We start from the raw sequence: 230,686 nt of genomic DNA on the forward strand, positions 1-230,686 counted from the left end.
TTGCAAAAATACAGAGTTTTCAGCCAGGTTCAAAGGTATTGGATGTTGGTACAGGTGGTGGATTTCCTGGAATTCCTCTCGCTATTCTTTTTCCAGAAACGCAATTTACGCTCGTTGACAGCATTGGAAAAAAAATAAAAGTTGTAGAAGAGGTTGTAGAGGCTTTAGGTCTTGAGAACGTTACAGCTATCAATGATCGAGTTGAAAATACCTCTGGCGAATTCGATTTTATTGTGAGTAGGGCAGTAGCAGTAATGCCAAGTTTTGTACACTGGGTAAAGGGGAAAATTGCAAAAGAATCTAGACACGAACTCAAAAATGGAATATTATACCTTAAAGGAGGGGATTTAACTGAAGAGTTAAAGCCTTATAGAACAGTGAAGATTTACGAACTATGCGATCTTTTTGAGGAAGAGTTTTTTGATACAAAAAAAGTAGTTTATCTTCCCATGAAATACAGAGCTTAAGTCAATAAAAAAGCCCTTAATTATAGAAATTAAGGGCTTTTACTTTTATTGGATTCAAATTATCCCATGTGTGGATATTTGTAATCTTTAGCTGGAACAAAGGTTTCTTTAATCAACCTTGGTGAAGTCCATCTTAAAAGGTTCAATTTAGATCCAGCTTTATCATTTGTACCACTGTTTCTAGCTCCTCCAAATGGCTGACGACCCACTACAGCTCCAGTACATTTATCATTGATGTAGAAATTACCTGCAGAATTTTGTAAAATGTCTGTGGCAAGCGTTGCCGCATAACGATCTGTAGAAATTATGGCGCCTGTCAGTCCGTATTGGCTTGTATTATCTACAAGATGTAATGTTTCTTCGTATTTATCATCATCATAAACGTAAAGCGTCAAGACTGGTCCAAATAATTCTTCGACCATAGTTTCATACTTAGGATTCGTTGTGACAATAACTGTAGGTTCTACGAAATAACCTTTTGATTTATCGCAGTTTCCGCCTACAATGATTTCAGCTTCATCACTTTTCTTAGCACGCTCAATATATTCAGAAAGTTTATCAAAGGATTGTTCATGAATAACAGCACCCATAAAATTGCTTAAGTCTCCAGTAGGGCCCATTTTAATAGACTTCACATCATTCACAAGCTTTTCTTTTACGCTTGGCCATATGCTGCTAGAAATGTAAGATCTGGAAGCGGCACTACATTTTTGACCTTGAAATTCAAAAGCACCTCTAAGCAACGCAGTGGCAACAACATCTACATTTGCAGATTTGTGTGCCATAATAAAGTCTTTACCACCTGTTTCTCCTACGATTCTAGGATAGGTATTATAAGTGTGGATATTTTCACCTATTTTGGCCCAAATTCCTTTAAATACATTCGTACTTCCTGTAAAGTGTACTCCAGCAAATTCTTTTCTAGCTAATACCTTTTCAGTAATCATGGCAGGATCACCTACAATCATATTGATGACGCCGTCTGGTAAACCTGCTTCTTTAAATACTTCCATAATAACCTGTGCAGATAGCATCTGGCTATCACTTGGCTTCCATACTGCCACATTACCCATTAAGGCAGCGCTTGAAGGTAAATTACCTGCAATTGCAGTAAAATTAAATGGAGTGATCGCATATACGAAACCTTCTAGCGGTCTGTGTTCAACTCTGTTCCATTCGTTATCTGCAGACTCTGGCTGTTCTCTGTAAATTTCTGTCATATATTCAACGTTGAATCTTAAGAAATCACAGATTTCGCATGCAGAATCAATTTCAGCTTGAAATACTGTTTTAGATTGACCAATCATTGTTGTAGCATTCATCTTGTCTCTGTAAGGACCAGCAATAAGATCTGCTGCTTTCAAAAAGACGGCAGCTCTTTGCTCCCAAGGCAACTTTGCCCATTCTTTTCTTGCTTCCAGAGCAGTATCAATAGCCTGGTCCACATGCTTTTCTTCAGCATTATGATAAATTCCGACCTCATGTTGATGATCGTGAGGTGGTCTTATACTTTTAGTGTGACCAGTTTTAATTTCTTCACTTCCTATGTAAAGTGGAATTTCAACTTTTTGATTGTATAATTTCTTATACATGTTTTGAATAGATTCTCTTTCTGGAGTACCTGGTGCATAAGATTTAGTTGGTTCATTTATGGCAGATGGTACCTGAAAATATCCTTTACCCATATTTTTTAAATTTTATTTTTATTAGTTTGCGTAAATATAAGGCTTATATATCATTATGAAAATTCATGATGATAAGCTTTTATTAATAGCTGTTAAGAATGCTTAATTGATAATATTTTCACTGTTCTCATAACCGATTCCGACTACTCGGTCGTACCTGGCACCAATATCTCTGTAATAGACAATTACCTGATAGTCGTTTTCAGTGATATCATGATCTCCGCTGATAAAACCCTCTATAAATTTGCCGTTTTTATCTAAATAGACGTATTTAAAATTATAAAATCCCTGCTTTAAGAGTAGCTCATTTGTGAGGAGATTGGCTTCTTTCTCACTAGGTTTCATCAATGTAGTGTCGTCTAATACATAGTTATTGAACCTCCCGTAAAGATGAATCTCACCGCCGTTTAAATCCTTATAATTTTGCAGTGAAAAGTGGACTTTGGCATATTCTGATTCAATGTCATCATCTTCACCTTGCACCGAATTAATTCTAAAGGCTCCATTGATGTCTGGATTGAAGACATATTCTCTGCCATCTCTTATAAAATTTGGATATAAATATGAATTGTAGAGCTCATCCAGTTCAACACGCTCAATTCTTAAGGTTCCCTGTCTGATGTCTTTATTATCAAAATTCAGGTATTCATTTCCTCCCCAAAAAGAAGCTTCCTGGTCGTATCTGTAAACTAAAGTATTACCTTGAGTGAACTGCGGTTTAAGATCATAAATAGCTGTATTAAAATCATTATTCTGCACAACTACAGTCTTAACAGTCTGATCTGGGTTTCTAAAAAAGAAATCATCTCGACCTATTTCAAAGTTGACCACCTGTTTCTCGTCAATATAGTTTAAATCTCTAGACCTTCTTAAAGTAATGTTGACATTGACCAAGTCTTCGTAGACAATAAATTTTCTTGAAAATAGGAGTTGCCTGTCTTCATTGTAAATCTTTAACATGTAATTCCCGCTTACTTTGAGTCTTCTGGTATTTTGGTTAGGGATTTTTAATTCATGGTGAGTGTAGGGTTGAAGAGTGGTGAAAGAATTTTCAAAATCGAACAGCCTTATATTGTCAAACCCCTCTAAATATTCGTTTTTTGCCAACACAGAAGGAGTCCAGTCAAAATTGAAGTGCTCAATTTCGTAATAATAATCGTTTTCTGCAGCGGTTAAATCATCAAATTTCAGCTCCAAAGACTCCTGCATGGAGATGATAGGTGTCCCGCTAAACTCGCTGTTGGATCCATAAAACTCAATGGTTTTAATGAAATCTGGAGGTAATGTTTCATAAACCTGTTGTGCAGACAATGAAGAATATATAAAACTTACTAAAAGGACTCCGAATAGCTTTTTTTTGAAAGGTTGTATCATTAAATTTGTATGTAATATTAGTTATTTAGAACTATTATAAATAATAGAACTATAAGAATTGTTTGCTTTAAGAATGTAAGTTTAATTATTAAATTTGCAAACCAAAAATAAACTTTTTCAAATGCCTATAGATGTCAAAATTAAAAAGGGTTTAAAGCTCAACTTGAAAGGTGAGCCTGAAAATTCAATCGAGCAAGCTCAAAAATCAAAGACTGTTGCTTTAAGACCATCAAATTTTCATTCTCTGGTGCCAAAAATGGTCATCAAAGAAGGGGCGAAAATAAAGGCTGGAGAAGAGGTTTTCTTTTCAAAGTATTCTGATAAGACCAGAGTAGTTTCTCCAGTAAGTGGAACATTAAAAGAAATTAAAAGAGGTGCCAAAAGAAAAATACTCGAGGTTGTCATTGAAGCAGATACTGAAATAGAGTACAAAGATTTTGGAACTATGGATCCGTTGAAGTCTGATTCTTCTGAGGTAAAACATAGGATATTTTCTACCGGATTAGGTGTTTTCTTAAACCAAAGACCATATAGTATTCCTGCTAATGCGGAGGACACTCCAAAAGCTATTTATATTTCAGCTTATAACACAGCGCCATTAACAGCTTCGTTTGAGGTCGTTTTGAAAGACAAAATTGAATTTTTTCAAAATGGAATCAATGCTTTAACCAAGCTTACAGGAGGGAAAGTATACTTGGGTGTTGATAAACAGGCAGCAAGCTTTTTAAAAGATATCGATAATGTAGAGGTCTTAAATATCTCTGGTCCTCACCCTGCTGGTAATGTAGGAACTTTGATACATGAGACTGAGCCTCTCAACCGAGGTGAAAAAGTCTGGACAATTAATCCAGAAGATGTGGCCATTATAGGTGAACAATTCAAAACTGGAAAGTACAATGCTGAGCGAACGGTTGCAATTACTGGTACTGCAGCAAAGCATAAAAAATATTTCAAAACAATTATTGGGTCGGAAGTGTCTTCTATTCTGAAAGATTATGAAGACAATTCAAGAATAATCAGTGGAGATGTATTAACTGGTGAGAAGGTTGAAGGTGATGGTTATCTGAATTTTTTCTCAAATACTCTAACAGTGATTCCAGAAGGAGATAAGCACAGAATGTTCGGTTGGCTTCCATTTAAAGATAACGACATTCATTCTGCCTCAAAGACGTCTTTGGCATGGTTATTTCCTAATAAGAAGTATGAAGTTAATACCAACTTAAACGGTGAGGAAAGAGCTCTTGTGGTAACTGGTGAGATGGAAGAGGTAATGCCTTTGGATATTCTACCAATGCAACTTATTAAAGCCTGCATGGCGGGTGATATTGAAAAAATGGAAAATCTTGGAATTTATGAAGTTGCTCCAGAAGATTTTGCTCTTGTAGATTACACGAATACGTCTAAAATTGAAGCGCAGGAAATTATACGCAACGGTTTAGATATTATGATAACTGAAGTAGGATAAATTTATATAACACTATGAATTGGATTAGACAGAAAATTGATCAAATTAAGGAACCTTTTGAGCCTGGCAATAAGCTTGAAAAGTATCGCCCGGCAATAAATGCCTTAGATACGTTTTTGTTTGTGCCTGATCACACAACAAAAAAGGGTTCACACATTCGGGATGCAGTAGACCTGAAGAGGACGATGATTACAGTGGTCTTGGCTTTAGTTCCTGCCTTATTGTTTGGAATGTGGAATACAGGATATCAGCATTATACACAATTAGGTGAGAATCCAGCTATTTTAGATGCTTTTTTACATGGAGCTTATAAAATCGTACCAATGATTGTAGTTTCATATGCTGTAGGACTTGGTTTAGAGTTTGCTTTTGCAATAATGAGAGGTCATGAGGTGAATGAAGGTTACTTGGTAACAGGTTTATTAATACCAATGATTATGCCTGTGGATATTCCTTTATGGATGGTAGCTCTATCTGTGATCTTTGCCGTTCTTATTGGTAAAGAAGCATTTGGAGGTACTGGAATGAATATTCTAAACCCAGCCTTAACGGCAAGAGCATTTGCCTATTTTGCATATCCAACTTATATGTCGGGAAACAAAGTTTGGGTAAGTGAAGCTTCTAACATAGATACAATTTCAGGAGAAACTATATTAGGTTCTGTTGCTGCAAATAAAGAAGTTACTTACACAGCTGCAGAAATGTTCACTGGTGTTATTCCTGGTTCTATTGCGGAGACCTCTGTTATTTGTATAATAGCCGGAGCCTTGCTTTTAGTACTTACAAAAGTAGCAGACTGGAGAATTATTCTCAGTGGAGTATTAGGTGCAGCAGCTATGGGCTTATTATTAAATGCTTTACCTTCTTTTGGTATAGAAGGTAATGGAATGACCAATTTTGCTTGGTATAATCACCTAATCGTAGGTGGGTTTGCATTTGGTATTGTCTTCATGGCAACCGATCCTGTGAGCGCAGCCCAAACTATGAAAGGGAAATGGATTTACGGAGCGCTTATCGGTTTAATTGCAATCTTAATTAGAACGTTAAACCCAGCATATCCTGAAGGAATTATGTTAGCCATTCTTCTTTTAAATGTTTTTGCGCCTACCATAGATCATTATGTGATCCAGGGAAATATAAAAAGAAGACAAAAACGTTTATCAGCCAAAACAGTCAAAACAGCTTAATGATGGATAGAAACAGTAATGCTTACACATTTATTTTTGCAATAGCTATGGTTATTGTAGTTGCAGTTACCTTATCTTTTACTGCAACAAGTTTAAACCCATTGCAAAAAGAAAATGTGCGTAAAGAAAAAATGCAAAACATCTTATCTACTATTGGAATCCAAACTTCCAGAGATGAGGCTGAAGAGCTTTTCAATAAGCACGTTACCCAACAGTACGCCTTGGACCATACTGGTCAAGAAAAAGAAGGAATTAATGCCTTTCAGGTGGATTTAGCTAAAGAATTAGCTAAGCCTGTAGAAGAACAAACCTTCCCATTGTATTTGGCAAATTATGAAGGCCAAGAATTCTACATTGCTCCTTTACGCGGTAGTGGATTATGGGATGCTATCTGGGGTTATATTGCTCTTAAAGATGATGCTAATACAGTAAAAGGTGTGGTTTTCGACCATAAAGGTGAAACAGCAGGTTTAGGTGCTGAAATTACAACAGATTGGTTTCAGCAGAGATTTGTTGATGAGAAAATATTCGATGAAGAAGGTAATTTAGTTGGTGTAAGCGTTGTTAAAGGATATAGTGGAGGAAATAATAAGGATGACAATCAGGTCGATTCTATTTCTGGGGCAACCATTACCGGTGACGGTGTCACTGCTATGCTTTCCAAAAGGTTGAAAAATTATTTGCCTTTTTTCAAAAAACGTCAAGAAATTAAAGTTGTAACACGATAAATATGAGCTTAGAAACTAATCCAAAGCCTCAAACAGAAGAAGAAAAGAAAAAAAGCGAGATGCTACTTTTCTTATCTAGCTCTGAAGAGAAAGAACACTTCTTGTCGAAGGCTAATCGTAAAATATTAAAAGATCCGCTAGATGATAATAATCCTATTACTGTTCAGGTTTTGGGGATTTGTTCAGCATTAGCTATTACAGTTCAGCTCAAGCCAGCTATTGTAATGTCTTTAGCTGTTGTATTTGTTATGGCATTCAGTAACGTCATTATTTCGATCTTAAGAAATTCTATACCTAGCCGAATAAGAATTATCGTTCAACTTGTAGTAGTTGCGTCCATGGTAATTCTTGTCGATCAGATCCTAAAAGCTTACGCCTTTGATGTAAGTAAGCAGTTATCCATCTTTATTGGGTTAATTATTACCAACTGTATTATCATGGGTAGACTCGAAGCCTTTGCTTTAGGTAATGGTGTATATAAGTCTTTTCTTGATGGTATAGGAAATGCAGCTGGATATGGTTTAATCCTCATCATAGTCGCTTTCTTTAGAGAACTATTTGGTTCTGGCAAATTACTCGGTTATGAGGTTTTAGGTCATAAAGGAGTAACTTTAGCCGAATCTACAGGATTATATGCGTTAGGATATCAGGATAATGGTTTCTTCTTGCTGTCCCCAATGGCGCTCATCGTAGTTGGAGTACTCATTTGGATACAAAGAGCGAGAAACAGAAAACTAATTGAAGAAAATTAAATAACCCTCATAGATGGATTTAGTAAACTTATTTGTAAAAAGTATTTTCATTGAGAACATGATTTTTGCCTATTTCTTAGGAATGTGTTCTTATTTAGCTGTTTCTAAAACAGTAAAAACGGCAGTTGGACTTGGTGCAGCAGTTATTTTTGTATTGCTCATCACAGTTCCTGTAAATTATCTCTTAGATAATTACTTACTTCAGGCTGGAGCTTTATCCTGGTTAGGTCCAGAATTTGCTGATGTAGACTTGAGCTTCCTTAGTTTTATCATGTTTATTGCGGTGATCGCATCTATGGTACAACTGGTTGAAATGATTGTTGAAAAATTTGCGCCAGCTCTCTATGGATCTCTTGGTATTTTTTTACCATTAATCGCTGTAAATTGTGCTATTTTAGGTGGATCCCTTTTTATGCAGCAAAAGGATTTCAGTGGTATAGAAGGTGCAGCAGTTTATGGACTTGGAAGTGGTATTGGTTGGTTTTTAGCTATTTTGGCTATTGCAGCTATACGAGAAAAGATCGCCTACTCTAATGTTCCTGCACCGCTTAAAGGGTTAGGAATAACCTTTATCATTACAGGATTGATGGCAATAGGATTTATGAGTTTCATGGGAATTAAATTATAAACACAGAAGATTATGACAGTTATATTAGCGAGTGTTGCAGTATTCTTAACCTTAATTTTGTTGTTGGTGGTTATTTTGCTTTCAGCAAAAGCAAAATTATCGCCTTCAGGTCCTGTTAAGATTAATGTAAATGGAGAAGAGGACTTAGAAGTTGGATCAGGATCAACCCTCTTAAGTACTTTAGGAGATAATAAATTATTTCTTCCTTCTGCTTGTGGTGGAGGTGGAACTTGTGTTCAGTGTAAATGTATCGTAAAAGATGGTGGAGGAGCTATTTTGCCTACCGAAGAGCCTCATTTTACGAGGAAAGAAATCGCTGAAGGCTGGAGACTTGGGTGCCAAGTGAAAGTCAAACAAGACATGAAGATTGAAATTCCTGAAGAAGTTTTTGGTATCAAGAAATGGGAAGCTACGGTGGTGTCTAACTATAATGTTGCGTCTTTTATTAAGGAATTTATCGTTGAAATTCCAGAAGATATGGATTACAAAGCAGGAGGCTATATTCAAATTGAAGTTCCACCATGTGAAGTAAAATTTGAAGATATGGACATCTCTGCTCATCCAGAGGAGCATCCTGGTGAGAAAGATAAATTTAAAACCGAGTGGGATAATTTTAAATTATGGCCCTTAGTGATGAAAAATAGTGAAACCGTAGAGAGAGCCTATTCTATGGCTTCCTACCCGGCAGAAGGTAAGCGAATTATGTTGAATGTTCGTATTGCAACACCTCCTTTTGACAGAGCTAAAGGTGATTGGATGGATGTGAATCCTGGTGTAGCATCCTCATACATATTTAATTGTAAAGAAGGAGATAAGGTGACAATTTCTGGTCCATACGGTGAGTTTTTTATCAACGAAAGTGAAGCTGAAATGCTTTATGTAGGTGGTGGAGCAGGTATGGCGCCAATGAGGTCTCACTTATATCACTTGTTCAGAACCTTAAAGACTGGTAGAAAAGTTACTTATTGGTATGGTGGTAGATCTAAGCGTGAATTATTCTATATTGATCATTTTAAAGCATTAGAGAAAGATTTTCCAAACTTTAAATTTTACATGGCTTTATCTGAGCCTATGGAAGAAGACAATTGGAAAGAAAAAGATGGAATTGATGGTGAAGGAGACGGCTTTGTAGGATTTATTCACCAGTGTGTAATCGATAATTACTTAAATCACCACGAAGAACCTGAAGATATAGAATTATATTTTTGTGGTCCTCCATTGATGAACCAGGCGGTTCAAAAAATGGGAGAAGATTTTGGAATTCCAGACGAAAATATCAGGTTTGATGATTTCGGAGGATAAAATTAATTGACCTTAAAAACCCAAACATCTATGTTTGGGTTTTTTTATATAATGACATATGGGACTACTTTCAGAACAACAACTTCATAATTTAGCGATGAACGTGGTAGGTAAAGACCTGGAAGAAATGGGTTACGAGTTTCTGGCTGTTAATAGTAAAAAGTCAAAAAACCCTCAGTTTGTAGCTACAAAAGATAAGAAATTGATTTTCGTTGTTGTTAGAGCTGTAAAATATCCTGATAACCCTGTGATCTATAATGAAGAACTAATGAAAAAGGTTTCAGATCATGGTATAAATTATAAAGCCAAAACCTTTTATGCTGGTGTAGGTATTGCCAATTCTCTCAGTTATGATTTACCTGTGGATTCTGAAGAGGATTATGTACTAAATTATACAGGCTTAATTGAAATTAAATGAGGTATTTATCTTTACTATTAATCTTTCTTTTTTGCTCATGTGCAAAGGATTCTAATGCCGTTAAAAGTCTTAAGGGCGAAGCTTTAGGAACAACTTATTCTATTCAATACTTTTCAGATTCAGATCAGGTGACTAGCAAAGAAATCGATTCTATCCTTGAGGTTATTAACACCTCAATGAGTACCTATATCAAGAATTCAGATATCTCCAAAATAAACGACGGTGACAGGTCAATTCAAGTTGATGAGCATTTCAGGACTGTTTTCTTAGCATCTAAATCTATTTATCAAAAAACTGATGGTTATTTTGATCCAAGTGTTGGATTATTAGTCAATGCCTATGGATTTGGCCCTGAAGGTTATGCAGAGGATGTCACTGAAACTGAAATCGACTCTATATATAATCTCGTAGGCTTTGATAAAATTGAGCTCACAAATCAAAATAAAATTAAGTCCAGTAATCAATACTTATACTTGGACTTCAATGCCATTGCTAAAGGTTATACTGTAGATGTTTTTGGAAACTTTCTTAGTTCTAAAGGCCTCAATAATTATTTAGTAGAAATAGGGGGAGAAGTGAAAGTGGAGGGAAAAAATAAGGAAAGAAATGGATCCTGGAAAGTCGGGATTGAGTTACCTATGGAAGATGGTTCTCGAGAATTGGCTTACAGTTTAGAATTACAAGACCAGTCACTTGCAACTTCAGGTAATTACAGAAAATTCAGAATAGACTCTTTATCGGGGAAGAAATATGTCCACACCATCAACCCTAGGACTGGGAAGTCGCAAAAGACAGATCTTCTTTCAGCTTCAGTGATCACCACCAATTGTACTGATGCTGATGCATACGCTACTGCTTTCATGGCTATGGGGTTTGAGAAAGCTAAAGCTTACCTGAAACAAGCTAAGGGTTTAGAAGTCATATTCATCTATTCTGATGCAAATGGTAACCAAAAAACTTTTATTTCAGATTCACTGCAGGACGCTGTAGATGAATTTTAAGATGGCTTAAAGCCAATTGGAATAAGCTCACCTTTTTGTAATCTGTAGTAATCGATTTCTTTATCACTTAATTCGGCAGTAAGATCAACTGCTGTAACCTCAAATCCAATGGAGCTCAATTTGTCAAAGAAGTCCAGACCATAAACTCTCAGGTGATCATATTGACCAAAAATTTTAGCTCTTTCTTTTTGACCTGTGATAGAATCGTCTTCAAAGGTTTTCTTTCTGGTTAAATCCTGCGGTATTTGGAGAATCGCCATTCCTTTAGGTTTTAAAACTCTGTAAATCTCTTCAAGAGCTTTTGTATCGTCTTTGATATGTTCTAAAACATGATTACAAATGACGGTATCGTATGTATTGGTTTCAAAAGGTAAATGGCATATATCTGCTTTAACGTCTGCAATGGGAGAATTGAGGTCTGTAGTCGTGTAGTCGAGGTGATTTAGGCTCTTAAAACGCTTGTAAAAAGCTTGTTCCGGAGCAAAGTGGAGTACTTTTTGAGCCTTGCTAAAAAATTCTGTTTTGTTTTGAAGATAAAGCCATAAAAGTCGATGCCTTTCTAAAGAAAGGGTAGAAGGGCTTAATACATTAGATCTTTTTTTCTCATATCCATAAGGAAGAAATTTCGAAAATGTTTTACCGTCGATGGGATCTTTGTAGGTATTTCCTTTGTATAGGAGAAGCAGTACAGGTTTGAGTAGTAAACTAATTCGAATTAAAAAAGGTCTCGGAAATAAATTGAGTAATACTTGAAAAGGTTTCTTCAAAATATTTTAATAAGAAGTTGAAAAAGTGCCCAGAGCGGGAGTCGAACCCGCACGCCCTAATGGACACATGGCCCTCAACCATGCCTGTCTACCAGTTCCAGCACCTGGGCATATTAACAAATATAAACTTAAATCAAGTAATCTGAAATTGATCAAGATTAATATTTATAAAAGTTAAGGTAGGAAATAAAAGTGATCTGGCTGGGGCTTCCTTCGACATCGCTCAGGATAGACTTCTTACCCAAAAAGATCGAAACTATAATTAGTGATCTGGCTGGGGCTCGAACCCAGGACCCTCTCCTTAAAAGGGAGATGCTCTACCAACTGAGCTACCAGATCTGAAATAATGTAATGAACTTTAGTGTTGAACTAGTTGAGGCTTCCTTCAACTTTGCTCAGGATAGACTTCTCACCAAAAAATTAAACTATAATTAGTGATCTGGCTGGGGCTCGAACCCAGGACCCTCTCCTTAAAAGGGAGATGCTCTACCAACTGAGCTACCAGATCTAATGCTTCTTTTTGCGGGTGCAAATATAATATCTTCCTTTGTTATATCAAGGAAAAATAAATTAAATTTGAAACATTTTTAATTTGTTCAAACAAGGTGATTATGAAGGTGATTTTATTAGGTTATATGGGAGTTGGAAAATCAACTTTAGGGCGACTCTTAGCTGAGAACTTAAATACAAAGTTTATAGATCTGGATGATTATATCGAAAGTCGAGAACATTTATCTATCCCAGAAATTTTTAATACAAAAGGAGAGATTTATTTCAGGAAAAAAGAGTCAAAAGCTCTTGAGTATCTTTTAGGTACAAATGAAAACTTTGTACTGGCATTAGGTGGGGGGACTCCGGTCTATGGTTCTAATATGGAAGCAATTGTGAAGGCAGAACAAGTGACTTCTATTTACCTAAAACTTCAATTAGATCAACTAGTAGATAGATTGTTTAATGAGAGGAAGGACAGACCAATTATTTCCCATTATGAAAGCAAACTTGAATTTGAAGAATTTGTAAGAAAGCACCTTTTTGAGAGACAACAATTTTATTTTCTAGCCGATCATAACTTAGACCTAACAGAGACTTCTCCTGAAGCTGGCCTTCAAAAATTACTGGAATTGCTAGGCAAAAGCGATAATTAAAAAAGTTGAGCTTTAGAAGGTTGAGAAAAATCAACTTCCACACGTTCATTAAGGGAAGTTGAAAGCGAAATACCTTTAAAATCTGCTTTTATAGGATATTTTTTATGGTTTCTGTCAACCAGTACAGCTGTTTTAAACTGTTTTAAAGGGACATTCAAAAAGTGTTTGGCGGCAAACATTAAAGTAGAGCCTGTGTTTAAAACGTCATCAACTAATACAAGACTTTTGGACTCATACACTTCTGCCTCAACAGAAACATTTACTTTCTCCAATGGATTTTTTTTGTCGATCGCAACTTGAGCAAGTATGATCTGCTTTTCTGATAATGCTTTAATTTGATCTGAGATTAGTTTAGCAAAAACAGCTCCGTTTTCTATAATTCCGGCTATAACTATTAAGTCATCACTGACGCAGGTCTCTAAAATTTGAAGAGCGATTCGTTTAGTTTTAATTCTGATATCTTCTTCAGATAAAATCAGGGTAGATTCTGTTTTCATAAGGTTCTATTCTAACTCGTCTTTGGTATTCTCCTTTAATTCGTCCAATTCTCTTCTGTCTTTTTTAGTAGGACGCCCAGTTCCTTTTTTTCTATAATAGTCTTGAGAGTATTTCAGTAAATCCAATTTTTCCAGATTTTCTTTTGGTGTTATGTCTGTACAATAAATGCTCACTAACTTAGCTCCAACTCTTGACTTTGGCAAATCCAGAACTTCAATTTTATAATTGATTTGATTCTTTCTGATTTCAATTTTGTCAGTTGGATAAACATTACGAGAAGGCTTAACAGACTCACCATCAATCTTTACATGACCTTTTTTACAAGCATTGGTGGCAATGCTTCTGGTTTTAAAGTATCTCACTGCCCATAAGTATTTATCTACCCTCATCAAATTCTATTTTTACTTAAGCAAAAATATAAGAAAATCGTATCTTGCCCCCTAAAATTACAGTTAAATGAAACTACAAAATATTGCTCTCATTTTTGCTCTTTTACTCATTATTTCTTGTAGTAATGATGACGATGGTCCAGGTGAAATTGTTACTAGAGATGTCGAGGAGGTCAAGGATGAGAATGCAGCACAGATTCAAAGTTTCCTAGAAACTCACTTTTACAGGTTTGAAGATAATCCTGAAAACCCAAACTTTCAAAAAATTGTTTTTGATACTATCGCTGAGCCAAACCAAGACGAAGAGCCGATTATTGACTCAGAATTTTTAGAATCTAAAACAGTTACACAAAGGGGAGTAGATTATAATCTGTACTACTTAAAGTTTAGAGAAGGAGCAGAATCTTCTAGGAAACCTACTTTTGCAGATTCAGTTTTGGTGACCTATAACGGTTTTTCTCTTTTTGATAAAGACGTTTTTGATGGGTCACCAAATCCTGTCTGGTTTGATTTAGTTAATAATATCGTTGGTTTCTATGAGGTCATGGATGAATTTCGTGGAGCTTCAAATTTTGTAGATACTAATCCAGACGGTACCGTCACTTTCGAAGATGATTTTGGGTTTGGAACCGTCTTTATTCCATCTGGCTTAGCCTATTTTTCTGCTCCTCCAACGGGTTCAGGAATTGATGCTTACGAGCCTATCGTATTTAATATTCAATTGTACAAGTCAATTGAGTCTGATCATGATAATGATGGAGTTGTTTCCTGGAGGGAAGATATCGATAATAATAGAAGAGTAACAGATGATGATACAGATGAAAATAGAGTTCCAAATTTCGCAGACACAGATGATGATGGGGACGGAGTCTCAACCCGAGATGAAATAACAGATGAAGATGATAATGTGATCTTTCCTTTCCCAGATTCTGATGCTGATGGAACTCCAGATTATTTAGACCCTACATTTCCTGAGTAGTGGGTTCCTTCAAATTATCAAATAAAAAAAGCCCTTATTTAAGGGCTTTTTTATTGAATAAGATTATAGCTTTTAAATACCTCTATTGGTGTCAAAATTCTCCAAGTATTCTTTCATGCGTTGGATAAATTGGCCACCCAAGGCACCATTAACCACTCTGTGGTCATAACTGTGTGATAAGAACATCTTGTATCTAATGCCAATGAAATCTCCTTCGGATGTCTCAATAACGGCAGGCACTTTTCTTATGGCTCCCAGGGCTAATATACCTACTTGTGGTTGATTGATGATAGGAGTTCCCATCACACTTCCAAAAGTTCCTACATTGGTTACGGTATAAGTACCACCTTGGGTTTCGTCTGGCTTCAATTTTCCATCACGTGCTCTTGTCGCTAAATCATTTACTTGCTTAGCCATTCCTAAGAGATTGAGTTGATCTGCGTCCCTAATCACTGGAACTATTAAATTTCCATCAGGCAATGCTGCAGCCATTCCCAGATTGATATGCTTCTTCATAACAATCTTATCACCGTCTACAGATATATTGATTTTAGGAAAATCTTTAATAGTCTTAGCAACAGTTTCCATAAAGATTGGAGTGAAAGTCAATTTTTCACCTTCTCTCTTTTGAAACTCATTTTTATGTTTATTTCTCCAGTTCCATATATCTGTAACATCTACTTCAATAAATGATTGAACATGAGCGGAGGTCTGCGTACTAGCAATCATATGGCTAGAAATCAATTTTCCCATCCTACTCATTTCTATCACTTCATCTTCTGCATTAATGTTGACAGGAGTTTCAACTTTTGGAGTTGGAGAAGGGGTTTTAGATTCGGTTTTTTCCTTAGCAACTGATTCTTGTTGTGTTTTAGATTCTACCTTGCCTTCTTTCTTCTCTTTAACGTAAGCTAGGATATCATCTTTAGTGACTCTTTCGTCTAATCCTGAACCTTTTAAATTGTCTAGCTCTTCCAAAGATATATTTTCTTTAGAGGCGATATTTTTTACTAAAGGAGAGTAAAATCTAGACGAATTAGAATAATTTGCAGTGGAACTAGCGTCAGATTTAGCTTGACTAACGCTTTCTTCAACAACAGAAGCTGCATTTTCAACTTCAGTAGTTTCAGTAGTAGTTGTGTCACTCTCTACCTCAGAATCATCTCCGCTATCTTCACCTTCTACTTCGATGATAGCGACTACTTCGCCCACTTTCACCACATCATCTACAGAAAAAAGTTTTTCTACTAAAACACCATCAAATTCGCTGGGAACCTCGGAGTCTACTTTATCTGTAGCAATTTCTAACACTGCTTCATCTGCTTCGATTTGATCGCCAACTTCTTTAAGCCAGCTGGTAATGGTAGCCTCAGCTACACTTTCTCCCATTTTGGGTAATTTCAATTCTTTTTTTGCCATATATGTAACCTATAAGGTGTTTTTTAATTTAAAGTTGCAAATTTAATAAAATTAAGGCAGTCATGTTCCTAAATATGCATTTGTTAACTCAGTTCTATGACTTCTCCCTTTCTATATTTACTTTCGCTCCCAATAATGAATTTATGTTTCCTTGGTTTAATCCTGAAAGCATTATTTTTAGAATTAAGAGCAATTAGTGTATTTATTGCCTCTTTATAGCTAAGGTGATCAGAATCCAGGATGATAAAAGAATTATCAACAGCTATGTCTATTCTATCTGTTAAAAGAATTCTGTGCTTAAAAATTTGCTCTATAGAAGTCTTAAGATTTTCTTCCTTTGAAATTAAGTAGACATTTTGAAAATCTTGATTTTTGATTTTTATAGAGTTTAATCTCATTTTTTCAAGAGCCATTGTGAGTTTAAGGCTCATTTTTACAAGTTTAAATGAATTTTTATAATTCCTGAAGTGCTTTTTATAGAAGATGAACATCGCATTAAAAAATCGATTGAGATAGAGTTGATCCTTAGTTGTGCTCTCTCCTTTAAAGTGAAGAACTTTAATAGAACCAATATAATAATTTTGATAGCCTGACTTACAAATTCTATAACTTAGATCTATATCTTCTCCATACATGAAGTAGTCTTCATCAAAACCGCCGATTTCAATGTATTGGTCTCTTTTCATAAACATAAAAGCTCCTACTAGAATATCGGTGGGTCCACTATCTTGTTGGTCTAAATTATTGTTGTAATAAGATAAGCAACTACCCATAATTTTTTTAAGTGCTACTTTTGGGGTAGGTATATTACGTTTACTTTCTTCTAAAAATTGACCACTACCATCTATCAATTGAACTCCTATCGCCCCAGGATTTTTTAAGTTAGGATAGATTTCAAGCAGATTAGTGAAACAATCTTCTGGAACTACCGTGTCAGGGTTTAGAATACATAAATACTCACCTTTGGACCTTTCAACGCCGATGTTATTTCCTTTGGAAAACCCAAAGTTTTCTTCATTTTTTATGATATAAACTTCTGGAAAGTTCTTTTTTACAAGATCGGAACTAACATCTTCAGAATTATTATCAACCACAATGATCTCTGCATCCAGATTCTCTATGGCTTTAGATACACTATCTAAGCACAACATGAGGTGATGAGGGACTTTATAAGTTAAAATAATTACAGAGAGCTTCAAGCAGATTAATTTTTAAGTGAATTTTCAAACGGAACCCTTTGCAATATACTACGACCAAGCGTTATTTCATCAGCATATTCAAGCTCATCACCTATAGAAATCCCTCTAGCAATAGTAGAAGTCTTTAAGTTCTGCTCAGAGTTCTGTATCTGTTTATAAATATAAAAATTTGTAGTATCCCCTTCCATCGTACTACTTAGGGCAAATATGATCTCACTTACCTCGCCTTTTTTTATTTTTTCTACTAAACTTTCGATATTAAGCTGGCCTGGACCCACTCCATCCATTGGACTTATCTTGCCGCCTAAGACATGATATATTCCCTTGTACTGTTCAGTATTCTCTATGGCCATCACATCTCTGATGTCTTCTACCACGCATATAATAGATCCATCCCTGGAGGTGTCTTTGCAAATGCCACATGAATCTTGATCTGAAATATTATGGCAGCTTTTACAGCGCTTCACTTTGGTTTTCAAATCAACCAGAGCTGTCGCTAAGTCGGTAGTTTGCGACTGTGGCTGTTTCAATAAATGTAAGGCAAGTCTCAATGCGGTTCGTTTACCAATTCCGGGAAGTAACGCAATCTCTTCTATTGCCTTTTCAAGATACTTTGATGAGAGTTCCATATAGGGCTAAAATACAATTTTGAGTTTTCTTTTTATAAAAATCTTAAGAAAACATTTGTATTTTCGCCTTCCAAATTGAATCTATGCAGGCTTATCAAATCCTACTTCTAGTTTTAGCATACTTTATTGTTCTCATACTGATTTCATTTCTCACTAATAAAAGCGGCAGTAACTCTGAGTTTTTCCAGGCTAACAGGCAGTCTCCTTGGTATTTAGTAGCTTTTGGAATGATAGGGGCTTCATTAAGTGGTGTTACTTTTATTTCAATTCCGGGGACAGTAGCCTTCAGTAGTTTTAGCTATTTTCAGGTGGTTTTAGGTTATACGATTGGATATGCTGTAATAAGTTTAGTGTTGATGCCGCTCTATTATAGAATGAATTTGACTTCAATTTATACCTATTTAGAGTCTAGATTCGGAAACAGAGCTTACAAAACAGGGGCTTCTTATTTTATCCTTTCGAGAATAGTAGGGGCTAGTTTTAGACTTTTTCTTGTAGCCAATGTACTTCAACTGATTGTATTTGATGCTTTGGGAATACCTTATTATGTTACCGTAAGTATCACCATTCTATTGATTTGGCTTTATACCTTTAGAAGTGGTATTAAAACGATTGTCTGGACAGATACTCTACAAACGTTGTTTATGCTCGTGGCTTTGGGGATTTCGATTTATTTCATATCAGATGCTTTAGAAATCAATAGTTTATGGAAGTACCTCGGAGATCACCAAAATTTTCAGATCTTCTTTTTTGAGGATTACAAAAGTTCTGATTTTTTCTTTAAACAGTTCGTATCAGGAATGTTTATCGCCATAGTGATGACAGGCTTAGACCAAGATATGATGCAAAAAAATCTGACCTGCAGAACTTTAAAGGATGCCCAAAAGAATATTTTTTGGTTTACTTTGGTTTTAACCGTAGTCAACTTTTTATTTTTATTCCTTGGTCTTCTTCTTACAGATTATGCCGACTTAATGGGCATTACAGAAATAAGAGATGATCTTTTTCCTGCTGTAGCAACTTCAGGTGGCTTGGGAATTGCTATTGCAGTGACTTTTATACTAGGGCTTATTGCAGCAGCTTATTCCAGCGCCGATAGTGCCTTAACTTCCCTAACTACCTCCATCAGTATTGATATTTTGGATATTGAAAAGCGTTATTCAGAAGCATCACAAACCAAAACTAGGAAGTGGATTCATGTTCTCATGTCTCTGGTATTAATTGCAGTGATGATGATTTTTAAGTATGCTATTGCAGATAAGAGCGTGATCAATAAATTATTTGAATTCGCAGGTTATACCTATGGCCCTTTATTGGGATTATATACATTTGGTTTGTTCACCAAATGGAGTGTAAAGGATAAATGGATTCCATTTGTCGCTATTTCTGCTCCGATTCTTTCTTACCTGATTAGTGAATGGAGTTTGATTTATATTAATTTTGAATTTGGCTTTTTCATTTTAATTCTGAACGGCTTGTTAACCTTCTTAGGCCTAATATTGATTAGAAGCCAAAAGGATCAACGTGCAAGCCTCTGAGATCTTGATTCCATTCAATTCGAGTTTATTTTTAAGTGCAGGATTTTCGGTTCCTGGATTAAAAATGACTCGTTTAGGTTTCAATTTGAGTAAAAATGATTCGTATTCTTCTTGATGGCTAGGATTGATATATAAGGTTACTGTATCGACTTCCTCTTTCGTAGAAATCTGGGTTGAAATTTTTACGCCCTCTACTTCACCTTTACGTTTCCCAACAGCTAACACCTTGTATCCTTTATTCAGCAATGCAATAATAGCCTTATAAGAATAACGATTTGGGTTTTCTGAAGCTCCAATTACAAGTGTTCTGTCTTTCATAAAAGTATTGATCTTTTTTGTTTAATGCTTTTTGGGGTTTGATTATCAACCTGTTAAAGTCTGTTAAGGATCGTAACAAAGGTCGTTTTTTCTCGTTTATATATTAAATATTATGACTTGGATTAGCCTCTGGTACATTAACTTTCAAAATAAGAAAAAGGTATTCGTCTTGAATATCTTTTCTTATTTTAATAAAGCTTTGTCTCCTAATTTTAAGCCTAGCTTTTTTACGACTCCTGAGTTCACCTCAAGAACATACTGAGAAGGAACAGTTGATGAAATCAACGATTCAGATAGAGGAGTGGTATCCAGATTAAAATCAACAATCTTGAAAGACTTATCAAAATAAATGAGATCTAAAGCAATATAAGTGTTCTTCATGTAAAACGAAGGTCTTGGAGCCTCCGCCTCATAAAGAAAGAGCATTCCCTGGTTTTCTTGCATTTCTTTTCTGTGCATTAAACCTGTTTCTTTCTGAAAATTTGATTTTGCTAATTCAATATTGAAAACCTGTTCTAGGGTATCTTCATTTTTTAAAAACTGTAAAAGGGTATCGTTTTTAAATTTATAGTTCTGCGTTAAGTTTAACTGATTTTCTTTTTTAGACTGACAGGCCCATAGGCTAAAAACACAGAATACAATGAAAAATAAATTATGCGGCTTCACGTGGTTGTGCTTTTTTATTTGAAAAGTAAATTATGGCAAAACCAATAATAATCATAGGTAAACTCAGTAGTTGTCCTGTATTAAAAAGCCAGTCGGCACGCTCGGCGACTTGTGGTTCTTTGACGTATTCCACAAAAAATCTTATGGTCCAAAGCAAGGTGAAGAAAATTCCAAAGAGTACGCCTTGCTGATGTTTTACTTTAGTTTTCCAGAAAATTAAAGAGAGCACAGCAAACAAAATCAAATAACATACAGATTCATACAATTGAGCTGGGTGTCTTGGGAAACTTTCCCCAAGCTGAACAAAGACAACACCAAAATCTGAATTAGTGGCTTTTCCAATAATTTCAGAATTCAAAAAATTACCAATTCTGACAAAGGCTCCACCAAAGGCGACTGGCATAGTGATTCGATCTAAAATCCAGAAAATGGATTTCTGTGTCACCTTCTTGCTATAAAAATACATGCCAATGGCAATGCCTATAGCGGCTCCATGGCTAGCCAAGCCTCTAAACCCTGTGAATTCAATTTCAGGTACGAAACTAACAGGAAGAAAAACTGATAAAGGGTCTTCTAAAAACAATTCAGGTTGATAAAAAATAACATGACCTAACCGTGCTCCAACTAGAGTAGAAAAGATAGTGTAGATCAATAATTTATCTAGTTTTTCTAAAGAAACGCCTTCAGCAATAAAAATTCGTTTGGTGATATAAAACCCAGCCCCAAAAGCAATGAGGAACATTAAACTGTAATATCTTATCGTAAAAAAACCTAAATCTATACCTAAGGAAGGATCCCATTGAATGGCTTGGAACATGCTTAATTAATTTGTGGGCTAATATACAGAATATTGAAATGTTGATGCTTATTCCTTATCTTTTTTAGGTGGAGGTACTGGGTCATAACCAGACTTACCCCAGGGGTGGCATTTTGATATTCTCAACACACTCAAATAAAATCCTTTAAGAACGCCATGGGTTTGAATAGCTTCCAATGAATAATGAGAGCAAGTTGGCTGAAACCTACAACTAGGGCCCAGTAACGGAGAAATTATCCATTGGTAAAATTTGATAAGGATGACAAATGGAAAGATCAGCACCTGGCGCCACATGCTTAATTATGGATCTGAAACGTAGTACCTTCTTTGCTGTCTTTAAGCTCCACATTCATTTCTAATAATTTATCTCTTATCTTATCGCTGGTTTCAAAATCTTTATTGAGCCTGGCGTGATTTCTCATGTCGATTAAAAATTGAATTAGCTCTTCATAATCATCTGTATGGCTTGAGGAAGAAGCACTTCCATCAACATTTTCAATCCCCATGACTTCAAAGATAAAGTCATGAAGAGTAGATTCCAATAGATCTATATTTTCCTGAGTTAATGCTAATTTTCCAGATTTTGCCAGATTGATTTGTTTAACAGCTTCGAATAAATGTGCGATGAGTACTGGGCTATTAAAGTCATCATTCATGGCTTCATAACACTTATCTTTCCAAGCAGATACATCGAAATCTGAGGTTTTTGAAGGCTGGATAGTCTTTAAAGTAGAAAGACTATCCATCAGTTTATGATAACCTTTCTCGGCAGCAGACAAAGCTTCGTCAGAAAAGTCCAGTATGCTTCTATAATTGGCCTGAAGCATAAAAAATCGGACAACGGGAGCTTGATAAGCTTTGGATAAGTTTTCATTTTGGCCAGTAAAAAGTTCACGAGGTAAGATATTGTTGCCGGTGCTTTTTGCCATCTTTTTACCATTGAGTGTCAACATATTGGCGTGCATCCAATAATTGACAGGGTCTTCGCCAGTGGAAGCCTGACCCTGAGCAATTTCACATTCGTGGTGAGGGAATTTCAAATCCATTCCGCCTCCATGAATATCAAATTGTTTGCCTAGGTATTTGGTGCTCATCACCGTGCATTCTAAATGCCAGCCAGGGAAGCCGATTCCCCACGGAGATGGCCAGCGCATGATGTGTTGAGGTTCAGCCTTTTTCCAAAGGGCAAAATCCTGAGGGTTTTTCTTTTCAGACTGCCCAGTGAGTTCTCTTGTATTGGAGATAAGATCTTCAATGTTTCTGCCGCTTAGCTTACCATAGTGTTTAGACTCATTGTATTTCATGACATCAAAATAAACATTACCACCGACTTCATAAGCCAAGCCTTTGTCGATAATGGTTTTGATGGTTTCTATCTGTTCTATTATATGGCCGGTTGCTGTAGGTTCAATACTAGGGGGGAGGTTGTTGAACTTTTCCAAAATCTGATGAAAATCAATGCTATATTTCTGCACGACTTCCATCGGTTCAATTTCCATCAACTTTGCCCTTTTCGCAATGCGGTCTTCTCCTTCTTCTCCATCATTTTCAAGATGGCCAGCATCTGTAATATTTCTTACATAGCGGACTTTGTAACCTAAATGCTTAAGGTAACGAAACACCAAGTCAAAAGAAATGAAGGTTCTACAATTACCAAGATGTACATTGCTATAAACGGTTGGCCCGCATACATACATACCAACATAATCTTCGGTAAGTGGTTTAAACTCTTCTTTTTTTCCTGTAATGGAATTGTAAATCTTCAGGGATTGATGCTCGTATAAAGCCATTGATTAAAATTTTGTATCCATTTGGATGTAATTGAGAAGTTCTTTTCTCACATTTTCATTTTTGAATTTTCCACCAAATTCACTGGTTACGGTGCTGCTTTCTATATCGTTGATGCCACGACTATTAACGCATAAATGTTTTGCATCAATAATACAGGCAACATCTTCGGTTTCTAGAGCTTTTTGAAGCTCCTTTACGATTTGCATGTTTAATCGCTCCTGAACCTGTGGGCGTTTTGCATAATAATTGACAATTCTATTCATTTTAGAAAGTCCGATCACCCTTCCGCTGGAAATGTAAGCCACATGAGCTCTACCTACGATGGGTAATAAGTGGTGTTCGCAAGTAGAGTAGACGGTGATGTTTTTTTCAACAAGCATTTCACCGTACTTATAATTATTTTCAAATGTTGAAGCTTTAGGCTTCAGTTGTGGATCCAAACCTCCAAAAATTTCATTCACGTACATTTTGGCAACCCGTTTTGGCGTTCCCATCAAGCTGTCATCGGTCATGTCCATCCCTAAGGTTTGCATGATTTCATGGACATGGCCTTGTATTTTTTTAATCTTATCCTCATTAGGCATATCAAAAGCATCGTCTCTAACCGGATTTTCGTAAGAGGTAGCGACGTGATTATCGCCTATTTCATCTGTTAATTCCTTGTGTTTGTGTTCGCACATTTCTTTAAAATTAGTAACTGCAAAGATAGCTTTTCTTTACTTTTAGACACTCAATCTTCCTTATTTATGGGGAATTCAGCCTTAAATTAACTAAGCTTTTGTATTTATTCTGAATTTGATTTAGATTAGTAATGAATCAAAGAGTTTACTTTATCAGCTGGTAATTTATCCCTTCCTTTTAAAAAATCGAGTTCTATGATAAAATTGAGTTGAACCAACTGACCTTCGAGTTGCTCTACCAATTGACAAGCTGCTGATGCTGTCCCTCCGGTGGCTAGTAAATCATCATGAATAACGATTCGATCCCCTTTTTGTATAGCATCCCTATGGATTTCTATAGTATCACTACCATATTCCAGGTCATAGGATTGAGATAATGTTTCGGATGGCAGTTTACCAGGTTTTCTAATGGGGATAAAACCTACACCAAGGGCTTTCGCTAGAAGCATTCCAAACATAAAGCCTCTGGACTCTATACCCACGACTTTATCGATCTGTTTTCCTTGCAAACCCTCAACCAATTGAGATACTGCATAGGTGCAGGCTTTGTGATCCATCAGTAAAGGGGTGATATCTTTATAGGAGATACCTGACTTTGGAAAATTTTCGATAGACCTGATGTAATTGGAAAGTTGCATGATAATTATGATTTTATGTTTGGTAAAAGTATAAAAAGAAATATATTTGCAGTCCAAAATCGGCCTCGTGGCGCAACTGAATAGCGCATCTGATTACGGCTCAGAAGGTTGCAGGTTTGAATCCTGCCGAGGTCACGAATAAATGCAAAACATAAAAAAAGGACACGAGCTGATTCGATGTCCTTTTTTTATGTTTTGTATTTTCAAAGCGGAGCTTTGTCAGGATGCGCGAAGCGACTCCTGCTTCGGGAGTTCTGTCGAACCCTTCGGACCCATTGTTTATTTGTATAGTGCATTTTCAAAGCAGAGCTTTGTCAGGATGCGCTTAGCGACTTCTGCTTTAAGAAACTATAATCTTAAGTTGGATTATACTATTTAGCTACTTATCATTTAAAAGTATTGTATTGCATTTATTTTGAAGTTTTTAAGCATAAAGCAATTACCTAAACTAAAAATTATGAAAAATGACCACGACATTTTTGTGATGTATGATGAGAGTGTTATCAACTACAGCCAGTTCCAGCTCAATTTTTCGTTGGGTATAAGTTATAAACAGTTCTATCCGGTTTGGTTCCATGAACAGGGGGAATCACACCACTCAACACTTCGACCTATTACAACGACCGCACGGATGATATAGATACTGTTAGCCTTGACCCTGCGCCAACGTTTGGGGCGTCATTGTACATCAGTGTTGACCCGAACGATTATGTAAATAAAAACTGAGATGAAGAAAAACTTCCAGAAAAAGAACAGAAAAGACTGGGACAAACCTATGGCGATTGGGCACTAATAACAGGCGCATCGTCTGGAATAGGATTGGAAATTGCTGGGTGTTTTGCATGCTTTGTTTTTAATCCACTGAGCACTCAATTCTTAAAATCAAAATCTACTCTTTATAAGCTTGGTGCATTTATAGTATCAGCCAGCTTTTTATCATTTAGCTCAACTTAGCTCTCATATTTAAGGCATTTTATTAAAATAAAACCTAAACCTTTTCATTGGCATTATGTTCTAACCGTAAAACTTAATGTCAAATGATGTACAAATCTTATTTCTTCTTACTATTAATCTTATTGGCTTCAATCAATACCGCAGAAGCTCAAAAACGCGATAGGCGATTTCGTGGAAAGCCAGTTGTGGTTGTGAAACCTAGACCAGGCTTGCGTCCTGCCAGGGTCGTGGTTACACCTAGACCGAGAACGTTGAGTCGTCTGCCCAACACTGCAAGGCGCATTGTTTTTAGAAATACCACCTACCACGTTGTAAACGGCGTGTATTACGTTCCTAGACGCGGAAACTTCGTACGCATAGTTCCAAGACCTGGTTTGAGAGTAGCTACTCTTCCCGCAAGCGTGTTTAGGTTTACACTTAGAGGTACTGCTATGATTTATTTCCAGGGTGTTTATTACCGAACTGTAGAGAATGGTTATGAAGTTATCGCACCACCTTTAGGGGCAACGATACCTGAATTACCTGATGATGCAGAAATGGTTGAAATAGATGGACGCATTTATTACGAACATAACAAGGCTTTGTACCAACTCATTCAGACCCCAGAAGGAGATGCTTATGAGGTCATCGGGCAACTTGATGAGTAGAACTAATGAATCCTACCTAAACCTTTTGATAAACTCATAGCTCTAACAATTAAACATTAAAACTTAACTTATGAACACTTTAAAGAAAATCACATTAGTAGATGCCACTAAAATTAGCTTTTTAGCTTTTATACTGAGTTTTTTAATGGCTTGCGAAAGTGATACTGAAACTAATTTAGAAACAGAATCCAACCTTGAAGAACTGATTATTTCGGCAGAAGATGATGCCAAAGCTACCGAAGAATTTTCTAGCATTACTGAATTTGCCTTAGATGAAGTTGCTTCCTTAGAAGCTTCTGGGAAAAATGATCTGGAAGCGTCTGAAAATCTTCCATCCTGTGCTAGTTTAGTTTTTGATGATACCACCAACACTTTAATTATCGATTTTGGAACAGATAACTGTGTAGGCAATGATGGTTTGGTAAGAACTGGAAAAATTTTGATTACTCGTAATGGGCGGTTAATAGAATCTGGATCAACTTTAGATGTAGAACTGGAAAACTACAGTGTTGAAGGTCTTGAGATTGAAGGAACTAAGCGTATTACGAATCAAACGGAATCTCAGGGAATGCAGCGTTTCAATGTAAAGGTCAATAATGCTTCACTCACCGATTTGGAAGGTCGTGTACGTACCTGGAGCTCAGATTACACCGTAACCCGTATCGCCGGAGCAGATACGCTAAGACCTTATGATAATGTTTATGAAACTTTTGGTAGCTCTAGTGGGGTGAACAGAAACGGTAAGGCCTTTACGAGAACGATCACCGAGCCTTTAGTTAAAGATAGGCGACTTGGCTGTTTGCGTAATTATGTTGCTGGAGAACTTCAGTATGAATCAGAAGGTCTTACTGGACCTGTAGTTCTCAATTTTGGAGACGGGGAATGCGATCGTAAAGCTACACTTAGCTTTAATGGTATTACTCGTGAAATCTTTCTAAGGTAAGACTTTATAATCGGTTTTGGTTAGTCAAGTGAACCCGTACATTGTATTGTTTGTCAATTAAAGGTGTACGGGTTCTACAATTAACGATATTAACATGCTATACGATATTTAAAATATGAAATCCCCTAACACTTTGATGATTACACTATTGTTGTTTTGCATCACCTCACAGGCCCAAACGACTCAGGATTTAATCAACGCGGCTCAACAATTTCCTGCGATGCCTCGAGAGACCGCCGATATGATTCCGTTTGTAAATGGACTGCCCACCTTTGGATCTGGCACTCCATTCAATGATTTGGAATATACCATCATGGATTTTGATTACATCGATGGTGAAAATGGTGGTGGTGATGTTTTTATGCCAGTTGACCCTTCCCGACCTAGTCCTGGAAGTAATCGTGTAAAATACATTCGGTCTGTCCTAAACACAGACTTAAACGAAAATTACAGCACAGCGGACCGAGACCGAATAATCCTGGGTACCGCAGAAATAGTTGTTCCATTTTTCTCTCGTGGCGCAGATGGTCTGGACAACGACTATGCAGTTATCCAACATTTTGATTATAATTTTGGAAACATTCAACTACGGGGTCAAGAAAGCGACTATGACCTGCTTTATGCAACCCAGGCAGATGGTGTCGCTACAGAGGGCTATTATCTGTTTTACACCGCAGATTTTGCGAGTACCAACCAGGTAGATTTAATTGCCTTTATTTATCCCTGCGATGATTTGCAACCGCCCGTAAGTGGTAATCCTCCTCAAAATCAGACAGCATTGTGCAATAATTCACAAATCCTCGATCTTGATAATTCTATACATTTCAGCTTTGCAAAACCTATCGACCCAAACATATCATTTCCTTATGGCGTAGTGCAATACGGAGGTTCTGGAAAAGATGTAATAGGAGGTCTAACGGCAGATGACAATGGGAATATTTATTTAATGGGCTCTACAGATAGTGACTTATCAAGCATCGGCAACAACGGTAACGAAATTTTTATTTCCAAAATTGACCCAAATGGTAATACACTATGGATTAATGAATTGCCTTTGCCTGATGGTTCTTTGCTATTTGATGCGGTAACAGATGCAAACTTTGTATATGTATGCGGTCGCACGTTGGGGGCTATTCCCAGCGCAAGCAATGCAGGACGATGGGATGGTATTATTCTGAAAATAGACATTAATACTGGCGAGCTGGTCGCTAGCAACCAATGGGGAAATCCAGGAATAGATGGATACGGTAATATTGTTCTAGATAACCAAGGAGGTTTGTATGTTTCAGGCCAAGGCTCGCCCGCAGGTCAAAGCGGTACAGATGACTCTTATTTGGTAGCAAAACACAATACCAATGACCTTTCCAATAGCTGGCGAGTTATTCAACCAACCGTGGCAACAGGATTTTCGGCAAGTGCTGAAGCCTGGGGTGGTCTGTATTTTAAAGCAGGAAGCACACCCGAACAAGATAGACTAATAGTAGCTGGTTGGTACATTGCGCAAGGCGGAGCTAACTGCTTTATTTCTATATATGATAATTTGTACGCACCCCAGCCGAGTCGTCCTCATTCTATCGTTTTCGATTCGCCTGGGGCTGAAGCTGACTGGGTTATGGATAATGTAGTGGATAGCCAAGGGAATATTTATGTGGCTGGTTTTACATCCGGAAATCTGGGCGGTCCTCATCAAGGCGAAGGTGACGCTTATGTGAGGAAGTACTCACCTACATTAACAAATCCACAAACCTTTCAGTTCGGAACACCCAAAAGTGATATGGTACGCAAGATGGAAATTGATAACGAAGATAATCTCTATTTAGCTGGCTACACCTATGGTAACCTCTTTGGCAACAACGCCGATGAGAGCGGTAAAACTGGAGATATTTTCGCTTTAAAATTAGATTCTGACTTTAATATTTTAGCTTCAGGTCAGTTTGGAACTCCTCATGAAGAACGGACTTATGCGGCTTTGAGCAACGACTTTTTATATTTGGGTGGAATGACAGAAGGAAATATGACGGGTCAGAACCTTGGTAGTTTCGATGCCTATGCTCTAGCACTTAGCGCAGAGGATCTGTCTGTTCCAACCTTAGGTATATCAGAAGAAGTTTTGAACATCATTAAATTATATCCGAATCCTGCTCAGCAATTCGTAAAATTATCTGGGGCTGAAGGCTTATTGGACTATACAATTTTTGACTTAAATGGAAACAAACTTCAATTAGGTCCATATCAAGAGAAAATTAGAATAGATCACCTACAAGCTGGACTTTATTTAATTCAAATACAGAGTTTAAAGCAAAAGGAAACACTCAAACTGATAAAATTATGATAACATTTCTCAGAAAATCTAAGATGTCTTTAGATAAGCAAAACCTTAAAAGACTTATTTTATTAATTTTTATTTCAAGCTTGTTTACAATATTATCCCCTGGCTGCTCATCTTCTCAAGAACCAGCTCAAGAACCGATTGGTAACCAAGGAAAAAGCGAAAAAATAGACCAGCGTAAAGCAGAACGCCAACAGTTATTGGCAGACCTTAATTTAACACAAGAGCATGAGCTTGAGGTTGAGACTATTCTAAAAGACAGCCAAGAGCAACTTCAAGCCTTACGGAACAGTGGTGGTGACAGAAGAATTAAGTTTCAGCAGATGCGTGAAATAGGTCAAGGAACAGACCAAAAGTTAAAAACTATTCTTGATGATGGACAGTACAAGATCTATGAGAACTTCAAAGAAAAGCAGAAAGAACAAATGAGGCAACAAATGGGCAATCGCCGTGGCGGTCGAACTAATCCTTGATACTAAAATGTAAACCTGATAAAATGAGTCGTTTTTTTTACATACCAATCCTTGTAACGCTATTGTCTTGCTCATCTTCTTCTGATTTGAGCAAGACACAGGTCATCAGCAAGCAGGTGGAGTTTGTGAGCATAAGTGCACCTTATGACGAAAACGGCTGGACAGAAGAAGAGGCTATTGATTACCTCATTGATAAATTCACTTATGGCTATACCGATTCCTTGTATAATGAAATGAAAGCAAAAGGGGTAGATACTTGGCTTACGGGTCAATTCAATCCAACCCCTGTTCCACAATTCAATAAGAGACTTATAGAAAGGTATCCGGTGCTTGCATTGGACGTCAAGGAAATCGGGGAGACCTACCCAGGACTTGTAGTTACCTTATATAGTATAGGTCTCAATAGTAGGATGGGTGGCGAAAAGGCAAACTTACGTGGGAATATCAATTTTAATGAAATGTTTGGCACCACCCTGCGCAATGTGCAAGCCGTGAGTCGCAAATGGTTCTATGAAATGGAAGGTGGCGAGGCTTTGCGGGAGCCGATGAAGGATTTGGGTATTGGCAACTTTATGGAGCTAATGTATCAGCTTCAGGCACAAAAACTCTACCGTGCCGTGTATTCACCCAATCAAGTGGAAGAAAAAATGACCGATTTCTGGTTCAACCATTTTAATGTCAGCATTACAAGAATTAATGATGTGGCTACTAATGTGTTGAGTTATGAACGGGATGCCATTAGACCCTATGTTTTTGGGCAATTCAACGATATGCTCAAAGCGACGGCGACACATCCGGCAATGTTGACTTATTTGGACAATACCAATAGCGAGGCGCCAGAAGATGCTAAGACCTTAGTGCCTTATGAACCTCGACAATTTCGAATTGAACAAAATAATGTGCGTAGCATCAATGAAAATTATGCAAGAGAATTATTAGAATTGCACACATTGGGCGTAGACGGCGGTTACACCCAAAAGGATGTAGAAGAAGTAGCGAGAATCTTAACGGGATGGAAAACAAGTCCGCTTATCTATCCCGCACCGCCATTTATCAAAAAACGAATAGAGAATAAAATAGTAAGTGATGGTAGGTCGGTAGCTAAAGACGGGTTTTATTTTAATGCCGGTGCCCACGATGCGGGAAGCAAAACCGTACTGGGAAAAGAATATCCTGCAGACCGAGGTGTTGAGGAAGGTTATGACTTGTTGGAACAACTCTCTAACCACCCATCGACAGCGAGATTCATTTCAAGCAAAATAGCCACTTACTTTGTAAACGACAATCCAAGTAAAACACTTGTTGACAGAATGGCATCAAGGTTTTGGGAAAGTGATGGCAACATCAAACAATTGATGAAAACAATGGTGGAAAGTCCAGAGTTTTGGGATAAGGCAAACATAAAATCCAAAGCCAAATCACCTTTTGAATTTGTGGTAAACACACTTCGCAGTAGCAATGCAAGACTCAAAGATGAAGCAGAGGTACTGCTATGGTGCAATCGTATGGGACAACCTTTGTTTTCTTATCAGCCACCCACAGGTTACCCAACTGAAGCCACCTTCTGGTTAAATGAGGCCGCCATCGTTCAACGTATCAAATTCAGTTATTTATTGGATAAAAACCAAATTTCTGGGGTGATGATACCCATCAACAATAAACGTATAAAAATTGCTGAAGCTTTTGTTTCCCCAGCATTTCAAAAACGATAATGCTATGTGTCATGATACTTTAAAGCACAACAACTGGAGTCGCCGTGGATTTTTAAAAGGTAGCGGTATGGCACTATTTGGGCTCACACTGGGAGGTTTACCAAGCTTTGTGGCCCGTGCAGCAGAACAAGTCAAGGAGCAACCCCTTTTCAAGCGTAAAAAAACATTGGTGACGATATTCCAACGTGGTGCTATGGATGGTTTGGCAGCTGTACAGCCTTTGGGGAATTCTTTCTTACAGACCTCAAGACCGGACATTTACTTTCCTTATTCTGGGAATGGCGAGAAAATAATAGCCCTAAATGATGATTATGGGTTAAACCCCTATTTGGAACCACTCAAAAAACTATGGGATGATGGCCAAATGAATATTGTACATGGAATGGGAATTCCTTTAGAAAATCGTTCCCATTTCGATATGCAGGATTTTATGGAAAGTGGTACCCCAGGCAAAAAAGCCACCAAAACAGGATGGCTCAACCGGGCGATGCAAACCGATTTGAAGAATAATGACACATCACCGTTTAGGGCGGTGGCCATGTCACCCACACGACCACGTATTCTTTATGGAGAACAGAGCTCAATTACAGTAGAGAAATTAGAGGACTTACGCTTTTCCACGACGGCGGACAAGCGCGAAAGCGTTATAACAGATGAAGAACTTAATGGAATTGGCCAGAAATATAGCCAAGTAAGGGACGAGCGTTTAAAAAATGCTGGTAAGAACGGACTTGAAGCTATAAAAATTTTGAAGCGTATCGAGCTTAAAACAGATGCAACTGTTGCCTATCCAAAAAGTACATTAGGAAACAGCTTACGGCAAATAGCACAACTCATCAAGGCAGGTGTGGGACTGGAAATTGCTTTTGCCGAAAGTACGGGATGGGATACACATAGCCGTCAAGCCACAAGGTTGGGCGGTTTTGCCAGACAAGCGAGAGACTTGTCGGCATCTATTGCTGCGTTCTGGGAGGACATTTCTAACTATAAGGATGACGTAGTTGTTGTCACTATGACAGAGTTTGGCCGTACCACACGGCAAAATGGCTCAACTGGAACGGACCACGGTCGGGGTTCTTGCCAATTTATAATTGGTAATGAAGTGGCTTCGAACCAGATATTTCATAAATTAGATACTATTAATGAAGAAACTTGCGATAGGGAATTGCCCGTAACCACAGATTTTAGGGACGTGATGAGTACGGTCTTGTCCCACCACTTAGGTTTAGATAATAATAGTATTTTCCCAAACTGGCGAAGCACTCAACTACCAATCTTTGCATAAGCATTGCAAATCTATGGAGGAAAACGAACTCATCGAAAAACTCAAAAGAAAATCTACGCAGCAAGAAGCGTTCAGGTTTCTAATTCGGCGATACAAAAGACCATTATATGCATTAGTTCGTAAGGTCTGTATTGATCATCAGGACACCGATGAGGTTGTTCAGCTCACTTTCATCAAAGCCTTTAAATATATCGATGGATTTAAAGGCAATAGCAAGATTTACACCTGGTTGTACACCATAGCCAGGCGAGAGGCGGTTCATTTTATGAAGCGGAAGGCCGAGCGCCTCCACACAACCGTAGATGCTTTAAGTATCCAGGCCATGGCGGAGCTTAAGGCTGGAAGCGACTATTATTCTGGCGATGAAATTCAGCTAAAACTACAAAAGGCTGTTTCAGAATTACCAACCAAACAACGCGAGGTATTCAACATGAAATATTTTGATCATTTAAAGTATAGTGAAATTGCAGAAATAACAGGGACTACGGAAGGCGGACTTAAAGCCAATTACCATTTAGCCGTGAAACAATTAAAAGAAAAACTGATGCAAGCCTAAACTTTTTTGCCTAAAAACACTCTAATCTATAGATATGAAACCTAAACACGACATACGGCCTCATTTTGAAGATGAAAACATTCCAGATGGGTTTCATGCACCAGAATCCTATTTTTACAACCTGGAGGCAGAGCTTTATGAACATTTAGATCTGGAGGAAACTCTTCTCGATGTGAAAGAGGATGGAATGTGTCCTAAAGCGAATTACTTTGACCAACTTGAAGCAGAAGTCATTCAAAAGATAGAGCCCACCTCAAGAGCAAAAGTAGAACCACTGTTCTCTGTTTCGAAGCATTGGACGCTAGCTGCTTGTTTTCTAGCACTTTTGGGACTATTTGCTTTATGGCAGAACTTTCAAGTCCAACAAACTGACGGAAGAAGCATGGCGCAACAATACGACGAACTATCGGAACCTTATGTCCAGGAGAATTTGTATTTTTTATCGGATGAAGATTTAGAATATATTTTGGAGACGGATTCCCAAGATAATTTAGACGATCTAGACCTAAACCCAACCGATCTGGAATTGTATTTAATGATCAATGAAGCCTATAATTTAAAATAAGATAATGAAGAATTTTATATGGAGTATAGCGATTTTATGTGGATTTATCTGGCAAGCTAGTGCCCAAACCACAGGGGAAAGAATAAAACAATTAAAAACTGCCTTCATCACCCAAGAGTTGAGCTTAACCACTAAAGAAGCACAGGAATTCTGGCCTATCTACGATCAGTATTACGAAGCACTAGAGCAGTACCGAAAGCAGCAGCTGGTGGATATGTTACTAGGAGGAGAGCAGAGAAATGAAGCCCTAACAGAAGAAGAGGCTAGGAAAATTGTTGCCGATTACAAAAACACTGAAACTGCTATCTACCAGGCTGAAATGGATCTTATTAAAAACCTTAGACAAGTCATTTCTGAGGTAAAAATTGCTCGATTGCTCATTGCAGAAAAGGAATTTAATAAGCGGATGCTACAACGTTACCGAAGACGAAAGTAATGATCAAACAGATCTCAACAGAGTGTAGTTATTAAATTAAGAACTGCGACGTGAGCTAAAATCCAAACGCCGCAGTTATATTTTTTACTCTTCATTAGCATCAATCAACATTGGGGTTTTACCATCGGTGATGATAATTTTGGTGTTGGGCGACTGAGAAAGCTTCATAAAGGCCTCAATACTTCTGGTTTTGATGATTTTGTCAGTTAGACCCTGAGCCAAGATCATTTGAGCATCACGCTCTCCTTTCGCATTGATGATTTTTCGCTCAGCTTCCAGTTTTTCTTGTTGGAGAACAAATTCCATTCGCATGGCATCCTGTTCAGCTTGTAATTTACGTTCAATAGAACTGGCTAAACCAACCGGTAACTGAATGCTTTTCATCAAGACAGCAACTAGTTGGATTCCGTCTGCTTGGGTTTTTAAGATTTCATCCATCTGTTCTTTAATCTGGGCTTCAATTTTTGCTCGCATGCCAGAATGCATGTCCTTGGCATAAAACTGAGCGCATATGTCTGAAGAAGCAGACCTGAATACACTGGTGATAATCGACTCATATTCTTGACCTAAGTTGATCAACACCGACGGAATTTTGTCTTGCTCCAAACGGTATAAAATGGAGATTTCAGAATTCACACTTAAGCCTTCTTTACTGGGTAAGCTCAAAAACAGCTTGATGTTTTTAGTCTGAGTGGATTCTTTAATCACTTTACTGGTAAAAGGGTTGTAAAGAACAGTTCCTTGAGTAATCACTTTATCGGAGAGTTCTCCCAGGTTTTGCCTAACTCCAGCTTCACCTGGCCTTATCACGGCGCAGCTACTTAAGAAGGTAGCGGCTAATACGATGCAAAAAAATGTTGTTGTTTTCATGATATGTGTTTTTTAAAAAACAACATCAATCTGCATACCAAATTTATGGAATATTTAAAAATTATGGTTTATTTGTAGAATATTATAGGATAATCAGGTATATAATAAAAATATTAATAGTATACATAAGTTTATCTTATGAATAATTCAAAATTAATTGGGTGTTTTTTATTGTGATGAGAGGCTAATCGAACCGAATGCTATTCTGAACCTTTACGCTTTTTAGTTCTTAAGACACTAACACATATTTCAATTTAAAAGAGTTCAAAAACGGAACATCATGACTGGAACTCCTATTCATAGTACTCAAACCTTAGGGTCAATTCTCCATCAGACCTCGAGGTAGGGTAATCCTCATCATCGTAAGTATAGGTGTAATTTTTTGTATAAATTATAGTATTGGTAGAGAGATCGGTTTTAGTTTCTGAGGTCACATTATTAACAAAAGAGAAAAAATCATCAATAAAAAGTAGTTGTGGATTAACATGAAGAAACGGACTTTTCTTATCGTCGTAAGAGAACGTCAGTTTTTCATCATTGGTTCCGGAATCAACGTAATCAATTGTTTTAGTACTTGCATTATTGTTGGAGTCGTATTCAAACCTAATTTCTTCAGAAAAGCTATTTTGACCAAACCCAATATACCTAATACTTGAGATCAGGTTGTCTGTAAAGGTGTAAAGATAACGTTCATCCAAAGTAGTAGTATTGTAATAATCATCTCTTCCAATTAAGATTCCATTTTCATAATTGTACTTTTCAATACTTCCATCAAAAGTTCCATTAGCGTCTAAAAACTCGGCTCTATCAATTTTTCCATTAGTGTAGTAAAACTGTTTAATAAAATCTACGCCAGTTCCCTCGCTTTGCAGTCTGTCAAGTGTTCCATCAGAATTATAGAAAAACTCTAATGTATAGCTTCCATCTCCTTCAAATATTAATTTTTTGAGTAGTTTATCGGTGTTTTCTGTTGAGGGTTGGATTTCATTATCATCGGAGCAGGCTACCAACAGGGGGGCTAATAAAGCTATGTAGAGAAGTCTTGAATGTTTCATAGGTGTTGGATTTATTTTAATAAACTTAAATGGGTTTTAAGATTCAATTATTGAGAACGCTATACTCACCGCTAAAATTTCCTTTGATGGTTTCACCATCTTCTCTTTCAAAAGTAAATTCAATTTCGATCTCCGTTTCAGAAATAGAGTTTATGAAGACTGTACTTGATGCAGACCTAAATCCATCTTCGGTATCGTCTAGAATTGTGTGACCTCCTGTGATTTCAAAATCCAAAAAGCGATGCATTTTGAAGAATTTAATAGTCCAAAACATCAGTTATGGTTTCAGGCTGAAGGTCCACACCCTGAAAATCAAAAAAGACAAAGTCAACATCTGAACTTTGACTGGTTTCAAAAGGATCTACACTGAGTAGTGAAATTGAAATGTCTGATGGAGTATCATCAATTGTATTCTCATCATTGATAAACAGATGAGGGGTTTCAAAAAAGCTACCCTGGTAGGTAAAGCCATTCTCTTGTTGAATGGGTGTAGTGCCTGTATTATCATCGTCTGATGTGCAGGAAAGAAACACAATTACAGTGAGATAGCCTAAAAATAAATTTAATGTTTTCATTCATAAAAAAAGCTTGTGGAATAGTAATCATCGGTATAGTTTTCAGAGGTTTGTGTTTCTTCAATTAAGTACCCATCCTTGTCTAGTTCGTGTTGATAGTTGAGTCTTGAAGTTACTCCATTACGCTCAAAAGTTCTAGATAGAATCATTATTAGATTCCAATACAGAATAACTTTGAATTTTAAAAGGCAGGCTTTTTTCAATAGGCTTTAAAATATCTGGAAAACCTTTTTGAAATTCCGCAGTTTTTTATGTAAATCCTTTTCCTCATTCTGACAACTACATAAAAATGTCATTATAAAGATTAAAAAGAAAAATTTTTTATGTATAATATCGGGTTTAAATTATTGATACCGTTCGTGTGTATAGCTGCGTTGCGAACAAACTGGCGCAAGTCTTTCAGCCGTGGCTGAAAGATAGCACATTGCGTGGAATTTTCGGTAGAAAATTCAGTCGCAATGAGCTATACACTCTGTTGTAGGTAGATTTTATTCAGATTCGGTTTATAATTGATCTTTTTATTATTCTTTAAATCTGAGTCGAGCAGAGGTGACAAATCAGTCAACAATTAATTTCGATCATCATTTCAGCTGCTCTGGCGCCGAAATCCATTCAGCCGTTTGAGACACAAAACAAACTATTCAGTCGTAAATTTCCGTTTTAAACCTTCCATACAGCCGACTGACTTTCCTTTATTTAGAACAATAATTGAAATTAATTTATACAATATTTTTCAATCAATTTACCTACAACGTTTTCGGCTATGAGTAGTTGCGTAGGTTAGCACTTAACTTTGCAAGTACACACCAAACTGAAAATCCGCGAGGATTTTCAGAAGTAGGCGAGAACGAGCAATTACTTATAGCCATTGTTGTACCCAGTTTTTATTTTTTAGTTTCATAAATTCAGTCGCATATTTCTCTGCAAGTTCTCGACTTGTTTCGATAGAAATTGTCTCTTTATTATAATTTGCTTTGTTAGTCCAATTATATGAACCGTGTATAACAGTTTTTAGGTCAATTATGCAAAATTTGTTATGCATTATGTTTTCATACATTCCCATTTTTTGAAACCTTTTTGTTTCAAAATGTTCTTCATAATTGAAGCCATATTTTTGATTAATTTCATCATTAAGGACAATCACTTGAACATTTATACCTTGATTTTTCCTTTCGATTAACTTGTCAAAAAGTAATTTGTTTGTAAACCAAGCTACAGTTACCCAAATTGTATATTTTGCTTGGTCTAAAGCGTCCAAAATTTGCTGTTGGATTTCCTCAAAATGGACTTCGATTTCTATTTCATCTGGAAGTTCTTCTCCAACGATTACATATGTTCCTGAAGAGTTGTCTAACTTGTAATTATCGTGTTTTATTATTCCATTAATTTTTCCAACTGCCAATTCTATATTCGGATTCTCCACTTCTGAATAAAATCTCTCGTCAGCGAAAGTCAGAAGTAAACTTGAGAGTGCTTTTGTTCCGTTAAATTCGGTTAATTTGTCAATCACATATTGATTTCGGCTTGCATTATTCGGAAGTCCACCGTCTTTCCATTTATAAACGTCTCTTGCTCCAAAAGAATTAAAAAATTCCACCAAATTTGGACCACTCTTATACTGTGTCAATGGATCGTCTCCAGAGATAATTGTTCTTAAAGCATTTATACTATGTTCTGATAGTTTCATTGTCGGCTCTCAAATTGGGTACAACGGCTCGGGTATGAAACGTAGGGCATTTAGAAGCACTTAACTGTCAGCCCGAAACCGAGCTTGCTAAGAACCCAAAACTTGCGGAACGCACTGTCCGCCCTATGTTTTATACCCATTGTTGCCACACGTTTTTTATTTTTCTATTAGTTTAAATATGTCAGTTTCGAAACTGTCTGTCTTAGTTCCAATTGTCGCTTGTTGGTACTTAAATTTATTTCCTTCACTATCGGACGCACTTCCCAATTGCCAATTATGAACATAAATCTTTGTGCTGTCAGGAAAAGGCTTGTCATACGGAAAGGACTCAATTCTAACTCTTTGACCATTGTCGGTTAAATAAAAGTATTCACCAAAATTCGCTGTCTCACCTTTGAGTTTGAACTGTGTTTTTAAGATTCCGTTTTGTGGAATACGATATAATCTTTTCCCGTCTTCATATTCCTTTTCAGTGCCATTTTCTTGTCCATAAATTACGGCTATTGTCCCTTTGAAGTCCGCTGGTATGATAAAGAGATCATCAGAGGCCTTAGTCACCTGAATGAATATGAAAAATGCGATTATTGGTGAAATTCCTATTAAAGTCTGCCAAATTTCGAATTTGGGAAGTCTTTTAGTCAGTCCGTTGATTAGCAAAAGGAAAATTCCGATTCCAATTGAAAGGAAGTATAAATATGTCGGCCACCAAGCACCAATAAACATCCAAATATTCATCACAAGTCCAAAGACTATGTAAACAAGTCCGATTATTCCGAGTGGTGTCTTTAGGCTTTTCATTCAAATGTGTGGCAACGGTAACGTATAAGAATAGTAGCGGTTTTTACACACTTACTTTTCGGTTTGTTACGGACGTTTGACTTTTAAATTTCATTTTGTTTTAGCGATTAAACCGCTATTATTTTTATACAATGTTGGGCACAGGTTTTTTCGAAAGTTAATTGCACAAATATCATTCAAATTCATACCCATTTACCCAAAAATTTAAAAAGTATCCTTTTGAAACACTCCATTTATCTAAACTGATTAGTTGCTTAAATGAAATACCTTTTTTATCTGGTTTTAGCGAGAGTGTAATTATTGAGTTCGATTTATTGTTAATTAAACCATCAACTTCTAATAATTCTAAAGTGCAAATAAAATCATCTTTAATAATTATATCTTTTTCTCTCAAATCAACAGAAAAAACTCCTTTATCAGAAGAGTTTATTTTAAATATTACCTCATCTTTATTTATAATATCATTTGGTTTTTTTGATTTTACATCGTAAATATTTAAACGAAATTTTAAAAATTGATAATTACAGTCATAAATGTAAAAATTAAAATCTTTCAAAACTAAAGATTTTCTGTTTTTGATAATTGTTCCTACTTGATTTGATATTCCTTTTGAAGAAAAAATTCCTCTTCGAGATTTTTCAGAGTGTCTATGACCCATTTGAAATGTTTTTTTTGGTTTTATCACAACTTCCTCAAGAACATTTTTCTTTGGAACAAGTGTTATAGTTAAACTCTCATTTATTTTAGAAATATTTATACTGTATATTTCATAACCAAGATGAGAAAAAGTAAGCATTGAATTTTCAAAACCCTTTGGTATAATTAATTCAAAAGCACCATTTTCGTCTGATACAGTTCCAACTCCTTTACTTTTGATTCCAATATTCACATAAGAGATTTTGTTTTCGAACTCTTTATCGATTATAACTCCAGATACTTTTGTTTGACCAAATGCCATTAAGGACACAAAAACTAAAATAAAAAATAAATATGTTTGATTCATTGCTGTAATAGTATTGAATTGAACGAACTTTTTTCAACTTGTGCCCAACTAGTATATATCCTCAGGATATAGCAACTTTTTAATGTGTTTTTGTGGGTATAATGCTGTTGTAAAATTCAATTAACTTTAGTATTAAAGACAGCCTTTAGAGCTGATCTAACGGGAGAGGTTAACTAAATACAATCCAGGAGCTCTTCAGTAGCTTCTTTAGAAAAGATGCCAGAATAATTCATCGCAATGCTAAGGGGATCCATTTTTAATAAGAACCGGCTGGCATTGTCGCTGATATCGATCAACGGATTAAAAAGAGAAGCATTGATGTAATCGGCAAAAGGGGCTAAGTCTTTGTCCTGAACCGTTTCTAAGTTATATTGTACAATCGTTTCTGGTTCGGCATCAGAGATCTTTTCTAGAAAAATATCACTTTTGGTTTGGAGTAGACCTAAGTAAATTAAGTCAGGATGAATAAGAGTTTTATACTTTAGTTTGTAAGCTTCAATCAGATTGATACGTGTCATAATAGTGGTTTAAAAAATTAAGAAGATGAGGATGAATTTCTTAATTTATCGTCGTAAAACTAGTTATAATTTCAACAATTTGCAAAAGTTTGAAGCTTTAATTTATTTAAATTCAGGTGTATAGTAGAGTGAGTAATAATTCGTAAATTCAGACCTTATTCTAAAAAAACCAAAATAAACTAACGTATGTTTACGATCAAACCCACTTATATTTTATTGGTTCTAGTCTTAATAGTTTCTTCTTGTCGAAAGGAAACCACTCCAAAATTTGAGACCTGGGTGCCTTACGACGAAACCGGACTGATAGAAGCCAATAAAGATAAGGAGTCCCAAAGGCTACAGTACAAATTAATCCAGTCTAAAGTAGCAGATAGAAACGATCTCATCAACTCTATAAGCGATCAACTTGCAGGATTTTCAGAGGATAGGTATGCAGAATTATCACCCTATATTTTAGATCAAGACATATCGACCCTTCAGGACCATATAGAAGATGGACTGATGTCCTATAAAGAGCTTTCCCAGTGGTACCTCTATCGCATCGCTAAATATGAAAGTAACAAGGATCTAGCCTTAAACGCTATGATAGCTGTTAATCCGAATTTGGTAGCTAATGCTGAAAAGCTAGACCAACAATCTAAAAAGCCTTACCATCCCATCTATGGCATTCCCGTGATTTTGAAAGATAATATCAATACAAAGGAAATGCCAACAACAGCCGGTGCAGTAGCTTTAAAAAACAATCAAACCGAAACAGATGCCGAAATTGTAAAAAACATAAAAGCGCATGGAGGGCTTATTCTTGGTAAAGCCAACCTGAGTGAGTGGGCCAATTTTCTCTGCGATGGTTGCCCCAACGGATACAGCGCCATTGGAGGACAGACCTTAAATCCCTATGGTCCTAGAGAATTTGATACGGGTGGCTCAAGTTCTGGAAGTGCAGTAGTGGTCGCTGCCAATTATGCTCCTGTAGCGGTGGGGTCAGAAACTTCTGGTTCTATCCTGTCCCCATCGAGTCAGCAATCTGTTGTGGGGCTAAAGCCTACCATCGGAGTCTTGAGTCAGGAAGGCATTGTGCCGATCTCCAGTACTTTGGACACTCCAGGCCCCATCACCAAAACTATTGAAGATAATTCTATTCTCTTTTCTGCTATGCAATCCGGTACGGCTTCTGGTTCCAATATGCCCTGGCAAGTGGAACGCCTAAACAGCCTGGAAGGCATTCGTTTTGGAGCCTATAAAGCTTATATGCAGGATTCTTTATATCAACAAGCTTTGGTTACTTTAGAAAACCTCGGGGCTGAGGTTATTGAGATCGATCCAGCACCTATGAGTTTTGAGGGATTCCTCGACCTTTTAAGCGGTGACATGAAAACGGATCTCAAACTTTACCTGAAAACTTATGCCTCCGATTCTGTAGCCGTGAGCTCCGTAATGGAGGTGATGAAATTCAACGCTAAAGATTCAACTTTAAGAATACCTTATGGCCAGGCTAGATTTGAAGGCATAAAAGATTTAACGGTTACAGATCTTCAATTGATGGAAATAAAAAAAGAACTGCTGCGTGCTGGTATTAATTATTTTGAAAGGCCCATGCAACTTCATAACCTGGATGTAGTCTTATCTATCAATAATTACAATGCAGGACAGGCTGCAGCGGCGAAATATCCCGCCTTAACGGTTCCTATGGGCTATACTGCGGAAGGTGAGCCTGAAGGCTTAACTTTTATTGCGAAGCCTTATCTGGAACCGAAGCTTTATACCTTCGGCAGATTATACGAACAGAATTCAAATCAGCGAATATCCCCTAAATTTTAAACTTTACATTTATGACTTTAAATCGTTTTAGCTTACTGGTATTTTTTTTATGTGTTAGCATATCTACGACAGCACAGGAGGTTACAGAAAATCATTTTGATTATATGGACCTGTTTGACTTGCAGATGGTGGCCAACCCAAAAATTTCTCCAAATGGGGAAAAAATAATTTACGAACGACATCAATTTGATGTGATGACCGATAGACGATTGGTCAACCTCTGGCAGATTTCTAGGGATGGTTCAGATCATTTTCCGTTAACTTCTGGAACAAAGTACTATGGAAATGTCACCTGGTCGCCACAGGGCGATAAATTTGCTTTTACTTCCAATCAGGATGGTTCTAATCAGCTGTATGTCTACTGGATGGCATCTGGAACCACTGCGGCTTTAACCAATTTTACAGAAAGTCCTTCTAATCTAAGTTGGTCTCCAGATGGAACTCAAATTTTATTCAGCAAGTTTGTTCCGGAAGCTTCAAGTGCGATTCGGCCTCAACTTCCATCACCGCCCTCTGGTGCTGAGTGGGAAAAAGGCGCAGATGTCATAGATAAAGTCGTGTACAGAAGAGACGGGGGAGGCTACGTTCAAGATGGGTATCGGCATATTTTTATCATCTCTGCAGAGGGAGGGACAGCCAGACAACTCACCTCAGGTTCTCATCAATACGGGTCTCCAAGCTGGACACCCGATGGTAAACATATTCTATATACAGTGAATACTTCCGATGATGCTGAATTAGATCCCAATAACGAACAGATTTATCAACTGGATATAAAAACTGGAAAGAGCGTTCAATTGACAGAGGAAAGAGGACCTTACTACAGTCCAGAGGTTTCACCAGATGGAAACTATATAGCCTACACTGGTTTCGACGACAAATTTGTAGGCTACCAGTTGACGAAGCTCTACTTGATGAATAGAAAGGGAGAGCAAAAACGTGTACTTTCTAAAGATTTTGGTTTAGATATTTCTTCAATCCAGTGGTCTAAAGACAGCAAGTCTATTTTCTTCAGATACGATGAAGAAGGCAATAGCAAAGTGGGTCAAATAGATATGAAAGGAAATGTGACAACCGTGGCTCAGAATCTCGGCTCACCAAGTATAGGTCGTCCTTATGGTGGCGGGACTTACTCAGTATCAGACAGAGGTGATGTGGCTTTTTCTCATGTAACTTCTTCTACCCCTTCGGAGCTGGCAGTTGTAGGAAGGCGATCTTCCGTCCCTCAGTTGCTAACGAGTCTTAATGCTAATTTACTGGCTTCTAAAACAACAGGAAATGTGGAAGAATTTTGGGTCAATTCTTCTGTGGACGATTTCAAAATTCAGGGTTGGATTATTACTCCTCCAGATTTTGATCTATCCAAAACCTATCCGATGATTTTGGAAATTCACGGTGGTCCTTACACCAATTATGGGTCTCGTTTTTCTCCAGAATTACAATTTATGGCTAGTCAGGGTTTTGTGGTGGTCTATACTAATCCGAGGGGAAGTACAAGTTATGGTGAAGACTTTGCGGCTTACATCAATCATAATTACCCTAGTGAAGATTATAATGATTTGATGGATGCTACTGACTATGTCATCGATCAAGGCTACGTTGATGAAAATAACCTATTCATCACAGGTGGAAGTGGAGGAGGAGTGCTCACAGCCTGGTCGATTGGTAAGACCGATCGTTTTAAAGCTTCTGTGGTAGCAAAACCAGTCATCAACTGGTATAGTTTTGTGCTTACTGCAGACGGTTCGCCTTTCTTTGCCAAATATTGGTTCAAAAATAAGCCCTGGGAAACTCCAGAGGATTACTTGAAATTTTCTCCTATTTCTTTGGTTGGAAACGTCAAAACTCCAACCATGTTATTAACAGGACAACAGGATTATAGAACTCCTATGAGTGAGACCGAACAGTATTATGCGGCTTTGAAATTACAAGGTATAGATGCCATGATGGTTCGTATTGCAGGATCTGGACATGGGATTGCTGCAAAACCGAGCAATCTCTTTAGAAAAGTAGGTTATATTACGGGCTGGTTCAACAAGTATAAGACATCTACTGAAGAAAACTAACTTATTTACTGCTTTCACCTAATTGACTTTACGGCCAAGCCATCAGATGTCAATTAATTGTTTAAGTAATAATAAAATTGAGGTGAAAACTAGACTACAAACAGACTAGTTTTCACCTTTATCCATTTATACACTATGAGTCAAATTACGACACTTACAATTTTGAACTATAAAGGCTTTAAGTCTAAGTTTTGGGCCCTATCTATGATGCAATTTGGGCATAAGTACATGAAAACAGTAAAAGGTCAAAGCTTTTATAAGTTAATGGGAAGTGGGAAAGACAACTTCAATCCTTTTCCAGACTGGAGTGTTTATGCCGTACTTCAGGTTTGGGACGATGAGTCTTTTGCAGATCATTTCTTTAAAGAGCATAAATTAAGTCGGTTGTATCGATCGCACGCCGAGCAGATGGAGGTACTTTACCTGGAATCTATACAAGCGCGGGGTTTATGGAACGGAAAAAATCCATTTGACTCAGCTGTCAATGCTAAAGATCTTAAATCATCAGACCAGATTGCTGTCATCACCAGAGCCAGTATTAAAACCAATATGTTGTTGAAGTTTTGGAAGTATGTCCCAGAATCTCAAAAGCCTCTAGAAAATGCTAAGGGTTTACAGTATACCAAAGGTTTTGGAGAATTACCTTTTGTTGAGATGGCCACGTTTAGCTTATGGGATTCTGTTGAAAATCTCAATGCTTATGCTTATCAAAGTCACGAGCACATTAAAGCCATTCAAAAGACCAGAAGTTTAGATTGGTATAGCGAAGAATTATTCTCTAGATTCCGTTTAAAAAAGAAAGAAGCCTTTTAAGCTAACGTATTTTAGGCATTAAATCCAGCTTTAAGATGCCTCAAAAATCCTTTGATAAATGGAGAAGAGCTTAAATTTAAAATGATTTTCAAATCCTCACTAAAAGAGGATTGCTCGTCCAGAAATCGGAAAATGGTTTGGATCGAATTGTTTTTATACATTCTGTAAAACAATTCTTCGCCAAAATGATTCTCTTTGGTCAGGACCTCCAAAAATATCTGGTCGTAATGTTTATATTTCTTAGGCGTTTTATCCCGGTAAAATTCTTTTCCAGACTTTAAGAAGTCAATAATATTTTTACTTTTTCGCTCACAATTTTTAAAGGAATATCCCGAAGAGGCTTTCACCCAGCCTCCTGCAGTCCCTATTTTTATGATATGCTTTTGATCAAAGTCTTCAAAAGGAAAATTAGTCATAGGAATAACGCCTTTTTCTGTTTCCTTAATTTCGAATTGATCTATATGGAGTTGCTCCTTTATGTATTTAGTCAAGTAAAAATCATAGGTGGAGTCTTCAACAATTTCAGGGCTGAAGTAGGTAAATTCTACTAAAGCCAGGCGTTTAGTAAAAGGCAGAATATAAGTAAAGCTGGTAGAATCACCGTCTTTCAGGTTATAATCCATCATGATGAACCTGGTGTCATCAAACACATCGGTCTCCGTTTCAATCACCCAGCCTTTAAAGTGCTGAGCTACATTTAGATAATTGACATTTGTAAGTGAATAGCTTGAGGGAATACGACTGTCAAACACAAAGCTGGCTTCATAGGTTTCCAGATTCGTTATGACTGCTGCTCCCGATGAATTTTGAACCACTTTTTCGACATTTTCAAACTTCCAGTCTATTACGGAATCCTTAAGTGTTTGTTTCGCAAACTCATAAAATTTGATTGACTTGAGAGTCTTATACGTATAGTTTTGAAGGTCTAGATGAATAGTTTCATTATTTGCTTTTACAGCACCTTTCTCCCAGGATTTGGTGATGAGATGATCCCAGTGGCCTGTTCCTTTTTCCCAAAAACTCCAGGTCCTGTCGTTTTTGTCTTTAGCGTCTTTGTCTAAAATTAAAATCGAATTATCTTTAAAATAAGCATCAGCATGCATAGCGAGGGCTAAATTTAGTCCTGCCGCTCCAGCTCCAACGATGATGTAATCATAAGTAGACATAGAAGTAGATAAAAAAGACGAGTTGAACTAAATACATGTGTAAGGAAACTAAAAACTGACCTTTCACTTTAAACAAGTGAAAAATAAGGTGGAAAATAAATGAGATGATTCCCCAGGCGATATAATTATCGATTGGAGCATATCCACCGCTGAATTCCCAAAAGTCGAATATTGGGGCTACTTTTTCCATGAACAAATCCAGGAGTAACATCATAAATGTACCCAAGAGTGATTTTAAAAAAAAGTGATCTGCCAGTTTATTGGCTACTGCACCACAGATAAACGTGAGCATGGCCCAGTTAACCCCAATCAGAATAGGGACCTCAAAAATCTTAGGACCAAAATTCTCACCGTAGGCATATTCCCCAAAAAATAACCCGAAGGTGACTCCAAGATATTCAGCCAATATACCCAGGAGACCAAATGCCAAAAACAATCCCCACTTTTTAAAACTATCTAGCGGAAAAAAGAACACTAGGACCAGAAACATGATTAGTAAGTTGAGTCCAGTTCTACTGGCAAACCAGTCTTGATAGCCAAAGCTTATGCCAAGGATGCCAGAGATGTGAAAAAGCCACAGAACTCCAATTGCAATTTGGCTGGAGCGTTTCTTCTCGAAGATAGGTATCATTTAATCAATTAAGCGTTAGGGACTAAATCTGAAACAATTTTGGCAGAAAGCAAACACAGGGGAATACCCCCACCTGGATGTACGCTACCTCCACAAAAGTAGAGATTTTTTATTTTAGAACTAAAGTTTGGATGTCTCAAAAAAGCCGCAAATTTATTATTGCTTGAGGTTCCATATAAAGAACCCTGGAACGATGAGGTTGCCGATTCTATAGTCTCTGGGGTCTCTACATGTTCCACACGAATATGGTTTTGGATTTTGGTACCTAAACACGAATTGATTTTGGCTATGATTTTCTCTCGGATATAAGTGGTCTGCTTGGACCAATCCTGACCACAGTTGGTAGGGGCGTTCACCATGACGAACCAATTTTCAGATCCCTCGGGAGCATCTTCTTTCACGTCTTTGGAGGTAATGTTGATATAAACCGTTGGGTCCTCCATAAAGTATTTTTTATTAAACAGATGATCAAATTCCTTTGGATAGTCCTCTGTAAATAAAATATTATGAAGATCCAGTTCTTCGTATGTCTTATCAACACCCCAGTAGAAAATCAACGCCGAACTCGAACGTTCCTGGTCTAAGGTCTTTTTTGGTGGTTTGAGGTTTTTTAATAACGAGTTATAAGCAGAATAGACATCCATATTGCAAACCACTGTGTCATAGGCTTCCTCTTGGTTATTATATTTAATCCCTTTTACTGCATTATCTTCATAAAGAATTTCATCGATTTTTTGATCGAGATGAAAAACTATACCTTCATCCTTAGCTAATTGGGTTAAACTTTGTGAAATGTCGTGCATACCCTGTTTAGGAATAAAAGCTCCATAATTCATTTCCAAATGTGGAATCATAGACATAATTCCAGGGGTTTTATAAGGCGATGAACCATTGTAAGTTGCAAATCGATTAAAAAGCTGAACGAGCTTAGGATTTTTAAAATACTTTTGGTTAACCCCGTCTAAACTATGATCGAGATGAAGCTTACCTAAATTGAAAATCGCTCTTAGGGTATCGGTAGAAAGGTAAGTATCAAATTTATGAAGTGATTTTTCAAGAAATAATTTGGAAGTTAAGCTATACTTTTCTTCAGTACTGTTTAAATATTGGGTAAAATTCTCTTTGGGCTCATTAAAGGCTTTTGAAGCTTCTTCAATGAATTCAGTCTTATCAGCTTTGACCTGAAACCGTTGTCCATCCTCCCAGAAGTAATTGCATATGTTTTCTTTTCTTTTATACCTGAAATAGTTTTTAGGTTCTTTACCAAAAAGAGAAAATAGCTCATCTACATATTGCGGCATAGTAAATAATGAAGGGCCGTAATCAAACCGGAATTCTCCTCTTTTAAAACTATGGAGCTTTCCACCAGTGTAGGTGTTTTGCTCAAAAACATCGACATGATATCCTTTTGCTCTTAGCCGTAATGCAGAAGCAATTCCGGCAATGCCAGAACCAACGACAGCTGCTTTTGGTTCCATTTATTTTTTATTTTTAAGAAATTTGAGAGGCGGGATGAGCATGCCAAAACACTCGCTGTCTTCTTTCCCAAGGTGCTTATGATGAATCTTATGTGCTCTTCTAATTCCTTTGGCATACCAATGATTGGCCTTGCGAAATAATTTGAAGCGCTGATGGATAAAAATATCATGAACTAGAAAATAGGCTAACCCATAACCCGCTATTCCTGCACCTATGGCTACCGCAAACTGAAATTCTGCAATCATAAAAAAATACATACTTACGACTGCGTAGAACACAAAAAATAAATCGTTGCGTTCCCACCAGCTTTTATGATCTTTAAAATGATGATCTTTATGCAACACCCATAAAAAGCCATGCATCACGTATTTATGCGTAAACCACGCCATAAATTCCATACCCAAAAATGTAGCTATAAAAACAACTATCCAAATCAATATATCCATAACTATAAACTAAACTAAATTAAATCGACATGAGATATAAGATCGCGCTAGAAGACTGGCTTTTTGATAGTTAGGTACTCTAATTCTTCTATTTTTAATTTCAAGTGAAGGTGTATTTTTTAATTTCTGTAATAATTTAGAATAATAGATATACGCCGTATAAACGCCAAGTTTAGCCTCAACAGGTAACTTAGCAATTCCTCTCAATCCAGCCTGAAAATCTGCATCTATCTCTGTAATTATTTTGTGTTTTGTTTCTTCATCTAAGCAATCTAAATTGGCATTTGGGAAATAAGACCTTTCCAAATCTTCACAATCAGCTTTAAGATCACGAAGAAAATTTACTTTTTGAAAAGCCGATCCTAATTTCATGGCATCATCCTTCAGAGCTTCGTAAGCTTCATGATCACCTTTAACAAATACCTTTAAGCACATAAGTCCCACAACATCTGCACTACCGTAAATATAGGCTTCATATTCTTCCTGGGTCAAATAATTAGATTTATGTAAATCTTTTTCCATACTGTCCATGAAAGACTCATAGAGGTGGGATTCAATATTATATTTATGTACTGTTTCTTGAAAACTATTTAATATAGGATTGAGACTTATTTTTTGCTCAATAGCCTCATACATTTGCTTTTGAAAATCCTTAAAAAGAATTTCTTTGTTATACCCATGAAATGTGTCTACGATTTCATCAGCAAAACGAACAAACCCATAAATATTATAAATGTCTTGCCTTATGGAAGGGGCAAGTAGTTTTGTGGCTATCGAAAAAGAAGTACTGTAAGAGTTGGTAACCAACTTACTGCAATCTCTTGAAACCGTATCAAATAGTGATTTCATTGTCTTAGTTTTTCTCAATTAATTCAGATACCAATTTACCTGATATTAATGCTGGAGGAACTCCTGGTCCTGGAACCGTGAGTTGCCCCGTAAAATATAAATTATCAACTTTCTTGCTTTTCAACTTAGGCCTTAAAAATGCCGTTTGCAATAAAGTATTTGCCATTCCGTAAGCATTTCCTTTATATGAATTATAATCTTTGACAAAATCATTGACACAAAAGGACTTTTTAAATATAATATTTTTCTTCACGCTCTGACCAGTCAAAGCTTCAAACCTTGTCATTATTTTGTTAAAATATGTTTCTCTCAATTCTTCTGTATCCTCAATGCCTGGAGCAATAGGGATTAGAAAAAAACCATTTTCATGTCCTTCTGGTGCTGTTCCTGGGTCTGTTTTGGACGTGAAATTGGCATAAAACAAGGGTTCTTTGGGCCATTTAGGAGTGGTATAAATATCTTTTGCGTGAGTATTAAAATCTACATCAAAAAATAGATTGTGATGTTTTACATTCTCAAGCTTTTTATCAAATCCTACATAAAATAACAGGGAAGAGGGGGCGAAAACCTTTTTATCCCAATAATTTTCTGAATATTGACGGTGTTTTTCATCCAGTAATGTCTCTGTATGATGGTAGTCTGCACCAGAAAGAACAACATCAAAATCTTTGGTTTCACCATTTATCTTTAATGCTTTGGTGGTCTTATCTTCCACGATAATTTTATCAATTGTAGAATTGGTATTGATCTTAACCCCAAGAGATTCTGCTAATTTTACCATTCCAGCAATGACCTCATGAAATCCGCCTTTAGGATGCCAGGTACCTAAACCAAAATCTGCATAGTTCATAAAGCTGTAAAAGGAAGGTGTTTCACTTGGTTTTGCACCTAAGAATAAAACAGGAAATTTTAAAATTTGCTTTAACTTTTCGTTGTTGAAATCTTTTTCTACGTCTTTATCAACCGTACTAAAAAATTCACCCAGTTTGGCTACTGTTTTGGGGGTGACCAATTCTAGCGGAGAGACCCCGGGTTTATAAACCAAATCTTTGATAGCGATGTCGTAATTTTTACGAGCATTATCTATAAATTTTTTAAGTTTTTTTGCCCCGTCCTTTTCCTCACGGTCGAAAATCTTGTAAATTTTATCTAGGCTATCACCAATCTCAATAGTCTCCCCATTTTCAAAAACGACCTGATAGCCCGGGTCTAATTTATCCAATTCATAATAGTCTGAGGGTTTCTTACCGAAATCAGCAAAAAAACGTTCAAAAACATCTGGCATCCAGTACCAGGACGGACCCATGTCAAAAGTGAATCCACTTTCTTTAAAACGTCTGGCTCTTCCACCAAGACTATCATTTTTTTCAAAAACTTCTACTGAATTGCCATTTTTGGCGAGGTAACAGGCTGCGGCTAAAGATGAAAAGCCGGAACCAATTACGGCAATCGATTTACTCATGTTATAAATTTAAGGTCAATTCTGAAATATCTCTAAATGCTCTAATTCCTTCTGGAAGTTTGACATTATTGTCAATTAACTCGATGGATTTTCTACCAAGCAACCAGTATTCACAAAGTCCGTCTGGACAAATATGTTCCTTGAAATCATTAAGATACTGTTCGATATTATCAGGTTTAACGGTCAAGTAACTAATAAATACTGTGTTGTCGTATAAAGTGGAAAGATAGGTTAAATCTTGCATAGGCAAACTCTGTCCCAAGAAAATTACTTTATATCCATGAGAAAGTAATTCATAGTTTGCATAGTACAATCCGATATCGTGTATCTCCTCATCCGGAAGAAAGAGTACAAAGACTTTATCTTGTTTGGAAGCTTGTACTTTCTGCAAGCTCTCAATATTGATGAACAATTTCTGCTTAATCAGATTAGAAATAAATTGCTCGTGTGCAGGTGTTACGGTTCCTGCCTGCCATAGTGTACCTATTTCAATCATTAATGGTACAAAGACCTCTTGATAAATTTCTGAGAAGGTTTTGTTGATGAGAAGGTTTTCATAAGTCCTTAAAAACAAAGGTTGGTCAAAATTCATCATAGCCACCTTCATGGATTTTAAAGCTCTGTTGTAATTACTCTTACTGGTCGTAATACTTTGAACTAATTCAGAAATTTCTTCATCTTCCATTTTGGATATTCTAGAAATTTTGTATCCATTTTCATTCAGAAAAGCAATATTCAAAATTTTCTGAAGTCCGGTCACTCCATAATTTCTAATATTGGTTTCTGTGCGTTGAGGTTCCAAAACGCCGTATCGTTTTTCCCACATACGTATAGTATGCGCTTTAATACCGCTCAACGATTCTAAATCTTTAATACTGAAATTTTGTTTAATATTTCCCATGATTATCTATAACAATAGTCAAAAATATAGAATATATTCCTTCTTTGTTTAAAAAATCAAGTTAAAACTTAAACAATAAGAGAAATTTGTAAGAATGTGGGGTACTTCAACTCTAAATTTTTTTGGGAAATGTATAAACCTGGAGTAAAATAAAAAATCATGCTATCCTTTAAATTGGATAGCATGATTTAATTAATTCATCAATAATTTAGACGTTAATGTTGAGCCGGAAGCTAATTTATCATAGACTCGAGAAATCAAACCGGTAAGGATCTTCTTCTGTAGATTGTATGCCAAGCGCTTCGTGAACATAATCAAAAGTAGATAACAATCTTGGCTTTCCATCTATTAAGGCAACATCATGTTCGAAGTGAATACTAGGTTTACCATCAGAAGTTAGGATGGTCCACCCATCTGGAAGTTGTTTGATACGCTTGGTTCCCATATTAATCATGGGTTCTATTGCGACGGTCATTCCATTTTTAAATTTTTTGCCTCTCCCTCTTTTGCCATAGTTTGGCATCTGAGGATCCTCGTGCATGGTTTTACCCAATCCGTGCCCTACAAGTTCTCTAACTACACCATAACCATGCTGCTCTGTATGTTTTTGAATGGCATATCCCACATCGCCCACACGGTTGCCTTCTTTAAATTGTGCAATACCTTTATAAAGTGATTCTTTAGTGATTCGAATTAGTTTTTTGACATCATCGCTTACTTCTCCAACCTCGAAGGTGTAGGCGTGGTCTCCGTAAAATTCATTCTTAATAGCCCCACAATCTATCGATACGATATCGCCTTCTTCCAGGGGCTTATTATTAGGAATACCATGTACAACCTGAGCGTTTGGACTTACGCAAAGCGTGTTAGGGAAGTCATACAAGCCCAAAAAACCAGGGATAGCACCATGATCTCTTATAAATTCTTCAGCTAGCTGATCAAGCTGTAAAGTAGTTATACCAGGCTTGATTTCTCTGGCGACCATACCTAAGGTCTTAGATACGATTTGAGCACTTTCGTGCATTAATTTTAGTTCGTCGTTCGTTTTGGTAACAATCATTCAATTATTATTTAAAAATAGAACTGAAAAAGCCTTTCTTTTTTGCTTTCAGCTTTGCTAGATTTTCGTCCTCTCCGATAAGTTCTCTGTAGATCTGTCCCCAGCCCAAAAAACCACCAATATTTCTATCATCAATAAAAATGTCGGCATTTATTTTTCTGCTGATTTTGTCGGTATAAACTTCTTCAGGATAACTTTTATTGACTGCATAAAATTCAATACCGTTTTTTTGGCAATAATCTACAGCCTCCTGAAGTCTTTCTCCATCCCTGTAAGTCCATAGAATTAAAACGAAACCTTCTTTTTGAAGCTTTTTCAATGTTTCAAAGGCAAATAATTTAGGTTTGCCAATATCCGGATATTTATTATCTACAATAGTGCCGTCAAAATCTATGGCTAAAACAGGTTTTTTGGATGAAATCATAGCGATGTATTAAAATTCGTAAACATGCTTGTAGTCTTTCCCTGAGACTATTTTGAGAAGATCTTCTTCCAAAGTTTGTTGTGGAAATTCCACGAAGCGATTCATTTCTTTTCCGTTAGCATTATATACAATGATGGTGGGTACGTTGATGATATTTAATGCCTTTCTTTCTTCTTCAGAAATATTAGGAACCTTCTTATTCTCATCAACGCCTACAATCTTCAATTTATCCTTATTGAACCCTGTTTTATCTAAGACTTTAATAAAAGCTGGAAATTCACGTTGACTATCTTCACACCAGGTGCCCATATATACAGTGATACTTATATCTTTATTTTTGAATACGCTGGCTATTTCACTTGTGGTAGATGGTTTCGGATCGTAAGTATTGTACTGAGCTTCAAACCACTTCTTATTGATGCTAGACTTTAGCTCTTTAAGACTGAACTCGCCTAATATTAATTTATAGTCTTGCTGGCTGCTGTCGATATTAGAATTAAAGCTTGAGGAAGTAAACCCAGCAATTACAGTTAGGGTAACGCCTATGGCTAGTAATACTAGAGAAATTCTTTTTTTCATGAAATAAGTGAGTTTTGAGTCATTAATTCTGGCTTGTCTATATCCATTAAATCTAAAATTGTTGGAGCAATATCTCCAAGGATTCCATCTTTTACAGACTTAATATCCTTATCAACTAATATAAAAGGTACAGGGTTTGTTGTGTGTGCAGTGTTAGGAGATCCATCTTCGTTAATCATGGTTTCACTGTTCCCATGATCTGCTATCACAATAACAGAGTAATCCTGCTTTTGAGCCTGAGCTACTACCTCTTTCAGGCATTCATCAACAGTTTCACAGGCTTTTACAGCGGCATCAAAATCGCCAGTATGGCCTACCATATCTGGATTAGCAAAATTGAGACAAATAAAATCAGCATCTTTTTCTGAAATTTCTCTTACTACCTTGTCCTTCAGTTCAAAAGCACTCATTTCTGGTTGAAGGTCATAGGTTGCTACCTTTGGAGAATTCACCATAATTCGTTTTTCATCTCTAAAGGGTTCTTCTCGACCTCCAGAAAAGAAAAACGTAACATGGGGGTACTTCTCAGTTTCTGCAGCTCTAATTTGTGATTTGCCAGTATACTCAAGTACCTCTCCTAGAGTTGCTCTAATATTATCCTTCTTGTAAATCACATTGATGTTTTTGAACGAATCATCATATTTCGTCATCGTAACGTAGTAAAGTGGTAGCGCCTTCATGTCAAATTCAGGAAAGTCTTCCTGACTTAGCGCCTGCGTGAGTTGTCTTCCACGATCTGTCCTAAAATTGAAGAAAATGACGACATCACCTTCCTCTATTTTGGAAGCATTTTTCTTATCGGAAGCTACAGAAATTGATTTGATGAACTCATCTGTGACATTATCTGCGTAACTTTTATCCAGGGCTGCTAAGGGATTATCGGTATAGGTTTCTGCTTCCCCGTTGACTATAAGATGATAAGCTTTAGCAATTCTTTCCCAGCGCTTATCACGATCCATAGCATAATACCTGCCAATAATACTTGCAAACTGAGTTTCAGTTTTATCAAGGTGAGGAAGTAAATCTTGAATGAATTTTTTTCCAGAATGCGGATCAACATCTCTGCCATCTGTAAAGGCATGGACATATTTCTTTTGTATGCCATAATCCTGAGCGGCTTTTGTTAGGCCTTTGAGGTGATTGATATGGGAGTGCACGCCTCCATCGCTCACAAGACCAAGAAAATGAACTGCTTTATCATTGTTTTTGGCATAATCGAAAGCTTGTTCAAGAGCAGGCTCATTTTTTAGGGTGTCTTTCTCAACTGCCATATTGATTTTGACAAGATCCTGATACACAATTCTTCCAGCACCAAGATTCATATGTCCAACTTCAGAATTACCCATTTGACCTTCTGGTAAACCTACATTAAGTCCATCAGTTCTTAAAGTCGCGTGAGGATAGTCTTTATATAAGCTATCCATAAATGGAGTATTAGCTTGATCTACAGCAGAAACGTCTTTATAGGGCGAAATTCCCCAGCCATCTAAAATTGTTAATATGACTCGTTTTCCCATTTTACTAAATTTTAAGCTAAAATAAGAATTATTGCTATACCCTTAACTGAGTTTAAGAAGGCATTAATGTTGGATTTATTCCTAAACTGTAGTTTTTGAAATAGGTCTCTATAAACTCATCGGACATATCAGACTTTCCTGTAAACTCTAATTTTTTCCAGGCAAGTTTAAATTCATTTGAGACTTGTAAATTGAGATACTTGCGAGAAGTAGGGGCGTAGGAATAATGCCAGGGTTCATAATTAAAGCCGGATCTTTTTTCATCTGCAGTATAAACTAAATGAAATCCAAATTTCTTCGAATTTGCCTCCATCCACGATTTCAAAGGAGAATATGGTCCAAGGCCTGTATAATTCTGTTCTAGTAAGAGGTCTCCTTCTGGAGCTTTTACGGCGGCATCGATGACATCTATATCTGTACCCCAATGGTGACGAGAGGTTCCTGGAATTGAAGAGTAGGTGATAATATTTGAAATCGCTTCCTCAGAACTCATTTGTTTTGTCATCTGTTTGAATTTTCGTTCCCAAATTGATTTTTGATGACTAAAGCTTCTGTACCCTGAAACGATTTGAATCTCCATCCCTTCTTTAGCGGCCTCAGATTTCATTTTTAAAAACGACCGGTAGGTTTGTTTTTCAATTAGAATAGAGTCGGAAATGAGGTGGGAAGCGCTCAAGCCTAGCAGATTCTTGATTTGCACTTGCTGTGTTGAACAGGCTTTAAAGAATTCATTTTTTATTTCATATTGAATTCCAAGACTGGCTAAAAAAGTCAATTTAATGAATTGATTACGATGCATGCTTAAGTCAAGGTTTTAGACATTACTACATGAGGTCCAACATCTTTGATAAGAAATTCTTCAGAAGAAACAGTAAAATCTAAGTTCTTATAAAAACTTACAGCAGAGGTTCTGGCATTACACCAAAGGGATGTAATCCCAGATTTTTTGAGTTCAGCTTCAGAGAAAGCAACCAAAGCTTTTCCAATTCCTTTCCCCTGATGCTCAGGATGAACGGCCATACCTCTAAGCTGGTATTGGCTTTTGTTCTCTATTTTTTCGGTTTTGTTGTTGAAAAGGCTTAAAATTCCAATACATCTTGAAGAAAGAAAAGCACCAATATGTTTGGTGCTTTCTAGGTGATCTCCATTCCAAATACAAGAATCTATCGACTTTCCTTGTCTTAACACAAGCTGCCTAAGAGGCTTGGTTTCTTCTGGAGAGATGTATTTAAATTCAATGGACATTGTTAAGATAAAATGCCGTCAACAATTCCATAGTCCAAAGATTCCTGTGCGTTCATCCAATAATCACGCTTAAAATCTTTCATGACTTTCTCGAAATCCTGACCGCAGTTATCTGCTAAAATCTGTGCACTCAACTCTTTGATTTTTAAAATTTCCTGTGCCTGGATTTCAATATTAGAAGCTTGGCCCTGAGCACCACCCATAGGCTGGTGAATCATAATCTTAGCATGAGGCTGGATAAAGCGTTTACCTTTTTCGCCTCCAGACATAAGAATAGATCCCATTGAAGCTGCTAAACCACTACATATAGTTGATACTGGGCTTTTAAGAGATTTCATGGTATCATATATCGCAAAACCATCGGTAACGTATCCGCCAGGACTGTTGATGTAAAATTGTATTTCATCATCACTTTCCATGTCCAGGTACATTAATCTATCTATAATATGTTTTGCGCTCTTGCCATCTACCTGGCCATTAAGAAATACTTTTCGTTGTTCTAAAAATTTTCTATCGATCAGATCTTGAACTTTTCCTGATTTATCGCTCATAATTATTTTTTTTGAAGCGTAAAATTAAAATTATATTTACAAAGAAAACCCTTAATTTTAAGAGTATTAACTTAAGCCTAAAATTAAGAGCAATTGTTGATCATTTTAGTTTTATGATTTCTGCATTCGGCAGGGCTTGCATAATAGCTTCCATGCTGTTCAAGTTAGGATTTTTTTCTGCAAAATCCGCTGGAATGACGGCAACCCTAAAAGTCTGACCTAATAATAGATCATTTGAAACGGTGTTAAAGTTTACATTACCACCTAAGAAAAACTGAACATCAAAAAAGGTGTGGTTATAATTATAAACCAACTGGCTTCCATCATCAAAAAAGAAACTTGTATCTAAAGGAGTCCATACATCAACCGGACCGGAAACATCATCGATCACTTCTTCAAGCAAAAAGACTTGTACGACATCAGATTCAAATACTTCTACGGTATTTGGAAATTCATAGCCAAATGAATATTCATTTTGAGCGGTAAAATCACCGGTGGTTTCCAAAATTATACCTCTTTCTACGCCTCCAGGTGGGCCTTGAGGACCACGATCGCCTTCGCAACCTAGAAAGGCAATCACAACTACTAATAATAATGCTATTTTTTTCATGAGTCTTGATTTTTAAAGTTTATACTAAGGGAGTTAACGCAGTAGCGTTTTCCTGTTTCTGTAGGACCATCGTCAAAAATATGACCGATGTGACCTCCGCAATTTGAGCAGAGAATTTCCACTCTCATCATGCCGAAACTGCTATCTTTTTTATATTCTATAGCTCCTTCTACAGAACTATCGAAGCTCGGCCAGCCGCAATTACTTTCAAATTTTGAAGTACTGTCAAAGAGCAAAGCACCACAACCCTTGCAGTGGTATTTTCCATCTTCAAAATGCGTGTTATATTTTCCAGAATGAGGAGGTTCTGTTCCTTTTTCTCTTAAAATACGATACTCCTCTTCGCTAAGCTTTTCATGCCATTCTTGATCTGTCATATATTAATGTTTAAGATTTTTCTTTGGGAATAAATTGTAAGGCTGCGCCGTTTATACAATGTCTTTTGCCGGTGGTTTCTCTGGGTCCATCATCAAAAATATGTCCTAGATGACCGCCACAGTCTCCACAAAGTAATTCGGAACGTTCATAACCTAGCTTCCTGTCGGAGCTGTAAGCAAGACTGCTGTCAATCGCTCTGTCGAAACTTGGCCAACCTGTGCCACTATCAAATTTGTGTTTGGTTTCATACAACTCATTTCCACAAGCAGCGCAAACAAACGTACCTGCTTGCTTGATATCATTAAGAGGACTGGAATAAGGCCTTTCAGTGCCAGCTTTTCTCAAAATCTGAAATTGCTCGTCAGTAAGCTCGGCCTTCCACTCCTGCTCGGTTTTTTGAACTTTAAATTCTTTAGAGTTGTCTTTTTCTTGTTGTGCCTCAGATTTACAGGAAGTAAGAATGAGCATGATTAAAATAATCGATAATTGTTTCATTGTAACTTTTTTTTAAAATTAGAACTTAATCTGCATCCACAGTGTAATTTTCACAAATCAATTAGATAACGTCATTAATTTTATGATTAGTTTTGATAAAAATTACCATCATGACCAAGTTCAAATTCTATACCATCTTTTTAATATCAGCTATATTAGTGAGCTGCGGAACCAATCCATTTACCGGAAAAAGCACACTGGCATTGGTGCCAAATTCTCAAATTTTACCAACTTCTTTTCAGCAATATAATCAGGTTCTTGAGGAAAGTGATGTTATTAAAGAAGGTGAGCAGGCTCAAATGATCGAAAGGGTAGGTTATAAAATTGCTAATGCTTCAGAACGCTGGTTAGCAAAAAACGGTTATCCCGATTACACTGAAAATTATAAATGGGAATTCAGCTTAATCAATGATGATCAAGTAAATGCCTGGGCCATGCCAGGAGGAAAAATCGCCTTCTATACAGGGATCCTTCCTATCGCTGAAAATGAAGCAGGTGTTGCCGCCATTATGGGACATGAAGTTGCTCACGCCCTTGCAAATCATGGTCAGCAGCGAATGAGCGCGGCACAAATTCAACAAGCAGCTGGTGCTGTAGGAACTATCGCCATTGGTGACGACCAGCAGTCTCAACAGCTATTTGCAACAGCATTTGGTTTGGGTTCTCAGCTGGGTGTTATGCTGCCTTTTAGTCGGAAACACGAAACAGAAGCTGATGAAATTGGGATTAAGCTGATGGCTATTGCTGGTTATAATCCTGAAGAGGCAGCTGAGCTTTGGCAACGGATGAAAGAGAATTCTGGTGGAGGAGGACCTCCACAATTCCTGAGCACTCACCCTTCTAACGATTCCAGAATTCAGAACCTCAGGAGTATGACAGAGGAGGCTAAGAAAGAAGCTGCCAAGTTTGGTGTCACTTCTTTTGAATAAAGTTTTGAAGACAAAATCATTTCCCAAAGGTCATAAAAAGCTTATCCATGCCTGGGCTTTTTATGATTGGGCCAATTCGGTTTATCCACTGGTCATAAGTTCTGCTATTTTTCCTATTTATTACGGAGCACTTACCATGATCAAAGACGATGATGGACGTGTCATAAATGATACTGTGGAATTTCTGGGATATCAAATCAATAACGATGCTCTCATAAGTTATGTTACTGGTTTAGCTTTCATAGTGATCTCTGTAATGAGCCCCTTGCTTGGAGGAGTTGCAGATTATGTAGGAAATAAGAAAAACTTTATGAAGCTTTTCAATTATATCGGTGCAACAGCCTGTATTGGTTTGTTTTGGTTTTCTTTAGAAGATTTATGGTTTGGGCTTATCTGTTACTTTTTTGGTCTCATTGGCTTTTGGGGCAGTATCGTGTTTTATAATTCCTATTTACCAGATATAGCCTTTAGAGATCAGCAGGATCAGGCTTCAGCCAAAGGCTTTTCACTTGGATACATCGGTAGCGTGATTTTATTGATCATCTGCTTAATCATGATTCTATTCTACGAAACCTTCGGATTTAAAAGTGAATCTCTACCAACCAGAATTTCATTTATCCTCACAGGGATTTGGTGGATTGCTTTTAGTCAATATACCTATGCCTATTTACCTAAAGGAAATCGTAAGGGCGACTCCAAAGCAAGAGATATCTTCTGGAATGGCTTTAAGGAACTCAAAAAAACATATCAGAAAATCAAGTCATCTTTTGGGTTCGAACCCTATCTAAGAGCTTTTTTTGTCTACAGTATGGCGGTGCAAACCATTATGCTTATCGCTACTTATTTTGGTGTAGGTGAAATACAGTGGGCAGAAGGGCAGTCGACTACGGGTTTGATCATCAGTATATTGGTTATTCAAATCATAGCTATTTTAGGAGCTAATTTAGCTTCAAACCTTGCAGAAAAGTACGGAAACGTTAACGTGCTGATTGTTATTAATTTCATTTGGATTGGGATTTGTGTCTTTGCCTTTTTTATTACACAGCCGTATCAATTTTATATCACAGCCTTTTTTGTCGGTTTTGTCATGGGAGCCATTCAGTCATTGTCAAGGTCAACATATTCCAAATATATTCCATCAGATGAAAAGGATACGGCTTCTTTTTTTAGCTTTTACGAAGTGACTGAAAAAATAGGCATTGTTATCGGTATGTTCCTATATGGTTTTATTGCTCAATTAACGGGTAGCATTAGGAATTCTATATTATTTCTGATTTTATTTTTTGCTGGTGGAATTGTGTTACTTTTCAGACTTAGAGCAAAAACGAAAAACTAAGGCTATGGCATTTTTATGGCACTTTACAGCGTTAGAATTGAACGATAAAGTTCTTGTAACGGGAACTACCTTAAAAAATGAAACCCGTATCGACAAGTATCCCAAGTCCATTTTTGGTAATGCCTGGAATGTATTGAGTTCTTACCGAAAAAAGGCCTATAAAAATAAAACCATTACAATTGAGACAGACGACCAAACTTACACGGTTAAGACCAGCAAAAAAGGCTATTTTTTCAAACTTCTTCCTGAGAAAACCATAGAAGATTTCACTGTTTTTGATAGTGACCATCAGGAATTGCCTGTCAATCAATACCACCCGCATTACTTTAAGAAATCAGAGTCTCCTGTTGAAGTTATCTCAGATATAGACGATACCGTCATTCACTCTCATACGGCTTCAGCACTAAAACGCATCTTTTCCATTTTATTCAAAAGACCCAAAAAGCGAAAAAAAGTGTTGTTTACCAATGCGTTGCTAGATTTCTTTAATGAGAGTAAGTACAGGATCTTTTATCTGTCTAAAAGTGAAAGTAATCTGTTTGGGCTTATTACAGCAATATTTAGATATAATGAAGTGCCAGTGGGACCACTCTTTTTGACGCCCTACCAAAGATTTAAAACGCTTTTTAAACCCAAAAAGGGAAAACATAAATTAAATTTCTTGAACTGTATTATTTCCAACCAGCATGATAAAAAATTTATTCTAATTGGAGACGATACTCAAAAAGATATGGATATTTACACTGAAATTGCAAACCTATATAAGTCTCAAATTCTTAAGATTTATATTAGACAAACCAGTTTTTTTATGAGTCAGGTTCAAAAAGAAAAGTGGCAAACCTTGAAGAGTACAGGTATAGATTGTATGTATTTTCAAGATGGAGACGATTATGATGTTGAGGTTCAAAATCTTATAGAAAACTATAAAGAGATAAAATGAGTATACTACTGGTCATAAACCCCGTATCTGGAAGCAAAAATAAATCTGACTTTATCGTATTTGCAAAGGAATCCATGAGCAAAGCAGGAGTTGAATACAGGGTTTTCAAAACTTCTGGAACAAACGATTGTTCTCAACTTCAAGAATTAATTTCTGAATTTTCTCCAGATAAAGTGGTTATTGTTGGTGGTGATGGTACCTTAAACATGTTCTTGAAACCATTAATGGATAATAAAGTGAATGTTGGGTTTATTCCCATGGGCTCTGCTAATGGGATGGCTGAAGAATTAGACTTGCAGGATAATCCTAGAGTACTATTTCAAAAGTTTCTTGAATCTACCAGTCAGAAAACATTAGATGTCATTTCAATCAACAATTCTTATCTGTGTCTCCATTTAGCCGATATTGGAGCTAACGCCAATTTGGTAGCTAATTATGAAAAAGATGGCGGCAGAGGTATGTTTACCTATGCTAAGCATTTCTGGACAGAATTTCGGAATCTCCAACCTTTTGAGTTTGAAATTAAGACCGAACAAATGGAATATGAGAGAAAAGGAGTGATGCTGGCCATTTGCAATGGTAGGAAATATGGCACTGGAATACCACTAAATACAATTGGTAAAATGGATGATGGTTTTTTTGAATTTGTGGTTGTGAAAGCAATGGATTTTACAGACTTAATTAAAGCAGCTCTCTCTAAGTTTGATGAAAATCAACAAAACCAAAACCTAGAAACCATTCAGGCTAAATCGGCAACAGTAAAACTAAAATCTCCTCGATTGCTTCAAATCGATGGAGAAGTGATTGAAAAATTTGAAGAACTTCAGATTGAGATCATACCTAAAGCTTTAAAATTTATGATATAAAAAAAGGTCAATTATTTTAACTGACCTTTTTTCACTCTAAGATTTTGAAATCTATTTTCCTTCCTTAAAAGAATCGAATTCACTGGCTTTATTTTCTCTTGGCCAGGTATTATTACTGGTATCTACATCTGCTGTTTCCTGATTTGGATCTACAGTAATTTTGACAATTTCTTTTTCAGTGAAAATCGCTTTTTTGACTACATCATCACTTTTTCTCCAAACCTGTACAGGATACCTTATCATTTCAGTAGTACCATCAACATATTCAAACTCTACCAGGATTGGCATTACTAATCCTCCAGGTTTATTAAAAGTGATTTCATAAATATGTTTAGGCTGCTTCATGTTAGCTATCTCTGCCTGAGAAAAATTATCCATGAGATATTCTCTCAATTTTGGAGCATTTTCAAGAGGGTCACCTTCTTTCATAGAAGCTTCAAAGCTTTCGCTATCTTCTGTGAGTAGGTAAACGGCATCTTTAGTACGGGGATCGTTTTCTGGGTCATCAATGCCGTAACGAGCCAAGATTGCTTTTCCTTCTTCAGTTGGATTGCTGGTAATAAAATAGTTTTTGACATCTTCTATTCCTATATCTACATAATCTGTGGTGTAGAACCATCCTCTCCAGTACCAATCGAGTTCAACTGCAGAAGCATCTTCCATAGTTCTAAAGAAATCTTCTGGTGTAGGGTGCTTAAACATCCAGCGTTGAGCAAATGTTTTGAAGGAATAATCAAATAATTCATGACCCATTACAGTCTCTCTAAGTATATTGAGTGCTGTAGCAGGTTTTCCGTATGCATTGTTACCCAACTGATAAACTTGTTCTGGGTTTGTCATGATCGGTGAAATATATTCCTGATTACCTTTCATGTAGTTAACAATCTTTGATGGCTCACCGCGTCTAGAAGGGTATTTCTCATAGGTTTGCTCGTTTCCTTTAAGAATTTCTGGATATTTCTTAGCGAATTCCTGCTCGGATAAATATTGCATAAAGGTGTTGAGCCCTTCATCCATCCATCCCCATTGTCTCTCATCACTATTAACAATCATAGGGAAGAAATTGTGGCCAATCTCATGAATAATAACACTCATCATTCCAAATTTTACTCGGTCTGAGATAAACCCATTTTCGTCAGGTCTTCCATAATTCCAGCAAATCATTGGGTATTCCATCCCTTGGCTTCTGGCATGAACAGAAATGGCTTTATGGTATGGATAATTGAAGGTGTAATCGCTGTAGGTTTCTAGTGTACTTGCTACTGCTCTTGTCGACCAGTCTTCCCATAGAGGGTTTCCTTCTTTAGGGTATAACGAAACAGCCATTACATCCTTACCGCCTACTTTAACGGCCATCATATCCCAGATGAACTTCCTAGAAGTGGCAAAGCCAAAATCTCTAACCATCTCTGCTTTAAACTCCCATGTTTTGGTATTTGTAGCATTTTTCTTTTCGTTAGCTATAGCCTCTTCTTCAGTTACAATAACGACCGGTTCATCATAAGATGTCTTAGCTTTTTCGTAACGGTCCATCATGACTTTACTAAAGACCTCTTTTCTATTTTGTAATTTTCCAGTCGCATCTAGGATGTGATCTTCTGGAACTGTAATTTTCACATCATAATTACCAAAGGGTAGGGCAAATTCTCCACTTCCCCAAAATTGGTAATTTTGCCATCCTTCTTTATCATTATATACTGCCATTCTTGGAAAGAACTGTGCAATAACATAAGCTCTGTTATCGTCTTCTTCAAAATACTCGTAACCAGAACGACCGCCGTTTACAGTATGGTTATTGATTAAATAGTCCCATTCTATAGAAAATGAAAAGGACTCTCCTGGCATAAGTGGTTTTGGCATATCCACTCTCATCATTGTAAAGTTAATGGTGTGAGGTAAATCCTTTCCGTCTTGTTGCACAGATTTAATATTGAAACCACCATCAAAACTTGCTTTCATATGTGAATTTACAAAACTCCCAGCTGGAGAAACAGGTGCAAATTCGCTACTTCCTTTATCTTTGGCAGGGCTGTCTGCAGCTCTTATGTTTTGATCTAATTGTACCCATAAGTATTCTAACGCATCTGGCGAATTATTGGTATAGGTAATAGTTTCTTTACCATATAAGCGAGTGTTTTCATCGTCCAATGTGATGTCCATTTCATAATCTGCAGTATTTTGGTAATACTGATGACCTGGAGCACCAGAGGCAGTTCTGTAGACATTTGGAGTAGCAAATTCATCATAGAGTTGCCTGAATTTGTTTTGATTGGTATGTCCGCTTTGTTTTTCTTCTTTATTCTCTTCCTGGGCGTATCCTGAAACCGAAAACACCAAAAGGGATAAAATGAAAGTAGAGTACTTAATTAAATTCATAGGGTTATTTGTATTAATCTATTGAGTAATTGATTTGACGCTCTAATTGTCCTTTTTCTAAAATAAAACTTTTTTTAAAGTCTCCGGATTTAAAATGGATCATGTTTTTTTGATCTTCGAACAAGTCTGTTAATATCGAATTTTTGACCGTTAAATAATCGAAATTTCTAACTTCTTCTATCTCTAGAAATAAATATACCATATCATCTTCATACTTCCGTCCAAGGTATTTATATTTCAACAGCCCATCTCCAGTTTCTAAAGAAAACTTGTCTCGAATATATTTTTCTACATAATCATCTATCTCTTCGACTTCTAATCTTGGAATAAGTTTAAAATCTTTTTGATATCTGGTATTAATTACATTTTCAAAATCATCGATAAAGACTCTCGAAATGATCTGAATAGTCTTCTCCTCCTCGATGTAAGTTATGTCGGTGACACTTAGGTAAAACTCATGCGCCCCACTTCCAAGAATTGAAAATGATAGCCAGAACATTAAGGCGATTAATTTCATTTTTGAATGTTTTTTAATTCTAAATAGGCGAGTGCCTTAGCTTTCAATTCATCGATTAGGGCCAAGGGATCTTCTTTTTCCATAATCGAAATAGTGTACTCATCTTCGGCGCAAAAGTAGGCAAAATCTTCAATGTAAATTTCGGGTATATTTAAGTCTTTGGTGATGAGGTTGCTGTCTACTCGTCTTAAGATTTTATTTTTATTAGCCCTAACTATGCTATTCTCTTTTCGCTTTTTTAATCGCTTTGTTTGTCCGGTTATAGCATAAAGCAAAGGGGTGAGCATCCCAGTGCTAGCACTGTAGAGTTCTCTGTCAATTTTATCAAGCTCTCTGGGAACACCAAATCCAAATTGACGCTGGTCCACGAAATCTACCTTTACATTTTTAATGTCTTTTGTCAGATCCCCTGTTAATTGATATTGATTTAAGGTGACTTCTGGAAGTTCATTAATCTGAGGTTCTAAAAAAATCGAGGTTTTGTTTTTTAGATGTTTTTCTTTAATGACAAGGGTATAAGTTTTGTGTTGCAGCGATGTAAATAGTATGGAATCATTGATGGTTGCTCTAATTTTGTAAGTTCCTTGAGGACTAGAAACAGCGCCTATTTTCTTATTGATGTTGATTATATTGACCTGATAATCCTGAATAGAATCTGCATAAATTTTCCCTTCGATAAATCTTTCCTGAGCTGAAAGCGTCATACTTAAGAGAAAAAATAAATGCAGTGTTTTTTTCAAATTAATTTTGAGATTTAAAAGATTCTGATTTTTTTATGAGGAACTCAATCAGGTCGAGTTCATTGCCCTTTTCTAACATGGACTTGGTGAGGCCTTTATCTTCAACAAAAAAGATAAAATTATTGATTTCACTTTCCTCGATATCCAGGTTTTCTTTAAAGAAAGAATCTTTGTACATCTTTCTGACCATCACATCTACATTTTGAGGGAGTTTGTGATCCTCTTTAACCTCTCTTGAAGATAAGATTTCTCTAAAAATATTGGCGATATTCAAGCCATTTCTAATAAACCTTTGCTCTGTCGTCACATTCTCAGTAAGCGTTTGGGAACCTACATAAGGTTGGTTTCCTTCATACTCATTGATCACGGCTTCAGACTCTGGAGCTTCGTAAAATTCGGTTTTTACTTTTCTCACATCTACTTCAATATTGCCTTCTAAGTCGTAGGGCCTTACAATAACTTCATCTAGTGTATTGATTTCATCATTAATTTTGATGGTAAGTTTTTTCTTTTTTATGATGTTATCATCTATAATCACAGTGAAGTTTTGATACTGAATAGCTTCAAATCTCAATCTATCTCCCTCCTTTACGGTAATTCCAAATTGCCCGTATTCGTTGGTGACTGTCCCCTTATTGGTGTTTTGGTTTATCACTTCTATCTGAGAAGCCTCACCATCCTGAGGTACTATAACTTCTCCGGCCACATAAACTCGTTCCCCTATTTGGGCAAATAGAGATTGAAAAGAAAGCACTAATATAATTGTAGAGATAAATCGCATATGTTATTTTTAGTACAATCTACTTAAAAATTCACATATCCAATCCTAATTTTGCCACTAATTTTATGTTAATTAAATTCACTTAAAAACTATACAATAGCCAATGCAAGCCATTATCGCAAGTACATCGACAACTTATGGAAGTTCTTATCTTGAGTATTTATTACCGGTCTTAAAAACTCATTTTGAAGGGGTTGAGGAAGTTCTTTTTATTCCTTTTGCCAGACCAGGTGGAATCTCCCATGATGAATATACTTCTAAAACGACTACAGGCCTACAATCTTGTGTTAAAAGCGTAAAAGGGCTTCATGAATTTAATGATATGCCTAAAGCAGTCCGAACAGCAAAGGCTATTTTTGTAGGTGGTGGAAATACGTTTTTGCTGGTAAAACAACTCCATGACTTGGGACTAATGACCCCTCTAAAGGAAAGCATTACTAACGGAGCAAAGTACCTGGGGACAAGTGCGGGTAGTAACATTTGTGGATTAAACATGCAAACTACCAATGATATGCCTATTGTTTACCCGCCTTCATTCCATACACTAGGCTTATTGGACTTCAATATTAATCCACATTACTTAGAACCTAATTCCAGCTCTACACATAAAGGAGAGACTCGTGAAACACGAATCAAAGAATTTCAAGCCTTAAATGACATAAATGTTGTAGGACTCAAAGAAGGAAGCTGGATAAAGATCAATGGTGGAGAAGTCACTTTAGAAGGTGAATTGCCAGCAGTTATATTTACTCCCGGAAATCCAATGTATGAACTGGACCCGTCACAACCGATTAAATTCTAAAATATGGATTACCAGGCTATTTTAAATATAATACAAAAAGAATTCAAGCCCAACCGAGATATGGGTAATGCAGCTAATTATATTCCAGAGCTGTCTAAGGTAGACCCGCTCAAATTTGGCATGTATTTGTATTGTAAAGATGGGTCTTCTTACCAATTTGGTGATAGCCAAGAAAAATTTTCTATTCAAAGTATTTCTAAGGTATTTACACTCACGCTTGCAAAAGAGCTTTTAGGGAAAGATCTGTGGAAACGAGTAGATGTAGAACCCTCCGGTACTGCATTTAATTCTTTAACGGAACTGGAACGTGAGCATGGCATTCCTCGTAATCCATTTATCAACGCTGGTTCTATTGTGGTCGCAGACGCCTTGATGAGTACCTTAGAGAATCCCAAGCAAGACTTGCTGAAATTTGTGAGAAAGCTTTGTGGTGACGACAATATAAATTTTGATGAATCGGTGGCCAAAAGCGAAAAAAAGCACGGTTACCGAAATAAGGCCTTAGTCAATTACATGAAGTCTTTAGGTAATATCAATAATAAAACAGAAACCATTTTAGACTTCTACTTTCACCAGTGTTCTATAGCAATGACTTGTGAACAGTTAACCAAAGCCTTTATGCTATACGCCAATGAAGGAAAGCACTTTCAAACTCAAGAACAGGTGATAGCTCCCCAAAGCGTCAAGCGGATTAATTCCATAATGCAAACCTGTGGATTTTACGACGAAGCTGGAGAGTTTAGTTATAGAGTTGGTTTACCCGGCAAAAGTGGAGTAGGAGGTGGAATTGTTGCTGTGCATCCAGAACAATATGCGGTCACTGTTTGGAGTCCAATGCTCAATAAAAAAGGAAACTCTGCCTTAGGAATGAAGGTGCTTGAGGAGTTAACGACTCTCACTGGCTTATCGATTTTTTAGAGTCCATCAACTTAAGTTTTAAAATTTATTATTTCGTTGTTCGGGACTAGTCCAGTATATTTGCAATATGATAAATTATCCACTTTTTATTAGCGGTGCAGAAATAGCTTTTATTCTGTTTATTCTGATTATGGTGTTTGGAGCTGATAAGATTCCGGAGATCGCTAGATTTTTTGGAAAGACTATGAAGTCTTTTCGTCATGCTACAGACGAAATTAAGACCGAAATCACCAAACAGAAGAAGGATCATAATTTAGACTTCGATTTAAAAAAAGAAGTCGAAGACCAAACCAAAACTTTAGAATCTAAAACTTCAAAACTCAAAGACGAAGTTGAAGATGCCATCGGTCCTATCAAAAGACGATTTTAATGAAATTTGACCCATCTCAATGGGATTGGGAACTCATGGTTTATCTCAATAACTTGAGTCCGGATGTCATGGATCCTTTTTGGAGCTTTATCACCTATACCAAACATTGGATTCCTTTTTTTATTTTTCTCATTATATTGTTCTTTTATAGAGCGCATGTTAAAAAAAGTTTACTTGGTGTTGTTTCTGTTTTAGTTTGCGTTGGCCTTACTCATCTAGCAACAGAATTTACAAAATTTTTGGTCGAACGAAAAAGGCCTAATGCTACAGAAGAACTAATGGAGCTGCTCAAGGTGCTTTACGAACCCTCAAACTTTAGTTTCTTTTCGGGTCATGCCTCAACCTCATTTGCAGCAACCGTTTTTATATTTCTAACTTTAAAATCAAGATTCAAACACTTGGGTCTTATTTTTATATGGCCAGTGCTTTTTTCATTGAGCCGTGTTTTTGTAGGCGTTCACTTTCCTAGTGATATTATTGTAGGAGCTTTTGTTGGGACTCTTATCGGTATTTTTTGCACTCAAGCATACTTTTACCTAGAGGAGCAATTACTGAGTATAAGTGATGAGGATTATGCTTAATATGGCAAGACCAATACCTATCCAGTTTTTAAAAATCACTCGCTCTCTAAACAGAATAATCCCAAGCAAAGTTGAAAATAACACGATGCTGACATTATTGATGATAAAAATACTAGAACTATCCAGGCCTTCGATTCTTAGAGCCAGAATAAAAAAGTAAATCGAAAAATAATTTGGAACACCAAGAGCAATTCCACCTATAACATCTTTGGCTTTAAAGCTGTGCTTCGCTTTTAGGTTTTTTATTCCAAAAGCAATTAGCCCTGTGATGAATGCAAACAAAAAAGTACTGGCAGAAAATAATGAGACCTCATCATCGGGAACGTAGGTGTTTTCTAAAAATTTAATACTACTCTCTACAATCCCACTTCCGAGAAAAACAAGTATTGGATAAATAAGGTAGTTCAAGTTTAGATCCAGACCATCCTTTAGCCTTACTGAAACTAAATAAACCGATACCAGCGCTAGAAAAATACCAATGACCTTTACCAGACCAAGTGGCTCATTGTAATAAAGGATCACAAATATAACTGGAATTGCTACGCTCATTTTACTGGCTACAGATACAACCGACATGCCACCTTTTTGAGTAGTGACCACCATGAGACTGAAAACGATTATAAACATAGCACCCAAGCCCATTGAGCCAAAGAACCAATCTTTGTGAACAACAGTAAGAAGGGCTTCAGGCGATAACTTACCTTGAAAAAGTAACCCTAAAATGAAGGCTGTAAAGTAATTAACGATTAAAGCATGAAGAGAAGTCACGTTGTACCGACCAAAAAGTTTGAATGTGATATAAATCGCACTTGAGGAAAGTACACTGAGGATGAGAGCTATCAAAATAAATTGGATTTAAGAGAAAATAATTCTGAGACTTCTTCAAGACCAGCTTTAAGATGCCAGGTATGAATGCCCAGTGATTCAGCGGTAGTCACATGCTCTAAGGTATCATCTATGAATAGAGTTTGTTCTGGAACTAAATCATTTTCACCTAATACAAACTCAAATATGTCTGGATTAGGCTTTCGGTGATGAATCTCATGGGAAAGATAAAATTGATCGAAGCAAGATTTGAACTGATTGTAATGACTGATATTTCTTTTCACCCAATCGATATGCAATTCGTTGGTATTGCTCAATAAAAATAATCTAAACTTACCCGAAGCTTTTAGCGTTTTTAGAAATGATAAGCGCTCTTTAGGAAATTCAATTAAAATAGAATTCCAGGCTTCTACAAAAGCCTCTTTAGAAAGAGAAAGATAGCGGCTCAAATAAGATGTAATAAAGAGTTCAGATGAAATTAAGCCTTTTTCATAAAGCTTATTGATCTCGATCAATTCCAGATCTAGTTCATTAATCCCATTTAGTTTTAAGTGTTTATCGGTTGCAGATTTGTCTAGAGTCAAAAAGACATCTCCAAAGTCAAATATGATGTTTTTAATCATTGTAATAGTAATTCAATTTATCTCCTTCAATATCAATTGACTTCTCAGCTTTAAGATTAAATTCAGGTGCTTTTACACCTTTTTGTATTTGATTTTGTCCGGTGAATACCCTGGCTTCATCCCACAAATTGAGATCTATAAAGCCTTGTAAAGTCTTGGAGCCTCCTTCTACAATAATTGATTGAAAGTCATAATCATGTAACCTTGATAGAAGCTGAGGTATAATTTCTTTGCTGAAGTCAATGCTCTCATAATTTAAAGCCCTTGAATGAGTTGAGCTAGGCGATTCACTAGATTGATCGTGAAAAACTACAGTTGGCTGTGACGAATCAAATAGAAATAAGGAATGTTCTAATGTGAGTGATTTGTCAATGACTATTCGTGTAGGATTTTTTCCTTGCCAATGTCTCACATTTAGTTTTGGGTTATCTTTCAAAGCGGTTTGAGTTCCTACTAAAATACTTTCTTCCTCAGCTCTCCATTTATGGACCAATTGTTGGGATTTGGAATTGGTGATCCAAAATATTTCAGAACTTTTTTGTGCTAAAGGAGCGATAAAACCATGTTTGGTCTCCGCCCATTTTAGAATGATGTAGGGTCTTTTTTTACGATGAAAAGTAAAAAAACGCTTGTTGAGTTCTTCACATTCTTCTTCACATACACCAACAGTAACAAGTCGATTTGCTGCTATCAATTTTTTAACGCCTTTGCCGGCAACTTTAGCAAATGGGTCTAAAGTGCCAATTACAATTTTTGGAATTTTCTTATCGATAATGAGATCGCTACACGGAGGGGTTTTACCATAATGACTACAAGGTTCTAAAGTGACGTAAATGGTGGAAGACGATAACAGGGATTGATCATTTACAGAACGGATAGCGAGTACCTCGGCATGAGGTTCTCCTGCTTTTCTGTGCCAGCCCTCTCCAATTATTTTGTCGTTATGCACAATCACACAGCCTACTAATGGATTCGGATACGTTGTCCCAAGACCATGTCGAGCCAATTCAAGACATCTTTGGATGTAAAATTCATTGGTTTTCACAGGGTAAAAATAGAAAAACACGGTGGCAAACCATGTAGAATAGGATATCTTTTAAAACTAAAATTTAAGTAATATTTCTAGGCATAGTAATTGGTTGATTAAATTTAAAAGACAGAAACGGTATATACTTATAAATTCATTTATTTTAGCATCCGTGGGCCAGCTAATGTAACCCCTGAAACTTAGTCAAAGAAATAGCTTAATTCAAGATCACGATGTCAAAAATTAGGATCAGACCAATAGAGAAAGAAAACAATGCAGAAGTAGCAAAAATGATTAGAGAGGTGCTTATTGAGCAAGGAGCTCCAAAAGTAGGAACAGCTTATGAGGATAAAGCATTGGACCAATTATATGAAACCTATCAAGATCCAAGATCAGAATATTTTGTTTTAATAGAAAATGGGATAATTTTAGGAAGTGCAGGTATTGCTCCCTTAGAAAACGCGAATAAAGAGGTTTGTGAGCTGCAAAAAATGTATTTTGATCCGAGAGCCAGAGGCCGCGGACTTGGAAGTTTAATGATGAAGAAATGCTTGAATTATGCTATAGAAAAAGGATTTACCTGCTGCTATATCGAAACCCTACCTAGCATGAAAGCTGCACAGCAACTTTATATTAAAACTGGATTTGAATATATAAAAGAGCGTATGGGAGATACTGGACATTACTCCTGTTCTGTCTTTTTGAAAAAGTCTCTTGTTCAAAGTTCTGACAAGACTCAATGAAGCCTATCAAACAACCTTAGCTAATCATTCAGTTGACGAACCACGCAACTAAAGTTAATTTTTAAAATTAGTCCTTTGGAATCGCACTTGTTATAAGAGTCATAATTTCCTCTGGACAACGGATGGGTCTTCGAGTAGACTTGTTTACAAAAACCAAAACTGTTTGTCCGAGACATAATAACTCGTTGCTTTGGTTTTTTATTTTATAGTCAAAAAGTATTGAGGCTGTTGGCAATTGATGTAGGCTAGTCTCAATATTTAAAATATCCCCAAATTTTGCTGGTTTTTTGTAATCTACTGTTAATTTGCTCAAAGGAAGCATTATTCCATTATCTTCCATTTTTTGATAGTGCATCCCAACCTCTCTTAGCCAATCTACTCTGGCTTGCTCAAAATAAATAGGGTAAACAGAGTGATGTACAACTCCCATTTGATCTGTTTCAGCATACCTGACTTCGACTTCAGAATGAACCGAAATCGGAGAAATTCCTTTATTTTTTTTGCTCAAAATTTATCTTTTAACATCTCTTTAAGTATAGGCAGAAAAAACGAGAATTTCAACCCAAATTTTATTTTTTTATTAAAAAGTTTGTTCACATATTTGTCGTCCTGTTGAGGTCAAAAAGACTTCTTGAAATCTAAATTTTAATTTATTACTTTAAGTTTAACTATGTCAAAATCAGCAACTTCGGTTTGGGAAAATTGCCTTCACTTTATCAAGGATAATATCTCAGATCAAGCTTATAAAACCTGGTTTCAACCGATAAACGCTGTAAAACTCAATGACAATGCTTTAAGTATACAAGTGCCCTCAAAATTCTTCTACGAATGGCTTGAAGAACATTACGTAGAACTTTTGAAGGTAGCTCTTACCAAAGAACTTGGTAAAGGTGCAAAATTGGTATATGTGATTCGTATGGAAAATACGGATGGTAACAAGCAACCTTTCACAGAAAAGATTCCAAGTACTCAACGATCTACTGTGCATTCTCAATCTGTAGACTTTCCTGCTAAACAGAAAAGCCCAGAGTTGAGAAATCCTTTTGTGATCCCGGGAATTCGAAATTTAAAAATAGACTCTCAACTTAATTCCAATTACAGTTTTGATAATTTCTTGGAAGGCATGTCTAACAGGTTAGCAAGATCTGCTAGTTTGGCAGTAGCTAATAAGCCAGGAGGGACTTCTTTTAATCCATTACTTATATTTGGTGGTGTAGGACTTGGTAAAACCCATTTAGCTCATGCTATAGGTCTTCAGGTGAAAGACAAATTTCCAGAAAAAACTGTTCTTTATATCTCTGCAGATAAATTCACTCAGCAACATATCGATGCTGTGTCTAAAAACAACAGAAACGATTTTATACATTTTTACCAAATTATCGATGTACTCATCGTGGACGATATTCAATTGATTTCTGGTAAGAAAGGAACTCAGGATGTATTTTTTCACATCTTTAACCATCTTCATCAAAATGGCAAGCAAGTTATTTTGACTAGTGATAAGGCTCCTGTAGACATGCAGGATATCCAGCAGAGATTACTTTCAAGATTTAAATGGGGACTTTCTGCAGAACTGGAACAACCAGACTATAATACTAGAATAAAGATTATTAAGAATAAGCTTTACAATGATGGTGTAGAAATGTCTGATGAAATTTTGGATTATGTAGCTTCCAGAATTACTACCAATATCCGAGAATTAGAAGGAGCCATCATTTCTCTTATCGCTCATTCTTCTTTCAGCAAAACGGAAATCACTATAGATCTTGCGGAACAAATTGTAAAGAACTACGTCAAAAATAACAAGAAGCCAATTTCTCTGGATGACATTCAAAATGTAGTAAGTGACTACTTCCATATTGAAATAGAAGAATTACAGTCTAAGAGCAGAAAGCGAAACGTTGTACAGGCCAGGCAAATCGCTATGTATTTCGCAAAAGAAATCACTAAAACTTCGCTCACTAATATAGGGCGTCATATTGGCCAGAGAGATCATTCCACGGTGCTGCATTCATGTAAAATTGTTTCCAATTTACAGGAATCCGACAAGCAATTCAGAAAATTTATACAAGATTTAGAGGTGAAATTTAAGCAGTTATGATAAGGATTTTAATGGTGTGTTTGGGTAATATATGCCGATCGCCGTTGGCTGAAGGTATTTTAAAATCCAAACTCAACTCTAAAATCTTTGAAGTGGATTCTGCAGGAACCTCTGCCTATCATAAAGGTGAGCTTCCAGACCAGAGGTCTGTTGAGGTGGCTCAAAAAAATGGGATAGATATTACCGACCAAAGAAGTCGACCTTTTACAAAAGAAGACTTTAACAAATTTGATTACATCTACGTTATGGATGCTTCAAATTATGAAGATGTTATAGCCATCGCTGAAAATGATTCAGAAAAAAATAAAGTACATCTCATTCTCAATAAAATTTTTCCAGGAGAAGACCAAAGTGTACCGGATCCATATCATAATTCTATCGATGGTTTTAAGCAGGTGTTTGAGATGCTTGAAGAATCCTGCTCTGTAATAGCTAGAGAATTAAAAAAGTCTTAGTTTAGTTGAGGATTATTTAAAGTGTATGGAAAAAAATATTAAAAAAGGTAAGTTATACCTTATTCCCAATCGGTTGGGGGATCTCCCTCCACTCGAAGTTCTACCGCTTTCCATAAGAAAAATCATCAGCGAAATTGATCATTATATTGTAGAGAACGAAAAAGTTGCGCGACATTTTATAAAGAAAATTGTCCCTTCAAAATCTCAGCCTAACCTAGACTTTAAATTACTCAATAAATTTACCTCTGATCTTGAAATCCCAAATTTTTTGGATGCCTGCGAACAGGGGATTCATATGGGATTATTATCTGATGCAGGCTGTCCTGGTGTAGCAGATCCAGGAGCCCAAGTCGTAGCTTTGGCTCATCAAAAAAATATTCAAGTTGTTCCTTTAGTAGGGCCTTCATCAATTTTACTAGCCCTCATGTCTAGTGGTCTCAATGGGCAAAATTTCACTTTTCATGGCTATTTACCAATCGATAATCAGGAACGAAAACAGTTTGTAAAAAAAATAGAGAAAGCCTCCCTAGATAAGGAACAGGCTCAAATCTTTATAGAAACCCCTTATCGAAACAATAAATTATTAATTAGTCTTACCTCTGTTTTACATCCCTCTACCAGGATTTGTGTTGCTGTAGATCTTACACTTTCTTCTGAATACATCAAAACACAAACAGCAGCAGAGTGGAAGAAAACAAGTATAGATTTGCATAAACGCCCTGCCATATTTATTATTCAGGGATAATCTCCCTTTAATCAAAATCCCATCTCTTGGAAAATGATGCATACAAAACCATTGAAAAGCCTAGTACTGAAATTCTACTCAAAGACAAGGCAAGTAAATTCTTTGGTTATGCGTTTCCAATTCAATCAGAACAAGACGTAGAGTTTCATATTGCAGATTTAAAATCTAAACATAACAAAGCAGGTCATTTTTGTTATGCATGGCAAATAGGTGAAAATTATGAACACTTTCGAGTTAATGACGATGGAGAACCTTCTAATTCTGCAGGTATGCCGATTTTAGGACAACTACAAAATTATGAAGTAACTAATACTTTGATAGTTGTTGTACGTTACTTTGGTGGGACCAAACTTGGAGTAGGGGGTTTGATTTCAGCTTATAAATCTGCAGCCAAAATGGCATTAGAGCAGTCTAAATTAGTAACTAAGACCATTGATTTCACCTTTCAAGTTATTTGTGAATACGATAAGATGAATCTGGTGATGCGTATGGTGAAAGAACAAAATTTAGAAATTTTAGAACAAGATCTTAAGCTAAAATGTAAATTTATAATTGGCGTTAGAAAAAAAGACTTCGAAGCTACATTTCAGCGTTTTGAAGCAGTTTTCGGCTTTGAGGTAGAAAGTGAACATAAATCAGAAGATAAATGACAGATTTGAAAGCTCTTAGGGCTGATTTTATAAAGACCCTTAATAGCTACTATGACAAAGAAGAAATCATAAATTTTTTCAGTTGGCTAGCGGAAGATATTCTTGAGCTTAAAACACATCAATTGCTGCTTAATAAAGAGGTAAATCTAGACGAAAATAAATTGGCAAAATTTAAGTCAGCGACAGAAAGATTACAGCGTCAGGAACCTATTCAGCATATTTTAGGCTATACAGAGTTTTTCGGATTAAAAATCAAAGTCGATTCCAGTGTTTTAATTCCAAGGCCCGAAACAGAAGAATTAGTTCAATGGGTTATCGATGACTACTCAGCAAAAAATCATCAATTCTCTCTTATAGATTTGGGCACAGGAAGCGGATGTATACCCATCGCCCTTGCCAGACAACTACCTCAGGCCAAAATTAAAGCACTAGATGTTTCTAAAGAAGCTTTGAGCCTTGCTGCAATAAATTCAAAAGAAAATAACGTTGAAATTGAGTTGATAGAAGAAGATATTTTAGAATTAGAATACCTCCAGGAGGTTGATGTCCTGGTTTCAAATCCTCCATACGTAAAATACGATGAGCAAGAAGGGATGAGTAATAATGTCTTGAAAAATGAACCCCATGTTGCTTTATTTGTATATGATGATGATCCTCTGGTGTTTTATAGAAAAATAGCTGAACTTAGCCTCAAGCAAAAAAAAAGACCAGTGATTTATGTGGAAGTGAGTCAATACCTGGCCAATGAAACTCGAGATTTGTTCATTAACTATGGCTTTGATCAGGTAGAATTAAGAAAAGACTTCAGAGGAAATGATCGAATGCTAAAAGCTTACTAAACCCAATTACTGAACTGAATGAACTCGATATTTTTATCGATTTTAGCACAGGTTATATCAATTTTAATAATCTAAGGATTTCATGGATGCAAAAACTAAAATCGAAGCGTTAAGATCTGAACTTCATGACCATAATTACAAATACTATGTGTTAGATAGTCCTGAAATATCTGATTATGAATTCGATATGAAGTTGAAAGAGTTGCAGGAACTAGAAGAAGCGCATCCGGAATTCATGGATCCTAATTCTCCTACGATGAGAGTTGGAGGTGAAGTGACCAAAAACTTCAACACAATTGTTCATGATTTTCCAATGTACTCTTTATCTAATTCTTACTCCAAAGACGATCTTGAAGACTGGCAAACTCGAATTCAAAAAATAATAGAAGAACCTGTTGAGTTTACTTGTGAATTAAAATATGATGGGGCTTCGATAAGTTTAACCTACGAAAATGGTGAATTTCTTAGGGCAGTGACAAGAGGAGACGGAACCCAGGGTGATGAAGTAACTTATAATGTAAAAACAATTCGATCTGTACCACTAAAGCTCAAAGGTTCTGGCTTTCCAGAACGATTCGATATAAGAGGAGAAATTGTTTTGCCTTACGAAGGTTTTGCCAAACTCAATGCAGAACGTGTGGAGCAAGGTGAAGAACCTTATGCAAACCCAAGAAATACTGCTTCAGGAAGTTTAAAGTTACAGGATAGTGCAGAAGTTGCCAAACGTCCATTATTGTGCCTGTTATACAATTTAACCGGTAATAATCTTGGGCTTACCACACAAATGGAAAGCTTAACTAAAGCAAGGGAATGGGGGTTTAATGTTCCACATGAAGCTCAGCTGGCTCAATCTATGGAAGAAGTTTTAGCTTACATAAATTACTGGGACGAACACCGTCGTGATTTACCATACGAAACTGATGGAGTTGTGATAAAAGTGAATAATCTCCAGCACCAGGAAGAATTAGGGTACACAGCGAAGTCTCCACGGTGGGCTATGGCTTATAAGTTTAAAGCAGAGCAGGTCTCTACAACTTTAAATTCAATTACCTATCAGGTAGGTAGAACAGGAGCCATTACTCCAGTAGCCAATCTAGAACCGGTGCAGCTTGCAGGAACTACAGTAAAAAGAGCTTCTTTGCATAATGCAGATCAAATTGAAAAGCTGGACGTGAGGGAAGGAGATGTGGTTTTTGTGGAAAAGGGTGGTGAAATTATTCCCAAAATTATCGGAGTTGATTTTCAAAAACGTGATCCCAGCTCAAGTCCAACTGAATACATACAGCATTGTCCAGAATGCAATGCAGAGCTGGAAAGAAAAGAAGGTGAGGCGCTTCATTTTTGTCCAAATTCTGCAGGCTGCCCCCCTCAGATTATTGGGAGAATCCAGCATTTTATTTCTAGAAAAGCTATGGATATCGAAGGTCTTGGAGGTGAGACAGTAGCTTTACTTGTAAGAGAAGACTTAATTGAAGATTATGCCGATTTATACACTTTAAAAAAGGAAGATGTTTTACCATTGGAGCGCATGGCGGAGAAATCTGCAGAAAATTTAATCCAGGGTATTGAATCTTCAAAGGAGGTTCCGTTTGAGCGTGTGCTCTTTGGTTTAGGAATCCGTTATGTTGGAGAAACAGTAGCCAAAAAACTAGTAAAAGAGTTTAAAAGCATAGATGTGCTAGCTTCTGCTCACTTTCAGGACTTAGTGAATGTAGACGAGATAGGAGAACGCATTGCTCGGAGTGTTGTTGATTTCTTCGGAGATGATTCGAATAAGCAGCGTATTGATCGATTAAGAAGCTACGGATTAAATCTTGAAATTTCAGAAGATCAACTCAAAAATGAGAGTCAAAAATTAGATGGACTTACCCTTGTAATTTCAGGAGTATTTGAAAAAGTTTCAAGAAAAGAACTTCAGAGTTTGATTGAAAACAATGGGGGAAAAAACACGAGTTCCATCTCCAAAAAAACCGATTACCTGGTGGCTGGAGAAAACATGGGCCCAAGCAAGAGGACCAAGGCTGAAAACCTTGGGGTGAAAATTATTTCTGAAGCAGAGTTCCTAGAAATGATTGATGACTAGAAGAAAGTCTATACTTCAATCACCAAACTTTGATTTCTATTATCATCCTCGGCGTTGAAATAAAAGTCTATTCTTCCTACGTTAATTCCGGCCCAACCTACTTGGTTCACAAGCACCTTGTCGCCAATAGCATTTTCTACCACGCTAGGCTGATCTAAAAACGTGTGAGTATGCCCCCCGATTATAAGATCAATATTTTTGGTTTGCTTGGCGAGTTTGAGGTCATCTATTCTGTTTGATTTATAGCTATAGCCGAGATGAGATAAGCAAATCACCAGATCACAGTTGAGGTCTTCTTTTAGAATTTTGCTTTGTTCCTGGGCAATTTCAACAGGGTTGATGTATTTTGTTTCTTTATAAAGCTCCTTAGAGACTAGCCCTTCTAACTCTATTCCAAGTCCAAAAACACCAATTGAAAATCCATTGACTTCATAAACCTGATGAGGTTGTACCATTCCGTCTAGAATAGTATTGGATACATCGTAATTAGCATTCAACATATCAAATTTTGCATGAGCTAATTGCGCTGCAATATTGGCGATACCATTATCAAATTCGTGATTTCCAATCGTAGAGGCATGATAGCCCATTTTGCTCATCAGCTTGTATTCCAATTCGCCACCGTAAAAATTGAAATAGGGAGTGCCTTGAAACGCATCTCCAGCATCAAATACCAAAGTGTTTGGGTTTTCAGCAATAACATTTTGGATGTAACTATGTCTTCTGGATACTCCTCCTAGATTGGGATACTTGCTATCATTGGATGGGAAAGGGTCGATATGACTATGCACATCATTAGTGTGCAGAATGGTAACCTGTTGAGCATTGGAACTTGGCTTAATAGTACTCAATAGTCCAATCCCACCCACTGCTGTAAAAGCGGTTGCTGCTCCAGTCGTCTTTATAAATTCTAATCGTTTCATGGCCTAGTCTTCAAGTTGATAAAATCGTTCGTCCCTTTGGTAATCTATGCTGTCTTTTTTCTCAAAATAATCGATAAATACATTCCTCAGCTTATAATCTAAAAGCTGAACATATTTGGAGGATAGGAAAAAATCCATACTATCTCCTCCTTTTACCAAGTAGTCTGAAGTGGCAACGTAATAGCTTTGCTCCTGAATTGGCTCTGCATTTATGTTAAACTCCTCTAGATTGCCCTCCGCATTCAAAATTATTTGCAAACCGGAAATGGGATGAGCTGTTTTATTTTTAACCAAATAGTCTACCAGCAATTGAAGCTCTTTCGAAGACAACTCTGCTACGGCCACTTTATTTTCAAAAGGCATAATGTTGTAGGCGGTCTTGGTAGTGATAGCTCCAGCATTAATACCAGAACGAATTCCTCCATAATTAAGTAAAACAATGTCTATGTCTCGACCTGTTTTTGACTTGAAAACAGGATTGGCCATTTCCATCACCGCATCTGCCATCATGTTTCCAAGTGGTGTATTCAATTTATAGTCAGACTTATACATGGCCTTAGGAGTATAAGAGAGTTTGCCTTCCATTTCCTGTGTGATCCGCTCTCGATAAGGACGAATGAATTCTTCGATATTTTCTTCCGCTGGTATAGAGTCGTTGATCTGTATTTGCTGTCCTTTAACGAAGCTCAATTGTTTCGGTTGCTCTTTACAGGCTAAGAAACAGCCGATACACATGAGGAAATAGAATTTTTTCATTTGGCCATGAATTTGAGATGTAAAGATAACTGCTTTTTTAAAAAATCCGCTGATTCTTGGTAACTCAAAGTTGTTGATTCTATGAAATTATTTTTTGTTTTAATTAGGTGGATAAGAATCTAATTTTGGTATTTTTGAAATTAACAACTTCACGCTATGGAAATTCCTTTACTTAAAGAAATAGTTATTGTATTAGGGATTTCAATTGTGATTATTCTGGCTTTCCAAAAGCTAAAAGTGCCTTCTATTCTAGGATTTTTGTTCGCTGGAATTATAGTAGGGCCAAGTGCATTTCATCTTCTCAGCTCTTCTCACGAGGTGGAACTTCTTTCAGAAATTGGTATTATTTTTCTATTGTTCATCATTGGAATAGAGTTGTCATTTAGTGGATTGATGAAGATAAAGAAGACCGTATTTATAGGAGGCGGTCTTCAAGTAGGTGGTACTATACTAATTACCGCCTTAGTGGCGATAGCTTTAGGTGTAACAATCAATACAGCCATTTTTATAGGCTTCCTTATTTCATTAAGCAGTACCGCTATCGTACTTAAAATGCTTCAGGAAAAAGGGGAGATCGAATCTCCACATGGGCGTATCGCCCTTGGTGTTTTGATTTTTCAGGATATTATCGTAGTCCCCATGATGCTACTTACACCAATTCTTGCAGGTAAATCTGAGAATATAGGTGAAACTTTATTATTACTCTTAGCCAAATTAATTGGGGTAGGAATCGTGGTATTTGTCCTTCAAAAATATGTTGTCCCTTATATCTTTAAGTTGGTAGTAAAATCAAAAAACAGAGAATTATTTATCCTAACCACTGTAGTTTTTTGTTTTTCTGTAGCCTGGCTCACTTCCTCTGTAGGTCTTTCTTTGGCACTAGGTGCATTTTTCGCCGGATTGATTATTTCTGAATCTGAATATAGCCATCAGGCTACGGCCAATGTGCTTCCTTTCAGAGAAATATTTATCAGTTTTTTCTTTATTTCCGTCGGTTCTCTTTTGGACATCTCTTTTTTTATAAATAATGTCCTTTATATTTTACTATTCGTGCTTGCTGTTTTATTGATAAAGATGCTTATTGTGGGATTTGTAACTCTGGTTTTAAAAAATCAGCCACGAACCGCCTTCATGTCTGCTTTTAGTATTTTTCAGGTAGGTGAATTCTCTCTGCTGCTTTCTACGGTTGGCTTGCAGAATGATTTATTACCCGAGGCCCTATATCAATACTTTTTGGCAGTTTCTATTCTAACTATGGCCTTAACGCCCTTCATTTTGCAGAAATCACATCAAATGACAGATTTTTTGCTTAAAGCTGCGATTCCTAAAAAGGTAAGGCGACGATTAGATAAAATAAAGTTCGATCATAACGACCCGGAATCAGATCAATCTCATGATTGGAAAGATCACGTCGTTATTGTAGGTTATGGCATCAACGGTAAGAATATTTCCAGAGTGACCTCTCATATTGATGTGCCTTATGTTATTGTTGATATGGATTATGAAGCTATAAAAGAAGCCAAAGCAAAAAATCAGCCTATTGTTTTTGGAGATGCTTCCGATCCAGAAATTCTTAAGCTTATCAATATTCAGAAGGCTAGAGTAGTGGTGATAGCTATTTCAGACCCAAATGTGACCAAAAAGATTATTTCATCGGTGAGGCTGTTTTCTCAAACCGTTTATATTATTGTGAGAACACGTTACGTTAAGGAGATTGAGGAGAACATGAAGATTGGTGCCGACGAAGTTATTCCAGAAGAATTTGAAACTTCAATAGAAATTTTCACTCGAGTATTAAGGCAATATATGGTGACGCAAAGTGATATTGAAAGCATTGTCACCAGTATTAGGTCTTCAGATTATGAGATGTTAACCAGTATAAAACCTACCACTACTAATGCTGTATTCCAGCAGCTTGATATCCCAAATAAAGAGGTGGCTACCTTGCATGTTCAGCATGATAATAATTCTATTGCAGGCAGATCGATAGAGACCTCTGGTATTGGAAAAAATTATAATGTCACTGTGTTAGCGATCAAGCGAGGCAGAAAATACATTTCAGATATTCAACCCGATACCCACATAGAGATCGATGATTTGGTTTATATTTTTGGAGCTCCTAGTGATATCAATGCCTTAAACAAAGCGATAAAATTTTAAGCAGGAAGTCAATTTCAGTTTCATAAAAATAGAGGTTACCAGGATAATATTCCTGCTGAAAAAATTAAATATCGATTATAATACCAAAGAGATTCACGTATATTTGAAGTAAATTTTTTAAGGTGCTTAACTCAATTCAGACCTATTTTTTAAACAAAAAGTTAGACTCCAAGTTTTCTCAAAAATCTGAAGAAAACTTTGGACATAAGATCGGGATTTTATTTAATGATGATGTTTCAGATCGGTATCAGTTGCAACAATTAGTCGAATCTAATTATGGCGTCAGTGATTCTGATATAAGCCTTTTGGGATTTAGTAGACACCGATACGATCGAGTCGAGAAACCAGATTTTGTTTTTATCCAGAAGGATTTTACCATTTTTGGCGAGCCAAAATCTGAAGTAATTACAAAATTCACCAATACAAAATACGAGTATCTTTTCAATTTTTTTGGTCAAGATGAGCTTTGCCTTGAAATTGTGGCCTTGTTGACAAAAGCTAAGCTTAAAGTAGGGTTAAATGAATCTAATGAGAGGATTAATGATATTTCCTTTGCGATGGATTCCAAAAATCTTGATTTTTTTAAAGAAAGTTCAATATATATAAAACATATAATTTAAGTAAGAGATGACAAATTTAAAAGGCACGGGAGTTGCCTTAGCTACTCCTTTTACCAGTGAAAATGAAATTGATGAAATAGCTCTCAAACGATTAGTGAGTTATCAAATCAATAATGGCATCGATTATATTGTAGTGCTTGGAACAACAGCAGAAAATGCAACGCTAAATGCATATGAAAAAGAGCTAGTCAAATCCATAATCAAAAAAGAAACTAATGGTAAGCTTCCCTTAGTACTTGGGATTGGAGGAAATAATACTTCTCAGGTGGTAGAGGAGCTTAAGACTCAGAATGTTGAAGGTTTCGATGCTATACTGTCTGTTTCACCATATTATAACAAGCCTACTCAGGAAGGAATTTATCAACATTTTGCAGAGGTGTCCAAAGCATCACCGCTTCCTATCATATTGTATAATGTGCCTGGTAGAACAGGGTCTCATATGTTACCTCTTACTGTAGTCCGCTTAGCTAATGATTTCGATAATATTATAGGTATCAAAGAAGCCTCTGGCGATATGGTACAAGCCATGCAGATCATAAGGGATACTCCATCCAATTTCCTAGTCATTTCTGGTGATGACATGATAACTCTCCCTATGGTACTTTCTGGAGGGGCAGGAGTAATTTCGGTGATGGCACAAGGATTTCCTGAAGAATTTTCCAGAATGGTAAATTTAGGGCTCCAGAAAAAGGTTGATGAAGCTTACGCCATTCAATATCAACTCATGGATGGGGTAGATCTCATATTTAAAGAAGGTAATCCAGCTGGTATTAAAGCCGTTTTTGAGCTTAAAAAACTTGCAGAAAGTCATGTAAGGTTACCATTGATGAAAGCTTCGCCAGAGTTGAAATCTGCGCTTAGTGTTTTTATTAATCAATTGTAATAAGCTCGATACTATTGCGTTTTTATTATCGAAGATTTATGCCTAATTTTGCATGATATTTAATTTTATGAAGCAATTTGCAATTCTTTTGATATTGGTTTTTGGATTCACTTCTTGTAGTGAGTATCAAAAAGTCCTAAAAGAAAAAGAAATTTTACCTAAATACGAAATGGCGAAAGAGTTCTATGACAAAGGCATGGAGACTCAAAAGAACAAATATTTACGTAAATCTATACGTTTGTTCGAACAGATTATGCCTCAGTATAAAGGTAAACCATCAGGAGAGACGGTGAGTTTCATGAATGCGAATGCGCATTACCTCATTGGAGATTATTTTCTTTCCGGTTACATGTTCGAACGGTTTACAAAGTCCTATCCAAATAGTGAGAAGGTAGAGGAAGCTTTTTATAAAAGCGCTAAAAGTTATTATGAGGTTTCGCCAATCTACAGTAAAGACCAAGAGGATACCAATAAAGCTTTAGCTAAACTTCAGTTTTATATCAACACCTATCCCGATGGACAGTTTTTTGCTGCTTCCAATGACATGATTCAGGAGTTGAGCCTCAAAATTGAAAGAAAATACTACGAGATTTCAAAACAGTATCATCATACAGAACGTTATAAAGCAGCGATACAATCTTTTGAAAATTATAACCTAAGGTTTCCAGGATCCAAATTTAGAGAAAAGGCATTTTATTATAGATTTGAATCAGCATACATACTAGCAATCAATAGTATCTCTGCTTTAGTGCCAGAACGATTGGCAGAGGCTAAAGGTTATTACGAGGATTATATCAAATATTATGGTGACTCTGAGAGTGAACTTGCAGCTAAGGCCAAAATTTACGCCCAAGACATAGAAGAACGTACAAATACCCAAAACGAGATATGAATTCAAATATCAAACACACAAACGCTCCAATAAGCACAACAACTATTAATAAGAATAAAGTTGATGAGCCAACTGGTAACATTTATGAAGCGATTTCTATAGTTTCTAAACGTTCTAACCAGATCAATACTGAGATGAAAAAAGAGCTTTTAGAGAAACTTGATGAATTTGCAACTTACAACGAAAATCTAGATGAGGTTTTTGAAAATAAAGAGCAAATTGAAGTTTCTAAATACTACGAAAGGCTTCCAAAACCTCACTCCATTGCCATGGACGAATGGTTGGATGATAAAATTTACTACAGAAATACAAAGGATAATACAGAAGAATAATATTGTATCCTTATGAGTATTTTAAGCGGCAAGCATATCCTATTAGGAATTACGGGTGGTATTGCCGCTTATAAATCTGCTTTTTTAGTCAGGTTACTAAAAAAAGCTGGGGCAGATGTCAAAGTGGTCATGACCCCAGAAGCAGAACAGTTTGTAACTCCTCTTACCCTTTCTACACTTTCAGAACAACCAGTTGTTTCTTCATTTACCGACGAGGAAAAAAATTGGAATAATCACGTTGACCTTGGTCTTTGGGCAGATCTTATGCTTGTGGCGCCTGTAACCGCCAACACCTTGTCTAAGATGGCTTCTGGCAATGCAAACAATCTATTAATTACCACTTACCTTTCTGCTAAGTGCCCGGTCTATTTTGCGCCTGCCATGGATCTAGACATGTACAAACATGCTTCTTCCAAAGCCAGTATCGATAAGCTCATTAGTTTTGGGAATACATTTATTCAGCCAGAATCTGGTGAATTAGCTAGTGGACTAGTTGGGGAAGGACGAATGGCTGAACCACAACATATAGTTGATTTCTTAGAAAACGATATACTATCTCAACTTCCTCTGGTCAATCAAGTTGTGACGATAACTGCTGGACCTACTTATGAAGCTATAGATCCTGTAAGGTTCATAGGCAATCATTCAAGCGGTAAAATGGGATTTGAATTAGCGCGTCGTGCACTAGATCTGGGAGCAAAAGTTAATTTAATCACTGGACCTACTCATTGTGAATTGAGTCATAACAATCTAAAAAGAATTGACGTTGTAAGTGCACAAGACATGTACGAAGCTGCCGTAAAGGTGTTTGACACTTCAAACATAGTCATTGCTTCAGCCGCTGTCTCAGACTATAAACCCAAGCAAAAGTTTGATCAAAAAATAAAGAAAAGTGAAGATTCCATGCGAATTGATCTTGAGCCCACTCCAGATATTTTAAAATACCTTGGAGAACTTAAGCAAGAGCAAATTTTGGTAGGTTTTGCTTTGGAAACCAATGATGAGGAGAAGAATGCAAAGTCAAAATTGAAAAGAAAAAATTTGGACTTTATCGTCCTCAACTCATTAAATGATAAAGGAGCAGGATTTAAAAAAGAAACGAATAAGATTAAAATCATAACAAAATCAGAAGTCATTCGTTTTGATACTAAACCAAAACCTGAAGTGGCTAAAGATATTTTTGATTATATAAATAAACTTGTAAATGATGAGCTTTAAATATTTGCTTTTAATTCTTTGCTTTCCATTGATGGCTTCATCTCAAGTTTTAGAAGCGGAGGTCTATCTGGATGCTCAACAAACCGGAAGAAATCAACTCCCGATTTTCTCCACCCTTCAAAGGGATCTCACAGAGTTTATTAATAATACGAGTTGGACTAATGTCAATTACGAGCCTCATGAAAAGGTAAAATGTAGCTTTAATATCATCGTTCAGGCTTATGATGCTGATAATTTTCAAGCTACGCTTCAGGTGCAGTCATCTCGACCTGTGTTTGGATCCTCTATGAATACGATTTTATTAAACATCAAAGACAACGATTTTAATTTTACCTACAAAGAATTCGCCCCTTTAGATTATAATCCCAATGTTTTCACTAGCAACCTGATTTCGACAATTAGTTTTTATGTTTATACCATTTTAGGCTATGATGCAGATTCTTTTGTTGAAGGTGGGGGAGATGAGTTTTATGAAGAGGCCAGAAAGATAGTTAATGCTGCAAGGCAGCGCGGAGGTAATGGCTGGACAGAAGCAGGGGTTTCTCAAAGTAGATTCGGGATCAATAGAGATTTGCTTTCTGGAAATTTTTCAAATTTTAGAAAAGCGATCTATGTTTATCATAGAATGGGTCTCGATATGATGCACAAGGATGTTGAAGAAGGCAAGGCGAATGTACTGACTGCCATCAATTTAATTTCTGAAAATTCTAAAAGCAGACCTAATGCTGCTTTATTCAGGATATTTTTCGACTCGAAATCTGACGAAATCATGCAAATTTTAAACGGTGGTCCTGAAATGGACATCTCGTCTACCGTGAATACCTTAACTCAAGTTGCTCCTGTACATAACAGAACCTGGCAGAGGATTGAACAAAAATAAGTATCAAGATTACTTATTATTTAGTAGATTAGCTCTTCTAAACTACAATAAATTTTTCGTTTGTGCTTAAGGTTCTTGGAATCAAAAATTTTGCTCTTATTGAAGATATCAGTATAGAATTTACTGATAATTTCTCTATAATTACCGGTGAAACTGGTGCAGGAAAATCCATTATTCTTGGAGCTCTTTCATTGTTATTAGGTAAGCGAGCAGACCTGAGTTCTATAAGGGATTCAGAAAAAAAATGTGTTATTGAAGGGCATTTTTCTGTAGGCAAATTCAACCTGCAAAATCGTTTTGAAGACCTGGATTTAGATTATGAAGAAGAGACTATCATAAGACGTGAAATTTTACCTTCTGGTAAATCCAGAGCATTTGTAAATGATACTCCAGTAAGATTAACCAACTTAAGTGAGCTAGGTGTTCACCTTATTGATATTCATAGCCAGCATGAAACTCTCTCAATAGCCAATCCAGATTATCAATATGGTATCCTTGATACAGTTGCGCAAAATTTTGAAATTAAGTCAACGTATATCGATAATTATAAGCTTCTTAACCAATACCGGAAGGAGTTTGAAGTATTAAAGTCCAGACAAGACAAAGCAGACGAAGCTTACGACTATAATGTATTCCTTTTATCAGAATTAACTGAGGCCAACCTGAGGTTGGGTTTGCAAGAGGAACTTGAGGCTTCTCAAAGCAAACTTAGTCATGTTGAAGAACTTGAGGAGAAGTTAGGCTTATCCTTTCAGCAGATGGATGATGAATCTGTTGGGGTTTTGAGTCAACTAAGAGAAATTAATTTAAATTTAAAAAAAGCGTCTAAACTAGATCCTTCTTTATCTGAACTTTCTCAGCGATTAGAGAGTATCTGGATTGAGGCAGAAGATATTTCTTCAGAAACGCAGTCGCAGTTGGAAGCCTTAGATGCAGATCCTAGAGCTTTAGAGGAGGTAAATGATAAGCTGCAAACTATTTACACCTTACAAAAAAAGCACCATAAATCAGATATAGAGGGTTTGCTGGAGGTTAAAGATGATCTCGAGGAACAAGTCTCTGTAAAAGATAATGCTGAAAAGGAGATAAAAAAAGCTGAAAAACTAATTACAGATCAAAAGACAAAGCTACTATCACTAGCTAAAGCTTTGTTTGAATCCAGAACTAAAGTCACTAAAAAGATTACAAATCTGGTTGAAAGCATGCTTAAAGACCTAGGAATACCTGATGCTAAGCTCGTCATAGAGGGTAAATTTGACGCTGACTTCACCTTAAGAGGTGGGGACAGCTTTCAGTGGATGTTTTCTGCCAACAAAGGGAGTGAGCCTCAGGATATCAAGCGAGTAGCCTCTGGAGGGGAGTTGTCCAGGATAACCTTGACTATCAAGAGTTTATTAGCAGAATATGAAAATTTACCCACTATTATTTTTGATGAGATCGATACGGGAGTTTCAGGTGACATCGCTACCAAAATGGGTGCAATAATGAAGCGTATGTCTTCTTCACTTCAAGTTATTTCTATAACACATCTACCGCAAATCGCAGGTATGGGCAAACAACATTTGAAAGTCTATAAAACCATTGCCAACGAAAAAACCCAGTCCAACATCATGGTTTTAACAGAGAAGGATCGCGTTGTTGAGCTAGCAGAAATGCTTGGGGGTGATAAAACTTCCAAATCTGCTTTGGCTCATGCTCAATCTTTGTTAAAATGATTAACTTTACCGCATTGAATTTAAAATAATACTATGTCATATAATTTATTAAAAGGAAAACGAGGAATAATCTTTGGAGCTTTAGATGAAAACTCTATAGCATGGAAAACAGCTGAGCGCGCTCATGAAGAAGGAGCCACTTTTGTTTTAACAAATGCCCCAGTAGCTTTAAGAATGGGAACTATCAATACTTTGGCAGAAAAAACAAACTCAGAAGTGATTCCTGCAGATGCAACCAAAGTTGAAGACCTGGAGAATTTGATAGAAAAGTCTCAAGAGATCTTAGGTGGTAAAATAGATTTTGTTCTTCATTCTATCGGCATGTCTATCAATGTAAGGAAGGGGAAACATTATACTGATCAAAATTACGATTGGACTCATAAAGGTCTAGATGTTTCTGCGATGTCTTTTCATAAATTGATGCAAACGCTTCACAAAAAAGAGGCGATGAACGAGTGGGGAAGTATAGTGGCCTTAACCTACATGGCGGCTCAACGAGTCTTCCCGGATTACAATGATATGGCAGACAATAAAGCTTACTTAGAATCTATAGCCAGGAGCTTTGGATACTTCTTCGGTAAAGATAAGAAAGTGAGGGTCAATACTATTTCTCAGTCACCCACACCAACCTCTGCAGGTCAGGGTGTAAAAGGTTTTACCGGGTTTATGAACTATGCTGAAAAAATGTCTCCATTAGGAAACGCAACAGCATTGGAGTGTGCTGACTATACGCTGACCTTGTTTTCTGACTTGACCAAAAAAGTTACACTGCAAAATCTATTTCACGATGGTGGATTTTCCAATATGGGAGTTAGTCAAGAAATCATGGAGTCGATGAAAGATTAACAAAATTTGAAATAATTCATCATATAACCCTCCTCATTTAGGAGGGTTTTTTATTTGCAATAAAAATGAAATATTAGCAATAATACATAATATTAACAGTATTGTGTCAATATTTAGTTAAAACAGTCAATATTATTTATAATCTTTCATAATAATTTAACTATATTAGTTTTGAACTTAAAATAATTAATTATGAAAAGAATTACAATGACTTTAATGGGTCTTGTTTTTGCATTTTCTGCAAATGCACAAGATCTTGCAATGAAATCAAATTCGAAGGTTCCAGTATTTGAATCTCAAAAAGCTGTTTTGTACGAAGCACTTCCTGGACCTAACGGTAATGGTATTGTATCTGTGTATTCTAATGCACCAGATGATCTTGGAGTTTACACTGCAGATGATTTTAATCTTGCTGAAGACTCAGATATAACTTCCGTAACTGCGTTTGGTTTTAATAATGGAGCAAATTTTGTTGCGGATTTTACAGGTTTGGATGTTTATATCTATGATAACTCTACTTCAAATACCCCAGCTGGAGATCCAACTTTACCTGGCTCTGGTGTGCTTGAAATTGTTAATCTCGATGCCGCAGATCCTGCAATTACTGTTGTTGGCAGTGGCGAGGAGATTACTGTAGACATTGTTGCAGCTTTGGGATCACCAGTAACGCTAAGTGCTGGAGATTACTGGATCACATTTGCACCTCGTATGAATATACCTGGTTTTGATGGGACTCTAAGATGGAATCATTTTGCTTCAGGTGAAGATGTTACTGGAGTAGGTGAACCTCATTTAATTGATCCAGGAAACGCTTTTGGCGGCGGTTTTTTAGACTGGACACCATTATCGGGCTTGGGCATTACAGACCAGGGCGGTTTGGCATTTAGAATTGAAGGGGAGCCAGCAGCGGAATTTCCACTGCCATATTGTGGTCCTTTAGACTTTACCTCTTCGGTTGAGCCGATCTCAAATGTAGAATTTGCTGGCATTGCTAATACATCAGATCCTGCAGTTGGTGCCACCCCAGCCCACGAAGACTTTACAAGCATTAGTGGGGAGGTTTTAGCTGGAGAATCTTATGATATTGTTCTAGAAGGTAATACTGATGGTGACTTCACCAATCGTTTTGCTGTATTTATAGACTGGAATCAAAATGAAGTTTTAGATGACGCTGGAGAGGTTTATGAAATTACAACTACATTAGTTAATTCTAACGGTGCTGATGGACAACAAGTCATCCAAACCTTGGATGTTCCTGTCGATGCCCTAGAAGGTGAGACTCGAATGAGAGTTAAGAAGTTGTTTGGAACTACCAACTATTTAGATCCATGTCTTGGTACTGGATTTGGACAAGCTGAAGATTACTCAATTAATGTATCAATACCATCAGCTAGGGTTCAAGTAGTTCATAACGCTCCAGACCCAGCTGCAGAAGTGGTCGATGTATATTTAAATGGAGATTTACTTTTGGATGATTTTGAATTTAGAACTGCTAGTCCATTTGTTGATGCTCCAGCAAACACGCCTATCACTATTGATATTGCACCTGGTACAAGTACTGATGTTTCTGAAAGTATATTTTCGGTAAGTCCAACACTAGTAGATGGTGAAACCTATATCGTGGTTGCTGATGGTGTGTTAGACCCTTCATTATTTGACGACTCTGTAAATGCCATAGCCTTCAATCTTGAGGTATTTGCAGGAGCAAGAGAAGCAGCAGCTTCTGCTGGTAACACAGATGTATTAGTACATCATGGTTCTCCTGATGCTCCTACGGTTGATGTTGTAAATCAAGGTAATGGAGGTGTATTGGTAGATGATATAAGTTACCCAGAATTTCAAGGTTACTTAGAGTTACCAACAGGAAATTATGTTTTAGATGTGACTACAGCCGATAATTCTGCTGTTGTTGAAAGTTATTTAGCATTACTAGCAACATTTGGCTTAGAAGATGCAGCAGTTACTGTATTTGCCTCCGGATTTTTAGATCCTGCCGCGAATCAGAATGGACCTGCTTTTGGACTTTGGGTGTCTTTAGCGAGTGGCGGACCACTAGTTGAGTTGCCTACCCAAGATACAGATCCAGGTTTCCCAGGCTTCTATTGTGGACCTTTAGATTTTACAATTGACGTAGAACCAATATCGAACGTTGAATTTTCTGATATGACTAATCCAACTGATCCCGCTGTTAACGCTTCACCTGCTCATGAAGATTTTACAGGAATTACAGTAAATGTCAATGCTGGAGAATCTTATGAGATTGTGCTTGAAGGAAATACCGCTGGTAATTTTACGAATAGATTTGCAGTGTTTATAGACTGGAACCAAGATTTCCTTTTTGATGGTCCTAATGAAGTGTATGAAATCACTCAAACCATTACAAATTCAAATGGAGCAGATGGCCAGCAGGCTGTTCAGGTGCTTGATGTGCCAGCAGATGCCCCAGATGGAGAAACACGTATGAGAGTGAAAAAGATATTTGGTACTACTGGATATTTAGACCCTTGTGCTGGAGCATCTTTTGGTCAAGCTGAAGATTATACGGTAAGTGTAGGAACCTTATCTAGCGATAATTTTGAGAATACAATTGATTTCTCTTTCTATCCAAACCCTGTGAAAGACATACTTTCTATTTCGACTCAGTCTTCTGTTGAGAGCTTAAAAGTTTACAATATGTTGGGCCAGTTAGTTAAGGAAACTTCTCCTAATTCTGCTAATCCTCAAATTAGCTTAAGTGAATTCAATTCAGGTGTTTACTTAGTCTCTATGGAAGTAGAAGGACGAGTAGAAACTTTTAGAGTTATGAAACAGTAATGTGATATAACCTAATTTCTTAATGAATCCCGAAGCTAAGCTTCGGGATTTTTTATTTGTAATACCTTTACAGCATGATAGAACTACATTTTTCTTTTGTTATTCCTGTATACAATCGCCCAAATGAAATAGACGAACTCTTGCAAAGTTTAGTTCAAGTAGAAGGTAATTTTGAGGTTGTTATTGTAGAAGATGGATCGGACGAAACCTGTGATGCAATTGTTGATAAGTTTAAGGAAGATCTCGATATTTCTTATTTTTTAAAAGAAAATTCAGGTCCAGGAGACTCGAGGAATTTTGGGATGTCTAAAGCTAAGGGGAATTATTTCATCATTTTGGATAGTGATGTTATTGTTCCATCGTTCTACCTAAAAACAGTTAGAGAGGCTTTACATTTTAAATATTTAGACTGTTATGGCGGTAGTGATAAGGCTTTAGATAGCTTTACAAGTGTACAAAAAGCTATAGATTATGCGATGACCTCTATTCTTACAACCGGTGGTATAAGAGGAACTGTGCAATCTAAAGTTTCAAGGTCTTATGAGCCTCGAAGTTTTAACATGGGAATCTCTAAGTCTGCTTATAAGAAATCTGGTGGTTTTGGTAAAATCCATCCTGGTGAAGACCCAGACTTGTCTATACGGCTAAGGGAGTTAGGATTCAAAGTAGGTTTTATTCACGGAGCACATGTTTATCATAAACGGCGAACAGACCTAATCAAATTCTCAAGACAAATTTTTAAATTTGGACTTGTGAGGCCTATACTTTTAGAAAGATATCCATCTACTTCTAAGCCAACCTATTGGTTTCCGTTTTATTATACTCTAGGACTACTTATAGGTATTGGGCTTTTATTTATTCAACTTCATTTCATACTTTACTTTTATGTGCTTTACAACTCATTAATTATGCTGGATAGTTTAATCAATTATAAGAGTATAAAAATTTCCTTTTTAAGCCTATTGGCAACCAATATTCAATTTTTAAGTTATGGTATTGGTTTTATAATAAGCTACTATAAAATTCATATCTTGAAAAAGAATCCTAAAAAGACCTTTCCAAAATTATTTTTCAATTGATGAATTCAAAAAACCAAATTGACAAGCTAAAGGGAAACTTGAAAAAAAGAAATTATAAAGCTTTCTTTTTCTTTATTGTTTTTACCTTATTTATATGGCTGTTTGTGCAAATGTCAAAAGTATATAACCATCAGTTAGACCTTCAATTTCATATAGAAAATGTTCCAAAATCATTAATTTTGGAGCAGACTGACCAAACATTGAGTGCCCAAATTAAGCAGTCTGGGTTCAAAATTTTAGCAATACATTTATTTAATTCATCTGTTGATGTTGATTTCAATCAATTGGATTCTACTGCGAATCAGTATGAGTATGACCTTATTAAACATAAAGCCGAAATTACTAAAACATTAAAATTGTCAAGTGAGGATTTGACTTTTGCTCAAGATACCCTTTCTTTTGATTATTATGTATTGACAACTCGTAAGTTGAAGATAAAATCTGCTCTTAAAGTTAATTTCGGTAAAGGATTCGATTCCTTGACCAGTTTCAAGTTTGATCCTAGTTACATAGAAGTATCTGGAAACGACTCTATTTTGAAAGCTTTAGACTATGTTGCTACAGAGGAGAAAACTTTTGATAACGTATCTGATACCCTTTCAGGTCAGATCGATATACAAAAGATAGATAGCCTTTCTGTCAATTATCTTACAGAAAAGATCAACTTCACTCTCCCTGTTGCTAAATTTACGGAAGGGACCTTTGAAATTCCAATTGAGTTCGAAAATCCAGAACTAAATGAACAGCTTCTTATTTTCCCGAAGACCGTAAAGGTTAATTTTAAAACGAGTTTATCTAATTACGAAAGAATCGATGAGTCAGGATTCAAAGTCATTGCTAAATACAAGCCTGATGATCAATTTATGTTTTTGGAACTATTTAAAAAACCTAAGTACGTCAAAAGCGTCTCCTTAGAAAATTATAAAGTAGATTATCTGATTAAGAAATGATAAAGGTTGGACTTACAGGAGGAATCGGAAGCGGGAAAACCACCGTTGCAGAGATGTTTGAGAAGCTGGGTGCTCCGCTATTTATTGCAGATAGAGAAGCAAAAAAGATACTGGATTTACCAGAAGTTACATTCGAAATTGCAGATGTTTTCGAACTTAAACTTAAGCCAGATGGTAAAATTCATAAACCAGATTTAGCTTCAATTGTTTTCAATGATACAGAGGCATTAGAAGCACTCAATTCAATTATTCACCCTCGTGTACATAAAAGTTTTGAAATTTGGTTTGGTAAGCAAGATTTCCCTTACATTATTTATGAAGCAGCTATTATTTTTGAAAAAGATAGGGCTTCCAGTTTTGATTATACAGTGCTTGTTACTGCACCGAAAGAAGAGCGAATTCGTAGAGTCATGAACAGAGATAAAATAAGTGATGAGCAGGTAGAATCAAGAATGAAGGCTCAATGGCCGCAATCCAAAAAGAAAAAACTAGCGAATTTCATTATTGAAAATATTAATTTAAATGAAACTCAGCAACAGGTGGCTCAACTTCATGAGAAATTTCTAATCTTTTCAGATAATTAAGTGTATTGCCTTGTTAACTTTCGGTTAAACACTGAGAAAGCATTTTGTTAAAACTGTAATTTTGGCGGAATGAATCAACGTATATTCACATTTATCATCGTGCTGATGAGTGTTTCCCTAATAGGAATCATCTTCGTGCAGGGCTACTGGATCAAAAACACAGTAGAAAGTAACGAAGAACAGTTCTCTATGGGTGCTAAACAAATTCTTATCAACGTTGTTCAACAACTTGAAAAGGAGGAAATTGATAAGTATTATTTCAAATTTGCTTCTATTGCAGATTCAGAAACTCCGGTGAGAACTCAACTAAGTGAAATCTTTCAATTACCGGAAGATGGAATTTCAACAGAATACTTTTACTATAATCAATTATTCCAGGAAGATTATAAAGTGGCCTCTCCCTTTTTGGCTGATAACCAAGATTCTATAGAATTCAAAAAATTTGTCAATAAGAAATTGACTGCTGTCATGAGAAGACAGGATGTTGATGGTTCCACTCTCAATGCAATGGAGCGGTTTGAAAGAATAAGTAACTTAGAAGAAGAACAAAAATATTTGTGGTTAGACGCTATAAAAGAATTAGCTTCTAAAATTCCTATTCATAAACGTGTTGATACCCTGGAGATTAAAAGGTTGATCGACGAACAAATGGAAAAGCGCAATTTAAAATCCAGCTATGATTTTGGGATCTATAGCAATGCCTTATCCACCAAGGTAAGAACTGCGAGTTTTGAACTTAATTCTCCATCTACTTACGGTGTACCAGTGTATAGTTATAATGATGAATACTCAGATTACCAGTTATTTATCAATTTCAAGGATAAGAATCAGCAGATACTATCGTCAATAGCATTGATGGGCGGATTGTCTGTAATGTTTACTCTTGTGATTGTTCTTGCATTTTCTTCAGCGATTGGACAGCTAATTAGGCAGAGGCAAATCTCTCAAATCAAGACGGATTTCATCAATAACATGACTCACGAATTTAAGACACCTATAGCCACCATTAATTTGGCCCTAGATTCAGTCAAAAATCCTATGATTTCAAAAAATCCAGAAGCTGTCGATCGTTACATGAATATGATTCGTGAGGAAAATAAAAGAATGCACGCTCAGGTAGAAAATGTTCTAAGAATCTCCAAGCTTGAAAAGAATGAGTTAGATATAGAAAAAGAAAAATTGAATTTGCATGATATTGTTGAAGATTCTATCAATCATATCAGTTTAATCGTGGAAAATAGGGGAGGTAATATTCAAACCCATTTAGAAGCTAAAAGAGATACTATTTTAGCTAATGATTCCCACTTCTCTAATGTCATTGTCAATATTTTGGACAACGCAGTTAAATACTCACCTGAAGCTCCTGAAATTACAGTAAAAACTGAAAATGTAAATAACTATATAGTGGTTATCGTCACAGACAAAGGTAGTGGGATGTCAAAGCAAGTTCAGAAAAAAATATTCGATAAATTTTATAGAGAGCACACAGGCGATGTGCACAATGTTAAGGGTCATGGTCTTGGACTGGCCTACGTTAAACGAATTATAGAAGACCATCATGGAGAGATCTCTGTGAAAAGTGAAAAAGGAAAAGGAAGTTCATTTATAATTAAATTACCATTAATATCATAAATATATGGAAACTGAAAACAAGAAAATTTTATTAGTAGAAGACGATCCAAACTTTGGAATCGTATTGAAGGACTATTTGTCCATGAATAATTACGAAGTTACTCATGCTAAAAACGGTATGGAGGGTTTCGAAAAGTTTAAGAAGGGGAATTATGACTTGTGTATTTTAGATGTCATGATGCCTTATAAGGATGGGTTTACTTTAGCAAAAGAAATCCGAGCAAAAAACGAAGATATCCCTATTATTTTCCTTACTGCAAAGGCGATGAAAGACGATGTACTTAAAGGTTATAAAGTAGGTGCAGATGATTATCTTAATAAACCTTTCGATAGTGAGGTGCTTTTAATGAAGATAAAAGCCATTATGCAGCGTAAAAACTCTGATACATTGGCAGATAGCAAGCAATTTGAATTTACCATCGGTAACTTTCATCTCAATTCTAAACTTAGATTTTTAACCTATAAAGAAGAGGAGCCAATTAAGTTATCTCCGAAAGAAAACGAATTGCTTCGTTTATTAGCGCTTTATGAAAATGATTTAATGCCGAGAGAGCTGGCATTGACTAAAATCTGGAGAGATGATAACTATTTTACGTCTAGAAGTATGGATGTTTACATCGCCAAATTAAGAAAATACCTGAGAAAAGATGATACCGTAGAAATCTTGAATATTCACGGTGAAGGTTTTCGTCTGGTCGTTAAAGGCTCCGATGGAAAAGGTGCTTAATTATAAGAAGTACACTTTTTTCAGTTCCAACATAATATGTAAAACTAGCTGTACTAAGTGCGGCTAGTTTTTCATTTTCTCTAATGCTTTTGTAATGTCACTTGGTGGAGTGAGGTAACGGAACCATTGGATTTCAGGATCTTTTTTGAACCAGGTGAGTTGTCTTTTGGCGTATCTTCTCGTGTTTTTTTTGATCTCATCGATGGCTTCAGCTAAACTACAGTTGCCATCAAAATGCCTAAACAGCTCTTTATAACCAACTGTCTGTAAAGCATTAAGATGCCTTTGGGGATGTAAAGCTCTGGCTTCATCTATAAGTCCATCTTCAATCATGAGGTCCACGCGCTTTTCAATACGCTCGTATATAATAGTTCTTGGCGCATCCAGACCTATTTTTTTGACATCAAAATCCCTTTTTTGTTTTTCTTGAGCTTGAAAATTGCTAAAGGGTTTACCAGAAACATCAATAACCTCTAAAGCTCTCGTGAGTCGCCTTGCATTCGATTTTTCAATCGTTTCGTAGGTTTTTAAATCTTTTTTCTTAAGTAAGATTCTTAAAGCTTCAATGCCTTCTTTTTCAAGCAGAGTATTATACTTTTGCCTTATTGATATTGGAATATCTGGGAAATAGTCTAAACCCTCCGTTACTGCTTTTTGATATAAGCCGCTACCGCCAACTAAAATAGCCTTAGAATTAGTCTTATGAATTCCTCTTAACACCTTAATGGCTTGTGTTTCGAACTTTCCAACATTATAGTCTTCGGTTATGGATATATGTTGGATAAAGTGATGCTTAGCCATACTTAGTTCTATTGGCGAGGGTACTGCGGTGCCAATTGACATTTCTTTATAGAATTGCCTGGAGTCTGCTGATATGATTTCAGTGGAATAGCGTCGGGCAAGCTCAATACTTAAAGCAGTTTTTCCTATGGCTGTTGGCCCAACAACGCAAATTAGCTCAGGTGTCATTTTCCTTTTCTTTTGCAGTTTTATCCTGGTTTAAAGCATAACCGCAGTTGTGACAAAAATCTGCACCATCTCTATGTTCATCTTCACCGCAATTATAGCATACCTGTGTATTTCTTCTAACGTTTTCTTTAGTCATTTCAGCAGTAACTATACCTGTAGGAACAGCGATAATTCCATAGCCTAGTAGCATAATGATTGTAGCGACCAATTGCCCTAAAGGGGTAACTGGATGTATATCGCCAAAGCCAACAGTGGTGAGTGTGACTATCGCCCAGTATATTCCTCTGGGGATAGAGGTATACCCATGTTCGGGTCCCTCAACTATATACATCACCGTGCCAGCTATAAATGAAATAATAACTACGCTATAGATGAAAATCAATATTTTAGGCACACTATTTTTTAAGGCTACTGCGACTCTAGATCCTGCGCCAGAGTATCTCACTAATTTAAACACTCTAAAAACCCTTAGCAGCCTTAATGCTCTTAAAGATAACAAGGCTCCAGAACCAACAAAAATCAATGAAATGTAAAGCGGTATTGTAGAAAGAAAGTCGATGATACCGTAGAAGCTAAAAATATAGTTTTTAGCTTTCTTTATGCTGATGACTCTAAGGATATACTCAATGGTAAAGAAAATTGTGATTACCCATTCTAAACTAACAAATAACGAATGATACTTAAGACTAATTTCTTCAACTGAGTCTAAGACTACCAGGGCTAGACTTACTAAGATGACAATTAATAGTGCTACATCAAAAGCCTTTCCAGCTTTAGTATCTGCTTCATAAATGACTTCATGTACTTTTTCCTTCCAAGACATGATTTAATAATTAATAATTTTTAACGACTTTCGGGTTTTTCTGAGATAACTCTGTATGATATGTTGAGCATCTCTATCATTATCCATCGGGTTTATAATATTTTTTAAAATGGAGATATTTTCAATCTGAAAATTCAATTCTGTGTAGCCCACTCCAGCAAGTTCTCCATTTTCTATTAGTACCACACTTTTTTCTCCAGGGTGTCGACCCCTATCTTGGATGATCATGTTTTTATTTTTATAATCATAAAAATTGATGAGTTCCTGCACGCGTTCATTATAACTTTCTGCAGATTCTTCCTCAATGCAGGCTCCATGACATTGCTTTATGGTGTAGTTAAAACAGGCGCCTTTGGTTTTATGAAGTCCTGTTAATTTTTGACAGAGCTCATAGGTTTCTAGGGCTCGCTCCATGAAAGCTTTTCCCTGCTGGTAATTTGTAAAGCTCGTGATGTATTTCTGATTAGGATTGAGTTTAGAAACACACAGATTTAAATAGCCGTTATGGTCTTGAAATACATACAGACCGTGAGTGAATAAATCCTTTTTCAGAGCAGCATTATATTTCGGTTTTAATTTTTTAATAGATTGGTTTTCTTTCAGTAAGGCCAGAAGCTCATTTCCAGTCTTTTCAAAATCTATAGACGAAACCTGCTTCTGAATTTCTCTGGATTTTGGGGCATCACTGGTGAAATGCTGATTTGCTCTCTTTTTGATATCCTTACTTTTCCCAACGTAGATAATATTACCTTCAGGATCAGAAAAATAATAGACACCTACAGCATTGGGTAATTGATCGATGAGTTTAATCAATTTCTGATCTACACTACTTATTTTATTAAGCTTTAAATTTGAGCTTATAATTTCCTTATCTATATCCTTTTCTAGTAGCAACTTAAACAACTTTACCGTAGCTAAAGCATCACCGCTAGCACGATGTCGGTCTGTGATTGGAATACCTAATTTTCTAACCAGCTTTCCTAAACTATAAGAATCAAATCCTGGTAAGAGCTTTTTGGATAATTTGACAGTGCATAAGGTTTTACGTTCAAAATCAAAACCAAGCCTGTCGAATTCCAAACGTAGCATTCTGTAGTCGAACTTAGCATTATGAGCCACTATGATGCAGCCTTCAGTAATTTCTACAATACGTTTGGCGACCTCATAAAATTTAGGTGCGTAATGAAGCATCTCGTTATTGATGCCTGTAAGACCAACAACAAAGGACTGTATTTTACGTTCTGGATTTATTAGAGATATAAATTGATCTACAATTTCATGACCATCAAACTTATAAATAGCAATTTCAGTTATTCCTTCTTCATTGTATTTCCCCCCTGTGGATTCTATGTCTAATATAGCGTACAATCTAACTAAGTCTGGTTTATAGAATACTTACAAAAGTAAATATATAATTCCGTTTCATTCCCTTTTGGATTAAAGTTTAAGGTTTTGAATCGTTTTGGTTGAGCTAAGCTTCATACAAATTATAATCAACATCATTAAAATGACAAAGTGACATTAATTTTAGGTATAATAACGACATTATGACATAATAAAGTTTTGCATAATTTCAATTTATTCAAAATATCTGCATTTTTAGTCGAATTTCAGTTTGGTATTTAATTTGAAATCTGATTTTAAAAATGAAATTAACCTTAAAATTATAAATTATGTTACCAACAAGATTCACAAATCAAGATTTAAGTCTCTTTGATCGCTTTTTTTCGAATGACGTTTTCAACAGAGATTATTCAGAAACCAACACCACATTACCCTCTGTTAACATTAAAGAAACAGAAGATAAATTCAGTGTTGAAGTCGCTGTACCTGGTTTCGAGAAAAAGGATTTCAATATTGAATTGAACAATAATGATCTGACCATTTCTTCTGAAAAGGAAGAAAAGCATGAAGATAAAGAGGGGGAGCGCTATACTCGCAGAGAATTTAGCTACCAGTCCTTTAAAAGATCCTTTACGTTACCAGATAGTGTAGACGGAGAAAAAATATCAGCAAAGTATACTAACGGTGTACTCCATGTAGATATTCCAAAACGTGAAGAGGCTAAGCCAAAGCCAGCGCGTTTAATTGAAATCAAATAAGTTTTTGGAGATGTATTAAAAATGCCATCGATAAGAGATCGATGGCATTTTTTATTGGTGGTTATTAGTGTCTTGCTCCAAAAATAGAGCTTCCTATCCTAACCATAGTCGTTTTATGCTGCATGGCAATTTTGTAATCTCCACTCATTCCCATCGATAAAATACTGAAGTCTGGATGTGTTTTTGAAGTTTCATCGTATAAATCTTCCAATACTTGAAACTCCCGATGAATTTGTTCTTCATCATCTGTAAATGTTGCCATCGCCATCAATCCTTTAAGCTTCACATTTTTTAATTCTGAAAGTTTTTCATCTTTTAAGAACGACCGTATTTCATCTGGTGACATGCCGTATTTTGAATCTTCTTCTGCAATTTTGACCTGTAATAAACAATTGATTACTCGATCATTTTCTTTTGCTCTTTTATTGATTTCTTTGAGTAATTTCATCTTATGCACCGCATGAATAAGATCCACATAAGGGGCCATATACTTCACTTTGTTGGTCTGAACGTGACCTACCATGTGCCATTTGATGTCTTTAGGTAAAGACTCCCACTTATCGGTCATCTCCTGCACTTTGTTTTCACCAAATATGCGTTGCCCAGCTTCATAAGCCTCCATCAGGTCTTCATTTGGCTTAGTTTTAGAAACAGCAACCAAGTCGATTTGTTCTCCTAATTCTTCAGTAAAATGTTTGATATGTTCTGTAATTGTTCCCTCCATTGTGTGCATTTTTCAAAATTCATAAATCGTAATTCCACTTCTTAATCTAGGTTCGATGAACGTAGTTTTGGGCGGCATTTTTAAGCCCTCATCAGCAATGGTTTTCATCTCCTCAATCTTAGCTGGATACATTCCGAATCCAACTTCAAATTCTCCATTATCTATCATTCCTTTCACGTAAGCCATGTCTTTTTGGCCTTGACTGTACTGAAGTCGTGCGTTGTTTCGTAAATCCTCGATCCCAAGAATGGGTTTTAAGATCGTGCTATATAAAATCTGAGCATCCAGTCTCGAAAGGGAATCATCAAAATCATAGTTCCTGAATCTAAGGTTTAATTCATAAAAATCACCATCCAGGTACATACTAAAGTGATGAGGTTTTGTAGGCTTATAGTAGTTTTGCTTTAAGTTTTCAATTTTAAACTGCTCATCGAGTTTAATTAAAAATTCATCTTTGCTCAAGCCATTGAGGTCTTTGACTAAACGATTGAATTCATGTATTCTCAAATGGCTTTCTGGAATAAAAAAGCCCATAAAATAATTGTAGGCTTCATGACCTGTATGTTGATCATTTTGAGCTTGAAATTGCTGTTTCAAGTCAATATGGGATAAACTTCTGTGATGACCATCAGCAATGTAAATATGCTTCATGGCCTTAAATTCATCTTCTATTTGCTGCTGGTACTCCAAGTTATCAATGACCCAAAAATGGTGAGTTTCTCTGGAAGTCGTTGTAAACTCGTATTCTGGACGTTTTTTCATTAGTTTTTTAGAAATGGTTTCCAGAACCTCATTATCAGGATAGGTAAGTAAAACGGGATCTGCATTAAATTTGACCGTTTTTAGATATTCTGTAAAAACATCTACTTTTTCCTTCAGTGTATCTTCGTGCTTACGAATCGTATTATTTTCATAGTCTTCTGTACTTGCAGCTCCTATGAATCCAACAAACTGAATTTCATTCCTATAAATAATCTTATGTAAATAATAGCAAGCGCTCTCCTCTTGTATAAAGCTACCGTCTTCTTTAAACTCTTCAAATCTATTCTTTACAAGACCAAAGCGCTCTTTACCAGAGATCTCCTTATTGTACTTATAACCCGGATTCACAATATGAAGAAATGAAAATGGATTGTTATCCAGCCGAGCTTCAATTTGAGATTTCGTGTAAGTATCGTAGGGTTTTGAAGCGATAAGACCTACTTTATCTCTGGTAGGTCTAGTCGCTTTAAAGGGTTTTACAATTGGCATATCTTAAGATACGAATTGAGAAGAGACTTTATCTGCTTTTTTACTTTCACTGTAATCATAAAAACCTTCTCCAGACTTAACTCCTAATTTTCCTGCTCTCACCATATTAACTAAAAGTGGACACGGAGCATACTTTGGGTTTTTAAAGCCATCGTACATAACCTCTAATATCGAGAGGCAAACGTCCAAACCAATGAAATCTGCTAATTGTAGTGGTCCCATTGGATGAGCCATTCCAAGTTTCATCACCGTATCGATTTCCTTAACGCCTGCTACGTTGTTGTAAAGCGTTTCAACTGCTTCATTGATCATAGGCATCAAGATGCGGTTAGCTACAAACCCTGGATAGTCATTAACTTCAGTTGGAACTTTACCTAGATTTTTAGCCAGCTCTACCACAGTGTTGGTGATTTCATCACTGGTATTGTAGCCGCGTATAATTTCTACCAGCTTCATAATAGGGACAGGGTTCATAAAATGCATCCCGATGACTTGCTTTGGCCTACCTGTTACAGCTGCAATTTTGGTGATTGGAATCGAACTGGTATTGGTAGCCAAAATAGTTTCGGAAGGGCAGATATTATCTAATTCTCTAAATATATCAAGCTTTATAGCTTCGTTTTCAGTGGCCGCTTCCACAACCAAGTCAGCGTTTTTTGCACCATCAGCTAAACTGGTAAACGTTGTAAGGTTACCAAGTGTTCTTTTTTTGTCGTCCTCACTTATTTTTTCTTTGCTTACCATACGGTCCAGGTTCCTGGTGATGGTCGCAATTCCTTTGTCTAGACTGTCTTTTGAAACGTCTACTAAATTAACTTTGTAATCAAATTGAGCAAAAGTATGAGCAATGCCATTACCCATAGTACCGGCTCCTATTATTGAAATATGTTTCATGGATTATATATTTATAAATTACTAATTATCAAATGCTTTTATGATTCGCATAGCCACTTTTAAAGCTTGAGCGCCCTGTTCTAGAGATACAATAGGCATTGTATCCTTATTGATAGCGTCTGCAAAAGTTTCCAGTTCATCCAGAATAGCATTATTAGACTGTATTTCTGGATTATCGAAATAAATTTGTTTTTTAACTCCCTCGGCGTTTTGAAGAATCATTGCAAAATCATCTGGATCTTTAGGAGCATCTTTCATTTTTACGACCTCAGTATGCTTTTCCAGAAAATCAACGGACACGTAAGCATCTCTTTGGAAGAACCTAGATTTTCTCATATTTTTTAGAGAGATCCGACTTGCGGTGAGGTTAGCGACACATCCATTTTCGAATTGAATTCTTGCATTGGCAATATCAGGTGTTTCAGAAATGATGGAAACTCCGCTGGCACTAATATTTTTCACCTTAGATTTTACAACGCTCAAGATGGCGTCTATATCATGGATCATTAGATCTAGCACCACAGGTACATCAGTCCCTCTTGGATTAAATTCTGCCAGACGATGAGCTTCGATAAACATAGGGTTATCGATTTTATTGATAGCAGCTCTAAAAGCTGGGTTGAAGCGCTCCACGTGACCTACCTGCCCTTTAAGATTGTTCTTTTTGGCCAGTTCAATTAACTCTTCAGCTTCTTCCACCGTAGAGGTAATAGGTTTTTCTATAAAGATGTGAACACCTGCATTCAGTGCTTTTACAGCTGTTTGATGATGATATGTAGTTGGGGTGACGATATCGATGACGTCTACTTTCTCCAGTAATTCATCAATATCTTCATAAAACGGATAGCCTAATTCTTTTTCTATGGTTAGGCCATTGGCCTTGTTTGTATCGTGAAATCCTACAAAGGAGTATTTATTTGATTCATTGAGAAGCCTTAAGTGGATTTTACCCAAGTGGCCTGCTCCCAAAACACCTACGTTTAGCATATGTTATATGGTTTTATACAAAAGTAGCATTTCTTTTTAAGTAAAGCAGGACTTGTGATAGCTTATAGGAATTCTTTTAGATTTTACTATTACGCAACAGCCGCAAATTAAGACCAAAAATATACATAACTTAATTTTATGCATGACATATATTATATAAATAAAAACTAATGTATGATTATATTGATATTTGTACTATCAACTAAAATCTAAACCAATGAGTACATTAGAAGCAAACCAACAAGAAAAGTCAAAAGATCTAAACAGTCCTGTAAAAATTGCTGTTGCCAATGGTGACGGTATAGGTCCAGAAATAATGGATGCTACTCTAAAAATTCTAAATGCTGCTGGTGCCAATATTGAACCAGATTTTATAGAGCTTGGGGAGAAGGTTTACTTATCAGGAAACACATCGGGAATCGAAGATTCTTCTTGGAAAGCGATTAATGCTAACAAAATAATTTTTAAAGCCCCTATAACTACACCTCAGGGAAAGGGATACAAAAGTTTAAATGTTACTTTACGTAAATCTCTAGGACTTTTTGCCAATGTAAGACCAGTTCAGGCTTTAACGCCTTATGTACCAAGCCATTTTCCAGAAATGGACGTTGTAGTAATCCGCGAAAATGAAGAAGATTTATATGCGGGTATAGAGCATAGACAAACTCAAGATGTTTACCAATGCCTTAAACTCATCACTCGACCAGGATGTGAACGAATCGTTCGCTATGCTTTTGAATATGCCAGAGCATTTGGAAGAAAAAAGGTAACCTGTATGCTGAAAGACAATATCATGAAAATTACCGATGGATTATTTCATAAAGTCTTCGATGAGATAGCTCCGGAATATCCTGAAATTACAAGTGAGACCCAAATCATAGATATTGGTTCGGCACGTCTTGCCGCCAAACCAGAAGATTACGATGTGATTGTAACCGCTAATCTTTATGGAGACATCATATCTGATATTGCTGCTGAAATTGGAGGTTCTGTAGGTATGTGTGGCTCTGCAAATATTGGCAAAAATGTAGCCATGTTTGAAGCTATTCACGGTTCTGCTCCAGATATTGCTGGCAAAAATATAGCTAACCCTTCTGGGCTTCTCAATGCAGGGATATCCTTGATGGCTCATATTGGTCAAACCGAAGTGGGAGACAAGGTGAAAAACGCCTGGTTAAGAACTTTAGAAGAAGGGTATCACACAGCCGACATTTACAGAGAAGGCGTAAGTAAGCAAAAACTGGGAACTAAAGCATTTGCTGATCGCGTTATTTCCAACTTAGGCAAAAAGCCATCCCATTTTAATGAAAGCGAGCTTTCCAAGGGTAAAGGACAAATAAATGTTCCAGATTATGCCAGAAAAGAACAGAAAAAAGAATTGGTTGGTATAGATGTATTTATAGATTGGAAGGGTACAGATCCAGATATCATAGGAAATGCTCTAGAGAAGATAGAAGCTTATAAATTAAGACTTAAAATGATAACCAACCGCGGGGTTAAAGTCTTTCCAAACGGTCTTGAAGAGACTTATTGTACAGATCATTGGCGATGTAGATTTGTGGGAGTAGATCAGGACAATACCTCCTATGCTCCAATAGAATTTGACCATGTGCTCGCCTTACTGTCTAAAATATCTGCTGCGAATTTTGATGTCATCAAAACAGAAAATTTATACAATTTTGATGAGAAGCGAGGTTTTTCTCTAGGTCAGGGAGAATAATTTTTAGTTAGAATTTGCCAAAAAATGCCTCGGTTATCCTCGGGGCATTTTATTTGTTTAATCTATAATATCCATTATTTCCATAAAGTTGATTGCTTGTTCAACACCATTTTTTAATTCTAAATATTGCTGTTTATTGAAGCTGAGTTGAACGTCGGAATAAGGAGTGTCTAAAATGGCTTTTATTTCTTTATCGGGAAATCTGTAGGCTCTGTCCTCAAACTTTGATGTAAAAAAGGAGGTATGCCATTGATGGAATTCAGTTTCTTTAAATGCTAGAATAACCTGGTGGTAATAGAGACAAATTTTCTTACATGTTGAACATTGAGAGATTAAAAACTCTTTATCTTCAAATAATATTATTGTATCACACATGTTCTTTAAATTTGTGCCTGAGTCTGCCTCTAAAGATTTTAGAGCTTTGAGGCAGAACAGGACTTAATTAATGATTGCTATATCAATAACACTAAATTGTTATTTAGAATAAATATAAATAATATAATTTTCTTGCCATATCAATCTACTTATTTATTTAGTGATTTTTTCTGAAGTCTGTATTCAAAAACGTAATAAGCTAAGACGCAAAATACAATCCAGCCCACAGTGATGCTTACCATTGATAATGTTGAAATGTTGTACTGAGTTATGAGTATGATATACATAAAAATAGCCATAGCAGCAAAAATGCCCCAGTTAATAAATCTCCAGATTCCCATAACAGGCTTTCGACTTTTTCTCCTTTTAATCGCTCGTCTTTTTAAGGTGATCCAAATCCCTGTTAATATTAACCCACTTATTCCTAAGCCAAACACAAACCATATAATCTTTGTTATAAGTCCACCCCAGTATCCAAAATGCAAGGGATCTGCTATATCGTTAAGCCACATGGTCGTGCTTATGTTTTCAGCACGTTGTACTTTTAAGATTTCATACGTTTTTGGATGGATGTAAATACGATTAGCTCTTTTTCTAACAAGAGGAACATCACTTTTTCCTGTGATATAAATGGGTTCTGCATAAGTTGATGGTGGTAGAATAGTTCCAATTTTCAACTTTTGTATTTCGTTTTGTGCCAGGTTAATTGCTTTATCATAATCTATCGAATAGCTCAAGTTTTCAGGTGTATTGGAGTTGTCATAAACTTCAATAATCGGAGAACTAGGACTTGATTCATCAGAAATCCCTGCAGAGTTAGTGCGTTCAAGAAAATACCATATTCCTGTTACTGAAAATAATAGAGTAAAAGGAATAGACCACAATCCAACCAGGCGATGAAGGCTTCTAAACAACACTAATTTACCTTTACCAGTCTTTAATTCAAAAAATTTTCTCCACCATTTTTTATAAAAATAAAGGGCTGTAATGAGAGATAGTAATAATAAAAACCAAATATCAGCACTGTAAAATGACCAATCTGAAAGGGTATAAATAAGTAATAATGAAGATCTCTAAAAAAACGTTGAAATGTTAACCGAGTACTTCCTTGTACTTTTCCAGTAAATGGATTTACAAACACATAATTACGATAACCATCGATTTCAACATAAACTATATCACACAAATACGACTCTTCTGTAAAATTCCAGTAATTTATTTTTCCTTCTGGAAATGATTCATTTATGTTTTTTACAATTTCATTTTTGTCCACTAGTTCGCCTTCTCCACTTAGTCTGGATTCTGGTATAAATAACCAGTCCAGTTCGCTACTAAGAGTAGCGATAGTTCCAGAAAAGCATACTATGAAAAATAGTATGCTTAGCCTAGTTCCTATCCAACTATGAAGTTGGAAAAAGTGTTTCTTCTTTAATTTCATTTAAAAAGTATAACCTACGCTTAATAAATAATTTCGAGGCATTCCTGAAAATAATCTTACATAACTATATCCTCCAACCCAATGTGTTTTGTCAAAAGCATTATTGAGAAGAAACGAAATATTGAATCGATCTACTTTATAAGATATACCAGCATCCACAATGGTGTATGATGGCAATTGAAGTTCGGTTTCAAACGTGTTTCTTTCTGATACAAAGTTTGAACCTAAGCTTAACCCAATCCCTTCCAGAGGGCCGTTTATAAAATTATATTTAGCAAAAAATCCTCCCTGATGTAATGGGGCATTTTCTTGTCTAAGTCCTATTTCATCTGCATCATCACTTTCTGTAATTCTGGCATCACTGTAAGCGTAGTTAGCAGTCAAACTTAAATTAGGCAGTATTCTACCATTGATATCAATCTCAAAGCCTTGAGATTCCTCTTGACCTCTCTGTCTAAGAAGCTCCGGATTATCTGGAGCATTGGCGTTTACTAAGATGTTATTATTTTCAATGGAATATACAGCAAGATTGGCAGCCAAGCGATTGTTGAAAAATTCTCCTTTCGCTCCAAACTCAATCATGTTTGCTACCACTGGATCGAAAGGCCCCCCTACATTTGGATTGGTTTGAGCTGCGACTCCTTGAGGCTGAAAGCTTTCTGTATAAGTACCGTATAAGTTTATATCATTTGTAAGAGAATAGACCAATCCAATTCTAGGTAAAAATCGTTCTTGTGTCGTCGTTTCTTCATCAGGCTGATCCACATTCACAACATCATTATAGTATTCTTGTCTTCCTCCTATCAAAAGTTGGAAGTCTTTATACTTGATTTGATCTTGTAAATAAATTCCATAGGTAAAATATCGAGTTGCAGGACTTGAACTTTGAGTAAAGTCGTAGTCACTTAATTGAGCTACATCATATGAAGGGTTTTCAAGGTTAAAATGAGGAACGTTAGGAACTGGATTTCCGTCCTCATCACGTAAATAATTTGGAAAATCTGCAGGATCTGTAGATGAGCCACCCCCTTGTAATTTATAACCACGTGCGAATGCTGAAGCTGCTCCAAGAGGTTGTTTTTGTTCGATGTAATCAAAACCAGCATCGATTTTGTGTTCCAAGTCGCCTGTGTTAGCTTCGAAGACAAAATAACTTGATAGGTTATCTGCAATAAATTCTCTTTGTCGCTGGATAACCTGCATCTCCATTATTGTAGGTATCTGTTGTCCGGCACCATCAATGGCGAATCGATTCGAGGTTCTATGTTCCACAAGATCCTCGTCATAAAGATATCGCATATATGAAGCGTTAAATGATAATTGGTCTGTAAACTTATGATTTAGCGATAATGTGGAATATACCACATCACTTCTTTGGAAGTCATTAGTTTGATTGAGTGCAAATGAAATAGGAGTGGAGTTTAAATCTGTTCCTGCTGTAGCTCCAAAAATGGGCTGTCCTCGATCCAGTTTTCCATCAAAATCTGTGATCACAAGATCAAAATTTATCCTGGTTTTATCGGTTGGTAGAAAAGAAATAGAAGGTGCAATCATATACGATTTAAATTCTTGTAAATCTCTAAAGCTATCTGAATTTTAGTAAGCTAAATTCAATCTATACACAAGAGTTTCGCTTTCATTTATAGCTCCCGTAAAGTCTGCTGTTGTTCTCAATGTATTGAAACTGCCTAAAGTGAAATTTATCGACTTTCTATCTTCTCTAAGAGGTTTTTTGGTCACACGATTCATAACACCTCCAGGCACAGAGTTTCCAAACATGGCAGAAGCTGGCCCTTTTATGACCTCTACTCGCTCAATGTTAGCAAGTAGGGGTTGTGGGCCAAATAATCCTACAACTCTTAATCCATTTATGTAAGTATCTCCAGATCTAAACCCTCTCATCGAAAAATCATCATAATATGAAAATGTATTAACACCACTAATGTTTTTAATAATATCATTTACCCTATAAGCTTGCTGATCTGCAATGACTTCTTTGGTTACATAACTAACTGCCTGAGGTACATCTTTAATTTTTGTAGCGGTCTTAGTGGCGGCAAACGTGGTGGAATTTTTATAGGTTCTGGCCTTTCTACCAATAATTTCAACTTCTTGAAGACTCTCTTCGCTTTCTTCAAGCGTAAAATCAATAGCAAAGATTTCTCCCTCTTTTAAGTTAATTTTTTTAGTCTGACTTTCAAAGCCTAAAAAGGAAACTTCGAGATTGTATGATCCTTCACCCAGATTTGAAAATTTGAAGTTTCCATCAACATCAACTAAGGTTCCTCTGTCTTGGTTAAGTGTGATGGTAGCACCTATTAAGGGCTGGTTATCTTGATCTTTAACGGTTCCTTTTATGCTTCCATTTTGAGCGTTCACAAAAAAGACGGAAAGGGAAAAGAATGTGATTAAGAAAAATTTCATTATACTTTTTTTGGCAATGATACACCATATATTTAATTAGACCAAATCTAAATAATTATATATTGATTTTTTTAATTCAAAATGAGGTATATTTTTCAAAGCTAGGATCAAGTTATAAATGCAACATGTGAGTTTAAAATAGTAACCCACTTATCTGATTCTCCAAAAAAAGAATATGAACTTATTCCAAGAATTGATTTATCTTTTCTACTCAAAATTGAAACTCTTTTCATTATCCGAATTCTAAAGAAAAATTTCAATGAAATTATTTGATGACCCCTTCGATAGAACAGCAAATTTACTGCCCAAGGATGGAGAAGTTTATTATTTGGGCAAAGTGTTTTCTCCTATGGAAGCAGACAGGTATTTCAAAGAAATGATGAAGCATATAGCTTGGCAAAATGATGAAGCCCTGATTCTTGGTAAACGAATTGTTACCAAAAGAAAAGTCGCCTGGTATGGAGACAAGCCATTTGAATATACCTATTCCAAACTCACCAAACGAGCTTTGCCTTGGACTAAAGAATTACTAGAACTGAAAACTACTGTAGAGTCTGAAACAGGTAGTAATTTCAACTCCTGTTTACTCAATCTCTATCATGATGGCTCAGAAGGCATGGGCTGGCATAGCGATGATGAAAAAAATTTAGAAAATAATGGAGCTATTGCCTCAGTGAGTTTTGGTGCAGAACGGAAGTTTGCTTTCAAGCACAAGACAACCAAAGAAAAAATTGAAGTAAGATTAGAACATAGTAGTGTATTAATAATGACTGGGAAAACTCAGAAGTATTGGTTGCATCGACTTCCTCCCACCAAAAAAGTAATGTTGCCCAGAATTAATTTGACCTTCAGAACCATAGTTGATTAATGCTGATTATACTAAACCAAGGTTTAAATCTCTAACATGTAATCTTTTTTACTTTGAATTCTATAGCAGGAGAAGACACAAATAGACTTCCATTTTCTTGTCATAAATATTGCCTTAGAATTTTTCATTTGATGAAATTTGGCTTTGATTTTTTTCTAATTTTACTAATTCATTCTTCAAAATCTAACGACTTGGAAGACAGTTTCAGACAGCAAGGTAAACGCAAAATTCTGGTAGAATCGATTCGTGATAAAGGAATCAAAGACGAAAACGTTTTAAAGGCCATAAATGCTATTCCAAGACATTTATTCATGGATAGTAGCTTTGAAGATCATGCCTATCAGGATAAAGCTTTTCCCATTGCTGCTGGACAGACCATTTCTCAACCCTACACAGTAGCTTTTCAAACCGAACTTCTTCAACTAAAACCAGGAGAACTGGTGTTAGAAGTTGGAACAGGAAGTGGATATCAAGCAGCTGTTCTTTGTGAACTTGGTGCAAAAGTGTACACCATAGAGCGACAGCAGAAACTCTTTAAGAAAACTCAAAATTTCCTAAGACAATTAGGGTACAGACCCAAGTTCATGAGCTTTGGTGACGGGTATAAAGGATTACCTGAGTATGCGCCTTTTGATAAAATCATAGTGACTGCTGGAGCTCCTTTTATCCCAAAACCTCTAATGTCTCAACTCAAAGTTGGGGGTAGATTAGTGATTCCTGTTGGTGAAGATTCGCAGTTAATGACCTTGCTTAGCCGAACATCAGCAACCAAATTTCAAAAGGAAACGTTTGGTGAATTTCGATTTGTACCTTTGTTGGAAGATAAGAATTAGTCCTTAAAACTGATCCAGTAACTTTATTCCAAAAATAAGTGCACCGTTTTGCCAACCATCTTGATAAGGTTTGACATAATCTAACCTAAAAACTCTAAACTGGCCGATCCCCAAATTGTCTAAGCCTATAGAAAATTCAGAATATGGTTTATTTTCATTTGTAAATAAACTCTTAGCACCAATAATCATATTAAAATTCAATTGATTAAGTAGTGGAATTTTATTGAGTAGGTAACCTTTAAAATTATGTTCAAGGTGGACATCGGCATAGTCTGAATTGGTCGACAATTCATAATAGGGCAGGAGGTTAAATCGATTTAAGTAAGAGCCTGTAGTCCCAACTCGGGTTTGATTTCCATTAAAATGCTTAAAATCTAAAAAAGAAATATTTTCAGCATTAAAAAATAAACCACCATTTAGACTATACCCCAACTCTCCAAATCTTGAAAGTGTTTTAGTTTGAGTAAGTCTGGCTTTAACTACATCATAATTAAAATCACTGATGTCTGAGGCAAAGCCCTTTTCATAACTGAAACTCAAGGTTGGGAATCTATTGCTATACGTATCATACTTGCCGTTGGGTGTGAGGACGTACTCCTGGTCAAAATTGATACGACCGCCAACTGTGAGTCGGCCTATGTTGTGTGAAGGGAAAAGTAAAGAGCCAAAGGCTTCTGGAGCCAGTGGATTATTGGAAGTGAAACCTCCATTTTTGTTACTTATAACAGGAGAATTGGTAGAATTTGTTAAAGCACGCCTTCTTTCAAACTCCAAACTGGCGCTCATTCTAAACCCGTTGAATACTTCCTGACTATAAGTGGCTTTACTAAATATCTTCTCATACAGCTTTAAGTAATTTCTTTCAAAAAAGACAGAAGCTATAGAGGATAGGCGCTCATTGATAGGATTGGTAGAATTGATTTCTTCCAATTTAGTCCCGCCTGAAAAGCTTAAAAACGGTTTCGAAAAATCATTGAATTTTTTAAGAAACCTTCCGTAAACCCTTAACTTTTTTTCTGAAAAGCCATAATCTAAATAAGACCGAAGTTCCCAAAACTTTCTATAGGTGTCAGCAGAATCCTTTTGAGTGAAGTATAGTTCTGATTTGATATTGAAGCCCTGCACGGTATTGTAATTGACATCGGTTAATCCAGAAAAACCAGCCGTTTGATTAGTGGTAGAGTTTTGCCAGGAATAGCCAAACAAAGGATCGGTTAAACTGAATTTGTTTCTAGCTGTATCTACCGAATCTTTATAAGATTTAGAGTTTTTTAGAGTTTGAATACTGTCTTTAAAACTGTAGTCTTTAAGCTCTAAGCTGGTTAGAGGAACAGGCCTGTTTTTCTCCCAAAACAAACTGTCTTTGGAATTGGCCTCTTGATCAAAAACAATGACAGCATTGCTAAAGTCCTTTTTTGAAAGCTCTGGCTTAAAGTCATAATCTTTGTATGTAGCTACAAAATTTCCACCGCCTGAAATCCCAAAAATACCCCAGCTAAAAGAAATATCCTGAGAAATTAAAACCCAAAAGTCGTTGTCTTTGCTGTAGCTAAAGGTTTGGTTGAGATTGATTTCTTTGACGACTTCAATCTGCAGTGATTTTCCTGTGGTGGTTAACTCTACTCCATATATCTCCCAGTTGTCTTCTAAGATATAAATGTAACCACTAAATACAGCATCGCTTGGTCGCTTAGGGATGACTTTAATTTTATTCACAAGGAACCTGTCTTGATCGTAAAATGTACCTTCCAATTCGTAATCGTAATAATTCAACGCAAAACTGGCGATTGGAGAAACCAAATTATTGCCAAGGTCGATATTATTTTCGTAAAAGGAAAAATTAAAATCTTCCGCAGAATTGAAGCTAAAACCTCTGTCGTTTCCGCTTACCTTAGAAGCGATGATTCGCTCTTTGAACTGATTGGGTGCTTTGTAGGCTATTTTTGAAACCGTTTCGCTTAAGTAGACTACACCACTTCTGGTAGAATCTAAACCTCCGCCTAAATCTCCAATTTCCTGGCCTAAAATCTTCTCCGGTGCATTTTGAATTTCCCAAATGCCTTTGGAGTAAAATTCAGCTTTAAATTCTTTTAGTTTAGCAAGATTTTCTTTGCGACTTGCAATGGCATTCCTTATGATAGCATAGGCTGGATCTTCGTTTTTAGTAATTACCACATCATCCAGACTTGTCACTTTCTCGCTGAGTTGGACTACGAAATAAGTGTCATCTGCGTTTACAGTCTTAGTTTCTGTTGTAAACCCAAGAAACTTAAATATGAGGACTTCTTCTTCGGATGAATCCAGATTTATTTTGAATTCACCACTGGCATTTGTCGTCGTGCCATTAAAGGTGCCTTCCACATAAACATTTACGTTTTGTAAGGGGAGATTATTTGTATCTGTCACTTTCCCCGTGATTTGAGACTGACCTAAAATTGAGGTTAACAAAAACAAGAGAAGCAGAGGTTGCTTTTTCATTAAGGCTGACTAAAGGATGATTAGGTGTTATAAGATTTATTGATGCGATTCAACTTTCTTTTGGTATCGCGATCTTTAATCGTTTCTCGCTTATCGTGTAATTTTTTACCCTTACATAAGGCGATTTGAAGTTTTGCAAATCCTCTGTCGTTAAGAAACATTCTGAGTGGAATAATGGTAAGTCCGGTATTTCTTACTTCCTTATAAAGTTTTTTAAGCTCTTGTTTATTTAGTAAAAGCTTTCTTGCGTTTTTAGGTTTATGATTGAAATGGGTCGCGTGAGAGTATTCCTGAATATCCATATTAATGACAAAAAGTTCTCCTTGTTCATTAAATTCGCAAAAGCTTTCTGCTATTGTAGCTTTTCCCTCTCGAATGGATTTGATTTCTGTGCCTGCTAAAACAATTCCAGCTGTATATTTGTCCAGAATTTCATATTGAAATCTTGCCTTTTTATTTTTTATGTTGACTTTGTTTTTGACCATAGATATTAATTAATTCAATCAAAAATAAGACTTTTGTAAGGATAGAAGGAGATAGCTACTAATGTTTATAAAAATTATAGGACCATGAAATACATTTTAGGAATTTTGATTCTTTTTCTCATAAGCTGTCAAACTACAGATTCTTCTCTAACTGCAGAAACTATTGTAGATCGTGCTATAGAATATTCTGGCAAATCAAAATTAAACAGTCATAGCCTTGATTTTGAATTTAGAGACTATTTTTACGAATCTACTCCAACCTGCGATGGATTCAAATTGAAGAGGTTTTCTAAAACGAAACCAATAGAAGATATAGTCTATAAGGGAGAACTGACTCGCTTTATTCAAGATTCTGCAGTAGCACTTGCCGACACTACTGCCTTCAATTACTTTGAATCTGTCAATTCCGTTCATTACTTCACTCAGCTACCCCTTCGCCTAAAGGATAATGCTGTTAATTTGAAGAAGCTTGGAACAGAAGATATCGAAGGTAAAACATATCATAAGGTGGAAGTAAAGTTTTCTGAAAATGGAGGGGGAGTAGATTTTGAGGATGTTTATATCTATTGGTTCGATCAGAAAGATTATTCGATGGACTATTTAGCCTATAGTTTTTTAGTGAATGGGGGAGGCTCTCGTTTTCGAAAAGCGATCAATAGGAGAGAGGTTCAGGGTGTTGTATTTCAGGATTATGAAAATTACAAACCAAAGCAGAATACCAAAGATGTCGACAGTTTAGGTATTTTCTATAATCAGGGAAGGCTTGAATTATTATCTACAATTGAAAATAAAAATCTCATGCTAAGAAAAGTAGTTCTTAATTGTAACTAAAATCCTTAGGAACTCTTTTCGTAAGCATAGTATCTATAACTTTTAGATCTGTATCAATTTCAACCTTATAAAAGTTGTTGTAATTACTTTCATCCAAATTATCGTATTTGTCATATTCTAATATTTCATTGACGAATCGAGGGCTGGTGTTGCTATGCCCAAGAATAATTACATTTTTGCCGTATGTATTTTTCCAGAACTGTTTTGTAAATAATGAGTCTTTTCCAGGATCGTAGCTTACAATGTCTCCCTTAAATTTATGAGCTGTAGGGATCAAGGTTTGGATAGTTCTGCTGTAGTCAGTAGAGTAAAATGCATTTAAATTCTTATCCTCAAAGTAAGTAGCCAGATAATTCGCTCTGCGAATACCTTCCTCAGTAAGTTGTGGATCGCGATTCTGCTTGTCGGTAGTATCCTTTTCAGCGTGTCTTACAAAATAATAGACTGTCTTTTTAGCCTTTTTACCAGTTGGAACGTCAAATTGAAAAGTATTTTTCTTTGAGTTTTGACAGGACATAATCATGCCTATAAGAAAGATTGCGCTTAAAATCTGTAAGGTTTTCATTGGTTTTTGATTAATTCTAAAATAATGACTTGATTGAGTTGTGGTCCAAAACTACTAAAATTATCATCAGAGACTATGATTAAAGTTTTATTGCCATTTTTGAGCGTTGGACCATAACATAAGCCCTCTAGATTATCCACAACTTGATCTGTTAGCTTTTCTCTGATGGACTTAAAATCAAAGAGGAGGCTTTTTTGAGCATATTCGATATTTTGGGGAGCATCTTTTAGTGAAGTTATGGCCTTAATATCGGTTGCCTTTGAAATATCTAGAAGGAAAAGCTTTACCTTATTACCGTGACTTTTATGTCCAGCCGAGTAAGAACGTTCTAGGATTAAAAATTGATGTTCATTTAGCTGTAATATTTCAGTCAAACCATTAACTGCAAATGGAAGAAGAGGTACCTTAGTGATCCTATCTAAGTCCATGGCGTATTGTTGAGTAATTTGGTTTCTAGATCTATTGAAGTAACTAAGTCTAACTGGTGAATTAGTATTATAGAGTTTTGGTGCTTTACCATCTCTTATTAGTGGTAGTTCTGTGGCAAACCAGAAGCCATCAGCATCCAAATCCATCGCTAAACCTTCGAAAACTCCATTGTCTCGTGGAGAATTTTCGCCCTGAGGAAGAAAATAATCGGGTAGAGGATAATCTTCTAAATATTTTCCTTTGCTTGAAACATTAAAAATTCTTGGTGAAAATCCTTTGTCAATATTTCCTTCAGTCGATATAATGTACTCTCCGTCGTCGAAACGTATTGATTCCATGTCGAGGGCATTCTTCTCGAAGAATTGGTCATCTTTTAGTTCAATTACAGATGTAAATTCTAATTCTCTTTTTTGGAAAGAAGATAAATTCAATTTAGCTTTAAAAATCAATGGATTGGAAGGAGAGTCATTAACCATGACTAGATATCCATCCCGATAGTCTATTCCAGATATTCCACCAAAGGTTTTTCCTTCAAATTCGAATTTTGAAGGAACCGTAAATTCATCGATAAAATTTATAGAATAAGGCTGGTTTTTTAAAGCTCTTGTAGTACTGCAAGCAGATAGAACTAATGAAATAAGAAAGAACTTAAAAACTTGAGTTAAATGAGATTGTATTAACATTAATTAGTGAATTGTCTATTAAATTGGAATTAAACATTTAAAATAAAAATTATGAACTTAGATCAATTAGAAGGAAAATTTAAAGAAAATAAAGGAAAGTTGCAGCAAAAATATGCTGAGCATATTTCAGAAGATGATTTACAATACTCAGACGGTAAATTTGAGGAGATGCTCGGTAAGCTTCAAACTAAATTAGGAAAAACCAAAGAAGAGCTTGAAAAAGAAATCAACAATTTTTAAGCTTTAATTATCCAAGAATTAAATAAAAAAGGGCAAGTTTTTAACTTGCCCTTTTTATAACCTTATCAATAAAACTAATCTTCAATAATTTCAATTAGTTCAACATCAAATATAAGTATTGAATTTGGTGGTATAGGGCCAACAGATCTATCTTCGTATGACAATTCAGGAGGGATTATAAATCTTGCTTTTTCACCAGGTTTTAAAAGTTTTAAGCCTTCATCCCAGCCTGGAATAACTTCTCCCACACCAAGCTCTAATTGCAAAGGTTGCTGTCTATCATATGAAGAGTCAAACTTTGTCCCATCTGTAAGATATCCTTCGTAATGAACTTTTAAAATATCATTCTTTTTAGGATGTTTTCCACCTTCAACTTCTTTGTCTAGCCTATATCTTAAGCCACTCTCTGCAACTTCAAAGCCTTGAGAAATTTTGTTAATTAATTTTTCTCTAGCTTTAGCTTCATCTTTGAGTTTTGTTTCATGTCTAACCAAACCCGCTTCAAAAGCCTTAATAGCATCAAAATTTTGAGCTTCTTCTCCTTTCCTGATAATATTAACCTTATTAATAAAAATCTTATCTAAAGGGCGATCAGCTCTATTTGTCTTTACGGCTCCTATAGAATCTACAACTTCGAGTCCATGGATGACTTTCCCAAAAATAGAGTAAAGACCATTCAATCTTGGAGCTGGTTTTAAAGTTATGAAAAATTGACTACCGTTAGTTTTACCAAGATTCTCGTAAGGTATTTTTGTTTCCTCTAAGTCGCTATTAGCCATAGATAAAATTCCTTTTTTATCAAAGGTCAAATCTTCCCTAGTTTCATCTGGAAATTTAAAACCTGGTCCTCCTCTTCCAGTGCCTCGCGGATCTCCTGCTTGAATTACAAAGTCTTTAACTACTCTATGAAAGATTAAACTATCATACAATGGTTTTCCGCTATATCGCTTTTCTGTTAAAGGATGTATCCCTTCTGCTAAAGCCACGAAATTAGCAACAGTCATGGGAACATCTTGTTGATATAATTCTGCTATGAAGTCTCCTTTGGTGGTTTTAAATTCAGCATAAAGTCCATTATCCAGATCAGAATATTCTGAAGAGCAACTGAATAGGAGCAATACAAAAGCTCCTAGCATTAAAGATGATAGTGAATTCATGGTCTAAATTAAGATTTTTAGGGTTCTATTGTTCTACAACTTCTACAAGTTCGACTTCAAATTTTAAGATAGAATTTGCTGGTATAGGACCATTGGCTCTAGCTCCATATGCGAGTTCTGAAGGGATAACCAATTCAGCTTTTTCCCCTGTTTTAAGCAACATAATACCTTCATCCCAACCTGGAATCACTCTTCCTGTTCCTACGGCGAATTCTAAAGGTTGATTTCTATCGTAAGATGAATCAAATTTGGTTCCATCAAGTAAATATCCGGTGTAATGTACTTTTACCATATCACCTGCACTCGGTGCGGTTCCAGCTGGGTTTTCTTTGGTGATGTTATAACGAAGTCCGCTTTCTGTCTCATCAAAGCCTTCACTTGCCTCTTCGAATTTGGCTTGTCTTTCTTTGGCGGCTTCTACTGCAGCAGCTTCAGCTTGCTCTACACCTTCAGTGTAAGCCTGAACTGCATCAAAGTTTTTGGCATTCTTACCCTTTCTTATGATATTTATAGTTTCTATGACTACATCTTCTACAGGTCGATCTCCAGGTTTTTGAGTCTCTACTTTACCAATGCTGTCCACTACAGCATTCCCTTCTACTAACTTTCCAAAGATGCTATGTCTACCATCTAGATGCGGAGTTGGAACCAAAGTGATAAAAAACTGACTGCCGTTGGTGTTTGGTCCAGCGTTTGCCATAGATAATACGCCCTTTTTATGAGTTAATGTGGTATCAATTTCATCAGCAAATTTATATCCAGGGCCACCTTGTCCCGTCCCAGAGGGATCTCCACCTTGTATCATAAAGCCATCTATAATTCTATGAAAAATGATACTGTCATAGAATTTTTGCCCTTTAAACTCTTCATCAACGCCAGGATGTTCTCCTTCAGCTAGGGCAACAAAGTTTCCTACAGTCATAGGAACTTTTTCGTAGTGTAATTCAGTTACAAAATCTCCCTCAGAGGTTTTAAATTCTGCATAGAGACCGTCCCCTAAATCTGGATATTGAGAAGAACAACTATAAATTAATAATGCTGCCAGTGCAATAAGCGATAATTTGAATGTTTTCATTGTTTATAATTTATTTAATTTCAGGTTTAATTTCGTTGAGTGTTACAGTAGACTTCAAAGCGACATGAGTTCCTATCTTATCATTATCTCCATAATAACCGTAAGCTTGATGAGATGGGAAAAGAAAGGTAACAGTTTCTCCTTCTTTCATCAATTTTAATCCTTGTCTTAGCCCTGTGAATATTTCTTCTTTGTCTATTATATACGCCCGCTCTCCAATTTCTTTCCTCGAATAAATGGTGTCGCCCTGAAGAGTAAGCAGATTATAATTGAATTCAACTTCGTCACCAAACTGAGGGGTAATGCTATCGTTGGACTTCGTGTTATAATAGTACCAAAATCCATCGGCTGAGGTAATGTAAGTATTTGCTGAATCTTTTTGAATCATCTCCTTTATGTAAGCTTCTTCTTTCTTTACAATCGCCTTATTTATTTTTAATGACTTATTGGTAAAACTTTTAGATGCTCTACTGATTGGTTTTCTTGGCTCAGGCGATTTACAGCCTGTAAACATGAATAAAGACAATAATACTAGTAAAAGAGGCTTCATGTAAGTCGTTCTTTATATGTGTTCAATGTATTTTCAAATTCTGCTAAAGTTGAGCTCAGATCTAGATCACTTTTTCCACCTGCTGCATTTTTGTGTCCTCCGCCATGATAGTGGGTTCTAGCAAAGGTATTGACATCGAAATCTCCAATGGACCTGAAAGAAATTTTAATAATTTGATCTGCTTTATTTTCGATAAAGATAACGGCAAATTTAATACCTTTCAAAGATAAAGCATAATTAACGAAGCCTTCTGTGTCCCCCTTCTTAAAACCATAAGTGTTTAATTCATCCTGTGATAAGTAGATATAAGCTGTACTTAAATCCTCAATCACTTTCAAATTTTGAAGTGCTCTGCCTAGCAGATTTAATCGGCTTACAGCATTGTTGTCAAAGGTATTTTGATGAATCTGACTATTATCCGCTCCGGCGTCAATAAGGTCTGCAATAATTCTGTGGGTCTTGCTCGTAGTAGACGGAAATCTAAAAGATCCTGTATCGGTCATAATACCAGTGTAAAGACAAGTTGCAATGTCTTCGGAAAGTTTGGCTTCTGGATATTGAGTAACTATATATTCATGGACCAATTCACAAGTAGAGGCAATGCTGGTATCTACAAGCATAAAGTCAGCATAATCTGATGGTTCCTGATGGTGGTCTATCATTACATACCTAGTATCTAGAGTGGCTAGAAAAGCTCCCAAATCTCCAGTTCTATTTAAGCTGTTAAAATCCAGTGTAAAAACAATATCTGAATTTTTAAGCTGCTCTTCACATTTCTCTTGGTCTGAGTCAAAGCACCATACAGAATCTACTGCAGGAAGCCATTTCAAGAATTCTGGAAAAGTATTTGGCATGATTACCTGAGATGTTATTCCTAATGTTTTCAAAAATAAGGAGAGTCCGAGAGTAGACCCTAGGGCGTCGCCATCCGGATTTTTATGACCTAGTATACTTACAATTGAATCGGTACTTAGGTGATGTTTAAGCTCACTAATTGTGTTTTTTCTCATAGGCATCAAATGTACAAATTCTTAATAATGCGGTAACACTGTAATTTCTAGTTTTGTACAAAATAATTAATAATGAAAATTTTTTACACTTCAGTCTTTTTGTTGGTATTGTCCATCATAGCTTGCAAATCAAATTCAGAGAAGGAACAAACTGAAAATTCAAATGAAAATAAACTTCAATCGACCTTTAGAATAGCGCTTGGAAGTTGTAATCGGCAAGATAAGTCACAATCTTACTGGTCGGTTATTCAAAGAGACACTGCAGATGTATTTATTTGGGGTGGAGATAATATCTATGCCGATACTAGAGACATGAGAAAGATGGATAGCATGTATACTGTCCAAAAAACCAACGACTTCTACAGAAATTTTGTAGAAAGTCTTCCTCATCCTGTGTTAGGGGTCTGGGATGATCACGATTATGGTAAAAATGATGCTGGCAAGGAATGGACCTACAAAGAAGAGTCAAAGGCTATGTTTATGGACTTCTTTGAAATGGATTCTAGTCACCAAATAGCTCAAAGAGCAGGAACTTATTATGCTAAAAACTTTTCTGTAGGCGAACACGACATCAAAATTTATATGTTGGATTCGAGGTATTTTAGAGATGGACTTCTGGAGGCCGACAATCCTGAGTTGCGGTACCAGCCTCATACATCCACAGATTCAACGTTGTTAGGAAATCAGCAATGGAAATGGCTGGAAGACGAGATGAAATCTTCTGAAGCAGACTTCAATATTTTTGTAAGTAGCATTCAATTCCTATCTAACCAGCACGGCTTCGAAACTTGGGGTAATTTTCCGCATGAAGTTCTTAAGATACAACAGTTTTTGATCGATAATGATTTAAAGAATATCCTATTTTTAAGTGGAGATCGGCATATTTCTGAATTTTCTCAAAAACCAATTGAAGGCCTGGATTATCCACTTACAGATTTTACCTCTAGTGGACTTACACATGCTTATGCCTCTTTTGACGGTGAACCTAATCCGTATAGGGTTGGAGAGGTGACTGCTGAAACAAGTTATGGTATCGTTGATTTAGATCTGATAAATGAAACTGCTGAGATTAAAATTAAATCTACTAAAGATGGTCGAGTACTTCAGCGTTTGAATTTGAACTTTAGGCCTTAAGCAGCCATTTCAAAGTCTTATAAAATGATTACTTTTGCACTCAAAATAAAATAAATTACGATGGCAGGAACCAAAACATTTACCATGCTTAAGCCAGACGCAGTGTCTAAAGGCTATATTGGTGATATCCTAAAACAAATTACTGGCTCAGGATTTAAAATCGTTGCGCTTAAAATGACGCAAATGACAGAGAACGATGCCAAATCTTTTTACGAAGTTCATAAAGAACGACCATTTTACGGAGAACTCGTAGAATACATGACAAGCGGACCTATCGTTGCAGCTGTTTTAGAAAAAGAAAATGCAGTAGACGACTTTAGAACATTAATTGGAGCGACTAATCCAGAGGAAGCAGCAGAAGGTACGATCCGTAAAAAATTTGCGGCTTCTATTAGTGAAAACGCCATTCATGGTAGCGATAGCGATGAAAATGCTTCTATTGAAAGCTACTTTCATTTTTCAGGAAGGGAGCAGTTTTAATCTGATCTTAGGTAAAAGTAAAAAAGGGCAGTTTCATATGAAACTGCCCTTTTTTATTTTGGAATTTACCCAACTAGAAATATAAAGCAAAACCGATGTTCAATTGGAAAATTCCTTCATCAGAAAAGTCTTCATTTAAAGAGAAATTATACCTTAAACCAGGTTCAATGGAAATACTATCAGTAATAAACCATGCATACCCTCCACCTAGACCAAGCCATAAAGGAGTTTCGCCAATAAAATTCTCTGCACCGTCTCCACTTGCACCAGTTAAATCTAAAGTAATAGGAAATTGATTAGCGAGATAATATTTGGCTCCTAATCTGTAAGAAAAAGCACTGACATTTTCACCTTGATCTGGATTGAATCCTTGATAACCTAGTCCAGCTTTTAAAGCTAAATTTTCGGCTATAAAATAACCACCATCTAAGCCTAGACTATATTCTGTTGATCCATCTGAACTTGCAAAACTAAAACTAGTGGTTCCAATCATTGCATTTCCAGTATTGGCTTCAACTAAAATGGTACCTTTTTCAATGCCATCTTGAGCATTAGCACTGAATAAGCCTAAAACTAATGCAAGCACTAAAATTGTTTTTTTCATAACAATTATGTTTTGTTTTTAAAAATAATAGCCAAATATGAGACATATTTGGCTATTCAACTTCAGTATTATTGCTAAATTGAAGATTTATTTAGCGATATTAATTGCTCGTGTTTCTCTTATCACCGTTACTTTCACTTGTCCTGGATAGGTCATGTCAGTTTGTATCTTTTGTGAAATTTCAAAGGATAAGGCTGAAGCTTTATCATCACTTACCTTTTCGCTTTCTACAATGACTCTTAATTCTCTACCAGCCTGGATAGCATAAGCTTTCTTGACTCCTCCAAACCCAAAAGCAATGTCTTCCAAGTCCTTAAGACGCTTCACATAAGAATCTAACACTTGTCGTCTAGCTCCAGGTCTTGCGCCGCTGATGGCATCACAGACTTGTATAATTGGAGATAAAAGAGAAGTCATTTCTACTTCATCGTGGTGAGCACCAATAGCATTACAAATTTCTGGTTTCTCACCGTACTTTTCTGCCCATTGCATTCCTAAAATGGCGTGTGGCAGCTCGGTTTCAGTTTCGGGCACCTTACCAATATCGTGAAGTAGACCTGCTCGCTTAGCCAGTTTAGGGTTAAGACCTAATTCTGAAGCCATAATGCCACATAATTTAGCGACTTCTCTGGAGTGTTGAAGTAAGTTTTGACCATAAGAAGATCTGTACTTCATCCGACCAACCATTTTGACTAATTCTGGGTGTAAGCCATGAATTCCTAAATCGATGATGGTTCGCTTACCTATGTCAATGATTTCTTCGTCAATAGATTTTCTTGTTTTTTTAACCACTTCTTCAATTCTGGCCGGGTGAATCCTTCCATCGGTTACCAGCTTGTGGAGTGAAAGTCTTGCGACTTCTCGGCGTATAGAATCAAAACAAGACAAAATAATAGCTTCCGGGGTATCATCCACTATGATTTCGACCCCTGTGGCCGCTTCAATAGCTCTGATGTTTCGACCCTCACGACCAATAATTCGACCTTTTACATCGTCGCTTTCAAGATTAAATACAGAGACGCAATTATCAATAGCTTCTTCTGTACCAACACGTTGAATCGTATTAATGACAATTTTTTTAGCTTCTTGCTGTGCAGTAAGTTTCGCCTCTTCTACGGTATCCTGTACCATCTGCATCGCGTCGGCTTTTGCGGTTTCCTTGAGAGATTCCATCAATTGAGTTCTGGCATCATCGGCACTAAGACCACTAACCACTTCGAGTTGCTTTATCTTACGATGAAGTATTTTATCGATTTCCTCCTGTCTTTTCTCTAGGTATTCATTCCTGTGCTTATAATCTTTAAGCTTTTCCTCGAGTTCGTTGTTGAGCTTCTTGTTTTTGGAGAGTTCACTAGAGACCTGAGATTCTTTATCTTTTGTTCGTTTTTCGGCCTCACTTATCTTTTGATCTCTGTTGAGAATGACTTTCTCATGTTCAGATTTTAGCTCGATAAACTTCTCTTTAGCCTGAAGAATTTTATCTTTTTTGATGCTTTCCCCTTCTTTTTCAGCTTCTTTTAGGATTTTTTCAGCCTCTTTTTCAGCATTTTGCAGCGTTCCTTTAGCACTTTTACTATCAATTGACTTTGAAATAATAAAACCGATGATAAGCCCGGCTACAGCTGCTATTATAATAAATGTAATTTCCATAATTGTGTATATATAAAAAAAGCCTGTATTAGCCTAGTTTTGTATAAAACTCCGTGTAAACAGGTTTAGGGATACCCAGCTGATCAAGGATCCGCTGCACCGAAGTGGCGGCTTGCTTTAACAACTGAAACTCACCCTTTTTAATTAGTAAATGTTGAGTTTATCAAAAAGGTACGACTAATACAGGCAGTGTCGATTTATGTAATGAACGTTAGTTTAATTGTTGCTTAAGCATTTCATCGAGTTCTTCAAGTTTTACTTCCACTTGTTTTAATTCAGAAGAGGAAGATAATTGGTTTTGCTCAATTTCTGCAGCAAATTGTAAAGCACTCATGGCTAAAACATCTTGCTTATCTCTTACTGCATAATCCTGCTCAAACTTTTTTATGACACCATTGATTCGCTTAGCAGCCTTTCTGAGGCCTTCTTCTTGTTCCGGTCTTATGGTTAATGGGTAAACACGATCTGCTATTGATAATTTAATCTTGAGTTTACCTTGTTGAGCCATTTTATTCTGCTAATTGAATGATACAGTTATCTATTTCTTTAATTAAACTATTTATTTTTAACTTAGTTTCTTTAGTATGCTCGTTACTGCCTAGCATTGCATTGGCTGTTCTGAGTGTTTTGTTCTCGTGTTGTAATCGTTCTATTTCTGAATGCAATTCAGAAATACTTTCTGATTTTGAACTAAATTGGACCTTTAACTGATGATGTTCATCTTTAAGGCGTCTATAGTCTGAAATTAATTTTTTTAAATTAAGTTCTAAAGATTCAACGCTTGATACCAATTTACTCATCTACAACTTTCGCATTGCTTTCAAGCAAATTTAGTATCTATTAATGAATATGACAACCTAGATAGCATAAAATTCAAAAATCATGATTTAGATTTGTCAAAAATCTGTGAGAATGACTCCGCAACTTATCTTTTACTTCATCTTAGGTATTATCTGTTTCAACTTCCTACTTGAGACTTTCTTGGATTACCTTAACTTTAGTCGGTTCGATACTCAAATCCCTCCAGAAATCGGTCAGCTTTACGATGATGAAGAGTATTATAAATCACAAAATTACAAGAAAGATAAATTTAAGCTTAGACTTTTTCAATCCGCTTTTTCTTTTATCCTGATTGTTCTTTTTTTGAGTTTTGAAGGCTTTGAGAAATTAGATACACTTGCAAAACAAATCTTTGATAGCTCAATAGGTATTTCGCTTGTTTTTTTCGGAATATTATTTTTCGCCAGCGAAATATTGAGTCTTCCATTCAGCTATTATTCCACATTTGTCATAGAGGAGAAGTATGGTTTCAATACCTCAACCAAAGCTCTTTTTTGGATAGACCAACTCAAATCTATGCTACTCACTGTTATAGTTGGAGGAATTGTCTTAGGCTTAATTATCTTATTTTACCAGGTGGTGGGAAGAGATTTTTGGTGGTATACCTGGATATTCATTACAGCAATTAGCATTTTTACTAATATGTTTTATGCAAAGCTTATTGTTCCTATTTTCAATACACAAAGTCCATTAGAAGAAGGAGCGCTTAGAAGTAAGATTGAAGGTTATGCCACACGATTAAATTTTGAACTCAAAAATATTTTTGTGATCGATGGTTCTAAACGAAGTAAAAAAGCCAATGCTTACTTTTCGGGTTTTGGCAAAGAGAAAAGGATAACGCTATTTGATACATTACTTGATGATCTGGAGGATGATGAGATCGTTGCAGTATTAGCCCACGAAGTTGGTCACTATAAAAAGAATCATATTCTAATCAATCTTTTGGTTTCTACCTTATTTTTAGGACTCACCCTTTGGTTGCTTTCACTGTTCGTTAGTGAGCCTATTTTAGCTCAAGCACTTGGAGTCGAGGAAGTATCATTTCATATTGGTTTGGTAGCCTTCAGTTTTTTATATGCTCCAATTTCATTAATAACGGGTCTTGTTACTAATTTCCTATCGCGAAAATTTGAATACCAAGCTGATGATTTTGCTAAAACAACTTTTTCATCTGTTTTTCTTATTGATGCTTTGAAAAAATTATCTAAGAAAAGTCTCAGCAATCTTACGCCACACCCCGCCTATGTTTTTTTTCACTATTCACATCCTCCTTTATCTAAAAGGATTAAAAATTTGGAAAATAATTTGTAATTTCATTTTTATAAGTTTCGATTAGTATGGAGATCACGGATGCTTATTTAGAGCAGGAAAATAAGGAGATTACAAAGGAGTACAAAGAGTTACTACGCATCAGTTACAGGACGTTAAGTAGCAAGGATAAAAAGTTGATTCGTAAAGCTTTTGAAACCGCAGTTGAAGCTCATAAAAACCAGAGAAGAAAGTCTGGGGAGGCCTATATTTTTCATCCTATCGCCGTTGCTAAAATTGTAGCCTACGAGATAGGCTTGGATGCCACTTCCATCGCTTCTGCACTTCTTCATGATGTCGTAGAAGATACCCAGTATTCTCTGTCTGATATCGAACAGATGTTTGGTGAAGTAGTGGCTAGAATTGTCGATGGTTTAACAAAAATTTCCAGTCTTAAGAAAGACGGAGATATCTCCATGCAGGCAGAAAACTTTAGAAAGATGTTGCTCACCTTAAACGACGATATTAGGGTGATCATTATAAAAATTGCAGATCGACTTCATAATATGCAGACCATGGATGCTATGCGTTCAGATAAGCAGGTAAAAATTGCGAGCGAGACACTTTACATTTACGCTCCTTTAGCCCATCGGATAGGACTTTATAATATCAAAACCGAATTGGAAGACCTCAGTTTGAAGTATACGGAGCCTGAGGTGTACAACGACATTTTAGCTAAAATCAAAGAGAGTAAAGAGGAGCAAGATGAATACATAGATGATTTTGCTAAGGTTATTTCGTCTGCATTAAACAAAGAAGATATCGACTTTGAAATAAAAGGGAGGCCTAAGTCTATCTACTCGATTCGAAAGAAAATTTTAAATCAAAATATTTCATTTGAAGAGATCTATGATAAGTTTGCGGTACGTATTATCTATGCTTCCACACCAGAAAACGAAAAGTTTTTGGCCTGGAAGATCTATTTCATCGTCACAGATTATTTTAGGCCAAATCCCACCCGATTAAGAGACTGGATTTCTTCTCCTAAAACCACTGGCTACGAAGCGTTGCACATCACTGTTATGGGACCAAAAGGGCGTTGGGTAGAGGTGCAAATTCGAAGCGAACGCATGAATGAAATTGCAGAGAAAGGCTATGCAGCTCACTATAAATACAAGCACAAAGGAGAAGCACAGGATGAACAGGGCTTAGACTTATGGCTTAATCGTTTGCAGGAAGCTTTGGAAAATAACGAGATGAATGCAGTTGATTTTGTAGAACAATTTAAACTGAATTTATACTCTAAAGAAATTTTTGTTTTCACCCCTCAGGGAGATCTCAAATCTTTACCTAAAGGTGCAACGGTTTTGGATTTTGCTTTTGCTATCCATACCGATATTGGTTACCAGACGCGAGGGGCTAAGGTGAATGGTAAAATAGTCGCCCTGAGTCGAGTTTTAAAAAGTGGTGATCAGGTCGAAATCATAACCTCATCCACAGCAAAACCTACTAAAAACTGGCTGGATTATGCTACCACGGCCAGAGCAAGGACCAAAATTAAATCAGCTCTAAGAGAAAAAAGAAAGTTAATTGCTGAAGAAGGAAAAGAGATTTTAAGAAGAAAATTAAAATCTCAAAAAGTTAGTTTAAGTGAGCGAACGGTCAATGAAATGGTTGTTTTCTTTAAACTAAAGACAAGTTTGGACTTATTTTATAGAGTTGGTATTGGCTCTATCGATAATAAACAGATAAAGGATTATGCTGCCTCGCGAAGTAATGCTCTGGTATCCTTCTTTAAAAATAAAATGAGAAGATCTCCAACAAAGAAAGAGGTTGAAGATGCGGACGACGTTTCAAATAACTACGACCAATTGGTTTTTGGAGATGATGAACAAAAGCTTGATTATAAACTGGCAGCCTGCTGTAACCCTATACCAGGGGATGAAGTGTTTGGATTCACCACTATAAAGGATGGTATTAAAGTTCATAAAAAGAATTGTCCTAATGCTATATCTCTGCAGAGCAACTATGCTTACAGAATTTTAAAAGCCAAGTGGATCGATTCTACTCAGGAAGAGTTTAGTGCTAGCATAAAGCTTACTGGTATTGATGACTTAGGATTAGTAAGTGTCATCACCAATGAAATCTCAAAAAACCTTCATGTTAATATCTTAAGTATTGCTTTTTCAAGTAATGATGGAGTGTTTGAAGGAAAATTGGTAGTTAAAGTAAAAAATAAATCTATATTAATTACGCTGATGGAAAGATTGAAAAAAATCGATGGAATAGATAAGGTTAAGCGTGAATAAAAGCATATTTTTGTAATCATGGTAAATAAAGATAATTTGAAAAATGATTTAGCAGTTGTTAAAAACGTGTTTACTAAGTTCTTAGAAAACAACGGACATAGAAAGACCCCAGAGCGTTACGCAATACTTCAAGAGATCTACGAAAGTGATGATCATTTCGATATAGAATCTCTATACATCAAGATGAAGACCAAAAATTATCGCGTCAGCCGAGCCACACTTTACAACACTATAGATTTATTACTAGATTGTGGTTTGGTAAGAAAACATCAGTTTGGTAAAAATCAAGCTCAGTACGAAAAATCTTATTTTGATAAACAACATGATCACGTCATTCTTACCGATTCAGGAGAGGTAATTGAGTTTTGTGATCCAAGAATTGAATCCATAAAAAAAACCATAGAGGAGGTGTTCGAGATATCTATCGATCGCCATTCTTTATACTTCTACGGAACAAGAAACCAACCAAAGACAGACTAAAACATGGCAGTAGACTTACTACTTGGACTCCAGTGGGGAGATGAAGGCAAAGGAAAAATTGTTGACTATCTCACCCAAAATTACAATATTATTGCGAGATTTCAAGGAGGTCCTAACGCAGGACATACTTTAGAATTTGATGGCATCAAGCACGTTTTGCATACTATCCCCTCAGGTATTTTTCACAAGGAGGCGGTGAATGTCGTAGGAAACGGTGTGGTGATCGACCCAGTGATCTTTCAGAAAGAAATTGAAGCTTTGGCTAAATTTAATTTAGATTTTAAAGATAGTCTTTTGATTTCCAGAAAAGCTCACTTGATCTTGCCTACACACAGGCTTCTGGATGCCGCTTCAGAAACTTCAAAAGGAAAGGCTAAAATCGGCTCTACTTTAAAAGGTATCGGTCCAACTTATATGGATAAGACTGGACGTAACGGCATACGTGTTGGAGATCTTGAATTTGATAATTGGAAAGAAAAATACAGACAGTTAGCCAACAAACATCAGGCATTAATAGAATTCTACAACGTAGATGTTCAATACAACTTAAAGGAACTCGAGCAGGAGTTTTTTGAAGCTGTAGAATCTATAAAGTCTCTCACTTTTATTGATTCTGAGGAGTATCTTCATCAGGCTCAAGTCAACAACCAAACCATATTAGCTGAAGGGGCTCAAGGTTCACTTTTGGACATTGATTTTGGAACTTATCCTTTCGTTACCTCTTCCAATACCACTGCGGCAGGAGCCTGTACTGGGTTAGGAATCGCTCCCAATAAAATTCAAAATGTATTTGGAATTTTTAAAGCTTATACTACGAGAGTTGGAAGCGGTCCTTTTCCAACCGAGCTTTTTGATGAAGACGGAGCCAGAATGGCAAAAGTGGGTAATGAATTTGGTGCCACAACTGGCCGTCCAAGGCGTTGTGGCTGGTTAGATTTAGTCGCTTTAAAATATGCGGTTCAAGTTAATGGAGTCACTGAACTCATGATGATGAAAGGGGATGTGTTAAGTGGCTTTAAAACACTTAAAGTTTGCACTGCTTATAAGTATAAGGGCGATGAAATAAATCATTTACCCTTCAATATTGAGGCTGACAATCTAGAGCCTGTTTATAAGGAATTTAAAGGCTGGAAAGAAGATATCACTAAACATGATAGTTTCGAAGCTTTACCTAAAGAATTGAAAGAATACATAAAGTTTATCGAAGATGAACTCCATGTGCCTATCAAAATTGTCTCTGTAGGCCCAGATCGTAAAGAGACTATTTTAAGATAAGCTGTTTAGTTTATAAATTCAAAAAAGCCATTTCTAAATTCAGAAATGGCTTTTTTAATAAGCTTATAATTTAACATATTAGTGATCGTGTCCTCCGCCTCCTGAAGTAAGAATATCGAAAGCACCTTGGGTTAAATACTGAGCTTCAGTATTTATTTCTGCTGCATTTAAAATGGGTCTTATTCCATTCTGCGGATCTCCCGTTTGAACCTCAACTTTTTCAAATTGGTATCGATCTGCAGATTGAGACTCCAGTTTTAAAAGAAACATCTCATTGTCCACTTCAGAAAATGCAGTTTCGGGTAAGGCCAGATGAGTTTCTGTACTAGAATCAAAATAGGCATTCACGTACATACCAACAGCAAAATCGACATCTTCTCGTTTAGGATGCGCATGAATTCTCAGGCTTCTGTTTTCGGTTACTTCAGCTCCTATGACTTTCACGTAAGCCTTGTAAATCTCCTCCGAAATTTCTGGCACTTGAAAACTTAGCGTGTCTCCCTGATTGACTTTTAGAATGTCTTTTTCAAAGACATCGAGTTCCAGATGTACGTGGTCTAAATCTAAAATTTCCATGATCATATCAGACTGAGCTAGAAATTTACCCTGCGACACATTTAGTTTAGAAATCTTACCATCTATTGGAGAATAGATTGAAATTTCTGAGGTTAACTTTCCTTCTGCTACTGCTTTGGGGTTCAGATTCATCAATTTGAGCTGTTCTTCCATTGCTTTAAATTTTGCCTGAGCCTGAAGAAAATCGTTTTTAGTCGACTGAAATACCTTTTGTGAGATCACCTGATCCTCAAACAAATTTCTTTTACGCTCAAATTCCGACATTAGAAATTCATAATTACTTAGGCTCTCCACGTACATTTGCTGAATCTTTAAATAATCGGGATGCTTCAACCTGACCAAGAGGTCACCCTTTTGGACTTCATCTCCAACCAATAAATGCGTTTGGGAAACATAACCATCAAAGTATGAGCTAACTGTTGATCTGTTTTCTGGAGGAACATCTACCATGCCCGTGACCTGAAACTGTTCAGAAAAGCTTGCTTCTTCAAGTCCTCCGAGCTTAAGCCCGGATTTTTCAAACTGCTCTTTGGTGATCTCAATAATTAAGTCATCGTGTACTTCTGCATCTTTGGTTGTAGATTCACTCTTACCACAGGATAAGAAGATCACACTAACAAGGAAGAGGCTAATATGTTTATATCGTTTCATAAGTTTAGTTTAATAGAAAATAATTTAAGTCGATAATAGTTTGGTTATACTCTCTGAGTTTTGTGAGATAATCCAGCTGAATTCTTTGGGCTTGTTCAAGAGTTTGCACATACCTGAAAAAGTCAATTTCACCCGCTTTATAGCTCAGTTGAGCTGTTTTTAAAAGCTCATCTGCCATTTTCAGTTGATTCTCCTGATAGGTGTTTAAAGCTTTTTGTTGAACAGTAAGGCGATTGACTAATTGAGACTGTTCCTGCTTTAAGCTGATTTTTGCATCTTCCAGAGCCGCTTCTTTTGCTCTTTCATTAATGTTTGCAGATTTAATCTTAGAACGGTCTCCAAAAAACAACAGTGGTATATTCAGTCCAATTTGGTAGCCATTAAAATTTTGATCTATAGCCGAATTACTTCTTAAAAAGTAACTTGCTGAAATTCCTGGTAAAAGCTCATTTTTAGCTAAAGAGGAATTGCGTTTGGCAAGTTGTTGATCTAGCACCATCGCCGATAAGCTCAAGTTTTCTGCTGCACTTACAGGTTTGTTCAATTCTAATTGATAAAGGTTTTTTCCTCTTAAAATTAGACTGTCTTCGCTTTGAAGCAGAGCTTTCATAGCTAGTAAACTATTGGTCAATTCCTGTTGAAGTTGATCCTGCTCAATTTTGATCTGATTGGCTTTTGATTCAGCTGTAATCTTTTCTAAATAATTAGACTCTCCTTCTTCAAATTTACGTTGAGCCATGCGCGAAAAATCACTGTAAATCCTAAAGATACTATCATAAATTGATAACTTGGAAGTTGCCTCCAGGTAATTCTGGTAACTGATCTGCAAAGTCTTGATCTTCCTCAGTTCAATAATGCTGTACTGAGTGTTTGCCAGTTCAGTTTTAACTTTATTTAATTTGAGTCTACTTCCATATACAGTTGGGAAATCGAACTGTTGGATCACTCCCCATTGATAAAGTGGCTGATTAGCAATAGGATCCAACTCAGCCTGATCATAGTTTTGGTACACCTGGGTTTTATTAAACGTGAAGGCTTCACCTTCCGCTGCTTCAATGCTTTCAGTTTGCAGCTGAGCTGATTTCAGCTGTTTATTGTTGTCTAACATTTGCTGTTTTAGACTTTCAAACTCTTGATCTTGCCCCTGAGCAGAGAAACCAACACCACAACACAGGATCAAGAATATACTGAGTTTAGGGTTTAATTTTTTGTCAATTTTTCTGTTTTTCAAACTATAAAGCACCGGTAAAATAATTAAGGTTAATAGAGTAGAAGTGATGAGGCCTCCAATGACGACAGTAGCTAACGGACGTTGAACTTCAGCTCCCGCTCCTGTAGAAATAGCCATCGGTAAAAATCCAAGCGCTGTAGAGCTGGCCGTAAGTAGAACAGCGCGAAGCCTGTCCTGCGTAGCATCGATGATATGCTGGAAACTAAGCTTATTGTTATGTGTTTCTCGTATGTCTTTGAAATACTCAACTAAGATGATTCCATTAAGCACAGCAATTCCAAATAAGGCGATAAATCCTACACCAGCAGAAATACTAAAGGGCATATCTCTCAACCACAATAGGAAAACGCCACCAACTGCAGAAAAGGGAATGGCAGTGAAGATGAGTAAGGCATCTTTATGCGTTCTTAAAGCAAAAAACAACATGATATAGATCAAAACTAAAGCAATAGGTACTGCGATTTTTAATCGGGCCTTTGCGCTTTCCAAATTCTCAAATTGACCGCCATAAGTCATGGTATAGCCCACAGGTAAATCAAGATTATCTTCCAAGATATCCTGAATATCCGTCACGACAGATTCTAGATCTCGATTGCGGACATTTACTCCTACAACTATTCGACGCTTCGATTGGTCTCTGGAAATTTTTGCCGGACCTTTGGCAAAGCTTATGTCTGCTACTTCAGCTAATGGTATTTTCCCTGCATTTGGGGTGTCAATTCTCAAATTTCTCAGATCATTGATGTTTTGTCGTTGAGATTCCTGAAGTCTTACTACCAGATCAAAGCGTTTTTCTCCCTCAAAAACAACACCTGTAGATTTTCCGGCAAATCCAGCGGTAATCACCTCATTTATACTTTTAATATCTAGTCCGTATCGGGCAATTTTTTCTCTTCGATAATTCACCAGCATTTGAGGCAAACCCACTATTTTTTCAACAGTAATATCGGCTGCGCCTTCAACACTTTCAATCATTTCTCTAATTTGATTCCCTTTTCGGGCTAAAATGTCCAGATCTTCTCCAAATACTTTGATTGCTATATCCGATCTTACTCCAGTAGTCAATTCATTGAAACGCATCTCTATAGGTTGAGTAAATTCTAAATCCATACCCGGAAATACAGCTAAGGCTTCACTAAATTGTTCTGCCAAATCTTCTTTGGAAGTTCCAGGTGTCCATTCAGATTTTGGTTTTAACCTTACGATCAAATCGGAGTCCTGCATAGACATCGGATCGGTAGGAACTTCTGCAGCACCTATTCTAGAGACTACCTGACTCACTTCTGGAAATTCCAATAATATCTTTTCAATAGCTGTAGTCCGCTCAATTGTACTCTTTAAAGACTTACCCGTTTTTAAGACGGGCTGTATTACGAAATCACCCTCATCTAGGGTGGGTACAAATTCACCACCCATTTTAAAAAATGTAAATACTCCAAGAGCAAGTAAGAGTATGGCTGAAGTAATTACTGCTTTGGTATGACGTAAAGCCCATTTAATGGAAGGTAAATAAACCTGTTTTGCTCCATTCATCAGTTTGGTGGAAATGTTGGACGTCGAGTCAGGTTTTGGTTTTAAAATAAGACTACAGGCCACTGGGACCCAGGTGAAGCAGAGAATCATAGCACCAATAAGCGCAAAGCTAAAGGTGAGCGCCATAGGTCGGAACATTTTACCCTCAACACCACTAAGAGATAAGATTGGTATAAAGACGATTAAGATTATTAACTGTCCAAAGATGGCAGAGTTCAGCATTTTAGAAGCCCCATTTAAAGTGATTTGATTCTTCAATTTACTGATTTCTGTAGATGACTTTTTAGAAAATTCATTGGAGCGTTGCCATAACTTAAAGGCAACAAATTCTACGATGATGACAGCACCGTCGATAATAATTCCAAAGTCCAAAGCTCCCAGACTCATGAGGTTAGCATCAATTCCAAACACGTACATCAAGCTAATAGCGCACAAAAAACTGAGAGGGATAATTGAAGCAATAATCAGCCCGGATCGCCAGTCGCCAATTAATAAAATAACAATTAAACTCACCACTAAAAATCCAAGTAGTAAATTTTCCGCAATGGTTGATGTCGTGCGTTGAATCAGTTCAGAACGGTCCAGAAAGCCATTGATGTAAACCCCTTCCGGTAAGCTTTTCTCTATTTCTGAGATTCGATCTTTGACGGCATTAATTACTTTTTTGGAGTCTGCATCTTTAAGCATCATGACCTGACCAAGTACCTTTTCACCTTCGCCGTTTCCTGTAATAGCACCAAATCGCCTGGCATAACCATAACCCACTTCTGCAACATCTTTGATATATACAGGCTGATTGCCACGCATCGATACACTGATGTTTTCGATCTCTTCTAAACTTTTGAGGAGACCTTCGCCTCTTATAAAGTAAGCTTCCTCATTTTTTTCAATGTAACTCCCCCCTGCGATAGAATTATTGTTTTCCAGGGCCTTGAAAACTTCAGAAACACTAATATCATTAGCTTGTAGGCGCTTGGAGTTGATGCTCACTTCATATTCTTTTAAATAGCCTCCCCAGGTATTGATCTCGACTACCCCTGGAATTCCAGACAATTGTCGTCTCACGATCCAATCCTGGATGGTTCTGAGTTCAGTAGCATCATATTCATCTTCATAGCCTGGTTGAGTTTCCAGTGTATATTGAAAGATTTCTCCTAGCCCGGTAGTGATTGGCCCCATTTGAGGAGTACCAAAATCTGATGGAATTTTTTCTGCCGCTGATTTTAATTTTTCAGCAATAAGCTGTCGAGGCAAATAGGTGCCTAAATCATCTTCAAAAACAATGGTCACCACCGAAAGGCCAAATTTTGATACTGAGCGGATTTCTTTGACGCCAGGAAGATTCACCATTTCCAGTTCAACGGGATAGGTGATGAATTGTTCTACATCAGTTGTGGACAGGTTGCGCGAAGTGGTTATAACCTGGACCTGATTATTGGTGATATCTGGAACAGCACCAATAGGGATTTGAGTTAAGGCATATAGCCCAAAACCGACTATGCCAGAAACCAGCAAGATGATAAAGAATTTAGATTTAAGACTAAACTCTATGAGTTTGGATAACATGTATTATTAAATTGAAAATGAAACAATGGATTCTGTTTAAATCAGAACGCCATGTTTCGGAGGATGCAGGATCTCAGTTATCCTTAAAAGACCAAATTTTGAATGGTAACTGAAATTATGTTGAACAACGTCTACTACAGTACCAATTTTAAATTGTAAAATCTCGGGGGTTTCAAAAAAGAATGTGTGTGAGCATAACTGATTTTCATGAAAAGGCAGCTGGTCGTGTTCCTGATGCTTATCTTCATGAGCTTCTCTCTGTCCGCCATAATGAAGATCCAAAAATTCTAAAAAATTAGTGTCGTGCTCAACTTTATGATGATCATAATGATCAACTAAAATGATGAGACCTACAGAGTTGGAGGGATTTATTCCAAAAGATTGTAAGTTAATCAAAGCAATTAAAATATATATCAACCAATTCTTCATCATTACAAATGTAAAGTATTTTCAAAACATCAACTAAGGCTTACCTAAGATACTGAAATGACTTTTTAAATTTCAATTAAAGTTAAGCGATAAGGATTCATTTCTCACCTCAGCTTTCTTAGATATGAATTTTTAATATTAACATATCCTTTTAGTTGGTTATTGCAAATTGCAGATTCAATTTGTTTAATTTCGGCATTATTTTTAATATAAATCATAAATAGTTATGACAAATTCAAATATTTCTTCAATTGACTCTCTGCTTCATCAAACCACATATCTTGATAATGGTCAATTGGTAGAGTGGAAAGGTCAAATGGATGATGTGTATTCTACTATTTCCTCTACCGAAACTTATCAACCTACTCACTTAGGTACAGTACCGCACATGGATGAGCCTACTGCTCTAAAAGTTTTAGATTCTGCTGTTAGGGCTTATGATCAGGGACAAGGGAGCTGGCCTACCATGAAGGTGAAAGACAGAATTGAATGCATGAGTTCTTTCGTAGAAATTATGAAGACCAAGCGTTCTGAAGTGGTCAAATTACTGATGTGGGAAATAGGCAAAACTCTAGCTGACTCTGAAAAAGAATTTGACAGAACGGTCGAATATATTTATGATACCATTGAAGATTATAAGCAATTGGATAGAGATTGTTCGAAATTTGAAAAAGTGGGTGGTATCAATGCCCATATTAGAAGAGGGCCTTTAGGAGTCGTTTTATGTTTAGGACCTTATAATTACCCCTTAAACGAAACTTTTGCTTTGCTTATCCCAGCTTTAATCATGGGGAACACCGCAGTATTTAAACCTGCAAAACATGGAGTATTACTATTATCTCCCTTGTTGGAAGCTTTTCAACAAAGTTTTCCTGATGGTGTGATTAATGTTATCTACGGCAGAGGGAGAGAAGTGGCTGCGCCAATTATGAAAACTGGTAAAATAGATGTGTTGGCCTTAATCGGTAACTCCAAATCTGCCATTGCACTCCAGGACCAACATCCTTATAAAAACAGATTGCGTTTGATTCTTGGACTCGAGGCCAAAAATCCAGCTATTGTATTACCAAGTGCAGACCTAGACTTAGCTATAGAAGAATGTATAAACGGCACATTATCCTATAACGGACAGCGTTGTACAGCTTTAAAAATTGTCTATGTTCATGAGGATATCAAAGAGGAATTCAACAAACGTTTCTCTAAACGTGTAGATGAGCTTAAATTTGGTCAACCCTGGGAGGATGGAGTAAAGTTAACACCTTTGCCAGAACCAGGTAAGCCAGCCTACATCCAGGAACTGATCGATGATGCCAAAGAGAAAGGAGCGAAAATCTTAAATGAAAAAGGAGGGAAGACGACCGAGAATTATATTTATCCCGCTGTGTTATATCCTGTCACAGAATCTATGCGGGTGTATCAGGAAGAGCAATTTGGACCGGTTATCCCAGTCAAATCATTCAATGATATTCAGGATTTACTCAATGAAATTTCAAAATCGAATTATGGTCAGCAAGTGAGCTTGTTTGGAGACAATGTTGAAGCTTTAGCTCCCCTAATTGACGTACTGGCCAATTTAGTATGCCGTGTCAATTTAAACAGTTCCTGCCAGCGAGGACCAGATGTACTTCCGTTCACTGGTAGAAAAGACTCCGCAGTGGGTACTTTAAGTGTACATGATGCTTTGCGTTCTTTTTCCATCAGAACCTTCGTGGCTTCTAAAGACAATCCGAAGAATAATAATATTATACGCGACCTATTGAAAAGTAATAAATCCAATTTCGTAAACACGGATTACTTGTTATAAACATTAGTTAGCATATTTAAATCTTAAAGCAGCGATTATTCGCTGCTTTTGTTTTCAGAAAAGCGTAATTTTGTTTTCTAAATTTTCAATTTGAAGTACGCCTTAATTATACTTTGTTTTTTAGCTTTTAATACTGCTGTCCAGGCTCAAAAGGGTAAGAAAATTGATTACACCTCAGATAGAACCCGGGTAGATCAAGAAAAATATCCTGATGCTTTTATTTTATCCAAAGTACAAAATCAGGTTTATTTTCTGCATAAAGGAATAGAAGTTTGGTGCGATCGTGCTATTTTTTATCAAACAGATGATTTTTTTAAAGCCTTTGGTAATGTGAGAATGAAACAAGGTGATACGGTAAATATGACCAGTAAGTATGCAGAATACAACGGGAATACTCAATTTGCCTTTGCCAGTGAAGATGTAGTCTTGACGACACCAAGCAACAAACTTACCACGGATTCTTTATTTTTTAATAGAGTAAAACAGGAAGCATTCTACAGATCTGGAGGGAAAGTTCAAGATTCTGCCTCAACCATAACAAGTCTTAAAGGCAGGTATTTTATGAATCAGGATAAATTTTCATTCAGAACAAATGTAAAAGTAAGAAATCCTGAATACGACATCGATACCGAGTACCTGGATTTTTATTCTGAAAAAGGCCATGCTTATTTATATGGCCCATCAACTATCACCAGTGAAACCAGTGTGGTGTATTGTGAACGTGGCTTCTATGATACAAGGCAGGATAATGGGTTTTTTGTGAAAAATTCTACTGTCAATTATGAGAATAGAAAGCTAGAAGGCGATAGTATTTATTTTGACAGGCCTACAGGCTTTGCTTCAGCGACCAATAACATCAAAGTCACCGATACTGTGAATCAATCCATAATCACAGGGCATTACGCTGAGGTCTTTAGAATGAAAGACTCCCTTTTCATTACCAAAAACCCTCTAGCAGCCACTAAGCAGGAAAATGATTCTGTTTATATCGCCAGTGATACTTTAATGGTGACAGGAGAAGTGGACAATCGAAATATTAAGGCTTTTTATGATGCCAGAATTTTTAAATCTGATTTAAGCGGTAAAGCAGATTCCATACATAGCAATGAAAAAACCGGCCTCACTAAAATGTTAGGTGAACCTATTTTATGGTCTGGAGAAAGCCAGATTACGGGAGATACCATTCATTTATTGAGCAATACAGAAACCGAAAAGCTAGATTCTTTAAAGGTGTTTTACAATGCTTACATGATTCAGAAAGATTCTATTGAAGGCTATAATCAAATTAAAGGCAAAGAACTCTACGGCCTTTTTGAAAATAACGAAATCTATGAAGTGGATGTGATTAAGAATACAGAGTCTCTTTTCTACATAAGAGATGATGTTGGTGATCTTGTAGGCATTAATAAATCTCTATCGGCAAAGATTAAAATGTTGCTTGAAAATCAAGAAATTATAGATGTTTATTACTATAACGAGGTCGATTCCAAAACACACCCTAGTTCTCAATTCCCTGAAAATGAAAAAGAACTTAAAAATTTCAACTGGAGGGGAGAAGAGCGGCTAGTATCAAAATCAGACCTGTTTAAAAATAGAGACTCTATTGAGCTTCCAAAAATTCAAGGGATAGAAGATCCAAAAATTTACGATGACTTTTTTGATGGGATGGGTGAACTGAACTCAAATTCTACACTAAAAGCCAAGAGCTTGAATTCATCGCAGGATGAAAATCCAGAACCATAGAAAGCTGCTCCAAAACTTAAAACAATAAAGTCCCAGGATGAATAAAGATTTTTTAGAATATCAAGCACAAACTACTCCCGATCCTTTAGGTATGGAAGTAAGTCATGCTGAAGGATCGTTTATTTATACTACCGATGGCAAGAAATATTTAGACTTCGTAGCAGGTGTATCTGCCTGCGGTCTTGGGCATAGGCATCCTGTCGTGGTTAAAGCCATCAAAGAACAACTGGACAAATACATGCATGTGATGGTGTATGGAGAATATATCCAGTCTCCGGCTGTAGAATTTACTAAATTATTAGCTAAACACTTGCCAGAGCCACTTTCTCAAACCTATATGGTTAACAGTGGTACAGAAGCTATTGATGGTGCTATGAAGCTGGCCAGAAGAGCTACTGGAAGAAGTCAAATTATTGCGGCGAGACATTGTTATCATGGTAATTCTTACGGGGCACTGAGTTTGATGGACTACGAAGAGCGTATTGCTCCATTTAGGCCACTTGTTGGAGCTATTACTCATATCCAATTCAATGTAGAAACCTGCCTTGATGTCATTACCCCAAATACAGCTGCTGTCATTTTAGAAACTATACAAGGTGGTGCAGGCTTTATTTTGCCAGAAAATGATTATTTGATAAAGGTGAAGCGAAGATGCGAAGACGTTGGAGCCTTATTGATCCTTGATGAAATTCAGCCAGGCTTCGGGAGAACAGGTAAACTGTTTGGATTTGAACACTTTGATATTATTCCTGATATACTTGTGATTGGTAAAGCCATGGCCTCCGGATTACCCGTAGGAGCCTTCACCGCTTCAAAAGAATTGATGAGCCTACTAAGCGATAAACCTAAGTTAGGGCATATTACCACTTTTGGGGGTAGTCCTGTGATAGCAGCTGCATGTAAAGCAACTTTAGACGTATTAACGACATCAGATTTAATTTCTGATGTTCAGTATAAAGAAAAGCTGTTTCGGCAGTTATTACAGCATCAGCTAATAACTGAAGTTAGGGGTAAAGGACTTATGCTGGCACCAATTTTCAAAACTGAAGATATTGCAAATCATGTTGTGCTTACAGCTAAAGATCAAGGATTGATTTTATTCTGGCTTTTGTATGAAAAAAAGGCTATTCGCATATCACCACCCTTAACTATTTCAATGGAGGAAATCAAAAAAGGCTGTGGCATTATAATTGATATACTCGATTCATACAAAGCATCCGTAAGTCGTGAATAACTTGTGGATAACAATTTCAAAAATCTCATTCTATATTGAAAAAAGTCGTTTATCTTAACCTAAAATTAATTCATTTTATATGCAATTAGGATCCTCTCACCACGAAGACTTTGATTTTCCAATAGAGAAATTTGAGCTGATGTTGAAAACCAACGAAGTCTTATTTTTTGATGCAGCTGAATTTGAGAATATAATTGGACACTATATTGATAGTGGACGATTAGCCTTAGCTAAAAAGGCCTTGAAATTGGCTTTAGATCAACATCCAAAATCGGTGAATCTGCTACTTATGAAAGCTGAACTCTATACTTTCGAAGATAAGTTTGAGAAAGCTATGGATTTGCTGGAGGACCTAAAATCATTAGAACCTAACAACGAAGAGGTTTATATTCTAATGGCTAATATTTACTCCAAACAGGATCTTCACCTGCAATCTATTGCTATCTTGAAGCAGGCATTGAAAATTGCTGATGACCTTATAGAAATTCATAGCATTATGGGTATGGAATATCTATTTCTGGAAGATTTTGAGAATGCAAAAGAAAGCTACATAAAGTGTTTGGAGAACGATGAAAACGATTACACTGCATTATATAATATTATTTATTGCTTTGATTTTTTGAATCAAAACGAAGCAGCTGTTCAATTTTTAAAGGGCTTTTTAGACAAACAGCCTTACTGTGAAGTGGCCTGGCATCAGCTTGGTAAGCTCTATTTTGAAGCTAAAGATTATGAGAAGGCCTTAGAAGCTTTCGAATATGCGATTATTTCTGATGAGTATTTTATTGGAGCTTATCTGGAAAAAGGTAAAGTCTTGGAACGACTCAAGAAATATGCTGAAGCTATTGAGTGTTACACGCTAACGCTTCAAATCGATGACCCTACTGCGTTTGCCTATTTACGAATAGGTAAATGTTTTCTTAAGCTAAATCAGCCAGAAAAAGCTTTAAAGCATTACAAAAAAGCACTTCATGAAGATCCATTACTGGATAAGGTTTGGCTTGCCCTTTCAGACTATCACGTTAAGATTAAAGATTATAAAAAGGCATTGTATTATATTAACAAGGCTATCAATATTGACGAAGAAAATGTGCTATACTGGAAGCATTTTGCTATTATAAATCTAGAGCTGGATAACATAAAAGATTCAGCTTTTGGATTCAAGAAAAGTTTAGAATTAGGAAATTACGAATTGGAAACCTGGATCACTAGGACTGATATTTTAATCGAGCTACAACACTACGAAGATGCAATCCAAACCTTAAATCATGCTGAGGTATTTTTTACAAATACTGCAGAGTTAGAATATAGGTATGCTGGGATTTACTTTCAGTTAGGAGAAATAGAAAAGTCAAAGCTGCATTTCGATAAAGCTTATGCGCTAGATTCCAATTATAGATACATCATGCGAGATTTGTTTCCAGATTTTAATTTGTAATAGTCACTTTCAATTAAATATGATGAGCTTTGGAGAAATGACAAGGTCTTTAAAGTTAAAGTGATCTGCAATAAATCTTAAAGTTTTTGGGGAACAGAAGAAGACATGCGTTGGGTCATCCTTATACCACCAGTCCTTAAACTCTTCTTCTGATATCCCATCTTGAAGTAGACTTGTTTTACAGTAAAGCTTGCCGGAGTCTTTCAAAAGTGATTTTAATAATGAAAATTCTTTACGAGGATAAAAGAAATGTTCCATGACCTCACAACAGATGATAAAGTCGTATTTAACCTCTAAAAGATGCAAATCGGGGTGAAAAATTGGGTCATAAAGGGCAATCTGTTTATAGCCATTATTTTTTAAGACTGCAGAAGCTACAGGACCTGTACCACAACCATAATCTAAGCCACTAGCAAACTTTGGAAATTGGAGTTGTACTGCATTGGTGATAGGCTCCACAAATTTTTGATACCTTGAATCCTCTACATCATTATTATGTTTTAAATACCTTGCTTTTTCGGTTTGAAGATCCACATAATTTTTGTTAGATAAGAATACAGCGTTACAGACTTTACACCTAAAGTAGGTTCTGTTAACATTCGATATAAAGCAAAAATAATCCGCTGCGTTGTTACACAGCGGACAATTTTGTTGTTCTTCGAATGACATAGGTTGCATTAAAGTTCTTTTATCTTTTTTAATTTGGTTTTCCACATTTCTAAATCTTCTTTAAGCTTGTCCATGTTTTTATATACGTCATTAACTAAAGGATTGTCTCGATCGGCATCTGAAAAAAACTGAAGGTTATTTTCCAATTGCTGAAGCTCAGCTTTGGTCTCATCAATTTTCTTTCTTAAAAAGGTTTGCTCCTTGTAGATGCGATGCGAATCATCTGCTTCTTCCAAATTTTGAAGTCGGTTTTGATATTTCATCAACTCTGCATCAGTTTTGCTGATATCGATTTGCTTAAAAATTTGATCTAAAGCTCTATTGAATTTATTTTCTACGTAGCGTTTATTGGCAGGTACTGTTCCAATTTCATTCCATTTACCGATGTACGATTTGACCAGTGCTATTGTGCTTTCATCGTTTTCTAGCTTTTCGTCTTTTAATTTTTGAATCAGCTCTCGTTTTTGATTGAAAGCTTTCATCTCTTCGTTATTCTCATTGTTTTTATTAGCATGGAATCTATCGAAATAATGATTGCAAGCCGCTTTGAATTCCTTCCATACCTTATCCGAATCTTTTCTAGGGACATGTCCAATTTTTTTCCAGTCGCTTTGAATTTTCTTCATCAAAGGAGTAGCGGTTTTGAAGTCTTCACTATCCTTATGTTCCTGAGCTATTTTAATGAGCTCTTTCTTTTTTTCGAGGTTCTCGTACTGTTCTGCCTTTAAAGCTTTATAAAAGTCATTTTTATTCTTATTGAAAGCCTTGGTCACTTTCCTGAACGTATTCCAGGTTTCATCCTGTTTTTGTTTTGGCACACTACCCGCTCTAAAGAACAAATCTCTAAGCTTATTCACATTTTTAATACGCTCTTGAGCGTCTTTATGTTGAGTAATTTGGGTTTCTGTAAGTTTTTTTATCTGTTCTATGATGTCCAGTTTCACTTTTAGATTTTCTTCCCTCTTCTGGTCTAAAACTTCAAAATGTGCCTGGCGTTTATCATGGATTTTCTTGGTAGCTTTACTGAATTTATCCCAAATTTCATCTCTAAATTCTTTAGCAACAGGGCCTAATTCTTCCTTCCACATTTTATGCAATAGTTGTAACTCACGAAATGCTCTGTTAACATCTTCTTCTTGAGACAATTCTTCAGCACGGTTGATGATTTTTAGCTTTTGATCTAGATTGTGTTTGAAGTCCATGTCTCTAAACTCCCTGTCCAGATGTAAAAAATCATAGAAACGCTCAATATGATGGTGATAATTATTCCACACGGTGTTATAGTCATTTCTTGGTACAGGTCCGGCATTCTTCCATCGTTCTTGAAGTTCCTTAAACTGATTGAAACTAGTATTCATACTTTCCCCAGACCCAATCATATTTTTCAATTCTTCTATAATACCTAGTCTGGTTTTTAGATTTGCATTCAGGTTCTTTTTTAGCTGAGCGTAATATTGATCCCTTTTTTCTCTGTAATTAAAATAGATAGTATTAAAATTCTTTTTTACAGGGGAAGAGTAATGAAAGTCGATAATATTCCCTCCGTCTGCAATAAACTCTTCTTTCTTTTCCTCAATAATGTCATTGAATTTTTTATCAAATTCTATCTTGATATTATTGACATGGTCTTTAATGGATTGAACCTTTTCTTTTTTGACTAGGCTCTCAAGCTCTATCACGAGCTCGTCAAGAGACATAGCGTGATAATCTTTCATCTCTATATCATGCCTCCTGGCAACATCCTGGTCTTCACCATCTTCAGCATTGGCATCTTCTACATCTTGATCTTTTTTATCTTCAGTATCAGTATCAGTATCAGTCTCTGCTTCTGTGTCATCTTGCTCATCTTCATCGTTAGCAGTACCTAAGACTTCACCTTCATCATCTTTAGCTTTTCCTTCATTACTAGGCTCAACCTCATTTTTCCTCACCACATCATTACTGGTGTGGTTTTCCTCTTCTTTCTTTTCCTGAGAGTCATCTGAATTATGATCATTCTGAGAAGAAGTTAAACTAGCGGAGTCTTGATTTGATTCTGAGCTATTTTCCTCGTTAATATCCTTTGGATCTTTGTGTTCTGACATTTCTTTCAATGTTAAGGTTCGTAAATTCGTTGAAATATAACAACTCCCTAACTACCTCACAAAAAATTATTCAATTTCCTAAGTATACCCGAATAAAAGCGTTAACTCAACTTTAACTGCAGCCAATTAAACTCAATTGATATTAGTAGGTCAAAGTGATGAACTAAAAAAATATACGACGTGTTTAAAAAGATATTGATTTTGCTTGTGTTGGTTCCAGTTTTTGGATTTACTCAGCAGTACGAATTAACAGGGAAAGTAGTAGATGCAAGTCAGGATTTTCCTCTGGAATATGCCTCAATAGCAGCCAAAAGTATAGAAGATGGCAGTGTTGTAAACGGGGGAGTCACCAATAGAGAAGGGGTTTTCTCCATAAAACTTGCTCCTGGGACTTATAATCTCGAAATAGAATACATATCTTTTGAAGTCAAAAAATTCAGCAATTTCACCATAGATAAAGATACAAATTTAGGTACGATAAGACTTGGCGCCAAAGCTGGAGAACTCGATGAAGTTACCGTTGTTGCTGAAACTACTGAGGTTGAGGTCAGACTTGATAAAAAGATTTATAATGTAGGAAAAGATTTAACTACCGCAGGCGGAACTGTAAGTGATGCTCTAGGCAATGTCCCCTCGGTAACTGTCGATATCGACGGAGCCATCAGTCTGCGGGGGAATGAAAATGTACGAATTTTGATTAACGGGAAACCCTCTTCCATTGCAGGTTTTGGAGATCAGGAAGTATTCCAACAATTGCCAGCAGAAGCTATCGAATCTGTAGAGGTGATAACCAGCCCCTCGGCCAGATACGATGCCGAAGGGACGGCAGGTATTATCAATATCATTTTAAAACGAGAAAAAACTCTGGGCGTCAATGGTTCTTTTAGAGGAACTCTAGGAGATCCTAAAAATACCGGAGCCTTCGCCGATTTGAATTTAAGAACCGAAAACTTTAATATTTTTACCAGTCTAGGTTATACTGATCGAACCCGACCTGGTAATGCTTTTTCAGATGTTGAATATTTAAATCCTACTGATAAATTTAGGAGAGTTATTGAAGATCGAGAGTATGATAGAAATGGTCAAAACTATAACCTCAATGCTGGGGTAGAATATTTTATTGATGATATGTCTTCTGTAACTGCTAGCTTCTTTGGACGTTTAGGTGATGATCGAGATGTGACTTCTAATGCGAATGATAGATTTGTTTTAGATTCCACAAATACAGTAGTTTTTGATAGTAACACTTTGAGAATTGAAGATGAACTTGAAGAAGATGAGCGCTTTCAATACGCATTAAATTATGAAAAGCGATTTGATAAAGAAAACAGAGACCATAAGCTAACCGCAGATTTACAGTATTCTAAAAGCGATGAAACAAAAACAGCTATTATCAATGAAGACCAATTAACACCAGTAGATTCGGTAGTTGCTTTTCAAGATGTACTAGAAACTGAGTTTGAAGAAAGTTTTTTAATTCAAGCGGATTATGTTCGACCAATGGGTGATGCTCAATTTGAAGCAGGTTTCAGAGGAGACTATTCAGATCAAAGTCAAAGATTTTTGGTTGAAAGTTTAAACACAATCGATGGAACTATAGGGCCAGATGCAGACATATCTAGTGATTTTGATTTCCAACAAAATATAACAGCAGTTTATGCACAATATGGTGATAAAATAGGAGAATTTTCTTACCTGTTAGGGTTAAGGTATGAGCAAACTCAGCTTATAGGCACCACCACACCATTATTTCCAGATGACGTTTCATCTCCAGAATTTTTAGATGTTCTTGATTTTGATAAAAATTTTGGTGGTTTTTTCCCCACAGTAAATATAGTTTACGAATTGGGTGAAGATGAAAATATTACATTGGGTTACAATAGAAGAATCAATAGACCCAGAAGTTGGTTCCTTAATCCATTTCCTTCTCAATCCAGTAGGGTGAATGTATTTCAGGGGAATCCAGATCTAGATCCATCATTTGCTAGTGCATTTGATCTAGGTTATTTAAAACGCTGGGAAAAGCTGACGTTAACCAGTTCTGTTTATTATCAAAGAGAAACGGATGCTTTTGAAAGAATCCAAAGAAACTCAGGAAGATTTACAGAAGGTGATAGCATCCAAATTAACGAAAATATACCTATCAACTTGGCTACAGAAGAACGATATGGAGGAGAAGTTGGTGTGCTTTATAATCCTGCCAAGTGGCTGAGAACCAATTTAAGTTTCAATTATTTTAGGTTTGAAAGCGAAGGTGAATTTGAAGGAGAAGAGTATGGCGCCACCAATGAAAGTTTTTTCGGTAGATTCAGTTCGAATATCATTTTACCATGGAAAATTCAATGGCAGACCAATGCTTTTTACAGAGGGCCAAGAGAGAATGCTCAAACAAAAACCGATCCTATTGCATCTGTAGATATGGGATTTAGTAAAGATTTTTTAAAAGATGACAACTTAACGCTGTCCTTAAATGTAAGAGATCTATTTAATTCAAGAAGAAGAGATCAATTTACTGTTGCTCCCACGTTTATTGAAGACAGTTCATTTCAATGGAGAGTTAGACAGGTGACGGCAACTTTGGTTTATAGATTTAATCAGCAAAAACGAGATCAACGACGTGGAGGTGATGAAGATTATGATGAGGGAGACTTTGGGGGATCTTGATTTATTCATATTAAACAAAAAAGCAGAATCCTAAGATTCTGCTTTTTTTATATCGATAAAACTAATTTATTATTAGTCGTCTTTCTTCTTTTTACTTTCTTTTATTTCCTTTAAACGTTCAATCAAAGAACCTCCTATCCAGTATGGAATAATCGCCGTGAGAAAAATCAATAACCAAAAGCCTATGGTTAAAATGGTTAAAAAAAGTAAGAACCCTAAATATTGATCAAATTCGAACATCAGAATAAATTTTGTTTATGCAAAGATAAATAAAGAATGAAATACATTCTATAAATCCGTAAAATAATTCTTTAGAAATTCAACTCATAACAAGAATAAAGCATATAATTCTTAAATTTGGGAAACTAAAATTTACGACATGTCTTATAGAATAGAAAAAGATACCATAGGAGACGTTAAAGTCCCTTCAGATAAACTTTGGGCGGCTCAAACTGAACGATCCAGAAATAATTTTAAAATTGGCCCACAGGGTTCAATGCCTTTGGAAATCATACATGGCTTTGCTTACCTGAAGAAAGCGGCAGCCTATACCAACGCAGAATTAGGGGTGTTGGAAGAAGAAAAGCGTGACTTAATTGCTCAGGTATGTGATGAAATACTGGAAGGTAAGCACGACGATCAATTTCCGTTAGTGATCTGGCAAACCGGCTCAGGTACACAGAGTAATATGAACGTCAATGAAGTTATTTCAAATCGGGTTCATCAATTGCAGGGGCATGAATTAGGTAAAGGTGAAAAGTTTGTAGCACCTAACGACGATGTCAATAAATCCCAATCTTCTAACGATACCTTTCCTACGGGAATGCATATCGCGATATATAAAAAAATAGTAGAAGTGACCATTCCAGGTGTTGAACAATTAAGAGACCAACTACAACATAAAGCAGACGCTTTTAAAGAAGTTGTCAAAATTGGTCGAACTCACTTTATGGATGCCACACCTTTAACTCTGGGTCAGGAATTTGGGGGTTATGTGTCTCAACTCAATCACGGTTTAAAAGCCTTAGAAAACACACTACCTCATCTTCAGGAACTGGCCTTAGGAGGTACTGCAGTAGGAACCGGGCTTAACACGCCTAAAGGCTATGCCGATAAAGTGGCTCAATACATTGCAGAATTTACAAAACTCCCCTTTGTGTCTGCAGAAAATAAATTTGAGGCACTAGCCGCTCATGACGCCTTAGTAGAAACGCATGGAGCTCTAAAACAATTGGCGGTCTCTCTCAATAAAATAGGTAACGATATCCGGATGTTGTCTTCCGGACCAAGAAGTGGTATAGGTGAAATCACTATACCTGCCAATGAGCCTGGTTCTTCCATAATGCCAGGGAAGGTGAACCCCACCCAGTGTGAAGCCTTAACTATGGTTTGTGCTCAGGTCATGGGAAATGATGTGGCTGTTGGAGTAGGAGGTATGCAGGGTCAATTTGAACTGAACGTCTTTAAACCAGTGATGGCAGCCAACCTGTTGCAATCAGCACAGTTGATTGGTGATGCCTGCGTATCTTTTGATGAAAATTGTGCAGCTGGTATCGAACCTAATCAAGAACGAATTGATGAGCTCTTAAGAAATTCATTGATGCTAGTTACTGCTTTGAATACAAAAATAGGCTATTATAAGGCAGCAGAAATAGCAAATACTGCTCACAAAAACGGTACAACCTTGAGAGAAGAAGCTGTTAATCTAGGCTATACTACCGAAGAAGAATTCGATAAGTGGGTAAGACCGGAGGATATGACTAACTCTTAATTGAAAGACCAAGAATTTGTAAAAAGTGGATTGGAGTATTTCAATCCACTTTTTTTATTTGGAATAGCCGTCAAGAATGGCTTTTGCAGAAAATCCCTCGAATTGACCATAGCGGTGAATACAAACATTTACAGGTAAAGGTTTTAGTACACCTTCCAAACCTTCATAATAATGAGTATCTTTTTTAAGTGTTACAGTTTCATCAGGTTGATTCGCTGGAGTATGGCTCTCAGGAATAATTAACAGAAAACTCAACTCTTTATAGGTTTCAAGCCAAGTTTCGAGAATATGGTCTACTTTAGTCATAATCTCAGTCGTAAATGGAGGGTCTAGGCACCAGTGCCCTGGATTCTCAGGCATTTCTAGGTTGAAAAAACTACCTCCGCTGCCAAAGATTTTATCGGTATCTTTAAATAAACTGTAGAATTGAGCTTGGGGTTTCCCTAAAACTCTCGCGTTAAACGGTGAAGCAAAGCCTTCATTTCGAATCCCCCAGTCATAAAACATATCGTAAACCCTTTGAGGAGGTCCTATGTGCCTGGTTTCTGCATAGATAGATGCATATCGCAATGCAGATCTTAAAATCGCATTAAAGGCTTCAGTCTTATCTGATTTTTTTTGAACAAAATGAAAAGCTTTGTCTATATATTGGTTGCGATGTAGTTTAAATTCTCCAATGCCAAAAGAAGTGGCGTCTATTTGACCCTCATCAGGAATGTCAATCGTTCTGTAATAAGACTTGGCAGCCTCTTCTATCATCTTTAGAATTTCTTGCGCTTCAGAGTCACTCAACTCTATAGAAGAATACGTAAATCCATTTTTAACTGCCTCTAAATCGACCTTAAGAAATAAATCCTGACCGTTGCACTTTTCACTAGGTTGCAAGTTCATCAATGTATTTTCTAAACCAGCCTTGATTTGAGATGGATTCCCTTTAGCGGATAATTTCTGGGATACATTTTTCAAAATCTCTTGACTTAATTTCCAATTTTGATATTCCTGTTTGACTTCTGAATTTATTTTTATGATATTCATGCTTTGGGTTTAAATGCTAAACTTTTAACTCCTAAAAAATCGGATATAATCTAAAGTATGTTTTTAATCTTTTCAGGAGGTCGACCTATTACCGCTTTATCATTGTTAATAACAATAGGTCTTTCAATCAGCTTTGGAAATTGATGAAGGGCCTCAATGATCTCTTCATCAGATAGCGATTTACCTTTGAATTGATCTTTCCAAACTTTCTCCTGAGTTCTCACCAGCTCTGCTGGTGATATGTCGAGCTTAGTTATTAAAGATTGAAGCTCGTTTTTTGTTGGTATATCATCAAGGTATTTTTTGATTTCAAAATCCTGACCTGACTCCTCTAAAATAGCCAAACCTTCTCTGGATTTTTTGCAACGTGGATTGTGGTATATTTCAATCATAAACTATCGGTTTCTTTTTTCTGTCCGCTACTCATTAAATAAGTTTTTAAGAAGGAGTCGATATGCCCATTCATCACATCATCTACATTACCGCTTTCATGGCCTGTTCTCACATCCTTTACTAGTTTGTAAGGATGCATTACGTAATTTCTGATTTGCGATCCCCATTCTATACTTTTCTTTTCCGATTCAATTTCAGACCGGGCAGCTTGTTGTTTTTGGAGTTCGATCTCATACAGCTGAGATTTTAGCATTTTCATCGCCTTTTCCCTGTTTTCCAATTGGGATCTGGTTTCCGAATTATGGATGACGATACCACTAGGATGGTGGGTTAAAATGGCTTTGGTTTCTACTTTGTTTACATTTTGGCCGCCGGCGCCTCCAGACCTTGCAAAGTCCCAACTAATTTCAGACGGGTTGATGTCTATTTCAATCGTATCGTCGACCAAAGGATAAACGTATACGGAAGCAAAAGAAGTATGTCGTTTGGCATTGCTGTCAAATGGAGAGATTCTCACCAAGCGATGCACCCCATTTTCTCCTTTGAGCCAGCCAAAGGCATAATCCCCTTCAATTTCTAAAGTGACTGTTTTAATACCTGCGACATCTCCAGATTGGTGGTTGAGTTCTCTTATTTTAAAGCCTTTGCGTTCTGCCCACATTACGTACATTCTCATCAGCATTTCTGCCCAGTCACAGCTTTCGGTACCACCTGCACCAGCGGTGATTTGAAGAATGGCCGTTAAAGGATCACTTTCCTCAGACAGCATATTTTTAAATTCGAGATCTTCAATGAGGTCAAGAGCTTCAGTGTATTTGGTCTGCAACTCTTCTTCGGAGACATCGCCCTCTTCGTAAAATTCATAGAGAACGCTTAGATCTTCTACTCGTTGTTTGGCTTCGTCGAAGCTTTTGATCCATTGCTTCTCATTGTTAATAGTCTGCATTAGTTTTTGGGCTTCTTGCGGCTTATCCCAAAAATCTGGTGCAAAGGTTTTTTCTTCTTCGTTGGAAACTTTTACGCGCTTAGCATCTAAGTCAAAGATACTGGTTTAAGGAAGTGATGCGTTCGTTGATGGTCTTTATTGAATCTGAATTGATCATGGTCGTATTTTTGTCAAATTTAAAAATTATAACTATCGCCATCAATCTTATTATGTTTATTTTCGAATAAAAAGTATAGAAATGAAAATTGATTTACGCAGTGATACCGTAACTAAGCCAACTAAAGACATGCTGGAGTATATGATGAATGCTGAAGTTGGTGATGATGTGTACAAAGAAGATACCTCTGTGAATCAGCTAGAAAGCTATTTAGCAGATCTATTTGGTATGGATGCTGCTCTATATTTCCCTACCGGATCGATGTCCAATCAGGCAGCAATCAAGCTACATACACAGCCCGGAGAACAATTGATTTGTGACAAATGGGCTCATGTTTATAATTATGAAGGGGGAGGTGCATCCTTCAATAGTGGTGTGTCCTGTAAACTGGTAGACGGAGATAAAGGGAAAATCACGGCTCAGCTGGTAGAAGAAGCCATTAATCCGCCAGATTTTTACCATAGTCCGCTTACTTCATTAGTATGTTTGGAAAATACAACCAACAAAGGGGGTGGTGCCTGTTATGATTTAGAAACCATCCGTTCTATAAGAGCGGTCTGTGATAAACATGGATTAGGTCTTCATTTGGATGGCGCAAGATTATATAATGCTATTGTAGCTCATAACCACGATCCAAAAGACTTTGGTAAAGAGTTTGATACCATCTCCTTGTGTCTGTCCAAAGGACTTGGAGCACCCATGGGCACTGTTTTGATGGGCAATCATGATCTTATGAAAGGAGCAATGCGTGTGAGAAAAGTTTTGGGTGGAGGCATGCGTCAAGTAGGCTACATGGCTGCCGGAGCTTATTATGCTTTACATCACCATGTGGATAGGATTAAAATCGACCATGAGCGAGCTAAAGACATTGAAAAGACTTTAAATGAGCACCCACTCATCAAAGCAGTCGATCACGTGGAAACCAACATTGTGATTTTTTATTTACAACCCCACCTGGATGAAATTAAATTTATGCGAGATTTGGAAGAAAAAGGAATTCGAATTAGTAATATGGGGAATGGAAAGATGCGATTGGTCACACATCTCGATTATACCGAAGATCAGCATAATTTCTTTCTGGAGACTTTGAAGTCTTTATAAAGGAAAAAAGCTGACTCGATTAAGGGTCAGCTTTTTTAAAATATCAAAATACTTTTTTCTAATTATTCTTATTATAATCTGCTAGAAACTTTTCTAATCCGCTGTCGGTTAAAGGGTGTTTTAATAATCCTTCGATTGAAGATAATGGACCGGTCATTACATCTGCTCCAATTTTTGCACAATCGATCACATGCATGGTATGCCTTACGGAAGCAGCTAAGATTTGAGTCTCGAACATATAATTATCATACACCAATCTAATTTCTTCAATTAAGTTCAGTCCATCTGTAGAAATATCATCCAGCCTACCGATGAATGGCGACACATAAGTAGCCCCTGCTTTAGCAGCTAGAAGGGCCTGACCAACGGAAAATACAAGCGTACAGTTAGTTCTAATTCCTTTTTCAGAAAAATATTTGATGGCTTTTACTCCTTCTTTAATCATAGGGACTTTCACAACAATTTGGTCATGAAGCTCTGCTAATGCTTCTCCTTCTTTCACTATACCTTCAAAATCTGTAGATATGACTTCAGCACTTACGTCTCCATCCACAATCTCGCAGATTTTAATGTAGTGATTCTTGATATTCTCCTCGCCAGTAATGCCTTCTTTAGCCATTAAGGATGGATTAGTAGTTACGCCGTCCAAGATGCCAAGATCCTGAGCTTCTTTAATTTGGTCGATATTAGCTGTGTCGATAAAAAATTTCATAGGTATTTGTTTTTATTACAAATTTACAGTTTATAGTGTTTCAGGAGCAATCTTTCAAAAACTTTATCAGGTAAGATGTGTTTTAAGAATACGGAGATCTTTTGCGTAAAATCTCCAACTTTATAATGAATTTTAGGATTTGAGTTTTGCATGATCGCGAATACACTTTTAGCCATCAAGTTAGGGTCCTTGCCTTCATCTACATGTTCATCCATCAGTTTAAGACTTTCTTCGTAGACTTCTTTATAAGGCGAATGGTCTTGAATAGGGGCATGGTATCGGCCTGCAGCAATATTGGTGGCAAAATCACCTGGCGCCACGTTGGTCATTTTTATTCCAAAGGCTTTTAGTTCCATTCGGTAGGCTTCAGTAGAAAGCTCTAATGCTCCTTTAGAAGCTGAATAGAATCCTCGAAATGGTAAGCCCATGTAGCCAGCAATAGAGGTGATATTGATGATGAATCCTGATTTTTGAGTTCGCATGTAAGGCAACACAGCGTTAATAACTCGTAATGGTCCAAAGTAATTGGTTTCAAACACCTTTTTTTGCTCGTCTTCTGGTATTTCTTCCATCGGGCCTGTAATGCCTGCGCCTGCATTGTTGATTAAGAAATCGATTCTACCTTCTATTTCTATAAGCTGGTTAACGGCAGAATTTACACTTTCAGTCTTAGTGACGTCTAAGGTGAGAAAATGAATTCCATTTAGTCTTTCATGCTTGGGATTCCTGGAGGTTCCGTATACTTTATAGTTCTGTGTAGCTAAATATTCCCCAATAGACTTTCCAATGCCTGAGGAGGCTCCAGTAATCAAAACGACTTGCTGCATGAATAATTCAATTTGCGCAAATATCTAACTAATCGGTAGAAGAAAAAAATGGAAGAAAATATTGGGAATAAAAAAAGGCAAGCGACCTACATCACACCGCTACGACCATCTACCCTTGCTGCGTTCCCGCCCTGGGGGATTCGACAGGAGCTGGTTGTGTAGGACTTGCCGACTGCAAATATACAATCTTATTTAAAGTCAACAAGCTCTTTTTTGATCAAATTACCTATTTTTACTTTCAATTTGAATTATAAATTTATGAGATTTTTCAACCCTTTGGTAGTCATATTTTTAAGTTTAATTTTAATATCCTGTGACGAAGATCTCACCAAGGATTTTAAAATTTCACTGGATAAAAAGTCGACATCCTTTACCAACTCCGAAAGTATTTCAGGAAAGATTAAGGCCTTAAAAGATCACGAGGTAACTTCAGTTGAAATTGAATTCCAGGACCAGGTCATTGCCTTAAGTGATGTGGGAGAAGCTTTCAATATTGATTTATCAACATCCAAATTAGGTTATCATATAGTGCAGGTAAAACTTAAGGTTAATAGCGAACTGGTAAAGCTTTCTAAAAAAGTAAAGCTTCTAAATGATGAGGCTCCAGAACTGTATACTTACGAGATCGTTAACACGTATCCACACGATATTTTAGCTTACACACAAGGACTTGAATTTCATCAGGACACCCTTTACGAAAGTACAGGGCAACGCGGAGAATCTACGTTGAGAAAAGTCGATTACCAAACTGGAGAAATATTCAATAAAGTTAAGTTGGATGATTTTTATTTCGGTGAAGGTTTAACTATTCTAAAGGATAAAATTTACCAATTAACCTGGCAATCTCAGGAAGGTTTAATTTACGACCTTAACACTTTTGATTTAGAAGGTAAATTTGCTTATTCTGAAAGCAAAGAAGGCTGGGGATTATGCAATGATGGAATGCAGCTTTATAAAAGCGATGGAACAGATAAAATTTGGATTCTAAATGCTGAATCTCTTGAAGAGAAAAGTTTTATTCAACCAACTACCCACAAAACCGTTTTAAATCAAATGAATGAGTTGGAATGGGTTGAAGGTAAAATTTACGCTAATACTTATCAAAAAGATGGCGTGGTGATCATCAACCCCAAAACAGGAGCTGTGGATGGAGTAGTGGACTTTAGAGGATTAAGGGATCAAGTAAAGCAACATTCGAGACTGGATGTTTTAAACGGTATTGCCTATCATAAAGAAACTAAGCGCTTGTTTGTAACCGGTAAAAACTGGGATAAATTATTTGAAGTCAAACTGACAAAAAAATAAAAAATTTTAAAATTCGTTTCGAACTAATAACATTTTATGAAACAGTTTCTTTTACTCTTATCTCTTATCAGCCTGATAAGCTTCTCTTCCTGTCGGGATGACTTTGAATCCGAACTTAGCTTTGGTGAACTAGAATTTTCTCAAGATACAGTTTATCTGGATACAGTATTTACCAATATCGGTTCAAGCACCTACAGTTTTAAAGTCTATAACCGCAGCGATAGGGATATAATCATTCCAAGGGTAGAATTGAATGCGGGTGAAAGTTCAAACTTTAGATTGAATGTGGATGGTATCGCAGGAAAATCGATTTCAGACGTTAATATTTTAGCAAAAGACAGCATTTTTGTCTTTGTAGAAGTCACAGCAGACATTGATGAGCTTTCTCAAAATGACTTATCGTTTTTGTACACCGACCAAATCAATTTTGATGCTGGGGATAATCTACAGAAGGTGGAGTTGGTGACTTTGGTTCAGGATGCAAATTTTTTATTCCCAGAACGCTTTGAAGACGGTTCTACCGAGACCTTAAGTTTAGGTTTGAACGAAGATGGAGAGGAGATCCAAATCGATGGATTTATTTTAGACCCAGAGCACTTAACGTTTACCAACGAAAAACCCTACGTCATCTATGGTTTTGCAGGAGTTCCATCTGGTGAAACCTTGTCTATAGAAGCTGGAGCCAGAGTGCATTTTCACGATAATAGCGGCATTATAGCAGCAAGTGGCGCTTCGGTTCAAGCTATAGGTGGCTTAAGCAGTGATCCTGAGCTTCTGGAAAATGAAATTATTTTTGAAGGCGACAGGCTCGAACCTGGTTTTGCTGAGGTTCCAGGCCAGTGGGCAGCCATATGGTTAACTGAAGGAAGCACTAATCATATATTTAATCATGTAACGATTAAAAACTCTACAGTTGGTATTTTGATGGATTCCAATGATGGAAGTGGTCAACCCACTTTGACTCTTAGAAACACTCAAATTTATAATTCAGCTAATGTGGGCTTACTAGCTAGAACTGGTTTTGTAGAGGGAGAAAACTTGGTGATAAATAATAGTGGTCAAGCATCGCTGAATTTATCTCTGGGGGGACGTTATAATTTTAAGCACTCTACCTTTGCTAATTACTGGGACAATGGTTTTAGACAATTTCCGGCGGTTCTGATTGAAAACAATCTAGAGTCCGGCGAAACTCTTTTTGTGGCCGATCTACTTGAGGCTAATTTCAGTAATTGTATCATTTATGGAAATGAAAATATTGAATTGCTATTCAATAGAGTAGAGGAAGCTGCTTTTAACTACAAATTCGATAATTGTTTGATCCGATTCAATGATTTTAATAATCGATTTGTGGATGATGAGCTATATGATTTTGAAGACCCTGTTATTTTTGAAAATATAGTTCTCAATGAAATGCCTCAATTTCTAAATCCAGACTCAAATCAACTTATTATCAGAAATGACTCCCCAGCTAATGCAATAGGCAATCCAACTACAGCTGGCCAGGTACCTTCAGATATTTTGGGTGTCAATCGGACTCAAAATCCAGACCTCGGTGCCTATCAAAGCATTCAATTTGAAGACTAAAAAAATCGCTCTTTTCAGAGCGATTTAATATTCATTCAAATAGTTCAATTACTATTTAGTATTTTACAATTTCAGCAAATAATGGTTTTTGACTCATCATCGTATGAACTTGTTCTTTTATAGCTTCAAGGCGAGATGAATCTTCAAAATTCATAATCACTTCGTCTATCAGATTGACAATTTGTTTCATTTCATCGGGCTGTAGACCTCTGGTGGTTATGGCTGGAGTTCCAATTCTAATGCCTGAGGTGACAAAAGGAGAACGATCATCAAAAGGAACCATATTCTTATTGACGGTGATTCCGGCAACCCCTAAAGCTTCTTCAGCTTGTTTGCCCGTAATGTTTTTATTTCTCAAGTCGATAAGCATCATGTGATTATCGGTACCGCCAGAAATGATTTTATAATCCTTCTCTATAAATGCGTTAGCCATAGCTGAAGCATTATCAATGACTAATTTTTGATAATCTACAAAGTCTTGAGTTAAAGCTTCTCCAAAGGCTACTGCTTTTGCCGCGATGATGTGTTCTAAAGGACCGCCTTGATTGCCAGGAAATACCGAACTATCCAACATGCTTGACATTTTCTTCAACTTTCCGTTCTTCAATTTCTCACCAAAAGGATTTTCGAAATCTTTACCCATCAAAATGATTCCTCCACGAGGACCTCGAATGGTTTTATGGGTCGTTGAGGTAACGATATGACAGTGATCGACTGGACTTTGTAATAAACCAGCAGCAATAAGACCAGCAGGGTGAGCCATATCTGCCAGTAAAATGGCACCAACTTCATCTGCTATTTCTCGAAAGGTCTTGTAATCAATTTCTCTGGAATACGCAGAGGCACCAGCAATAATCATTTTGGGTTGCTCTTTATGAGCCACTTTTCTTACCATGTCATAATCGATCAATCCTGTTTTTTCATCTACTCCGTAGAAAACAGGATCGTATAGTTTACCAGAAAAATTAACTGGAGAACCATGGGTGAGATGTCCACCATGAGATAGATCAAATCCTAGAATTTTATCACCTGGCTTCAGACAGATTGAAAAAACAGCTGTGTTGGCCTGAGATCCAGAATGAGGCTGTACATTGGCATACTCAGCTCCAAAAAGCTGCTTTAAGCGTTCTCTGGCGAGATCTTCAATTTTATCAACAACCTCACAGCCTCCATAATATCGCTTTCCAGGATAACCTTCAGCGTATTTGTTTGTCAATACTGAACCTGCTGCGTCCATCACATCCTGACTAGCGAAATTCTCACTAGCAATTAATTCTAAGCCGTTTAGCTGACGGTTTTTTTCTTCTAGAATCAAGTCTGAAATAGCCTTATCTTTCATCGAGATAGTTTAAAGTTAAATATGTTTCAAATTTAATTATTTAGAATGGTTAATACACTTAATATAATATATTTGAAGGAAGTTTTAAGATTAATTTGAAATCACAAAACCTAATTCTATGTCCTTAAAAGCTAATGATCCTTCAAGAAAAACATGGTTGGATCTTCCAGATAATACCGATTTTCCTATCCAAAACATCCCTTTTGGAGTTTTTCTTACCCGAGATGATATCATTACCATAGGGACTCGAATAGGAGATTATGCAATAGACCTAGGCGCTCTTCACCAGCTTGGCTATTTTAAAGATATTCCCTTAACAGATGATATCTTTCTTCAAGATACGCTTAATGATTTTATTGCAGATGGGAGGAAAACATGGAGAGCGGTGAGGAATAGGGTTGCTGAATTATTTGATGCGACCAACGACGAATTAAAGTCTAACGCAAAAGACAGGGAAACCATATTATTTACCTTGGACGAGATCGAAATGCAGATGCCTGTTCAGGTAGGAGATTATACAGATTTTTATTCGAGTAAAGAACATGCGACCAATGTTGGTAAAATGTTTCGTGATCCAGAAAACGCGTTATTGCCTAACTGGCTGCATGCGCCCATTGGTTACCATGGTAGAAGCTCTTCTATTGTACCCAGTGGTATACCTATTCATCGTCCACAAGGTCAAAAGTTACCTAAAGGATCTGATGAACCTATTTTTGGACCTACACGTCATCTCGATTTTGAATTGGAAACGGCTTTTATCACCACAGCCAGTAATCACTTGGGCGAACCTATACCCGCTGCAGAAGCAGAAGAGTATATTTTCGGTATGGTTCTTTTTAACGACTGGAGTGCCAGAGACCTCCAGAAATGGGAGTATCAGCCTCTTGGACCATTTTTAGGTAAGAATTTTGGTTGCTCAATTTCACCCTGGATCGTCACTCTAGATGCTCTAGAGCCCTTTAGAGTAGAAGGACCGGCGCCAGTGAAAAAATTATTACCATACCTGGAAACTCAAGGTAAAAAGAGCTTTGATATTAGCTTAACAGTGTCTATCACTCCAGATCGAGGAGAAGAAACTGTCATTACCAAGTCCAATTTTAAGTATATGTATTGGAATATGAGTCAACAATTGGCTCACCACACCGTCAATGGCTGCCCTGTGAACAGTGGTGACCTTATGGCTAGTGGTACCATTTCAGGACCAACCCCAGAATCCTACGGCTCTATGCTAGAGTTATCCTGGAACGGTTCCAAGCCTGTCAAATTGAAAGACGGTCAGGAGCGTAGATTTATTGAAGATAATGATACGGTAACCATGAGAGGGTATTGCCAGAATTATGAAGTAAGAATAGGATTTGGAGAAGTTTCTACTAAAATTTTACCAGTTTTTAAAACCTAGATTAAGTCGCTAGAAACTTAGATTGTTCATCAGGGTTTGGCATCGGACAGGTTTCCGTTTTTCCAAACCACTGATAACGATGTTTAGCTACAAAATCATAAACCAAATTTCTAAGCCCTTCAGGTAAGTATAAGAATATGCTTAATACGGGATAGAGTTTAGATAAATCTTTACAAATTTCAAGGGCTGCAGTAGATTTAATGTAATAGGCATTTCCAGGATCTATTAAAACGATAGAATCAATAGTTGAAGTGTCAATACCACGTTCTTTAGTCAATTCTCTACCCAAATCACTTTCCAGTGATGCAAATCGAAAGGTATCTTTTTTATCTCTTTTGATGATAAATCTGACTGATGCGTTACAGAAATTGCAAACGCCATCGAACAGAACTATTTTTTTTCCTTCTGGTAAATTCATTTTTTGGCTCTTTTTACCAACTCTAATTGATCTTCAGCAACGCTCGTTGTAAACATACCGTAATTTACAACAACTTTTCCTTTTTCAAACTTATCGATGGTACCTACAGCTCGTCCGTCAAAAAGTCTCACAGAATCTCCTTCGTATAATTTTGGTCGTTCTGGAGTTTTCGAATGTTCTTCGTCTCTCTTGGATTTTTCTTTTTTCTTTTTTGTTCTTATTTTTTCTACTTTCTTCTGCGCTTCTTCCTTTATCTTTTTTTCTTTTTCACGCTGAATCTTTTCTTCTTTCCGCGTTTGCTTGATTCGTTTCGAATTTTCACGTTCAATAACTTTTAAAACATTGGAGTAAAGTTGCTTTTTGTTTTTATTGTTAAAGTATTGCAAGCCTATCTTATCGATTTTTTCACCTATTCCAATCATCCGTTGGTGGCTATCGTACAACTCCTGATAATTTTCAAGCTTTTGCTGAATCTTAGAATTAATTTCATCTAGCTTCTCTTGCTCTTTTTGAGTTTCATCGGTCTTAGACTTTAATTCAGAATTGGTTTTAGCAAGTTTGGAGCGTTCCATCTGAAGCTTGGCAATGCTTTTGTCAAATCTGATTTTACCTCGCTCTACCTTTTTCTTTGCTCGGTTAATCAAGCTATAAGGGATTCCGTTTTTTTGAGCAACTTCAAAGGTAAATGAACTTCCAGCTTCTCCAAGTTTTAATTCAAACAAGGGCTCCATCGTATAACTATCAAAAGCCATATTCGCATTAACGATTTCAGAATTCTCATTAGCCATCATTTTAAGATTGGCATAATGTGTCGTGATGATACCGTAGGCTTTATTTTCATGGAAGACTTCCAGAAACGTCTCTGCTAATGCACCCCCAAGTTCAGGGTCAGTTCCTGTTCCAAACTCATCGATGAGAAATAAGGTTTTGTCATCGCAGGCCTTCAAAAACTTCCGCATATTTTTAAGGCGGTAACTATAGGTACTTAGGTGATTTTCTATACTTTGATTATCGCCAATATCGGTTAAGATTTTATCAAAAAAACATATTCTGGAATATTCATGTACAGGAACCAGCATGCCAGATTGAAGCATGATCTGAACCAAACCTATCGTTTTTAAAGTAATACTTTTACCCCCAGCATTTGGTCCTGAAATCACTATAATTTGTTGTTTTTCATTTAAGGTGATATCTTGAGCGTATGTCTTTTTTCCTATTTTATTATGATTGATGAGTAATAAGGGATGAAAAGCATCTTTTAAATAGATTTCCTTTTCAGTGGTGATTTTAGGGAGAAGACCTTCGTACAACTCTGCGTATTTTACTTTGGCAGATACCAGATCAACTTCACTTAAATAATTTTGATATTGTTGTAAAAGCTCAATATAAGGCCTTAGAAAATCAGTGAGTGCTTTTAAAATTCTATTAACCTCCTCTTTTTCTTCATACTCAGCTTCATTCAGTTCTCGCTCACTTTGTTGAGTTTCTTCTGGCTGAATGTAAACAATATTTCCAGACTTAGAACTACCCAACATTGATCCCTTCACCTTTCGCTTATGCATTGCTGTAACAGCTAATACTCTTACGTTATCTACAACAGATTCCCTAATGTCATCTAGATAGCCATAACTACTGTATTTTGAAAGTGCCTTGGAAAAACTAGAATTTATTTTCCCTTTAGCTATGTTTATGGTTTTTCGTATCCTGAAGAGTTCCGGAGTTGCATCATTTTTGATTTCCCCAAATTTATCGATGATTCTTCGAATCTCATCTACAATTGAGGTGGTATATTCTATAGGTTGGGTGGACCTGAAAAGGTTGGGGTATAGCTCTTTATATTTTTCAAAAAATTTAATGTGTATATTAGTAGTATCAGATAAGTTGAGAATTTTTCTGAAACCATTCAGTTCCATGACAGACCCTTCAATATTTAATATCTTGATCGCTTCATCTACGCTTTCGAATCCGTGATTTGGTATTGGTTTTTCTTGTAAGGCGGAAGATTTGTATTCCTCAGTTTGATGAAGATGAAAATAAATAGATTTATAACTCTTATATGGCTTCAGGTGAAGAGCTTTATGTTTACCCTTTTCAGTGATGCAATATTCGCTCAATTGTGAGCAAATTGTAGGAAATTCTAAATCTATTAAGGCTTTTTCGCTTATGTTTATCATACTAAAATTCTACATTCGTAGTTTCACAAAAATACGCATAATTAATGGAGGTTCAGATTGAAGCAAATTGGAAAAGTATCTTAAAAGATGAGTTCGAAAAGCCTTATTTCAGTGATTTGATACAATTTGTGAAGTCTGAGTACAAATCCTATCAATGTTATCCTAAGGGATCTGATATTTTTAAAGCATTTGATTATTGTCCTTTTGATGACACAAAGGTGGTGATACTAGGCCAGGATCCGTACCACGGGCCTGGACAGGCTCACGGTCTTTGTTTTTCTGTCCCTAAAGGTATACCAATTCCCCCCTCATTAATTAATATTTATAGAGAGTTGAAAACTGACGTTGATTTGGAAATACCAGACCACGGAAATCTCGAATCCTGGGCTAGGCAAGGCGTTTTATTGCTTAATGCCACCCTAACGGTTAGGGCTCATGAAGCCGGGAGTCACCAAAACAAAGGCTGGGAACTGTTTACAGATGAAGTGATCAAAAAACTATCTCAGGAAAAAGTAGGCTTGATTTTTTTACTTTGGGGTGGCTATGCTAAAAAGAAATCAAAACTTATCAATGCTTCAAAACACTATATCCTAACCTCTGGACATCCATCGCCACTAAGTGCTAATAGAGGGTATTGGTTTGGAAATAAGCATTTTAGTAAAACCAATGCGTTATTAGATCAGCAAAATAAGAGTAAAATAACCTGGTAATTTATTTATCTGCAAATACTGTATGAGACTCAGTTTTGCGCTCTGAAAATAGTTTAGGGGTATTGACCTTCAGCTTCTTTTTCTTAGCTTTTTTTAATTGTGAATCTCCACAATCACAGCTTAATTTTAAAAGCAAGAAATTAATCAATAATAAAGAAACTATAATGATAAGAATAATCATATTAAATTTTGGTTTTTAGAATGAAAGTTATTCTTTTACAAGAAGATGTAAATAGTGTTGATTGGTTGCGCGAATTTAGAAAATAATTTCAGAATAGGGTTTTTCGTGGTCAATAAGATTTAAGTCTTTTAATCTTTTTTGAGTTAGATTAACGTCAGTTTCACCTATTTGTTCTTGGCTCCAAGTGGTTATTTCTAACCAATCCTGAATATCTTTAATGTCTAATTCATATCGTTTAGAAATTAGCTCTTTGATATTAGGAATGCTTTTCAAAGACTTACTTTTTAAATTTAAGGGATTCAGTAGATTCAGGACCAGTTTGGAATTTGTGCTAAGAAATTCTTTAGTGGTGACAATTACAAAGCATGGCCATGGGGTAGGTTCATCACCAAGACGTCTAAAAATCCCTTGGTCTACAAGTGGTTTTGTTGTGAAATGTTCCCAAAGAAAGTAACTTGAAGTTCCATCAGCTAAAGACTCCTTAGCCCCTTTTAAGTTTTGAGTCGTCTGAAATTTAAGTTTTTTCGTATCCCAGTCTTGATTATTTGCGTGAACATATGTCATTAAATGCGATCCAGAACCAAACCTACTTATAGCAGCAGTTTTATTTTTAAGATCTTCAACTTCTTGAAAAGTTGAATCGGCATGTACGTGTATTCCCCAAAGTAAAGGAGATTTAACATAGGTCTGTAAAATTTTGAATGGACTTCCGTCACAAATTTCTTTTATACAACCTTCAGTAAGCATTACTGCAATATCAATTTCATCTGCTTTTAAAGCCTCACTCATTTCGCCTGTACCTCCATGAAAGTCTTTCCAAACCACTTCAATACCATTAGACTTGAAGTCATTGTCTTCGATGCATAAATGCCACGGTAAATTAAAATGTTCTGGAACGCCTCCTATCCTAACTTTGGTCATAATTAAATTTTGGAATTCTAAAATTTAGAGAGTTTATCCAGACTAAGCTTGATTAACTCTTCTACAAGACCTTTTGGGTCTTTACTAAACTCTCCTGTTGAGCGGTTAGCAATAATAGCATTTAAGGATAAGGCTCTATGCCCTAAAAGTTTTGCAAGACAAAAGATAGCACTAGTTTCCATTTCGAGATTGGTGATAGTTTTATCTTGAAATTCAAAATCTACCAATTGGTCTATAAAATCAGGATCCTGAGTGCTCAATCTTAGGGTTCTTCCTTGGGGGCCATAAAAGCCTAGATTAGTGCCCGTAAATCCACTGATGATATTTTTTTCACCCTTAAATAAACTCATCAATTCTTCATCGGCATCAACTATGTAAGGTTTAGGTTTTTTTGGTGAAATTTTTAAGTGATCGCACAATGCTTTAGTGGCTGCCTCATTTTCTATATTATTTTGATAGTAATGAAGAAGACCATCAAAGCCTACTCCTGCTTCGCTCATCACAAATTTATCAAGCTCAACATGAGGTTGTATACCTCCAGAAGTTCCTATTCTAACAATGTTAAGTCGCTGAGTCTTGGCTTTAACTTCTCGAGTTTCAAAATCGATATTAATCAATGCATCTAATTCATTCAATACTATATCAATGTTATCAATACCAATACCCGTCGATATAACAGACATCTTTTTGCCTTTATAAAAACCGGTTTGCGTTTTAAATTCTCTTTTTTGAGTTTCAAAAATGATCTCATCAAAATAAGAGGTTACTTTCGTTACACGATCCTGGTCTCCAACTGTTATGATGGTATCTGCCAGATGTTCTGGTTTGAGGTTGAGATGATAAATACTACCATCTGGATTCAATATTAATTCCGAAGATGCTATAGGCATGCTTTATATGTTTTAAGCTAAATAATTTAAGAGATAAATTTTTAAGTTGACTTATCTATCAATAACTAGTAGGTGTAATTCAAGATTGGTGATATAAATTAACCACCAACCCTCTTGACGGTAAAACCAAGTTCCTTCAGTAATTTCATGATTTGATCCCGGTAATCTCCCTGTATAATGATTTCTTCATTTTTATGACTACCCCCAACACCAATTTCTTTTTTTAAGTATTTGGTCAAATGTTGGAAATCTTTTTTGGCACCATTATACCCCTTTATCAATGTATTGGGCTTGCCTTTTCGCTTAGAAAATTCACAGATTAAGGGATCTTTTTGAAGCCAAATATCGAGGCGATCACTTTTTGAAGGTTGTTTTTCATCTTCCTGAGGTTGATGATCGGGAAATAAATCCTTTAACTGATCTTTTAGATCCATAGTTTATTCTTTAATCAAACCAATTTCAACTAAACGCTGGTGAAGAAATTCTCCCGCAGTGATGTCTTCATATTGTTTTGGGTGATCTTCATCAATACATTCCTCTAAGCAATCTAAAGGCATTTCACTTCTCGGGTGCAGAAAGAAGGGGATGGAGTATCTTGGCTTATCCCAGTCCTCTTTTGGTGGATTGGTGACTCTGTGAATTGTTGACCTCAATTTATTATTGGTATGTCTTTCTAGCATATCCCCAACATTGATGACTAGTTCATCCTCTTTAGGTATAGCATCTATCCATTCACCATCTTTACGCTGGACCTGTAATCCACCAGTTGAAGCTCCCATTAGTAAAGTGATTAAATTGATATCTCCATGAGCACCAGCTCTTACAGCTCCTTTTGGCTCGGTTTCAATTGGAGGATAATGAATAGGTCTCAAGATTGAGTTTCCATTACTTGCCCAATGATCGAAATAATGTTCCTCTAAACCGATGTATAAGGCTAAAGCTCTAAGTACATAAATACCAGTTTTCTCTAGCATTTTATAAGCTTTCATACCTGCTTCATTAAAGGCGGGCAATTCTTCAACTTTAATATTTTCTGGATAAGTCTCTTTTAAATTGGCGTCTTCGTCTGGTTCCTGCCCAAAGTGCCAAAATTCCTTAAGATCACCTTCTTTTTTACCTTTAGCATGTTCTTTTCCAAATGATATATAGCCACGCTGTCCTCCAAGATCCTCACGTTCGTATTTCTTTTTGGTTTCTTCTGGTAAATCAAAAAAGGCTTTCACCTGAGTGTATAATTCCTCTACTAATTTTTCATCTAAAAAATGATGGTTCAAGGCCACAAAACCTATTTCTTCATAAGCTGAACCAATTTCGTTTACGAATCTTTGTTTTTTCTTGGGGTCTTCAGAAAGAAAGTCTGCAAGATTTACACTTGGTATATTTGTCATAGATACATGTATCAATTAATCTACAAATTTAATGAATTTTCACCAATTTTCTGTTTCTAGCTCCAACTCTATCTGTCGTGAATAAACTTCTCACAGATTTTAGTCAGTATTCAGAATCCTGCCATTTATTAGATAATTTTCACAGTCTTGATTTTTTATATGTTTTCAATATGATACATTTGATAGACCAATAAACCAATACTATGAATTTTGAAAATTCCTCGATCACCAAAGAGCAGCACCTAGACCTTTTTAAAAGCCTTATTAAACCGAGGCTCATAGAAGAAAAAATGCTAGTTCTTTTAAGACAAGGAAAAATTTCCAAATGGTTCTCTGGAATCGGTCAAGAGGCTATTGCAGTAGGAGTTACCAAAGCGATGAAAAGTGATGAGTATATTTTGCCAATGCATAGAAATCTGGGAGTTTTTACAAGCAGAGGTATACCTTTACACCGCCTGTTTTCACAATGGCAGGGAAAAATGAATGGATTCACAAAAGGTCGAGATCGAAGTTTTCATTTTGGAACCCAAGAATTCAAGATCATAGGAATGATTTCTCATTTGGGGCCTCAGCTAGGAGTGGCCGATGGTATTGCTTTGGGTCATAAGTTAAAGAATGAAAAGGCTGTAACCGCAGTGTTTACTGGTGAAGGGGGGACCAGTGAAGGAGATTTTCATGAAGCATTAAATGTTGCTTCCGTTTGGAGTCTGCCCGTTATTTTTTGTGTTGAAAATAATGGTTATGGATTATCTACTCCTACCTACGAACAATTTAATTGTGAGCATATTGCAGATAAAGCCCAGGGTTATGGTATGGAATCTCATATCATAGATGGTAATAATATTATAGAAGTTTATACCAAGGTTAGTGAAATAGCCGAAAGCCTGAGAGCGAATCCTAAACCTGTGCTTTTAGAGTTCAAAACCTTCAGAAGGAGAGGACATGAGGAAGCAAGTGGGACTAAATATGTCCCAGATGAGTTGATGCAGTACTGGGAAAAACGAGATCCGGTAGATAATTACGAGCTCTTTCTATTGGAAGCTGAAATTCTGTCTAAAGAGCAGAGCTCTAGTATAAAAGATGAAATTAGAAAAGAGATAGACCAACAGCTTAAACTTGCTAATGAAGAGGGAGAGGTAGATTCAAATGAATTAATAGAAGTCGAGGACGTTTATAAAGCTCATACTCATCACACTCAACTTCCTACAGGTCCAACATCAGAAATGCGATTTATAGATGCTATATCTAAAGGACTACATCAGTCCATGGAGAAATACCAGGATTTAGTCATTATGGGGCAAGACGTTGCTGAATATGGGGGCGTCTTTAAAATCACTGATGGTTTTTTAAAGGAGTTTGGAAAAGAAAGAGTTAGGAATACGCCAATATGCGAGTCTGCCATTATCTCAGCTGCAATGGGCCTATCTATAAAAGGTATCAAATCTGTAGTTGAGATGCAATTTGGAGATTTTGTGAGCTCAGGATTTAATCCGATAGTCAATTATCTCGCAAAAGTACATTACCGCTGGGGTCAACATGCTGATGTAGTGATCCGCATGCCTTGTGGAGCAGGAGTTGGAGCAGGTCCGTTTCACAGCCAAACCAACGAAGCTTGGTTTACGAAAACACCTGGCCTGAAGGTGGTTTACCCTTCTAGTCCTCAGGATGCGAAGGGACTTTTAGCAGCAGCGATAGAAGATCCTAACCCCGTATTGTTTTTTGAACACAAAGCCTTGTATAGAAGTATAAGAGAAGAAGTCTCTGAAGCTTATTATACTATTGAGCTTGGTAAGGCAAAAACAGTTAGAGAAGGCTCAAACATTAGTGTCATTTCTTATGGTGCAGCAGTTCATTGGGCGGAAGAGGTTATAGACAAATATCCAAATATGTCTATAGATCTTATAGATCTGAGGACACTTACTCCTTTAGATGAAGAAGCTATTTTTTCTTCTGTAAAAAAGACAGGTAAAGTTATAATTTTGCAGGAAGATTCTCTTTTCGGTAGTCTATCTTCAGAGGTGTCTGCTTTAATATCTGAACATTGCTTTGAATATCTTGACGCACCAATAAGGCGGGTAGCAAGCCTATCTACTCCAATACCTTTCGCAAAAAAGCTCGAAGAAAGTTACCTAGCTAAGTCAAAATTTGAGGAGGCGCTAAAATCATTAAATAAATATTAAAGTAATCTCAAATGCTCAGTTTCTCCGTACATTGGTATTCAACCAAAAACCAAACCTTATGATACGATGGGTAATTACCTTTTTAGTAATCGCTTTAGTCGCAGCTGTTTTAGGATTCGGAGGAATTGCTGAAGGAGCAGCGGATATAGCAAAGATTATTTTCTACATTTTTATTGTTTTATTTGTCATTTCCTTACTTGGAAGGCTCTTTAGACGATAAATTGAAATTTAGTCCACTCCATAAAGATTAAAGTCTTTATGGAGTTTTTATTCAACTCAAATTTTATTATGAAATATATTTATTTATTTTTAAGCAGTTTGATACTCACATCCTGTGGCTCAGCTTATATAGCCAATCAAGTTGAAAAGGAATTTAAAGGTGAATGGGTTTTAGAATCTGTTGCTTATCCAAATTCCTCTGGGTTTTTCGATGTTGAACTTTATGATCTTGCAGATGTTAATTGCTTTGAAAATTCAACGTGGGAATTTATACCTAACAACAGCACTGGCAAATTTATCTTAGATGGAAATGCATGTGCGAAAACAGAAAATCGGTTTACTTGGTATATTGACCCTTTAACTGCAAAAGATGCTTATCCTGAAGTGTTGATGAAAATTACCAATGGGAAGAAAGCCAAAAACGTGAGTACTGGTACCCGGATTAAAATTACAAACCTAATTGGAAATAAAATGACCTGGGAACAGAACACTATGTTTAAAGGTGAGCAGATTACAATAGAAATGAATTTTACAAAATTATAGATTATGAAATGTTATCAAACTAGAATACTCGGTGCTTTCTTTGCACTCGTTCTTTTAATGAGCTCATGTGATGCCGTCAAAAATGCAAATAACACACAAAAAGGTGGAGCTGTAGGTGCTGCTGGAGGTGCAGTCATTGGTGGAGTTATAGGAAATAATACAGGCGATGGTGACAACTCAGTTTTAGGTGCTATTATAGGTGGTGTTGTAGGTGGCGCTGCTGGTGCTTATATAGGAAACAGAATGGATAAGCAAGCCAAAGAAATAGAAGAAGAGATACCAGGAGCAGAAGTTACAAGAGTGGGCGAAGGTATTAATGTCACTTTTGATGAAAACTCGGGAGTTTATTTTGCTACCAACAAATCCAACATCAACGGTAAATCTGAAATTTCTCTTTTAAAACTCATCAATATTTTTCAAAAGTATCCAAAAACCAATATCATAGTTGAAGGGCATACAGATTCTACAGGTAGCGATGCTTACAATATGAATTTGTCCAAAGATCGGGCTCAATCGGTTACAGATTATCTCACTGCAAATGGCATAGATAATTCAAGAATTGAGACCAATTGGTATGGTGAAGAACAGCCAAAATATGATAATTCCACTCCTGAAGGACGCTCAAAAAACAGACGAGTAGAACTTGCTATTGTAGCCAATCAAGAATTGAAAGAAGAGGCCAAGCAAAAAGCTCAATAATATTTAAAATACTCAATATGAAAATCTCAATATCATATTGAGATTTTTTTTATGCCTAAATTTCAACAATGAAAATTTATGATGTCATAATTGTAGGTGGAGGACTGGCGGGATTAACTTCTGCCATAGATTTATCTATTTCTGGACTAGCTGTGCTGGTGATAGAAAAAGATACTTACCCCAAACATAAAGTCTGTGGAGAATACGTTTCCAATGAAGTGACTCCATACCTTGAGCGTTTGGGGATAGACATTAGTGACACGAAAGCCGATCCAATTCAAAAATTGACTTTGAGTAATTTAACGGGTAATTGTGTAGAAACTGATCTTCCCCTAGGTGGATTTGGTATTTCCAGATATGCTTTGGATCACCTTCTATATCGGGCAGCCCTATCCAAGGGAGCAGAATTTAAGTTTGAAACTGTTTCAGACATCGTTTATAATGATGATCAATTTAAAGTAAAGGCTAAGGATAAGGAATACAAGTCAAAACTAGTCATCGGTAGCTATGGAAAACGATCTTTATTGGACAAAAAATTAAAAAGAGATTTTATTCAACAAAAAACACCATGGATTGGAATCAAAGCTCATTATAGAAATGAAGATTTTCCTCAAGGAGAAGTTCATCTTCATAACTTCAACGGTGGCTACTGTGGACTTTCAAAGACAGAAACGGGTGCAATTAACCTTTGCTATTTAGCCCATTACCAGAACTTTAAGCAGGCCAAATCTATAGATGAATTCAATCACTATCATTTAGCTCAAAACCCCTATTTAAAATCATTTCTTGAGACTTCAACCCTAGAATTCGATCAGCATCTAGCCATTTCGCAGGTGTCTTTTCAGAAAAAGAATGCTGTGGAAAATCATATATTAATGGCGGGAGATTCTGCTGGGCTTATCCACCCCTTATGTGGAAATGGAATGGCCATGGCTATTCATTCAGCTAAACTGATTTCAGATGAAATTAAAAGATATCAGGTACACAAGCGAAGAGATACATTAGAAGAAAATTATATACAGATTTGGAAGAAGACTTTTCAGAAAAGGCTTATTTTCGGTTCCATGTTTCAGAAGATACTTTTAAGACAGGGGCTTACAAATTTCAGTATGTCTCTGGTTTCAAATTCTAAAGTCTTACTTCAAAAGATGATACAACAAACCCATGGAAAGCCTATTTTATGAGTTCAATTTCGACTTTAAACAGAAGTAAGGAAGATGAAATCATGGATAAGTTCGATTTTCAGGGAGAAGATCTAAAAGAAGTCCTCAAAACCATTGATCAAATCAACACCAGATTAGGTGGGCATCGGGCAACAATTGAGGGTATTAAAAAGCTTATGAGCCAGCAGAGCAAAAAAAACTATGTCATTGCTGATCTTGGCTGCGGAAGTGGTGACGCCCTTAGACATATTGCAAAATGGGCAAAGCCAAAAGATTTTAATATTCAATTAATAGGTATTGATGCTAACCCTCATACCATTCAGATCGCAAAAGAATGGTCAAAAGATTACAAGAATATCTCTTACCGAGTGATAGATGTCTTTAGTGAAGACTTTACAGATTTTGAAGCAGACATTATTACCTGCTGCCTTACCTTACATCATTTTAAAGATGAATATATCAAAAAATTATTGCCAATACTTTGTAAACAGGCTAGTCTTGGTTTAGTAATTAACGATTTACAGCGAAGTAAATGGGCCTACAGATTATTCTCTCTTTATTGTAAAGTCTTTGTAAATTCAGATATTGCAATAAAAGATGGATTAACTTCCATTTTGAGGGGCTTCAAATCGAAAGACTTAGAGAATTTCGGAAAAGAATTAAATTTAAAGCACCACATTTCATGGTATTGGGCCTTCCGTTACCAGTGGATTATATATAGCTCATGAGTGTAAAAATAACTACAGTTGCTTCGCAAAACCCAAAATACTTCAAGGAAACCAAGGATATTCTACCCTTTGTTGAGACTTGGCTAGCTGATGAAGACGAAAGATTTAGAAGAAAAGTAATCAAGATCTATGAAGGAGCCAAAGTCGATAAACGCTATTCAATCATGGACCCTGAAGAGGTATTTGTAGCGACTTCTTTTGAAGATAAAAACAGAATTTACACCCGTGAAGCCAAAACTTTAGGTAAAAGGGTTTTAGAAAAAGCCTTAAGTCAGGCGAACTGGTTACCTCAAAGTTTAGACTTCATCATTACAGTAAGTTGCACAGGGATCATGATTCCTTCGCTAGATGCCTTTTTGATAAATGACCTAGATCTAAGGCAGAATATTGTTAGACTTCCAGTAACAGAAATGGGATGTGCAGCTGGCATTTCTGGTATGATTTATGCTAAACAGTTTTTACAGGCTAACCCTGGCAAGCGTGCTGCAGTAGTTTCTTTTGAGGCTCCAACAGCTACTTTCCAGCTTAATGATAAGAGTATGGCTAATATGGTAAGTTCTGCCATTTTTGGAGATGGATCAGCCTGCGTGCTTATGACTTCTGAAGAAGAGGCTCAGGGTCCAAAAATTCTTGGCGAATCTATGTATCATTTTTATAACGACACCCATATGATGGGATTCGATTTAACTAACTCTGGACTAAAAATGGTTTTGGATATTGACGTTCCAGAAAAAATCAGCGAACATTTTCCTGAGATAATTCATCCATTTTTAAAAGATAATAACACCAGGATAGAAGACATCGATCACCTCATCTTTCATCCAGGTGGAAAGAAAATAATCAATACGGTGGAGTCGCTTTTTGGAGCCATGGGCAAAAATATAGATGATACCAAAGAAGTATTGCGCCTGTTTGGTAATATGAGTAGTGCTACCGTTCTTTATGTATTAGAACGAATGATGCAAAAGCCAATGAAAAAAGGGGATAAAGGATTAATGTTGAGCTTTGGACCTGGTTTTTCTGCTCAACGCATACTTTTAGAATGGTAATTTCTTCGGAATTTGTTACAGCTAAGTTTAATGATTTAAAATAATAAGCCTATGAGCCATCATAACCCTAACGATTTTGCTCTTATCCTTGGTGGAAGTCAAGGCTTAGGCTATGCTTCAGCGCTTAAGTTAGCTCAAAAAGGCTGGAATTTACTCATTGTTCATAGAGACAGAAGAACTGATTTACCTGAGATAGAACGTAAATTTGAAGTGATAAAATCTTGTGGTGTTGAAGTAAAATCATTCAATCTAGATGCTACAAATTCAGAAAAAAGAACTGAATGGATTAATCTATTGCCAGAAGTCCTTGGTAAGACAGGAAAAATTAAATTACTGCTGCACAGCATTGCCAAAGGCAACCTAAAGGCGATGACCGGTGACGCTCCACTTCATACTACAGATTTACAGATTACTGCAAACGCCATGGCTTACAGCTTTTATGAGTGGTCTAAGTCCATATTGGACGCTTGTTTTTTTGCACCTCAAGCCAAACTGCTAGCCTTTACAAGCGAAGGCAATGAGCGAGTATGGAAGCATTATGCAGCGGTTTCAGTTGCTAAAACGAGTTTAGAAACTTTGATGAAATATATGGCTGTAGAATTTGCAGAGTTCAAAATCACAGCCAATTGCATACAACCTGGAGTTGTAGAAACTCAATCTTTTCAAATGATTCCAGGTCATGAAGAACTAAAAGCTTCCAGTATTAAGCGGAATCCATTTCAACGTCTCACTAAGCCAGAAGATGTGGCCAATGTGGTTTACTTAATGAGTAGGGACGAAGCCAGCTGGATCAATGGAACCGTTGTAAAAGTAGATGGCGGTGAAAGTTTATAAATATAAAAACAAATAAGGATGAAGTCCTCCCAGATTATATCAAAACTACCTTACCAAGAGCCGTTTCTGTTTGTAAAGTCAATTGATGAGATTACTGAGCAACACATTAAAGGAAGCTACACCTTTAAATCTTCATCCTGGTTTTATAAGGGTCATTTTAAAAATAATCCTATTACACCAGGAGTTATTTTAACAGAATGTGCCGCACAGATTGGCTTGGCAAGTTTCGGGGTATACCTGCTATCTCAAGAAAAAGATTTAGAACTTAATAACATAAAGTTAGCCATGACCTCCACTGATATAGAATTTTTAAAGCCTGTTTTGCCTGGAGAAAACGTAAGTGTTGTAGCAAATAAGTTATATTTTAGATTCAATAAATTGAAATGTGCTGTAAAAATGTTTAATCAATCTCAAGACCTTGTAATTCAGGGCGAGATTGCCGGAGTTATTTTGCCCTAAGTATGAATAAAAAAAGAGTAGTTATTACTGGTATGGGAGTTGTTGCTCCAAATGCCATTGGGATTTCAAAATTTGAAAAGGCGCTTCAGGCAGGCAAAAGTGGTATTCAATTTCATAATGATTTAAAAGAATTAAACTTTAGCTGTCAGATCGGTGGAATTCCTGAGGTTTCTCAAGAGCTTTTAGACCTGAATTTTACAGCCCTTGAGCAGAAGGGACTTTTAGCCACAGGTTTAATTTACGGGGGGATCGCTGGACAGGAAGCCTGGGAAGATGCCAAGTTAGCAAAGAATGATAAGTTAGATATCGACACGGGCGTTGTATTCGGTACAGGAATTTTAGGGGTAGATAAACTTAGAGAGGCTTTCCATAAAATAGATGATAAAAACGTGCGTCGTCTTGGCAGTACTAGTGTTCTTCAAACTATGGCAAGCGGTATCAGTGCCTTTTTAGGCGGTAAGCTGGGTTGTGGGAACCAGGTGACTTCCAACTCTTCGGCCTGCTCAACCGGTACTGAAGCTTTATTGATTGGATTTGAGAGAATTCAACATGGTAAAGCTAAGCGGATGCTTGTTGGAAGTTGTAGCGATTCCGGTCCATACGTCTGGGGTGGTTTTGATGCTTTGAGGATTTTACCTTATCAATATAATGATAATCCTGAAATGGCATCGAAACCGATGTCGGCAGATGCAGCTGGCTTTGTACCCTCGAGCGGTGCAGGAGCACTCATTCTAGAAAGCTTGGAGTCTGCTCAGGAGCGTGGGGTGAAAATCTATGCGGAAGTCCTGGGCGGTCACATCAACTCTGGTGGCCAGCGGCAAGGAGGAAGTATGACTGCCCCCAATTCTACCGCAGTAGTAGATTGTATTTCCAAAGCAATTCTAGATGCACAAATCCATCCTAATCAAATTGATCTTATTAATGGACATCTAACCGCTACAGCCATGGATGCTACAGAGATTGAAAACTGGACAATTGCTTTAGGACGTTCTGGGAAAGACTTCCCCTATATTAATTCTTTAAAAAGTCATATTGGCCATGCCCTTGCCGCTGCAGGTAGTATAGAATTAGTGAGCTCGGTCCTGGAACTAAATTCTGGATTTATTTATCCGAATATCAATTGTGAACACATTCATCCTCATATTTTGAATAAAATTGACGCTACAAAGATTCCAAGGCGATCTATGGATAAAAACATAAACATTTTAGCAAAGGCAAGTTTTGGATTTGGAGACGTCAATGCTTGTGTGATTTTAAATTCTTATCATAAATGAACTCAAAACAATTAAAGAAAAGGTATTGGATTTTTGGAGGAGCTGGGACCGGATTGTTAGGATTTGGCTTATCGGCTCTGGTTGAAAGTGGATTTTTAAAACACAGTAATACTCCAACCTGGCAATGGGTAATCGCCGGAACTTTATCTCTTGTTCTTATAATGACTGGCATCAACTTTTTATTTGAGAGTTTTAAGTGTAAGCGCTTGTTGGATCAACAACCTTAAGTTGATTTAAATTAAGAAATTATCATTCTAGAGCTTGATCAGAAATGGTTATTAATGAAAACTTATTAGTAAATTGCTAATAAAAAAATCATGACCTCCGAAGCGATACAAGCACGACTCAAAACCATCGTTCAACCCTACGTGAACCATCACGAAAATTTCGAGAATTTATCATTAGAATCTGATTTTATAGCAGATCTCGAAATTAATTCAGCTAACCTAGTGGATGTGGTTTTAGATGTTGAAGACGAATTTGATATTAGAATTGAGAACGAAGACATGGAGAAAATGACGAATGTGAAAGCCACAGTAGAAGTTATTCAAAAGAAATTATCTTAGAGTGATTGGAAATGATATTGTAGATTTAGCGAAAGCTCGAGAAGAGTCAAATGTTTTTAGACCACGTTATCTAGAAAAAATCTGCAAGGATACTGAAATTAGTATAGTCAAATCCAGTTTATACCCTGTTGAAACATTTTGGAGAATTTGGACAATGAAGGAGAGCGCTTACAAAGCGTGGCAGCGAAATCTAAAAACGATCCCAGCTTTCAATCCATTGGCTTTCAAATGCGAGTTGAAAAACAGCAAAGAAGGGGTTGTCTACCATAAGTCATCTCTCCTTTCAACCAAGACCACTCAAACCGCTGATTTCATTTATTCAGAAGTTATTTCAACAAAAGGGAACAGGTGCTTTTTTGGAAGTAATGAGGAATTCTTAGATCTGATCAAACTTCAGTACACGTTAAATTCTGTTCCAGAATTAAACAAAACCAACCTAGGTCTTCCTTTTTTAATTATCAACAATAAACTGTTAGAAGTGTCCAAAACGCATCATGGAAAATACCAGGTTTTTCAGTATTGACATTTACTTTTTGTTATAAACAAACTAAGATTGGTATAATCTATGTTATAGTTTAATATATTTGTAATGATGAGGTACTCTAAATACATATTTATCAGTTTGTTAATAAGTTCTGTTGGGCTTTTCGCTCAGAGCAGGGATTTTCCTACTCGTGGTTCAGAAATTAATAACAATCCAAGATTTAAGTCTTCTAATTCAAATTCTGGATTAAGTCCACTTGGTATCCCTAACAGAAGCAAGGTTAAAGATAGATTTTCTAAAAATGAAGAAGGTGTAGATTTTAAACCTAAAAAACAGTTTACCAATCCGAGTAATTTGTGGACAGACAAGCTTAATAAAAAGCCTGAAGACGAAAACAAAGGTATGAAAGAAGAATGGGCCGAGGATATGAGTCTTGGAGAATTTTTAACCACGTCAGACAAGATGACCTTTATTTGTAGAGACCACATGATGTTTGACGGAGACCGGGTGCAAATAAGAGTAAATGACCAGATCATCATTGAGAATCTTCTTTTAGAAAACGTTTATAAAGAAATTACTGTTCCTTTATCAGTAGGTTTCAACAAAATAGAGTTTATAGCCCTTAATCAAGGTGAAGCAGGTCCAAATACTGCTGAGCTTAAAATAATTGATAATGGAGAAGTGGTTTCCAGAAATGTATGGAATCTTTTAACCGGTGTAAAAGCAAGCTCTATCATTGTTAAAAATGAGTGATTAGCTTTCAAGTACTGCTAAGGCTAGCCTTATTTTCTCATAGCTCAATTTCCCATTGAGACCCTCGTAAACAGGCTTCAGGGCACCTTTATAATCTACATCTTTTAAAATATTTTCAACGGAAGTAATTTCAGTCTTTGAGATCAAATCGTCAATGTTGATAGATTCTCCCTTTTTAATTAGCGTACTTAAATGCGAAACAATGGTAATAGATTTTAGATTTCGTTCCTTAGCGATTGTTTCAATGCTTTTGCCATTCTTATAAAGATGAAGTGTTTCTTCGTACGTTGAGGTTTTCTTCTTGCGTTTCTTTGTATTGAATTTTTTTATGACGGTTATGAAATCATAAGCGTACTTTTCTGCTTTAAGAGCATTAACTCCGCTTATGGATTTAAAGTCCTGCTCGGTTAGAGGTCGCTCTTTTTCAATTTCCTTCAAAGTTGCATCGTTAAATACCAAATAAGGAGGTATATTTTCTTCAATAGAGAGTTCCATCCTTAGCTGTTTTAAGTGTTTGAAAAGAGACGAAGATTTTGAAATAGCTTTGGTAGAGGTTTGTGAAATGGTGTCTGCTTTAGGTTTAGTGAGCCAGACTTGTTCATCTTCAAATAACACTTTTTTAGCCATAGCTGTGAATTCTAAAGCGTTTTTTCTATGAAAAGCGATTTCAATATAACCAAGGTTAATCAATTGAAGGATATAATGCTGCCAATCTTTCCAGCTAATGCCATTACCAATTCCATAGGTTTTCAAATTCTGGTAGCCTTTATCATAAACCCCTGTGTTCTTAGCTCCTCTTAAGACATCGATCACTATTCCAATAGGTTCACTTTGTTTTACCCTTCCAATAGCAGATAAAGCTTTTTGTGCGATGATTTTCGCATCGATGAATCTCGGAGGATTTTTACATACATCACAATGCCCACAGTTTTCTGTAAGATGTTCCCCAAAATAACCTAATAAAATTCTTCTTCTGCAGGAAGTCGCTTCAGCAAATTGCTTCATCCGCTCCAGTTTGGCTTCCTGAACTTCTTTATTGTTTACATCTTCCAGAAATCGTTTGTACTGGATTACATCTGCATAAGAGTGAAACATAAGTGCATGCGCTGCTACTCCATCCCGTCCTGCTCGACCAATTTCTTGATAGTAGCCTTCCAGGTTTTTGGGCATGTTATAATGAATGACCCATCTAACGTTGGATTTATCTATTCCCATTCCAAATGCGACTGTGGCACAAATAATCTGGGTCTTATCATAAACAAAGTCTTCCTGAATTTCGCTCCTATCATCTGTAGTAAGTCCAGCATGATAGGCTTTGGCTTTAAAACCCTTCTTGGTAAGATCTTTTGCCAGCTTTTCAGTAGATTTTCTACTTAAGCAGTATATAATTCCTGCTTCATCCTGTCGTCTCAAAAGAAAATTTTCAATTTGTTTTAGCCGTTGATCTGCATTTCTTACTTCTAAGAAGATGTTCTTCCGGTCGAAAGAGGACAAAAACACCTTTGCCTTTGGGATGGCGAGTTGTTTCAAAATATCTTTCCTGGTGCTTTTGTCGGCAGTTGCTGTTAAAGCAATGACGGGTGTTTGAGGTAATGACCTTTTCAAGAAGCTCAATTGCTGGTAAGAGGGTCTAAAGTCATGCCCCCAGGAAGAAATACAATGTGCCTCATCCACAGCAATGCAACTAAAATAGGATTGATTTAAAACCTCTTGTAAACCAGATAAGCTTTCGGGGGCTGCATAGAGAAGCTTCACAGTTTTATTGGCAACTTTAGCTTTGATTTCCTGTTGGAGTTCTGGGGATTGAGTAGAATTGAAAAACTCCGCTTCTATACCATTGCTTCTTAAAGCATCTACCTGATCTTTCATCAAGGCAATAAGTGGTGAAATGACCAATGTCACTCCTTTAAATTCCAAAGCAGGAAGTTGGTAGCATAGCGACTTTCCTCCTCCTGTAGGCATAACTACCAAAGCATCATTTTTATTCAGTACATGTTGGATAATTTCAGACTGGTTTTTTCTGAAATTATCATACCCAAAATACGTTTTTAAAAGTGAAAGACTGTTCTGAATACCCTCTGCGGCCATTTTTTTGATTTCCAAATTGAAGACGCAAATTACAATTTCAGTTTTGGATTATTAAAGTTGAATAATGATATATTTGTAGGAATGATTTCTAAAAAGACCAAATACGCCATTAATGCTCTCGTATTCTTAGCCAAAAGAACAGGGGAGGGACCAATCGTAATTAGCGAAATAGCTGAGAAAGAACATATACCAAGAAAATTCCTTGAATCTATTTTATTAAACCTAAAAAAAGCCGGTTTGCTGGCCAGTAAAAAAGGTAAAGGTGGTGGCTATTATTTACTTCAAAATCCAGATGAAATCAACCTGGCAGATGTCATGCGACTTTTTGATGGGCCAATAGCCTTTTTACCTTGTGTGACTTATAAATATTATGAGCGATGCGAAGAATGCAAGGATGAAGAAACTTGCGGCATTCGTGACGTCTTTTTTGAGGTTAAAAGAAAAACAGTCGAATTACTTAAACAGGCAAGCTTGAGTGAAATCATCAAAAGAGAAAGTAGTCTAATAGCCCATCTTTAAAAAGGGTTTAATTTTCCAATAAATTTATTTTAATGTAAAGTCTATAGATTTAGTAGACTATTCTATATTTGAGGAAAATTCAATTAATGACCACCGCTGCTATTATTACGATATGTGTTATCGTTTTAGCTATCATTCTTTTTGCTACTGAAGCTCTGCCTATAGATCTTGTAGCCATTTCTATTATGATTATTCTGGTGATCACCGGGGTGATTACTCCACAGGAGGGCGTAGAGGGTTTTAGCAATAAGGCAACGATTACGGTCGCTTTTATGTTTGTACTTAGTGCAGCTTTATTAAAAACGGGTGCTTTACAAATGCTTGCACACCGTTTATCTAATATTTTTCGCTACAATTTCAACAGTGGTATTTTGATGATGATGTTTATGATTGCCGTGATATCGGCCTTTGTGAACAATACACCTGTGGTTGCCGTGTTTATTCCTGTGGTGATTCAGATCGCCCACACCTCTGGACAAAGTCCATCTAAAATGCTAATACCACTTTCTTTTGCTTCCATTTTTGGCGGTATGTGTACCTTAATTGGTACTTCTACCAATATTCTGGTAAGTGGTATAGCAGAAAAAGAAGGGGAGAAGGCAGTGGAGATGTTTCAAATGACTCCAGTTGCTGGTGTGCTTTTAGTTGTTGGTATAATTTATATGTCGATTCTGGGAATTAGTTTTTTACCGAAAACCAGACGTACGAAAGATTTAAAAACAAAGTTTCAAGTTAATAATTACATCACTATAGTTGAGTTACTTGCAAATTCAACATCGATTGGCAAAGCAATTATGAATTCTGAATTGGTGACAGAATTTAATATGGACATTATCGAGGTCAGGAGGAATGGAAGTCAGTTTACACTTCCGCCAGGAGATTTTGGACTCCATAAGGGGGATATTCTTAAAGTGAGATGCGATGTAGAAAAATTAAAATCTCTGAAAGGGAAAACCAAAACCTTATCTATGTCTCCACTTAAAATTGGTGACAATGATTTATCAGGTAAGAATTCTGCTTTAGTAGAAATGGTGATTACTTCTTCTTCAGAGATACATGGTAAAACTTTAAAAGAACTAGATTTTAGAAGGCGTTTTAGAGCTATTCCACTAGCTATAAAGCACCGAGATGACATTCAGCATGAAGATTTATACGATGTTAAACTGAGTGCTGGAGATATTATTCTAGCAGAAGTAAAATCCCATTATGTGAAAGAACTGGTCAAGCTGGAGTCTGGACAAAATGCTCCTTTTGTTTTGTTATCTGAAGATCATATTACAGAATTTGATAAAAAGAAATTCGGTATTGTGATGAGTTTGATTACAATCATGGTGGTTTTAGCTAGTTTAGGGCTATTAGATATTATGGTTGGTGCGATAACTGCTGTAATTATTTTGGTGTTTACCAAAATACTTTCGATGAAAGAAATTTATAAAGCCATCAACTGGAAAATTATCTTTTTACTGGTTGGAGCCTTAAGCCTTGGTCTGGCTATTCATAAAACAGGTTTAGACCTTTTTATTGCAGAACAATTACTCACTCAGTTACAGCCTTTAGGTATGATTGCAATTATTTCGGGTTTATATTTGATTACTTCGTTATTGACTGAAGTCATGTCTAATAATGCTTCAGCTGCATTAATGACTCCCATCGCAATTGCATTGGCTCATAGCTCTGGGATTGATGTTTTACCCTTTCTAGTCACCGTGATGATCGCTGCTTCAGCTACATTTATGACCCCAATAGGGTATCAGACCAATACGATGGTTTACAGCGCTGGAAATTATAAATTTAGGGATTTCTTTAAAGTAGGCTTTCTTTTAAATATGCTATTTTGGATCATTTCGAGCTTTGCGATCCCCTGGTACTTCAACTTGATTTAGAAAAGGTCAAATAACTGGATAAATTTATAGGCAACAAAGAAATTGAGAAGAGCGAAAAATAAAGAGGGAAACGACTGGACCAGGCTATCTTTAATTTTAACTCTGACTCCAAAGCCCAATGACATTAGAATAACTAAACCCACAGCAGCACTAAACCCAAGAGCGGGCATAAAATAAAAACCACCCACTAAGCCTAGAGCTCCAAGTACCTGAAAGAAGCCAGTTATTTTTCGCTGAAGTGGAGTTAAACCAAAGCGATTAAACTCTTCATACATGGTTGTACTAAAAAAACATCCTAATCCATAAAAGAAAAAAGAAAGGCTTATAAATAAGACCAAAATTTGCAATACGACCATAGAATTTTAAGGTGCCAGAATTTGAAATATTTCCAAAGGTAGGTTTCTTAAAATCCAAAAAGCTAAAATTAAGGTGAAAATTAACCAAGGCGTTGCATTATGCTCCAAGAGAGATTTAGGCTTTTTCTTCGTTTTCAGCTGAATCCCATAAGTATATACCTTATAGCCGATAACCATCATGGCCAAGACTATTAAAAAATTATGCTTAATTCCAGTCCACAAGTTACCATGGAGAATTTCATGAATCGCCCGCTGGGAACCGCAACCAGGGCAATGAAACCCTGTTAAGCTGTGAAAAGGACATTTTGGAGTAAAGGCAAAAGTTGAAGGATTGATGAAAAAATAAAATATACCCAAAGTCAATATGACAATGGGTATAGATAGTTTTAAGAGATTTTTTTGATTAAACTTTTGCGCCAATTAATAAGTTGATTTTTGCATTTCAGCATTATAAGCTTCCCAAAAAGCATCACCGGCGAAAACGAAAACAAAGACGGCATATCCAATAATACTTACCAACCCTACTATTAATGCTACTAGCCACCAGGTTTTAGCTGTTTTTGAAGCATTAATTGCGCCTTCGTAGTCTCCAGCATTATATTTAGTATTAACTTGTGATGCGTAGACAATACTCACTATTCCAGCTGGTAAGCAACATAGAAGTGTTGTAATAATTGCCATAGCTAAATGATTAGAAGGCCTTTCTGGTTGAGTTTGGTTAGTTTCCATAAATTAAATTTTAGATTTTGATAAAATTAACATTTCAAATCAAACCACCTAAATTTTTACTGAAATTATTTTAGCTTATCTACAAATTCTGAAAGTGATTTTATGGTATGATCAATATCTTCATAAGATAGCGCATCATTTAGAAAATAACTTTCAAAAGCACTTGGGGGCATATAAACACCGCGATCTAGCATACCGTGAAAGTATGTTTTGAATTTATCATTGTTTCCCTTAGCAGCAGTTTTAAAATCAACGACAGGTTCTTCACAAAAATGAATAGAAATCATAGATCCAATTCTATTGATTTGATGGACTACACCAGCGTCGTCAAGTACTTTTTTCATGCCTTTATGGAGGTAAGCCGTTTTCTTGTCCAGACTCTCAAAAATTGATCGGTTCTCGTTCAATTCTTTTAACATGGTATAACCAGCAGCCATAGCTAGTGGATTTCCACTTAAAGTACCAGCTTGGTAAACAGGTCCATCCGGAGCTAGGTGATTCATGATTTCTGCTTTTCCAGCGAAGGCGCCAACGGGCAAACCTCCTCCTACAACTTTACCAAAGGTGACAATATCTGCCAGCACTCCAAGCCGCTCCTGAACTCCACCAGGAGCTAATCTAAATCCAGTCATCACTTCATCAAAAACCAGGAGGATATTGTGCTCATCACATAGAGATCTTAAGTCTTCCAGAAATCCATCGTTTGGCAGGATACATCCCATATTCCCTGCGACAGGTTCTATAATAATACATGCAATTTCACCTTTATGTTTTTGTATCAGAGATTTTACACTATCTAAGTTATTGTAATGGGCTAGTAAGGTATCTTTTGCCGTTCCTTTAGTGACACCAGGAGAATTAGGCTCTCCAAAGGTGGCACCACCACTTCCAGCTTGAATTAAAAATGAATCGCTATGACCGTGATAACATCCCGCAAATTTTATGATCTTATCCTTTCTGGTATAGCCTCTGGCCAATCTTACTGCGCTCATACAAGCCTCTGTACCGCTATTCACAAACCGTATCTTATCAATGCCTGGAACCATATCGATGGCGAGCTTAGCGATTTTGGTCTCCAGCTCTGTTGGTATACCGTAAGAGGTACCATCTTTCGTTTTTTCAATTACAGCATCTACCACTTTTGGATGGGCATGCCCTAAGATCATAGGTCCCCATGAAGAAATGTAATCTATTAATTGGTTGCCGTCCTCATCGTGAAGATAAGCACCCGCAGCTTTTTTAACGAAAATAGGGTCTCCGCCTACAGCATTAAAAGCTCTTACAGGTGAATTTACTCCGCCAGGAATATACTTTTTTGCTTCATCAAATAGGGCACTACTTCGCTTATATATCATAAATCTTTATTTTATCTTTAGTTGTTGACCAATTCTAATACGGTCATTTTTTAATTTATTAATTAATTTCAATTCTTCTACCGTAAGTCCAAATTTTTCAGAAATATTATAAAGTGTATCGCCTTTTTTGACTCTATAAAACCCAACACCATTCAAAGACAGTTTTTCAGGTCGAGGTAAAGGTACGTCAGCTGCTTTGCCAAGCACTTCTTTATCAAATTCATTTAAATTGTAGCGTTCTATTAAGCTGATTAGCTTTTGTGGATACCTTGGATCTGTCGCATAACCTGCTCTTCTAAGTCCTCTTGCCCAAGAGGTGTAATCATCCCTCCTGTAATCGAACAAAAAGTTGTACCGATTCCTTTCGAATAAAAATAAAGAGTGGTCGCGAAAAGAATATTTAGGATCTGCGTATTTTCTAAAACATTCCTGAGCCTCATCATCGTCATGATAGACTTTCTCTCCCTGCCAGCCGTTGCACTTTATTCCAAAGTGGTTATTAGATTTTCTGGTAAGCTTGCCTTTTCCAGAGCCTGACTCTAAAATACCTTGAGCTATAGTGATGCTGGCAGGGATGCCATAGAGCCTCATCTCTTCCTGTGCAATTCCTGAATAATTGTAAATGTAAAGTTCAACAGGGCTTAGTGAACTTAAATCAACATCATCGATATCTTCATCAAGATCATCTTCTAAGACAATCGGCTGAGTTGGTTGGTTTTTTTGTTGTTCACGAACAACAGACTCACTTCTATTGTTTTCTTTTTCAGCAACCGTTTTAGCCCTTTTGGAAGTTCCACAAGAGGTTATCAAGAGGATAAGCACTAAGCTAAATAAAAGAGAGAATTTCAATGATAGTTGATGGTTTGACATCCTTTTTTCTTTAAGTATTTATTCATGCCTTCTATTCCCTGAAGACCACCTGTATGAATCGCTAAAATACGAGTATTTTTGGAAAATAATCCCGACTCCATCATCCCAAAAAGGCCAAAAAACATTTTTGCAGTGTAAACCGGATCCAACGGGATGTGGTATTTTTTCCAAAATTGATTCATAAAGTGAATCAATTCTGAATCAACTTTTGCGTAACCTCCAAAATGGTAATTGGTTTGTAGGCTCCAATTCTTTTTTTGAGTCCATTTTTTAATTTCTTGTTTCAAAAACTCACCTTTTAATGCACTAAAGCCTATGCACTGCTGCTTTGGTGTAGAAGCTTCAACAAGTCCAGCGAAAGTTCCTCCCGTGCCAACAGAGCAACACAAAACATCAAAATCATCTGCTGAAGTCAAAATTTCTTTACAACCTAGAATCGCTTTTGAGTTGGTTCCTCCTTCAGAGATGCAAAACAGATTTTGAGTTGATTTTTTCAAATTTTCTACAAAAGGCATATTTTCTTTCAATCTGTAGTCTTCACGTGTTACAAATGCCAGTTTCATGCCTTTTTGATATGCAAATCTAAGAGTGGAATTGTGAGTTAATGTGTTCTCAAAATCGATTCCTAACTCATCTCCTCTTACTATACCTATGGATTTCATGCCAAGCATATGACAAGCCTCAGCAGTCGCAGCGATATGATTTGAAAAGGCTCCACCAAAGGTCACAATCGTAGGATCTTCCATTGCCATGGCCTCAGTTAAATTGTACTTTAACTTTCTAAATTTATTTCCAGAAATAATAGGATGAATTAAATCCTCACGCTTAATATATATGTCAATATCATTAATTCTTGTAATGAATTCATTTTTAGAGTTATAGTTTTGTTCAAAAAAAGAGCGGTGATCCATGTATTCTTCTAAAATAAAACTCAAAATTAAAACCTTAACTTCGAACTTTCGAATGTATTTTTTAAATTTAGATAATGAATAACTTTAAAAAGCGTATTCCACTTGAGGATGGTGATTTTTATTTAACAGAGGAAGGGTATAGATGCTTTACAGCTCAATATCATTTAAAAAGAGGTTACTGTTGTAAAAGCGGATGTAGACACTGTCCTTATGGTTTTGATAAATCTAGAGACAATAATTGAAGCTGGAAAAATATGGATTTGGCACGTTAGTTGCTCTAACTATATTAGATATTAAATTATTATGAAAATAATAAAATTTACATTACTGTTTTTTGGAATTCTCGCTTTAACCTCGTGTTCCACGATTCAAGTCGCTTCGGATTATGATAGAGAAGTTGATTTCTCTAGTTACAATTCTTTTGCATTCTTTAAGCCAGGTATTGATAAAGCTGAAGTGTCTGATTTGGATAAGAAAAGAATATTAAGAGCGATAGAAAGAGAGTTGACTTTAAAAGGCATGGTAAAGTCTACCAATCCAGATTTGCTGGTTAGTATCTTTACAGAAAGTACTCAAAACGTTAATGTATATCAGAATAATTTCGGCTGGGGCTGGGGCTGGGGTTGGGGATGGAACCCCTATTTCATGGGGCCAGGTCTCAATTCTGTTTCCACTAGTGTAGAAGGAACTTTATATATAGATTTAATCGATTCTGATAGAAATGAATTGGTTTGGCAAGGCTTAGGAACAGGAATTCTAAGTTTGGAAATGGAAGAAAAAGTAGAAAAAATTAATGAAATTGTAAAAGAGATTATGGAGGAATATCCTCCTGAAAGAGACCTGAAGTAAGTTCATGGTTGTTTATTTAGTTTGTTAGGTAAGGCTGTACGAAGTTGATGTTTATCACTTTGTACAGCTTTATTATTAAAGTGAAGTTATGAGTAGAGGATTTGTAAAAGAAGGTGATCAAGAAGAACCTATCGTAGTACCTCCTAGGGCCTCGTTACCAGAAGGTAGAAGCAACTATGTCACTCCATATGGTAAAAAAATGCTACTGCAAGAAAAAGAAAATTTAGAAGCACAAAAAGATAGATTGTCCCTGGTTGATGACACCGAAAGGCGAAGGGAGCTTAGCTTATTGAATGGAAAGCTTAAACTCTTAATGGAACGTATAACATCAGCTCAAATTATAGATCCAAAAACTCAAAATACCCAAGAAGTAAGGTTTGGAGCTAAGGTAAAGTTTAAGATGAATGGCATTCAGCAAACCTTTCAAATCGTAGGGGTGGACGAAGCAAATATTAAAGAAAAAAAGATTGCTTTTACGTCGCCTATCGCTAAAGCTATCATTTCTAAAAAAACAGGTGAGTGTTTCGAGTTTAAATTAGGGGAGGAGGTTCGTTCCATAGAAATTCTTCATATCGAATATTAAAAATTCAATTTGGATAAGCTCACTAAACTTTTGACATGCATTTCGTGTCCACCTTCAAATTTGAGAACATCTGGAGGATTAGGAAACACCGATTTTGCATATCGAATTTGAGAATCAATTTTATCTTGAGTTATATACTCATCTTGATCTCCATATATAATTGTTGTCTTTAATTTTGGTAAATGATTAAAACTGGAGAAATCGAATTCTTCGGGAATGCTCCCAGAATGAATAACAAGCCGATCACAATTCATTTGTCGATAAGCTATCCACCTTGTAACAATTGAAACTCCTTGAGAAAACCCCATTAATATGATAGTTTTATCTTCTGGTATCTCTTCTTTCTGCACAAGGGCATCTAAATAATTAAGCACGTTTTCAATTTCTAGATCTCGATTTTCTTTAGTTAACCATGAAGCTCCAACATATCTATAGGCTTTAGTTTGATAATATTTTGATGGAGCTTGTGGGGCGATGATGTAGTTTTCATCTGGATCTAATTTTTTAAAATATGAAATAAAATATTTGCTCAAGAATCCAATCCCATGGCACGCAATCCATACGTTTTTGGTGTCTGGGGTTAAGTTGTTGAGCGTTGAATAAGTATTAGTTGTTTGGTAAATAACTTGCTTGGCTTGACTCAAATGCTTGTTTTTAAATGATTAGAACTTGACTTATTTGATTAATTTTATGGGGATGAATATAATTAAGCTTTTTCTACTTTTCTTGATGCTTTTCTGTTTTTTCCCGTTTGTAAGCGGTCAGGAGAAAAAAATTAATGGAATGAGTATGGTAGCTTCCAGATCTTTAATCGATCAAAATCAGGCTAAAGAACTCAAACAAACTGGATCAAACTTCATCGCGGTGATGCCTTATGCTTTTATGCCAAAAGCCGATACCCCCCAATTATTTTTCGATAATGAGCAGCAATGGAATGGAGAAACCCTGGGTGGAATAGAATCTGATATACAGACACTTAAAACACAAGGTTTAAAAATAATGGTGAAGCCTCACATCTGGGTGGGAAGCGGAACTTTTACTGGTAAAATAGCTATGTCATCTGAGGCTCACTGGAAAGCATTCGAATCTCAATACAAGCAGTATATTCTAGCATTTGCTCAGCTAGCAGAAGAGAACGATGTAGAATTATTTTGTTTAGGAACAGAATTGAATTCGTTTGCTATTCAGCGAAAAGATTTTTGGTGTGATTTTATAACTGAGGTTAGTACCGTTTATTCTGGTAAATTAACTTATGCAGAAAATTGGGATTCCTACGATAATGTTGGTTTTTGGGATAGTTTAGATTTCATTGGAATCGATGCTTATTTTCCGATTTCAGAAGAACGAACACCTTCTACAAAAAACATAAAATCATCCTGGTTTGTTTTAAAAAGAGACTTAAAAGCTTTTTCACAATCTTTACAGACTAAGATCCTTTTGACAGAATACGGGTACAGAAGTATGGACTATGCAGGCAAACAACCCTGGGACTCTTCTAGAGAAGAACGTCCAGTAAATCAAACGGCTCAGCTCAATCTTTTAAAAGGATTACACGAGAGTTTATGGGATGAAGGATGGTTTGCTGGTGGGTTTTTATGGAAATGGTTCCCAAATTTTAACGAATCCGGTAAACGACACCAAAATCGATTCACTGTGCAGGGTAAGCGTTCTGAATCTTATTTAAAATCTTTTTATTCCAGGAAATGATTTTTCTATTTAAAAACTATAAAACGCTTATTAAAAAGTTCTGAATACTCCTAACGCATACTTATGCTTTCGTATTTTTGTTAATCAAATTCAAGCAAATGGATAAACAACATATACTCGAGCAGTGTAATGCATACAATAAAAATACCTTAATGGAAACTTTAGATATTTCTTATGTGGATGTTGGCAAAGATTTCCTTACGGCTAAAATGCCAGTAACCCCGAAGGTACATCAGCCCGACGGTGTGCTCCACGGAGGAGCCATGGTTGCTCTGGCAGAAAGTGTTGGTAGTGCAGCCTGTTTTGTATTTTTGGATACTCAAAATTTTATGATCAGAGGTCTTGAGATTTCAGCCAATCATGTGAGGAGTCTAAGTGAAGGTGATGTATTTGCTACTGCTTCTTTTATTCATAAAGGAAGGACAACCCAGGTATGGGATATTAAATTGAAAGATAAAGATGATCGACTGATTTCTGCTGTGAAATTAACAACCATAGCTTTACCAAAAATAAACTGATGCAAGAGCTGCAACATCAATTAGAAGAGGCTTGGAAGTCTTCTACTCCATTTGTAGCATATCATCTACCTGATTATCCCGAGGTGTATTGTATGATGCAAAAAGACAGAAGTTTAAATTACCTTAAAGATTATAACGAATCTGGTTTCGTTTTCGCTCCATTCAAAGAATCGTCTCCATCGCTGATTTTTAACAGTGATAATTCAGAATTTACAAAATATAAGGTTGTCAATAAAGGGTCAGATCCTGTTTCCAATTTCGACATCAATCAAAACGATAAACAAAACTATTTAAACCTTCTTGAAAAAGCCATAAATCACATTAAAACAGGAAAGTCAAAAAAAATTGTCTTATCCAGAGTAATTTCCTCAGATTACGACTTGAAAAGTCCCTATAATTTGCTTCTTAAGTTAATTACTAACTACCCACAAGCTTTTACATATGTTTGGTATCATCCAGAAATAGGACTATGGGCGGGAGCCTCTCCAGAAACTCTGGCTAAAACCTATAGAAACCGTTTTGAAACTATGGCTTTGGCAGGCACTAAACCCATACAATCTACAAGACAGTGGACGGCTAAAGAAAAAACAGAACAGCAGCTGGTAACAGATACAATTGTAGCCTCTTTAACCCATCATGGGAGAAATGTAAAAGTCTCAGAACGAAAAACAGAACAAGCTGGTGATTTATTCCATCTTAGAACTGATATTCAATCCACTTTTGAGACACATAAATTAGGTGATATTTTAACAGATTTGCACCCCACGCCAGCTGTCTGCGGATTACCTAAAGATGAAGCTTATCGTTTTATATCATCTCATGAGACTTATGATAGGCAGTTTTATACTGGTTTTTTGGGAGAATTAAATATGCCTAAACAAACCCAACGATCCAAAAGGACTCGAAATCAGGAAAATCAAGCTTATAAAACTATTGCTAGAGCTTCCAATTTATTCGTAAACTTAAGATGTTTGAGCTATGAGGAAGGCAGAGTTCACATTTATGTCGGAGGTGGGATTACGAAAGATAGTATCCCTTTGGATGAATGGGAGGAAACCAAGAACAAATCCAGAACGATGTTAAAAGTGCTATAAGAATTAGCTTTTAGCGGTAGTTTCAATTTCATCGCTATTATTTTTGTGTTATGAATCAGATATATTCAACCATTCCAAGTGCGCAACTTATTGTTGAACTTTGTGTTCGTAATGGTATTCATCATGTGGTAATTTCGCCTGGTTCACGCAATGCTCCCTTAACCATTACCTTTGCAAATCATCCAGAAATAACAGCCTACAGTATAGTTGACGAACGCTGTGCTGCTTTTTTTGCCTTGGGCATGACACAGCGTTTTAATGCTCCAGTGGCAGTGGTATGTACTTCAGGTTCTGCATTATTGAATTATTACCCTGCAGTTTCCGAGGCGTTTTATAGCAATTTACCTCTTGTAGTCATTTCTGCAGACCGTCCTTCACATTTGATAGATATTGGTGATGGTCAAACTATAAGACAGCCTAATGTGTATGAGAATCATATCTTATATTCTGCGAATTTGAAAGATGATTCTCATAATTCGAATGAGCCTTTTACATTAAAATACAATGCTGATCAAACTCAACAGGCACTGCAAACCGCGATTACAAAGCAGGGACCGGTCCACATTAATGCACCATTTGATGAACCACTTTATCATAAAACTAATCACCTAGAAATAGAGATTCCGAACATGCAAGCGTTAGAGCTATCAAAATCAACTTTAGACGATTCTGACTTTGTAAAGTTTTGGAATACATCAGCTAAAAAACTGGTTCTGGTGGGGGTGAATCTAGACGAAGAAATTGATAATGAAGTGATTAAATTGCTTTCAAAAGATCCTTCAGTGATTGTTATGACCGAGATTACCTCCAATATTTCAGATCCCAATTTTTTCACTAATATTGACTCCATACTTGCTCCAATCGAAGCAGAAGCTAATTCCGATTCACTTTTTGAAGCACTGCAACCAGATATGCTGATTACTTTTGGAGGTCTTGTGGTCTCCAAGAAAATTAAAAAATTCCTCAGAAATTTTAAGGCTAACCAGCATTTTCATATCGATCCCAGAGAAGCTAACGATACGTTTTTTAACTTGACAGAGCATTTCCAAACTACGGTAAATGAGTTTTTTAAAACACTTAGTCCAAAACTCAATCTGGTTAATTCTAAATATTTTGATCAATGGAATTCCATTAGGTTAAAAACACTAACCTTCAGAGAAGCCTATAAAAAAGAGATAGGGTTTACAGATTTTTCATTTTACTATAGCCTTTTTGAGCATTTACCAAAAGATGAAACTGTACATTTTGCGAACTCTTCTAGTATACGCTATGCTAATTTATTTGATTCTAAAAGAGAAATTAAGGCTTTTGCTAATCGAGGGACCAGTGGGATAGACGGTAGCACTTCAACAGCTCTTGGTTATGCAGTAGCCAGCCAAGAACCTACAACATTAGTTTCTGGAGATTTAAGCTTCTTTTACGATTCCAATGCACTTTGGAATAATTACATTCCTAAGGATTTTAAAATCATTCTGCTTAACAATGCCGGAGGTGGTATTTTTAGGATTCTTCCTGGCAATAAGAATGAAGACTATTTCGCTAATTATTTTGAAACTACCCATGAACTCAATGCTAAGCATCTTTGTGAAATGTATAAGATTCAATACGTAGAAGCTCACAATCAGGCTGAAGTTGAAAAACAGTTACCTTTATTTTTTGAAAGAAACGAAAGCCCTCAACTTATAGAAATTTTCACTCCTAGATTAGAAAATGATAAAGTACTCCTTGGTTATTTTGAATATTTGAGAGCAAAAATCGACTTTCAATCTGTATTGAAGTCAGAATACTTTGAGACCTCCGGGCACTAATTCCTCAATCAACTTTAAAATTGATTACTTTTGCTATCTAAATAAATTTGAATGTTAGACCTTGGTGTAAAACACACATTAGTTATTGATAGAGACACTCCTCCAGGATTATTTTTGAAAGATCCTAATTCTGAAGAGGAAGTACTTTTACCTAATAAATACAAGCCTAGTCATTTTGAAATAGGTGATCAAATTGAAGTTTTTGTGTATTTAGACTTCGACGAACGACCAATTGCCACTACTTTGGAACCCAAAGTAATGCTAGATGAATTCGCTTATTTAACTTGTGTAGATAGCAATGATTTTGGAGCATTTCTCGACTGGAATTTAGAAAAACACCTGTTTGTTCCGCACATGGAGCAGGCTTATAAAATGCTCAAAGGCGAGCAATATCTTATTTTCTGCTACTTAGATGAGCAAACCAATCGGTTAGTAGCCTCTAGTAGGGTTAATAAATTTGTAGATAACTCCATTTTAACGGTTGAGCATTTTGATGAAGTAGATCTTATTGTTACTAATCCAACAGAAATGGGATACAATGTGATTATCAATGAAATACATAGTGGCTTACTTTATAAAGATGAGGTTTTTCAAGAACTCAAAACAGGAGATCGATTAAAAGGTGTAGTTAAGAAAATTAGACCTGATAATAAAATTGATGTGTCTTTACAAAGACCTGGCTATAGAGGTATTGAACCTAATGCTAAAAAAATCATGGAAGTTCTGGAATCTTCAGATGGCGGCTTTTTACCAATCCACGATAAATCTAAGCCTGAATTGATTTATGAGACCGTGCATCTAAGTAAAAAAGCGTTTAAAAAAGCAATTGGAACGCTTTATAAGGAACGTCAAATCACTATCGAGAATGGTAAGGGTATTTTTTTGAAGAAAAACTAGTTTCCAGAAAAATAAAATCCAGAACCACTATTTCTTCTGTAAGGAGATAATTGAAAGAATGGAGAGAGTCTGTTATACTTATCTCCTAAATCTTCATAAGCTGAGTTTTTTATTCTGTTTAAATCTGAATATATGGGTTGCTGGTGATATGAAGGCGCGTAGATAGAATTGGAGCTGTTATCAAATTTCGGCTTAAAACTACTAAATATGGCACCTTGTCTTTCTATAAAAGAGAAGTTTTGTTCCTTTTGTTGCTGTGCTCTATAAGCTTTTCTATTGGCTGCAGCTACCATATCAACTTCTGGTCGTCTGGAAAATTTATCTGCAAATATGTTTATCTCAGGAAGATTAAAATCTTTTCCAACGCTAGTCACACTAAATGGGTCTGAAGTCATACTTAAAGAAGGAATGAGACTGATTGTATTCATCTCTAAATCTGTCTGCGCACTGGTATTGCAGTAGCAAAACATTATAAATAGTATAACTATGGATTTATTAAGATTCATACTTCAAAGTTAGCAAATATTATACCCAATCTAAGATATTTTCTTTTTTCCATAGATTTGGAAAAAAACTTCGTTGTTGGTGTTTTGGATGCAGATATTTTTTCCAGGGAGAGCCACCAGTTGCTTTTTTAGTTTTTCCTTTTTTATCTAAATATTTTGTAGCTGTTTTCAAGTGGGTTTTGGACCACTTAACATTGTATTGGTGGTCAAAATCCTTCATTCTAAAAATTAAGTTTTCGGAGGGATCTTCAAATTTTAGAAATTGCTCCCATACTGTCTTACCCCTTGTAGATTTTGCTAAAGACTTAAAACTTAATAAATACTTTTCTTCAAAAGCTTTTAGTGTGTATGACGTTTTTCCAGTTTTTCTGTTATAACCTGCATCCCTCCAGTAGATGTTTTCAAAAATTTCATCTAGTTCAGGAGATGAGGTTAAACGCTTTTTACCCTCGTTATTCACTAAATTGATGACGGGTGTGCACATGAGTTCTAGATAACGGAACTGTGCACTTTGGAATCCACTTGCAGGGGCTAATGCAAGTCTAAATTGATTATAGTCATCATAATCTAAACCTTCTGTCATAACTTCAAATGAAGTGATGAGCATATCGGTATATCTTATCAAACGTTTTAATTTTTCAGCAAAAAATTGTTCTGATGAGAAGTCTTCATGAGCATTGATTTGCTTTAATTCATGAATCATCAATTTTAGGGTCAATTCTGTTATTTGATGATAGACTATGAAAACGGTCTCATCTTTAAAATCGGTCTTAGGCTTTTGCAAATCGAGCAGGGTGTCAACCTCGATATAATCCCAATAATTAAGAGGCTTAGCATGCAGTAGTCCTTTAAGATAAGTTTCGGGGTTTTCACCCAGAGCTTTATACTTCTCCTTCAGCTGTTTTAAAAGCTCATTTGTCATGGTTAGCTTTTTGTTCAAATTTATTAAAATAAATCAAGCTATACTTTAAAAACTCTTATATATCAATCGTTAATTCAATGCAAATTAAAAAACTAAGATAAAGTATAAATCCAAGTTATAGTTATATGTTAAGATCAAATTTATCAAAGCTATCAAATCTTAAAAACTTAGTACATTTGTATAAAATCTAATAATATGTCTGATACAAACGAACGTATAAATTGTTTAATTATTGGTTCCGGACCAGCAGGCTATACTGCTGCTATTTATGCAGCCAGAGCCGATATGAATCCAGTAGTTTATACAGGTATGGAACCTGGAGGCCAGCTCACTACAACTACTGAAGTTGATAACTTCCCAGGATATCCTGATGGAATTGATGGTCCAAAAATGATGGTTGATCTTCAACAACAAGCAGAACGCTTCGGAACAGACGTTCGTATCGGAATGGTGACAAAAGTTGAACTTTCAGATCAAGTCGGTGGTACACATAAAGCCCAAATCGATAATAAAACTTGGGTTGAAGCTCGCTCTATAATAATATCAACAGGTGCTTCAGCTAAGTATTTAGGACTTCCTAGTGAACAGCGTTTAAGAGGTGGTGGTGTCTCTGCTTGTGCAGTTTGCGATGGCTTTTTCTATAAAGGTCAAGATGTTGCTATTGTAGGTGGTGGGGATACGGCCTGTGAAGAAGCAACTTACCTAGCCAAAATTTGTACAAAAGTGACAATGCTAGTCCGAAAAGGTGAGATGAAAGCTTCTAAAGCTATGCAGCACCGAGTAGAGAATACTGAAAATATTGATTTACGCTACCATAGTGAAGTAGACGAAGTGTTAGGAGATCAGGTAGTTGAAGGTTTAAGAATTGTAAATAACCAGACAGGTGAAAAAGAAGAGATCAAAATCACTGGTCTATTTATCGCCATTGGACATAAACCTAATACTGACATTTTTAAAGATTATTTGGATATGGATGATGTAGGATACATCATTACTAAGCCAAAAACCACAAATACAAATTACCCTGGTGTATTCGCCTGTGGCGACTCTCAAGATAAAGTTTATCGCCAAGCCATTACAGCTGCAGGGACTGGTTGCATGGCAGCTCTAGACGCAGAACGTTATCTGGCTAGCCTTGAAACTACAGAACGTTCTGAGCCTCAGGCAGCTCTAAGTTAATTTATAAAAATTAAGTTTAAGAAAGGCTTTTGTAATACGCAAAAGCCTTTTTTATTTGGTCATCTGAAACTTTACAATTGATTTTTGGCTGACCTAAGGCAGTTAACAACACAAAATTTATATTTCCAGCAGAATTCTTTTTGTCGTGTTTGAGATAAGTCTTAATCGCATCGATATCTTCCTCTGAAAATTCTGTGCTTTTAAAATAAGAAGTAATTATCCTGCTAGCCCTATCGCACTCCTTTTGGGAGAAATCAAGAATTTCCTCTGAAAGCTTTAGCGCTAAAACCATTCCTATGGCTACAGCTTCTCCATGAAGAAGTTTATTCTTTTGCTCTGATTCCATGTGGTAGGATTCAATAGCATGACCTAGGGTATGGCCGAAATTAAGGGCCATTCTCATTCCTTTTTCATGTGGGTCCTGTTCTGCAATTTGAGTTTTAATCTTAATAGAATCTTTGATGAGCTCTGGTAATCTATCCACATTAAATTGCGATAAATCTTCAAAAGCGTAAAAATCGTCGGCATTGGCAATTAAACCATGCTTAAGCATTTCTGCTAAACCACTTCTCATTTCTTGAGGGGGTAAGGTGGCCAGGTAACCTACATCAATCAAAACTAGTTTGGGAGGTCTTATTATACCAACTTGATTTTTCAAACTATCCAAATTCACACCGTTTTTTCCTCCAATAGCAGCGTCTACCATGCCTAGGAGTGTTGTAGGAACATGAACAAAATCAATTCCTCTTTTAAAACAGGATGCGACGTAACCCCCAATATCTGTTACGATGCCACCTCCAAGATTAATCATTAAAGATTTACGGTCTGCGCCAGTTTCAGAAAGTGCTTTCCATATTTCATGACAGGTTGTTATCGTTTTATGTTCTTCACCCGGCTCAATTTCAATCCATTCTATTTTTAAATCAGATTCAATTTTTTCAGCTAGAAAACGGGAGCAATGCAAGCTGGTATTGGTGTCTACCAAAATATAAATTGAAGAGTATGAGCCAGATGAAATTAAAGTATTTAGTGCTTTGTATGCTTCTTCTTGAAAGGCTATTTTGTAAGATTTTAACTCTATAGTTGTCATTTCGAAAAGGCTTTGTTAAGATTAATGTAATTGCAAAACTGCAAAGCGAAAATACTATATCAATCTCTATATTTGAGCTTAATTTTTTTTAAAAACTATGATCGACACTAAAATATTCAATGATACTAAACACGCCTTTGTTTTAAAATCTGATAAAGATTTAAAGCGCTCTTTGTTTTTGTTCTCAATGATGAACATTCCATATTTTGTTCCCGTATCTACTGCAGCAACCAATGTTGCTCTAAAACTAAAACTACCTATTGAGCCATTGGTAAAAGCTACGATATTTAAACAGTTTTGTGGCGGAGTAAGTCAGGATGATTGTATGCCTCTGGTGAAAAAGATGAGAAAAGAAAATGTTTACAGTGTTTTGGATTATTCTGTTGAAGGAAAAGAAAGCGAAGCCGAATTTGATAGAGCCGCATCAGATAAGATAGAAATTATCAAGTATGCTGGTGGAGCTGAAGAGATACCATTTGCTGTTGCAAAACCCACTGGTTTGGGGCGATTTGAAATTTGGGAAAAGGTGACAGCCAACGATAAGCTAACCGATAAAGAACAAGAAGAGTGGGACAACATCAAAGTTAGATTCGAAAGCGTGTGTAAAGCTGCATATGATAATGATACTCGACTTCTCATAGATGCTGAAGAGTCTTGGATGCAGGATGCAGCAGACAATCTCATAGAAGATATGATGAGAAAATATAACAAAGAGAAGCCCATTATCTTTAACACTCTACAGTGCTATCGCTGGGATAGACTATCTTATGTAAAAGGCTTGCATGAGCGTGCACAAAAGGAGGGTTTTAAGCTCGGTTTTAAAACTGTTCGTGGTGCTTACATGGAAAAAGAAAACGCAAGAGCGAAAAGGAAAGGTTACCCAACACCTATTTGTGAGGATAAAGAAGCAACCGATGTAAATTTCAATGCCGTGATGTGCTATTGTATTGATAATGTAGACGATATCTCGCAATTTATAGGGACTCATAATGAGGTGAGTACCTATATGGCTCTACAGTTGATGAATCAGAAAGAATTACACCTCTCTGATGATAGAATTTGGTTCGCACAGCTTTACGGAATGAGTGATCACATCAGTTTTAATTTGGGTCGAGTAAATGCCAATGCCATTAAATTAGTTCCCTTTGGCCCTATTAAAGATGTTATTCCTTATCTGATTAGAAGAGCTCAGGAGAATTCTTCAGTTCAGGGTCAGACAGGTAGAGAATTAGCTCTTTTAAGAGAAGAAAAAGACAGAAGAGATGGTAGCTATGTTAAGCGAGTAGAATAATGGCAATTCTAAAATCTGATATTACTAATGAAGAATACAAATCTTATTATGATTTGTACCTCAGCAGGGTTATTTCTTCGACAGAGCTTTTTGAGGCTCTACATCAAGAGCAAGAACTGGTTGACTTATATGAGTGTTTACCTTCTCAGAAACATGAGTTTCGTTATGCAGAAGCGAAATGGACGCCAAAACAAATCCTTCAGCATTTAATTGATACGGAACGTATTTTTGTAAATCGAGCTTTAAGGTTCGCTAGAGAGGATTTTACTGTTCTACCAGGCTATGATGAAAATGATTATGCAGAAAATTGCTTCTCCAATAAAAGAACTATCGACAATTTGCTTCAAGAGTTCAAAGCAGTTAGAAACTCAACTATTCTTTTGTATAAGAGTTTTGATGAACAGGTACTTAAAAATATAGGTCAAGCTAGTGGAGGTCCTTTTTCAGTTAGGGTTATTCCGTTTATATTGTGTGGTCACCAGAAGCACCATATCCATATTATCAAAGAGCGTTACCTTAAAGCATAAGCATGTCATCTAAAACTTCTGTATTTACATTACTAGACATCGGCAGGAGTTTACAAAGGATGGTCAGTGCGCATTATCATAAACCTTATTGGATCAAAACTGAGATTGCTAAACTCAATTATTACGACAAGAGCGGGCATTGTTATCCAGATCTTGTAGAAAAACAAAACGGGCAAATTCTTGCCCAAATGCGGGCAACCATTTGGGCTGATAATTATCAAAATATATCTAAACAATTCCTGAATCTTGCTAAAAAACCACTATCAGAGGGAATGACGGTATTGATATTGGCAAAAGTTAATTATCATCCTAACTATGGCTTTTCCCTTAATATCATAGATATTGACGCAAGCTTTACGCTAGGCGAGATGGCAAGGGAAAAGCAGGAAAGTCTTAAACGACTTAAATCTGAAGGAATTTATGATCTTAATAGATCCATGTCCTCTCCAAAGCTTCCCCAACGCATTGCTGTGATTTCGGTCCAAACTAGTAAAGGGTATCAGGATTTTATCAATATCATTTCAAAAACCTATGCTCATTTCAATTTTGAAATAGAATTATTTCCTGCTTTGCTACAAGGTGATAAAGCTATAACCTCCATTGCTAAAGCTTTAGAGAGCATAGAAAACACAAAAGATGATTTTGATGTGGTTACCATCATAAGAGGTGGTGGAGGGGACGTTGGATTAAGTTGCTACGATAGCTTTATACTAGCTTCAAAAGTGGCAAGATTTCCACTTCCAGTGGTAACTGGTATTGGACATTCAACCAATGAAACTTTAGTGGAACTGGTGGCTTTCAAAAATAAAATAACACCTACAGATGTTGCTTATTATTTTATAGCGGCCTTTCAAAACTGTTTTGATGAGCTTAAAGCTCTTACAAACCATTTCGAAACTAAGGTTGATGGTATGCTGAAGGAAAAAAATCAAGAACTATTGAACCTTCATAAAGAGTTTAAAACACAGGTTAATACTTTACTCAAAACTCACGACTATGAGTTGAAAGCGCAAAAACAACGCATCAAATCGAATCTCCCATCCTTAGTGTTATCTAGGCTCGATGGTTTAGAGCAACTCAAATATAGAATGGATTGGTTGGTAAAAAACAAACTTCATAATCAAGAAGATCAACTTTTATTGTATTTTAAATCAATCCAAAGGGAGGCTAAATCTACAACCAAGCAGCAGCATCAAGAATTGGATTACCTCTCTAAATCATTAGACTTACTTTCACCTGAACGACTTTTGAAACGAGGGTATACACTGAATTTGCTAGGCGATAAAATTATAACATCCACGACAAAACTTAAAACAGGCGATCGCTTAAAGACAATATTTGCCGATGGCTATGCTGAAAGCGATGTCGTAAAAATTCAAACTGATGAAAAAAACTGAAAGCTATGAGGAAGCTCTAGAAGAGCTTAAAACTATCGTTTCCGATATAGAGAACGATGCTGTCTCGGTTGATGAGTTGACCAAAAAGGTGAAACGAGCTTCAGAGTTGATAAAACACTGTAAGACCATTCTCACCAAAACAGAAAAGGAAGTTAACTCTGCTTTAGATGATATGGAAGATTTGAATTCTAAAACAAGTTGACTAAAATTGGTTAATCGTTTTACGAATGTGCACTAATCGTGTAAGCAGTCCTTCAAGTAACTCCAAATCAAGCATATTAGCCCCATCACTTTTCGCTTCGCTAGGATTGAAATGAGTTTCAATAAACAAGCCATCCACCTGGTTGACCACTCCCGCTCTGGCAATAGTCTCTATCATTTCTGGTCGACCCCCGGTTACGCCAGAGGATTGATTGGGCTGTTGTAAGGAATGCGTAACATCTAGCACAGTTGAGGCGTAACGCTTCATTGTAGGAATACCTCTAAAGTCTACAATTAAATCTTGGTAACCAAACATAGTTCCTCGGTCTGTAATCATCACCTTTTCATTCCCAGAATCCTTTATTTTTTGAGCTGCGTGCTGCATACTTTCTGGACTCATAAATTGTCCTTTTTTAAGATTGACAACTTTTCCAGTTTCTGCAGCAGCTACCAAAAGGTCGGTTTGCCTAACGAGAAAGGCAGGAATTTGCAGGATATCTACGTAGGCTGCTGCCATCGCAGCATCACTTTCTTTATGTATATCGGTTACCGTTGGGATATTAAAAGTGTCACTTACTTTTTTTAAAATCTTTAGCGCTTTTTCATCTCCAATTCCAGTAAAACTATCTATTCTGCTTCGGTTTGCCTTTTTAAAAGAGCCTTTATAAACGAAAGGGATTTCTAATTTATCGGTAATGGTAAGTATTCGTTTTGCAATTTTTAAAGCCATGTCTTCCCCTTCTATAGCACATGGGCCTGCTAGTAAGAAAAAGTTAGAAGAATTGGTATGTTTTAAATTTGGAATTAGATTAAGATCCATTAGAATTTTTTTTCAAAGATAAGGATTTCAGCACGTATTTATTAACGCTAATTTCTCAAACTCCAGGTTTTTTAAAATGTGATTTTACGTATCTTTCACCATCTAATGCATTTAATTTAAAATTAATTAATATGAAAACTATTTTTACCACTATTGCATTTGTAATGTCAGTCGTTTTTTACGCACAAGTAGAAACGCCACAACCGAGTCCAAATGCAATGCTAACCCAAAATGTTGGACTTTCAGAAGTTTCTGTGGCCTACTCAAGACCTTCCGCTAAAGGAAGAGTGATTTTTGGAGATCTGGTTCCTTTCGATAAACGATGGAGAACTGGAGCTAACGAAAATACAATTGTGACTTTTTCTGATGACGTAGAAATCGGTGGTCAAGCCCTGGAAGCTGGCAGCTATTCACTTTACAGTATTCCTAAAAAAGGAAGTTGGGATATTTTCTTTTATGAAAATACAGAAAACTGGGGCTTACCAAGAACATGGAACGAAGATGCTGTAGTGGCAATGATCAACGTTCCTGTAAAATCTTTAAAACATTTAGTAGAAACATTCACGATAGGGTTTGATAACATTACCATGGATAAGGCTCATCTTGCCATTTCATGGGAGAAAACAAAAGTTGAAGTTCCAATAGCTTTCCCTACTGACGAGATGGTGGAAGCTAATATTGATAGAATAATGTCTGGACCTACAGCTGCAGATTATTTCAACTCTGCGGTATACTACTTTACTTCTGGTAAAGATTTGGATAAAGCTGAAGCGTGGATGGAAAAAGGAATGGAAATGGCTGAAACAAAACCATTCTGGATGCAAAGACAACAGTCTTTGATATACGCTGCTAATGGCAAAAAGAAAAAAGCTATTGAGACCGCCAAAGCATCTCTAGCAGGAGCTAAAAAAGCAAACAATGCAGATTATATCAAAATGAATCAAGACTCACTTAAAGAGTGGGGGGCAATGTAATGAAGCACTAAGGCTCTAAATATTCAACCGACTCAGCTGATCTGGGTCGGTTTTTTTATGAATACCTGTAGGAGTATAGCTATGCCAATCACTAATCCACAACCAAACAAATTCAACCACAAATAAGGCATCCAGTCTTGGAAATATCCAAAAATAACAATGGCCTGAGTAATAATGGCTGCGACGAAAACAGCATGACTTCTCACATACTTGATAAAAAAGGCTAATAGGAAAATGCCTAAAACATTGCCATAAAAGATGGACCCGATAATATTGACAAGCTGAATCAAGTTATCAAATAGACTTGCGGTACAAGCAAAAATAATAGCGAAAACTCCCCAGCCCAGCGTAAACAGTTTTGTAGAGTTAACGTAATGCTTGTCTTCCTGCAAATTCTTTTTATTTCTTTTGTAAAGATCTATAGTTGTGGTGGAAGCCAAGGCATTCAACTCTGATGCAGTCGAAGACATAGCTGCAGATAAAATAACAGCAAGTAATAGCCCAATTAAACCTTTTGGCAGATTATTTAAGATAAAATGAATAAAAACATAGTCTTTATCGTTGGTTTCAATCTTTTCATCTACTTGTGAAATAATAAGCTTAGCTTCGTCTCTCAACTCAGTTTCTTTCCTGTTGAGTTGCTCAAGTTCAGTATTCAGATTTTTTTCGTCATTTGCTGTGCTTTTGGCAAATTGACTAGCAAGACTTTTCTTTTGATCCTGAATAGTTATGAGTTGATCCTCCAAATCTTCAAATTCAGAACTGTATTCTGATGCGGTTACGGCCTCTTTGGCAGCTGGGTTAAAGTTGATAGGAGAGTAGTTGAATTGGTAAAAGACAAAAACCATAATCCCGATAAGCAGGATAAAAAATTGCAGAGGTACTTTCAGTATAGCATTAAAAATCAATCCCATTTGACTTTCTCTCAGACTTTTACCAGAGAGGTAACGTTGAACCTGACTTTGATCTGTACCAAAATAGGAAAGTGCTAAAAAACTGCCGCCAATGATACCGCTCCAAAAGGTGTAACGATTATCAAAACTGAAAGAGAAGTCTACTACATTCAACTTGTCATTTGCTCCAGCGATCTTCATCGCCTTTGTAAAATTGATATCATCTGGTAAATAGGAAAAAATGAGAATAAACGCAGTAATGAGCCCCAAAAAAATAACAGCCATTTGTTGCTTTTGAGTCACATTGACTGCCTTGGTACCACCCGTTACAGTATAGATAATCACTAAAATTCCAATTAAAATATTCAAATAGAATAAATTCCAGCCTAAGACTGCAGAGAGAATTATTGAAGGCGCATAGATTGTAATTCCGGCTGCTAAGCTTCTTTGAATCAAAAATAAACCAGCAGTTAAGCTTCTGGTTTTTAGATCAAAACGAGATTCTAGATATTCATAGGCAGTGTAGACTTTAAGCCTATGATAAATCGGAAGAAATACAAGGCATATAATAATGATAGCTATAGGAAGACCAAAATAAAATTGGACAAAGCCCATGCCGTCATGAAAAGCCTGTCCTGGGGTAGATAAAAAGGTAATAGCACTGGCTTGAGTAGCCATTACCGACAGACCCACAGTCCACCAGCGAGAAGTATTACCTCCTTTTATAAAATCGTCTACATTGGCGTTATTTCTTGACTTTAGGCTGCCATAAACAACAATAAAGAGCAAGGTAGCAAATAAAATGATAAGGTCTAGAGTTTCCATGAAGCCGACTTAGTTTTGAAACCAGTTCATGAATAGATAAAAGCCAATGATGTAAACCGCATTGCAAATTAAAATCCAGGTATAAGCTGTTTTCCAAACGTATTTATCAGGGCCTTTAGACATCCTATTCTATTGAAATTAAATTTGAAATTAGTTTATATGCTCCAGACACTCCAGCTGGTAATTCTCTAAAAAAGCTTAAACCTGTATAGATATAATGACCTTTACCATATTCACCAACTAGAATGCTTCCTTTCTTTGGTTTTTCATTTTTATCATTCATCGATAAAATTGGTGTCAATTCATCAGACCAATCATCAGGAAAGTAGAGACCACGTTCTTGAACCCAGCCTTCAAAATCTTTTTCATCAATTGAATTTGGTGAATTCAATAGCGGATGATTAGGCTTGATAAACCTGACTTCAGCATTTTCTTCGGTTACACGGTCTCTGGACATGCTCATTTTAAAAGGAGCTATGTCTTCTGTTTTTAATCTTCTATTGGTGTTGTACTGCACAATCATAGTTCCTCCTTGTTGCACAAAATCAAATAACAAAGATTGTTTGAATGCGAGTTCCTCATGGATATTGTAAGCACGAATACCCGTCATAACAACATCATAATTTAAAAGTAGTTCTTTTGATATTGAATTGGGAGCCACTACATCAACTTCGAAACCCAAGTCCCGGAGATTACTTGGCACACTGGAGCCCGCTCCTTCGATGTAAGCGATTTTTCTATCACTTATTTTAATATCAAGATTGACAAGTTTAGTTGCCGCGTCCTGAATTAATTTGTGAGTGCCGATGTGATCGTACTCAATGGTTGAAACATTTTTTGAAATGACTTCGCCGTTTATCATCAGTTCAGGCTTCACATTGATTTCACCAGTCGTGGCAGGAGTAATTTCGAAAGAAAAACGCTTTTGCTCCCCTTTTGCTTTTAAATTCACCTTATAAGTTTGTGGTGATGACTTCCAGCCTTTAGGTAGATTAAGCCTCAAATCACCATTCAGATTATTATGAAAAGCTTCCACTTTAACTTCAATTGATTTTTTGTTTGAATTCTTGAAAATATATACCGATTCCTCAAACTCTAAAGATGCTTTGGGTAAAATTTCAAAGCTTTGATAAACTTCTCCTTTTACAGGGTCGTTGTATTTATAGATTAGAGGCTTTTCAATAACAAAATCAGATCCATTAATGTCTAATTGAAATTTGTAAACTAAAGGTTCTGGACTTTCGGCTAAACCAATAAGGTCTTGTTGTTTGACATTAAATAGTCCTAATTCTGGTGAATTTTCTAACCAATAGGGGGTTGTAAATTCTGAATTGATATCGATTTTTTGCGTTGTATTGTGCGTGTAGTCTAAATTATTTTCTAATACTACCGGAGATAGGCTTACATCTCGTCCATTGAGTGAGATAGACTTTAAAGTTATAGGGACTGGACTTCTATTGATAAGTTCAAACTCAACTTCAACCTGTTCTCCAGCATTTGCATATGGAGATGAACTTCTAGCTTCCACAAATAAGCCTAAAGAATGCATGATGATGGACTTAATTTGCTGCATTTTTTGAGATCTCCAAAAGTCGTCTTCAATATCTTCTATTAAAGCTTTAGACTTGAGTAACTTCGGAATAGAGAGCCATGGACGTCTTAAGTCGAAATCATTCTCAACGCTATATAGAATATCCCCTATGGCTTTGCCTTCTGGAATACGGTTCCAAGAGGTATCTATCCCAGAAAATGGATTATTCCCTTCAAATCCTTCACCTTTTATAAGTTCTATATATTCTGAACGCTCCCCTCGATAACCTGAATTTCCGAAGCCCTGTGACTTATGCTGGCTTCTACTCAAGGCAGAAATTTCATTATTAGATAAACCTTCTAACGGATAATAGGTATTGATGCCTAATTCTATAAAATTTGTTTTATCTGCTTCCTCAAATGCCTTTTGGCTCCCATAAAACCACCACGACGTATTGAAAAATCCACGTTTGGGCTGCCAGGGTTGAACTTGTTCTAGCTGGGAAGCATAGGCGTTTTTATTTCCTGCGAGCTCGAAGGCTTCTACACTCAAGAGAGCGGATGAGGTGTGATGGCCGTGCGTTGTACCCGAGGTTCTGTGATCGAATCGATTGATAATAATATCTGGTCTGTGTTTTCTTATCGCCCATACTACATCAGATAAAATTTCATCTTTATTCCAAATTTCTAAGGTTTCTTCTGGTGTTTTAGAATATCCAAAGTCTATGGCTCTTGAAAACATTTGATGACCCCCATCTATTTTTCTGGCATTGAGAAGTTCCTGAGTTCTGATTATACCCAGTTTTTCACTGAGTTCGGAACCGATTAAATTTTGACCACCATCTCCTCGCGTTAAGGATAGATAGGTGGTTTTGGCATTGACTTGTTTTGAGAAGTAGGTGATAAGGCTCGTATTTTCATCATCGGGATGAGCCGCTATGTAAAGCACATTGCCAAGAAAATTTAAGGATTGAATTTTCTGTAATATTTCAGAAGAAGAAAGTTTATTAGGTTCCTGAGGTGTGGCTATAAGGCTAACAAGTAAAAAGAAACAAAGACTTAGATTGCGATTTATCATTGTTGTAGTTTTGAATCAAATATACTAGCCTAACTTATTAATAATTAGTTATTGTGTAGCTTTTAACGATCTGTATTTTCATTCCTATCCAGCATGGCATCTTTTTTTAGTAAAGTTACCGACTTCTGTAAAAGCAGGTTGTTGGGATAGGTGACTAGTTCACCTTCTTCTGTTCTTAAATGAAGCTGGAATGCTTTTATGTCTTCAATAATGGCTGTAATTGGAAAATCTTTATCGTTGATTTGAATCTTATCGCCAATCTTGTAAGGAAATGAGAAAAACATGATGACACCAGAGGTAATATTGCTTAAGACGGACCAAATAGCAAATAATCCTATACCTATGACTGCAAACACAGATGAAAAAATTAAAGTTAACTCTCGTATTTCAACTCCCCAGATTAAGAGTAGCGAAAAGATAGCTATGAAGGAAACTAATACATTGATATACTTATAAATCAACTTAGTTCTAGCGTAATTCAGTTCATCTCGTTTGGCAATACGATTAGCTGATTTTTTAAGGCCAAGTCTTAATATTAGTAACAGAAAGACTACAATAGCTGTCCAAATGATCTGTTTTTCATAAGTAAAGAAAAAGGTTTCTATCATAAATTTACAAGTTTAAACTATCACGTAAATGTAAATATTTGTTTGAATTTTTTTCCCAATATTTTGTTCTCAATGTTTTATTTTTGATAGCTCTTGAAACTAAGGTGTCGTTTGAGGAAATGTCCAATTCTTCCCATTTTTCAATACTGTAAGGAAAGCTTTTGCTTTGATAAACATTAAGAATTCTTCCAAGAGCTGCATAGGTTAAACTTGTTACAATATAATCGCCTTCGCTTTGCTCAATAATTGCTTTGTAAGCCTTGAATTTTTTATGATTAAGCTGAAGAAAGCTTAGACTCGGCAGTATTTTTTGTTCTCCAAGCTTCATTTTTCTTGGATCTATTCTTAGGCTTAACCAAAGTTCATTTTCTGTAAAGGTTATTGGGCGCTCAAACTCTGCATCTGCTTCCCCTTCAAAATAAGAGTGTGTTTTGAGTTCAAACATCACTCTACGGTTTAATTGGGCATAGGTTTGGCCACACCATTCCTGTATACTTGAAGATGCTTTAAGTAAAGGCTCTCTTTTGGTCAACGGCAAAAAAGTACTCTCCATGATACTGTAGGGATAAATTCCTGTGTTGAATTTTTTGGTGGAATTAAGCTTCATCACAGATACTGTTGCTTCAGACTTTGAATTGGCTTTTACCTGTTGTTGTCTTAGAAAATCTTCAGTAACAAAAATCATCATGGCTTTGCCAGTTCTTTTTTCACCATAGCGGAAATACTCAAGATCGTAGCTGGTCAATTCAGCTTCTCCATTGTACCAATATTCCTTAAAAGCTTCAGATAAATCTCTTGGCTCAGCCTCCACATTAGGTTTAGACTGAAGATTAGGCTCTGTCTTACAACTGTAAATACTAACTAAAATCAAAATCAAAATAAATCTCATAAGCTAGAGTTTAGATAAATGTTCGTAAACTAAATGTACTGGAAATCCCATCACAGTATAAAATGATCCATTAATTTCTGAAATTCCTATCTGTCCAATCCATTCTTGAATACCATAAGCTCCGGCTTTATCCATCGGTGAATAGGTGTGAATATAGTGCCAGATTTCCTCTTTGGTGAGGGGCTTGAATTTTACTTTGGTCACATCATAATAAACGTTTTCCTTTTCAGTAGTTTTAATGCAAAAGGAAGAAATGACCTCATGAGTAGTATTGGAAAGGGATTGTATCATTTCAAAGGCTTCGTCCTTATCATTTGGTTTGTTGAGTGCACGGTCGTTGTGCCAAACGATAGTGTCTCCAGTAATTAGGACCTCATTTCCTAGCAGATCTGTAAACTGATCTGCTTTCAATTTCGCTAAAAAATCACTGATTTCATGATGTTTTAATTTATCATTAAAAACTTCGTTAACCGAGCGGAGCTCAACCTTGAAATCTACTCCAATAGACTTTAGAATTTCCTGACGTCTCGGTGAGCCAGAAGCCAAAATGACTTGCTTATTCTTTAAATTTTTTAAGATCATATAAATAAAAATGTAATCATGGAACACAAACCCGTTAAAAATACAAGTTTAAGGTGGGAACTGATGTCTTTGTAGTCTTTTTCTGATTTTGCACTAAGTGTTCGTTTGGATATAAGTATAAGGGGGAGGATGACAAACGTAAACATATAAAACATGACTAGGTTAAGGCTAAGAAAATAGGTCAGCAGAATGCTAAGTAATATAAAAACACTCAAGATAATTATACTAAATACAATGTAATTGGTTCTGCGTTTACCAATGAGGATAGGGAGTGTTGACATTCCACAGAAGTAATCCCCTTTAATATCTTCTATATCCTTAACCATTTCTCTGGAAAGATTAATCAAAAATGTTAGAACACTGTAGACTATTATGGTAAAGAAAACCACAGGATGCTGGCTTTTTTCAATAAGTATAGTTCCTAAGCAATAAATACTAAGCCCTACCAAAAGACTCACCAAAATGTTCCCTATAATGGCTTTTTTTTTCAACCAAATTGAATAAGCTGCGAGGGCTAGAGGAGAGGCTAATAAAATATAAAACACCAATAGATGGCTCTCAAAAGCCTGATTGATAAGCAAATATAATAAAGAAGCTAATCCCAAAAGGTTAGTCATACCATAAAGACCTAACGTTTTTTCTCTAGAGATAAGTTTATCCACCACTAGGCGTTGAGGTTTGTTGATACTATCGGTAGTAATATCAAAAAAATCATTGATGATGTTGCCACCAGCACCAAAACAAACCACAGCCAAAATTACTAAGGAATAATGAAATAAACTGAGTTCCAGATCAACTCCAAAGCCAGGTAGAAGCGAAAACCTTATAAGTAAAGCAGAAAAAATAAGGATGAGTAAATTTTTCCACCTTATAAGATTTAGAATATACATGGTTAATTAGTCAGCGTTTAGAATTTCCATTTTCCCTGGGTTTTCATGACCTGCTCAATAAGATCTCTCACACAGCCATCACCACCTTTTCTATGAGAAATGTAGTTTGATATATCTTTGACCTCGGGCACTGCATCCTGAGGACAAGTGGCCAGACCAACCATTTTCATAGGATAAATGTCTGGAATATCATCGCCCATAAAAGCTACATGCTCGGCTTGGATTCCATACACCTCCAAAAACTCTTCTAAGCATTCAGTTTTGTCCGCAACACCTAGATGTATATTAGTTATCCCTAAATCTCTTAACCGCGTCCTAACCATTTCATTGGTTCCTCCGGAGATGACAATGATTTCGTAGCCAGCCTTTAAGGCTTCTTTTACCACGAACCCATCTTTAACATTCATCGTTCTAATCAATTCTCCAGAAGAAGAGACTTGTAAAGAACCATTGGTGAATACACCATCGACATCAAAAGCAAAAGTGGTGATCTGGTTGAGTAATTCTTTATAGTTTGTCATATTTTTTTATAATGGATTCTGTAAGGAGCTTGTAAATAGCCTTATGATTTGTATTGCTTATCTCTCCTAGGTGCTTATTGATTGTCGTTTGATCGTTACGTATTGCTGGACCAGTTTGTACTTGAGATGGAGAGTTGGTTTGAACTTTATCTGCAGTTTCCTTAATAAGAGCTTTTAAAATATCAAAAGGCATGTCATCTTTGTTACAGATGTCTTCTCCTATGGCATATAAGTAATTTGTAAAATTACAAACAAAAACAGCGGCTCGATGCAAAGTTTGTCTTTGACTGGAGTTAATTTCAAAAACTACTGTAGAAATAGATTGTGCAATGTCTTTTAGGCGGTTGAGGTTTTTTTCTGAATACGCTTCAAGACAAAAGGGAATTTTAGAATAATCTAATTTTGAGCCTTTTGAAAAGGTCTGTAAGGGATAAAATACAGCAGAATTAGGTCTATCAAGCAATGATTGACTTCCAGAAGTGTGAGCTACAATGCCATTTAAAGTACTAAGCTGATCTGCTATTTTACTGATGACATCATCTTTTAGGCATAGCAAGTATAAATCTGCCTGTTTCAATTCAGAGATTGAAGTGGTGACAGCAGTAAATTTTTTGAAATTCTCTAATGATTCAGGCTTATGATTATAAACTTGCAAAACCTGACATAGGGCCGAAGCTTGTAGAGCCTTAAACATATGGCTAGCTACATTTCCAGTTCCTAAAATTACAATAGAATACATCTCCAAAAATTAGATGAACAAAGGTAAGGTTCATTTTTAGAAATTGATACAAAGCTGAGAGTCAAATTTCATTAAAACCAGCTTAAATTATAAAATTTAAATGAAAATTAAACTCACAATTATTAAAACTCAATAATCTCCAAAAAATTAACTATAAGTTCTTGAAATCAAGTCGATTTAATTAACAGAACTTCAACGTTCGTAAGCATGCATATACTTTAAAATTCATGCCTTATTGAGTATCTTTGCAGTTCGATATTTCTGAAATTATGTTAGAAAAAAAGATTAAGAATATTTTATTTTCCACAAGGCTGATGGCTGTGCTTTTTGTGGTCTACGCAGTCGCTATGGCTGTAGGTACTTTTATTGAAAATTCATACGCAACTGTTACCGCTCGGGAATGGATTTATGATGCTTGGTGGTTTGAGGTAATCATGGTGTTTTTCGTCATCAATTTCATAGGTAATATTTTTAGATACAAGTTACTGCGAAAGAAAAAATGGACCACACTCTTACTCCATTTATCTTTTATTTTGATTTTGGTAGGAGCATGGGTAACCAGATACATAGGAGAAGAGGGTATCATGCCGATAAGAGAAGGTGAAGTCGAGAATACAATGCTTTCAGAAAAAACTTATTTATCTACATTTATCGATGGTGAGATCGATGGAGAACCTCTAAGGAAAAAACAAGAATTTAAAGTAGATCTCGGTCCTGCCATTACTGAAGGTAAAACTATAAATACAGATTATAATGGTAACGCTATTCAATTTGAATTCCTAGAGTACATAGAAGGTGCTGAAGAGGGTGTTATTGAAGCTGAAGATGGAGATTATTTTTTAAAAATCGTAGAAGCTGGAGATGGTAACAGACACGACCATTATTTAAGAGCAGGTGAAGTGGCTAACATTCACAATATTCTTTTTGCTTTGAATAAGCAAACAGATGGAGCAATAAATATTGTTGGCAATAATGAAGTTGGTTTTACCATAAACTCACCATTTGAAGGCGATTGGATGCGTATGGCAGATCAGAAAAAAGGTCAATTGCCTAAAGATACTACTGAAGAATTACAAATGCGTTCACTATATAACGTTGGTGGAATGCAGTTTGTAATTCCCGAGCCCGCTATTAAAGGAAAATATGATCTCGTACCTAAAGAAATTGCTAATAAAAATGATCCTGACGGGATATTCGTTCAGGTTACTGCAAATGGACAGACTGAAAAAATTGGACTCTTAGGAGGCAAAGGCTTCCAGATGGATATGAAAAAGATTGCTGTTGGCGATTATGACATTTATCTGAGTTATGGTAGTAAAGATATTGAACTTCCGTTTGCTCTAAAATTAAATGATTTTATCGCAGAAAAGCATCCGGGAACCGAAGAAAGAAGACAGCCTAGTTATAAATCTTTTATGAGCAAAGTAGAAGTGGTTGATGGCAGTAACTCTTATCCTTACGATATCTACATGAATCATGTTTTAGATCATAAAGGCTATCGATTTTTCCAATCTTCTTTTGATCCCGACGAAGGCGGAACAATATTATCTGTCAATAATGACTGGTGGGGAACTTGGATTACTTATATCGGTTACTTTTTACTTTATCTGGGGCTAATGGCCATTATGTTTGACAGAGGGTCTCGTTTTGGAGATTTGAGAAAGAAACTGGATAAAATCAAGCAGAAAAAAGCAAAACTCACCAGCATTTTTATTTTGTTTTTTGGGTTAACTAGTTTCGCTCAGACAGAGAACGGTAATGTGGTGGAAGAGCCAGCAGAAGTTCAAGATACGCTTGCAGCATCTCATAATGATCATGATATCATCCCAAAAGTGGACTATGACAAGGTCATTAAAATGATACAAGCCAACAAAGTGAGCAAAGCTCATGCTGCAAAATTTGGAGAATTGATCATTCAGGATTTTGGTGGAAGGATGAAACCCATCAATACATATTCTTCAGAATTATTGAGAAAGCTTGGTAAACAAGATGAATATAATGATCTCAACAGCGATCAGGTCTTGCTATCGATGATCGAAAATCCTAATATTTGGTATTCAGCGCCATTAATTTCGATTAAAGCTAAAAATGATAGTATTCATCACGTTTTAGGTGTAGAGGAAGAGAAAGAATATGTGTCTCTTACAGACTTTTTTGATCCCCAAACAGCAGAATACAAGTTGAGTCCATTTCTTGATGCAGCTTACAAAGCGGCTGTACCAAATCAATTTCAAAAGGATTTTATCACAGCCGATGAGAAAGTCAATTTGATTTATAACACCTTGATGGGTGAGCAGTTCAAAATATTTCCTATCCCAGATCATCCTAATAACAAATGGGTGTCCTATCCAGAGTTGGATGATGAGCGATATTTTACCGGGGTAGATACTTTATATACCAAACAGGTGCTTCCACTATACATGCAGTCTTTACGATCTGCAAGATCTACAGGAGACTATGATCAAGCAGATGAACTGCTTTTGAGTTTAAAATCCTTCCAAGAGAAATATGGATCTGAAGTGATGCCTTCTGAAGATAAAGTCGAAGCTGAGATTTTATATAATAAGATTGATATTTTCAACCTGCTTTTTCAATATTATTTATATGTGAGTTTACTCATGATTGTTTTCGTCATTATGAGAATTTTCAAAGAAAATAAACTCAACAAATATGTTATAAGTGCAAGTAAAGTCTTATTAGTTGGATTATTCTTAGCACATACAGCAGGTTTGGTAGCCAGATGGTATATTTCTGGTCATGCGCCCTGGAGTAATGCTTATGAGAGTATGATTTATGTAGCCTGGGCTACCATGTTTTTTGGTCTTGCCTTCGGGCGTAAAAGTGACTTGACCATGGGTTCAACAGCTTTTGTTACCTCCATAATATTGATGGTTGCTCATTGGAATTGGTTAGACCCTACTATTGGAAACTTACAGCCTGTACTAGATTCTTACTGGCTGATGATCCACGTTGCGGTTATTGTTGGTAGTTATGGTCCCTTTGCTTTAGGTGCTATAATTGGTTTGGTATCGCTTATTCTAATTATTGCTACTAATAAGTCCAATTTCAAGAAAATGAAATTAAACATTCAGGAGCTCACTATAATTAACGAGTTAGCGCTAACTGTTGGCTTAGTAATGTTAACTATTGGTAACTTTTTAGGCGGTCAATGGGCTAACGAAAGCTGGGGAAGATACTGGGGCTGGGATCCCAAAGAAACCTGGGCTTTAATTAGTATTTTCGTTTATGCCTTTGTGATTCACATGAGACTGGTCCCTGGTTTAAGAGGGCTTTTTGCCTTCAATTGGGGAGCAGTTATTGCCTTCGGCTCTATATTGATGACTTATTTTGGAGTGAATTTCTACCTTACAGGTTTACACTCTTACGCTAGTGGTGATCAAATCATCAGTTACCAATTCATCATTATAGCGCTGGCCGTGTGGTTAGCCTTAGGATTTGCAGCCAAATGGAAGTATAAAAAATACTATTAAGCCTTTAGTCATATAATTAAAAAAAAGCCCCTTTCAATTGTATAAGGGGCTTTTTGAATAAGTATTTAACTTAACCTATTACCGATTAATCTTCTTCATTCCAAATATCCCAAGCTTTTTCGGCCTGAGCGATCAGCATCTGCTCACCATTTATAATCTGTGCTCCTTTCTCTTTGCCTTGAGCTAAAAAACTGGTGATAGAAGGGTTATAAATCAAATCATAAAGTAAATGCGCCTCATTGATGAATTCGAATGGAATAGGAGGACATTGGTTAACATCTGGATGTGTGCCAAGCGGTGTACAATTCACAATGAGTTGGTGACTATTAATAACTTCAGCATTCAGGTCTTCATAGGTAAAGTCGCCTTTATCTTTGTCTCTTGAGACAAAATTGATTTGATAGCCCATAGAAACTAGTGCATGTCTAACTGCCTTTGCAGCTCCTCCTGTACCCAAAATCAATGCGGCTTCATGATTTGGAGCAATCAATGAAAAGATTGATTTTGTGAAACCAAAAACGTCTGTATTATAACCTATTAGTTTTTTGTTTTCAATTTTAATTGTGTTTACAGCTCCGATACGTTCCGCTTGGGAGTCAATTTCATCCAAGAATGGTATGACTTTTTCTTTATAGGGGATAGTAACATTTAGACCAGCTAATTCGATGGAATTTCCGACAATCTGTTTGATTTCTTTAATGTCATCTATATCGTAGTTGATGTATTTTGCCTTGATGGCTTCATTATTAAACTTTGTATTGAAATAAGATTTTGAGAAAGAATAATCTATATTTTTTCCAATAAGTCCGTATGTTTTCATGTGTTATGTTGTTTTTCTTTGCCTACCATACCAAGCAAGGCTCAAAACTATTAAAATTCCTATGATAATAAAAAAGATTGCTACCCAAGTACTAATTTCTGAAAATTCGGGCAAATATCTTGAGTAATTATCCAACACCGGATCGCCGTTGGTGTCTACCAAGACTTCTCCCATATTGTTTTTCTTAAATATTTTCTCTTTCCAGGGCCAAACTACACCTAAACTACCTGTAATAAACCCAATAATGATGGAAAATGTAATTTTCTTATAATGTTTTAAAACATAATTCAGTAAATGAGAAAGTGTGATTAACCCAAATAAGGATCCTGCAGTGAACGATGTTAGAACTTCAAGCAAACGTATTCGCTTCAAGTCTTTGGTAAAACTGAAGTCTCCCTTTAGTACATCTGCAATAGTATCATAAAGCGCATTCACAGAATCAACTAAAAGTAAAACATAATTTCCTAACAAAATCAAAATAAAAGATCCCGATAAACCTGGTAAAGTCATTCCAGAAACACTGATGATTCCACAAAAAAATACAAACAGTAAATGATCATTTTCTGTTGCAGGCTTTAAAAAGCTTATGCTAAGTCCAGCCAAAACTCCTAAAATAATAAAGATTATAGTTCTGAGGGACTTGATTTCGAAATCCTTTCCGATGTAATAAATAGAACCGATAATCATTCCGAAGAATGAGGCCCAGACATATAATTCAAAATGTTCTATGAGGTAATCTAAGAGTTTAGAAACGCTGAAATAACTAAAAACCATGCCTAATATCAAAAGGAATAGAAACTTAGCATTGATATATTGGAAAAAACTCCTAAACCTTCCATTAAATAAAAGTTTCAAGGATTTAAGATTAAATTTCTGTAATGAATAAATGAACTCCTCGTAGAAACCAGCAACAAATGCGACAACTCCACCAGATACTCCAGGTACTTTATTGGCTGCACCCATGGCTAGTCCCTTCAAGAAAAGGAATATTTTATCACTAACTGTCCTTGTGCTCTGCATGAGAAAGGGGTTGATTTTCGGCTATTTTTTCTAAAAAAAGAATGAGTAAAAACCCAAAGATAGCTGCAAGGCTAGCAGCGAATAGTTTGGGATCTCCATCAAAATTCTGAGGGAGTACAGAAACTTCTTTCAGGATGACATCTTTGCCTTTTACTAGCTCTGTTTCCAGAACTTTTTTCCAAGGCCAAATTTTATTTAAAGATCCAGCAATGAATCCAGTTAAAATGGCCAGAGTGATAGCTTTATAATGATTGAATAGCCATTTTAAAATTCTGGAAAAACTCAAGATGCCGATAATAGCTCCAAGCCCCACAAGTCCTACAACCTGTAAATTAAATTCAGAAACAGCCTCGGTTATAGATTTGTAAGCTCCCATTAAAACGAGTATAAAGGCTCCTGAAATACCTGGCAGTATCATTGCGCAGATAGCTATTGAACCACAAAGTAGGTAATAAAGTGGATGCTCAATTCCGTCTGCAGGAGCTAATAAAGTAATACCATAAGCAATTATCAGGCCTAGCAGGGCAAAGGAAACAAGTTTTACATTCCACCGGTCAATTTGTTTTCCCACGTACCAGACACTCGCCAATACCAATCCAAAGAAAAACGACCAGACAATAATAGGGTAGGTTTCTAAAAGATAATTGGTGAGCCTCATTAATGTAAAAACACTAAAAAAAATACCAAGGAGCAAAGCAAGAATAAAACTTCCATTTAAGTTTTCCCACATCTTACCGAAGCCTTCTTTTTTCCAGGTTTTGATTAAACCAAAATCAACATTAGCTATAGTAGTAACTAACTCTTCGTAAATACCAGTTATAAAAGCAATAGTCCCTCCGGAAACACCAGGTACAACATCTGCAGCTCCCATACCAAGCCCTTTAAGACTTATGGTGAGGTAAGATTTTAAATTTCTTTTCATAGTAAGATTGACAATTTCAAAAGTAAGTTGAAAAAATTAAATAGGGAAGCCGCTATGATTCTTTTGTGAGCTCTATAAATAGACTTTCTAGGTTCTTATTTTTTTTGTGTAATTCAATAATTTTCAAACCTTTATCATAAGCGAAATCAAATACGTCTGCTCGTTTATCTACTGTTGTATCAAAAGTAATCTCATATCTAAATCGAGTAGTATTTTTAATATTTGATACTTTTCCAATTTCTTTTAAAGCCACCTCTTCGATTCTGTAATTGAATTCAACTTCTATAACCTGTTGATTTTCATCATTGAGATCTTGCATTTTCCTGTCGGATACAATCTGTCCTTTATTAATAATGATGACACGATCACAAATAGCTTCCACTTCCTGCATAATGTGAGTGGATAATAGTATGGTCTTGTCTTTACTAATAGACTTAATGAGCTCCCGTATTTCTATAAGTTGGTTGGGATCTAAACCTGTTGTAGGTTCATCCAGGATCAAAATGTCGGGGTCATGCAGTAAAGCTGCTGCAAGTCCTACCCGTTGTCTATACCCTTTTGATAATTGATAAATTCGCTTTCCAATTTCCTTTTCAAGCTTTGTCTGTTGGATAACTTTTTGAATGCGTTCCTTCGGACTGTTGAAAAGTTTAGCATGAAAATTAAGGTATTCTTTGATGTACATTTCTAAATAAATAGGATTGTGCTCTGGCAAATACCCGATTTGTTTTTGTATATCAGTCTTGGCTGTTTTTAATTTCAGATCATTGACACTGGCCTGTCCTGCTGTTGGACTTATAAAACCGGTTAAAATTTTCATCAGTGTAGATTTTCCAGCACCATTAGGTCCTAGTAAACCTACAACTTCACCTTTATTTATTTTGAAATTGATATTCTTTAAAACCTCTTGTTGTTGATATGATTTTGAAATAGAATTAACCTCAATTGACATACACTAAGTTTTATTCAAAAATACGAATTAAATATCGTTACGAATTCACAAAAGAAACTCATTGTACCATATTTTGAGTGGCTTGCTTAAAACCAAGCTAAATGCCTTTGATTTCTAACATTTAAGGTTAATTTTGTGGCTATGAAAAACGATAAGACTTTAAAAAACTGGTTAACAAAGATGAGTTTGGATCATCCTCTTGTTATCGCTGGTCCCTGTAGTGCAGAAACTGAAGAACAAGTCCTAAACATAGCCCACCAATTGAAAGATTCTGATGCCACAGTGATGAGGGCTGGAATCTGGAAACCAAGAACACGACCTGGAAATTTTGAAGGTGTTGGGGCTATAGGTCTTGAGTGGCTCAAGAAGGCTAAAAATGAAACCGGGCTTATGATTGCTACCGAGGTGGCAAACAAAACCCACGTAGACTTGGCTTTAAAAGCTGGAGTAGACGTCTTGTGGATTGGAGCAAGAAGCACTGTGAGTCCATTTATCGTTCAAGAAATTGCAGATGCACTGGAAGGAACAGATAAGATTGTATTGGTAAAGAATCCTGTAAATCCAGATTTAGCTTTATGGCTTGGTGGTGTAGAACGACTCTACAATGCCAACATTAAAAATCTTGGCGTCATTCATAGAGGTTTCTCCACCTATGAAAAAATCAAATACAGGAATAATCCTGAATGGCAAATCGCTATCGATCTTCAGAATCAATTCCCAGATTTACCAATCCTGGTAGATCCATCGCATATCGCTGGAGACAGGAATTTGGTATTTGATATATGCCAGACCGCGTTGGATCTAAATTATGATGGTATGATTGTGGAAACTCATCACACCCCAGATAAAGCCTGGAGTGATGCGGCACAGCAAATCACACCCGATTTTTTAAAGCAAATGACGATAGATTTACGTATTAGAAATAAGGAAGGTGCTGAAGAATTCAACAAAAATCTTAAAGGCTTAAGATCTAAAATTGATGTGATAGATCATCAAATCATTGAGTTTTTAGGAAAGCGTATGCAGGTCGTTGATGAAATTGGAGAATTAAAAAAGGCTAATAATGTTGCCATTCTTCAGCCTGATCGTTGGAGTAAAGTTTTGAATACACTAACTTTAGAGGGTGAAAAAAATCGGTTATCTAAAGACTTTGTAGAACGCCTTACTAAGGCTGTTCATGAAGAATCTATTGCTCATCAACATAAAATTATAAGCCAGTAAATATGATAAGAACCAATTCAAAAATAAGTAGATGAAGGCGGTTGTTTATAAATCTACTGGGAGTTGGTACCTCGTGAAAGCCGAGGATGGGAAAATCTATAATTCCAGAATCAAAGGTAAGTTTCGTCTTCAGGGGATAAAAAGTACGAATCCCATTGCAGTTGGTGATCATGTTGAAATTGATACGGAGACCAAAGGAGATGAAACTATTGGGATTATAAAAGAGATATTAGACAGGAAAAATTATATTATTCGTAAATCTGTTAATCTTTCTAAGCAAACCCACATCATCGCTGCAAATATTGATCAAGCCTTCTTATTGATCACTCATAATAATCCTCCTACCAGTACTACATTTATAGATCGGTTTTTGGTTACTGCAGAAGCTTATCATATACCAGTTGTCATCCTCATAAATAAAGTTGATGACTATTGTTTAGAGGAGTTTGCAGAGATGAAATACCTGGCTGAGTTATATAGGGAAATTGGCTATACCTCTATTGGTATTTCAGCAGAAACCGGTGAAAATATAGATCAGGTAAAAGCCTTAATGAAAGATAAGGTGAGTGTTTTTGCTGGTCATAGCGGGGTTGGGAAGTCTACTTTGGTAAACGCTATAGAACCTGAGTTAAACATCAAAACTTCAGAAATCTCTGAGCAGCATAGGCAGGGTCAACATACCACAACATTTGCAGAAATGCATGAACTACATTTTGGAGGACAAATCATTGATACGCCTGGTATAAGAGGCTTCGGTGTAGTTGATATTGATAAATATACCCTCGACAATTATTTTCCTGAGTTCTTTAAGCTTAAACCAAAGTGTAAGTTCAATAATTGTATTCATGTAGATGAACCTAAATGTGCTGTGAAACAGGCGTTGGCAGACGATGACCTGGCTTACTCCAGGTACAAAAGTTATTTACAAATTATGGAAGGTGAAGAAGATGAAAGTTTTAGGAAAGATCCCTTTCAAGATTTAAGATAAAATGAAGGTAATATTACAAAGAGTTATGAATGCTTCAGTAGAAATAGATACTGAAATTTCTGGAAGTATTAACCATGGCCTGTTAGTCTATCTCGGTATAGGGAATAGCGACACCAAAGAGGATATGGAATGGCTAATCAAAAAAATGACTCAACTAAGGATTTTCTCAGACAAAGAAGGCAAGATGAATTTAAATATAAATGAGGCTGAAGGTGAATTTTTAATTGTGAGTCAATTTACTTTGCATGCTTCACTTAAGAAGGGAAATAGGCCTAGTTTTACTGCAGCTGCAAAACCTGAAGAGGCAGAAGAAAAATACCAGGAATTTGTAGAGATGCTAGAATTAAAGCAAGGAAAACAAATTCAAACTGGTAAATTTGGAGCCCATATGAAAGTCATCTCCGTTAATGATGGGCCAGTTACATTTATTCTAGATAGTAAGAATAAGTTTTAATTTTATTGACATTTTTTAAGATTTTTTTATAGTTTTGATTTCTATGAAAAAAATCTTATTCCTGCTTGTTGTTTTGACTCTAACCTCTGTTAAAGCTCAAAACCAATATTCGTTAAACAATTTACCTTCAAGTCTAACCAAAAGATCTAATTCTGTCATTAGGAGTCATGATATTCATTTAGAGATAAATGATTATGATGATATCTACATTAATGAAGATAAAGTGATTACGGTGCTCAATAAAAACGGGATGTCTAGTGTTGATTTATATGCTCATTATGATAAATCAACAAAAATTAAGAACTTAAAAGTAACAGTTTATAATGCTTTTGGTCAAGAGATTAAGAAATTTAAGGAAAGAGATTTCACGGATGTAAGTGCTGTGGCTAATTTTAGTTTATATCAAGACGATAGAGTGAAATATTTGGAGTATACCCCTGTAAGTTACCCCATAACGATTCGTTTTGAAAAAGAACTTAAATCCAATAATACTGCTTTTATTCAGAGTTTCAACCCCTACACTAATTATTACCAGTCTGTACAAAAGTCAACTTTTAAAATAAACAATAATGCAGGTGTAGAGCTGAGGTCTTTTGAAAATGATTTTGTAGATGAAACGGTCACAAAGACTTTAACTTCTAAATCGCATCATTATGAAGTTAATAATCTACCTGCTATTCCCAGAGAAGCATACAGTAGTTCCTTAAGTTCTTTTACACCTAAGATAAGATTTGCTCTATCAAAGTTTAAATTAGAAGGTGAGACTGGTGAATTCAATAGTTGGAAAGATTTTGGTTATTGGCAATATCAACACTTACTTAGTGGTCAAGACGAGTTACCAGAGTCTACTATAGCTAAAGTTCACGAACTTACAGGAGGGCTTACAAGTACTGCCCAAAAAGCTAGAGCTATTTACAATTATGTACAAGATCAAATGCGTTATATAAGTGTACAAATAGGTTTAGGGGGGTGGAAGCCGATTTCAGCTGAAGAAGTAGATGAAAAAAAATACGGAGATTGTAAAGGCTTGACTAATTACACCAAAGCGCTATTAAGCGCTGCAGGGATTGAGTCTAACTATTGTGTGGTTAATGCAGGCACAGAAATTACTGATATAGAACAAGAATTTCCATCTATGCAAGGAAATCATGTCATTCTAAACATTCCTAATGAAGAAGGTTCTGATATTTGGTTGGAATGTACAAGTCAGGATATTCCATTTAACTTTTTAGGAACATTTACAGATGATAGGCAAGTATTTGCTGTTACTGCTTCTGGAGGTGAAATCATGAAAACCCCATCATTTACTGAAGAAGATAACCATCAATTTACCAAAGCAGAAATCAAAATTAACCAGAAACTTATCAAGGCTTCTGTTGAGATTATAACTCAGGGATCTCAATATGATAATCGCTACCATCTCGAGGGAAAGAATCCAAGTGAAATCGAAAAGCATTATCAGTCTTATTGGGATAATCTAAAAGAATTGAAACTAAACTCTTATGCTTTCGATAATGATAAGCCTAAAATTAGCTTTACGGAAAAGGTGGATGTTCAGATTGATAACTATATCAAGATTTACGGTAATGATTTGATTTTAGATGTCAATCCATTCAATAAATTTCAAATCAGTTTACCAAAATATGATGAAAGAAAAACACCCTTTAGTGTTGAAAGAGGCTTCGTAGATGAAGATGAATTTATTTTTGATCTAAGTCAACTTTCTTTAAATGTTGACCTCGAAGATGTAGAACTCAATACTAGGTTTGGAACCTACAAATTGAACTTTCAAGTTGTCAAAAATAAATTGATTGTGAAACGCTATTTTAAGTTGAAAAAAAAATAACTATAACAAATCCGACTATCCTGAATTTGTAGATTTCTTCGATGATATAGCAAATTACGATTCTACCAAACTAAGTTTGAAAATTTCATAAGCAAATACCAAAATTATGCAAAAACTCTTAACATTTACATTCCTGTTATTTAGTATTATTAATCTATTTGCTCAGCACAAGCCTAGAGAATTGAAAGAGGTGACATTGGAAATGTTGCGAGAGCGCCAAAGCTCTTTAGATTCTACTACTGCTGCTGAAGTACTGTATGAAAAAGGCAAAGTTACTTTTTCAGTTTTAGATGGTTTTCAATACAAGTATGTGGTAGTAAGACGAATTAAAATTTACAATCAAGAAGGCTACGATGAAGCTAATGTTCAGATTCCTTATTTTGTTGGCGAACTCAACTCTGATAGAGAGTCTGTTTCGAAAATTGATGGTTATGTCTATTACGAAGAAGATGGTGAAGTGGAACGAGACAAAATTAGAAACAGAGACGTTTTTGATTTGGACCTTAGCGAAATGTGGGAGGCCAAAAAATTTACAATCCCAAGGATACAAGATGGTGTAATCATTGAATATTCCTACACCATCGACTCTCCACATATTAATAATCTTCCAAAATGGGTTTTTCAGGATGATATTCCGACTAGATACTCAGAATACACCACAAGAATTCCTAATGAATATATAGCATACAATATTAGGACACAAGGTTACCTTGCTTTTGAGAGTTCTAGAAATATTGTAGAAGGGAATTTGTTTGTTGGTACAGGAACAATGAGAACTACGGTAGAGGAAACCATAAGCGTCGCCTTAGATGTGCCTAAAATAGAAGAAGAACCTTATCTCAATAACATCGATAATTATCTTCCAACCATTAGTTATGAGCTTTCTTCATTTAGAACAAACAAGTACGGAACACAAAAATCAGTTGCTAGAACATGGGATGATGTAGTAAAAACCATGTCAGAATCAGACTCCTATGAAAGGGAATTAGCAAGGACCAGATATTTTGAAGACGATCTAAATCGAATACTTAAAGACCTTAGTTTACCTGAGGATAAAATGAATGCCATCTTTGAGTTTGTGAAGACTAAGATGACCTGGAATGAGAAAGAGCGAAAGTACACTAGCGATAAACTTCATCGAGTTTATGAAGAAGGTTTAGGCAACTCAGCAGATATTAATCTTATGCTTACAGCAATGCTTAGAGCTGCAGGTTTAGATGCTAACCCTATAATTTCAAGTACAATATCTAAAGGGGTTCCCTTGTTTCCAACGCTGTCTGGTTTCAATTATGTATTTACTCACGTCGATATAAATGGACAGGAATTCTTACTCGATGCCACTGAGGAATTTTCCTCGCCTAATGTTTTACCAAAGCGTTTATTGAATTGGAATGGAACTGTAATAAAAGAAAATGGCTTTAAAACAATAGACTTAGTCCCCTCATTACATTCAAGCAAGAAATACCAAATACAAGCTGAGCTCAATGATAAGGGAGAAATACTTGGAAAGTGCAGAATAATCTCTCAGGATCAATTTGCTTTAAAAACTAGAAAATTAATTTATAAAAAAAGTCCTGAAGAATTAAAATTGAGATATGAGAAAAATTTCAATGCAGCAAAAATCAATGATATATCCAGCTTAAATTTGAAAGACCGAAGCAAACCCTTGGTTGAAAATTTCTCATTTTCTGGAAAAGAGAAATTCGTCGAAGAAATCGGAAATAAACTTTACCTATCTCCGATGTTGTTTTTGAAAATGGAAGAAAATCCGTTTAAAAAAGAAAAAAGAATTTACCCAGTTGATTTTACCCATCCTAGGATTTTAGAATACTTTATCGTAATCAAAATACCTTCGGATTATAAGATCGATTACATACCAAAGCAAGAAATTCTTCAGCTTGGAAATGATGTTTCCAAATTAACCTACTTAGTTAATGGAAACCAAAACATCATATCTGTAAACGTTAAGCATGAGATTAACACACCAATAATTCTACCACAAGATTATAAGAATTTACGAGATTTTTACATTTCTTTGATGAATAAAGAAAATGAAAAAATTGTTCTCGTAAAATCTTAATTATGAATATAGAAGATGCTCAAAAGGCTGTAGATCGTTGGATAAAAGAACATGGGGTCCGTTATTTTGATGAACTTACCAATATGGCTCAGCTCACCGAAGAGGTAGGAGAAGTCGCCAGAATTATAGCCAGAAGATACGGAGAGCAAAGCGAAAAGGAGAGTGACAAAGCTAAAGATCTTGGAGAAGAGCTTGCAGATGTGGTCTTTGTTGTTTTATGTTTGGCTAATCAAACCGGAATTGATTTGCAAAAAGCATTTGATGAGAAATTGAATTTAAAAACACAGCGCGATCACTACCGGCATCAAAATAACCCAAAACTGAAGTAAATGTTTCAACGTGTGATTTCTGCTAAAGGCTTTTGGCGTTCTGTAATAAGTCTCGCTATAGGCTTTATTTTTATATACAATATTATCGATGTTTGGATTGGCTATGATTTTGACTGGAAGCTGTATGCTGAAAACAGATTCGCTAAAGATAATTTACTTAGATTCTTTGTCGCCAATATTATGAGTGGATTTGTATATGGTTTTGTTGTTACCTTTTTAAAATTTAGAGGTAATATCAAAAAAAATGATGCTCGATGAAGTTAAGCTATGCTCCTCCTCAGGCTCAACATTTTTCTTTTGATATTACTGGCTCTAAGAGCATTTCCAACCGCTATTTAATATTACAAGCCATTTTCCCCAATTTAGAACTGAATGGTTTATCGAATAGCGATGATACCCAGGTGCTTCAAAAGGCTTTATCTACGACAACACCTGTTGTGGATATTCATCATGCGGGAACAGCTATGCGATTTCTCACCGCTTATTTGTCTTCTAGATCTGGTTATGAAGTTACTTTAACAGGAAGCTCAAGAATGCAGGAAAGA

The 230,686-nt window shown here is 36.3% G+C and carries 231 protein-coding genes, 4 tRNA genes, 2 other RNA genes and 1 pseudogene (2 of these 238 cut by a window edge); 117 read left to right on the forward strand and 121 right to left on the reverse strand.

Annotated elements, in window-relative coordinates; genetic code table 11:
• Positions 1-467: the 3' portion of a 16S rRNA (guanine(527)-N(7))-methyltransferase RsmG gene (gene rsmG, locus F598_RS0104970; protein WP_019037923.1), read on the forward strand. The gene continues 163 nt to the left of window position 1, outside the view; the window shows 467 of its 630 coding nt (coding positions 164-630); its start codon lies off the left edge, out of view; its stop codon occupies positions 465-467.
• Positions 468-526: 59 nt separating this feature from the next.
• On the opposite strand, the gene pruA is transcribed toward rsmG, so the two are convergent.
• The gene (gene pruA, locus F598_RS0104975; RefSeq protein ID WP_019037924.1) at positions 527-2,152 is read right to left on the reverse strand and encodes an L-glutamate gamma-semialdehyde dehydrogenase; all 1,626 of its coding nucleotides are present in this window, start codon (positions 2,150-2,152) and stop codon (positions 527-529) included.
• 102 nt (positions 2,153-2,254) lie between these two features.
• Positions 2,255-3,526, reverse strand: coding sequence for a type IX secretion system plug protein (locus F598_RS0104980; RefSeq protein ID WP_026302526.1), 1,272 nt, complete (start codon positions 3,524-3,526; stop codon positions 2,255-2,257).
• 121 nt (positions 3,527-3,647) lie between these two features.
• Here F598_RS0104980 and F598_RS0104985 point away from each other — a divergent pair, with 121 nt between their 5' ends.
• The 8 genes from F598_RS0104985 to F598_RS0105020 are packed head-to-tail and all read left to right on the forward strand — an operon-like array spanning position 3,648 to position 11,007.
• On the forward strand, positions 3,648-4,991 hold the full coding sequence (locus tag F598_RS0104985; RefSeq protein WP_026302527.1) for a Na(+)-translocating NADH-quinone reductase subunit A: 1,344 nt from the start codon (positions 3,648-3,650) through the stop codon (positions 4,989-4,991).
• A gap of 14 nt (positions 4,992-5,005) precedes the next feature.
• Positions 5,006-6,178, forward strand: a complete 1,173-nt coding sequence (locus F598_RS0104990; protein WP_019037927.1) for an NADH:ubiquinone reductase (Na(+)-transporting) subunit B — start codon at positions 5,006-5,008, stop codon at positions 6,176-6,178.
• A 2-nt stretch (positions 6,179-6,180) separates the two neighbouring features.
• Positions 6,181-6,906: an NADH:ubiquinone reductase (Na(+)-transporting) subunit C gene (gene nqrC / locus F598_RS0104995; RefSeq protein ID WP_033408507.1), complete on the forward strand. Its 726-nt coding sequence runs from the start codon at positions 6,181-6,183 to the stop codon at positions 6,904-6,906.
• Positions 6,907-6,908: 2 nt separating this feature from the next.
• Positions 6,909-7,658 carry an NADH:ubiquinone reductase (Na(+)-transporting) subunit D gene (locus F598_RS0105000; protein WP_019037929.1) on the forward strand — a complete coding sequence of 250 codons (750 nt, stop codon included), beginning with the start codon at positions 6,909-6,911 and terminating at the stop codon, positions 7,656-7,658.
• A gap of 13 nt (positions 7,659-7,671) precedes the next feature.
• Positions 7,672-8,286 (forward strand): NADH:ubiquinone reductase (Na(+)-transporting) subunit E, encoded by a 615-nt coding sequence (gene nqrE, locus F598_RS0105005; RefSeq protein WP_019037930.1) that lies wholly within the window; start codon positions 7,672-7,674, stop codon positions 8,284-8,286.
• 12 nt (positions 8,287-8,298) lie between these two features.
• Positions 8,299-9,588, forward strand: coding sequence for an NADH:ubiquinone reductase (Na(+)-transporting) subunit F (nqrF, locus tag F598_RS0105010; RefSeq protein ID WP_019037931.1), 1,290 nt, complete (start codon positions 8,299-8,301; stop codon positions 9,586-9,588).
• A gap of 58 nt (positions 9,589-9,646) precedes the next feature.
• Positions 9,647-10,006 (forward strand): hypothetical protein, encoded by a 360-nt coding sequence (locus tag F598_RS0105015; RefSeq protein WP_019037932.1) that lies wholly within the window; start codon positions 9,647-9,649, stop codon positions 10,004-10,006.
• Entirely contained in the window at positions 10,003-11,007 is a 1,005-nt protein-coding gene (locus F598_RS0105020; RefSeq protein WP_019037933.1) for an FAD:protein FMN transferase, read from the forward strand. The genes F598_RS0105015 and F598_RS0105020 overlap by 4 nt, the downstream gene beginning before the upstream one ends.
• Here F598_RS0105020 and F598_RS0105025 read toward each other — a convergent pair.
• From F598_RS0105025 to F598_RS0105040, 4 genes are all read right to left on the reverse strand, one after another.
• Positions 11,004-11,774 (reverse strand): class I SAM-dependent methyltransferase, encoded by a 771-nt coding sequence (locus tag F598_RS0105025; protein WP_019037934.1) that lies wholly within the window; start codon positions 11,772-11,774, stop codon positions 11,004-11,006. The genes F598_RS0105020 and F598_RS0105025 overlap by 4 nt on opposite strands.
• 26 nt (positions 11,775-11,800) lie before the next feature.
• Positions 11,801-11,884 (reverse strand) — tRNA-Leu (locus F598_RS0105030).
• 156 nt (positions 11,885-12,040) lie between these two features.
• Positions 12,041-12,113 (reverse strand) — tRNA-Lys (locus F598_RS0105035).
• Between the two features lie 96 nt (positions 12,114-12,209).
• Positions 12,210-12,282: transfer RNA gene (locus F598_RS0105040), tRNA-Lys, on the reverse strand.
• A gap of 103 nt (positions 12,283-12,385) precedes the next feature.
• Between F598_RS0105040 and F598_RS0105045 the strand changes: the two genes are divergently transcribed.
• Positions 12,386-12,919: a shikimate kinase gene (locus F598_RS0105045; RefSeq protein ID WP_019037935.1), complete on the forward strand. Its 534-nt coding sequence runs from the start codon at positions 12,386-12,388 to the stop codon at positions 12,917-12,919.
• Here the strand turns inward: F598_RS0105045 and F598_RS0105050 are convergent.
• Both F598_RS0105050 and F598_RS0105055 read right to left on the reverse strand, forming a co-directional pair.
• Positions 12,916-13,416, reverse strand: a complete 501-nt coding sequence (locus F598_RS0105050; protein WP_019037936.1) for a phosphoribosyltransferase family protein — start codon at positions 13,414-13,416, stop codon at positions 12,916-12,918. The two genes, F598_RS0105045 and F598_RS0105050, sit on opposite strands and share 4 nt — an antisense overlap.
• A gap of 6 nt (positions 13,417-13,422) precedes the next feature.
• Positions 13,423-13,806 carry an RNA-binding S4 domain-containing protein gene (locus F598_RS0105055; RefSeq protein ID WP_019037937.1) on the reverse strand — a complete coding sequence of 128 codons (384 nt, stop codon included), beginning with the start codon at positions 13,804-13,806 and terminating at the stop codon, positions 13,423-13,425.
• A 67-nt stretch (positions 13,807-13,873) separates the two neighbouring features.
• Here F598_RS0105055 and F598_RS0105060 point away from each other — a divergent pair, with 67 nt between their 5' ends.
• Positions 13,874-14,785 (forward strand): FKBP-type peptidyl-prolyl cis-trans isomerase, encoded by a 912-nt coding sequence (locus tag F598_RS0105060; RefSeq protein ID WP_019037938.1) that lies wholly within the window; start codon positions 13,874-13,876, stop codon positions 14,783-14,785.
• Between the two features lie 72 nt (positions 14,786-14,857).
• Here the strand turns inward: F598_RS0105060 and F598_RS0105065 are convergent, their stop codons facing one another.
• The 3 genes from F598_RS0105065 to recR all read right to left on the reverse strand — a co-directional run bounded on the left by F598_RS0105065 (position 14,858) and on the right by recR (position 18,032).
• The gene (locus tag F598_RS0105065) at positions 14,858-16,204 is read right to left on the reverse strand and encodes a dihydrolipoamide acetyltransferase family protein (protein ID WP_019037939.1); all 1,347 of its coding nucleotides are present in this window, start codon (positions 16,202-16,204) and stop codon (positions 14,858-14,860) included.
• An 83-nt stretch (positions 16,205-16,287) separates the two neighbouring features.
• Complete coding sequence (locus F598_RS0105070) at positions 16,288-17,403, reverse strand: glycosyltransferase family 2 protein (protein ID WP_026302528.1); 1,116 nt, start codon at positions 17,401-17,403, stop codon at positions 16,288-16,290.
• A gap of 5 nt (positions 17,404-17,408) precedes the next feature.
• Complete coding sequence (gene recR, locus F598_RS0105075; RefSeq protein ID WP_019037941.1) at positions 17,409-18,032, reverse strand: recombination mediator RecR; 624 nt, start codon at positions 18,030-18,032, stop codon at positions 17,409-17,411.
• An 83-nt stretch (positions 18,033-18,115) separates the two neighbouring features.
• Here recR and F598_RS0105080 point away from each other — a divergent pair, with 83 nt between their 5' ends.
• Complete coding sequence (locus F598_RS0105080; RefSeq protein WP_019037942.1) at positions 18,116-19,570, forward strand: sodium:solute symporter; 1,455 nt, start codon at positions 18,116-18,118, stop codon at positions 19,568-19,570.
• Here F598_RS0105080 and F598_RS0105085 read toward each other — a convergent pair.
• The 7 genes from F598_RS0105085 to F598_RS0105110 all read right to left on the reverse strand — a co-directional run bounded on the left by F598_RS0105085 (position 19,526) and on the right by F598_RS0105110 (position 24,480).
• The gene (locus F598_RS0105085; protein WP_019037943.1) at positions 19,526-19,888 is read right to left on the reverse strand and encodes a CoA-binding protein; all 363 of its coding nucleotides are present in this window, start codon (positions 19,886-19,888) and stop codon (positions 19,526-19,528) included. The two genes, F598_RS0105080 and F598_RS0105085, sit on opposite strands and share 45 nt — an antisense overlap.
• A gap of 183 nt (positions 19,889-20,071) precedes the next feature.
• The gene (locus tag F598_RS0105090) at positions 20,072-20,554 is read right to left on the reverse strand and encodes a DUF192 domain-containing protein (protein WP_019037944.1); all 483 of its coding nucleotides are present in this window, start codon (positions 20,552-20,554) and stop codon (positions 20,072-20,074) included.
• Positions 20,541-21,371: a prolipoprotein diacylglyceryl transferase gene (lgt, locus tag F598_RS0105095; protein ID WP_019037945.1), complete on the reverse strand. Its 831-nt coding sequence runs from the start codon at positions 21,369-21,371 to the stop codon at positions 20,541-20,543. The genes F598_RS0105090 and lgt overlap by 14 nt, the downstream gene beginning before the upstream one ends.
• A gap of 48 nt (positions 21,372-21,419) precedes the next feature.
• The gene (yidD, locus tag F598_RS15060) at positions 21,420-21,665 is read right to left on the reverse strand and encodes a membrane protein insertion efficiency factor YidD (RefSeq protein ID WP_083925445.1); all 246 of its coding nucleotides are present in this window, start codon (positions 21,663-21,665) and stop codon (positions 21,420-21,422) included.
• Between the two features lie 2 nt (positions 21,666-21,667).
• A complete protein-coding gene (gene cysS, locus F598_RS0105100) occupies positions 21,668-23,161 on the reverse strand; it encodes a cysteine--tRNA ligase (RefSeq protein WP_019037946.1) in 1,494 nt (497 codons plus the stop codon).
• Positions 23,162-23,164: 3 nt separating this feature from the next.
• Positions 23,165-23,842 carry a GTP cyclohydrolase I FolE gene (gene folE, locus F598_RS0105105; protein WP_019037947.1) on the reverse strand — a complete coding sequence of 226 codons (678 nt, stop codon included), beginning with the start codon at positions 23,840-23,842 and terminating at the stop codon, positions 23,165-23,167.
• A gap of 125 nt (positions 23,843-23,967) precedes the next feature.
• Positions 23,968-24,480 carry an adenine phosphoribosyltransferase gene (locus F598_RS0105110; RefSeq protein WP_026302529.1) on the reverse strand — a complete coding sequence of 171 codons (513 nt, stop codon included), beginning with the start codon at positions 24,478-24,480 and terminating at the stop codon, positions 23,968-23,970.
• A gap of 61 nt (positions 24,481-24,541) precedes the next feature.
• On the opposite strand from F598_RS0105110, the gene F598_RS0105115 reads away from it, so the two are divergent.
• The 10 genes from F598_RS0105115 to F598_RS0105165 all read left to right on the forward strand — a co-directional run bounded on the left by F598_RS0105115 (position 24,542) and on the right by F598_RS0105165 (position 34,380).
• Positions 24,542-24,615 (forward strand) — tRNA-Arg (locus F598_RS0105115).
• Between the two features lie 902 nt (positions 24,616-25,517).
• Positions 25,518-26,081 carry a DUF6515 family protein gene (locus F598_RS14910; RefSeq protein ID WP_157594961.1) on the forward strand — a complete coding sequence of 188 codons (564 nt, stop codon included), beginning with the start codon at positions 25,518-25,520 and terminating at the stop codon, positions 26,079-26,081.
• 70 nt (positions 26,082-26,151) lie between these two features.
• Positions 26,152-27,024, forward strand: a complete 873-nt coding sequence (locus F598_RS0105130; RefSeq protein ID WP_019037949.1) for a hypothetical protein — start codon at positions 26,152-26,154, stop codon at positions 27,022-27,024.
• A 115-nt stretch (positions 27,025-27,139) separates the two neighbouring features.
• Entirely contained in the window at positions 27,140-29,356 is a 2,217-nt protein-coding gene (locus F598_RS0105135; protein WP_019037950.1) for an SBBP repeat-containing protein, read from the forward strand.
• Positions 29,353-29,826, forward strand: coding sequence for a hypothetical protein (locus F598_RS0105140; protein WP_019037951.1), 474 nt, complete (start codon positions 29,353-29,355; stop codon positions 29,824-29,826). The genes F598_RS0105135 and F598_RS0105140 overlap by 4 nt, the downstream gene beginning before the upstream one ends.
• A gap of 23 nt (positions 29,827-29,849) precedes the next feature.
• Positions 29,850-31,538, forward strand: a complete 1,689-nt coding sequence (locus F598_RS14915) for a DUF1800 domain-containing protein (RefSeq protein ID WP_083925446.1) — start codon at positions 29,850-29,852, stop codon at positions 31,536-31,538.
• Positions 31,539-31,542: 4 nt separating this feature from the next.
• Complete coding sequence (locus F598_RS0105150; protein ID WP_019037953.1) at positions 31,543-32,823, forward strand: DUF1501 domain-containing protein; 1,281 nt, start codon at positions 31,543-31,545, stop codon at positions 32,821-32,823.
• Between the two features lie 13 nt (positions 32,824-32,836).
• A complete protein-coding gene (locus F598_RS0105155) occupies positions 32,837-33,379 on the forward strand; it encodes an RNA polymerase sigma factor (RefSeq protein ID WP_019037954.1) in 543 nt (180 codons plus the stop codon).
• Between the two features lie 34 nt (positions 33,380-33,413).
• Positions 33,414-33,944 carry a hypothetical protein gene (locus F598_RS0105160; RefSeq protein ID WP_019037955.1) on the forward strand — a complete coding sequence of 177 codons (531 nt, stop codon included), beginning with the start codon at positions 33,414-33,416 and terminating at the stop codon, positions 33,942-33,944.
• Positions 33,945-33,948: 4 nt separating this feature from the next.
• A complete protein-coding gene (locus tag F598_RS0105165) occupies positions 33,949-34,380 on the forward strand; it encodes a hypothetical protein (RefSeq protein ID WP_019037956.1) in 432 nt (143 codons plus the stop codon).
• Positions 34,381-34,464: 84 nt separating this feature from the next.
• Here F598_RS0105165 and F598_RS0105170 read toward each other — a convergent pair whose 3' ends face one another.
• The 9 genes from F598_RS0105170 to F598_RS0105210 all read right to left on the reverse strand — a co-directional run bounded on the left by F598_RS0105170 (position 34,465) and on the right by F598_RS0105210 (position 40,886).
• Positions 34,465-35,250, reverse strand: a complete 786-nt coding sequence (locus tag F598_RS0105170) for a prohibitin family protein (RefSeq protein WP_019037957.1) — start codon at positions 35,248-35,250, stop codon at positions 34,465-34,467.
• A 293-nt stretch (positions 35,251-35,543) separates the two neighbouring features.
• Positions 35,544-36,305, reverse strand: a complete 762-nt coding sequence (locus tag F598_RS0105175) for a hypothetical protein (protein WP_019037958.1) — start codon at positions 36,303-36,305, stop codon at positions 35,544-35,546.
• A 43-nt stretch (positions 36,306-36,348) separates the two neighbouring features.
• Positions 36,349-36,552, reverse strand: a complete 204-nt coding sequence (locus F598_RS0105180) for a hypothetical protein (protein ID WP_157594962.1) — start codon at positions 36,550-36,552, stop codon at positions 36,349-36,351.
• 10 nt (positions 36,553-36,562) lie between these two features.
• The gene (locus F598_RS0105185) at positions 36,563-36,880 is read right to left on the reverse strand and encodes a hypothetical protein (RefSeq protein ID WP_019037960.1); all 318 of its coding nucleotides are present in this window, start codon (positions 36,878-36,880) and stop codon (positions 36,563-36,565) included.
• A complete protein-coding gene (locus F598_RS15285; RefSeq protein ID WP_019037961.1) occupies positions 36,877-37,029 on the reverse strand; it encodes a hypothetical protein in 153 nt (50 codons plus the stop codon). The genes F598_RS0105185 and F598_RS15285 overlap by 4 nt, the downstream gene beginning before the upstream one ends.
• Before the next feature lie 710 nt (positions 37,030-37,739).
• Positions 37,740-38,567: a phospholipase D-like domain-containing protein gene (locus tag F598_RS0105195; protein ID WP_019037962.1), complete on the reverse strand. Its 828-nt coding sequence runs from the start codon at positions 38,565-38,567 to the stop codon at positions 37,740-37,742.
• Between the two features lie 156 nt (positions 38,568-38,723).
• Positions 38,724-39,365, reverse strand: coding sequence for a DUF6843 domain-containing protein (locus F598_RS0105200; protein ID WP_019037963.1), 642 nt, complete (start codon positions 39,363-39,365; stop codon positions 38,724-38,726).
• Positions 39,366-39,537: 172 nt separating this feature from the next.
• A complete protein-coding gene (locus F598_RS14920) occupies positions 39,538-40,323 on the reverse strand; it encodes a carboxypeptidase-like regulatory domain-containing protein (protein WP_019037964.1) in 786 nt (261 codons plus the stop codon).
• Between the two features lie 218 nt (positions 40,324-40,541).
• Positions 40,542-40,886 (reverse strand): hypothetical protein, encoded by a 345-nt coding sequence (locus F598_RS0105210; protein WP_019037965.1) that lies wholly within the window; start codon positions 40,884-40,886, stop codon positions 40,542-40,544.
• A gap of 186 nt (positions 40,887-41,072) precedes the next feature.
• Here F598_RS0105210 and F598_RS0105215 point away from each other — a divergent pair, with 186 nt between their 5' ends.
• The 3 genes from F598_RS0105215 to F598_RS0105225 all read left to right on the forward strand — a co-directional run bounded on the left by F598_RS0105215 (position 41,073) and on the right by F598_RS0105225 (position 45,583).
• Complete coding sequence (locus F598_RS0105215; RefSeq protein WP_019037966.1) at positions 41,073-42,704, forward strand: amidase family protein; 1,632 nt, start codon at positions 41,073-41,075, stop codon at positions 42,702-42,704.
• A gap of 11 nt (positions 42,705-42,715) precedes the next feature.
• Positions 42,716-44,770 carry a S9 family peptidase gene (locus F598_RS0105220; protein ID WP_019037967.1) on the forward strand — a complete coding sequence of 685 codons (2,055 nt, stop codon included), beginning with the start codon at positions 42,716-42,718 and terminating at the stop codon, positions 44,768-44,770.
• Positions 44,771-44,905: 135 nt separating this feature from the next.
• Positions 44,906-45,583: a hypothetical protein gene (locus F598_RS0105225; protein WP_019037968.1), complete on the forward strand. Its 678-nt coding sequence runs from the start codon at positions 44,906-44,908 to the stop codon at positions 45,581-45,583.
• Positions 45,584-45,594: 11 nt separating this feature from the next.
• On the opposite strand, the gene F598_RS0105230 is transcribed toward F598_RS0105225, so the two are convergent.
• The 17 genes from F598_RS0105230 to msrB (F598_RS0105310) all read right to left on the reverse strand — a co-directional run bounded on the left by F598_RS0105230 (position 45,595) and on the right by msrB (F598_RS0105310) (position 59,376).
• Complete coding sequence (locus F598_RS0105230) at positions 45,595-46,749, reverse strand: lycopene cyclase family protein (protein ID WP_019037969.1); 1,155 nt, start codon at positions 46,747-46,749, stop codon at positions 45,595-45,597.
• Positions 46,736-47,380 (reverse strand): carotenoid biosynthesis protein, encoded by a 645-nt coding sequence (locus F598_RS0105235; protein ID WP_019037970.1) that lies wholly within the window; start codon positions 47,378-47,380, stop codon positions 46,736-46,738. Before F598_RS0105235 ends, F598_RS0105230 begins: the two co-directional genes overlap by 14 nt.
• A gap of 8 nt (positions 47,381-47,388) precedes the next feature.
• On the reverse strand, positions 47,389-48,858 hold the full coding sequence (gene crtD, locus F598_RS0105240; RefSeq protein ID WP_019037971.1) for a 1-hydroxycarotenoid 3,4-desaturase CrtD: 1,470 nt from the start codon (positions 48,856-48,858) through the stop codon (positions 47,389-47,391).
• On the reverse strand, positions 48,859-49,305 hold the full coding sequence (locus F598_RS0105245; RefSeq protein WP_019037972.1) for a sterol desaturase family protein: 447 nt from the start codon (positions 49,303-49,305) through the stop codon (positions 48,859-48,861).
• 9 nt (positions 49,306-49,314) lie between these two features.
• Positions 49,315-50,154 carry a phytoene/squalene synthase family protein gene (locus tag F598_RS0105250; protein WP_019037973.1) on the reverse strand — a complete coding sequence of 280 codons (840 nt, stop codon included), beginning with the start codon at positions 50,152-50,154 and terminating at the stop codon, positions 49,315-49,317.
• A 4-nt stretch (positions 50,155-50,158) separates the two neighbouring features.
• Positions 50,159-51,616: a phytoene desaturase family protein gene (locus tag F598_RS0105255; RefSeq protein WP_019037974.1), complete on the reverse strand. Its 1,458-nt coding sequence runs from the start codon at positions 51,614-51,616 to the stop codon at positions 50,159-50,161.
• 1 nt (position 51,617) lies between these two features.
• A complete protein-coding gene (locus F598_RS0105260) occupies positions 51,618-52,517 on the reverse strand; it encodes a MerR family transcriptional regulator (RefSeq protein WP_019037975.1) in 900 nt (299 codons plus the stop codon).
• Positions 52,518-52,758: 241 nt separating this feature from the next.
• Complete coding sequence (gene map / locus F598_RS0105265) at positions 52,759-53,577, reverse strand: type I methionyl aminopeptidase (RefSeq protein ID WP_019037976.1); 819 nt, start codon at positions 53,575-53,577, stop codon at positions 52,759-52,761.
• A gap of 7 nt (positions 53,578-53,584) precedes the next feature.
• Entirely contained in the window at positions 53,585-54,001 is a 417-nt protein-coding gene (locus F598_RS0105270) for a BT0820 family HAD-type phosphatase (RefSeq protein WP_019037977.1), read from the reverse strand.
• A gap of 9 nt (positions 54,002-54,010) precedes the next feature.
• A complete protein-coding gene (locus tag F598_RS0105275) occupies positions 54,011-54,580 on the reverse strand; it encodes a TlpA family protein disulfide reductase (RefSeq protein WP_019037978.1) in 570 nt (189 codons plus the stop codon).
• Entirely contained in the window at positions 54,577-56,097 is a 1,521-nt protein-coding gene (gene gpmI, locus F598_RS0105280; RefSeq protein ID WP_019037979.1) for a 2,3-bisphosphoglycerate-independent phosphoglycerate mutase, read from the reverse strand. Before gpmI ends, F598_RS0105275 begins: the two co-directional genes overlap by 4 nt.
• Before the next feature lie 52 nt (positions 56,098-56,149).
• Complete coding sequence (locus tag F598_RS0105285) at positions 56,150-56,896, reverse strand: M15 family metallopeptidase (RefSeq protein ID WP_019037980.1); 747 nt, start codon at positions 56,894-56,896, stop codon at positions 56,150-56,152.
• A gap of 2 nt (positions 56,897-56,898) precedes the next feature.
• Complete coding sequence (locus F598_RS0105290) at positions 56,899-57,342, reverse strand: GNAT family N-acetyltransferase (RefSeq protein WP_019037981.1); 444 nt, start codon at positions 57,340-57,342, stop codon at positions 56,899-56,901.
• A 2-nt stretch (positions 57,343-57,344) separates the two neighbouring features.
• Positions 57,345-57,893, reverse strand: coding sequence for a ClpP family protease (locus F598_RS0105295; protein WP_019037982.1), 549 nt, complete (start codon positions 57,891-57,893; stop codon positions 57,345-57,347).
• A gap of 100 nt (positions 57,894-57,993) precedes the next feature.
• Positions 57,994-58,503 (reverse strand): hypothetical protein, encoded by a 510-nt coding sequence (locus F598_RS0105300; protein WP_019037983.1) that lies wholly within the window; start codon positions 58,501-58,503, stop codon positions 57,994-57,996.
• Entirely contained in the window at positions 58,500-58,880 is a 381-nt protein-coding gene (msrB, locus tag F598_RS0105305; RefSeq protein ID WP_019037984.1) for a peptide-methionine (R)-S-oxide reductase MsrB, read from the reverse strand. Before msrB (F598_RS0105305) ends, F598_RS0105300 begins: the two co-directional genes overlap by 4 nt.
• A gap of 10 nt (positions 58,881-58,890) precedes the next feature.
• The gene (msrB, locus tag F598_RS0105310) at positions 58,891-59,376 is read right to left on the reverse strand and encodes a peptide-methionine (R)-S-oxide reductase MsrB (RefSeq protein WP_019037985.1); all 486 of its coding nucleotides are present in this window, start codon (positions 59,374-59,376) and stop codon (positions 58,891-58,893) included.
• Positions 59,377-59,486: 110 nt separating this feature from the next.
• Between msrB (F598_RS0105310) and F598_RS0105315 the strand changes: the two genes are divergently transcribed.
• Genes F598_RS0105315 through F598_RS0105330 form a run of 4 tightly spaced genes read left to right on the forward strand, consistent with a single transcriptional unit; the run spans position 59,487 to position 63,447 of the window.
• Entirely contained in the window at positions 59,487-60,305 is an 819-nt protein-coding gene (locus tag F598_RS0105315) for a M48 family metallopeptidase (protein ID WP_019037986.1), read from the forward strand.
• 4 nt (positions 60,306-60,309) lie between these two features.
• Positions 60,310-61,641 carry an MFS transporter gene (locus F598_RS0105320; protein WP_157594963.1) on the forward strand — a complete coding sequence of 444 codons (1,332 nt, stop codon included), beginning with the start codon at positions 60,310-60,312 and terminating at the stop codon, positions 61,639-61,641.
• A 4-nt stretch (positions 61,642-61,645) separates the two neighbouring features.
• Entirely contained in the window at positions 61,646-62,581 is a 936-nt protein-coding gene (locus tag F598_RS0105325; protein WP_026302533.1) for a phosphatase domain-containing protein, read from the forward strand.
• Entirely contained in the window at positions 62,578-63,447 is an 870-nt protein-coding gene (locus F598_RS0105330) for a diacylglycerol/lipid kinase family protein (protein WP_019037989.1), read from the forward strand. Before F598_RS0105325 ends, F598_RS0105330 begins: the two co-directional genes overlap by 4 nt.
• Before the next feature lie 51 nt (positions 63,448-63,498).
• Here the strand turns inward: F598_RS0105330 and F598_RS0105335 are convergent, their stop codons facing one another.
• From F598_RS0105335 to F598_RS0105350, 4 genes are read right to left on the reverse strand one after another with little or no spacing between them, the layout of a single operon-like run.
• Positions 63,499-65,823: a M1 family metallopeptidase gene (locus tag F598_RS0105335; RefSeq protein WP_019037990.1), complete on the reverse strand. Its 2,325-nt coding sequence runs from the start codon at positions 65,821-65,823 to the stop codon at positions 63,499-63,501.
• A 13-nt stretch (positions 65,824-65,836) separates the two neighbouring features.
• On the reverse strand, positions 65,837-66,340 hold the full coding sequence (locus F598_RS0105340; RefSeq protein WP_019037991.1) for a DUF6702 family protein: 504 nt from the start codon (positions 66,338-66,340) through the stop codon (positions 65,837-65,839).
• Positions 66,337-67,080 carry a hypothetical protein gene (locus tag F598_RS0105345; RefSeq protein WP_026302534.1) on the reverse strand — a complete coding sequence of 248 codons (744 nt, stop codon included), beginning with the start codon at positions 67,078-67,080 and terminating at the stop codon, positions 66,337-66,339. The genes F598_RS0105340 and F598_RS0105345 overlap by 4 nt, the downstream gene beginning before the upstream one ends.
• A 1-nt stretch (position 67,081) precedes the next feature.
• Complete coding sequence (locus F598_RS0105350; RefSeq protein WP_019037993.1) at positions 67,082-67,861, reverse strand: carboxypeptidase-like regulatory domain-containing protein; 780 nt, start codon at positions 67,859-67,861, stop codon at positions 67,082-67,084.
• A gap of 103 nt (positions 67,862-67,964) precedes the next feature.
• On the opposite strand from F598_RS0105350, the gene pepE reads away from it, so the two are divergent.
• The 4 genes from pepE to F598_RS0105370 all read left to right on the forward strand — a co-directional run bounded on the left by pepE (position 67,965) and on the right by F598_RS0105370 (position 70,532).
• A complete protein-coding gene (gene pepE / locus F598_RS0105355; RefSeq protein WP_019037994.1) occupies positions 67,965-68,663 on the forward strand; it encodes a dipeptidase PepE in 699 nt (232 codons plus the stop codon).
• A gap of 3 nt (positions 68,664-68,666) precedes the next feature.
• The gene (locus F598_RS0105360) at positions 68,667-69,581 is read left to right on the forward strand and encodes a glutaminase (protein ID WP_019037995.1); all 915 of its coding nucleotides are present in this window, start codon (positions 68,667-68,669) and stop codon (positions 69,579-69,581) included.
• Between the two features lie 67 nt (positions 69,582-69,648).
• Positions 69,649-69,951 carry a Sec-independent protein translocase subunit TatA/TatB gene (locus tag F598_RS0105365; RefSeq protein WP_019037996.1) on the forward strand — a complete coding sequence of 101 codons (303 nt, stop codon included), beginning with the start codon at positions 69,649-69,651 and terminating at the stop codon, positions 69,949-69,951.
• A complete protein-coding gene (locus tag F598_RS0105370) occupies positions 69,951-70,532 on the forward strand; it encodes a phosphatase PAP2 family protein (protein ID WP_019037997.1) in 582 nt (193 codons plus the stop codon). Before F598_RS0105365 ends, F598_RS0105370 begins: the two co-directional genes overlap by 1 nt.
• Here the strand turns inward: F598_RS0105370 and F598_RS0105375 are convergent.
• From F598_RS0105375 to ribD, 3 genes are read right to left on the reverse strand one after another with little or no spacing between them, the layout of a single operon-like run.
• Positions 70,500-71,375 (reverse strand): EamA family transporter, encoded by an 876-nt coding sequence (locus F598_RS0105375; RefSeq protein WP_019037998.1) that lies wholly within the window; start codon positions 71,373-71,375, stop codon positions 70,500-70,502. The two genes, F598_RS0105370 and F598_RS0105375, sit on opposite strands and share 33 nt — an antisense overlap.
• Positions 71,372-71,980 (reverse strand): HAD family hydrolase, encoded by a 609-nt coding sequence (locus tag F598_RS0105380; RefSeq protein ID WP_019037999.1) that lies wholly within the window; start codon positions 71,978-71,980, stop codon positions 71,372-71,374. The genes F598_RS0105375 and F598_RS0105380 overlap by 4 nt, the downstream gene beginning before the upstream one ends.
• Positions 71,973-73,025, reverse strand: a complete 1,053-nt coding sequence (ribD, locus tag F598_RS0105385) for a bifunctional diaminohydroxyphosphoribosylaminopyrimidine deaminase/5-amino-6-(5-phosphoribosylamino)uracil reductase RibD (protein WP_033408517.1) — start codon at positions 73,023-73,025, stop codon at positions 71,973-71,975. The genes F598_RS0105380 and ribD overlap by 8 nt, the downstream gene beginning before the upstream one ends.
• Before the next feature lie 215 nt (positions 73,026-73,240).
• On the opposite strand from ribD, the gene F598_RS0105390 reads away from it, so the two are divergent.
• Positions 73,241-73,750, forward strand: a complete 510-nt coding sequence (locus F598_RS0105390) for a GNAT family N-acetyltransferase (RefSeq protein ID WP_019038001.1) — start codon at positions 73,241-73,243, stop codon at positions 73,748-73,750.
• A 67-nt stretch (positions 73,751-73,817) separates the two neighbouring features.
• On the opposite strand, the gene F598_RS0105395 is transcribed toward F598_RS0105390, so the two are convergent.
• Entirely contained in the window at positions 73,818-74,258 is a 441-nt protein-coding gene (locus F598_RS0105395; RefSeq protein ID WP_019038002.1) for an acyl-CoA thioesterase, read from the reverse strand.
• Between the two features lie 162 nt (positions 74,259-74,420).
• Here F598_RS0105395 and dnaA point away from each other — a divergent pair, with 162 nt between their 5' ends.
• From dnaA to ligA, 6 genes are all read left to right on the forward strand, one after another.
• Entirely contained in the window at positions 74,421-75,851 is a 1,431-nt protein-coding gene (dnaA, locus tag F598_RS0105400; protein ID WP_019038003.1) for a chromosomal replication initiator protein DnaA, read from the forward strand.
• Positions 75,848-76,306, forward strand: a complete 459-nt coding sequence (locus tag F598_RS0105405; protein ID WP_026302535.1) for a low molecular weight protein-tyrosine-phosphatase — start codon at positions 75,848-75,850, stop codon at positions 76,304-76,306. Before dnaA ends, F598_RS0105405 begins: the two co-directional genes overlap by 4 nt.
• Positions 76,307-76,331: 25 nt before the next feature.
• On the forward strand, positions 76,332-77,051 hold the full coding sequence (locus F598_RS0105410; RefSeq protein WP_019038005.1) for an SAM-dependent methyltransferase: 720 nt from the start codon (positions 76,332-76,334) through the stop codon (positions 77,049-77,051).
• A gap of 26 nt (positions 77,052-77,077) precedes the next feature.
• Complete coding sequence (locus F598_RS0105415; RefSeq protein ID WP_019038006.1) at positions 77,078-77,701, forward strand: IMPACT family protein; 624 nt, start codon at positions 77,078-77,080, stop codon at positions 77,699-77,701.
• Positions 77,698-78,540 (forward strand): peptide chain release factor N(5)-glutamine methyltransferase, encoded by an 843-nt coding sequence (gene prmC, locus F598_RS0105420; RefSeq protein ID WP_019038007.1) that lies wholly within the window; start codon positions 77,698-77,700, stop codon positions 78,538-78,540. The genes F598_RS0105415 and prmC overlap by 4 nt, the downstream gene beginning before the upstream one ends.
• 82 nt (positions 78,541-78,622) lie before the next feature.
• A complete protein-coding gene (ligA, locus tag F598_RS0105425; protein ID WP_019038008.1) occupies positions 78,623-80,623 on the forward strand; it encodes an NAD-dependent DNA ligase LigA in 2,001 nt (666 codons plus the stop codon).
• A gap of 8 nt (positions 80,624-80,631) precedes the next feature.
• On the opposite strand, the gene F598_RS0105430 is transcribed toward ligA, so the two are convergent.
• Both F598_RS0105430 and F598_RS0105435 read right to left on the reverse strand, forming a co-directional pair.
• Positions 80,632-81,546, reverse strand: coding sequence for a bifunctional metallophosphatase/5'-nucleotidase (locus F598_RS0105430; protein ID WP_019038009.1), 915 nt, complete (start codon positions 81,544-81,546; stop codon positions 80,632-80,634).
• A gap of 3 nt (positions 81,547-81,549) precedes the next feature.
• On the reverse strand, positions 81,550-82,302 hold the full coding sequence (locus tag F598_RS0105435) for a 5'-nucleotidase C-terminal domain-containing protein (protein ID WP_019038010.1): 753 nt from the start codon (positions 82,300-82,302) through the stop codon (positions 81,550-81,552).
• A 156-nt stretch (positions 82,303-82,458) separates the two neighbouring features.
• Here F598_RS0105435 and F598_RS0105440 point away from each other — a divergent pair, with 156 nt between their 5' ends.
• From F598_RS0105440 to F598_RS0105510, 15 genes are all read left to right on the forward strand, one after another.
• On the forward strand, positions 82,459-84,462 hold the full coding sequence (locus F598_RS0105440; RefSeq protein ID WP_019038011.1) for a monovalent cation:proton antiporter family protein: 2,004 nt from the start codon (positions 82,459-82,461) through the stop codon (positions 84,460-84,462).
• A gap of 122 nt (positions 84,463-84,584) precedes the next feature.
• On the forward strand, positions 84,585-85,082 hold the full coding sequence (locus tag F598_RS0105445) for a DUF6913 domain-containing protein (protein WP_019038012.1): 498 nt from the start codon (positions 84,585-84,587) through the stop codon (positions 85,080-85,082).
• 7 nt (positions 85,083-85,089) lie between these two features.
• Complete coding sequence (dapA, locus tag F598_RS0105450; RefSeq protein WP_019038013.1) at positions 85,090-85,965, forward strand: 4-hydroxy-tetrahydrodipicolinate synthase; 876 nt, start codon at positions 85,090-85,092, stop codon at positions 85,963-85,965.
• A 67-nt stretch (positions 85,966-86,032) separates the two neighbouring features.
• On the forward strand, positions 86,033-86,857 hold the full coding sequence (locus tag F598_RS0105455) for an outer membrane protein assembly factor BamD (RefSeq protein ID WP_019038014.1): 825 nt from the start codon (positions 86,033-86,035) through the stop codon (positions 86,855-86,857).
• Positions 86,854-87,189: a DNA-directed RNA polymerase subunit omega gene (locus F598_RS0105460; protein WP_019038015.1), complete on the forward strand. Its 336-nt coding sequence runs from the start codon at positions 86,854-86,856 to the stop codon at positions 87,187-87,189. Before F598_RS0105455 ends, F598_RS0105460 begins: the two co-directional genes overlap by 4 nt.
• Positions 87,190-87,201: 12 nt before the next feature.
• On the forward strand, positions 87,202-88,407 hold the full coding sequence (coaBC, locus tag F598_RS0105465; protein WP_019038016.1) for a bifunctional phosphopantothenoylcysteine decarboxylase/phosphopantothenate--cysteine ligase CoaBC: 1,206 nt from the start codon (positions 87,202-87,204) through the stop codon (positions 88,405-88,407).
• Entirely contained in the window at positions 88,394-89,287 is an 894-nt protein-coding gene (porD, locus tag F598_RS0105470; RefSeq protein WP_019038017.1) for a type IX secretion system protein PorD, read from the forward strand. The genes coaBC and porD overlap by 14 nt, the downstream gene beginning before the upstream one ends.
• Positions 89,288-89,349: 62 nt before the next feature.
• Positions 89,350-91,002: a DNA repair protein RecN gene (recN, locus tag F598_RS0105475; protein WP_019038018.1), complete on the forward strand. Its 1,653-nt coding sequence runs from the start codon at positions 89,350-89,352 to the stop codon at positions 91,000-91,002.
• 33 nt (positions 91,003-91,035) lie between these two features.
• The gene (locus F598_RS0105480) at positions 91,036-91,848 is read left to right on the forward strand and encodes an enoyl-ACP reductase FabI (RefSeq protein ID WP_019038019.1); all 813 of its coding nucleotides are present in this window, start codon (positions 91,036-91,038) and stop codon (positions 91,846-91,848) included.
• A 192-nt stretch (positions 91,849-92,040) separates the two neighbouring features.
• A complete protein-coding gene (locus F598_RS0105485; protein ID WP_019038020.1) occupies positions 92,041-94,662 on the forward strand; it encodes a GEVED domain-containing protein in 2,622 nt (873 codons plus the stop codon).
• Positions 94,663-94,736: 74 nt separating this feature from the next.
• Positions 94,737-95,741: a glycosyltransferase family 2 protein gene (locus F598_RS0105490; protein ID WP_019038021.1), complete on the forward strand. Its 1,005-nt coding sequence runs from the start codon at positions 94,737-94,739 to the stop codon at positions 95,739-95,741.
• Positions 95,741-96,691 (forward strand): YbbR-like domain-containing protein, encoded by a 951-nt coding sequence (locus tag F598_RS0105495; protein ID WP_019038022.1) that lies wholly within the window; start codon positions 95,741-95,743, stop codon positions 96,689-96,691. Before F598_RS0105490 ends, F598_RS0105495 begins: the two co-directional genes overlap by 1 nt.
• Positions 96,688-97,275, forward strand: coding sequence for a dephospho-CoA kinase (coaE, locus tag F598_RS0105500; RefSeq protein WP_019038023.1), 588 nt, complete (start codon positions 96,688-96,690; stop codon positions 97,273-97,275). The genes F598_RS0105495 and coaE overlap by 4 nt, the downstream gene beginning before the upstream one ends.
• 69 nt (positions 97,276-97,344) lie before the next feature.
• Positions 97,345-98,907, forward strand: coding sequence for a sensor histidine kinase (locus tag F598_RS0105505; protein WP_019038024.1), 1,563 nt, complete (start codon positions 97,345-97,347; stop codon positions 98,905-98,907).
• A gap of 4 nt (positions 98,908-98,911) precedes the next feature.
• On the forward strand, positions 98,912-99,634 hold the full coding sequence (locus tag F598_RS0105510; RefSeq protein ID WP_019038025.1) for a response regulator transcription factor: 723 nt from the start codon (positions 98,912-98,914) through the stop codon (positions 99,632-99,634).
• A 63-nt stretch (positions 99,635-99,697) separates the two neighbouring features.
• Here F598_RS0105510 and miaA read toward each other — a convergent pair whose 3' ends face one another.
• The 3 genes from miaA to F598_RS0105525 are packed head-to-tail and all read right to left on the reverse strand — an operon-like array spanning position 99,698 to position 102,794.
• The gene (gene miaA / locus F598_RS0105515) at positions 99,698-100,603 is read right to left on the reverse strand and encodes a tRNA (adenosine(37)-N6)-dimethylallyltransferase MiaA (protein WP_019038026.1); all 906 of its coding nucleotides are present in this window, start codon (positions 100,601-100,603) and stop codon (positions 99,698-99,700) included.
• The gene (locus F598_RS0105520; RefSeq protein WP_019038027.1) at positions 100,593-101,426 is read right to left on the reverse strand and encodes an ion transporter; all 834 of its coding nucleotides are present in this window, start codon (positions 101,424-101,426) and stop codon (positions 100,593-100,595) included. The genes miaA and F598_RS0105520 overlap by 11 nt, the downstream gene beginning before the upstream one ends.
• Positions 101,427-101,429: 3 nt before the next feature.
• On the reverse strand, positions 101,430-102,794 hold the full coding sequence (locus F598_RS0105525) for an exonuclease domain-containing protein (RefSeq protein WP_019038028.1): 1,365 nt from the start codon (positions 102,792-102,794) through the stop codon (positions 101,430-101,432).
• A gap of 305 nt (positions 102,795-103,099) precedes the next feature.
• Between F598_RS0105525 and F598_RS0105530 the strand changes: the two genes are divergently transcribed.
• Positions 103,100-103,528 (forward strand): Hsp20/alpha crystallin family protein, encoded by a 429-nt coding sequence (locus tag F598_RS0105530; RefSeq protein ID WP_019038029.1) that lies wholly within the window; start codon positions 103,100-103,102, stop codon positions 103,526-103,528.
• A gap of 64 nt (positions 103,529-103,592) precedes the next feature.
• Here F598_RS0105530 and F598_RS0105535 read toward each other — a convergent pair whose 3' ends face one another.
• The 4 genes from F598_RS0105535 to F598_RS0105550 are packed head-to-tail and all read right to left on the reverse strand — an operon-like array spanning position 103,593 to position 107,384.
• Positions 103,593-104,252 (reverse strand): YggS family pyridoxal phosphate-dependent enzyme, encoded by a 660-nt coding sequence (locus F598_RS0105535; RefSeq protein ID WP_019038030.1) that lies wholly within the window; start codon positions 104,250-104,252, stop codon positions 103,593-103,595.
• A 12-nt stretch (positions 104,253-104,264) separates the two neighbouring features.
• Entirely contained in the window at positions 104,265-105,503 is a 1,239-nt protein-coding gene (locus F598_RS0105540; RefSeq protein WP_019038031.1) for a DUF1015 domain-containing protein, read from the reverse strand.
• Between the two features lie 3 nt (positions 105,504-105,506).
• Positions 105,507-106,397: a 3-hydroxybutyryl-CoA dehydrogenase gene (locus F598_RS0105545; RefSeq protein WP_019038032.1), complete on the reverse strand. Its 891-nt coding sequence runs from the start codon at positions 106,395-106,397 to the stop codon at positions 105,507-105,509.
• A gap of 21 nt (positions 106,398-106,418) precedes the next feature.
• Complete coding sequence (locus F598_RS0105550; RefSeq protein ID WP_019038033.1) at positions 106,419-107,384, reverse strand: Gfo/Idh/MocA family protein; 966 nt, start codon at positions 107,382-107,384, stop codon at positions 106,419-106,421.
• Positions 107,385-107,601: 217 nt separating this feature from the next.
• Between F598_RS0105550 and F598_RS0105555 the strand changes: the two genes are divergently transcribed.
• Positions 107,602-109,104: an NADP-dependent isocitrate dehydrogenase gene (locus F598_RS0105555; RefSeq protein WP_019038034.1), complete on the forward strand. Its 1,503-nt coding sequence runs from the start codon at positions 107,602-107,604 to the stop codon at positions 109,102-109,104.
• A gap of 57 nt (positions 109,105-109,161) precedes the next feature.
• Here the strand turns inward: F598_RS0105555 and F598_RS0105560 are convergent, their stop codons facing one another.
• From F598_RS0105560 to F598_RS15515, 4 genes and pseudogenes are all read right to left on the reverse strand, one after another.
• A complete protein-coding gene (locus F598_RS0105560) occupies positions 109,162-109,479 on the reverse strand; it encodes a DUF6686 family protein (RefSeq protein ID WP_019038035.1) in 318 nt (105 codons plus the stop codon).
• 149 nt (positions 109,480-109,628) lie between these two features.
• Positions 109,629-110,917 (reverse strand): annotated as a pseudogene (locus tag F598_RS0105565) (PepSY-associated TM helix domain-containing protein).
• Positions 110,918-112,471: a TonB-dependent siderophore receptor gene (locus F598_RS15510; protein WP_019038036.1), complete on the reverse strand. Its 1,554-nt coding sequence runs from the start codon at positions 112,469-112,471 to the stop codon at positions 110,918-110,920.
• A 42-nt stretch (positions 112,472-112,513) separates the two neighbouring features.
• Positions 112,514-113,341, reverse strand: a complete 828-nt coding sequence (locus tag F598_RS15515; protein WP_019038037.1) for a carboxypeptidase-like regulatory domain-containing protein — start codon at positions 113,339-113,341, stop codon at positions 112,514-112,516.
• A gap of 259 nt (positions 113,342-113,600) precedes the next feature.
• Here F598_RS15515 and F598_RS0105580 point away from each other — a divergent pair, with 259 nt between their 5' ends.
• Together F598_RS0105580 and F598_RS0105585 are read left to right on the forward strand one after the other, a co-directional pair.
• On the forward strand, positions 113,601-114,209 hold the full coding sequence (locus F598_RS0105580; protein WP_019038038.1) for an alpha-ketoglutarate-dependent dioxygenase AlkB family protein: 609 nt from the start codon (positions 113,601-113,603) through the stop codon (positions 114,207-114,209).
• A gap of 191 nt (positions 114,210-114,400) precedes the next feature.
• On the forward strand, positions 114,401-115,042 hold the full coding sequence (locus F598_RS0105585; protein ID WP_026302539.1) for a protein-L-isoaspartate(D-aspartate) O-methyltransferase: 642 nt from the start codon (positions 114,401-114,403) through the stop codon (positions 115,040-115,042).
• 3 nt (positions 115,043-115,045) lie between these two features.
• Here F598_RS0105585 and F598_RS0105590 read toward each other — a convergent pair whose 3' ends face one another.
• Both F598_RS0105590 and smpB read right to left on the reverse strand, forming a co-directional pair.
• On the reverse strand, positions 115,046-117,520 hold the full coding sequence (locus tag F598_RS0105590) for a DUF5686 and carboxypeptidase regulatory-like domain-containing protein (protein WP_019038040.1): 2,475 nt from the start codon (positions 117,518-117,520) through the stop codon (positions 115,046-115,048).
• A gap of 20 nt (positions 117,521-117,540) precedes the next feature.
• Positions 117,541-118,005, reverse strand: a complete 465-nt coding sequence (gene smpB, locus F598_RS0105595; RefSeq protein WP_019038041.1) for an SsrA-binding protein SmpB — start codon at positions 118,003-118,005, stop codon at positions 117,541-117,543.
• Between the two features lie 84 nt (positions 118,006-118,089).
• Between smpB and F598_RS0105600 the strand changes: the two genes are divergently transcribed.
• Complete coding sequence (locus tag F598_RS0105600; protein ID WP_019038042.1) at positions 118,090-118,836, forward strand: DUF6503 family protein; 747 nt, start codon at positions 118,090-118,092, stop codon at positions 118,834-118,836.
• Here F598_RS0105600 and F598_RS0105605 read toward each other — a convergent pair.
• Positions 118,823-119,401 (reverse strand): phosphoglycerate mutase family protein, encoded by a 579-nt coding sequence (locus tag F598_RS0105605; RefSeq protein ID WP_019038043.1) that lies wholly within the window; start codon positions 119,399-119,401, stop codon positions 118,823-118,825. The two genes, F598_RS0105600 and F598_RS0105605, sit on opposite strands and share 14 nt — an antisense overlap.
• Positions 119,398-120,513, reverse strand: coding sequence for an esterase-like activity of phytase family protein (locus F598_RS0105610; RefSeq protein WP_019038044.1), 1,116 nt, complete (start codon positions 120,511-120,513; stop codon positions 119,398-119,400). Before F598_RS0105610 ends, F598_RS0105605 begins: the two co-directional genes overlap by 4 nt.
• Positions 120,514-120,564: 51 nt before the next feature.
• Between F598_RS0105610 and F598_RS0105615 the strand changes: the two genes are divergently transcribed.
• Entirely contained in the window at positions 120,565-120,753 is a 189-nt protein-coding gene (locus F598_RS0105615; RefSeq protein ID WP_019038045.1) for a CsbD family protein, read from the forward strand.
• A 74-nt stretch (positions 120,754-120,827) separates the two neighbouring features.
• Here the strand turns inward: F598_RS0105615 and F598_RS0105620 are convergent, their stop codons facing one another.
• Genes F598_RS0105620 through F598_RS0105635 form a run of 4 tightly spaced genes read right to left on the reverse strand, consistent with a single transcriptional unit; the run spans position 120,828 to position 124,545 of the window.
• The gene (locus F598_RS0105620; protein ID WP_033408411.1) at positions 120,828-121,910 is read right to left on the reverse strand and encodes a peptidylprolyl isomerase; all 1,083 of its coding nucleotides are present in this window, start codon (positions 121,908-121,910) and stop codon (positions 120,828-120,830) included.
• Between the two features lie 25 nt (positions 121,911-121,935).
• Positions 121,936-122,985: a peptidylprolyl isomerase gene (locus F598_RS0105625; protein WP_019038047.1), complete on the reverse strand. Its 1,050-nt coding sequence runs from the start codon at positions 122,983-122,985 to the stop codon at positions 121,936-121,938.
• 10 nt (positions 122,986-122,995) lie between these two features.
• Positions 122,996-123,535, reverse strand: a complete 540-nt coding sequence (gene gldI / locus F598_RS0105630) for a gliding motility-associated peptidyl-prolyl isomerase GldI (protein WP_019038048.1) — start codon at positions 123,533-123,535, stop codon at positions 122,996-122,998.
• The gene (locus tag F598_RS0105635; RefSeq protein WP_019038049.1) at positions 123,532-124,545 is read right to left on the reverse strand and encodes a DHH family phosphoesterase; all 1,014 of its coding nucleotides are present in this window, start codon (positions 124,543-124,545) and stop codon (positions 123,532-123,534) included. The genes gldI and F598_RS0105635 overlap by 4 nt, the downstream gene beginning before the upstream one ends.
• A gap of 72 nt (positions 124,546-124,617) precedes the next feature.
• Here F598_RS0105635 and F598_RS0105640 point away from each other — a divergent pair, with 72 nt between their 5' ends.
• Together F598_RS0105640 and F598_RS0105645 are read left to right on the forward strand one after the other, a co-directional pair.
• Positions 124,618-125,679, forward strand: a complete 1,062-nt coding sequence (locus F598_RS0105640) for an alkaline phosphatase D family protein (protein ID WP_019038050.1) — start codon at positions 124,618-124,620, stop codon at positions 125,677-125,679.
• Between the two features lie 60 nt (positions 125,680-125,739).
• Positions 125,740-126,159, forward strand: a complete 420-nt coding sequence (locus tag F598_RS0105645) for a nucleoside-diphosphate kinase (RefSeq protein ID WP_019038051.1) — start codon at positions 125,740-125,742, stop codon at positions 126,157-126,159.
• Positions 126,160-126,232: 73 nt separating this feature from the next.
• Here the strand turns inward: F598_RS0105645 and F598_RS0105650 are convergent, their stop codons facing one another.
• The 5 genes from F598_RS0105650 to F598_RS0105665 all read right to left on the reverse strand — a co-directional run bounded on the left by F598_RS0105650 (position 126,233) and on the right by F598_RS0105665 (position 129,213).
• Complete coding sequence (locus tag F598_RS0105650; RefSeq protein WP_019038052.1) at positions 126,233-126,763, reverse strand: outer membrane beta-barrel protein; 531 nt, start codon at positions 126,761-126,763, stop codon at positions 126,233-126,235.
• 87 nt (positions 126,764-126,850) lie between these two features.
• Entirely contained in the window at positions 126,851-128,413 is a 1,563-nt protein-coding gene (gene rny, locus F598_RS0105655) for a ribonuclease Y (RefSeq protein WP_019038053.1), read from the reverse strand.
• Between the two features lie 46 nt (positions 128,414-128,459).
• Positions 128,460-128,573: non-coding RNA, 6S RNA (gene ssrS, locus F598_RS15065), on the reverse strand.
• Between the two features lie 51 nt (positions 128,574-128,624).
• Positions 128,625-128,921, reverse strand: coding sequence for a cell division protein ZapA (locus F598_RS0105660; protein WP_019038054.1), 297 nt, complete (start codon positions 128,919-128,921; stop codon positions 128,625-128,627).
• Position 128,922: 1 nt separating this feature from the next.
• On the reverse strand, positions 128,923-129,213 hold the full coding sequence (locus F598_RS0105665; protein ID WP_019038055.1) for a hypothetical protein: 291 nt from the start codon (positions 129,211-129,213) through the stop codon (positions 128,923-128,925).
• A 112-nt stretch (positions 129,214-129,325) separates the two neighbouring features.
• On the opposite strand from F598_RS0105665, the gene F598_RS0105670 reads away from it, so the two are divergent.
• Genes F598_RS0105670 through F598_RS0105685 form a run of 4 tightly spaced genes read left to right on the forward strand, consistent with a single transcriptional unit; the run spans position 129,326 to position 134,565 of the window.
• A complete protein-coding gene (locus F598_RS0105670) occupies positions 129,326-130,564 on the forward strand; it encodes a M48 family metallopeptidase (protein WP_019038056.1) in 1,239 nt (412 codons plus the stop codon).
• 26 nt (positions 130,565-130,590) lie between these two features.
• The gene (locus F598_RS0105675) at positions 130,591-132,810 is read left to right on the forward strand and encodes a RelA/SpoT family protein (protein ID WP_019038057.1); all 2,220 of its coding nucleotides are present in this window, start codon (positions 130,591-130,593) and stop codon (positions 132,808-132,810) included.
• An 18-nt stretch (positions 132,811-132,828) separates the two neighbouring features.
• Positions 132,829-133,290 carry a Fur family transcriptional regulator gene (locus tag F598_RS0105680; RefSeq protein ID WP_019038058.1) on the forward strand — a complete coding sequence of 154 codons (462 nt, stop codon included), beginning with the start codon at positions 132,829-132,831 and terminating at the stop codon, positions 133,288-133,290.
• Between the two features lie 3 nt (positions 133,291-133,293).
• Entirely contained in the window at positions 133,294-134,565 is a 1,272-nt protein-coding gene (locus F598_RS0105685) for an adenylosuccinate synthase (protein WP_020684116.1), read from the forward strand.
• Between the two features lie 78 nt (positions 134,566-134,643).
• Here F598_RS0105685 and F598_RS0105690 read toward each other — a convergent pair whose 3' ends face one another.
• The 3 genes from F598_RS0105690 to F598_RS0105700 are packed head-to-tail and all read right to left on the reverse strand — an operon-like array spanning position 134,644 to position 140,554.
• Positions 134,644-135,792: an efflux RND transporter periplasmic adaptor subunit gene (locus F598_RS0105690; protein WP_019038061.1), complete on the reverse strand. Its 1,149-nt coding sequence runs from the start codon at positions 135,790-135,792 to the stop codon at positions 134,644-134,646.
• Between the two features lie 4 nt (positions 135,793-135,796).
• Positions 135,797-140,122 carry a CusA/CzcA family heavy metal efflux RND transporter gene (locus tag F598_RS0105695; RefSeq protein ID WP_019038062.1) on the reverse strand — a complete coding sequence of 1,442 codons (4,326 nt, stop codon included), beginning with the start codon at positions 140,120-140,122 and terminating at the stop codon, positions 135,797-135,799.
• Positions 140,123-140,158: 36 nt separating this feature from the next.
• Positions 140,159-140,554, reverse strand: coding sequence for a hypothetical protein (locus F598_RS0105700; protein ID WP_019038063.1), 396 nt, complete (start codon positions 140,552-140,554; stop codon positions 140,159-140,161).
• Between the two features lie 223 nt (positions 140,555-140,777).
• Between F598_RS0105700 and F598_RS0105710 the strand changes: the two genes are divergently transcribed.
• The 4 genes from F598_RS0105710 (at position 140,778) to F598_RS0105725 (ending at position 146,770) form a co-directional block, all read left to right on the forward strand.
• Positions 140,778-142,355 (forward strand): NADP-dependent glyceraldehyde-3-phosphate dehydrogenase, encoded by a 1,578-nt coding sequence (locus F598_RS0105710; RefSeq protein WP_019038065.1) that lies wholly within the window; start codon positions 140,778-140,780, stop codon positions 142,353-142,355.
• A 90-nt stretch (positions 142,356-142,445) separates the two neighbouring features.
• A complete protein-coding gene (locus F598_RS14770; protein ID WP_019038066.1) occupies positions 142,446-144,098 on the forward strand; it encodes an OstA-like protein in 1,653 nt (550 codons plus the stop codon).
• A 37-nt stretch (positions 144,099-144,135) separates the two neighbouring features.
• Positions 144,136-145,332, forward strand: coding sequence for an aspartate aminotransferase family protein (locus tag F598_RS0105720; protein ID WP_019038067.1), 1,197 nt, complete (start codon positions 144,136-144,138; stop codon positions 145,330-145,332).
• Between the two features lie 79 nt (positions 145,333-145,411).
• Positions 145,412-146,770, forward strand: a complete 1,359-nt coding sequence (locus F598_RS0105725; protein WP_019038068.1) for a tetratricopeptide repeat protein — start codon at positions 145,412-145,414, stop codon at positions 146,768-146,770.
• Positions 146,771-146,779: 9 nt separating this feature from the next.
• On the opposite strand, the gene F598_RS0105730 is transcribed toward F598_RS0105725, so the two are convergent.
• Together F598_RS0105730 and F598_RS0105735 are read right to left on the reverse strand one after the other, a co-directional pair.
• Entirely contained in the window at positions 146,780-147,439 is a 660-nt protein-coding gene (locus F598_RS0105730) for a class I SAM-dependent methyltransferase (RefSeq protein WP_245539753.1), read from the reverse strand.
• Between the two features lie 8 nt (positions 147,440-147,447).
• Positions 147,448-149,523, reverse strand: a complete 2,076-nt coding sequence (locus F598_RS0105735; RefSeq protein WP_019038070.1) for a DUF349 domain-containing protein — start codon at positions 149,521-149,523, stop codon at positions 147,448-147,450.
• A gap of 180 nt (positions 149,524-149,703) precedes the next feature.
• On the opposite strand from F598_RS0105735, the gene F598_RS0105740 reads away from it, so the two are divergent.
• Positions 149,704-152,187 carry a TonB-dependent receptor gene (locus F598_RS0105740; protein WP_245539754.1) on the forward strand — a complete coding sequence of 828 codons (2,484 nt, stop codon included), beginning with the start codon at positions 149,704-149,706 and terminating at the stop codon, positions 152,185-152,187.
• Positions 152,188-152,259: 72 nt separating this feature from the next.
• Here F598_RS0105740 and F598_RS15435 read toward each other — a convergent pair whose 3' ends face one another.
• A complete protein-coding gene (locus F598_RS15435) occupies positions 152,260-152,427 on the reverse strand; it encodes a hypothetical protein (RefSeq protein WP_019038072.1) in 168 nt (55 codons plus the stop codon).
• Positions 152,428-152,566: 139 nt separating this feature from the next.
• On the opposite strand from F598_RS15435, the gene fumC reads away from it, so the two are divergent.
• Positions 152,567-153,958 (forward strand): class II fumarate hydratase, encoded by a 1,392-nt coding sequence (gene fumC, locus F598_RS0105750; protein ID WP_019038073.1) that lies wholly within the window; start codon positions 152,567-152,569, stop codon positions 153,956-153,958.
• Between the two features lie 54 nt (positions 153,959-154,012).
• On the opposite strand, the gene F598_RS0105755 is transcribed toward fumC, so the two are convergent.
• From F598_RS0105755 to prfB, 3 genes are all read right to left on the reverse strand, one after another.
• Positions 154,013-154,993, reverse strand: a complete 981-nt coding sequence (locus F598_RS0105755) for a PCIF1 family methyltransferase (protein WP_019038074.1) — start codon at positions 154,991-154,993, stop codon at positions 154,013-154,015.
• Between the two features lie 50 nt (positions 154,994-155,043).
• A complete protein-coding gene (gene arsC / locus F598_RS0105760) occupies positions 155,044-155,385 on the reverse strand; it encodes an arsenate reductase (glutaredoxin) (RefSeq protein WP_019038075.1) in 342 nt (113 codons plus the stop codon).
• Positions 155,382-156,489, reverse strand: a protein-coding gene (gene prfB, locus F598_RS0105765) for a peptide chain release factor 2 (protein ID WP_157594964.1) whose coding sequence is annotated in 2 segments (ribosomal slippage) — positions 155,382-156,425 and positions 156,427-156,489 — 1,107 coding nt in all. Because the reading frame shifts where the segments join, the coding sequence is not laid out codon by codon here. The genes arsC and prfB overlap by 4 nt, the downstream gene beginning before the upstream one ends.
• 81 nt (positions 156,490-156,570) lie before the next feature.
• Between prfB and F598_RS0105770 the strand changes: the two genes are divergently transcribed.
• Positions 156,571-157,590 carry a threonine aldolase family protein gene (locus F598_RS0105770; RefSeq protein WP_019038077.1) on the forward strand — a complete coding sequence of 340 codons (1,020 nt, stop codon included), beginning with the start codon at positions 156,571-156,573 and terminating at the stop codon, positions 157,588-157,590.
• Between the two features lie 58 nt (positions 157,591-157,648).
• Here the strand turns inward: F598_RS0105770 and fsa are convergent, their stop codons facing one another.
• From fsa to ffs, 3 genes are all read right to left on the reverse strand, one after another.
• A complete protein-coding gene (fsa, locus tag F598_RS0105775) occupies positions 157,649-158,302 on the reverse strand; it encodes a fructose-6-phosphate aldolase (RefSeq protein WP_019038078.1) in 654 nt (217 codons plus the stop codon).
• Between the two features lie 23 nt (positions 158,303-158,325).
• A complete protein-coding gene (locus F598_RS0105780; RefSeq protein ID WP_019038079.1) occupies positions 158,326-159,129 on the reverse strand; it encodes an SDR family oxidoreductase in 804 nt (267 codons plus the stop codon).
• A gap of 72 nt (positions 159,130-159,201) precedes the next feature.
• An RNA gene (gene ffs / locus F598_RS15070) (signal recognition particle sRNA small type) lies at positions 159,202-159,300 on the reverse strand.
• 87 nt (positions 159,301-159,387) lie between these two features.
• Here ffs and F598_RS0105790 point away from each other — a divergent pair.
• A complete protein-coding gene (locus F598_RS0105790; RefSeq protein WP_019038081.1) occupies positions 159,388-160,434 on the forward strand; it encodes a glutaminyl-peptide cyclotransferase in 1,047 nt (348 codons plus the stop codon).
• 36 nt (positions 160,435-160,470) lie between these two features.
• Positions 160,471-162,018: a hypothetical protein gene (locus tag F598_RS0105795; protein ID WP_019038082.1), complete on the forward strand. Its 1,548-nt coding sequence runs from the start codon at positions 160,471-160,473 to the stop codon at positions 162,016-162,018.
• A gap of 55 nt (positions 162,019-162,073) precedes the next feature.
• On the opposite strand, the gene F598_RS0105800 is transcribed toward F598_RS0105795, so the two are convergent.
• On the reverse strand, positions 162,074-163,357 hold the full coding sequence (locus F598_RS0105800) for a serine hydroxymethyltransferase (RefSeq protein ID WP_019038083.1): 1,284 nt from the start codon (positions 163,355-163,357) through the stop codon (positions 162,074-162,076).
• Between the two features lie 118 nt (positions 163,358-163,475).
• Here F598_RS0105800 and fahA point away from each other — a divergent pair, with 118 nt between their 5' ends.
• On the forward strand, positions 163,476-164,756 hold the full coding sequence (gene fahA / locus F598_RS0105805; protein WP_019038084.1) for a fumarylacetoacetase: 1,281 nt from the start codon (positions 163,476-163,478) through the stop codon (positions 164,754-164,756).
• A gap of 1 nt (position 164,757) precedes the next feature.
• On the opposite strand, the gene F598_RS0105810 is transcribed toward fahA, so the two are convergent.
• Complete coding sequence (locus tag F598_RS0105810) at positions 164,758-165,174, reverse strand: thiol-disulfide oxidoreductase DCC family protein (RefSeq protein WP_019038085.1); 417 nt, start codon at positions 165,172-165,174, stop codon at positions 164,758-164,760.
• Positions 165,171-167,348 carry an endonuclease MutS2 gene (locus F598_RS0105815; protein ID WP_019038086.1) on the reverse strand — a complete coding sequence of 726 codons (2,178 nt, stop codon included), beginning with the start codon at positions 167,346-167,348 and terminating at the stop codon, positions 165,171-165,173. Before F598_RS0105815 ends, F598_RS0105810 begins: the two co-directional genes overlap by 4 nt.
• Positions 167,349-167,392: 44 nt before the next feature.
• Between F598_RS0105815 and ung the strand changes: the two genes are divergently transcribed.
• Positions 167,393-168,058, forward strand: a complete 666-nt coding sequence (gene ung / locus F598_RS0105820; protein ID WP_019038087.1) for a uracil-DNA glycosylase — start codon at positions 167,393-167,395, stop codon at positions 168,056-168,058.
• Positions 168,059-168,314: 256 nt separating this feature from the next.
• Here the strand turns inward: ung and F598_RS0105830 are convergent, their stop codons facing one another.
• From F598_RS0105830 to F598_RS0105845, 4 genes are all read right to left on the reverse strand, one after another.
• Entirely contained in the window at positions 168,315-169,160 is an 846-nt protein-coding gene (locus F598_RS0105830) for a substrate-binding domain-containing protein (RefSeq protein WP_019038089.1), read from the reverse strand.
• 17 nt (positions 169,161-169,177) lie between these two features.
• Positions 169,178-170,050, reverse strand: coding sequence for a nucleoside phosphorylase (locus tag F598_RS0105835; RefSeq protein ID WP_019038090.1), 873 nt, complete (start codon positions 170,048-170,050; stop codon positions 169,178-169,180).
• Between the two features lie 98 nt (positions 170,051-170,148).
• Complete coding sequence (locus tag F598_RS0105840; RefSeq protein ID WP_019038091.1) at positions 170,149-170,484, reverse strand: translation initiation factor; 336 nt, start codon at positions 170,482-170,484, stop codon at positions 170,149-170,151.
• Positions 170,485-170,487: 3 nt separating this feature from the next.
• The gene (locus tag F598_RS0105845; RefSeq protein ID WP_019038092.1) at positions 170,488-171,438 is read right to left on the reverse strand and encodes an isopenicillin N synthase family dioxygenase; all 951 of its coding nucleotides are present in this window, start codon (positions 171,436-171,438) and stop codon (positions 170,488-170,490) included.
• Between the two features lie 203 nt (positions 171,439-171,641).
• Between F598_RS0105845 and F598_RS0105850 the strand changes: the two genes are divergently transcribed.
• From F598_RS0105850 to F598_RS0105910, 14 genes are all read left to right on the forward strand, one after another.
• Entirely contained in the window at positions 171,642-173,618 is a 1,977-nt protein-coding gene (locus F598_RS0105850) for an alpha-ketoacid dehydrogenase subunit alpha/beta (RefSeq protein WP_019038093.1), read from the forward strand.
• Between the two features lie 58 nt (positions 173,619-173,676).
• Positions 173,677-173,838 (forward strand): DUF1328 domain-containing protein, encoded by a 162-nt coding sequence (locus tag F598_RS15075; RefSeq protein WP_019038094.1) that lies wholly within the window; start codon positions 173,677-173,679, stop codon positions 173,836-173,838.
• Between the two features lie 68 nt (positions 173,839-173,906).
• Positions 173,907-174,380 (forward strand): lipocalin family protein, encoded by a 474-nt coding sequence (locus tag F598_RS0105855; protein WP_019038095.1) that lies wholly within the window; start codon positions 173,907-173,909, stop codon positions 174,378-174,380.
• Positions 174,381-174,383: 3 nt separating this feature from the next.
• Entirely contained in the window at positions 174,384-175,079 is a 696-nt protein-coding gene (locus tag F598_RS0105860; protein ID WP_026302544.1) for a YiaD family glycine zipper/OmpA-like lipoprotein, read from the forward strand.
• Positions 175,080-175,147: 68 nt separating this feature from the next.
• Positions 175,148-176,263 (forward strand): NAD(P)/FAD-dependent oxidoreductase, encoded by a 1,116-nt coding sequence (locus F598_RS0105865; protein ID WP_019038097.1) that lies wholly within the window; start codon positions 175,148-175,150, stop codon positions 176,261-176,263.
• Entirely contained in the window at positions 176,260-176,970 is a 711-nt protein-coding gene (locus F598_RS0105870; protein ID WP_019038098.1) for a methyltransferase domain-containing protein, read from the forward strand. Before F598_RS0105865 ends, F598_RS0105870 begins: the two co-directional genes overlap by 4 nt.
• Entirely contained in the window at positions 176,967-178,019 is a 1,053-nt protein-coding gene (locus F598_RS0105875) for a type III polyketide synthase (protein ID WP_019038099.1), read from the forward strand. The genes F598_RS0105870 and F598_RS0105875 overlap by 4 nt, the downstream gene beginning before the upstream one ends.
• 51 nt (positions 178,020-178,070) lie before the next feature.
• On the forward strand, positions 178,071-178,853 hold the full coding sequence (locus F598_RS0105880) for an SDR family oxidoreductase (protein WP_019038100.1): 783 nt from the start codon (positions 178,071-178,073) through the stop codon (positions 178,851-178,853).
• An 18-nt stretch (positions 178,854-178,871) separates the two neighbouring features.
• A complete protein-coding gene (locus F598_RS0105885; protein WP_019038101.1) occupies positions 178,872-179,312 on the forward strand; it encodes a 3-hydroxyacyl-ACP dehydratase FabZ family protein in 441 nt (146 codons plus the stop codon).
• A 2-nt stretch (positions 179,313-179,314) separates the two neighbouring features.
• On the forward strand, positions 179,315-180,586 hold the full coding sequence (locus F598_RS0105890) for a beta-ketoacyl-[acyl-carrier-protein] synthase family protein (protein WP_019038102.1): 1,272 nt from the start codon (positions 179,315-179,317) through the stop codon (positions 180,584-180,586).
• Entirely contained in the window at positions 180,583-180,813 is a 231-nt protein-coding gene (locus F598_RS0105895; protein ID WP_019038103.1) for a hypothetical protein, read from the forward strand. The genes F598_RS0105890 and F598_RS0105895 overlap by 4 nt, the downstream gene beginning before the upstream one ends.
• 90 nt (positions 180,814-180,903) lie before the next feature.
• Positions 180,904-181,152 (forward strand): acyl carrier protein, encoded by a 249-nt coding sequence (locus F598_RS0105900; protein WP_019038104.1) that lies wholly within the window; start codon positions 180,904-180,906, stop codon positions 181,150-181,152.
• Between the two features lies 1 nt (position 181,153).
• A complete protein-coding gene (locus F598_RS0105905) occupies positions 181,154-181,675 on the forward strand; it encodes a 4'-phosphopantetheinyl transferase family protein (RefSeq protein ID WP_019038105.1) in 522 nt (173 codons plus the stop codon).
• 66 nt (positions 181,676-181,741) lie between these two features.
• Positions 181,742-182,389, forward strand: coding sequence for a hypothetical protein (locus F598_RS0105910; protein WP_157594965.1), 648 nt, complete (start codon positions 181,742-181,744; stop codon positions 182,387-182,389).
• Here F598_RS0105910 and recQ read toward each other — a convergent pair whose 3' ends face one another.
• A complete protein-coding gene (gene recQ, locus F598_RS0105915; RefSeq protein ID WP_019038107.1) occupies positions 182,390-184,477 on the reverse strand; it encodes a DNA helicase RecQ in 2,088 nt (695 codons plus the stop codon). It abuts the gene before it with no gap.
• Between the two features lie 81 nt (positions 184,478-184,558).
• Here recQ and F598_RS0105920 point away from each other — a divergent pair, with 81 nt between their 5' ends.
• A complete protein-coding gene (locus tag F598_RS0105920; RefSeq protein ID WP_019038108.1) occupies positions 184,559-184,996 on the forward strand; it encodes an RrF2 family transcriptional regulator in 438 nt (145 codons plus the stop codon).
• An 86-nt stretch (positions 184,997-185,082) separates the two neighbouring features.
• Complete coding sequence (locus F598_RS0105925) at positions 185,083-186,879, forward strand: sodium:proton antiporter (protein WP_019038109.1); 1,797 nt, start codon at positions 185,083-185,085, stop codon at positions 186,877-186,879.
• On the opposite strand, the gene F598_RS0105930 is transcribed toward F598_RS0105925, so the two are convergent.
• The 6 genes from F598_RS0105930 to F598_RS0105955 all read right to left on the reverse strand — a co-directional run bounded on the left by F598_RS0105930 (position 186,876) and on the right by F598_RS0105955 (position 191,100).
• Positions 186,876-187,235 (reverse strand): DoxX family protein, encoded by a 360-nt coding sequence (locus F598_RS0105930; RefSeq protein WP_019038110.1) that lies wholly within the window; start codon positions 187,233-187,235, stop codon positions 186,876-186,878. The genes F598_RS0105925 and F598_RS0105930 overlap by 4 nt on opposite strands.
• A 6-nt stretch (positions 187,236-187,241) precedes the next feature.
• Complete coding sequence (locus F598_RS0105935; RefSeq protein WP_019038111.1) at positions 187,242-187,655, reverse strand: DUF2752 domain-containing protein; 414 nt, start codon at positions 187,653-187,655, stop codon at positions 187,242-187,244.
• Positions 187,656-187,964, reverse strand: coding sequence for a CD225/dispanin family protein (locus tag F598_RS0105940; protein WP_019038112.1), 309 nt, complete (start codon positions 187,962-187,964; stop codon positions 187,656-187,658).
• Between the two features lie 65 nt (positions 187,965-188,029).
• Positions 188,030-189,319: a glutamate-1-semialdehyde 2,1-aminomutase gene (hemL, locus tag F598_RS0105945; protein ID WP_019038113.1), complete on the reverse strand. Its 1,290-nt coding sequence runs from the start codon at positions 189,317-189,319 to the stop codon at positions 188,030-188,032.
• Positions 189,320-189,325: 6 nt separating this feature from the next.
• Positions 189,326-190,189 carry a glucosaminidase domain-containing protein gene (locus tag F598_RS0105950; RefSeq protein WP_019038114.1) on the reverse strand — a complete coding sequence of 288 codons (864 nt, stop codon included), beginning with the start codon at positions 190,187-190,189 and terminating at the stop codon, positions 189,326-189,328.
• Positions 190,165-191,100 (reverse strand): 1-aminocyclopropane-1-carboxylate deaminase/D-cysteine desulfhydrase, encoded by a 936-nt coding sequence (locus tag F598_RS0105955; protein WP_019038115.1) that lies wholly within the window; start codon positions 191,098-191,100, stop codon positions 190,165-190,167. Before F598_RS0105955 ends, F598_RS0105950 begins: the two co-directional genes overlap by 25 nt.
• Positions 191,101-191,174: 74 nt before the next feature.
• On the opposite strand from F598_RS0105955, the gene F598_RS15440 reads away from it, so the two are divergent.
• The 3 genes from F598_RS15440 (at position 191,175) to F598_RS0105975 (ending at position 192,532) form a co-directional block, all read left to right on the forward strand.
• Positions 191,175-191,342 (forward strand): C1orf53 family protein, encoded by a 168-nt coding sequence (locus F598_RS15440; protein WP_019038116.1) that lies wholly within the window; start codon positions 191,175-191,177, stop codon positions 191,340-191,342.
• Positions 191,343-191,403: 61 nt separating this feature from the next.
• The gene (locus tag F598_RS0105970; protein WP_019038117.1) at positions 191,404-191,949 is read left to right on the forward strand and encodes a DUF4136 domain-containing protein; all 546 of its coding nucleotides are present in this window, start codon (positions 191,404-191,406) and stop codon (positions 191,947-191,949) included.
• An 88-nt stretch (positions 191,950-192,037) separates the two neighbouring features.
• Positions 192,038-192,532 carry a GreA/GreB family elongation factor gene (locus F598_RS0105975; RefSeq protein WP_019038118.1) on the forward strand — a complete coding sequence of 165 codons (495 nt, stop codon included), beginning with the start codon at positions 192,038-192,040 and terminating at the stop codon, positions 192,530-192,532.
• Here the strand turns inward: F598_RS0105975 and F598_RS0105980 are convergent.
• On the reverse strand, positions 192,529-193,176 hold the full coding sequence (locus F598_RS0105980) for an alpha/beta hydrolase (RefSeq protein ID WP_019038119.1): 648 nt from the start codon (positions 193,174-193,176) through the stop codon (positions 192,529-192,531). The two genes, F598_RS0105975 and F598_RS0105980, sit on opposite strands and share 4 nt — an antisense overlap.
• A gap of 52 nt (positions 193,177-193,228) precedes the next feature.
• Here F598_RS0105980 and F598_RS0105985 point away from each other — a divergent pair, with 52 nt between their 5' ends.
• The 5 genes from F598_RS0105985 to F598_RS0106005 all read left to right on the forward strand — a co-directional run bounded on the left by F598_RS0105985 (position 193,229) and on the right by F598_RS0106005 (position 198,556).
• Positions 193,229-194,239, forward strand: a complete 1,011-nt coding sequence (locus tag F598_RS0105985; protein WP_245539756.1) for a glycoside hydrolase family 113 — start codon at positions 193,229-193,231, stop codon at positions 194,237-194,239.
• A gap of 98 nt (positions 194,240-194,337) precedes the next feature.
• Positions 194,338-194,757: a PaaI family thioesterase gene (locus F598_RS0105990; protein WP_019038121.1), complete on the forward strand. Its 420-nt coding sequence runs from the start codon at positions 194,338-194,340 to the stop codon at positions 194,755-194,757.
• Positions 194,757-195,851, forward strand: a complete 1,095-nt coding sequence (locus tag F598_RS0105995; RefSeq protein WP_019038122.1) for a chorismate-binding protein — start codon at positions 194,757-194,759, stop codon at positions 195,849-195,851. The genes F598_RS0105990 and F598_RS0105995 overlap by 1 nt, the downstream gene beginning before the upstream one ends.
• Positions 195,852-195,901: 50 nt before the next feature.
• Positions 195,902-197,659 (forward strand): 2-succinyl-5-enolpyruvyl-6-hydroxy-3-cyclohexene-1-carboxylic-acid synthase, encoded by a 1,758-nt coding sequence (gene menD, locus F598_RS0106000; RefSeq protein ID WP_019038123.1) that lies wholly within the window; start codon positions 195,902-195,904, stop codon positions 197,657-197,659.
• Between the two features lie 51 nt (positions 197,660-197,710).
• On the forward strand, positions 197,711-198,556 hold the full coding sequence (locus F598_RS0106005) for a CvfB family protein (protein ID WP_019038124.1): 846 nt from the start codon (positions 197,711-197,713) through the stop codon (positions 198,554-198,556).
• On the opposite strand, the gene F598_RS0106010 is transcribed toward F598_RS0106005, so the two are convergent.
• Positions 198,553-199,062 (reverse strand): hypothetical protein, encoded by a 510-nt coding sequence (locus F598_RS0106010; RefSeq protein WP_026302546.1) that lies wholly within the window; start codon positions 199,060-199,062, stop codon positions 198,553-198,555. The genes F598_RS0106005 and F598_RS0106010 overlap by 4 nt on opposite strands.
• 19 nt (positions 199,063-199,081) lie before the next feature.
• Positions 199,082-199,984, reverse strand: a complete 903-nt coding sequence (locus tag F598_RS0106015) for a tryptophan 2,3-dioxygenase family protein (RefSeq protein WP_019038126.1) — start codon at positions 199,982-199,984, stop codon at positions 199,082-199,084.
• Positions 199,985-200,179: 195 nt separating this feature from the next.
• Here F598_RS0106015 and trxB point away from each other — a divergent pair, with 195 nt between their 5' ends.
• Positions 200,180-201,163: a thioredoxin-disulfide reductase gene (trxB, locus tag F598_RS0106020; protein WP_019038127.1), complete on the forward strand. Its 984-nt coding sequence runs from the start codon at positions 200,180-200,182 to the stop codon at positions 201,161-201,163.
• A gap of 16 nt (positions 201,164-201,179) precedes the next feature.
• Here the strand turns inward: trxB and aroB are convergent, their stop codons facing one another.
• Positions 201,180-202,253 (reverse strand): 3-dehydroquinate synthase, encoded by a 1,074-nt coding sequence (aroB, locus tag F598_RS0106025; RefSeq protein WP_019038128.1) that lies wholly within the window; start codon positions 202,251-202,253, stop codon positions 201,180-201,182.
• 97 nt (positions 202,254-202,350) lie between these two features.
• Here aroB and F598_RS0106030 point away from each other — a divergent pair, with 97 nt between their 5' ends.
• The 4 genes from F598_RS0106030 to xseB are packed head-to-tail and all read left to right on the forward strand — an operon-like array spanning position 202,351 to position 205,670.
• On the forward strand, positions 202,351-203,544 hold the full coding sequence (locus tag F598_RS0106030; protein ID WP_019038129.1) for a proline dehydrogenase family protein: 1,194 nt from the start codon (positions 202,351-202,353) through the stop codon (positions 203,542-203,544).
• On the forward strand, positions 203,544-204,071 hold the full coding sequence (locus F598_RS0106035) for a DinB family protein (RefSeq protein WP_019038130.1): 528 nt from the start codon (positions 203,544-203,546) through the stop codon (positions 204,069-204,071). The genes F598_RS0106030 and F598_RS0106035 overlap by 1 nt, the downstream gene beginning before the upstream one ends.
• Before the next feature lie 2 nt (positions 204,072-204,073).
• Positions 204,074-205,468, forward strand: a complete 1,395-nt coding sequence (xseA, locus tag F598_RS0106040; RefSeq protein ID WP_245539757.1) for an exodeoxyribonuclease VII large subunit — start codon at positions 204,074-204,076, stop codon at positions 205,466-205,468.
• Complete coding sequence (xseB, locus tag F598_RS0106045; protein ID WP_019038132.1) at positions 205,455-205,670, forward strand: exodeoxyribonuclease VII small subunit; 216 nt, start codon at positions 205,455-205,457, stop codon at positions 205,668-205,670. Before xseA ends, xseB begins: the two co-directional genes overlap by 14 nt.
• Here the strand turns inward: xseB and kdsA are convergent, their stop codons facing one another.
• Positions 205,671-206,489: a 3-deoxy-8-phosphooctulonate synthase gene (gene kdsA / locus F598_RS0106050; RefSeq protein WP_019038133.1), complete on the reverse strand. Its 819-nt coding sequence runs from the start codon at positions 206,487-206,489 to the stop codon at positions 205,671-205,673.
• Between the two features lie 131 nt (positions 206,490-206,620).
• Between kdsA and F598_RS0106055 the strand changes: the two genes are divergently transcribed.
• Positions 206,621-207,463, forward strand: coding sequence for a DUF2911 domain-containing protein (locus tag F598_RS0106055; protein WP_019038134.1), 843 nt, complete (start codon positions 206,621-206,623; stop codon positions 207,461-207,463).
• Positions 207,464-207,495: 32 nt separating this feature from the next.
• Here F598_RS0106055 and F598_RS0106060 read toward each other — a convergent pair whose 3' ends face one another.
• The 8 genes from F598_RS0106060 to F598_RS0106095 form a co-directional block, all read right to left on the reverse strand.
• On the reverse strand, positions 207,496-209,181 hold the full coding sequence (locus tag F598_RS0106060; RefSeq protein WP_019038135.1) for a sodium:solute symporter family protein: 1,686 nt from the start codon (positions 209,179-209,181) through the stop codon (positions 207,496-207,498).
• A gap of 124 nt (positions 209,182-209,305) precedes the next feature.
• Complete coding sequence (locus tag F598_RS0106065) at positions 209,306-211,789, reverse strand: PIG-L family deacetylase (protein ID WP_019038136.1); 2,484 nt, start codon at positions 211,787-211,789, stop codon at positions 209,306-209,308.
• A gap of 62 nt (positions 211,790-211,851) precedes the next feature.
• Positions 211,852-212,397, reverse strand: a complete 546-nt coding sequence (locus F598_RS0106070; RefSeq protein WP_019038137.1) for a mechanosensitive ion channel domain-containing protein — start codon at positions 212,395-212,397, stop codon at positions 211,852-211,854.
• 4 nt (positions 212,398-212,401) lie between these two features.
• Entirely contained in the window at positions 212,402-213,286 is an 885-nt protein-coding gene (locus F598_RS0106075; protein ID WP_019038138.1) for a hypothetical protein, read from the reverse strand.
• Positions 213,287-213,289: 3 nt separating this feature from the next.
• Positions 213,290-213,868, reverse strand: coding sequence for a Maf family nucleotide pyrophosphatase (locus tag F598_RS0106080; RefSeq protein ID WP_019038139.1), 579 nt, complete (start codon positions 213,866-213,868; stop codon positions 213,290-213,292).
• A complete protein-coding gene (locus F598_RS0106085) occupies positions 213,865-214,758 on the reverse strand; it encodes a geranylgeranylglycerol-phosphate geranylgeranyltransferase (protein ID WP_019038140.1) in 894 nt (297 codons plus the stop codon). The genes F598_RS0106080 and F598_RS0106085 overlap by 4 nt, the downstream gene beginning before the upstream one ends.
• A gap of 17 nt (positions 214,759-214,775) precedes the next feature.
• Positions 214,776-215,279 (reverse strand): KdsC family phosphatase, encoded by a 504-nt coding sequence (locus F598_RS0106090; RefSeq protein ID WP_019038141.1) that lies wholly within the window; start codon positions 215,277-215,279, stop codon positions 214,776-214,778.
• Positions 215,266-216,018, reverse strand: a complete 753-nt coding sequence (locus tag F598_RS0106095; RefSeq protein WP_019038142.1) for a Rossmann-like and DUF2520 domain-containing protein — start codon at positions 216,016-216,018, stop codon at positions 215,266-215,268. Before F598_RS0106095 ends, F598_RS0106090 begins: the two co-directional genes overlap by 14 nt.
• Before the next feature lie 269 nt (positions 216,019-216,287).
• Here F598_RS0106095 and F598_RS0106100 point away from each other — a divergent pair, with 269 nt between their 5' ends.
• Positions 216,288-219,509 carry a cytochrome c biogenesis protein gene (locus F598_RS0106100; RefSeq protein ID WP_019038143.1) on the forward strand — a complete coding sequence of 1,074 codons (3,222 nt, stop codon included), beginning with the start codon at positions 216,288-216,290 and terminating at the stop codon, positions 219,507-219,509.
• A gap of 85 nt (positions 219,510-219,594) precedes the next feature.
• On the opposite strand, the gene F598_RS0106105 is transcribed toward F598_RS0106100, so the two are convergent.
• Genes F598_RS0106105 through gldA form a run of 4 tightly spaced genes read right to left on the reverse strand, consistent with a single transcriptional unit; the run spans position 219,595 to position 223,223 of the window.
• The gene (locus F598_RS0106105) at positions 219,595-220,329 is read right to left on the reverse strand and encodes a shikimate dehydrogenase family protein (RefSeq protein WP_019038144.1); all 735 of its coding nucleotides are present in this window, start codon (positions 220,327-220,329) and stop codon (positions 219,595-219,597) included.
• A gap of 3 nt (positions 220,330-220,332) precedes the next feature.
• Complete coding sequence (locus tag F598_RS0106110) at positions 220,333-221,349, reverse strand: DUF368 domain-containing protein (RefSeq protein ID WP_026302550.1); 1,017 nt, start codon at positions 221,347-221,349, stop codon at positions 220,333-220,335.
• Complete coding sequence (locus F598_RS0106115; protein ID WP_019038146.1) at positions 221,327-222,271, reverse strand: DUF368 domain-containing protein; 945 nt, start codon at positions 222,269-222,271, stop codon at positions 221,327-221,329. Before F598_RS0106115 ends, F598_RS0106110 begins: the two co-directional genes overlap by 23 nt.
• Before the next feature lie 52 nt (positions 222,272-222,323).
• The gene (gene gldA, locus F598_RS0106120; RefSeq protein ID WP_019038147.1) at positions 222,324-223,223 is read right to left on the reverse strand and encodes a gliding motility-associated ABC transporter ATP-binding subunit GldA; all 900 of its coding nucleotides are present in this window, start codon (positions 223,221-223,223) and stop codon (positions 222,324-222,326) included.
• A gap of 141 nt (positions 223,224-223,364) precedes the next feature.
• Between gldA and F598_RS0106125 the strand changes: the two genes are divergently transcribed.
• The 8 genes from F598_RS0106125 to F598_RS0106160 form a co-directional block, all read left to right on the forward strand.
• A complete protein-coding gene (locus F598_RS0106125; RefSeq protein WP_019038148.1) occupies positions 223,365-224,444 on the forward strand; it encodes a bifunctional 3-deoxy-7-phosphoheptulonate synthase/chorismate mutase type II in 1,080 nt (359 codons plus the stop codon).
• A 31-nt stretch (positions 224,445-224,475) separates the two neighbouring features.
• Positions 224,476-225,432, forward strand: a complete 957-nt coding sequence (gene rsgA, locus F598_RS0106130) for a ribosome small subunit-dependent GTPase A (RefSeq protein ID WP_019038149.1) — start codon at positions 224,476-224,478, stop codon at positions 225,430-225,432.
• Between the two features lies 1 nt (position 225,433).
• Positions 225,434-225,886: a D-aminoacyl-tRNA deacylase gene (gene dtd, locus F598_RS0106135; RefSeq protein ID WP_019038150.1), complete on the forward strand. Its 453-nt coding sequence runs from the start codon at positions 225,434-225,436 to the stop codon at positions 225,884-225,886.
• Positions 225,887-225,929: 43 nt separating this feature from the next.
• On the forward strand, positions 225,930-227,732 hold the full coding sequence (locus F598_RS14775; RefSeq protein ID WP_019038151.1) for a DUF3857 domain-containing transglutaminase family protein: 1,803 nt from the start codon (positions 225,930-225,932) through the stop codon (positions 227,730-227,732).
• 106 nt (positions 227,733-227,838) lie between these two features.
• Positions 227,839-229,812, forward strand: a complete 1,974-nt coding sequence (locus F598_RS0106145) for a transglutaminase family protein (RefSeq protein ID WP_019038152.1) — start codon at positions 227,839-227,841, stop codon at positions 229,810-229,812.
• A 2-nt stretch (positions 229,813-229,814) separates the two neighbouring features.
• Complete coding sequence (locus F598_RS0106150) at positions 229,815-230,141, forward strand: nucleotide pyrophosphohydrolase (protein ID WP_019038153.1); 327 nt, start codon at positions 229,815-229,817, stop codon at positions 230,139-230,141.
• Positions 230,142-230,399, forward strand: a complete 258-nt coding sequence (locus F598_RS0106155; RefSeq protein ID WP_019038154.1) for a hypothetical protein — start codon at positions 230,142-230,144, stop codon at positions 230,397-230,399.
• Positions 230,396-230,686, forward strand: the 5' portion of a protein-coding gene (locus tag F598_RS0106160) for a 3-phosphoshikimate 1-carboxyvinyltransferase (protein ID WP_019038155.1). 921 nt of this gene lie beyond the right edge of the window; the window shows 291 of its 1,212 coding nt (coding positions 1-291); the start codon lies at positions 230,396-230,398; its stop codon lies beyond the right edge, outside the window. The genes F598_RS0106155 and F598_RS0106160 overlap by 4 nt, the downstream gene beginning before the upstream one ends.

It is taken from the genome of Psychroflexus tropicus DSM 15496 (genome assembly GCF_000378765.1).
In the GTDB taxonomy this organism is placed as follows: Bacteria; Bacteroidota; Bacteroidia; order Flavobacteriales; family Flavobacteriaceae; genus Psychroflexus; species Psychroflexus tropicus.

Excerpts from the sequence above, each read along its gene's own strand:
- pruA (WP_019037924.1), bottom strand. The coding sequence starts at position 2,152 with ATGGGTAAAGGATATTTTCAGGTACCATCTGCCATAAATGAACCAACT.
- F598_RS0104980 (WP_026302526.1), bottom strand. The coding sequence starts at position 3,526 with ATGATACAACCTTTCAAAAAAAAGCTATTCGGAGTCCTTTTAGTAAGT.
- F598_RS0104985 (WP_026302527.1), top strand. The coding sequence starts at position 3,648 with ATGCCTATAGATGTCAAAATTAAAAAGGGTTTAAAGCTCAACTTGAAA.
- F598_RS0104990 (WP_019037927.1), top strand. The coding sequence starts at position 5,006 with ATGAATTGGATTAGACAGAAAATTGATCAAATTAAGGAACCTTTTGAG.
- nqrC (WP_033408507.1), top strand. The coding sequence starts at position 6,181 with ATGGATAGAAACAGTAATGCTTACACATTTATTTTTGCAATAGCTATG.
- F598_RS0105000 (WP_019037929.1), top strand. The coding sequence starts at position 6,909 with ATGAGCTTAGAAACTAATCCAAAGCCTCAAACAGAAGAAGAAAAGAAA.
- nqrE (WP_019037930.1), top strand. The coding sequence starts at position 7,672 with ATGGATTTAGTAAACTTATTTGTAAAAAGTATTTTCATTGAGAACATG.
- nqrF (WP_019037931.1), top strand. The coding sequence starts at position 8,299 with ATGACAGTTATATTAGCGAGTGTTGCAGTATTCTTAACCTTAATTTTG.
- F598_RS0105015 (WP_019037932.1), top strand. The coding sequence starts at position 9,647 with ATGGGACTACTTTCAGAACAACAACTTCATAATTTAGCGATGAACGTG.
- F598_RS0105020 (WP_019037933.1), top strand. The coding sequence starts at position 10,003 with ATGAGGTATTTATCTTTACTATTAATCTTTCTTTTTTGCTCATGTGCA.
- F598_RS0105045 (WP_019037935.1), top strand. The coding sequence starts at position 12,386 with ATGAAGGTGATTTTATTAGGTTATATGGGAGTTGGAAAATCAACTTTA.
- F598_RS0105050 (WP_019037936.1), bottom strand. The coding sequence starts at position 13,416 with ATGAAAACAGAATCTACCCTGATTTTATCTGAAGAAGATATCAGAATT.
- F598_RS0105055 (WP_019037937.1), bottom strand. The coding sequence starts at position 13,806 with ATGAGGGTAGATAAATACTTATGGGCAGTGAGATACTTTAAAACCAGA.
- F598_RS0105060 (WP_019037938.1), top strand. The coding sequence starts at position 13,874 with ATGAAACTACAAAATATTGCTCTCATTTTTGCTCTTTTACTCATTATT.
- F598_RS0105065 (WP_019037939.1), bottom strand. The coding sequence starts at position 16,204 with ATGGCAAAAAAAGAATTGAAATTACCCAAAATGGGAGAAAGTGTAGCT.
- recR (WP_019037941.1), bottom strand. The coding sequence starts at position 18,032 with ATGGAACTCTCATCAAAGTATCTTGAAAAGGCAATAGAAGAGATTGCG.
- F598_RS0105080 (WP_019037942.1), top strand. The coding sequence starts at position 18,116 with ATGCAGGCTTATCAAATCCTACTTCTAGTTTTAGCATACTTTATTGTT.
- F598_RS0105085 (WP_019037943.1), bottom strand. The coding sequence starts at position 19,888 with ATGAAAGACAGAACACTTGTAATTGGAGCTTCAGAAAACCCAAATCGT.
- lgt (WP_019037945.1), bottom strand. The coding sequence starts at position 21,371 with ATGTTCCAAGCCATTCAATGGGATCCTTCCTTAGGTATAGATTTAGGT.
- yidD (WP_083925445.1), bottom strand. The coding sequence starts at position 21,665 with ATGTGGCGCCAGGTGCTGATCTTTCCATTTGTCATCCTTATCAAATTT.
- cysS (WP_019037946.1), bottom strand. The coding sequence starts at position 23,161 with ATGGCTTTATACGAGCATCAATCCCTGAAGATTTACAATTCCATTACA.
- folE (WP_019037947.1), bottom strand. The coding sequence starts at position 23,842 with ATGTGCGAACACAAACACAAGGAATTAACAGATGAAATAGGCGATAAT.
- F598_RS0105110 (WP_026302529.1), bottom strand. The coding sequence starts at position 24,480 with ATGCAACTTTCCAATTACATCAGGTCTATCGAAAATTTTCCAAAGTCA.
- F598_RS14910 (WP_157594961.1), top strand. The coding sequence starts at position 25,518 with ATGATGTACAAATCTTATTTCTTCTTACTATTAATCTTATTGGCTTCA.
- F598_RS0105130 (WP_019037949.1), top strand. The coding sequence starts at position 26,152 with ATGAACACTTTAAAGAAAATCACATTAGTAGATGCCACTAAAATTAGC.
- F598_RS0105135 (WP_019037950.1), top strand. The coding sequence starts at position 27,140 with ATGAAATCCCCTAACACTTTGATGATTACACTATTGTTGTTTTGCATC.
- F598_RS0105140 (WP_019037951.1), top strand. The coding sequence starts at position 29,353 with ATGATAACATTTCTCAGAAAATCTAAGATGTCTTTAGATAAGCAAAAC.
- F598_RS14915 (WP_083925446.1), top strand. The coding sequence starts at position 29,850 with ATGAGTCGTTTTTTTTACATACCAATCCTTGTAACGCTATTGTCTTGC.
- F598_RS0105150 (WP_019037953.1), top strand. The coding sequence starts at position 31,543 with ATGTGTCATGATACTTTAAAGCACAACAACTGGAGTCGCCGTGGATTT.
- F598_RS0105155 (WP_019037954.1), top strand. The coding sequence starts at position 32,837 with ATGGAGGAAAACGAACTCATCGAAAAACTCAAAAGAAAATCTACGCAG.
- F598_RS0105160 (WP_019037955.1), top strand. The coding sequence starts at position 33,414 with ATGAAACCTAAACACGACATACGGCCTCATTTTGAAGATGAAAACATT.
- F598_RS0105165 (WP_019037956.1), top strand. The coding sequence starts at position 33,949 with ATGAAGAATTTTATATGGAGTATAGCGATTTTATGTGGATTTATCTGG.
- F598_RS0105170 (WP_019037957.1), bottom strand. The coding sequence starts at position 35,250 with ATGAAAACAACAACATTTTTTTGCATCGTATTAGCCGCTACCTTCTTA.
- F598_RS0105175 (WP_019037958.1), bottom strand. The coding sequence starts at position 36,305 with ATGAAACATTCAAGACTTCTCTACATAGCTTTATTAGCCCCCCTGTTG.
- F598_RS0105180 (WP_157594962.1), bottom strand. The coding sequence starts at position 36,552 with ATGCATCGCTTTTTGGATTTTGAAATCACAGGAGGTCACACAATTCTA.
- F598_RS0105185 (WP_019037960.1), bottom strand. The coding sequence starts at position 36,880 with ATGAAAACATTAAATTTATTTTTAGGCTATCTCACTGTAATTGTGTTT.
- F598_RS15285 (WP_019037961.1), bottom strand. The coding sequence starts at position 37,029 with ATGATTCTATCTAGAACTTTTGAGCGTAATGGAGTAACTTCAAGACTC.
- F598_RS0105195 (WP_019037962.1), bottom strand. The coding sequence starts at position 38,567 with ATGAAACTATCAGAACATAGTATAAATGCTTTAAGAACAATTATCTCT.
- F598_RS0105200 (WP_019037963.1), bottom strand. The coding sequence starts at position 39,365 with ATGAAAAGCCTAAAGACACCACTCGGAATAATCGGACTTGTTTACATA.
- F598_RS14920 (WP_019037964.1), bottom strand. The coding sequence starts at position 40,323 with ATGGCATTTGGTCAAACAAAAGTATCTGGAGTTATAATCGATAAAGAG.
- F598_RS0105210 (WP_019037965.1), bottom strand. The coding sequence starts at position 40,886 with ATGACACGTATCAATCTGATTGAAGCTTACAAACTAAAGTATAAAACT.
- F598_RS0105215 (WP_019037966.1), top strand. The coding sequence starts at position 41,073 with ATGTTTACGATCAAACCCACTTATATTTTATTGGTTCTAGTCTTAATA.
- F598_RS0105220 (WP_019037967.1), top strand. The coding sequence starts at position 42,716 with ATGACTTTAAATCGTTTTAGCTTACTGGTATTTTTTTTATGTGTTAGC.
- F598_RS0105225 (WP_019037968.1), top strand. The coding sequence starts at position 44,906 with ATGAGTCAAATTACGACACTTACAATTTTGAACTATAAAGGCTTTAAG.
- F598_RS0105230 (WP_019037969.1), bottom strand. The coding sequence starts at position 46,749 with ATGTCTACTTATGATTACATCATCGTTGGAGCTGGAGCGGCAGGACTA.
- F598_RS0105235 (WP_019037970.1), bottom strand. The coding sequence starts at position 47,380 with ATGATACCTATCTTCGAGAAGAAACGCTCCAGCCAAATTGCAATTGGA.
- crtD (WP_019037971.1), bottom strand. The coding sequence starts at position 48,858 with ATGGAACCAAAAGCAGCTGTCGTTGGTTCTGGCATTGCCGGAATTGCT.
- F598_RS0105245 (WP_019037972.1), bottom strand. The coding sequence starts at position 49,305 with ATGGATATATTGATTTGGATAGTTGTTTTTATAGCTACATTTTTGGGT.
- F598_RS0105250 (WP_019037973.1), bottom strand. The coding sequence starts at position 50,154 with ATGAAATCACTATTTGATACGGTTTCAAGAGATTGCAGTAAGTTGGTT.
- F598_RS0105255 (WP_019037974.1), bottom strand. The coding sequence starts at position 51,616 with ATGAGTAAATCGATTGCCGTAATTGGTTCCGGCTTTTCATCTTTAGCC.
- F598_RS0105260 (WP_019037975.1), bottom strand. The coding sequence starts at position 52,517 with ATGGGAAATATTAAACAAAATTTCAGTATTAAAGATTTAGAATCGTTG.
- map (WP_019037976.1), bottom strand. The coding sequence starts at position 53,577 with ATGATTGTTACCAAAACGAACGACGAACTAAAATTAATGCACGAAAGT.
- F598_RS0105270 (WP_019037977.1), bottom strand. The coding sequence starts at position 54,001 with ATGATTTCATCCAAAAAACCTGTTTTAGCCATAGATTTTGACGGCACT.
- F598_RS0105275 (WP_019037978.1), bottom strand. The coding sequence starts at position 54,580 with ATGAAAAAAAGAATTTCTCTAGTATTACTAGCCATAGGCGTTACCCTA.
- gpmI (WP_019037979.1), bottom strand. The coding sequence starts at position 56,097 with ATGGGAAAACGAGTCATATTAACAATTTTAGATGGCTGGGGAATTTCG.
- F598_RS0105285 (WP_019037980.1), bottom strand. The coding sequence starts at position 56,896 with ATGCATCGTAATCAATTCATTAAATTGACTTTTTTAGCCAGTCTTGGA.
- F598_RS0105290 (WP_019037981.1), bottom strand. The coding sequence starts at position 57,342 with ATGTCCATTGAATTTAAATACATCTCTCCAGAAGAAACCAAGCCTCTT.
- F598_RS0105295 (WP_019037982.1), bottom strand. The coding sequence starts at position 57,893 with ATGAGCGATAAATCAGGAAAAGTTCAAGATCTGATCGATAGAAAATTT.
- F598_RS0105300 (WP_019037983.1), bottom strand. The coding sequence starts at position 58,503 with ATGAAAAAAATAGCATTATTATTAGTAGTTGTGATTGCCTTTCTAGGT.
- msrB (WP_019037984.1), bottom strand. The coding sequence starts at position 58,880 with ATGACAGATCAAGAATGGCATGAAAAGCTTAGCGAAGAGGAGTATCGT.
- msrB (WP_019037985.1), bottom strand. The coding sequence starts at position 59,376 with ATGAAACAATTATCGATTATTTTAATCATGCTCATTCTTACTTCCTGT.
- F598_RS0105315 (WP_019037986.1), top strand. The coding sequence starts at position 59,487 with ATGACCAAGTTCAAATTCTATACCATCTTTTTAATATCAGCTATATTA.
- F598_RS0105325 (WP_026302533.1), top strand. The coding sequence starts at position 61,646 with ATGGCATTTTTATGGCACTTTACAGCGTTAGAATTGAACGATAAAGTT.
- F598_RS0105330 (WP_019037989.1), top strand. The coding sequence starts at position 62,578 with ATGAGTATACTACTGGTCATAAACCCCGTATCTGGAAGCAAAAATAAA.
- F598_RS0105335 (WP_019037990.1), bottom strand. The coding sequence starts at position 65,823 with ATGAATTTAATTAAGTACTCTACTTTCATTTTATCCCTTTTGGTGTTT.
- F598_RS0105340 (WP_019037991.1), bottom strand. The coding sequence starts at position 66,340 with ATGAAATTAATCGCCTTAATGTTCTGGCTATCATTTTCAATTCTTGGA.
- F598_RS0105350 (WP_019037993.1), bottom strand. The coding sequence starts at position 67,861 with ATGCGATTTATCTCTACAATTATATTAGTGCTTTCTTTTCAATCTCTA.
- pepE (WP_019037994.1), top strand. The coding sequence starts at position 67,965 with ATGCAAGCCATTATCGCAAGTACATCGACAACTTATGGAAGTTCTTAT.
- F598_RS0105360 (WP_019037995.1), top strand. The coding sequence starts at position 68,667 with ATGGATTACCAGGCTATTTTAAATATAATACAAAAAGAATTCAAGCCC.
- F598_RS0105365 (WP_019037996.1), top strand. The coding sequence starts at position 69,649 with ATGATAAATTATCCACTTTTTATTAGCGGTGCAGAAATAGCTTTTATT.
- F598_RS0105370 (WP_019037997.1), top strand. The coding sequence starts at position 69,951 with ATGAAATTTGACCCATCTCAATGGGATTGGGAACTCATGGTTTATCTC.
- F598_RS0105380 (WP_019037999.1), bottom strand. The coding sequence starts at position 71,980 with ATGATTAAAAACATCATATTTGACTTTGGAGATGTCTTTTTGACTCTA.
- F598_RS0105390 (WP_019038001.1), top strand. The coding sequence starts at position 73,241 with ATGTCAAAAATTAGGATCAGACCAATAGAGAAAGAAAACAATGCAGAA.
- dnaA (WP_019038003.1), top strand. The coding sequence starts at position 74,421 with ATGTCAAAATCAGCAACTTCGGTTTGGGAAAATTGCCTTCACTTTATC.
- F598_RS0105405 (WP_026302535.1), top strand. The coding sequence starts at position 75,848 with ATGATAAGGATTTTAATGGTGTGTTTGGGTAATATATGCCGATCGCCG.
- F598_RS0105410 (WP_019038005.1), top strand. The coding sequence starts at position 76,332 with ATGGAAAAAAATATTAAAAAAGGTAAGTTATACCTTATTCCCAATCGG.
- prmC (WP_019038007.1), top strand. The coding sequence starts at position 77,698 with ATGACAGATTTGAAAGCTCTTAGGGCTGATTTTATAAAGACCCTTAAT.
- ligA (WP_019038008.1), top strand. The coding sequence starts at position 78,623 with ATGGATGCAAAAACTAAAATCGAAGCGTTAAGATCTGAACTTCATGAC.
- F598_RS0105430 (WP_019038009.1), bottom strand. The coding sequence starts at position 81,546 with ATGAAACGATTAGAATTTATAAAGACGACTGGAGCAGCAACCGCTTTT.
- F598_RS0105435 (WP_019038010.1), bottom strand. The coding sequence starts at position 82,302 with ATGAAAAAATTCTATTTCCTCATGTGTATCGGCTGTTTCTTAGCCTGT.
- F598_RS0105440 (WP_019038011.1), top strand. The coding sequence starts at position 82,459 with ATGGAAATTCCTTTACTTAAAGAAATAGTTATTGTATTAGGGATTTCA.
- dapA (WP_019038013.1), top strand. The coding sequence starts at position 85,090 with ATGACAAATTTAAAAGGCACGGGAGTTGCCTTAGCTACTCCTTTTACC.
- F598_RS0105455 (WP_019038014.1), top strand. The coding sequence starts at position 86,033 with ATGAAGCAATTTGCAATTCTTTTGATATTGGTTTTTGGATTCACTTCT.
- F598_RS0105460 (WP_019038015.1), top strand. The coding sequence starts at position 86,854 with ATGAATTCAAATATCAAACACACAAACGCTCCAATAAGCACAACAACT.
- coaBC (WP_019038016.1), top strand. The coding sequence starts at position 87,202 with ATGAGTATTTTAAGCGGCAAGCATATCCTATTAGGAATTACGGGTGGT.
- porD (WP_019038017.1), top strand. The coding sequence starts at position 88,394 with ATGATGAGCTTTAAATATTTGCTTTTAATTCTTTGCTTTCCATTGATG.
- F598_RS0105480 (WP_019038019.1), top strand. The coding sequence starts at position 91,036 with ATGTCATATAATTTATTAAAAGGAAAACGAGGAATAATCTTTGGAGCT.
- F598_RS0105485 (WP_019038020.1), top strand. The coding sequence starts at position 92,041 with ATGAAAAGAATTACAATGACTTTAATGGGTCTTGTTTTTGCATTTTCT.
- F598_RS0105490 (WP_019038021.1), top strand. The coding sequence starts at position 94,737 with ATGATAGAACTACATTTTTCTTTTGTTATTCCTGTATACAATCGCCCA.
- F598_RS0105495 (WP_019038022.1), top strand. The coding sequence starts at position 95,741 with ATGAATTCAAAAAACCAAATTGACAAGCTAAAGGGAAACTTGAAAAAA.
- coaE (WP_019038023.1), top strand. The coding sequence starts at position 96,688 with ATGATAAAGGTTGGACTTACAGGAGGAATCGGAAGCGGGAAAACCACC.
- F598_RS0105505 (WP_019038024.1), top strand. The coding sequence starts at position 97,345 with ATGAATCAACGTATATTCACATTTATCATCGTGCTGATGAGTGTTTCC.
- F598_RS0105510 (WP_019038025.1), top strand. The coding sequence starts at position 98,912 with ATGGAAACTGAAAACAAGAAAATTTTATTAGTAGAAGACGATCCAAAC.
- miaA (WP_019038026.1), bottom strand. The coding sequence starts at position 100,603 with ATGACACCTGAGCTAATTTGCGTTGTTGGGCCAACAGCCATAGGAAAA.
- F598_RS0105520 (WP_019038027.1), bottom strand. The coding sequence starts at position 101,426 with ATGTCTTGGAAGGAAAAAGTACATGAAGTCATTTATGAAGCAGATACT.
- F598_RS0105530 (WP_019038029.1), top strand. The coding sequence starts at position 103,100 with ATGTTACCAACAAGATTCACAAATCAAGATTTAAGTCTCTTTGATCGC.
- F598_RS0105535 (WP_019038030.1), bottom strand. The coding sequence starts at position 104,252 with ATGGAGGGAACAATTACAGAACATATCAAACATTTTACTGAAGAATTA.
- F598_RS0105540 (WP_019038031.1), bottom strand. The coding sequence starts at position 105,503 with ATGCCAATTGTAAAACCCTTTAAAGCGACTAGACCTACCAGAGATAAA.
- F598_RS0105545 (WP_019038032.1), bottom strand. The coding sequence starts at position 106,397 with ATGAAACATATTTCAATAATAGGAGCCGGTACTATGGGTAATGGCATT.
- F598_RS0105550 (WP_019038033.1), bottom strand. The coding sequence starts at position 107,384 with ATGCTAAACGTAGGTGTTTTGGGAGCAGGCCACTTGGGTAAAATCCAC.
- F598_RS0105555 (WP_019038034.1), top strand. The coding sequence starts at position 107,602 with ATGAGTACATTAGAAGCAAACCAACAAGAAAAGTCAAAAGATCTAAAC.
- F598_RS0105560 (WP_019038035.1), bottom strand. The coding sequence starts at position 109,479 with ATGTGTGATACAATAATATTATTTGAAGATAAAGAGTTTTTAATCTCT.
- F598_RS15510 (WP_019038036.1), bottom strand. The coding sequence starts at position 112,471 with ATGATTGCACCTTCTATTTCTTTTCTACCAACCGATAAAACCAGGATA.
- F598_RS15515 (WP_019038037.1), bottom strand. The coding sequence starts at position 113,341 with ATGAAATTTTTCTTAATCACATTCTTTTCCCTTTCCGTCTTTTTTGTG.
- F598_RS0105580 (WP_019038038.1), top strand. The coding sequence starts at position 113,601 with ATGAAATTATTTGATGACCCCTTCGATAGAACAGCAAATTTACTGCCC.
- F598_RS0105590 (WP_019038040.1), bottom strand. The coding sequence starts at position 117,520 with ATGAAAAAGCAACCTCTGCTTCTCTTGTTTTTGTTAACCTCAATTTTA.
- smpB (WP_019038041.1), bottom strand. The coding sequence starts at position 118,005 with ATGGTCAAAAACAAAGTCAACATAAAAAATAAAAAGGCAAGATTTCAA.
- F598_RS0105600 (WP_019038042.1), top strand. The coding sequence starts at position 118,090 with ATGAAATACATTTTAGGAATTTTGATTCTTTTTCTCATAAGCTGTCAA.
- F598_RS0105605 (WP_019038043.1), bottom strand. The coding sequence starts at position 119,401 with ATGAAAACCTTACAGATTTTAAGCGCAATCTTTCTTATAGGCATGATT.
- F598_RS0105610 (WP_019038044.1), bottom strand. The coding sequence starts at position 120,513 with ATGTTAATACAATCTCATTTAACTCAAGTTTTTAAGTTCTTTCTTATT.
- F598_RS0105615 (WP_019038045.1), top strand. The coding sequence starts at position 120,565 with ATGAACTTAGATCAATTAGAAGGAAAATTTAAAGAAAATAAAGGAAAG.
- F598_RS0105620 (WP_033408411.1), bottom strand. The coding sequence starts at position 121,910 with ATGAATTCACTATCATCTTTAATGCTAGGAGCTTTTGTATTGCTCCTA.
- F598_RS0105625 (WP_019038047.1), bottom strand. The coding sequence starts at position 122,985 with ATGAAAACATTCAAATTATCGCTTATTGCACTGGCAGCATTATTAATT.
- gldI (WP_019038048.1), bottom strand. The coding sequence starts at position 123,535 with ATGAAGCCTCTTTTACTAGTATTATTGTCTTTATTCATGTTTACAGGC.
- F598_RS0105635 (WP_019038049.1), bottom strand. The coding sequence starts at position 124,545 with ATGAGAAAAAACACAATTAGTGAGCTTAAACATCACCTAAGTACCGAT.
- F598_RS0105640 (WP_019038050.1), top strand. The coding sequence starts at position 124,618 with ATGAAAATTTTTTACACTTCAGTCTTTTTGTTGGTATTGTCCATCATA.
- F598_RS0105645 (WP_019038051.1), top strand. The coding sequence starts at position 125,740 with ATGGCAGGAACCAAAACATTTACCATGCTTAAGCCAGACGCAGTGTCT.
- F598_RS0105650 (WP_019038052.1), bottom strand. The coding sequence starts at position 126,763 with ATGAAAAAAACAATTTTAGTGCTTGCATTAGTTTTAGGCTTATTCAGT.
- rny (WP_019038053.1), bottom strand. The coding sequence starts at position 128,413 with ATGGAAATTACATTTATTATAATAGCAGCTGTAGCCGGGCTTATCATC.
- F598_RS0105660 (WP_019038054.1), bottom strand. The coding sequence starts at position 128,921 with ATGGCTCAACAAGGTAAACTCAAGATTAAATTATCAATAGCAGATCGT.
- F598_RS0105665 (WP_019038055.1), bottom strand. The coding sequence starts at position 129,213 with ATGAGTAAATTGGTATCAAGCGTTGAATCTTTAGAACTTAATTTAAAA.
- F598_RS0105670 (WP_019038056.1), top strand. The coding sequence starts at position 129,326 with ATGACTCCGCAACTTATCTTTTACTTCATCTTAGGTATTATCTGTTTC.
- F598_RS0105675 (WP_019038057.1), top strand. The coding sequence starts at position 130,591 with ATGGAGATCACGGATGCTTATTTAGAGCAGGAAAATAAGGAGATTACA.
- F598_RS0105680 (WP_019038058.1), top strand. The coding sequence starts at position 132,829 with ATGGTAAATAAAGATAATTTGAAAAATGATTTAGCAGTTGTTAAAAAC.
- F598_RS0105685 (WP_020684116.1), top strand. The coding sequence starts at position 133,294 with ATGGCAGTAGACTTACTACTTGGACTCCAGTGGGGAGATGAAGGCAAA.
- F598_RS0105690 (WP_019038061.1), bottom strand. The coding sequence starts at position 135,792 with ATGAAACGATATAAACATATTAGCCTCTTCCTTGTTAGTGTGATCTTC.
- F598_RS0105695 (WP_019038062.1), bottom strand. The coding sequence starts at position 140,122 with ATGTTATCCAAACTCATAGAGTTTAGTCTTAAATCTAAATTCTTTATC.
- F598_RS0105700 (WP_019038063.1), bottom strand. The coding sequence starts at position 140,554 with ATGATGAAGAATTGGTTGATATATATTTTAATTGCTTTGATTAACTTA.
- F598_RS0105710 (WP_019038065.1), top strand. The coding sequence starts at position 140,778 with ATGACAAATTCAAATATTTCTTCAATTGACTCTCTGCTTCATCAAACC.
- F598_RS0105720 (WP_019038067.1), top strand. The coding sequence starts at position 144,136 with ATGAATAAAGATTTTTTAGAATATCAAGCACAAACTACTCCCGATCCT.
- F598_RS0105725 (WP_019038068.1), top strand. The coding sequence starts at position 145,412 with ATGCAATTAGGATCCTCTCACCACGAAGACTTTGATTTTCCAATAGAG.
- F598_RS0105730 (WP_245539753.1), bottom strand. The coding sequence starts at position 147,439 with ATGTCATTCGAAGAACAACAAAATTGTCCGCTGTGTAACAACGCAGCG.
- F598_RS0105735 (WP_019038070.1), bottom strand. The coding sequence starts at position 149,523 with ATGTCAGAACACAAAGATCCAAAGGATATTAACGAGGAAAATAGCTCA.
- F598_RS15435 (WP_019038072.1), bottom strand. The coding sequence starts at position 152,427 with ATGTTCGAATTTGATCAATATTTAGGGTTCTTACTTTTTTTAACCATT.
- fumC (WP_019038073.1), top strand. The coding sequence starts at position 152,567 with ATGTCTTATAGAATAGAAAAAGATACCATAGGAGACGTTAAAGTCCCT.
- F598_RS0105755 (WP_019038074.1), bottom strand. The coding sequence starts at position 154,993 with ATGAATATCATAAAAATAAATTCAGAAGTCAAACAGGAATATCAAAAT.
- arsC (WP_019038075.1), bottom strand. The coding sequence starts at position 155,385 with ATGATTGAAATATACCACAATCCACGTTGCAAAAAATCCAGAGAAGGT.
- F598_RS0105770 (WP_019038077.1), top strand. The coding sequence starts at position 156,571 with ATGAAAATTGATTTACGCAGTGATACCGTAACTAAGCCAACTAAAGAC.
- fsa (WP_019038078.1), bottom strand. The coding sequence starts at position 158,302 with ATGAAATTTTTTATCGACACAGCTAATATCGACCAAATTAAAGAAGCT.
- F598_RS0105780 (WP_019038079.1), bottom strand. The coding sequence starts at position 159,129 with ATGCAGCAAGTCGTTTTGATTACTGGAGCCTCCTCAGGCATTGGAAAG.
- F598_RS0105790 (WP_019038081.1), top strand. The coding sequence starts at position 159,388 with ATGAGATTTTTCAACCCTTTGGTAGTCATATTTTTAAGTTTAATTTTA.
- F598_RS0105795 (WP_019038082.1), top strand. The coding sequence starts at position 160,471 with ATGAAACAGTTTCTTTTACTCTTATCTCTTATCAGCCTGATAAGCTTC.
- F598_RS0105800 (WP_019038083.1), bottom strand. The coding sequence starts at position 163,357 with ATGAAAGATAAGGCTATTTCAGACTTGATTCTAGAAGAAAAAAACCGT.
- fahA (WP_019038084.1), top strand. The coding sequence starts at position 163,476 with ATGTCCTTAAAAGCTAATGATCCTTCAAGAAAAACATGGTTGGATCTT.
- F598_RS0105810 (WP_019038085.1), bottom strand. The coding sequence starts at position 165,174 with ATGAATTTACCAGAAGGAAAAAAAATAGTTCTGTTCGATGGCGTTTGC.
- F598_RS0105815 (WP_019038086.1), bottom strand. The coding sequence starts at position 167,348 with ATGATAAACATAAGCGAAAAAGCCTTAATAGATTTAGAATTTCCTACA.
- ung (WP_019038087.1), top strand. The coding sequence starts at position 167,393 with ATGGAGGTTCAGATTGAAGCAAATTGGAAAAGTATCTTAAAAGATGAG.
- F598_RS0105830 (WP_019038089.1), bottom strand. The coding sequence starts at position 169,160 with ATGACCAAAGTTAGGATAGGAGGCGTTCCAGAACATTTTAATTTACCG.
- F598_RS0105835 (WP_019038090.1), bottom strand. The coding sequence starts at position 170,050 with ATGCCTATAGCATCTTCGGAATTAATATTGAATCCAGATGGTAGTATT.
- F598_RS0105840 (WP_019038091.1), bottom strand. The coding sequence starts at position 170,484 with ATGGATCTAAAAGATCAGTTAAAGGATTTATTTCCCGATCATCAACCT.
- F598_RS0105845 (WP_019038092.1), bottom strand. The coding sequence starts at position 171,438 with ATGACAAATATACCAAGTGTAAATCTTGCAGACTTTCTTTCTGAAGAC.
- F598_RS0105850 (WP_019038093.1), top strand. The coding sequence starts at position 171,642 with ATGAATTTTGAAAATTCCTCGATCACCAAAGAGCAGCACCTAGACCTT.
- F598_RS15075 (WP_019038094.1), top strand. The coding sequence starts at position 173,677 with ATGATACGATGGGTAATTACCTTTTTAGTAATCGCTTTAGTCGCAGCT.
- F598_RS0105855 (WP_019038095.1), top strand. The coding sequence starts at position 173,907 with ATGAAATATATTTATTTATTTTTAAGCAGTTTGATACTCACATCCTGT.
- F598_RS0105860 (WP_026302544.1), top strand. The coding sequence starts at position 174,384 with ATGAAATGTTATCAAACTAGAATACTCGGTGCTTTCTTTGCACTCGTT.
- F598_RS0105865 (WP_019038097.1), top strand. The coding sequence starts at position 175,148 with ATGAAAATTTATGATGTCATAATTGTAGGTGGAGGACTGGCGGGATTA.
- F598_RS0105870 (WP_019038098.1), top strand. The coding sequence starts at position 176,260 with ATGAGTTCAATTTCGACTTTAAACAGAAGTAAGGAAGATGAAATCATG.
- F598_RS0105875 (WP_019038099.1), top strand. The coding sequence starts at position 176,967 with ATGAGTGTAAAAATAACTACAGTTGCTTCGCAAAACCCAAAATACTTC.
- F598_RS0105880 (WP_019038100.1), top strand. The coding sequence starts at position 178,071 with ATGAGCCATCATAACCCTAACGATTTTGCTCTTATCCTTGGTGGAAGT.
- F598_RS0105885 (WP_019038101.1), top strand. The coding sequence starts at position 178,872 with ATGAAGTCCTCCCAGATTATATCAAAACTACCTTACCAAGAGCCGTTT.
- F598_RS0105890 (WP_019038102.1), top strand. The coding sequence starts at position 179,315 with ATGAATAAAAAAAGAGTAGTTATTACTGGTATGGGAGTTGTTGCTCCA.
- F598_RS0105895 (WP_019038103.1), top strand. The coding sequence starts at position 180,583 with ATGAACTCAAAACAATTAAAGAAAAGGTATTGGATTTTTGGAGGAGCT.
- F598_RS0105900 (WP_019038104.1), top strand. The coding sequence starts at position 180,904 with ATGACCTCCGAAGCGATACAAGCACGACTCAAAACCATCGTTCAACCC.
- F598_RS0105910 (WP_157594965.1), top strand. The coding sequence starts at position 181,742 with ATGATGAGGTACTCTAAATACATATTTATCAGTTTGTTAATAAGTTCT.
- recQ (WP_019038107.1), bottom strand. The coding sequence starts at position 184,477 with ATGGCCGCAGAGGGTATTCAGAACAGTCTTTCACTTTTAAAAACGTAT.
- F598_RS0105920 (WP_019038108.1), top strand. The coding sequence starts at position 184,559 with ATGATTTCTAAAAAGACCAAATACGCCATTAATGCTCTCGTATTCTTA.
- F598_RS0105925 (WP_019038109.1), top strand. The coding sequence starts at position 185,083 with ATGACCACCGCTGCTATTATTACGATATGTGTTATCGTTTTAGCTATC.
- F598_RS0105930 (WP_019038110.1), bottom strand. The coding sequence starts at position 187,235 with ATGGTCGTATTGCAAATTTTGGTCTTATTTATAAGCCTTTCTTTTTTC.
- F598_RS0105940 (WP_019038112.1), bottom strand. The coding sequence starts at position 187,964 with ATGGAAACTAACCAAACTCAACCAGAAAGGCCTTCTAATCATTTAGCT.
- hemL (WP_019038113.1), bottom strand. The coding sequence starts at position 189,319 with ATGATATATAAGCGAAGTAGTGCCCTATTTGATGAAGCAAAAAAGTAT.
- F598_RS0105950 (WP_019038114.1), bottom strand. The coding sequence starts at position 190,189 with ATGTCAAACCATCAACTATCATTGAAATTCTCTCTTTTATTTAGCTTA.
- F598_RS0105955 (WP_019038115.1), bottom strand. The coding sequence starts at position 191,100 with ATGGATCACCGCTCTTTTTTTGAACAAAACTATAACTCTAAAAATGAA.
- F598_RS15440 (WP_019038116.1), top strand. The coding sequence starts at position 191,175 with ATGAATAACTTTAAAAAGCGTATTCCACTTGAGGATGGTGATTTTTAT.
- F598_RS0105970 (WP_019038117.1), top strand. The coding sequence starts at position 191,404 with ATGAAAATAATAAAATTTACATTACTGTTTTTTGGAATTCTCGCTTTA.
- F598_RS0105975 (WP_019038118.1), top strand. The coding sequence starts at position 192,038 with ATGAGTAGAGGATTTGTAAAAGAAGGTGATCAAGAAGAACCTATCGTA.
- F598_RS0105985 (WP_245539756.1), top strand. The coding sequence starts at position 193,229 with ATGAATATAATTAAGCTTTTTCTACTTTTCTTGATGCTTTTCTGTTTT.
- F598_RS0105990 (WP_019038121.1), top strand. The coding sequence starts at position 194,338 with ATGGATAAACAACATATACTCGAGCAGTGTAATGCATACAATAAAAAT.
- F598_RS0105995 (WP_019038122.1), top strand. The coding sequence starts at position 194,757 with ATGCAAGAGCTGCAACATCAATTAGAAGAGGCTTGGAAGTCTTCTACT.
- menD (WP_019038123.1), top strand. The coding sequence starts at position 195,902 with ATGAATCAGATATATTCAACCATTCCAAGTGCGCAACTTATTGTTGAA.
- F598_RS0106005 (WP_019038124.1), top strand. The coding sequence starts at position 197,711 with ATGTTAGACCTTGGTGTAAAACACACATTAGTTATTGATAGAGACACT.
- F598_RS0106010 (WP_026302546.1), bottom strand. The coding sequence starts at position 199,062 with ATGAATCTTAATAAATCCATAGTTATACTATTTATAATGTTTTGCTAC.
- F598_RS0106015 (WP_019038126.1), bottom strand. The coding sequence starts at position 199,984 with ATGACAAATGAGCTTTTAAAACAGCTGAAGGAGAAGTATAAAGCTCTG.
- trxB (WP_019038127.1), top strand. The coding sequence starts at position 200,180 with ATGTCTGATACAAACGAACGTATAAATTGTTTAATTATTGGTTCCGGA.
- aroB (WP_019038128.1), bottom strand. The coding sequence starts at position 202,253 with ATGACAACTATAGAGTTAAAATCTTACAAAATAGCCTTTCAAGAAGAA.
- F598_RS0106030 (WP_019038129.1), top strand. The coding sequence starts at position 202,351 with ATGATCGACACTAAAATATTCAATGATACTAAACACGCCTTTGTTTTA.
- F598_RS0106035 (WP_019038130.1), top strand. The coding sequence starts at position 203,544 with ATGGCAATTCTAAAATCTGATATTACTAATGAAGAATACAAATCTTAT.
- xseA (WP_245539757.1), top strand. The coding sequence starts at position 204,074 with ATGTCATCTAAAACTTCTGTATTTACATTACTAGACATCGGCAGGAGT.
- xseB (WP_019038132.1), top strand. The coding sequence starts at position 205,455 with ATGAAAAAAACTGAAAGCTATGAGGAAGCTCTAGAAGAGCTTAAAACT.
- kdsA (WP_019038133.1), bottom strand. The coding sequence starts at position 206,489 with ATGGATCTTAATCTAATTCCAAATTTAAAACATACCAATTCTTCTAAC.
- F598_RS0106055 (WP_019038134.1), top strand. The coding sequence starts at position 206,621 with ATGAAAACTATTTTTACCACTATTGCATTTGTAATGTCAGTCGTTTTT.
- F598_RS0106060 (WP_019038135.1), bottom strand. The coding sequence starts at position 209,181 with ATGGAAACTCTAGACCTTATCATTTTATTTGCTACCTTGCTCTTTATT.
- F598_RS0106065 (WP_019038136.1), bottom strand. The coding sequence starts at position 211,789 with ATGATAAATCGCAATCTAAGTCTTTGTTTCTTTTTACTTGTTAGCCTT.
- F598_RS0106070 (WP_019038137.1), bottom strand. The coding sequence starts at position 212,397 with ATGATAGAAACCTTTTTCTTTACTTATGAAAAACAGATCATTTGGACA.
- F598_RS0106075 (WP_019038138.1), bottom strand. The coding sequence starts at position 213,286 with ATGAGATTTATTTTGATTTTGATTTTAGTTAGTATTTACAGTTGTAAG.
- F598_RS0106080 (WP_019038139.1), bottom strand. The coding sequence starts at position 213,868 with ATGATCTTAAAAAATTTAAAGAATAAGCAAGTCATTTTGGCTTCTGGC.
- F598_RS0106085 (WP_019038140.1), bottom strand. The coding sequence starts at position 214,758 with ATGTATATTCTAAATCTTATAAGGTGGAAAAATTTACTCATCCTTATT.
- F598_RS0106090 (WP_019038141.1), bottom strand. The coding sequence starts at position 215,279 with ATGACAAACTATAAAGAATTACTCAACCAGATCACCACTTTTGCTTTT.
- F598_RS0106095 (WP_019038142.1), bottom strand. The coding sequence starts at position 216,018 with ATGTATTCTATTGTAATTTTAGGAACTGGAAATGTAGCTAGCCATATG.
- F598_RS0106100 (WP_019038143.1), top strand. The coding sequence starts at position 216,288 with ATGTTAGAAAAAAAGATTAAGAATATTTTATTTTCCACAAGGCTGATG.
- F598_RS0106105 (WP_019038144.1), bottom strand. The coding sequence starts at position 220,329 with ATGAAAACATACGGACTTATTGGAAAAAATATAGATTATTCTTTCTCA.
- F598_RS0106110 (WP_026302550.1), bottom strand. The coding sequence starts at position 221,349 with ATGCAGAGCACAAGGACAGTTAGTGATAAAATATTCCTTTTCTTGAAG.
- F598_RS0106115 (WP_019038146.1), bottom strand. The coding sequence starts at position 222,271 with ATGAAAAGAAATTTAAAATCTTACCTCACCATAAGTCTTAAAGGGCTT.
- gldA (WP_019038147.1), bottom strand. The coding sequence starts at position 223,223 with ATGTCAATTGAGGTTAATTCTATTTCAAAATCATATCAACAACAAGAG.
- F598_RS0106125 (WP_019038148.1), top strand. The coding sequence starts at position 223,365 with ATGAAAAACGATAAGACTTTAAAAAACTGGTTAACAAAGATGAGTTTG.
- rsgA (WP_019038149.1), top strand. The coding sequence starts at position 224,476 with ATGAAGGCGGTTGTTTATAAATCTACTGGGAGTTGGTACCTCGTGAAA.
- dtd (WP_019038150.1), top strand. The coding sequence starts at position 225,434 with ATGAAGGTAATATTACAAAGAGTTATGAATGCTTCAGTAGAAATAGAT.
- F598_RS14775 (WP_019038151.1), top strand. The coding sequence starts at position 225,930 with ATGAAAAAAATCTTATTCCTGCTTGTTGTTTTGACTCTAACCTCTGTT.
- F598_RS0106145 (WP_019038152.1), top strand. The coding sequence starts at position 227,839 with ATGCAAAAACTCTTAACATTTACATTCCTGTTATTTAGTATTATTAAT.
- F598_RS0106150 (WP_019038153.1), top strand. The coding sequence starts at position 229,815 with ATGAATATAGAAGATGCTCAAAAGGCTGTAGATCGTTGGATAAAAGAA.
- F598_RS0106155 (WP_019038154.1), top strand. The coding sequence starts at position 230,142 with ATGTTTCAACGTGTGATTTCTGCTAAAGGCTTTTGGCGTTCTGTAATA.